Raw genomic sequence first — 230,686 nt, 5'->3', positions numbered from 1 at the left:
AATTGCCGTTCTTTGCAACCACATCCACCAGATATCGCACCAAATCTGGGCCACTGAATATTACAGATTCATCTTCATCTGCATTGTAGCCAAAAGACTTACCTAGTCCGCGCACAGCTTCCCATGGTCGGTCCATCACCCCTGAAACATCACGATATTCACGGGTTAGCACACCTTGAGCTGGCACTCCCCATCGGTCATTTATTACCCCGTTTGGAACAGTCTGAAAATATTGCGTAAACAACGCAGATAAACTGTATGGTTCGGGTCCCTTTCCACCATCTGGCCAATCAATATCATTCCAAATATAGTCCGGATGGTAAATATCAATAAGTTCACGAAGTTGGGTGGCCGCGTATTGTGCAAAGTCCGGATCGTTACGCCGGAATGCGAACAGCTCCTCATCAGAAGTAATCGGACCGAAATTACTAGCGTGCCAATCTAGTGCACCGGAAAAATACAGTCCCAGCCGGAGCCCAGCCTGGCGTACCGCCTGTCCGTATTGACCAATAATATCGACGCCGGGACCTCGTTTAACAGTAGAAAAATCCGTCGTCTGTGTGTTCCACAAACACAGCCCATCGTGATGTTTCGTAGTTGGAACAACATAACGCGCTCCGGCACGCACAGCTAGATTCACCATGTTTGCTACTGCACCGTCACGAATCTGCCAGATATCCACCAAATCTTCATAGGAACGTTGACCGTACCGCGCCCGATGAAGCAACGCTGTTGGTGATCCGGGAATACGTACTGTATTTCCGTACCATTCCGCATAGCGATGAAAAGCATATTCTTCAGCTGGGGAAAAATGTTCATCACTTGTAACCGCCCATGCCGGAATCGAATAGATTCCCCAATGGATCATCAGCCCAACTTTAGCGTCCCGATACCACTGTGGTACTGGCGTGGGCGGATACGATACGTCCTGTCGGCTGCCCACACGTTCGTCGAAGTTCAGCACAACTCGGCTCCCTTCCGCGCTGCACCAATAAGAACAGCGTCTCCTCCAAGAATAGATTTATGGATAACTAGCTGTGTCCCCGAAACCAATGGGTTTTGGTCTATAACATCGGCAAAACCAACGGAGAGATACTCCCAATCACGAGTCACCCCACCACCAACCACAACCGAATCTAGATCAAGAATAGTTGCGGTTTGGATAATCGCGAGCGCAACATATCGTCCGGCATTTACAAGGGTCTCGACGGCGATCTGGTCGCCTTGTTGTGCTGCCTGCGAGACTTCTCGAGCAGAAGTCACCTTGTTGCCAGTGGCTTGGGAGTATAACCGAGCGATTGAGCGACCCGACGACGTCGTCTCCACATGTCCACTACCACCGCAGGTACACGGAAGTGAACCAAAGCCAGGCATGTGTCCTATTTCAGCCGCGGCTCCCCGCGGACCGTGAAGGATCTTTCCATCGAGCATAATTGCTCCACCGACACCGGTACCTAACATGACTCCTAAACAGTCAGTTTCGCCAGCAACGGTCCCACATAACGTCTCACCTAACAAGAATGCATTGACATCATTTTCTACACCTACCGGGATTTCTAACGCACACTGTACTTGTGCACGTAATGCAAACCCTGCCCAGTTGCGGAAAGAATCGGAGGCAGTAAGAATATTACCTTCGGCATCAATCACGCCTGCCGCCCCGATTCCTACAGATGTCGCCTGCGGCCAACGGGATGAGACAATCTGCTTCAGCTCCCGTACAACAGCAAAACCAGATTCACGGGCTGGACTCGGAATTTCTATCCGATCAAGAATCTGTCCATCGTCAGTCACTTGGGCGACAGCCATGGTGGTTCCGCCAATATCCGCACCTATTTTTATAGTCATCGCACTCACCGCAACGGATAGTGGCAAGCAACTTGGTGGAAGCCGTCAGTCAAGAGCGGTTCTGTGTCACATAATTCAGTAGCGAACGGACACCGATTCTTAAACCGGCAACCTTCCGGCGGATTAACTGCCGATGCCGGTTCGCCCGTCAAATGGACTATTTCTTTTGCTTTATGCGCCGGATCGGCAACTGGAATTGCTTCGATCAAAGCCTGCGTATAAGGATGTTTTGGCGAGCTCACAATGTCGGCAGCCGGCCCTATCTCCACGATTTTACCCAAGTACATCACCGCGATTCGGTCAGAAATATATTTCACTACTGACAAATCGTGAGAGATGAAAATGTAGGTAAGTGAATGCTCTTCTTGCAGTCGCCGCATCACATTCAGTACTTGGGCTTGAACCGATACGTCAAGAGCTGACACCGGCTCATCACAAACAATCAGCCGTGGTTCCATCATCAGCGAACGCGCTAAGCCAATACGTTGTAGCTGACCACCCGAAAACTCATGCGGATATTTCCACATGGCATCTTGTTCAATTCCAATCTTTCCCACCAAAGTATCGGCGCGCTCTTGTTGCTCAGCTGCAGAGCCCATTCGCTGTATTTTTAACGGCTCAGTCAAAATTTCATCCACCCGCATGCGTGGATCCATAGCAGCAAACGAATCCTGGAACATCATCTGGACGTTGCGCCGGAGTTTCTTCAACTCACTGCGTGAAGCCTGCGCAATATCCCGACCATTAATCACAATGCGTCCCTCGCTGGCCGGCTCAAGAGCTGAAATAATCCGCCCTAAAGTTGACTTGCCACATCCTGATTCTCCCACGATTCCAAGAGTTTCCCCTTCGTGGACATCCAGAGAAACATGAGATACCGCATGGACAGATCCGATTCTTCGGCGGAATAATTTGCCACCCATTGCTGGGTAGAGCTTTGATACGTCTTTTACCGAACACATGATAGGTTGACTTGTGACATCACGCATTTTTCGTAATGACGTTGGACGCTCAAGTGGGGCACCCGCCGGATTCCAACACGAATGAGAATGTGTCATCCCGTTGACCGCTGTCATCACTAACTGCGGGGTTTCCGTATGGCATTTTTCAATCGTGCGAGGACACCGGGGTGCGAACGGGCACCCTACCAGCGTTTCCCTTAACGACGGCGGCATCCCAGGAATTGTGTATAGCTCTTGCCGAGTATCCTTTGTATTCTCCGGCAAAGCCGCCATCAATGACCGCGTGTATTGGTGTTGTGGATGGGCGAAAATTTCAGCCGTCGCACCAATCTCTACAACTTTACCGGCATACATCACTGCAACCCGGTCTGCACGTCCGGCGACCACTCCCAAATCGTGGGTTACCAAAATAACTGAGGTGTTGAATTCCTTCTTCAACGAATCCAACAAATCCAGTATCTGGCGTTGAATCATTACGTCCAACGCCGTCGTCGGTTCGTCTGCGATCAACAACGCTGGCTGGCAAATCAATGCCATCGCGATCATCACACGCTGCCGCATACCTCCAGATAGCTGATGCGGATAATCGTTGACTATTGCTTCCGGACGTGGCATACCAACTTTACGTAACACATCGATAGCAGCTTGTCGGCCTTCAGCCTTCGATACTCCGCGATGCACACGTAACGGTTCGGCAACTTGATCCCCGATCTTCATCGTCGGATTCAAGCTGGTCAGCGGGTCCTGGAAAATCATGCCGATTTCCAGGCCTCGTACCCGGCGCGCATCCTTTTGGTCCAGTGCCGTCAAGTTCCGGCCGTTGAAGGTAATCTTGCCACTCGATACCTGCCCCATCTGCGGCAATAAGCCCATGATGGACAGCGCGGTCATCGTTTTGCCACAGCCCGATTCACCAACTATGCCTAGTGTCTCCCCCGGCATAACATCGAGGCTCACGCCGCGCAATGGAGTGACCTGTCCCTTGCGAAGCTTGATTGTCACATTGAGATCATCAATAGATAGCAATGGTTCTGTAGTCATGATTACTCCTAACGGGTCCGAAGCCGAACTTCGAACGCATCACGCAAACCGTCACCAACAAAATTGAAAGCCACAACCAGCAAAATGATCATGATTCCGGGTGGATACAACAACCACCAATGCCCGTTATAAACCTCGTTCATACCGGTGGACAGCATGCCTCCCCAGTTGGCTGCCGGCGGTGGAACTCCAAGCCCTAAGAATGATAAGTAAGCGACATATAAAATTGCGTCAGCAACCTGGAAAGTCGCATTAACAATGACCGTTCCAATAGCATTACGCACAATGTGGGTCCGCACAGCACGCATCGGAGAACCACCCATGCCTCGCATTGCCGTAATATATTCGCGAGATCGTAAAGCCAAGGATTCGCCACGAATTAAACGAGCCGGATTCAACCAGGCGAACGCACCAATTGTTAATACCAATAATGGAACATTAGGGGTAATGACAGACGCAATCAAAATAAAGAGGAACAATGCTGGAACCGCCATCATTGCATCCACGATTCGCATCATTGCTGCATCGACCCAGCCGCCAACAAAGCCCGCAATTGCGCCCCAAATTGTGCCAATCGTCGTCGCCAAAATACCCGCAGCTAAACCGATAATAATCGACGTTTGGCCGCCTTCCATTAACCGGCCTACCTGATCGAAACCAACGCCATCAGTTCCTAACGGATGCTCGCCAGAAATCGGTAAGTAAGCATCCGATAAAGATGAGTATTGCTGCTCAGTTACCCAAATATAGGGACCAACGAAAGAAAACAGCGTAAATGCGATAAGAATTGACAATCCTACGACGGCCAACCGATTCGATACAAAGACCTCAGCTCCTTGTCGGAATAAGCTGTTGCGTTTCTTAACGCTCATCACGCATCACCTCCCCCATAGCGCACTCTCGGATCAGCCACTGCGTACATGATGTCTGCTAAGAGAGCACCAATCACAGTTGCTATCGAAATAATTGTGGTTACGGCCAACAAGATTGGATAGTCACGTCCCTGGGCCGCCTGCCAATACATCAATCCCATTCCCGGATAGTTAAAGAGTGACTCCACCACGAGCCCTCCAGAAAATAGTGCCGGAAGTGACATTCCAAGCAAAGTGATAACTGGGAATAAGGAGTTGCGCATCGCGTGTTTAATAACTACCCGGGATTCAGACAATCCTTTAGCTCGAGCAGTCCGGATATAGTTTTCTTCTAGATTGTCCACCATCGATGAACGAATATAACGTGTATAGGCCGCTAACGAAACAATCGCTAACGTGATCGACGGCAAAATCAGCCCTTGCCATTGGGACAGCATTTCAGAGACGGTAAATCCCTGAGGCGCTTCGGGTGGCAAAATTGGCCAGGTTTGCGAGAACAGCACGATCAAGAGCAGACCCATGAAAAACAGCGGAGTGGAGTACATCAGCAACGCGATAGCTGTGATGAGATAGTCCGGCCATTGATTACGTTTCCAGGCTTGTAGCATACCAAGCGGAATTGCAATCACCACCGCCAACGTTAAACCACAAAAGCTGAGAAGCATTGTTTTTGGTAGTCGCTGTGCGATAGCTTCGGACACATCCATATTCAAGGCAAACGAAGTACCCAATTCACCGTGGATCAGCTGGTTGAGGTACGTAAAGTACTGCTCGTAAAGCGGTCGGTCATATCCCATTTGATGCGCGTAAGCATCTAGCTGTTCCTGGGTGGCTTGCAGGCCCAAAGCTGAGCGAGCCGCTCCCCCGGGCAACATATGCAAAATCGTGAAGGTTATGATCGTCACGAGAACAACCACAACCAGCGATTGCATAAGTCTGCGCGTAATGTAGCGGACCATGTGTTCTCCTTTCACAAAAGAACCGGGTTGGCGGCGGCATACCGTCATAGAATCGGCGTGTCACACTCAAAATCGAGACAGTTATTAAGATATGTTCCGAGCGCCGCTAACCCGGTTCCATTTGCTACTTAGTATGTGCCCAATCTTGTGGGAACATACCAAGCATTGGATCTTGTGGACCTATTCCGTAAAGGTCTTTCTTCCACGCAGAAATTTGCGCTACTGGATTTGGCATCCACAAAACTGGTAGATCTTCTGCAAGGAAGTCGTTGTATTCCTTCAATGCTTTGCTGTCCTTAGCCCGCAAGGTGGCCTCAATCAGCTTGTCTGCCTCTGGGTTAGAGTATGAACCAAGATTGACTGGCGCATCCGTTTGAAACAGTCGATCTCCTGATGCGTAAACCGGGTAGTACCACGATGATTGTGATCCGAAGAAAGACAAGTCCCAATCACATGCTTCACCCGGTGCACACTTTTGCGATACTGCTACAGAATCCGGAACCTCCTGGATCTCGAGCTTGATGCCAACCTCCGAGAAGCGGGAGTTAATTTCCGTCATCATGCGAGTTGTGGCTGGGAATCCAGACTGCGAAATCATCTTGAACTGCAGCTGTGCACCCTTTTCTACACCTTCACCACATTGACCATCACCAGTACCTGGCTTTTCACATATGGAAACGTCGCCGGCATTGATCTTCCAACCGTGCGATTCCAAAAGCTTCTTTGCGCCTGCTGGGTCAAACTTGTATGCGCAGCCTTCAGTTGATCCAGCTGCCCCTGGCTTTTGTGGCACTGGTCCACAAGTCGGGGTTGCTGTTCCAGCCCAAACTGTTTTAGCGATTGCTTCTTGGTCGATTAGCATCTGCATCGCTTGGCGGACGTACTTTTGCTTGAAAATTGGGCCTGACTTCGGGTTGGCGAAGTTGAATGGCATGTAGGTGATTGACCATCCCGCCCAAGGTTCGACGACGTATCCTTGCGATTCAATAGTAGCCCGTTGATTGATCGATCCAGCTGGAATATAACCGTAGTCAATGCCACCAGAACGCAGAACATTAAACTGGGCATCATCAGATGTGAACGGACGCAAAGTTACCGAGTCAAGCTTTGGCTTGTCACTGCCAGTGTATTGTTTGTTAGCAACCAGTTTGACTTCACCGTTTGGCACGAAAGAATCTAGTTGGAATGGTCCGTTGACAACTTTCCACAGCGGGTTAGTTGCATATGATTGCAGATCCTTGGACGCTTCAGTCAGCATAGCGAAAATTGCTTTAGCTCCATCTAGGTCACGATCATAATCACCAATTTCGCCATCGACGGAGGTTTTACCCCATACGTGTTGCGGCAGTGGGCGAACTGAGCCTAGCTGATTATCAACAAACCAGCCTGGGTTGAATACTTCGGTCGTCGTGAACGATACGGTGTGATCGTCAATAATCTTGAATTCGGCAATGTTATCCGGGAAGTTTCCCTTGCGGTAACCGGACCATTCTTCTTTGTTCGCGTTGAGAATGTTCCACCAGAATTCCACATCACGAGTAGTAATTTCTTCCCCATCAGACCATTTCGATGGCTTCATTTTCAGCTCATAGGTTAGACCATCATCAGATACTTTTGGTTCTTCGGCAAGGGAACGCTCGTCAAGGTTAAATTCGTTGTCTGCGTCAAGCTTGTAATCGAAGAATCCCTTGTACAGCATGTTGATGAAAATGCCATTTTCTCCTTGTGTTTTTCCAGGTGCAGAAATTGGCAATATCCATGTAGGTGTGCGCAAAGCTACTGTGACGTTTCCGCCCTCTTGGATTTCTCCGGTGGGCTGTGCGCTACCGCCGTCTGACGGTTTGTTAGCAGTTGGTTGTCCAGAGCACGATGCCATCAGCAACATCGCGCTGGTAAAAGCAGCTATCTTAGCTACACGGCTGAATGAACGCATAGTCAGTCTCCTCGTTGAGATACACATGGCGGGATACTCCACCACCTGTGATCTACACAATACCATTCGCTCACACACTTCGTTCACTTTTTTTAAATTTTCTCCAAACTTCGTTCACTTAGGCTAGACTAGAGAAAAGTAAAAACTGGAGCCACGTTGCTCACTCAGCTCGATATAAAGGCAACACGCATGGAAACGATCTCTCTTAATACGCCGGTCTCTCCTCGCACGTCGTCCACAGCAGATATTCACAAAAACGACATTGCCGTTCTTGAATCCCTCACTATAGGGCCATTGTCTCGCACCGATATCATCAAGAAAACTAGGCTTCCACGCTCTACTGTTCACGCCAGTGTGCGACGCCTACTTCAGCGAAACGATATCGAGGAATTTACGCTTGCTTCTTCTACTGGCGGTCGACGCGCCGCCCTCCTGCGCATTTCGACACTTCACGATATTGCTGACGTAGTCGAACTAGGATCACACCATGCACGCATCGGAATCGCTAATCTGTCTGGAAAGATTCTTGCAGCAACTGATGTTCCGTTAGAGATCAGTGATGGCCCAGAACGGGTTATTCCAACGCTATATAACGCTTGGACCGAACTCCATCGCAACAATCCACAGATAGCGTCTGCAAAAATCGTTGGCGCGGCTGTACCAGGCCCTGTTAATTCTCAAGGACACATCGTTGCTGCTGCACGTATGCCTGGCTGGAACCACATTGGCCTCGTTGACTTGCTCCACGAAGCCACCGGATGCCCAACAATAATAGAAAATGATGCACGTGCTGCCGCCGTCGGCGAATGGTCGCGCCGTGGCGAAACAGCCGAATCTTCGATATACATCAAAGCCGGGTCAGGTATCGGTGCAAGTTGGATTGCTGACGGAATCGTTTTCCGCGGATATCAAGGTTTTGCGGGCGAATTAACCCACACCCGAGTACAAACGCCACAGCCAATGATCTGTTCTTGCGGAAATACTGGATGCCTTGAAACAGTTGCCTCCGGTGCCGCCATGCTCCAACACCTCGCCAGTATCGGCTCGCCCATCACAACGGTTGCTGAAATTATTGAAGCTACCCAAAACGGTGACTACACAGTTTCACCTCTAGTACGTAATGCTGGTGCCTATATCGGCGAGGCTCTTTCTGGCTTAGTCAATTTCCTTAATCCTCAACGAATTATTATCGGAGGTTCGCTTTCCCAAACACGCACGCTCATTGCTGGAATCCGTTCCGAGCTCTACCAACGTTGCCTTCCTATGGCAACCGCACACCTCACCATAGATACTTCGCTATCCGGACAAGATGCTCCCCTCATTGGGATGGCTATTCTTGCCCGCCAAACCCAAACTAACTCACACCGTCATAGTCATTAAGCAAAGGAGCTTAGAATGATGCGTATTGCTATCTGCGGGATTCATATTGAATCGTCAACATTCACCCCATACCTGTCTGTGGAATCAGATTTCACTGTACGCCGTGGGGAGGAGCTACTACAGCGCTATCCGTTTATCACAGGTGCCGATATTCCATTAATAGACCGCGTGCCAGAGCATCTGGCCGGCCAGGAATGGGGCGTGGGTGGGCGTCGTACTTGGGCGAACGACGTCGAATGGGTGCCAATCTTGCATGCCGCAGCGTTACCGGGTGGCCCGCTTGATGCTCCTACGTTTTTGGCGTGGCGGCGCGAAATCTGCGAGCGGTTAGCAGAGGCTGGCCCACTAGACGCAATTTTCTTCGATATTCATGGCGCAATGAGCGTCCCCGGGTTTGACGACGCCGAAGGGTATCTGATCGATGGGATCCGAATGGCGATAGGATCAGAGATTCTGGTGGGAGCCTGCATGGACCTGCATGGCAATGTTTCACGCAAGCTATTTAGCCAAACTGACATGCTCACCTGTTATCGGATGGCTCCGCATGAGGATGCTTGGGTGACCCGCGAACGCGCAGCACGCACCTTAGTTGAGCGGGTTCGTTCTGGGAAGGGTCGGCCAAAGAAAGCCCTCATCCATGTCCCGATTTTGTTGCCTGGAGAAAAGACCTCTACACGGATGCAGCCTGCGGCACGGTTGTACGACGCGGTGGCCGAGTTTGCGGACCATACTGATGGCGTTATCGACGCGAGTTTTTGGATTGGTTTTGCATGGGCAGATCAGCCACGTTGTTGCGCTGCTTTTGCGGCGTACGGCGACGATCAGGAGATTCTTAACGACGGCGTATCCCGGCTAGCGCGCTCGGCTTGGGACGCTCGGCACGAGTTCGAGTTTGTGGCACCTACGGACGAATTCGATGTGGCACTGGATAAGGCAATAAAGTCCGATGCGCGCCCGTTCTTTATTTCTGATTCGGGAGACAACCCAGGGGCTGGCGGAGCCGACGACGTCACCGTTGCACTTTCCGAGGTACTGTCTCGCGCTGAGGTCATCAACGGTGAGGTGTCAGTTATTCTTGCGTCCATCTTCGATCCAGCGGCAGTAACACACGCGGCCGCGGCCGGCGTCGGCGCGGAAATAACTGTGCACGTTGGTGGCAAGGTTGATACCCGGGAACCGGGGCCAGTTGAGCTGACGGCACTAGTAGAAAACTTGCTGGACGATCCAGAGGGGTTACTCACTGCGGTCTTAGCCGTTGGCGGCTTACGACTGATCGTCACTAGCCGCCGTAATCAATACACGATGCACGAACAATTCGCTCGGTTGGGGCTTGACCCCGAGAAAACCGATATCGTGATTGTAAAAATCGGCTACTTGGAACCATATTTGCACGATATACATGCAGATTGGATTTTAGCTCTCACCCCGGGCGGAGTTGATCAGAACTTGGTGCGCCTTGGCCATTCACATATTGACCGTCCAATGTTCCCATTTGATGACCCAGAGGACGTCTCACTGAAGGTTATTCGCGACTAATTTTCGAACTATAACAGTGTGACGCCCGGGAGCCGAGCTTCCGGGCGTCACACTGAATTAGGATTTGCGAGATTACTTATTCTTCGCGTTGGAATGACATAGTTGCCGAGTACGTTTGTTCTGATGGCCAACGGCTGGTAATTGCCTTTGCCTTGGTATAGAAATTCACGCCCTCTGGGCCATGAATATGATGATCGCCGAGGAGAGATTCTTTCCATCCACCGAAGGAATAGTATGCCACTGGAGTTGGAATTGGAACATTTACTCCAACCATTCCGGCTTCAACATCAAGCTGAAAGCGGCGCGCCATCCCACCATCATTAGTAAAAATAGCTGAACCATTCCCGAATGGCTGTGCATTGACAACATTAATTGCTTCTTCGTAGGTATCGACGTCGTTAATGGTCAGTACCGGACCGAAAATTTCTTGCTTATAAACGTCCATGTCATATGTAACGTCAGTAAGAATCGTCGGGCCAACAAAGTATCCGTTTTCATAGCCTGGAACTTTGATGTCGCGCCCATCAAGGACAACCTTCGCACCCTGCTTTTCTGCATCTGTGATGAGTTTGACGATCCGTTCCTTAGCATTCTTGCTAATGACTGGGCCCATCTGGACTCCCTCGTCAAGGCCCATACCGACCTTAATTTTTTCGGCATGTTCTTTAACTTTCAGTGCAAGCTTCTCACCGATACCTCCCACTGTAATAACTGCAGGTAGCGCCATGCATCGTTCGCCGGCAGCGCCGAATGCGGCAGCTGAAATATGCTGAGCAACAAAGTCTAGATCAGCATCAGGCAAGATTATTGCGTGATTGTTTGCACCACCAAGTGCTTGTACGCGTTTACCATGCTTGATTCCACCCTCTTGAATAATGTGAGCCACTGGCGTTGAACCTACGAATGAAATGGCATCAATTCCTGGATGCTCTAGGATCTGCGTAACCACTTCACGCGTTCCAGAAACCACATTAAACAGTCCATCAGGAAGACCCGCTTCTTGATAAAGGCGCGCGATAATCAGCGACACGGTAGGAGTTGAGGTTGCCGGTTTGAGGATAAAGGCATTACCCGTGGCTAGTGCTAGTGGGTGCATCCACATTGGAACCATGACTGGGAAATTGAATGGGCAAACACCAGCAACTACACCAAGTGGCTGACGGATTGTATGGATATCGACTCCGCGGGAAACGTCATACGAGTATTCCCCTTTGAGTGCGGTATTTATTGAGCACGCAAAGTCTAGTGTTTCCCGGCCACGTTGGATTTCACCGATGGCATCAGAATAATCTTTACCATGCTCTTCGACGATTGCACGCGCAATTTCATCTTGATGATCCAACACCAGTTGACGCATTTTAAACATAATCTCAACACGTCTGGCTAGCGACGTCGCCGCCCACTTTTTCTGGGCTTTTCGTGCCACATCAACGGCATAATTAAGATCATCTTGCGAAGCCAGCGCAACGCGACGAATTACCTCACCAGTTGCTGGATTATCTATATCTGCGTAGCTATTTGATCGACCCTCGTATAGTTTTCCATCGATCCAATGCTTGACTATTTCCATAACCACTCCTATGTAGTACATCAACCATTTGTTTACAAACATATCACATTTAAGTAAATTGTATGTACATTAAAAGCGTAATTAAGTCTTATTGTTTGAACGGAGGCCTGCAATGTGAATTTGCAGGCCTCCGTGCTCTTTGGAGAAGAGATTTAGCAGAAACTAACAATTAAAAATAATGCCTTTGATGCTTCACCCCTTCACAGTATTCCTGGTATGCACGCTGGGTTGATTCAAGTCGTGAAACTTGTGCGACCGGTACGTCCCAGTAGGATGACGACGGCGGATTTGGCCCATACAGATCAGTCTCGATATAGATCATCACTGCTGACGTCATTTCGGTTGCCTTACGATACGCCATCTTGAACTCATCAATGGACGAAACGCGCAAGACAGTTAATCCCCAAGACTCAGCATTCTTCGCGATATCAACCGGGATAAGCTCCCCTTCTTGATTATGTGGATTGCCGCCACCCATGCGATAACGCGTACCGAAACGCTGTGAACCACGAGATTCTGAAAGCGCACCAATAGAAGCAAATCCATGGTTCTCTAGCAGAACATAGATCACCTTCAGCCCTTCTTGAGCAACAGTTGCTAACTCCATTGGAAGCATCTGATACGTTCCATCACCGACGATCGATACGACCTCAGAGTCCGGACAAGCCATTTTGACACCAATTCCAGCCGGAATCTCATATCCCATCGTCGAGAATGCGTATTCAACATGGTACTGAGTTGGCGTCTTTGCCTGCCAGAGTGCTTGTAGGTCACCTGGCATGGATCCGGCAGCATTGATGAGAACATCAGTATCTTTCATCATCTCATTAAGAGCGCCAAATACTTCAATTTGGGCTGGTAATGGGCCATGACCAATATGGTAAAGACTGTCAACAACCTTAAGCCACGCCGTCCGTTCTTCCGCGATGCGCTTTTCGTATTCCGTAGAAACATGATAGTCAGCAAGCAAATCAGTCAGGCCACTCAAAGCTTCACGTGCATCTGCAATAACCATTTCGGCGCCGTTCTTTACTGCGTCAAAGGGCTTAACGTTAATGTTGACGAACTTGACATCAGGGTTCTTAAACTGCGTTCGCGATGCTGTGGTGAAATCTGAATAACGCGTACCAATTCCAATGACGAGATCAGCTTCATCAGCTAAATGGTTTGCTGAATCACCACCGGTTGATCCAACTCCACCAACAGCTTGGGGGTGGTCACAATTGATAGCACCCTTGCCAGCCTGAGTGTCAGCAACTGGAATTCCGGTAAGTCTTGCAAATTCGCGCAATTCTTCCGAAGCCTTCGAATAGATGACACCACCGCCAGCTATAATCAACGGAGCCTGCGAATGCCGAATTAATTCAGCCGCATGCTCTAGCTGTGACTTTTCCGCTGGAGGACGGCGAATATGCCACACCCGCTTAGCAAATGCGGCTTCCGGGAAATCAAATGCCTCAGCCTGCACATCCTGCGGCATGGCGATCGTGACTGCACCAGTATCTGCCGGATCTGTTAGTGCGCGCATTGCTTGCATCAACGACGGTAACAACTGTTCGGGTCGGTTAATTCGATCAAAGAACACCGATACGGGCCGGAATGCATCGTTGACAGACGTGTCTAGCGTTTGCGCATTCTCTATCTGTTGCAGAACCGGATCAGGTATACGCTTGGCGAACTGATCAGACGGGAACAAAAGCACTGGAAGCCGGTTTGTGGTTGCTAACGCAGCTCCAGTAACCATATTAAGTGCACCCGACCCAATGGAAGAAGTACACATGAAAGTCTGCGTACGGTTCTTTGCTTTAGCATAGGCGGCAGCAGCATTGACCATACCCTGTTCGTTGCGTGGCATGTAATACGGCATCGAACCACCATCGGGGTCTGGATCAATTTCATTTTGTAATAAAGCTTGTCCTAGACCAGCAACATTTCCGTGTCCAAAGATGCCGAAGGCACCGGCAATAAGTCGCTCCTCAACGCCGTCAGCTTCTACGTATTGATTAACTAGAAATCGGATCGTTGCTTGTCCAACTGTTAGACGTACGGTGTTGTTCATAGCTTCTCCTCTGTTACAGGCATGAATGGCAGTCGGGGATCAATATCCTCCCCTTCCCAGGATTGACGTTGCCACGTATGGACTGGATCATCGGTCATCATCCAGACAGAGTCCTCTGCAGGTCCTGCCATAACGTTGAGATAGTACATATCATGGCCGGGGGCAGCTACGGACGGACCGTGATACCCATGCGGGACGACGACGGTGTCACCCGAACGCACTTCGGTACAGACGTTAATGTCTTTTCCGGGCGAAGAATAAACTCGCTGAAGTCCGAAACCATCAGTTCTTTGTTCCGGACCGCCTGGGCGCAACTCAAAGTAGTAGATTTCCTCTAAAATCCGCTCATTGTCAGAATGCTCATCATGCTTATGTGGTGGATAAGATGACCAATTTCCTCCAGGAGTTAGGACTTCAGTAACAAGCAGATGTGATGTTTCAAGGTCATTGCCTAGTGCATAGTTATTAACTTGACGCGAACACACGCCCGCGCCTCTGATGCCAGAATGGACATCACTTGCAGGACAATAACGCACCGGCAAATCCTTCGTTGATTTTGCCCCCGGTACCGCGAACCGACCGGACTCAGTGGCAACTATCGTGAAGCTAGTATGCCGCGGAATGTAGATATAATCAGTTACTGCTGTAAATACAGATTCTCGTCCGGCAAGCGAATACTTTTCATTTGCCACCACCACATCTGCACTTCCGTTGAGCGGCAGGACTAAAACTTCGTCGTCGTCAGTATCAATAGTTACTAACTCGCCTTTTTGCAGACGAGCTATTCGTAGACTCGAAAAATCCCATCCAGCTTTTTCGGCTGTAATGTAGGTGTCAAATTTACCGGTTTCAGTACTTCCCGCTTCTAGTACATATTTATCATTGTCGTTCATAGCAACTCCACTGCGTTGTCGACTGCTGTTTGGACATCCCCGTGTGAGGGGAAAAGAAGGGATCGACCAATTACAAGACCACATACGTTTGGCAATTTAACTGCTTTACCCCAACTATTTAACGTATTTTCTGGATCGTTAGATACTTCTCCTCCTAAGATCAGCGATGGCAAAGTCGTACTTTCCATCACGCGCTCCATCTGTGGGACACACGGCAATTTGAGCCAGGTGTATGCACTCGTCGACCCTAGCGCAGATGCAATAGTTATCGACTTAATGACTGCTTCTGGGCTGAGATCGTTAACAAGTTGTCCATCTTTCCAACTGGAAACAAATGGCTCTATCATCGCGATTTTTTTATTTGCTGACAGCTGGTTAACCGCCTGTGCAGTAGCCGCTAAGGTGCGTGGAGTGCTTGGATCTGCAAAGCAGATGCGAGTCAAAGTTTTCCCTCCGTCTAGATTGTCCTCAGCAATCACTTCTGGCGTATAGCATCCAAAACGGTCATCTATTTCAAAGCTTGCCCCCTGAAGACCAGTCCGGTTCATTGACCCAAAAACAAGCTTGTTTTCAAGCGCTCCTAGAAGCGTAAGGTCTTCAACTAAATCAGCAGTTCCTAAGAAGCCATCAACGCCTGGCCGAGACAGAGCTATCATGCACCTTTCTAGAAGCTCAGTACGATTAGCCATCGACATCGGATCCTGTCCGGCGCCCAAAGCACCCCGAGCAGGGTGATCACATGCAATGATCATCATCTTCCGACCATTTTGAGGTAACTGTCCTGGAGCTCGTGAAGCCAAACGCTTCTTTATCTCTTCTGGATGATGGAGTCTAATATCCAGGATGTCTTGAATAGCAACCATCACGATTCCTTCACTACCGGCGCCGTCTCAGTACGCTGGATCATTAATTCACGAACTTCACCTTCCGTCGGCATGGCGGTAGAGCATTCCAAGCGGGAAGAAACAATTGCCCCTGCTGTCGACGCAAAATGGATCGCTGTCGGAATATCCCAGCCAGCAATTAGTGCATGGGTCAAGGCACCACCAAAAGCATCTCCGGCACCTAAACCATTGAGCGTGTCAACTTTGGTAACTGGCACTTCGATACGAAGATCGCGAGTTTTTGCGAGAGTGCCTTTTGGACCTTGCTTAACAATTGCCAGCTGCACGCCTCTCTCTAAGAGTGCGTCTGCAGCTCTATCTGGTTCTGTTTCACCAACAGCAATTCGGCATTCTTCTTTATTTCCGACAGCAACATTGACATAGTCGAGTAACGAGCCAATTTCCCGCTGTGCAACTTCTTCACTTTCCCAGAACATAGGCCGATAATCAAGATCAGCGATCGTCCATCCAGAAGTATTTTTACGTGCTCGCAAAGCTTCCCAATGCGCGGAGCGAGACGGTTCATCTGACAAACCCGTACCTGAAACTAGAAACACCTTTGCATGAGCGACTGCGTCGACCGGAACATCTTGTGGCCGAAGTTGGAGGTCTGGTGCTGATGGCTCACGATAGAAATATAACGGGAATGTATCCGGTGGGAATATCTCACAGAACGTCACCGGTGTTTTATAGTTTTCAGTCGTAATTACAAACTGGTCAGATACACCTAGACGATTCATCTCCATACGAACGAATCTTCCAAAAGGATCATCGCCTACACCGGAGATCACAGCTGCAGAATGCCCCATCCGCGCGGCTGCCACAGCAACATTAGTTGGCGATCCCCCAAGAAATTTGCCAAATGTTTCGACGTCTTCTAATCCCACTCCGGACTGAAGAGGATATATATCTACTCCGGACCGTCCCATGGTTATTACTTCCGGATATTGAGTTTCACGCACCATTGCGGATTCCTTTCTCACGTACTACACATTTTTAATCGCCAACCTCACATATGTCAAGTCCTTGTCCTAACATAAATATTACAAACGTTGCTTGTAGGCGCTAAAATCAGTGATATAACAGAAATAGGTTATGCTTTACATAAAAAGTGCAAACAATAAGGAGGTCTTCATGGTGGATAAAGAAAAGGACGCGTCTCTTGACAAGCCTTTCGCGCTCGATTTAGTACTTAACAGAAACTCGGCCGAACCTCTTTATCAGCAAATCCTTGCACCTATTTCGCAGTTAATTAAGAATGGTAGTCTGCAACCAAATCAGCTGCTTGAAGATGAGATATCTATGGCCAAACGTCTTAACATTTCACGGCCCACAGCGCGTCGCGCACTTCAAGAGCTCGTTGATTCTGGCCTTCTTATCCGACGGCGCGGCGTTGGTACAAGAGTCACCCCTTCTCACGTACATCGACAGCTTGCACTAACTTCCCTCAATGACGACCTTGTCAAAGCTGGACATGTCACGCGAACAGAAGTTCTTAAATATCAAATCCATTTAGCTACACAAGAAGAAGTTGATTTTCTCAACTGCGATCCAGACGAAGAACTTGTTACCATTCAACGACTACGTTGGATTGATGATCACCCGCTAGCAATCCTAAATAACATCATTCCGAGTAGGATAGCCCCTTCTTTAACCGAACTGTCCCACTATGGGCTCTACGAATCTTTCGGCCATCAAGGAATAGTCCCCATTTCGGCAGTACAAACATTAGGGGCGAAAAACGCAAGTAAAGCTGAGGCAGACATGCTTCAAATTGAGCCCCAAACAGCACTATTTACCATGCAGCGAACCGCATATGACTCTCAAGGGAAAGTTATTGAGCATGGTAATCACGTTTACGACTCACAACAATATAAGATGACGTTTCCGCTTGTAAACCCAGCAAACTAGCCATATATGGGCGTCATCCACCACATCTTGCCCAACATCTCATACATATACACATGACATGAGAGGACAAATCCTTGACATAGACCATCCATGTTAGTAACGTATATCTCACACGATACGTCACCAACGAGGGTGGCGATGAGTTGACTCATTTTGCGTGACCTACTTTAGCGTAGTTGAGGAGCAATCTATGTCAGATACTAAATACACACCAGGTCCACTATTAACAGCTTGCGAATCGTTCGACACCGTCTTATGGAACGATTCTTCAGATCTTGAGGAATTGCAAACCTCAATTTCATACGGTGGCGTAGGAGCTACATGCAATCCTGTCATCGCTTATACAACCATCGCAAAGCATCCTGAAATTTGGACTGACCGCATCCGGAAGATCGCTGAAGATCACCCAACCTGGAGCGAATCTCAGATCGGCTGGCAAGCGGTCATGGATATGTCCGTAGAGGCAGCTAAGCTGTTGGAGCCAACTTTCGATAAGACACATGGTCATGATGGACGCCTATCCGTTCAAACAGACCCTCGCTTACATCGTGACGCTCGCGCACTTGCTGACCAAGCCGAACTGTTCCATAACCTTACAAAGAACATCATCGTCAAGATTCCAGCAACAAAGACCGGAATCGAAGCAATCGAAATGGCAACTGAACGCGGTGTCTCAGTCAATGTAACCGTGTCTTTCTCGGTTCCTCAAGCAGTTCAAGCTGCCGCTGCCATTCAGCGAGGGCTTGAGAAGCGTGAAGCTGCTGGACATGACACCTCAGAGATGAGTCCAGTTGTCACAATCATGGTTGGTCGCCTTGACGATTGGCTTAAGCACGTCGTAAAGCGCGACAAGATTTTCTTGGATCCATCTGCATTGGAGTGGGCCGGAGTAGCCGCAGTCAAGCGCGCATACAAGATTTTTAACGAACGAGGATACCGTGCTCGTGTGCTTGTTGCAGCATTCCGCAATGTACTTCAATGGAGTGAATTCCAAGGCGGCGACCTTGTGGTTTCTCCACCGTTCTCTTGGCAGAAACTCATTAACGACTCAGATTATGAGCCAATCGAAAAGATGAGCATTGACGTTGATGAGCATTACCTCACCCAGCTACGGAGAATCCCCGATTTCAACCGAGCCTACGAACCGGACGGGATGACATTGGAGGAATTTGAAACGTTTGGCCCAACAGTTCGCACACTGCGCCAGTTCCTTAATGCCGACAATGACCTCGACATGCTCATTCGCGACATTCTTATCCCTGCACAATAAAGTTACAACTGACAACGACGTTAGGAAAGACAATGATTAGAATTGGATTAGTGGGAGCCGGGCGTATTGCTCATGTTCATGCTCGCACAGTAGAGGCACACCCAAATGCTCAATTAACATTTGTTGCAGATCCAGTAGAGGCTGCGGTTAAGCCTCTTGCTGAGAAGTATGGAGTTCGTTATTCTCTTAATGCGGATGATGTTTTTACAGCCCCCGATGTGGATGCAGTAATTATCTGTTCACCAACACCCCTACACGTTGAGCACATTTTGAAGGCCGCCAAAGCCGGTAAACCTGCTCTCTGTGAAAAACCAGTTGCAATGGAAACAGCAAAAGTTGAGGAACTGGTTGAGTCACTCAAAGATGTTGATCACACCACCATGATTGGATTCAACCGACGATTTGACCCTACCTTCGCTCAAATGCACAAGATGGTTGAAGACGGGGTAGTCGGTAAAGTCGAACAGGTAACGATTATTTCTCGAGATCCTGCCGCTCCGCCAAAGGAGTATATCGCCGTTTCTGGAGGCATTTTTAAAGACATGACCATCCACGACTTCGATACTGCACGTTTCTTCCTGGGAGATATCGTTTCGGTCTACGCCGTCGGACAGAATTTGGACCCCGAGTTGGCTGATACCGGTGACTTCGACGGCGCAGTAATTACACTCACCAATTCAGACGGTGCAGTAGCAACAATCACCAATTCACGTCATTGTTCCTCTGGTTATGATCAGCGTCTTGAAGTTTTCGGAGATAAAGCGACGATCAACGGCGACAATATGCGATCTACCCAGGTGCGCGTCTCTAATGGAGACCATACTGATGCGAAGAATGTTTATCTCGATTTCTTCCTTGAACGTTACGAAGAAGCTTATGCCAATGAGCTAAATGAATTCTTCGCAGCTATTTCTGAGAACCGTAAGCCTGCAACATCTATTGACGACGGCGCTAAGGCTCTTCGTATCGCTGAAGCCGCTGAAGAGTCCGCCAGAACAGGCAAAATCGTTTATCTGTAAAACAATGACAAAAATTCAAAGGAGAATTTGATATGAAAATTGCAGGAGCACCCATCAGCTGGGGAGTATGTGAAGTTCCAAATTGGGGATACCAGTTGTCGCCAGAACGTGTCCTTACCGAAATGAAAGAAATGGGACTAACTGCAACTGAGTTTGGCCCTCAAGGCTGGCTACCTCAGGAGCCAGAGGCACGCGCTAAGGCAGTGTCCGGATATGGTCTCGAACCAGTTGGTTCCTTTTTCTTAGCAGTCATGCACGATCCTAATGTTGATCCGATTCCTGCCGTGGAGCGAGAGCTCGATGCGTTCGAAGTCGCGGGTGGAACTAACTTAATTCTTGCCGCAGATTCAGGACAGGATGGATATGATACTCGCCCAGTTCTAGATGAAACTGGATGGAATACCCTATTCACGAATCTGTCTCGGATCACCGAGGTAGCTGCAGCTCGTGGCGTAACTGCTTCGCTACATCCTCATTGGGGAACGATGGTGCAAAACCTAGACGAAGTTGAACGCGTCTTGGATAACTCACAGGTCGGTCTTTGCCTCGATACAGGCCATCTCGCCTGTGGTGGCGCTGACGTTGTCGAGCTGGTGAAAAAGTATGCTGATCGTGTCAAGATCGTTCACGCGAAAGATATTCACAAGGATATGACTGACCAGCTACTACCTGGAACTTTAACGTGGGGTCAGGGCGTCAAGGCTGGCATGTTTGCTCCTATTGGTGAGGGCGATATCGATTTCGCTGCCATTGTTTCAGAACTCGATAAAGTCGGTTTCGATGGCTATTACGTTCTAGAGCAAGACATCATGATCGACGGCGAACCAGCGCCTGGCGAAGGTCCCCTACTTGACGCTCAAAAGTCATTTGAAGCTCTAAAAGCCTTGGCACGGTGAGCTTCTAAGATAGTCATTTCCCTCGGACACTAGGACTCTTCCTATCGGTAAATGATTATCTATGTAGTAGCCCAATGGAGGGAGAATCTGAGATTCTCCCTCCATTGTTTATTGCCGAAATCGATTAATCTGCTTCTCTTAGGCAATTACTAGTCTCTCGTAAACAAGAATTCCACCGCACTGAGCTATACCTTTGTCACTGACAATATCCTGTAGTGAGCTAACAAACACTATCAAATCTTGAACTTCTGTCCAATTTTAAATTAAACTGAAAGCGGCGCGGAAGTGAAACGTTACAGAAATATTTTTCACAACCCGTGATCGCACACCTACGTCAGAAGGAAGTTTGAGCATGCGTTATTTCAAATGTGGCTACCGCAGCTCTCGAACGTAGCGTGATAGCACCACGAAGCCCAAGTTTTTATTATGAAGCAGGAGACGGAAATGACAATTCTAACTAACACCCCTATCAATCCCGCAGATGTTGCAATCCATGTAATTTCACAGAACGATAAGTCTGCGAAGCAATCTACGCCAGCACTTAATATTCTTCCAATTACACTGGTCCTGGCAATGTTGTTCATTGCGACTATCCTTGGCGTTGCCACCAACACTCCGGTTGTCGCTTTTCTAGCTGGCACTGCGGCTGCAGTAACGGCTTCTACATTCGCATTTTTGGATCTCTACATTCGTTCTCACACGAATCGGTAGCGCATTAGCAGTATGACGCCCCTAAGTGGAATACTTAGGGGCGTCATACTATTTCGATTATTCAGTCAGAGTACTTTTGCTCCATGTACACTTCGATTTCTTCGAGCGACTTTCCTGATGTTTCTGGCATGATCTTCCACAAGATAACTCCAATAATCAGATTAAGAACCCCGTAGAAAGCGTAGGTCAGGCCACCACCGAAGCTATTCATCATGGATGGGAATGTCCATGTGATTATCGCATTAGCAATCCACATACAGAATACCGCGGTACCATTCATTACACCACGAACAGATGCTGGGAACATTTCACCAAGCATTGTCCACACAACGGTTCCATTTGAGGACTGAACTACAAGCATGAAGAAGGACATTACTCCGAGGATTGCATATGCAGCCCATACTGGTGGCACTTCACCAGCATTCATGTAGGGAGCAATAGCGAATTGGAATATGCCTGCAATCGTCAATAGTGTGATGCCCACGAGAGTAACATCCCAGATCAAGATCCGGCGTCGGGTAAATTTTGTAATCAGGATGAGGCCGAAAGCTGACCCGATAACTGACATGACACCATTGGCTACTTGAGCTGTAATCGCTGCGGAGGTACCCATTCCTGCGTAGCCAAGTACTTTTGGCGCATAGTACATTACAGTGTTAACACCTGTTGTCTGGTTTACAATCGCTAAGAAAATACCTACCAGTAAGAGTTTGCGCAACCAAGGCGTTTGCCAGACTTCTCGTAACCCTTTATTCTTTTTGTCCACCAAATCTTTCTGCCGATTTTCCACCATCTCATACAGTTCATCAGTAATCGAATCATCAGATTCGCCTTCACGAACAGTTTTCAACGACCCAATCGCTGCATATACATCGGTGCGCAGAACATACCAACGGGACGATTCTGGCATGAAATGCATTCCGATCCATAACAGCACTGCCGGAATGGAACATAAAACAATCATCCAACGCCAAGCAGCACCGTTACCGCTACCCTCTTGTATTGACAATTGCATGGCAAAATCGCGAATAACATTCATATCGGTTGAATGAGTTGCCTGCTCTATGGCTTTTTGGAGTGAGTCCCAGGTGTAAGCACCCGCTTCAATATTACCTGTCGGATCACCGGTTACCGTCAATTGTGGGCCACCATGTGCGGAGTTAATGCCTGCATTCATCGCAAATGCGAGCAACTGTCCAGTCACAATCATCAATTGATCCAGCGCAACAATTGTTCCCCGAATACGTTTAGGTGCTGTTTCCGCTAAATACACAGGGACTGTGGCTGATGCTCCACCTACTGCAAGACCAAGAACTAATCGGAAGGGATACATTACCCACACATTAGGTGCAAATGTGTTTCCCATTGCTCCGATAAAAAAGAGAATTGCCAACAGAATAATATTGTGGCGTCGCCCATATCGATCCGAAAGACGGCCACCAAATAATGCTCCGAAGGCCGCACCTACTGTAAGAACACCTCCGATTGCTCCTTCTTCGGCAGTTGTTAATCCTAAGCCACCCGCACCCGATGGCATATGCATGTATGGTAGAGCACCCGAAATAACACCAGTGTCATAGCCAAATAGCAGGGAACCGAGCGTCGCGATTCCCGCTATGGCTATGATTCCTCTGTGCTTGCCAGATGGCGGAGTTTTTCTAACCATAGTGTTGAGGTCGTCTTTGCCAAGCCCTTGAAACTGGACTTGATTAATATGTTTGTTGACCATCAGATCTCCTTTGGTGATGGTTGGACTCGGTCTATCAGTTAGCTCCAACATTGCAGCTACGATGATCCGTATGTGAATTATTGTTTGACGATTCGGGAATTCACCCGTTGAATGTTGTTTTACCCACTACCTGTGCAACCTCGTGCCAACAGCCGTCAGCTGCTGACCGTACAACTGCTTCATCAACTTCGGCCGCTGACCATCCATCAGCAACTGAAGGTCCAATTTGTTTTCCAGTTAGAACTCCAGACAAGAACTTAAAGCACTCAACTGCTTTCATGTCGTCGAAGCCCATCGACGTTCCGGCTCCTGGCTGGAAACGTGAAAAGTGCGGGAAATAAGGGTTTGCAAGAGATCGAACATATCCGTGAGCTTCTGGATTATCACTGTTGATACAAACCTCAAGTTCGTTTAGTTTTTCAAAGTTCCAACGCAGAGAACCATTTGTTCCATAGACTTCAAGAATATATTCAGCACGAGGTCCCACTGAAACTCTGCTCGATTCTATTGTTCCAACAGCACCATTCTCAGTGCGTAACAGTGCCGCAACATAATCCTCATTTTCCACGTCATGCAGTTCGTCGGAAACTTCCCAGCCTGAATGTCCTACGCCCGCTTTAGTTGGAATTGGGCGTTGATCAATGAACGTTCCTGTAAGTGCTGATACGTGACTGATTCTGTCCTTCAGTACATACTGAATGAGATCCGCACCGTGACTCATAAGGTCGCCCACGACTCCCGCTCCGGCTAGTGCGCGGTCGTATCGCCAGGTATACGGCCCTTCTGGTGCTGATGCGTAGTCTGCTATCAACCAACACCGAACGTTTGTTACCTGTCCTAGCTTTCCTTCAGCAATAATTTTTCTACTCTCTTCGATTGCTGGCGTGTGCCGGTAATTGAACCCAACCGATGTGATGAGATTTGCTTTTTGTGCGGCCTGTGCTATTTCTGCTGATTGCTTACTCGATACTCCCATTGGCTTCTCGATCCAAAATGGTTTTCCAGCAGCGCAGGCAGCTAAAGCAATTTCATGATGCAGATAGTTTGGAGAACAGATAGAAACTACATCAACATCTGGGTCATTGATAACATCCATGTAATGATCAACGGCTTTGGAGAATCCAAGTGCTTTTAGCGCGAATTCTTGGTTTTCAACTATTGGATCACATACTGAAACCAGGCGTATCTCAACCCCGAGTTCCGGATAACGCTCAGCCATTGCTTTGTAGCTACGGGTATGTAGGCGCCCCATCCATCCAAGAGATATTACACCCACTCCGAGAGTTTTATTCGACATTTTAACACTCTTCCTGTGCATGCCCTAAGATGAGCATTTTTCTTTCACGGCGTCATTGCCGCTAAAGTATTACCCTAATTGTATGTCCAACCATTTCAATTGTCTATAACAATATAAAGATAAGTTTTACAAATGTAACTTAATTTTGTGGTGCATGTTCACCACAAAGGCAAACATGCACCACAAAATCTCTAATTGAATTATCGCTATCCTTACAAGGACATATCTACAACAGCACGTCCTTGAATCTTGCCCTGCGCCAATAACTTGTATCCTTCACCGGCCTGATCCAATGAGAACTTTCGGGTCACAATGTGACGGTAATCGATATAACCTTCAGAAGCCATCTTCACAACCGTCGGCAAATCTTGACGTGTACGAGCGCCGTACGATCCTAAAATCGATTGCGAGCGACGGACAGTTCGATTAATTTCCACGGCCGCTGTTTGAACGCCAGCCCCCAGCCCAATCGGCACCATACGTCCACCGTCACGAAGTGAATCTAGCGCAGATGTCCAAGTTTCGGGACGTCCAAGTGCTTCGAATGCTACGTCCACACCGCGGCTGTTAGTAAGGGCTAGCACTTCGTCGCGTACGTTCCGTTTCATTGAGTTAACAACATCAGTTGCACCGAGCTTACGTGCAGCTTCGAGCTTCTCATCATCGACGTCGATAGCAATAATTTGCGCAGCACCAAAAGCTTTTGCAACTTGGATAATGTTTGATCCAATTCCTCCAGTTGCAACAACGGCAACAGTTTCTCCGTATTGTAAATTAGCGCCACGACGGACAGCTCCATATCCTGTCAACGCCGCACATCCGAGGATAGAACCAGCAACCATATCCATCCCGTCTTCGAGTGTAGTAACCGATGTTGATGGAATAACACAGTATTCGGATAAGGCTCCCATAGAATACATAGCAATTGGTTCGTCATCTAGACCAAAAAGGCGGGTATGACCGTCATATAGCTGTCCTTTGATACGGTTCATGTCAAAAAAAGGCGCACATAGGTCATCTCGACCTTGAGCGCAGTATTCACACTTTCCACATGGCATCAAAAACGCACCAGCAACATTCTGACCAACATGAAGTCCTGTTTGCTCATTGCCTGGCCCAACCTCAACAATTTGGCCCGTTACCTCATGCCCAAGGACACACGGCAATGGGAAAGCGATTTTTCCACCGATGACGTGTAGGTCTGAATGGCACATTCCACAAGCAGTTACTTTTATGAGTACTTCACCATCTCGCGGATGCGGTGTTTTAATTGTTTCAACTTGCAATCCGATCTTAGGATCACGCAAAACAGCTGCCCGCATCGTTGCGGGTATTTGTACAGACATTATGCCCTCCATTGGAATTTTTATCTGAACTATTGTTCTATTGTGACACTATCAGTGTAACTATACAGCAGCCATTAAATCCACTTTCCGGCGATTTTCTAATGAAATACTGCTCCACTACTAGATTTAACCAAACTTTAGAACAAGGATATATTTTGTCACATACAAATATTATAATAACGCTATGCACATCTCGATAACCGGCATGATTTTCCTCGCCATAGCTAGTTTTTTCGTTGGCGTATCTAAAACGGCATTACCTGGCTTAACAACGGTGTCTGTTGCAATTTTTGTAGCTGTTCTTCCAGCAAAGGAATCAACGGCAGCTTTATTAATTCTCCTGCTAGTAGGCGATATTTTCGCTCTCCATGCATGGCGGCAGTTTGCTGACTGGTCCGTTCTACGCAAGCTTCTTATCGGAGTATTCGCTGGCGTTGGGTGTGGTGCTCTATTCTTAGCCGTCGTTCCGGAAGTCGTATTGCGGCGAGGTATCGGTGCACTACTCATCTGTTTAGTGCTATTAACAATATGTCTTAAGTACTATCGACCCGATCAAACTTCTCACCATTGCACATCTCCGCGAGCACGATGGTTTTACGGCTCCCTCGCGGGTTTCACAACAATGACAGCAAATTCTGGTGGTCCGGTAATGTCGTTATATTTCATCGCATCTGGTTATCACATTGCAGAATTTTTAGGAACACAAGCATGGTTCTTTTTCTTAGTAAATATGATGAAATTACCCTTTACTCTGGGATTAGGTCTTCTCAGAGGTCCGACGCTTAGTATACTTCCTTATTTAGTTCCTTTTGTTATTATTGGATCTTTAGTAGGAACAAAAAGTATAAAATATTTTAGTCAGCAAACATTCGACCACAGCATTATTTTTTTAACTCTCGTTTCCTCAGCATACTTACTTTGGTAAACGTATCTATGATTGTGTAGTGTGCCCCTAGAGCCGAGCTCTAGGGGCACACTACACAAAGCCTGATTTTAGCTGGGTATCAAGGGTTACTTATCACCCATGACGATCTTCTTAACACAGTCATTAGAAGTTTTTAGAAACACGTCTTCCGTGCCTTTTGGAAGGTCGTTCTTGTCAATTTTTTCCTTGTCTAAAGCTTTATCAAATTCTTTAATCTGCTGGTCATTTAGCTGATCAAAAATTCCATCAGCTAGACAATGCCCAAGATCATTGATCTGTTCTTTGCTCAGCTCGCCAGACGGCACGTCTTCAACAAACTTGTTGTAAAACTTATCTTTAACGGCTGCTTTGTCTGGACTTTGAGAACACCCAGCTAAACCTGCAATTGAAAATGCTAGTACGCATACTCCCGCAACAATTTTCTTCATACTTATCCTTCACTGTAAACCTGACAGCATAATAAAATAAGCTCGCTTGCCTACATTACTAATAAAATCAGCGAAATATCTTAATTGATTTTATCAGAAATACGGCTTTACGACCGATTACCCTAGCTTAACTAAACCGTTTTTGTTAGGCTCTAACTAGCAGTCTAGAATTCCTGAGGGCGTTCTACCTACTGGCTTATTTAACTACTTGGTTGACAAGGAAGTCTCATGGTTATTGACGAAACAACACAGACCTGGCTTACCCAGGAATTTGATGCATTGGTTGATTTTGCTCGCCATTCCCGGTGCGAGCATGGTTTTTCCACTCTTGACGCAACTGGCGAAGCTGATCCGGATGCCGGCCTCCAGCTCTGGATTAACTGCCGCATGACGCACGTTTTTTGCCTTGCTACACTCAAAGGCGATGATTCAGCCCGTGCTTTCGCTCAACACGGAATTGATTGTCTGCGCACCCACTTCTATGATGCACAATTCGGCGGGTTTTTCACCACATTACGTTACGACACCAATGAACCATTAGGAGCCGACGGCGAACGCAAAGCCGCCTATGCTCACGCATTTGTTCTTCTCGCTGCTAGTTCGGGCATTCAGGCTGGTTTAACGGGCGCTCGTGAACTATATGAGTTAGCTCTAGACGCTCACGAAAAACATTTCTGGGAGCCAGAGTATGGGCTGGCTCGCGAGTCTTGGAACCGCGACTTTACCCAGACAGATAGTTATCGCGGGGCGAATGCAAACATGCATACCCTCGAAGCATCACTAGCAGCATGGGACGCTACGTCAGATCCACGATGGTTAGCTAAGTCGGCGTCGATCCTATCTTTCGTGTTGGGCGAAGCCGATAAAATTGGCTGGCGGATTCCTGAACATTTTGATTCCACTTGGCAGTTGCTTCCGGAGTTCAATCGAGATCGTCCGGCTGATCCGTTCCGCCCCTTTGGGCTCACTCCCGGCCACGGAATTGAATGGGCCCGGTTGGCACTTCATTTTTGGGCGGCAGTAAATCGCTTGTCCGGCGAGATTTCACCAGAGGTACAAGAATTTGTTGACCAGCTCCCGGCAGCTGCTTATTCATTATTCACGACGGCGTTGGCTGATGGCTGGGATGCGGACGGCGCACCCGGAATTGTCTACACAACTGATTTCGACGGCGAACCAGTCGTTCACGAACGAATGCACTGGACTATCTGTGAGGGAATAGGTGCAGCATCCGCATTTGCTACCTATGCAGAGCAGGCCGGAGACGCAGATAAGCTCACCGAGATGCATCTATGGTTCGAAACCTTCCTCGATTATGCCAAGACACATCTCATCGAAGCCCCGGGCCGTTGGATTCACGAGTTAGATCAGAACAACACACCGTCTGGAATAACTTGGCCAGGCAAGCCGGACGTCTATCACGCAGCTCAATGCGTCCTTATGCCAGAGCTTGGTCTTACCCCATGCTTTGCTGGTGCATTGGCGAATACGCCACGAAACTAACGTTATTATTTCTAACTCAAAAGTCGCCGCGAGAAGAATCCCGCGGCGACTTTTGAGTTAGAGTTCTTCGAGTCGCGGTGGATTGGCTCCCGCACGCGAAACGGTAATATCAGCAACCCGCGCCGCAAATACCGCAATATCTCGCATAGTATCGCGATCGATTTTTGCGATTTCTTCACGTTTACCAGTCAATCCACGGTTAGCTAACTGGTAGACGAGTGCACCCATGAAGGAATCTCCCGCACCTACCGTATCCACAACTTTCACCTGCGGATCTGCCGCCACATGGACATATTCACCTGCTGCGTTTACGGCAATAACACCATCTTTTCCGGCAGTCACAGCAACCAATAGCGGACCATGGCCAGATTCACGACCTCGCGCGATCCATGTGCGTGCCACGTCAATCGCGTCATCTTGGCTTAATGCATCACGCTCAAATAAATACGCGAGGTCTTCATCAGAACATTTCACCACATCAGCCTGCGCTACTAGGCTCAACACGTGCTCTCGAACCTTCGCCATATCATCTATAAGTGCCGGCCGAATATTAGGATCGTAGCTGATCGTGGCATGGTCGCGTGCCTGTGCAACAATTCGTGCTACGTCCTGAGCTCCCGGCTCAATAAAAGCAGCAATAGAACCAGTATGGACATGATCAACGTCCTGAAGATCAGGCTCAAATCCGTCTAAATCCCACGTCATATCGAAAGTATAGGTACTTGCACCTGTCTCATCGAGGGTAGCAAGAGCGGTTGCGGTACGTTCAGTTTCGACAGTAGTAGTGACAACGTCGTCGTCAGCTAACCATTGTTCAACGATCTTCCCGTGCGCATCGTCTCCAACCATCGTCAAAAGGTGGGCTGGAATACCGAGCCGACTGACACCGATAGCAACATTTGCCGGACTACCACCCGGGTGTTCTTCAATAGTTCCGTCAGTGCGTTTGATAATGTCGATGACGGCTTCACCAACGATCAAAATGCTCATTTTGAGACCCCTTCGTCTACCTGTGGGAGTTTGCGTGTTGATTCGCGAATGATAATGTCAGCCGGTTCTTGTTTCTCAAGACGTGGCTTTTTGCCGTTGAGGACGTCCAGTAGAAGCGCTGCGGCTTGGCGTCCAATGGCCGCTGGTTCACGGTTGATAACGGTTATTGCCGGGGTCACGATCCGGCACAGCGGGGAGTCTTCGCACGAACAGATGAGCACATCGCGACCGATGTCTTTGCCAGCGGCCCGAAGTGCATTAAATCCACCTAGTGCGAGGATTTCATTATCGAAAATAATAGCGTCGGGTTCAGTGCTGCCATCGAGAAGCTCCGCGATAGCGTTGCGTCCCGCTTCTTCGGTTGCATTTGTTCCACTGGCAACTAGTGCGGTAAGGCCACGTTCACGAGCATAGTTTTCGAGCGCTCGGATACGTTCTTGCGTGTGAATAAGGCTTGGAATACCAGTAACGTATCCGATGGTTCGGGCGCCTTGGTCATAGAGGTGATCAGCGAGCGTGGTGACGATTGCGGCTTCATCGCCAATAATGGAGGCGGTGTTGGGGACGTCATTTCCGACGACGACGGCTGGCAGTCCAATTTCGTTAAGAATCTCGATTCGCGGATCGCCGTCGATCGGATCAACGACGACGACGCCGTCGACTCGTCCTTGTGCCCACCACGTGCGATAGGTAGCTATTTCGGCTTCTAGATCTGGGCCGGTATGGAATACCAGATCGTAGTTATGTTGGGTGAGTGTTTCTTGCAGGCCGACAATGAAGTTAAAGAAGAATCGTTCGGATGTGTAGGAATCTGGTTGGCGGGCGATGAAGAGCCCTACCGCGTCGGCTTTAGCGAGGGAAAGTGATTGAGCGCGAGAGTTCGGCACCCAATCCATTTTGTTCGCGATGTCGAGGATACGTTCGCGGGTTTGTTCGGAGATACCGGGACGGTTATTGAGGGCGAAGGATACGGCAGTGATTGAGACCCCTGCTTCTTGCGCAATATCCTTGATTGTTTTTCTACTCATAACCTACCTTTTGGCTTTGTAACGCTCATTAGTAACTTTTTATATCATAGCCGTATCGGACACTAACCTCAGCGTTTTTGCCCAATCGATATGAAGACTTGCTCTAAATCGGTTTAGTCATTAATCTGAATATACATCGGGAACAATGATGCTCTCAACTGAAAGGTTGCTATGGACGCCGGACTACTTCTCACTCGTATCAAGCGCACGCTTAACGAGCGGATCGCGCGAGCACAATACACCCCAGTCTCTCAACTACACGTAGAAACGTGGCGCGTCCCTGATGAAACAGTAGATGGCCAAACAGTTATCGGCGAACCAGCAGTCCCGCCGTCGTCTGCCCAATTTACCCCACTGCACGTTGGTGAAACTTGGGGGAAGCCGTGGCAAACCGTCTGGTTCAAGGTCAACGGAACCACCCCAGAAAACGTCCCTGCAGGTGACACGATTGAGGCACGGATCAACCTTGGCTGGGCTGACCACTCCGCCGGATTCCAAAGCGAAGGCCTCGTACGTGACTCTCACGGCCGCACAGTCAAAGCCCTCAACCCGCGCAACCAGTGGATACCACTTCCGCAAACTCCTAACACCGGCTTCAACTTCACCATCGAAGCCGCAGCCAACCCACTCCTCCTTGAAGTTCTTCCCTTCCAAGTCACCTACGACGGCGACAAGCTCACCGCATCCCAGCAAGATACCTATCAGTTGTCCCAAGCAGATGTGGTCATCCGCCACAACGACGTCGTCAATCTCACCACTGACATAACTGTTCTCTACGAACTCCTAGAAGCCAAAGGCATAGACGCCTTCACCAATGATGACTACGAGACGCTGTACGCGCTGAACTCCGCCCTCGATCAGATCGATCTGGACAACATCCCGGCAACCGCCGCCGCTGCCCGCACAGTAATCGCACCGATTCTCGCCCGCCCGGCACTACCCGGCGCACATCGCCTCTCCGCCGTCGGCCACGCCCACATCGATTCTGCCTGGTTGTGGCCAATCCGCGAAACCAAACGCAAAGTCAATCGCACCATCGCCAACGTTGTCCGCCTCATCGAAGACGGAACCGGACTGATCTTTGCACTACCTGCCGCTCAACACGTTGCCTGGCTGGCCGACGAAGATCCCGAACTCTTCGAACGCGTCAAGAAATGCGTGAGCGACGGCTCCATCGTTCCGGTTGGATCCATGTGGGTAGAACCCGATGCTGTCCTGCCTGGCGGTGAAGCTATGGCCCGCCAACTCGTAGAAGGAATCAGTTTCTTCCGTGAAGCATTCGACTACGAATGCAAAGAAATCTGGCTCCCAGACTCCTTCGGCTACTCTGCAGCTCTGCCACAGCTAGCTCGCGAAGCGGGCATTGATCGGTTCTTAACTCAGAAAATATCGTGGAACCAAACCAACATTTTCCCGCATCACACCCTGCAATGGGAAGGAATTGACGGGTCGCGGATCTTCACTCACTTCCCGCCGGCAGACACCTATGGTTCAGAAATCACCGGCGCCCAGATTCGCCACGCCGTCGAAAATTTCAAAAACAAAGGCGATGCCAACAGTTCCCTGCTTCCGTACGGATATGGCGACGGCGGTGGCGGCCCCACCCGGGAAATGATGGAACGCCTCGACCGCCTCGAAGATCTTCGCGGTGCGCCACGTATTGTCCGCGAATCCCCGCACGACTTCTTCGATCGCGCCGAGGCTGAGTTCCCCGAACCACCAGTATGGGTTGGTGAACTCTACCTTGAACTACATCGTGGAACTTTCACCTCTCAAATCAAGGCGAAACAAGGGAACCGTCGTAGTGAAGCGCTCTTGCGTGAGACAGAACTGTGGTGCACTATCGCAGCTCTCGCCGGCGCACCCTACCCGTACGAAGAACTGCGTGCTACCTGGCGCCAGGTTCTGCTCTGCCAATTCCACGATATTCTCCCCGGCACATCCGTTGCCTGGGTTTACCGCGAAGTAGCTAAGATCTATGCTTGCGTCAAAGAAACCTGCGAACGGCTTATTTCGGACGCGTTCTCATACTTATCTGCGGGTCGCTCCCCCGTCCACGCCCTTGCTAACGCCACAGCTTTCTCCTCACGTGGCGTTGCACCATTGGGCGCGGCAGTGGCGGCCGAATATTCCGGTGGCGTCGTTGATGATATTCAGATCGGCGAATCGTTCCTCTCCAACGGTGTTCTCACCATCGATTTTGCTGACGACGGCGCATGCACCCGCATCACCGACGCCACCGGACACACGTTTATTCCATCCGGCGAAAAGGCTGGCCAATTCTTTGTGTTCCAAGACTTCCCCAACATGTGGGACGCGTGGGATATTGACCCGTTCTATCGCGGTTCTGAAACAGTGCTACCGCTAAAGTTCGACGGAACTAGAATCGACGACGACGGCGTGGCCTGCGCTCGTTCCCGCGCCACATTCAACAACTCACATATGAGTATTGAATGGCGGCTTGCTCCCGGGGCGGACTTCATCGACGTCCATGTTGAAGCTGATTGGCATGAGCATGAAAAGCTGCTCAAGCTCGGCTTCCCAGTTGATATCCACACCAACTCCGCACAGTACGAAACCCAGATGGGATATATTGAGCGGCCAACTCATACCAATACCTCATGGGATAGCGCTAAGTTTGAAGTTAGTACCCATCGCTGGGTGCGCCTCGAGAATGCTCACACATCCTGGTCAATCGCCAACGATGCTACATATGGATGGGATATCAGCCGCCACAGTGCTGGCCGACGCGGAACCTGGAGCCTTGTGCGTGCCACACTCATAAAATCCGCTGTTTATCCAGATCCAAACCAGGATCAAGGATGTTTCACGTGGAACTTCCGGATTCGCCCGCAGGCCTCAGTAGCACAAGCTATTGCTGACGGCCAACAACTAAATCTGCCATTACGCGAAGCCCCAGTGGCAATTGCTGCACCATTTAGTGTTGAGGGAGCAATCGTTGAATCTGTTTCGATGGCACCAGATAAGAGTGGCGACGTCGTCGTCCGGCTATACGAAGGCGAAGGTAGCCCTACGCACGTGCGCCTCACCTGGGACAACGTATCGGTACGCGCAACCGACCTATGCTACCGCGATAGTGACAACGCTCCACTCGTGACCTCACATAATGGCATCCATACGTTTGACTTAGCCGCTTTCCAGATCGCAACATTGCGCATCACACCAGGTCAAGAAAGGTAACTGAACATGAAATTCGGTGTTAACTACACCCCGCGAATTGGCTGGTTTCATTCCTGGTTAGATTTCACTCCAGATCATGTTCGCGCCGACCTTGACGCAATCGCCTCACTCGGCGTGGACCACATTCGGATTTTCCCACTTTGGCCAGTGTTGCAGCCAAACCGTACGTTGATCCGCCAGCAAGCACTCGATGACGTTGCTACTGTTGTCCAACTTGCATACGAACGCGGTATGGATACCTACGTGGACGTGTTACAGGGCCATCTATCGTCTTTCGATTATTTACCGTCATGGGTAAATTCATGGCATCGGCGAAACATTTTCACTGATCCGGACGTAGTATCTGGCGAAAAAGCTCTTGTTGAAGCCCTCGCCACCCGATTGCGTGATGTGCCCGGAGCACGTGGACTGAGCCTGGGCAACGAGTTCATTCAATTCGCAGCTAACCGCCACCCAGAACAGCACAAAATCACTACTGAGCAGGCACACGCCTGGTTAAATGAGCTACTCACTGTTGCTCGCACCCACTGGTCTGCTGGAACACATGTCCATACGCACGACGACGATCTATGGTTTGACACCGGACACCCATTCGATCCCGCAGCAGCCGTGACACTCGGTGACGCCACCACAGTTCATTCGTGGGTATTTGGAAAGGTAGGACCGCGGTTTGGTAAGGGCAGTCCTCAACTGGAATGGTTTGCGCGCTATTTATGCGAGCTTGCACATGCTTGGGGTGAATCGTTCGGTCAGAATCGTCCGGTGTGGCTTCAAGAAATTGGATCGCCCTCAAACTATGTAGACCCAGCCGATGCTGCTAGTTTCTTGACCGCTAATATTGAGCGACTGATGGGGTCTCATGGTGGTGGCACTGCACCAAACTTGGATGCAATTACATGGTGGTGTTCCCATGACGTATCTCGCTCATTAGCAGATTTCCCAGAGCTAGAACATACCCTTGGACTGTTTGATTCCGACGGCGCAATCAAGCCGATTGGGCGGGCGTACCGAGAAGCCATTACTACCTGGCACGAAGCAGAACCGACAACAGTTGAGCGTCCTACCCTGACCCTGGAGTTAGAGCCCCAAACCCGTGACTGGGCTGATGCCAACCATGATTTCTTCGATCAATGGATGAAACATGCCTTAGCTGGCCACGTCCCGGCGATATCAGTGCGCCATACACGTTAAAAGTTATAGTTTGGACTGCCAATGTGCGCCGGAGCTTAGCTCCGGCGCACATTTTGTCACTGCACTACACGATTAGTTCACGTGTCTACGATTTCGCCATATCAGACCTGCTGCTACTACAAGCAAAACAGTACCAGCGATATAGAAGTGGTCCCGGCCTAGCCCACCTGTTAGCGGTAATGCGGGCATTTTGATACGGTGATTTTCGATTTTACCTAAATCGGCCTCAAGTTTTTCTGCATTGATTTCCACAGACCGCTGCTCTTCATCAATCAGATAACCAAACGGCGCCTCTTGCTCTTGAATGTCCCATTTTCCCCAAGCAAGATTTAATACCTCGAATTTACCTGCCCGTGGATCCTTATCCAGCCCCAAACAGCTCTCTACTGATTCGGCTACACAGTCTTCAACGGTTTTAGGCTCTTGGTTTTCGGCCGCCAATGTCCAGACTGAACCTTCTAAATATTTGTCGGTATCATCTGCATCCACTTTGGACCAGAGAATAGAACCCGGTTTCGCGGTATTTGTGACAGTACACTTGACCGATCCGTGCGACTGTCCATCTGCTGGTTGACAATCGACTCTACGTGATACATTCGGGAGCTCAGTAAGCTCTTTAACTCGATATTGGTATCGTTTTCCATTGGTATCGAAACGATCTAACTTCCATGAGACAGAAAGTTCCTTATCCTGTTTTTTGATATCTTGGGATTCCCCGATCTCATTCCAAGTGACCCCATCAGTAGATCGTTCTGGTACGACCTTTACGTCTGCACGCTTATTGTCTGGTATGTTTTCCCATACCTTTGTTGCAGTTAGAATGATCGGTCTTTCTGTATTAGTCACAACAATGTTGACATCTGGGTCACTATTATCGGTAACAGTAAACGAAGTATGAGCAACTCCGTTTACCTGATAAGTTACGTCGTAATCTTCGGAAGTTACATCGCCTTTGAATTGTTCTTTAATACTATATTCACCGGTGTATCTAAGCTCTGTCTGCCGAGTCTTTTTTGCAGATTCTGAGTCTTTCGGGGCAACCCTATAGACAATGACTTCTGGACAGTGTTGACCCTCAACACACATTGTTTTTGGCTGACTTTCACGATCATTGGTCAGCTCAATATCAAAAATTTGCGCACTGTTTTTAGCGGTGCCATTAATATCTAGTACCCTCTTTTCCACAGAAATCAAAACTGGATTCACTTTTGGCTCTGGAAAATACTGAACTTGTGGATTCCCTCCGTTATCTAGATACTTCAACTCTGCTTTTTTATTAGTTGGATATAGATATTCTTCACTCGCTGTCTGTCCGTCAGCCCCCAGCACCTCCCGAAGGTTATCGGTTATCTCAACGCGATAAGTCATTTCTTCAAATTTGATACGTTGCCCGTTTCGCGTTTCAGCTTGGTTAAGACTCTCCATATTCCACGAGAGTGTGGCAGATTCTTCATCGTAAGTTGCAGTACCCTGCTCCGGCTGAGGGTTGCCAACTAACCGGAAACCTTCACCCATTGGGTCAACTATTTTTGCATTGTTAATAGGCGACACAATTGAACCGGCAATATTAGAAAATACGCTCTCTAATTCTTTTGGTTCCGCAGTTGTGTAAGTATCAGGACTCGTTGCGACTCTACTCAGAATATCTTGACCGATTTGTCCAACTTGAAGTGCAACTGACCAGATTTTATTCTTTTCCTTTGCAACATTAGCCTCAGCTATCACACTATTGCCATGATTAAGATAAATTGGATATCCGTCTTTATAGTAACCACTGTAATAAAGCAGGCTTCTTCCATCTCCAACTCGATATGGTGAAAAGTCGTCCCGACTCAGATTTTCTTTTGTATCTAGATAGTAGCTATATATTCCGCGTCGTGTAGCCAATTTTTCCCAATCAAGAGGTCCACTTATCCCATATCCAAAGGTAGGCTCTCCGTCAGACAGTAAAACAATGTGTTTTTGATCTGCAGTAGACTGCGTTAGCATTTCAGACGCTTTACGTATTGCGGCTTGAGTGAAGGTTCCGCCATCGGCTGGTAACGCATCGATCGCAGCATGTAATTCATTCTTGTTTCTGCCAATATTTTTTTCCAACGTAGCGTTAGTAGCAAAGGAGACTAGCCCGATTCGCGTTGCCTGCGAACTCGTATCAGAAAGCAACTTGTCAACAAACAATTTTGCTGACTTTTTAGCGGCCTCAATCCTTCCTTGAGACGCCATGCTTCCAGAACGGTCAATTACCAAAACAACATCGCTAGTTCGCTTCAGCTCTTGCGCCTCAACCCGTAACGTAACATCCCATGTGTTGACAAGCCCCGGCACTTCTGTCGCCGTCTTGCAGAGCTTGACACTCCCCGGGACGTCGGATCTTCCATGACAGTGAGGTCTCATTGGAGATAGCGCAGAACCTGCATTATCAGCTAATGCCTGCACACCTATGATGCCATTACCAATAATAAAAATAGCTAGCGCTGTAAAAAAAATTACACTACGGCTAACAAACCAGTTCAGCCCAAATAGCCGCGACAAAAAACCCAATCACTTCTCCTTTCGAAACAAACGATAGGTAAATTGTATCGATAGCGATTAACCACTTCTCTCTAGAGAAGTGGTCTTCATCTAACAGAGAGAGAAATCACCGTGGCTTTTCTACTAGTTTCCCCTTGCGATTACGAAATAACCGACTCCAAGAATCCGGTTCAGACCGGCGCTTGCGCGGACGACGACGACGCCACGGACGAACCGCCGGCACAGACCAACGTACATGTTTCGATAGTGCAATAACACCATCCACACCCAGCAAAAGCACTGCAAGCCAAATACCAAGATATGTCCACCATTGCGTTGGATCAATGCGCTCACCCAACAGCATCGCAACCATAATCACCAAAACTGGCTCTACATAGGACAACAGACCAAAAATACCGTACGGCAACCACTTCACTGCCAACACGTATGAGATAACACCAAATACCGATAGCGCTCCTAGCAGCAACAAAACTGCCACAAGAGAAATAGAAGAGAACGCAGTGTGGATCGAATGATTGCCAGCAGCGACCCATATCGACACCGGCAAGGCCAAAGTCATCTCCCACGCAAGCGCGCCAACGCCGTCGGTCTCGTAATGACGTCGAACCACAAAATATGCGGGATAACCAATCGCAATAAAGGAAGCAACAGGCCCGATGCCACCAGCACGCCATGCCTCATACACCACCGCAATCGCCGCGATGACGGTAGCAATGACCATCAGTCGAGACATGCGTTCCCCATAGAACACACGCCCAATGACAACCATGACTAGCGGCATCAAGAAATATCCCATGCCCACTTCGAGCGTTCGCCCAACCTGTGGCGCCCAACCAAAGAGCCACATTTGAGCCGCTAACATCGGAGCACAGAACGCATACGCGATAAGCTTGCGCGGGTCTTGGCGCACCCGTCGATATTCACCGGTGAACCACGAGAAACGTTTTGTCATTAGCAAGACGATTAATACACCAGGAACGGTCATAATCATGCGCCACGCCCACAATTCCACGCCAGTTAGTGGCGCAGTCAATGCAGCAAAGTACGAAAACATCGCAAACGCTACTGAAGATAAAAGAGAAATGACGACGCCGCGACTGGACATAAAGCCCCCGAAAACTATGCTGGAAACGTAGAAAAGTAGTGGACGGGACCGATACGGCCCCGCCCATCACATTAGCGTGTATTACTAGTTATTACGCCAGCAAGCCACTGTGAGTTTGCACTATTTACGCCCAGATTTTGTAGCTACTTTGTCAGCCGCTTTCGCAGCAGACTTGGCTGAGCCTTTAACTGTTGGATGCTTCATCCGAGCCATGCGTTTCTTCGCCAACCGGAGTTCTTCACGTTCACGGTGATGGCGGCGCTCCACAGCCAGTTGGCGGTTAAAACGCTCCTGCTCGCGCTGGTCAAGATAGATGACATCGTTACGCAGATCCTTGACAATTGCGAACATCAAAGCGAAGACCACAAATAGGAATGGGGTCGCTGCCACAATCGTTACACTCTGAATCGAATGTAACGCTTGATCGCCACCAGAGACTAACAGCGTCAATCCGATCATTGCGGTCACTAAGCCCCAAGCTCCAGTGAGCCATGGTGTTGCGGTAGCCCGACCCCCTTGAGATAGGGACCCCATAACTGTCGACGCTGAATCAGCAGACGTGATAAAGAATGTTGCGAGTAGCAAAACAGCTACAATACCCATCACGAACCCACCTGGTAGCGAATGCAACAGGTTGAAGAGCTGGGACTCGGGAACGCCGTCGGCATAAATGCTATTGCCACCTTGTTCCATCGAAATTGCGGTACCACCGAAAATAGCGAACCAAACCGTCGAAAGTCCTGCAGGCACAAGCAAAACACCAGTACAGAATTCACGAATCGTGCGGCCACGCGAAATACGAGCAATGAACATACCAACGAATGGTGACCATGAAACCCACCAAGCCCAGTAGAAGATGGTCCAAGACGAAATCCAGTCACCAGCAGTGCCATCAGCAGCTGATGCGGTACGACCGGCCATTTCGAAGAACTGGGAAGCGTAGGCACCCATCGAGCCTGGAAGTAAGTTGAGCTGGACGATCGTCGGACCGAATGCGAAAACAAAGATCGCGAGCGCAGCTGCAAACACCATGTTGATGTTTGACAAGATGCGAATACCTTTGCCAACACCAGACATAGCTGAAATCAGGAAGGCAAGAGTCAGAACACCAACGATGGTGACAATAATGCCAGTTCCAGGGTTGCTCACAAACCCAGAAGCAGATAAACCTGCACGGATCTGCAATGCACCCAAACCAAGGGAACACGCTGTTCCAAACACAGTAGCAAAAATCGAAAGTGAATCGATAGCTTTTCCAACAAAACCATTCGCATGCTTTTCGCCGATCAACGGAGTGAAGGCAGCCGAAATAAGTTGGCGGCGACCCACGCGATAGGTTGAATAGGCAATAGCAAGACCGACAATGGCATACATCGCCCATGGGTGCAACGTCCAATGGAACATTGCGGTTGCCATAGCAGTCCCGACCTCATGCGGGTTGTGTCCAGGCACGCTATCGCGGTAGAAAGCGAGCGGTTCAGATGCTCCATAGAACATCAAACCAATGCCCATACCGGCAGCGAACATCATTGCAATCCATGAGGAGTTCGAGAATTCTGGCTGTTCGTCCGCCGCGCCTAGTCTGATTGCACCAAATTTACTGGCAGCAATGACTACCACGAAGGCAACAAAAATTGTTGTAAATAAGACGAACGCCCAACCGAGATTTCCTAGGACCCAGGAAAACGCGGTGCTCGAAGCATGTGAGAAGTTTACTGGCGCAGCAAGTCCCCACACAACAGTACCCAGGACTAGGATCATCGCTGGAACAACAACAGACCACGCGATTGATGCGTCTTCGTTTTCTGACGCCAGCTCAATTGGTTTCTCGTGAATGTCTGCGGCGTTAATTTCATGCTCGACAGACAAGATTGCAGCGAGTTCCGACGTCGCACTCGACGTCGGGTCTAAAGGTTTAATTTCTTGATTTTCTTGTACTTTACTATCATTCTTATCTTCACTATCCATATTGTCATTCTTTCGGATTGTTGACTAAATGCCAAGATAATAAGCGTAAAAATGGATGTTTTCCGTCCTATGTCACAGACTTATTACATAAAAGAGGCGAATCGACACGCGTGATTCGCCTCTTTTACGTAATATTGCGCCTAGTTTTGCCGACGTCGTACCACCACAGCTCCACCAAGTAGAGACAGTATCGACAATCCACCGATTGTCCCCAGTGCAACCCCAGTATTAGCTAACGTTTTCGCAGGAGTTGATTGAGCTTTGCTTTCTTCTGCCATTCCTGGTTCACAGGTAACGCTAGTCTTTGGCGCTGGGACCGGCATTGGCTCTCGTGGCTGAGCCGGCGTCAGAGGAACCAGCGGAATTGACACCTGTGGCTTCTCTTTGTCTTCTTCAAGCTCTTTTTTAACTTTTTCCAGTTCCGCCTTGAGCTTGGCATTTTCTTCCTTCAACAGTGCGATTTCAGCCTGGTACGACTCCGATTCCTCACTGAGTTTCTTCTCGGTACTTTCTAAATCATTCGCCAGCTTTAGGTTACTGGTTTCTGCATCCGTTAATTTCTTTTCTGTTTCTTGCTTAGCTGCTTCAGCTTGCGCTAGTTTGGCTTCCGCAGCTTTCTTTTCAGCTTCAGCTTTTTCTAAGTTGCTTTCGGCGGTCTTTTTAGCAGCCTCAGCTTCCTTTAATTCAGCTTCCACAGCAGTATTTTCATCTTCTACATCAGCAAGTTTCTTCGTTAATTCCGCCACCTGTTTTTCCGCAACTTGTATTTTTTCTGTTGCGTCAGCTAGTTTCTCTTCTGCGTCAGCAAGTTGCTGTTTTGCTTGCTCGAGTTCCATTGCTTCAGCAACTCCCGGACATGAACCGACCCAATCCAATCCGAAGCTTCGGTAATAAATTCCGTAATCCTTGTATCCCTCTTTACTGCCATCTTCCGACAACATCCCGATACGTCCATCATGTTGGACCGTCAAGGTCACATATCCGGTAGACCCTTCATTAAACACCCGGTTTTGCTTCCATGACTTACCATCATCGCAAGAAAGCCACACTGTTCCCTTGGAACGGTCATTATTCTGACCTTTTGAGTTATGGTCAGTTATCTTCTGAGCGTTTCCATATACAAGCACTTTTGCTCGCGGGTCATTTCCAGTGAAATGTGGGAAAGCTCTGACGATCTGTCCGTTTGTCTTTCCCTCGTTAATATCCGGCATCTGAGTTGTACTGCCCCAACTCATACCCCCATCATGTGAGATAGCCTGCCAGCGATAGCCATGACCATCCGCCATGTTGTTACTCGGCCCCTTCTGGTTACGCGAAGTTAAGAGGAGATCACCATTCGATAGTTCTACTACTTTGTTTTCATCCATCTCAGTGCCTACAGGGCTACCAGGTTTCCAAGTTTCACCATGGTCTTCAGAAATTAGTGAGAAGGCTTCTTGATCAGACGACCCGTTTTTAACTTGGGTAAACTGCTGAACTAACCATCCTTTATGTTTCGGATGTGTCAATTGTATTCCTTGACCTGATGCCGCAAAGCGCCATTTCACTTGCTCGTCAGGAGTTACATCTTTTGTGATGATCTTTGATGTCCAGGTCTTTCCATCGTCAGTTGATTGTGATACTTCCACGTGGATCACGTTTCGATTGTTGTGATCATTTCCCGGTACTGATTCTTGTATTCCTGCTTCATAGCTACGGACATGGAAATTAAAAATTGCACCGGTCTCCCAATCCACCACATAGGACGGATCAGAACAACCTTCAATCTTTTTCCAGTCACTTACTGGATTACCCGAGCAAATATATCCGTCTTTCTGCCATGTTTTGCCGTTATCTTTCGATCTATATTGCTGAATACTATTAGGATTCGGCGAGTCTTCACCGTTCTTCCATTTGATTTTCATTTCAGAAAGCCAGTTTTGACCGTTAAACCCACCAGCTTTTATTCCTTTATCCCCAGCACTCAATGGCCGTTCGTCAAATGCAACAATCAAGTCCCCACCAGGTGTGGCAGTAATCGCCGGGATCCGAAACCATGCTTTACCTTCATCACGCTCTTTGATGGGGTGCACCTGAGTCATCTCACCGTCACCCATCTTGACTGACGGCTGAGCTACTAATTGTGCATTGGTTTCGCTAGGCTCTTGTTGATCTGCATAAGCTAGCGTTCCAGCAACTAGACCAGATAGAGTCAGGGCGGTTGCAGCAAATCCCGCTACAACACTATTTTGGACTCGACGTTGTCTCATCTTTGTTATTCTCCTCTTTAAATATCGGCTTCTTTGCCGACGGCACCATTGCCCGGGGATAGAGATATCCACCTCCCCTATCTTACAAAGAGATCTATCAGTTGTCTGATGAATAGCTGTTCAATTTTCACGCCACTAATAAAATCAACAACGGAGGGGGATGAGACTGTAAGTCTCATCCCCCTCCGCGATCGACACATGCAGACCTGAGCCTGCGTCGTCGTCAAAATCAATCAGTCACGATAATAACTCGCAAGTTACGTGGGCCGTGAACGCCATCAACACGGACAAGCTCGATGTCCGATGTTGCCGAAGGTCCAGCAATCCAAGTAATAGGACGAGTTGGGTTCTCATTCAGAACTGACACCGCCTGCGGAACAGTTGGATAAATATCCTTTGCCCGCAAAACAATAACGTGACTATCTGGCACCAACGTGATCGCGCGACGTCCCTGGTCCGGCTCGCCATCAAGAACAATCGTTCCCGATATTGAAATAGCAACCCGAGCAGCAGTCACAACAGCATCGATCTTATCTAGATCATAGTTACCTAGCGGCTTCTCACGAGAGTCTTCCTGAACAGTACGGTTGTTACGACCAGCCGCCTTCTTCCACTTCTCATCCAGCCCATCAGGCACGACGACGGAAGACGCATCTTCCAGATATGCATCGATTGCATCTGGAATACCAGCCTCATCAGTAGTAACAACAACCGCAGTGTAATCAACGAGCTTCTCGATTAAGTCCTCAATTACCTCTGGTGCTCCCGGAGGGAATTCACCTTCTTGAATGTAATCTCGCGGTGGCTCCGGAGCAGGTTCTCCTTGGGAGAGAGCAAGCGCATCTTTGATACGTTGCAAAATCTCTTCACGTGCACTCACTTCTCGTTCTCCTTCTTTCCTTCTTCTTTGAGCCATTCACGGAATGTCCGCGACGGTGGAGCTGGAACATCGCGAACCATTGTCCACCGGTTGGCTAATGGAATCGGCACATTATGAATCTTGCGATCCTTACCGGCAACAACACGTCCAGCCTTCATACCCTTAGTCGCAGCAGCCCAAACCTTACCATTGCCCATAACCTTCGAAGCTGCCTTCATAGACACGTCCCAAACATCTGGGATACCGCCACGATTAGCTTCGGTAATTCGATGGCGCAGATCAACGAGAACTTCTGGAATATTAATCTTGACCGGACACACTTCATAGCAGGCACCACACAGTGACGACGCATATGGCAAGGACGAGGCTGGATCATTATGATCCATCGCGCCAAGAAGTTGCGGAGTCAGAATTGCTCCAATTGGGCCCGGGTAAACCGAGTTGTAGGCGTGTCCACCAACATGCTCGTAAACTGGGCAGGCGTTCATACACGCTGCACAGCGGATGCAGTGCAATGCTTGGCGGCCAACTTCGTCAGCCAAGACCTTAGTACGGCCGTTATCCAACAAAACGAGGTGGAATTCTTGCGGTCCGTCACCTGGGGTAACACCCGTCCACATCGAGGTGTATGGGTTCATGCGCTCACCTGTTGATGAGCGTGGAAGAAGTTGGGCGAAGACTTCCGCATCCTTGAACGTTGGGACAAGCTTTTCAATACCAACCAAAGAGATCAGAGTTTCTGGAAGGGTCAAACACATACGACCGTTACCTTCAGACTCAAACACCGAAAGCGTTCCAGTCTCAGCAACCATCATGTTAGAACCTGAGATAGCCACCTTGGTCTTAAGGAACAACTCACGCAAGTGAGCACGTGCAGCCATCGCCAAAACACGCGGTTCCGTCGTCTCAATTGGTTCTTCCAAGTCGGTCATTTCCCGATTGAAGATTTCACGGATTTCAGCACGGTTGCGGTGGATTGCTGGCACCACGATGTGTGACGGCATATCTTTTCCGAGCTGAACAATCATTTCTGCCAAATCGGTTTCGTGTGCAACGATTCCTTCTTTAGCAAGTTCTTCATTCAGGTTAATTTCCTGAGTTGCCATCGACTTTACTTTGACAACTTCTTTAGCATTCTTTTCCCGAAGGATACCAAGAATAATTTCGTTGGCTTCCTTCTTATCACGTGCCCAGTGCACAATACCGCCACGCTTGGTGACATTCTCTTCCAACTGGACAAGTAGCTCTGGCAGATTACTCATCGTCTTATGCTTGATTGCCGAACCTGCATCACGTAATGCTTGCCAGTCAGGCATTTCAGCTACGCGCTCCGCACGCTTGTTGCGAATTGCTGTTGTTGCGTGGCGAAGGTTCTTACGCAACTGGTTGTTACGTAGTGTAACGGCAGCTCCCTTAGGGAAACTGGTTCCCCATTCAAGAGTCTGATCTGGTAGCGCGTCACCTTGGACCCACTGATCATGACCCTTACCGAACACTTTTGGCAAACCTAAAAACGTAGCCATTACACACCAGCTTTCGTGGTAGATTCCGGAGCCGCCCATGGCTCATTTTGGGTACCAGCAAGAACTTCAGCGAGATGCATTGCCCGGATACCGGCTCGATTACGAGAAAGACCACCAGCAATATTCATCAAACACGAGTAGTCACCAGCAACGATAACGTCCGCTTTAGTGGCAATAATGTTGTTCATCTTGTCAGTCAGCATTGATGCGGAGGTTTCGTGGTTCTTCAATGCAAATGTACCGCCGAAGCCACAGCACGATTCTGCGCTTGGCAATTCCACGAGGTCAATACCACCTACCTTGCGCAATAACTGCAATGGCTTGTCGCCAACTTTAGCAACTCGTATCGAGTGACACGTCGGGTGATAGGTGACGCGGTGAGCGAAGTAAGCTCCGACGTCGTCAGTCCCCATAACATCAACAAGGAATTCAGAAAGCTCATACGTCTTCTTTGCAATCGCAGCTGCTTTGGAAGCCAAAGCATGATCGCCAAGCTTGTCAGCCACCATTTCCTGCTGTTCGCGGATAGAACCAGTACAAGAACCAGACGGGACAACAATTGCGTCCCATTCTCCGTCCAGAACAGGCTCAAATGTTTTGACGTGGTTCTTGATTAGCGGCATAGCTTCTGGATAATATCCAGTGTTGATATGCATCTGTCCACAGCAAGCCTGATTCTCGGGGAAATCAACCTCGACACCAAGTCGTTTGAGTAGATGCATCGTGGCTTGCGGTGCCTGTGGAAACATGGCATCCGCAATACAGGTTGCGAATAATGCTACTTTCATTTCTTTTCTTTCTTATCTCTGCATCGTATGACGTTGCTAAAACTTACTGAACGATCGGTAGGATGCCTTGGGAAGCAAGGAATGTTAACACGCACAGGAGAAGCAAGAGCCCCACGGAGAACGGTGCTGCTTTCCGGAGAATTTCTGCTTCAGAACCTGGCTTGTTAATTGCGGTTGCTGCAATAGCAAGGTTTTGTGGTGATACGATCTTCCCAATTCCGCCACCAATAGAGTTGGCAGAAAGAAGAACATTCGGATCAAGGTTCGCGCCTGCAGCTGCTGTTGATTGCAATGAGGCGAAGAGTGCGTTTGCTGACGTTGCTGATCCGGTAACTGCAGTACCGATCCATCCCAAGATTGGTGACAGGAATGCGAATGCAGCACCAGTCGCAGCTAGTGCTGCGCCAATTGCAGCAGTTTGACCGGAGAAATTCATAACGTAAGCGAGTGCCATAACAAGTGCAATTGTAAGTAATGACCATCGCAGAGCATGAATAGTGTGCCCTAAGACGGAGATTCCTCGGGCGAAACTAAAGGTGAATCGAGATGTGGAATAAATACCATAAACGAGGGAAACGATAAGTGCAGTTATCACGATCATAGTTCCCGGGTTTGCTAAGGTTTGGATACTCAGAATGGCGCCCGATGATGGTTCACCGTTGTGGTCAAGCAAAGCTCCATACAAGCCTGGCCACTGCAGCTTAATAGTTGTTTTGGCAAATGCTTGTGGGATATCAATTCCGAGCGTCCACAGTTTTGCAATCGAGAAGATGACGACGACGAGCCAGTACGGCATGAGTGCAAGGGTGATTCGCCCAGCGCTTGGGGTCCCTTCGGAAGAAACCTCAGAACGCCAGTCTTCTGGAGTAGTTGGGTTAAGGACAACAAGGGCTCCAGCTACTACAGCGAAACCTAGAAGAGAAGCGAACACTGCTGTCAGTTCGTAGGAAACGTAGTGCGCGGCCACAAAGTGACCGAATGCGGTAACAATTCCTTGCAATAAACCAACGTGCCATAACTGACGTACGCCGCGTGCGCCGTCGAGAATAAACAATAGAAGGAACGGGATCAGAATAATGATCCACGGGGTCATAGATGAAGCCGTGTTGGCGACGTCAGCACCAGCGACACCACCGATCTTGCCTGCAGTGGTGACAGGAATTGCCATTGCCCCAAAGCCCACGTTGATTGCATTACCGACCATGGTGACAAGAGCAGCCTTGATTGGATTAATTCCGAGTGAAACTAGCATCGCAGCAACAATAGCGACGGGGGCACCGAAACCAGCGAGCCCTTCAAGTAAGCCGCAGAAGGAAAAACCGAGCAGAAGCGCCTGAATTCGCATGTCTCCTTTTCCAACGGCTGAGAAAACTGCGCGAACATCACTATCTCGACCCGAGTCGACAGTCAGGTTATACAGCCAAACCGCGGCAATGACAATGTACAAAATTGGCATAATGCCGAACGCTGTCCCGAATAAAGCGGAGTTTAGTGCCATTGTTGCTGGCATCTGGAAACCAAGAATCGCAATAATTAAGGCAATGACTAAAGACCCAAGCGCACACCAGTGTGTTTTCATTTTGAAAACGCCGAGCATAATAAAGAATGCGATAAGCGGCAAGATGCCGACTAGCGCAGAAAGAACAGTTGAGCCACCGATGGACTCAGTGGATGGCACGAATGTGACCGCATGCATCGCCGTTGAATACAAATGATCTCCTAGGACAAAAGTAATATATACATATCCATTTTGTTGCAGAGTATAGATATATTCAAACCGATAACACCAGCCATTTACACTTATCGGACACACCTATTAGCACATTCGCTATAATCCGCTAAATACCGCCATTTCTATAACGTGAGACTTTCCTTGGCTAATTCGAGAACACACCACTCACCACACAACCAGTTTCGCCCAAAAAGAAGATCAAAATGTGACATAGGTCTATACGAATTGAATTTCCTCTTATAACATTGAATTACCGCGGAGCAATTCGCGGGTAAGTCATTTTCCATATTGTCGTTTTGGAGTGTCAATGAAAAAAACCCTTATTGCCCTAGCACTTTCAACATCGCTACTTATCCCGCAACTCGCTACCCCAGTAGCACAGGCAAATACGCACTCGTCCTCAATCCCAAGCCACGTCGTAGTCCTAAAAGAGACCGGTGAAACACAACAAGAGATTAAAGCAGAAGCCAGAGAAAAAGCTGAAGCTGTTGAAGAGACCTTAAATCACGTCGCTGAAGTCGCCGAAGTTGCGAAGGTTGCGCGCCCAGACGTCCAGTGGAGCAAGGAGTTCAATGGGCTCTTTAAAACGCTCAGAGAACTACAAGGAGAATTGGTCGCTTTAGCATCCGGTAATATCCCGGCATTCGATGCTCAGACAATCCTGTCTCGCGCTGAGCTCGCAACGAATATCGGTTTGACAATTGATACAGCAGTATCAAAGCTGAACAACAAGGTTCAAGCCGCCCACGTTGAGATCGGTTTCGCCGTCACCCGCGCAGTCATTCGTTTGACAAACCTTACGTCAACAGAGGCGCAATTGAAGGACTCAATTGAGGACCTCAAGAAGGTTGTGGAGCGCGTTTCCGGATACCCAGATATCGAACCAACTGACATCGCCACAGTTTACGTTAAGAACGAATTAACGAAGAAAATCTGGAAGGTCCGTTGGGATCGTGACACAAACATTCTTGGAAAGAAGGCTTTTCCCACCTACCACGAGCTCAATAAGCACATCACCAAAGCTGTTGGTGTAGAACTCAATGCTAAGTCAACCGTACAGCAAGTACGCGACGCTGTTGCTGATCTTGACGCAGCATACACAACTGCATTAAAAGGCAAGTAAGAGTTCCAAGTTAAATAAGTAGGCTCCCTAGTACAAACTAGGGAGCCTACTTATTTACGTTACTGAACGTTATCCAGCAGTCGGTGCTAGAGCTTCATCTTGTGCCAGTGGCGTATTCTTCTTGATACGTACCTTAGCTGCGAAGAAGCTGACCGCTACCGCAACCACCGTCCACAGCAAGAGAACTAGAACCGTCTTGCCAACGATTCCATCCACACCGCCACCAGCAATCAGCGACCGGAAAGCGAGCTGAGTATCGCTCATTGGCAAAAGCCAGTGGATCCACTGGAAGAACTTCGGCGCAGTTTCGATCGGGAACGTTGCCCCCATCGAGGTGATCTGCAAGCTCAGCAAAACGATAGACAAGAACCGACCACGGAACGCGAAGGCCGCAACACACGCCTGGTTGACTGCCATGAAACAGATACTGGCGAGAACCGCCAACGCACTCAGCCCAGCCAAGTTCGCGACGTGCAGTTCACCCATCGCATTGACTACAACCATCATCACAACAGCCTGAACCACAGCCAAAATAGTTGCTGTCACTGCCGGCTTAGTAACTGCTTGGATCCACCGACCGCGAGCTCGTTCGTCGTGATCGAGAGCTGGCAAGACCAGGAACAGTGCGATTGTGCCAATCCACAATGCGAGCGACATAAACATCGGAGTAAATCCAGCGCCGTTATTTGCAACTGCGTGTAGCCGTTCTGTCTTAACTTCAGCAACCTTTCCAGCCGTTGCCGAAACGTTCTGCTGATCAGCATTCGATAGTTGTGGGATCTTTCCAGAACCTTCAGTTAAGCCATCGCGAAGTTTTGTTGCGCCGTCGTTCAGCTTGCGAGCGCCGTCAGCAAGTTCGCCAACCTTTTCTTGAGCAGTCTGCGCGCCATCGTTCAGCTTGCGAGCGCCGGAGTCTAGCGCACCCACACCTTGCTGAGCGGTCTGGGCACCGTCTGCTAGTTTTTGCGAACCGGAGCGTGCCGATTGAGTACCGTTCTTCAGCTTGCCAATTCCGGAGGCCAATTCTTGTGCCGAGCTAGCAGCCTTCTGCGAGCCCTCAGATAGTTTTGTCATGCCAGAGACAAGACCAGTGGAACCGTCAGCAAGTTTTTGAGCACCGGTATCGAGCTTGTTCACACCATCAGTTAGCTCCGGCAACTTTCCCGTCAACGTTCCGATTCCGCCAGCGAGCGCTTGGGCTCCATCACGTAATTGCGCGGACTGGGTTCCGTTTACGCCGCTGATTTTTGCTAATCCTGCGCTCAGATCGTTAATACCACCAAGGAGGGTACCATCGTTTGACGACGACGCTGTTCCGAGCTTCGTCTTGAGCTGTCCTACCCCAGCACTGGCCTTGGCCATGTTTTGGGTCAGCTGATCACTTCCCTGCGCGAGCTTCTCCGAACCTGCCGCAACCTGGTTGACACCGTCCTTGACAGCCTGTGCTCCTTGCGCGATCGTGTTGATGACCTCAGTGAACGGTGCGAACCCCTTAAGCTTCCCGGTGATCGAATCAGCACCCTTGACCAAGGACCAGCTTCCTTCACGGAGGTTCTGGGATGACGAAGAAAGCTTCTTAAGCTTCTGGCACATCTCCGAATCTTGCGGTTTACACTGCTCCGCAAGCTCGTCAATGCCAGTGGTGTAATCATGCAAAGACTTATCAAACGATCTAGTACCAGCTGCGAGCTTAGTAGCGTCGCTCGTATCAACATACTTCAGCGATTCGGCAACAATATCAGTCACTCCCGCTAGCTGAGTAGCACCATCTTGGAGAGATGGCTTGCCGTCTTTTCCTACAGTGACGCCATCGCGTAGTTGTTTGAGCCCAGCATTGAGAGCTTCTGTTCCAGCCATCAGACTCTTTTTAGCAGTCTCCGGCTTAGTCGGATCAAAATCTCCAGCTTGACCTAAGCCTGCACTCATTTTCTCGATGGCGCCAGGTAGTGCTTGAGCAGCCTGTTGTAACTTGGCGCTTCCAGCTTGCGCCTGATCGACGCCGTTAGTGTACGCCGCGATTCCAGGAGCTAATTTGCCAGATCCATCCGCCAACTGCTTCACACCAGCACCCAGTTTGTCGGTGTTGGCATTTAACTTATGTACACCTTGGGCAAGTTGTTCCGCACCATTGTGTAATTCGCTCGAACCCGATGCTGCTTTAATAACACCCGAGTTAAGTTCAGTTAAGCCCAGCGATAGTTTTTGCGAACCATCAGCCGCACGCCCGGTTCCGTCGTCGAGCGTAGCCAATCCATTACGTAACGTTACTGTTCCGTTCGCAAGGTCATTCATACCGACGACGAGGCGTCCAGTTCCCTGCGAAAGGTCACGTGTTCCCTGGGAAAGTTTTCCGATACCGTCATCGAATTTACTGACGCCGTCGTTAAGTTTGACGGTGCCGTCAGCTAGCTTGGTTGAACCGTCGGTAGCGTCATGTAGACCGCCGCGGATCTTCTCAATCGAAACGAGAAGCCGTTCGGTAATTCGAGTCGCACCACGTTCATTAATTCGGTTCGTCATCGCCTCAGACACGGTTTTAGCCATAGTTCCAGCCAGATAGTTCACGCCGTCGTCGGTAACTAAACGCAACTCTTGGGTCGCGGAAGATCCAATATCGGTACCGATCTTCGCTACGTTCTTCGAAAAATCGTGCGGAATATACAAGATTGCACGCACTCGTTCATCATTCATCTGAGCCAAAGCGTCCGATTCAGACATTTCTTTCCAGGAGAAGCCGACGTCTTCACCATCTTTCGGATGTACCAGTGCATCAGTCAATTCATGTCCCAACGAGAAAGTTTCCTGCTTGCCGGTCACCAATGTTCCGGTATATGCCTGGTCCTCATTAACAATTGCGGCCGTCATGTCGTCAAGACGATTTGTTGGATTTTGATAAGTCATCGTCAACAAGCCCGCATATAGCAGTGGAATTAGCGCAACTGCAAATATGACAATCGTAGTTCCCAACCGTGGGCCTTTCAACCGTGTCATCATGTCGGATTCTCCTTCTAGCTGTACCAGATATTCACGATACACGTCTGTATCTTGCAGTTTCAATACACATGTGTATCGAGTGATGGGGTAGACTAAAACGGAAGATAAAGGAGTATGTCTATGGCAATTCATGTCCACTCGATTAGGCGAGAGGCCATCGAAAAACTAACAGCGACACCGCTGTCAACACGCCGGCAACGTACCCGTGCAAAACTTCTCGAAGCCGGTTCGATACTGTTCGTTCAAAACGGCATCCTCGGAACCTCGGTAGGAGACATTTGCGAAGCAGCCGGATTTTCCCGCGGCGCATTCTATTCAAATTTTGCCGACATGGACCACTTCATTCAGATCCTAGCCGAGGACCAGTGGGGTCGAATTCTCACCACCACAATGGATGCATTCGCTTCAAAAGACATCCCTATTATTCACGGCTCATCTGATGATGAGACCCTCACCAGCACCAAACTACTAGCCTCAAGAATTCTCGCAGCACTCCCTATTTCTCGGGATTTCTACCTTCTTCTCACCGAGTTTTCGACGTATTTGGCCCGTTCTCACAACAAAGAAAACCCACTATATGAGGGTGCTGAAGCCTTCAAGAAGCAGCTTTCTGCAGTCATTGAATCAAAACTTTCCGACATCGGCAGACGCAGTATTCTCTCTGCCCCGGACTTGGTCAACATGATCCTCGCACTCGCTGAACGATCCATGATCCTTGCGCTGACCCACCACGATGAGGACTTAACTGCCTACCTAGTACGCACACTGCCCAGTGTGCTTGTCAAGCTCACTGTTCCAGTAAGTAACTAGCGCTCACCAGCGGGGTTCCGGCATCGGCTTGCCGTCACGGCGCCGAATCATTTCCATCCAGCCGTCGTGGGATCCGTCGTCGTTCCGCCGAATCACATCCCACCGAACGTTCAACTCATACCCGTACCGAGCATAGAGTTTCCCGAGCCCCAGCCCAGCCCGGAACTGCAAATGTAGAAATTCAATGTCCGCACCCAATGAGGCAAGTACCTCCACAGAATGCAGGTACTCCATCAACATGCGACCTAGACCGCGTCCATGGAAATCTGGGCTAACCTGCAACCGCTTAATCGTCGCAATATGTTGTGGCTGGCCCTCCGGGATACCAACAATCCACCACGCAAACCCTAAAAGCTGCTGCGTGCTCGAGTCACGCATAACATACAGCCAACCGCGACCATCAGCCATATCCTGTTCGTGCCCAGCAAGAAGCTCCGCATATCGACTACTCGGATCACCTGGGCGAACACCAATCGCCGCCCCAAGCTCGGTATTGCGTTGCCACATCTCAAGCATATCGGCACGCAACTGCGGCGAAGTTATCGAAGTAAGGGTTTCAAAATACACGTCAGACACGAGCATTATTTTAGCGGAATAACCCGCCATATTAGTGGCTCAAATAGCCTACTAACACGGGTTTAATTTTTGTTGAATATGACACCTCACCGCATAGACCCTCAATATTATGGTACTTTTCAACAGTTGTTGATTTTTATAGCATAATGACATTTTTCTGGGCCGAATGCCGGCTTACTGATAATATCCCCTACCATTTACGAGGAATATATGACGATTGAATTTTCGATGGTTCAAACAATTGGATTCGCTGTACTGTTATTGTTCTTTGGTCGGTTTTTACGACGGCGAGTATCGATATTCGAGCGTTTTGCTATCCCATCCCCGGTCATTGGCGGGTTCACGTTTGCCATCATCAATCTCATCCTCCACCTCACACATACGGTGAATTTTCACTTTGACTCCACACTCCAAAGTTTCTTTATGGTTTTGTTCTTTACCTCTATCGGCTTTGGCGCAAGTCCCATGATTTTACGCAAAGCCGGACCTAAGGTTGCGCTTTTTCTACTGGTAACCGTGGGGTTGCTCGTGGCACAGAACCTCGTAGTTATTGGACTGGCGCCATTGTTAGACTTGCCAGCACCGTTGGCGCTGATGGTTGGTTCGACGTCGATGATCGGCGGGCACGGAACCTCCGCCGGTATCGCTCCACTTATCGAAGACGCTGGATTTTTGGGCGCAGAATCGATTGCCTATACGGCCGCAACCTTTGGCCTTGTGGCTGGTTCTCTTATTGGCGGACCGGTCGCGTTACGGCTTATTCGCCGTCATGACCTCGTCAAACTCCATGACACCTCCACATTTGATGATTCGTTCCTTCACGAAAAAATCCATCCGCTTAACGCAGACCGGGTGCTAGCTGGATTCATGGCGCTACTCGTAGCCATGTTTATCGGCAGCTACATCACTGATGGGCTCAATATGCTTGTGAGCGGCTGGACGTCTATGGCTCAATTTCCTGCCTATTTAGGACCGATGATCTGCGGTATTTTAGCACGCTGGTTTTCCGACTATCGGTTCACCCGTGCCGGCGGTGAAGAAAAAGGAGCCAAGGAACTAGTTCCACATCAAGAAATCGAGATGCTAGGAACAGTGACCCTGAGTGTTTTCTTAGCGATGGCCCTCATGTCAGTGCGGTTGTGGGAGCTCGGTTCGCTGGCGTTCGCTCTCGTGGTTTTGTTGACTGCCCAGGTTGCTCTAACCGTGTTATACACCCGCTTCGTTACGTTCAAAGCAATGGGGTCAACATATGACGCTGCCGTGCTCGTAGCTGGCAATGTTGGTTTTGCAATGGGAGCAACCCCAAACGGGATGGCAAACATGGAATCAGTGACGGCTAAATTCGGACCATCTCCCACGGCTTTCTTCGTTTTGCCAGTGGTTGGCGGAATGTTCATCGATTTCTTCAACATTATGGCCATCATTGGGTTCTTGACGGTCGCATAGGGCAAGGTTGACGATCTAATAGGTATAGAACCTCGAAAAACGGCACTTTAGCAATTTATACGCTGCTACCGTGCCGTCTTCCGAGATTTTACTGGGAAAACACTAGATCCGACGACGCTGACCCCAGTAAATCGCTATCGCACCTGCTGACAGGATTACTAGGAGACCAGTAATACCTACATCAACTCCAGTTTTTGCCAAACCGCTAGAAGATTGAGCACTAACTGTTCCTCCGTTAGTGCCGTTTTTCTTTAGCACAGTTATTTTCACCACCGACGACGGTTGCTCACCGGCGATATTAGATGTTGCTACAGCATAATGCTCACCTGGAGAAACGGTCTCGGGTATATGAACGGTATAGGACTTAATCATTCCTTGGGAATCAGAAACCTCAGTGCCAAGTAATGTTGGTTCAGAATAGAAGAAGATGCGCGCTGGCATTTCGCTCTTCAATCCACTGAAATCAACATCTACTGACTTACCTTGTTCAACTGTGTACTGACCATCAAGCTTTACCTTTCCATTGGTTATATCAGCCGCGATTACTGATGAATCAGCATACGTTGGCCCAGTTAATACTGCATCTAGAATTTTGATCCATGGGATGGACATTCCATCTGGTTTCGATGGATCTGGCTCAGGTTGTGGATCCGGCTGCGGATCCGGCTCAGGTGCCGGCTGCGGATCCGGCTGTGGATCCGGCTCAGGTGCCGGCTCAGGTGCCGGCTGCGGATCTGGTTCTAGGTTCCCGGTATATTTGATTTCAAACATCTTAGTTGTTTGATGATCTTCTGACTCAACAAGTATTCGTGATACTCGCTCAAATTCAGGAACAATTGTCACCGCGGCATTATCCTCAGGATAAGCTTCCAACGTTTGTTGTTTAGTAGCAGGTGATGTGTAGGTCCACGCGTCAAGCGTATCTTTCGATAGTTCTTCGCTGTTAAGCACAACTTTCGCTAGCGACGCAGTCGAATGGACATCATAGGATTGCTTAACACCCTTGAGGAGTATCTCTGATATACCGGTTACTGGTTTAATATCCGGTCTCCCTGTTTTACCGTTTGGATTATTGTGGACTTCAACTTTTAGATACGTCGTCGTCACTGGATCTAACTCATATTTGTAAGGCTGAACGTTTCCTTGTTCATCGCCGATTGTTTCTCGTGTTTCTACAAGCTTCCAGTCTTCATCAGGAGTGTCACGCACGAAGAACTTTGTCGAATGAGGCTGAGGATAATTAGCTGACCAACCATCTCGATAGAACCACACGTCAAATTGACTAAACTGCTGCGGAGTATCGTAGGCAAACACAAGGTCCGCAGATTTTTCGTCAGTCTTTTGCGTATTTTCATAATTCGTCCAAACGTTTTTGTTCGGACCGTTACCATCATGGCTCGGAACTGCGGTTTTATTATCACGAATCGCTTCAAGCGTGTCAGATTGCAATTCTTTAGAAATCGATTGAGTAAGGGACTTTGCTGCCCCGGCTAAATTATCACCAACTGCAACTGTTGGCTCTTGCACACGAATAGTTGCGGTAGCCTGATAGTTCTGACCGAAAATAGTTGTTGTCCCATTAACCGTTATAGTTCCAGGTTTATCCCAAACACTAGCTTCAGGGTCCTGCCATGTAACTGGGAACGACGTCGATAAAATTGCTCCATCTGGCATTACTACAGGGCGTGTAGAAGGAAGTTGGGCAACTGTTCCTACTGGTGACGTTGCTGAATAATTGAGAACTGCGCCAACTCCATCAATCATAATGATGTTAATATCAACCTTATCTCCGACGCCCGTTTTTCCAGAAACAACAAAATGACCAGCCTTGCCATATTGGCTTGGAATAATGTCATCCCATTTCACCTCAGTAGTCGAGGCTCGATTATCAGCATCGTAGCTATCGATGACCTCAGGAAGATCAGGCTTATTACCTGTCTTGACATAAATATTACGTGGGTAGCGGTAGTGATCCACATCAGATTCCGCCGATGGCTCTGTGTTGCCATTCGTCGTAGTTACGGTTACTGTCTGGGGGCTCATTCCTTTGGCACTTGCCTTCACAGTAAACGATCCAGATTGCTTGGTGGATTTCACGATTGCTAATGCTTTACCTGAAAAAGCACGACGTTCAAGTGACTGATAAGACGTATGGTCTGCTTGCTCTCCATTATCAGTACCTACTATTTCGCCGTTACCTTCAACGGAGAATACTATAGGCGTGTTTGCATCAGGCACAGGTTCACCTTTGGCATCCGTTACGGTGACGTCAACATAAGCCAGATCGCTACCATCAGCAACAATCGAATTACGGTTAACGTTTACCTTTAGTGATTGCGCTGGTCCCGCCGTCGTCACTTTATTGCGTCCGTGCGTATTCGAAATTATCTGACCGCCTTGATCTTTCGCTACTGCTTCGAGTGTTCCATCAGCATAAGGAACTTCCCACGTGAAATATAGATTTTCATGATCCGTTCTCTTTTTATCTGTTCCTTCGTAGAGTTGATACCGGTATCCAGCTTCTGTTTTCTTTGCAGTGAACTTCTTTTCACCGAGTGATTTTTTCTGCCCATGCGTATCAATAAAGAACAATTCAACACGCGGCGCATCTGAATACACATCCACCTTGACCTTTCCTTTTGGATTGGCGACGACGTTGCTATTCCACGCAGGCAAGATATGAAGGGTATGGAGATTATCATTCCATTGGCTTTGATACAAATAATAAGAATCCTTCGGGAATCCGGCTGTATCGATAATGCCAAAATAGGAATTCTTCGGTGACGGCCATTCGTCTACTGCACCTGGCGAATCCTTAAACCAGAATGTCGGCTCTCCAATATAGTCAAACCCGGTCCATACAAATTCTCCAGCAACATAATCGCGAGTGATAACGTCATACCAGGCCTCGGAGGCATACGCTCCCCAGCTGACTTTAGAATTATCGTAGGAAGTTAGCCGCTTATCCCGGGTTTTCCCGTTGTCATGAATGCGATTATATATTCCACGACTATTTACTGATGACGCAGTTTCGGAGCCGTATAGTTTCCAGTCAGGATGTTGGGAATGAAGACTGTTGTATTTATTTCCCGCAACATAATTCAAGCCAGCTACACCACCGGCCTTCACTAACGAGCCCATAAGAGTCTGTGCACCTGGAGCACTGTCTTTGAGCTGATTGTCTCCGCGTGTGACTGGACGAGTTTGATCAACAGACTGGGCCCACTTAATGAGGTTAGCTTGCTGATCAGTATATTCCACCATATTGGTATATCTTCCGGTGCCCTCACCAATTTCATTGCCTAAGGACCACATGATCACGGATGGAGCATTTATATCTCGTCGCAATGTTGCTTCAAGGTCGAATTGTGCCCATGTACTTTCGGGTGCCACATTTTCTAAAGCAGTATTCACCGGCACTGGCTTCTCAAAGAAACGGGCATAGTCATTGTAATTTCCGTTCTTTGGATGATGAAAACCGTCAAAAATTTCTTCAACGATAAGCATTCCCTTTTCATCTGCAAGATCGATCAAATCGCGCGATGCTGGATTATGGGTGACGCGAATGGCATTGGCACCCATATCTTTCAAAATATCGATTTGTCGTTCTATGGCAGCACGATATGCTCGAGCACCTAACGCTCCTTGATCGTGATGCATGGATACACCCTTGAGCTTCATTGGCTGACCATTAAGGCTGAATCCATTTTGAGAATCAAACTTGGCATTCCGGAATCCGGTTTTAACTGTGACTTCATCAAGTGGAATATTATCCGCATTAGATATTTTTGTTATTACCCGATATCGTTGCGGGTCGTCCACACTCCACATCTTGATATTGTGACCAGTAAACGTCGCGTTACTCTCGGCATCGGATCGCGGACCAATTGTTATCTTTTGTACGGCACTTTCACCCAATGTTTGTTTGCCATCAAGTGATGTCAGCACGTGCGTAACCGTAACGTCAGCCGATTCATCTGATTCGTTTACTACTCGTGTGGTGGCATTAATATCAAGATCACCTTCAGAGTCTGTTGCGATATTAGGGGCAACAACAGTTACACCATCATGACCGACATGGACAGGGTTAGTAACCACTAGGTCAACATTGCGATAAATTCCTGAACCTGAATACCAGCGACTCGATGGAAGCTCATGGTTGACCTTGACAGCTACAACGTTATGTGCACCAATTTTCACATAATCAGTGATATCTACCGAAAATGGGGTGTATCCATATGGATGGTTCGCTACTTCGGTGCCATTGACATAGATAGTGGCATCCATATAAACGCCATCAAAATTCAAATTGATTCGTTTGCCAACGAATTTCTCATCCAAAGGTAGGTTTTTCCGATACCAACCGATGCCTCCTAAAAGATATCCACTTTCCGCTTCACCTTGCTGAGTAAAGACCTGTTCGATGGAATAATCATGCGGAAGATCTAGGATCCGCCATTTAGCATCGGAATATTCTGGCGATTCAGCGCCTTTTTCCTCACCTAGTTTAAACTTCCATCCAGTATTGAATTGTTGAATACGCACACTTGCATCTAGTGGAGTGGTGTAGACATCTTCTGCTTCAGATGCCATTTGTGTGCTTGTTGAAAGTCGAGAATAATCTTGTGATGCGGATGCTATCGGAAGCGATCCAAAAGTTGATAGCGCTAGCACAAGTGCGCTTGCTATCGCACCTTTGCGCCAGTTTTTGCCTTGCTTGGTACGCATATGTTCCTCATTTCGTCATTGAAATATGAGATATGCTGAGGGGAATAGTATTTCAATTCCCCTCAGCGTATGTTTTTATAATTGCATCATCACGATTCGTAACGACGACGAAGCAGAATCATCGCCATTCCGAAACCTAGCAAGGTAACCGAGATAACTCCAACAAAAATAAGCGAGCTACCAGTTTTTGCAAGAACTTGCGTGTGTTGCGATGTAACCTGGTTCTGGTTTGGGACCTGTCCATGTCCGTCTGTACGTGACTCAACTACGGTAATTCGCACAATAGATGATGGCTGATGCATGCCAGCAACATTTGATGTTGCAACCACATAGTGCGTTCCCAGCGGAGCATCAGTAGTCTTTACATCAAATTCAGCGCTACCACTATCTGAGGCAGTCACATCACCAATCTTTGATGGTTCAGAATACAAGTACACACGTGCTTGCGCATTCTTCTCCAATCCAGCGAAAGTGACTTTAACGTTTTCGCCTCGTTCCACTGTATATTTGCCATCAAGCTTAACGCTCTCATCAGCCAACGCTTTCTCAATCATCCCCGAATCAGAATAAACTGGATCAAGATTAATCCCAGGAACAAGCGGTAGCCAATCGACATGTGGACGGGCAGGTGGCTCAGGCTGCGGTGCCGGCTCAGGCTGCGGTGCCGGCTCAGGCTGCGGATCAACTGGCGGAACTGGTTTTTCATCGTGAGTATCTGGTACCTGTGGTTTGCGATCAACTATGAAATCAAGAGTTGCTACGCTTGGTTCAGCAGGCTTCAGTACATATTCAGCTGCGCTCGTTAGTTCTACGGAGGCCTTCTTGTCAGCATCTTTGGCTATTGTGGCATCCCAGGCGAAAGATATGGATTGGCTTGGCTCAAGGCTACCATTCCAAGTAAGTTTTCCAGCATTGTCAAGCTTTGCTGGAGCAACCTTCAGCGGACCGCCTGCACTGTAAGCTTCAATCTCGAATAGTGAAATTCCGTATTCAGGAAGAGAACGTTCGTTTCCTGTTATCGTGATTGCCGTTACACGTTTCTGGTCAATACTATGCTCTGCCCATACCGCATTTTTATTACTCTCGCGAGTAAACGCGAACTTATCTACTGTGGTGGAACCATCTGGATGAGCATAGGAAACCGTGTACTTTGTTGCATAGGCCCCTTCCCAGGCTAACCGAAGTTTGACAAGATCTGTTGCTTCTTTAAATGTGACAGTGATGGATTCGCCGTCTTTCTTGCCGACTGATGACCATCTCGAGTCAGCGTTCGAGGCATCTCCATCAATAGCTTTGCTGGCATCAAACTTCGCAACCTCTACAGAACTTGCCTTAGCTGTAGCGCCTTCTGATGCAAGAGCAACGTTTTTCCCTTCTGATTTAACAGGTTTACCGTCATTATCAAGAACTTTAACTGGTACGTCACCAGCTGCTGTTTCAAGGAACGTAGACGTTACTTTCGCATCAATAGGGAATGTTTGATTGGATGTATTTTTTATTTGTCCAGTCACAGTGACTGCCATTCCAGGTTTCACCGCTGTTCCAGATTGTGGAGAGATTAGGTCTGATTGGGTTCCGACGACGATCTGGTCAATGTTTGCCGGTATTTCTGGAGCATCTCCAACTGCAGCCATTGCATTCGTGAATTCTTTGATTGTGCGCTTATCGCCGGAATACCAAACGCGATCTGCAAACGCAGTGTATGGACCTTTCGACTTGTTAGCAACTTGTTCTTCAGTCAATGCGCGAGCCATGTCGGACCAAATAGCAAAGGATGCACCACGTAACCAGGTTGGATATGTTGTATCTTTACCTAGCACTGGTTTTTCTTGTGGAAATGCCTGAGGTCCACGACCTTGAGCTAAGCTTGGGAATCTCCCTGCGTGGAAACCGCCATCAACAGAATCATTGCGCTGGCCTAGATAGACACGCTCAACTGTTGGATACTTATATCCAGCTGCCTCACCAAGTACAAAGTACATGTATGCATCGTTGAAATTAACTAGATTAAACCCGTGATCCACAAAATTTTGAACTGAAGTCATAGACTTATCCCAATTCGTCCAATAATCAATTGTGAGATCTTTATTCAGTTCAACCTTTTGTTTTACATCCGAACGATAAAAAGCATCATTCCACACTCGGACATCAGTCTTGTGATACTTGTCTTTCACATAGGTAGCCATGTCGTTAATGAATGACACAAAACCGTCAACAAATTCTTTGTCTTGACCAAGCTTAGCTTTAATACGATCGACCGCTGCTGGATATTTCTGTCCTGCCTGAGTGAAGTTTACGTATTCATCTGCTCCTAGATGCCATTTATTTGTATCAGGGAAAAGGGGAGCAAACTCATCAATGAGTTCTTTGACAAATTTTTCTGCTTCGGGTTTGGAAAAATCAAGACCGCGAAGATGCTCTTCATTATTAGAGCCAATGTATCTCGGCTCTAAGCGAAGATCCGCATGCTGAGATAGTACTTGCTTCATATGTCCTGGCATATCCAGTGCAGGTATCACCTCAATATGATATTTCTTTGCTTCTGCTAGTATCTCAGCCAGCTCGCTTTGAGAAATATATCCGTCCGACGACATGATTTCTGGATGTTTCTTCGATTCCAGTCGGAAACCTTCATTTTCTGAAAAGTGGAGTTGCAACGTATTAATCTTGCGGTAGCTCAATTGATGAATCAGATTCAGAAGATAATTTTTAGAATAGAATTTCCGGGCCATATCTTGATGGAACGATCGCTCACTAACATCAGCCCAATCATTAACCGTTCCTGCTTGCACACCACCTGAGCTGGCAACCGACTGAACAACAGTCTGTTCACCCCAGAAGGCCCCGTCCACGGATTTTCCGGTTACCGTTAACCGGTCTTTAGTCGAAACAATCTGATATCCATCATCACGCGGAACATCTTTTAGTTCCGGATCGACGCGGAGTACAATATCGTCAGCGTCAGCTTCACCATCGATTTCTACTGTTGGCTTTATTTTGCTCTTAATAGCCAAATCCAGAGCAAGTTTATTCGCATCTTCTTTAAGGATCGAGGGAGCTACAATTTTTGTTCCCTTCGACAGTTTCCACGGTTGTCCGTCATCGGCACTAAAATGACGCACAGCAGGAATAACGGCTTTGATTCCTGCTTCTTCTGATGGTGTTGCAAGCGCACTCGAAACACAACTTAAAGAAGAAAACGCAAGAACTGTTGCTATTGCGCCTCCAATTAGTTTTTTATGGGTAGACATCATTGTCCCTTCCAAGCGAAATACGTCTAAGGACGATATATAGCTCATTGATTCTAAGGCTGTGTCGAATCTCCATACGGGCAATCATCATTGATTTTACGTATCTTCATTCTTCACGTTTTCAGTCTAGTTGCTAAAACGTTTTAGTAAAACCATTTTTTACAAACAAATATAGAAATCTTCACTATCCACGCCGCACAAAATCTCGCCCAGCGCAACGGTAGCGCCTATATCGCACTACCGTGCTGAATCTCGAGATTTTGTGTCTACAATGAGAGTATATGTTACGTAATATTCAGATAAAAACCCTGTCATGGACAGCCGGTTTGGCTATAGCGTATGTAATCCGGGTTTCGGCGGCATTGGTTGAGGTCGTAGCAATCGCTAACCTGCTAACGAACCTAAGCTCCAACGGTGGTGCTGCCCTTGTGTGGTTTAGCGTTCTGGGCGGATGCTACGCAGTGCGCTATAGCGTGCCGGTGGTCTTGCGTTACCTTCATAGAGTTGGTGGCGCGTCATTCGATGCTATTTTGGTCAACAAGCTAGTAGAAACCATGTGCGTACTACCGCCGTTCGACGTCATGAATCCACACGTTCGCTCAGAATTTGAACGGCTTGTTGATTCTCCTGGTAAAGCTTGGATAAACGTCTTGTTCTACATCGGGCGGATTCTTGAGATAGCGGTCCAGGGAATTGGCCTGAGTATCTTAATCTCGCACACGATTGGTCCACTGCGTGCCAGCCTGCCGTTACTCCTTATTCCGCCAGTGGTCATTCTTTCCTTAACTGTTGGTAGAAAACGAACTCTTTTAGAACGAAAACTAGCTGCGCCACGGATGCGACGTAACTATCTCGAGTCAATTTTTACTCATCGAACATATGCTCAAGAAGTACGCGTTTTCGATATTAATTCTCCGTTTGCCCAGGACTGGCAAGAAAAGAGTGAATCGGTTCGTCATATTCTCAACCGTCGCGAATTAGCCTACTACGGTTTTTTAAAATTCCCGGTTCTTGGTATCGGGGCTGCGTTAGGTTTACAGCTTTTGGTTATGACCAACGATCTTGTCTCGGGCGCTGTATCAATCGAAATATTCACTAGTTTTATCGTCGCTTATCTTTCTTTCGTGTCGTCTATTTCTTGGTCGCTGTCTGAGTCGATCGACGAACTGACCACAAATATTACTATTGTTCGCGATATTCGCCGTTTCATAACGCAATCGGCCTCGCCGTCGTCGCCTGAACCAAGCATCTTTGATGCTGAACGAGATTATCGACTAACAATCGAAGACTTATCGTTCACTTATCCTGGCGAAACAAACCCGGTTCTCGATATCTCACGCGCTACGTTTAAAGCAGGTATGCGGTACGGGATTTGCGGAGAAAATGGGGCTGGGAAAACAACGCTAGCAAACATTCTTATGGGAGTTTTTCCGGAAACCGATTATCAGGGAGCGTTGTGGATAAGGTCCGAGGATGTCCGTCGTCGTCTCAATAGCAACGACGACGTCGGTGTGGTCCAATATCCTTATTCTTTCCCAGTATCTGGCCGCGATTTCCTTCGCTTGGGAGATAGTAGCCCACTGCCTAGCGACGATATGGAAGAACTGTTTCGCGGAACTGGGCTTGCTGAGAATCCTGATCGGCTCATCACTTCTGGACTTGCCGACGGGACAGGACTATCTGGTGGGCAACTCAAACGGTTAGCGTTAGCACGCGCCCTGAGTAGCTCAGCACCTATTCTGATTCTCGATGAACCAAGCGCATGGCTAGATCACACATGGTTAGCTTGGTTAACCAATCGCCTTGAACACAACTGGAAACAACGCCTAGTCATTATTATTTCTCACGACGAGGAACTCTTAGCTGATTGTGATGTTGTTATGCGACTAGAGAAGGGAGCCTTGGCGTGAAGACTCTTCTATGGTGGTTTCGACTCGAATGGCACATCTCCAGACTCTTCCTTCTTTTATGTTTCTTCCTCGTAGCTGCGGACGCTATTTTTCTTGCCGGTGCTACATATGGGCTGCAATGGTTAGTCACTTCCCTCACCGAAGCCTCCGCGAGCGGTGATTCAGCGATTGCTACGCGGGCCATAGTGATTTATCTCGGGATCATTCTTGGCGGAATCGTGCTTAATTCCTTCCACAATATTGCCTACGCGGCACACGACCGGAAAATCTATAATCGCGTTTGTAAGCAGATTATTCGTGCTGCGCGAATAATGCCTTACGAGTCTTATGATTCAGCACGCGATGTTGATTTGTTGGCTCAAGCACGTACTGGCATTGTTGCCGGGACTGAATCTGTACGCACGGTAGTGACAGTTGTTCTCTACTATGTTCCATATTTACTTGCGATGGTCGTGTTCTTTATCGATTCTGTCCCATGGCTGGGGCTTGCATTGCCATTAGCTGCACTGCCGGCTATCTGGGTGCAGATGGTTGAATTGAAGAACGCGCCGGCTTTTGAAACGGAACAGGTATCAGTTAAGCGAGTTCAAGAAGAACTCATCACTGCGTCTTTAGATGCTCCTGCTAACTTTGAACTACGCGCAATTAACGGGACAACACACTTCCTCCAACACTTACAGCACGTGAGTAATCGCTTGTACCGGTTCCACCGCAAACGTGAATCGTGGTCACTGAAACGTCATCTGCTTTCCCAAGCAGGAGAATGGGCAACACTCATGGTCATGGTAGGCCTCCTAGTGATCGCTGGGTGGACAAAATCAGCCGATATAGCGCTCGTAGCTGCGGGTATTTCAGCGATGGCAACCATCTACGACATCCTCGATGAAATGATGAGTCTGCGTGCCGGTGACCTTGGCAGAGATCTTGAAAAAAGTAGGAAGGTCATCAACCTACTAACGCAACCACAGCCTAAGCCGGTTCGAGGATGCTTGTCATTAATCAATGTTTCCTACACGTACCCGAATGCTGATACTCCCGCACTCACCGATATTAACCTCACTCTCACACCAGGCCAGGTATGCGCCCTCGTAGGGAGTAATGGATCCGGAAAATCCACACTCATCCGTCTACTCCTAGGCCTCGTTGAACCGACAAGTGGAATCCGGCAGTGTTTTGTAGACCGGTGTAGTGTTATCTTCCAAAACTATGCCCGCTATAAAGCATCCTTAGCTCTCAACGTCCAAATTTCAGACTATGCAGCCCCGCTAGAAGAAGGCGCCTGGTCAACATCTATCACTGATAGCCAGGGAAATACGATAGCTTACGAGCAAGAAATCGGCAGCCACACTGACGGCCATGAACTCTCCGGCGGTCAATGGCAACGCATCGCTATCGCGCGAATGATCCACCGCCGAAACGCCCAGCTAGTCATTCTTGATGAGCCATCAGTATCACTCGACGCTACGCATCGCGAACAATTACGTGCTCTCCTCAACGACCTCACAGAAAATGGTACTGCCGTCTTACTAGTCACGCACGATCCTCAGCTACTAACTGCTGCCCAGCAGATTATCCACCTAGAATCCGGGAAAATCATGCAGGAAGCGTAGTTGGCTGGATTTCTACACCGTACAAAATCTCGCCCCGCGTAACGGTAGTAGCCTATATCGCACTACCATGCTGAATCTCGAGATTTTGTGCGGCACAGACCAAACAAAAGATCCCGGTAGGCTATTTCCTACCGGGATCTTGTCTGTGGAGCTAAGGGGACTCGAACCCCTGACCCTCTGCTTGCAAAGCAGATGCGCTACCAGCTGCGCCATAGCCCCGTTTCGAACTGTTCGTTCGAAGCTATTCTACAGGATCTGTGACTGATTGCCACATTGCCTGCGTTTGCATCGTTTCCGATGCTTTGAGGAATAATGCATATCCCCCAACTACTGCGAGAGTGACGAGAACGAATTTCTTCATCGCTCCTCCTTCTCACGTTAGCGTGGGCCTAGATGGACTCGAACCATCGACCTCTACATTATCAGTGTAGCGCTCTAACCGACTGAGCTATAGGCCCTTGTGCATTTCTTCGTGCCGAATTAGATTAACTCAATTTCGAGTTCAGAATCAAACCACAACAGCCCCAAGCAATGCACGTCACATTTTCATGTGACTATTTCAGACTATTCATCTGTAACGGTCACATGTAAGCCGCCTACCAGCATGGCAACGACGTTGTACACGAGTGCCATGAGCGCGCCGAAAGCGGTCATCAACACAATCTCAATCACTCCTACCACAACGGAGAATGACATGACACGCCCAAACTCCATGAACTGCCCCAATTGCAGCAACGCTTCTGAGTTGAGCGTCTTGAGCAGCCCATCAATTTGTGACCAAACATGCATCGAATCGAGCACGAACCACAAAACGGCGGTAGCAATTACTAGCATGATGCCGATTGCAACTGATACCAAGAATGACAGTTTCAGAGCCGACCATGGGTCAACCCGGGAAATCGTCATCTTGACTCGCCGAATGCCAACTTCTTGCTTTTCATGTGGCACGATTTCTTGCACCATGGTTGGCTGCGACGTTGTTTCGTCAGTTGTGGTTGTCATCTTCTTCTCCATTGACCTGGTAGTGAGTGATTCACAAGTAGGGTTATTCTACTTCGGTAGCGGTTTGTGCGTCATCTTTCGCGTCAGATTCTGGTTCGACGACGGCGGTACCGTCTACTTCCGTATCTTCGTCCTCTTCGGCTTCTTTTTCCATATTGAGCGCGATGGAAATAATCTTGTCACCCTTGTCTGGGGTAGCAAACTTGACGCCTTGAGTATTACGGCCAGTCAGTGACACTTCGTCTACTGCTGAACGCACCACCTTGCCCGATTCCATAATGACCATAACTTCGTCACCTGGATGAGTGATGAGCGCGCCCACAAGATCGCCACGGGACTCAACCACGTTAGCAACCTTGATACCCAGGCCAGCACGGCCCTGGACTCGGTACTGCTCGATATCAGTGCGCTTAGCGAAGCCACCTTCAGTCACAACAAAGACTTCCGCACCTTCGTCAACAATATCCATTGCAAGCAACCGATCGTCGCCGCGGAACTTCATACCAGTCACACCGGAGGTTGCTCGACCCATTGGACGCAAGGTTTCGTCGTCGGCCGTGAAACGCAAGGACTGTCCACCGCGTGAGACGAGGATGACGTCGTCGCCCTCATTCAGCAAACGGGCAGCCACGAGACGGTCAGTTGTGCCATCTTCACGTTCGCGCAGCTTGACGGCGATCAAACCGCCGGTACGGGCAGAATCGTAGTCGCTCAAGCGAGTCTTCTTCACGAGGCCGTCTTCGGTGGCAAGCACAAGATAGTCGGCTTGATCGTAGCTACGGATCGAGACCATTGAAGCAATTGATTCACCTGGCTGGAATGCCAACATGTTGGCAATATGCTGACCCTTGGCATCGCGTGCGCCTTCTGGTAGCTCGTAGCCCTTGATTCGGTAAACCCGTCCCTGATTGGTAAAGAATAGCTGCCAATCGTGAGTAGAGGTGATACCGAAATGCTCGACGATATCGTCGTCACGCAATGAGGTTCCCTTAATTCCCTTGCCGCCGCGATGCTGGGCGCGGTATTCGCTGACCTTGGTACGCTTGACGAATCCAGAACGGGTAATGGTGATAACGACGTCGTCTTCCGGAATCAAATCCTCATCGGACATTTCACCGTCAAATGGGAGGATCTTGGTACGGCGTTCGTCGCCGAACTTGGCAACAATCTCGCCGAGTTCGTCCGCCACGATGGTGCGCTGCCGGCCCGGAGAAGCCAAAATATCCCGGTAATCGTCACGCAATGCCATCTTTTCGTCACGCTCGTCCAGGATCTTTTGCCGTTCGAGAGCGGCTAGACGGCGAAGCTGCATAGCTAAAATATGATCGGCTTGAATTTCGTTGATGTCAAGAAGTTTCTTCAGGCCTTCGCGAGCTTCATCTACGGTTGGCGAGCGGCGAATCAAGGCGATCACTTCATCGAGCGCATCGAGGGCTTTAACGAGTCCCTCTAAAATCATCAAGCGCTCAAGGACCTTACGGAGCCGGAATTCGGTACGACGGCGAATCACTTCGATCTGGTGATCAACCCAGTGGCGGACAAAACCATCGAGTGAAAGCGTGCGTGGCACACCGTCAACCAGAGCCAGCATATTGGCTGGGAAGTTGTTTTGCATCTGAGTGTGCTTGTAGAGGTTGTTGAGCACAACCTTGGCAACCGCGTCCTTCTTAAGGACGACGACGATGCGCTGGCCGGCGCGCCCGGAGGTTTCGTCGCGAATATCGGCGATGCCTGGCAGACGGCCGTCTTTAATACCTTCCACCATCTTGTCAAGCAAGCGATCAGGATTGACTTGGTATGGCAGATCGGTGATAACGAGGCATTGACGCCCATTGATTTCATCAACTTCAACAACTGCGCGCTGCGTGATCGAACCATTTCCGGTCCGATACATCGACTCGATGCCTTTGGTTCCGAGAATTGTTGCCCCAGTTGGGAAATCTGGTCCTTTGACGCGGGCAATCAGTGCTTCGAGGAGCTCTTCACGGGTCGCTTCTGGGTGTTCGAGGAACCACTGAACACCTTCGGCAACTTCACGTAGGTTATGCGGTGGAATACGGGTAGCCATACCAACCGCAATACCTTCCGAACCGTTAACTAGTAGGTTCGGGAAACGAGCGGTGAGCACGGTTGGTTCCTGTACCGAACCGTCAAAGTTTGGTGTGAAATCAACTGTGTCTTCGTTAATGTCACGGACCATTTCAACGGCGAGCTGAGCCATGCGAGCCTCAGTGTAACGCGGTGCAGCGGCACCAAGGTCACCTGCAGTACCGAAGTTTCCTTGGCCGGCGACCAGTGGATAGCGCAGGTTCCATGGCTGGACCATGCGAACCATTGTGTCGTAGATTGCGGCATCACCGTGCGGGTGGAAGTTACCCATCACGTCACCAACAATTTTCACCGACTTAGAGAAGGAGGAATCTGGCCGGTAGCCGCCGTCCCACATCGCGTAAATGACTCGGCGGTGGACAGGTTTCATGCCGTCGCGAACGTCTGGAAGTGCGCGGCCGATGATGACGGACATCGCGTAGTCCAAATAGGACGTTTCCATTTCGCGCTGGAGATCGACGTCCTTGATGAGGCCGTGGTTGTATTCTGCTATTTCTTCAGTCATGAGTTGTTCTTAACCAGCCATTCTTAAATGTCGAGGAAGCGGACGTCGTGGGCATTGCGTTGGATGAAGGAACGACGTGATGCGACGTCTTCACCCATCAAGATCGAGAAGGATTCATCTGTTGCGGCCGCTTCGCCGATGCTGACGCGCTTCAAGGTACGGGTTTCTGGATTCATGGTGGTATCCCACAATTCTGAATCGTTCATTTCACCAAGACCCTTGTATCGCTGAATGCCTTGGCCTTCGGCTTTCGGTAAGCGCTTTCCAGCTGCGAGTCCTTCTTCGAGTTTGATGTCTCGTTCTTTATCAGAGAAGACATACTCGTGGTCTGCATTCGTCCACTTGATGCGGTAGAGCGGCGGCATCGCCAAGAAGATATAACCGTGTTCGATCAGTGGGCGCATGTAGCGGTAGACCAGGGTCAACAGCAAGGTTGCAATGTGCTGGCCGTCCACATCAGCATCCGCCATGAATACGATCTTGTGGTAACGCAACTTGTTGATGTCGAATTCTTCGCCAACACCAGTTCCGAACGCAGTGATCAGGCTCTGGATGGATTCGGATGATAGTGCACGATCAAGCCGTGCTTTTTCAACGTTCAAAATCTTTCCACGAATCGGCATGATCGCCTGATGGTTCGGATCACGGCCGTTAACAGCGGAACCGCCTGCCGAATCACCCTCAACAATGAAGATTTCACATTCGGCTGGATTATTCGAGGTGCAATCCTTGAGCTTTCCAGGCATTGCAGCCGATTCCAGAACGGACTTACGCCGGGTTGCTTCACGTGCTTTACGTGCCGCTAACCGAGCAGTTTGCGCTTGGGTTGCCTTGCGAATAATCTCTTTTCCTTCGCCCGGATGCATATCGAGCCAATCCGTGAGCTGGGCGTATGTGGTTTGCTGAACAAAGGTTCGTGCTTCCGTGTTGCCGAGCTTAGTCTTGGTCTGGCCTTCGAATTGTGGTTCGCCGAGCTTAATCGAGATGACGGCTGTTAGGCCTTCACGAATATCGTCACCGGTCAGGTTGGCGTCTTTTTCTTTCAGGAGACCCTTGTCTCGTGCGTACTTATTGATAATCGAGGTCAGCGCGGTACGGAAACCTTCTTCGTGAGTTCCACCTTCAGTAGTGTTAATCGTGTTTGCGAATGTGTGCAACGATTCGGAGTAGCCGTTGGTCCACTGCATTGCGACTTCAACCGAGATGACTCGTTCTTTGTCTTCAGCTTCGAAGTAAATCGGTTCGGCGTGAACCGGTTCTGCCTTCTTAGTTTTGATTAGGTAGGTGACGTAGTCATGCAGGCCGTTGTCATATTGGTAGGTGACTGAGGTGTGCTTCTTTTCGACGTCGTTCTCTTCCCCGGTGACTTCATCGCCGTCGGCAACCGCAGATTCCCGTTCGTCAATCAGTGTGATCTTGAGACTCTTGTTCAAGAACGCCATCTGGTGGAAGCGTTGGCGAAGGGTGTCAAAATCAAAATCGACGGTTTCAAAAATGTCGGCGTTTGGCCAGAACGTTTGGGTTGTTCCGGTCCGATCTGTTGGTTCGCCTTGTTCTAGTGGCGCAACTGGGACACCGTTTTCGTAGGAAATCCGCCAAACATAGCCGTCTCGGCGAACTTCGGTATCCATGCGGGTGGACAGTGCGTTCACAACCGAGATGCCGACGCCGTGTAGACCACCGGAAACAGCATAGGAGCCGTTACCGAATTTTCCACCGGCGTGCAGAACGGTCATAACTACCTGAACTGCTGCGACGCCTTCCGTTGGATGGATATCGACTGGGATTCCACGACCGTCGTCTTCAACTTTCACGCCACCGTTATCAAGCAAGGTGACAGTAATTTCCGAAGCATATCCGGCGAGCGCTTCGTCGACTGAGTTATCGACGACTTCGTAAACAAGGTGATGCAATCCGCGTTCACCAGTTGAACCGATGTACATGCCCGGACGCTTCCGAACAGCTTCAAGACCTTCAAGGACTGTAATGTCAGCTGCGTTGTATTCAGTACCTCGCGCTACTATACCCGCATGTTGTGTAGTCTCATTTGTGGTCTTATTTTCATCTGACACGCGTAGACTTCCCCTCATTCTTCGTGGTGGCACATCTATGGCAAACACATATGTGTTCTACCTCATATAACGTGCGTAAAACCGGCTCTGCTTGATTTCGCCCCTAAAAAGGTAGGGACCTACCTCAAGGCATCCTTAGTTATTATAGCGCGTTTTTACCGCCAGAACATAGGGTTCGAACTAAAATCCCGAAATATTGAAAAGGTTATCCGTAGGTATCGCGCGGTCCACGTCCAGGAACTGACAACCGCCCATGCTTCCACGACGGCACATACGGCCCATTGACCACAATTTCTTTCACTACACCTTCACCGAGCTCTTGCGCGAGTCGGGCATCGAGGTGGTGCAATAGCGAACGAATCTGTTTCTCCCACGCCACCGTTTTTGCCTGCAATGTCAAGGTTCCATCCGGCGTAAAATCAACAACCTCGCAGTGCGCCGCAAACGCTTCGCCAACGATCTCCGGCCATCGAGTCACCACCGATGCCACTTCAACCTGCGAGTTCCACCCACGTTCCTCAATCGCTTTTTTCATCAGTGTGAACACCGGTTGCGGGTCACGATAGGACGGGCGCGCCCCCGACCCAACTTCTTGTCCAGGGCTCGGAACGAGCGGTGCATCCCCGATCGGTTTCGGTTGCGTTGCAGCTAGCGTTGCTCGGGATGTGTTTCGACGACGAACAAAGCCCTGGTCTGCTGCCATGCGACGAACCCGATGCAGAATCTGTAGCGGCAAAATATCGCCGTGTTTGCGAGCAGCTGCCAGCCGTGCCTGCTCAATTTTGTTGTGTGTTGATGTGGCCACTATTCATCACCTGCATCGCGGGTAACGGTGCCATCGTGTACCAAAAACTTTTCACCAGATAGCTCGTCTGGCAAGTCATCTCCCACTGCGGCAGTCACGAATACTTGTTCTCCTTGGCTAACAATGTCAGCTAAGCGTTGCCGACGCCGGGCATCGAGTTCGGCAAAAACATCGTCGAGAATGAGGATGGGTTCGCCGTCGTCGGCCCAATTTCCCGAAACATCATCGCGTAAAACGCGCCACGACGCTAACCGCAACGCGAGCGCATACGACCATGACTCGCCGTGGGAAGCAAATCCTTTCGCTGGCAACGTTCCCAAGGAGATCGCCAAATCGTCGCGATGTGGACCAACTAGGTTGACACCGCGTTCAATTTCTTGAGAACGCCACTGTTTCATTGCGTCAAGAAGCCTCTCCATCATGGCTTTTTCTTCTTGCAGATCTGCTTCATGAGTTGCGATAGCTTCGCTTAAGGATTCATCGGCGTGCAGTTGTTGTGCGGTAGGTAAATCCCAGCCACTGCGATGATCGATGTTGGCTGCGTAGTCGATACGGGCAACGCCTTTTCCGCCGGAAACCTGGTGATAGTACTGGGTAACGTAGGGGCGCAGGGCACTGATAATGCGGGCGCGTTCGGCAATTATTCGTGCACCGAGTTGAGCGAGCTGCTGATCGAAAATGTCGAGCATAGTTTCGTCAGCAACACCGTCACGACGTCGATTTTTCCACAAGGTTTTCAGCAACGCCGCGCGCTGTTTGGCAACTTTTCCGTAGTCTGCCTTAATTTGCGCCATCCGAGGGCGTAGCTGAATAATGACGTCGTCGAGAAAACGACGCCGCACTCCAGGATCACCTTTAATAAGCTCAAGATCTTCCGGCGCGAACATAACGGTTCGCACAATTCCGAGGACGTCAGCAGGTTTGGCGTTACCGCGGTTGATTCGTGCGCGATTTGCCCGCCCAGCCAAAATTTCGATTTCGACCGTTGTTGGCGAATCGCCATGCATGACTTTGGCACGCACTACGCCAGCATTAGCTCCTTGCCGAACGAGACTGGTATCTGCATTCACTCGATGCGAAGAAAACGTTGCAAGATAGCCGATTGCTTCAACTAGATTGGTTTTCCCTTGCCCGTTTTCTCCAACAAATGTTGTCACTCCTGGACGGAAGGACACAACAACGTCGCGATATGAACGAAAATCGTTCAACGCGAGGTCGGTGATATACACGGTGTCAGTTGTTACCGAACGTACGAACAGGCATGAGCAAGAGACGGAAATCGTTCACCGATTCGCCGTCTTTTTCTGCTGTCATAACTGCTGGCTTAGTTGGGTGAGTAACGGCTAGGCGAACCTTTTCACCGCTCATAACCGCAAAACCTTCTTGAAGGAAGATCGGGTTGAACGCCATCTTCAGATCTTCGCCAACGACCTCAGCGGCGAGCGCTTCAGATGCTTGTGCTTGATCGCCTTGTCCAGCTTCGATTGTAACTTCGCCCTCGGTAAAGGAGAGCCGAACTGCAGCATTCTTTTCCACAACTAGGCGCGAACGCTTGATTGCATCAAGCATTTCCATCCGATCCATCACCATGTATCCAGCACTTTCAGCTGGGAACAGTGAGAGGACTTGCGGATATTCGCCATCGATAAGCTGAACTGTGTTTTGCTTACCGCCGGCTGCAAAGCCGATTAAGGAATCTGATAGTGAGATTTCGATTGGCCCGGCCGACCCAAGTGCTTTGGCAATGTCAAGAAGACGCGAGGCACGAACTAGGATGCGCTGGGAAATCGTAGTGTCAGCTGGGGTCCACTTGAGTTCCCGGACTGCAAGACGATAACGGTCTGTTGCCATGAGAGCAATGGAATCACCGTTAATTTCAATGCATACCGAAACCAAAAGTGGCAAGGTGTCATCATTTGAGGCTGCGATCGATACCTGGCTAATTGCTTCGAGCCACTGAGTTCCGTCTACGGTTCCAACAACTGGCGGCATCTCGGAGCCCTCAGTGTAATCTTCACTTGCCATCGTCTTCATCGAGAAGTGCGAAGCTCCGCATTCGATGTCAAGCTTGGTGCCATCGAGAGTCAGTTCGATTGGCTTACGCGGAAGTGCCCGGCAAATATCTGCGAGTAGACGTCCATTGATAAGAACATCGCCAGCGGTGAGAACATCTGCTTCGATATCAACGTGAGACGAGATATCTGAATCGCGTGAACCAAGAGAAACAATACCGTTTTGAGATGCCTGAATTTTCAAACCGGCCAGAACTGGTATCGCTGGACGATTTGGAATGGTTCGTGCAACCCATGTAACGGCTTCTGTGAAGACGTCATGTTCAACGATAATTTTCACCGCAACCTACTTTCCTCAAAATTACTACTTAATACTGTACGCGAAATACCCCACGCGTCGGAATCGAAACGACATTTTTGTGGATTGTTGAGATTTACTCGCAGTCGGTGGCGACCAGATCTTCCCTATAACTATTTAGGTAGTAGTAGTAATAGGGTCTGTGGAAACTGTGGAAAACCCATTCTTCCGTCGTAAAATCAACATTTTCTACAGTGGATTATTTGTGGTTTATAAGTGAATAACATGTGTCATTTTGTGGATGAGACAAAACGAAGTAGTTTTTATCCACAGATTCACAGGTTTTATCCACAGTTATCCACAAAATAAATCACATATTGTGTGTTATTTACTCTTGAGCGAGCTGAGCATGGTCTTTTGCCGCGTTTTTAATGATCGTGGTCAGCTCAGAAACTTGCGTGAAGATAGTTTGTTTCTCTGCCATCAGGGCTTCGACCTTGCGCACTGCATTCATTACTGTGGTGTGGTCCCGTCGATTAAATTCCTCGGCGATCTTCGGTAGCGACAGATCCGTTAATTCCCGGCATAGGTACATTGCCACGTGGCGTGGCTGGGTTAGCGTGCGGGTACGCGTTGGGGACTTCAAATCAGCTAGCGGAACGTTGAAATAGTTTGACACTTGCGCCACGATCATTCCGGCAGTGACCTGAATAGAATTGGGATCAGAAATCATGTCCTTGAGCTGAGATTCAGCTAAATCAAGGGAAATCTGCTGTTTGGTTAAGTCAGCGAACGCCCGGATACGGCGGAGTGCACCTTCCATTTCACGTACGTTACTGGTGATACGAGTAGCAATAAACTCAATGACATCGCGTGGCACTTCAAGACCTTCTGCCGTCGCTTTGCGATTGAGGATGGCGATACGTGTTTCAAGGTTCGGTAGATCGATTGCTGCGGTAATTCCGGACTTGAATCGAGAAATCATCCGGTCTTCGAAATCGACGAGAAGATTTGGTGCCACATCGGATGTGATAACGATCTGTTTATTGGCGTTAATAAGCGCGTTGAAGGTGTGGAAGAATTCTTCGAGCGTACGAGAGCGGTCACGCCCGGAAAGGAATTGAATATCGTCGATCAACAGAACATCGACGGTACGGAATTGGTCTTTGAAGTTATGCATTTGCCCGTTTGCCAAGGCATTAATAAATGCGTTGGTGAACTCTTCGGCAGATACGTAAAGCACCTTTTTGTTAGGAAACATCTCCTGCACTGAGTTGCCGATGGCGTGCAGAAGGTGGGTTTTACCCATTCCGGAGTCCGAGTACAAGAACAGTGGGTTGTAGGTAGAACCAGGAAGTTCTGAAACTGCCAATGCAGTTGCATGCGCGAAACGGTTAGATTCACCGGTGACGAACGTTTCGAAGGTGTAATGCTGGTTTAGGCGTGCTAAATCGCGGACTTCTTGTTGTCTATCCAGATGACGTGGCGGAGCAGGTGGCGCTGCAACGGGTTTTTCGTACTGCGGGGTAGGGAAAAGCTGTGTAGGTTCGGGGGACGACGACGGAGTTTCGTTGTAGGCCGGTTTGGTAAATTCTTGCACTGGCGCTGAAGAAACAGAATGCAGAGTCGGTTCTGGCACAGACGTTGGTGATGCAGACGTTGGTGGCACAGATACCTGTGTAGTCGGTGTAGATGATGTAGATGAAGCCGATACAGATGATTCCGAAAGGGCTGGATCAACGGAAATTTCTAGTGTCAGTTCGCGTCCGACGATAGCTGATAGTTGCTCAGTTAATACCTGTGCAACGTTGGTGTTAATGAGGTTTCGAGTGAAATCAGTAGCTACGCCGATAAGGAATCTTTCGTCGATCAGCGCAAGAGGAGTTGCTAGCCGAACAAACGCTGTTTGTGATTCAGACAAGCGACCTTCAGCTCGTGAGAGCTCGATCGCTGCTGTCCAAGCATCGTTCACAAATGATCCATCAGACATATTTTCCCCTTGTTGTGCACGCCAGCCTTTTCTGGCCTGTGACAATCATAGGAGAACCTGCGACTAAAATCTAAAGTTATCCACAGGTTTATTCACAACTGTGGATATTACATGCGTGTAATTACATGAATTGAACCGCGGAGTTGCAATGCAAAAATGTATCCACTGAAATATCCACAGCTGTGGAAAGTAATATGGAAAGAGTTATCACACGTAATTCATCATGTGACAATAGTTACGGCACCCGTGTCTTTTATTGACTATGAGCCGAAAACTCGCGTAAAGTCATCAAGTCATGTGTGTGCAGGACACACACACGAATCCGAAACCATCGGGTTCGTTTCAAGTATCGATAAGTGGGAGATCACCCATGTCTACCAAGCGTACGTTCCAGCCGAATAACCGCCGTCGTGCGAAGGTCCACGGCTTCCGTAAGCGTATGGCCACCCGTGCGGGTCGTGCAGTTCTTGCCTCCCGCCGTCGTAAGGGCCGTGCACGCCTCTCTGCGTAAATGCTGCCCACCGTCAACCGATTACGAACATCGGGCGATTTTGCTCGAACAGTTCGTCATGGGAGGCGGAGCGGAAACAGCCTTGTAGTTGTCTACTTTTTAGCGGACAACTCCATAAATGAAGCCGACCTTTGCACAAAGGTCGGCTTCGTCGTGGGCAAAAAAGTTGGCAATTCGGTTGTCCGGCATACAGTTGCTCGCAAACTCCGCCACGTCGTCAGGAACTTTCTTCCCGAACTAGAGCCGGGAACCATCGTCGTGCGCGCAAACCCCGCGGCGGCAACGGCGTCGTCGCAAGATTTCACCCGAGCACTCGACAGTGCGCTCACCAGAGCACAGGCTCGGAAGGCGCACACTCATGATTAAACGTCTGTTCATGTGGATGATTCGCTGGTACCAACGCACAATTTCAGCCGGATTACCGCGGCGGTGCAAATATCAGCCCACCTGCTCACAATATGCACTTGATTCCATTGAGGTTCACGGCGTAATTAAAGGTACACTTTTATCAGTGTGGCGATTGTTACGCTGCAACCCGTGGAGTAAAGGTGGCGTGGACTGGGTTCCTGAACCTGGTGCCTGGCCAACCAAACCCCTCGGATACACCGAACTCTTGGCGTACCGCGCCCAGCAAGAATCATCAGGCCACCACGGCCATGGCGATGATACACATCGTGGCAACTGCCCCTAAGCGAAAGAAGAACTGTGGATATTATCCTCTTCCCCATTAAATGGGTCATCTCGTGGATCATGTATGGCATCCACACGGTATTAACTACCGTCGGCATGAATAGCGGATCCGGCGCTGCTTGGGTCATGTCTATCGTTGGCCTGACTATTGTCATTCGTATCCTCATTATTCCGCTGTTCAACAAGCAGATTCGCGCAATGCGTATGGGGCAAGAAATTCAACCGGAAGTCCAGAAACTTCAAAAGAAGTACAAAGGACGTACTGATGCTGTTTCTAAGCAGCGGCAGCAAGAAGAGCTTATGGCACTCTACCGCGAACGCGGCACATCGCCATTCGCATCCTGTTTGCCACTCCTTATTCAGATGCCGATCTTCTTCGCGCTGTTCCGGTTACTCTATGCTGTGCGGCCTATTTCAACTGGCGAAATGGCATCAATTGGTGCTGTTAATAAGACGGTAGCTGAAGAAATTGCTAACTCCACTCTCTTCGGTGCACCGCTATCATCGTCGCTAGGTACTGCATCTGAATATTCCTTGCCAACTAATGTGCGTATTGTTGCTGTTATCTTGATCTTCCTCATGATGGCAACCTTGTTCTTCTCACAAAAGATGATCATGACGAAGAACCTGCCAGAATCGGCTCAGGATCCAAATAATCCGTCATATAAGATGCAGAAGATGATGCTCTACGGCATGCCACTAATCTACATTTTCAGTGGTTTCGCATTCCAGGTTGGCGTGCTTGTTTATTGGTTAACATCTAACCTGTGGAACATTGGTCAGCAGTACTGGCTCATCACCTATAACCCAACACCGGGGTCACCAGCCTACAAGACGCGTCAGCAGAAGCTACGTGCTAAGCGTATTGCGGCTGGCCTGCCACCTGAAGAAGAACCAGAGGAGCCTGTTCAGCCACGCGTGCAGCCGTTGGGGAAGGAACGTTCAAAGAAGGCTGCTAAGAAGAAGCATGTTGAGCCAACGCCGTCGACACCAGACAACAATTCCGAAGAGGTGCGCGGCCTTGACGGCTTGACTGATGCGGAGCGCGCTCAGAAGCGTTATGAGCGGCGTATGGCCCAGCGACAGCGTGCTAACGAAAAGAAGCAGGCTCGCCAAAAGAAGGCAAACCGCAACAAGAAGAATCGTAATTTTTAAAGCCCGTACTACGGGAACCTGAGAACAAAGGGAACCACATGACTGAAGAACTCACTGATTTGCGCGCAGCCTTAGATGAAGAAGGCGATATCGCTGCTGATTATCTCGAAGAGCTCCTCGATATTGCAGATGTTGACGGAGACATTGAAATTGCGATCGAAGCAGATCGTGCTGCTGTTGGTATCGTGTCCGACGACGGCGGTGATCGTCGCCTGAAGCGGCTGATCGGTAAGCATGGCGAAACTCTCGATGCTATTCAAGAGCTGACTCGGCTCGCTGTCCAACAACAGACTGGTGAGCGGTCGCGATTGATGCTCGATATTCTGGGCTACCGCGATCAGCATCGCAAGGAAATTGCTGCTATTGCTCGGGATGCCATTGAGCGTGTCGAAGAAAGTGGCGAAGCTGTTGCGTTGAAGCCGATGAATCCGTTTGAACGCAAGGTTGTTCACGACGTCGTAGCCGACGCCGGTTTACTCTCGGACTCATCAGGTATTGGCGCAGCTCGTCACGTAGTTATCTCGTTGCCAGACGACGATGAGGATATCGAAGACGGCGAATAATCAGCATTCTTTTTGACGTGTGTCCTGTACTTTACCGTGCAGGACACACGTCTATTTCGGGAAGTTTGAAGATCGTTAGACTGTAATAGCTGATGGTCAGGTAGACTATTAGTGTTGTATCGTTATTTTACGTATTACTTTTAGTTAGATATGTAGCCTTATATATAGTTTTGGGTGATTATTGTGGATTTTGAGCAGCAGACCGAACTCCCACCTATTGAAGGTGATAAGCATTTTGGCGTTGAAATATGGGAACAGCTTCTTGCTTTTTCACGCCTTATTGAAGCTGAAGGTGAACTCCGCGGGCTTGTTGGGCCACGTGAAATGTCAAAGCTATGGTCGCGGCATATTCTTAACTCAACAGCGATTATTGATTTCATTCCGAAGAATGCAGAATTAGTTGATGTTGGTTCCGGTGCAGGATTTCCAGGTTTGATAACAGCTATTGTTCGGCCAGATCTTCATGTTAATCTTGTAGATTCTTTAGGGCGACGTACTGATTGGCTTTCTTTCGTTGTTTTAGAACTTGGGCTATCTAATGTGTCGGTATTTAATCAACGCTCCGAAGATTTGTTCGGTACTATCTCAGCTGATGTTGTAACTGCTCGAGCGGTTGCTGCTCTTAAAAAATTGATTCCTTGGACAATGCCGTTGCTACGAAGTGGTGGTCAGCTTGTTGCGTTAAAAGGTGGTAGAGCAGAGCAAGAGATTGAGGATGCAGATAAGATTCTCCGCAAGTACGATGCACAGTGGGTTGATGTGCATGATGTTGATGTTTGGGGTTCAGACGAAGGTACTCGGGTTCTTGTTGTTCAGAAAAAATAGTTAGCTTGCAATGTTTCACGTGAAACATTAACCCACCTAGAGTATGTTTCACGTGAAACATAGAGTTCTTCTTAAGAAGAATTTTGGTGCGGTTCTTGTGTACCGAATTTGTATTTGTCACTTTTTGACAGTCATTGGTGTGGATAACTACTAACTTGTGGATCCTATGCCTATAGAAGTTATATTACCGAGTAGAATTAGATGAGTTGATCGATAGGAGCTGTTAGCATGGTGGATCCCCGAAAAAAAGCTGTTGGATATTCTGATTCTGACCATAACCAAGCTTCCCGTGCTTCATTATTTAATGATATGGACTCTCCAGTGGGTGCTGACCTGTTGCGTGATAAAGAATTGATGAAGAAGCTTGAACAGGTTGAGTTTAAGCATCCGGAGCATACCCGCATTATTACGGTTGCAAATCAAAAAGGTGGGGTTGGGAAAACTACTTCTGCAGTTAATATTGCTGCAGCGCTTGCGCAAGGTGGTTTGAAAGTTGTCGTGATTGACGCTGATCCACAAGGAAATGCTACTACTGCTCTTGGTGTCGAACATACTGCAGGAACGCCTTCTTTGTATCATGTTCTCGAGGGTGAATTGGACTTAGGACAAATTCTGCAGCCATGCCCAGATATTCCGTCACTCTCCGTCGCACCATCAACAATCGACCTTTCCAGCGTTGAAATTTCTCTGGTTGTTCAAGAAAATCGCGAATATAGATTACGTCAAGCAATCCATTCTTACTTAGAAGCGCATGAAGATGGGGATAAGGTTGATTACGTTATTATTGATTGTCCACCTAGCTTAGGGATTTTGACACTCAATGCTCTAGTGGGCGCGGATGAGGTAATGATTCCTATCCAAACTGAATATTATGCGCTAGAAGGTCTCACACAGTTAATGAAGTCGATTGAAATGGTTAGGTCATCTCTTAATCCGCAGTTGAAACTGTCGTCCATTTTATTAACGATGTTTGATCGGCGGACAAACCTAGCGCAAGATGTTGCACATGAAGTGCGTCAGTACTTCCCGAAGGAAACTCTTTCCATCGAAGTCCCTCGCAATATTCGTATTTCGGAGGCGCCAAGCTTCCAGCAGACCGTAGTCACGTATGATCCAAAGTCGTCTGGTGCGCTAGCTTACCGTGCGGCTGCATTCGAACTGTCGGAACAACTTTAAGGGGGAATTGATAATGGCAGAAAAACGTCGTGGTTTAGGTAGAGGTATTGGAGCCCTTTTCCCTACTGATCAAGAGGAAACAAAGAAGCGTCCAATTGATATCTTCTTTAGTAATCCTCAAAACAGTGTCGAAAAAGTTGACGATCACTCTGGTACAGGAGAGATAGTAGATGAAAAAATCTCTCGTTCACATCAGGAAAAGCAAACAAGAAAACAATTGGATGTTTCACGTGAAACATCTATAACAGTTCCACATGATTCTGATAGTCAGGCAGCTGATGTTGTTAAATTAACTGACAGTAAAAAATCAGCAAAACGCAAACGTGAAAACATACCGAGTAATGTAGAGAAAAACACGGTTAGCGCTGATATTAGCGCAGAGAACGAGGCTGTGGAGCAGCTACAAGCTATTCCAGGAGCAACTTTTGGTGAGTTAGATCTTGATGAAATTGTTCCGAATACGCAACAGCCCCGCCAGATTTTCGATGAAGAAGAATTAGCTGAGCTCGCTGATTCGATTCGAGAAGTCGGGGTGTTACAACCTATCGTTGTGCGTCCGCTGGTACAACCGATTTCAGATAATCCTATAGCTCGGTATGAGCTTATTATGGGCGAACGTCGTTGGCGTGCTTCACGCATGGCTGGAAATTCAACTGTTCCAGCAATTGTGCGTCGGACTGACACTGACGATATGCTACGCGATGCTCTACTTGAAAACCTTCATCGTGTGCAGTTAAATGCTTTAGAAGAAGCTGCTGCCTATCAACAGCTGATGGAGGACTTCCACTATACTCAGGAAGAACTATCACGTAAGATTGCGCGTTCGCGTCCGCAGATATCTAATACCCTTCGTCTTCTTAAACTACCGCCCCTCGTACAACGTAGAGTAGCTGCGGGTGTAATTTCAGCAGGACATGCTCGAGCTTTGTTAGGGCTGTCAGATCCAGCGGCAATGGAACGTTTAGCTCAGCGTATTGTTGCAGAAAATTTGTCAGTGCGTGCAGTTGAAGAACTAGTCTCAATGGGTGAAGACGGGGTTCCAGAAAAACAAACACGAGCACACCATACTAAGCGATATCAATCAGAGCTGAATAGTTTAGCTGTGCGGCTCATGGATCGGTTTGACACCAGAGTTAAAGTGGTAATGGGCCAGAAAAAAGGTCGTATTTCCATTGACTTTGGATCTATCGAAGACCTCAATCGTATTCTTGGCATGTTGAATGAGGAAAACGTCGATGTTTCACGTGAAACATCTGCGGAGTAACTCTGCAAACTAAATCTGTAGATTAATGCAGGAGAATGCAACTGTTGTAAGGCCTGTAGTTACGGAGTTATCAGCATAAGTAGAAAATAGGGGGGGCTGCTTAAGGCAGCCCCCCTTATTGCGCAGCTAGTTACAGCTGACCAACTTCTTCGTCAATAGTTTTGGCAAGACGCTTAACTCCTTCGCGAATCTGTTCCGGAGTTGGATAGCAGAAAGATAGACGAACATGATCAGAACCTTGACCGTCCGCATAGAACGCAGTTCCAGAAACGTACGCTACTCCGTTTTCAACAGCTCGAGGAAGCATATGGCGAGCATTAATTCCTTCAGGAAGCTTAACCCACATGTAGAATCCACCACCAGGAACAGTCCAGTTACAGTGGGGTAGATATTCCTCAAGAGCAGCATTCATTGCATTTCGGCGTTCGCAGTACATTGCTCGATAGTCTTTGATCTGGCCCAACCAGTCATATGTGCGTAAATACTCGGCGATGGAAAGCTGACCTACGCGAGTTGGGGATAAAACGGCATTTTCATTGGCAAGCACAAGGCGTGCTGTTAATTCTTTGCTAGCAAGAGCCCATCCAACGCGGTACCCAGGAGCAAAAATCTTAGAGAATGAACCCAAGTAAATGACACCATCGGGGTTCCAATTGTAGAGTGCACGATTGGTTTGATCGTCGAACCCAAGCATGCCATATGGATTATCTTCAAGGATGATGACCTTATGTCGCCGAGCAATTTCAACAATTTGTGGACGACGTTCAATAGCAAGGCACACGCCGCCGGGGTTGTGGAAGTTAGGGACTGTATAAATGAACTTTACCGGGCGTCCCTCATTTTCGAGCCGCGTAAGCGTGTTCTCTAATTCTTCTGGAATAAGGCCGTTTTCATCCATTGCAACATGGACGACGTTTGCTTCGTGTGCCGCGAAAACACCGAGAGCACCTACGTACGAAGGGGCTTCAGCAACAATCGTATCGCCAGGGTTAACGAGTACCTGAGTGACGATATCGAGAGCCGCCTGGGAACCAGTAGTGACAGTAATTTGGTCTGACGTTGCTTGAACGCCCTCTTGCTCTAACAAGTGAACAATTTGTTCACGAAGCTCAAGTTCTCCTTGACCGCCACCATATTGGAGAAGTTCTGTACCACGTTCCCGAACAAGGCGTGCGGTCATGTCTGCAAGAAAATCCAGCGGCAATCCCGCTATATTAGGCATTCCACCCGCAAGCGACACTACTTCTGGTCGATTCGCTACTGCAAAAAGAGAGCGAGTCTCGGACTGTTTTGTGTTAAGAGCACGGTTTGAATAAACGTGTGCCCACATTTCTTCGTCAAGATGAGGAGCAATAGTCTTAAATTTAATCGCTGAATTATCGCTTTCACCGCTGGCAGCGGCGGCAGCGGCGGTCGTCTGGAATGTAGTGCTGCCATCCATATCAACTGCCATGGTTACTCCTTTGTTGCACGAGATGATAGTTCGTGCATGTTAAGCGCAGAAAAGATTTCACTGCGCAAGGCCAGTTTTGGTCTTGCTCCGGTAAGAGTAAGAACATCGTGACCTTGTATTGATAATTGAATTGTAGGAACATAATCAATGCCGTGAGTCGCCATCAGATCAGGATCGTCGTCGATATTAACGATATCTTTCTCGAAGGATGTTCCTAATGACTCAGGCAAGTTTTTCTGAATATAACGAGCACAATCGACGGCAACTTCGCTGAAGATTCGATTCATTTGCACGCAAGGTGGAGACCAAGGTGCATGAAAATAGCGTAAGACAACCGTCGATTGATACTCGTCCATAGTACTTATGCTTTATTAGCCTCCAGCTGAATGAGATAAGCTTCGGCATCAAGTGCAGCTACGCAACCAGTACCAGCAGCAGTAACAGCCTGCTGATAGGTGGAGTCCACAACATCACCACAAGCAAAGACTCCAGGAACAGATGTCTTAGCGGATGGCGAATCAACAATGATGTATTCGTGGTCATCAAGCTTGACCTGTTGCTCGAGCACGGCAGTACGTGGCTTGTGTCCAATTGCAACGAAGAGACCGGATACCGGTAGCTCAGAGGTTTCTCCGGTGACGGTATCTTCTAATGTGAGGGACTCTAAACCAGCTGAGCCATTAATCTCGGATACTTTAGAGTTCCAGTGGACTGTAATGTTTGGAATATCTTCGATGCGCTGTGCCATAACCTTCGAGGCACGTAGTTCATCACGACGATGGATGAGGTGAACAGTCGATCCGAAGCGTGATAAGAAGATAGCTTCAGTTACTGCCGAGTCTCCGCCACCAACTACTGCGATTTCCTTACCTTTAAAGAAGAAACCATCACAAGTTGCACAGTAGGAAACGCCTTTTCCGGAGTAAGTGGATTCACCTTCAAGACCAAGCTTGCGGTACTCTGAACCAAGAGCAAGGATAACAGTTTTAGCTTGATAAACAGCGCTATCTGTAGTTACCGTTTTAATGTCAGAAGAGAAGTCAAATGAGATTGCATCTTCATAGTGAACCTCAGCTCCGAACTTTTCCGCTTGCTCTTGCATCCGCATCATGAGCTCGGGTCCCAGAATGGGCTCTGGCCAGCCAGGGAAGTTTTCTACCTCGGTAGTGGTCATAAGAGCACCACCAGCTTCAAGTGTGCCAGCAAGCACAATTGGCGATAACCCAGCGCGGCCGGTATATGTGGCAGCTGTCCAGCCTGCCGGTCCCGAACCGACGATAATAACGTCGTGAATAGTGCTCATAAAAACCTCTTTACTTGACACAAAAGTGTACTCTTCATTCGTATTATCCCACTGAAATCTCAGCGAGGGAAATACGGTTGGTGTTCTTGTGATCAACCGGCAATTCTGTAAACCAAATGAGTAAATCTTTGGTTACAGGTTGTTGCTCGAAGTTGATGGTTGTTGTTTCATCAACAGCTCCTTCATAAAGAAGCTCCCCTTCGGCAGGATTATTCCCAGTTTTTATCTGTATGTTTCCACCAGTGCCTGCAATCGCAAGAGTAAGTTGAGACACGCGCGTTTCTTGCTTTAACGAAACATGAATACCTAAGCCTGAAATATTCCCCATTTTCGGGTCATTAAAGTACCAAGATTCCCATGAGGTAGCTGGATCAGAATCGATGGCTTTCGAGACACGATCAGGAAAGTTAGGTGTTTCTTCTTGTGAAAAGTATTTAGAAGAGTCAGGATCAACTAACTCAGCAGATTCAATCTCAGGTTTCGGTTGTGCTTTCTCCCCAGCATCTGATTTCTGATCTTCAGCGTTCTCAGAATCTGTTTGAAGTGTCTTGCTTTGTGGGTCCTGCAGGTTAATGTCATGCAACGGCCGGAATAATCCAGCGAAACCAAAGATAGCAGCAATAGCAACAACTACTATGAGGAACACGATAACGAAATGAGAAGAATTGAGCGAGTTGCCTTTATCTGGTGATTCGTTCCTTGTTGCCTTCCTCTCAGCTACTTTACTAACAGATTCGCGAATCCGAGCTGCTGTGTTGCGAAGTGAATTAGACAGTGTCGAAATCTTCTCGGTAACAACACTTGTTTTCGATATAGCTTGCGAGTCTGATGCTGAGTCAACACCAGTAGTAACTCCATCCAGATTGTTTTCCGCAGTTACTACTGAGATTGGTTCCCTATCTGGCGTCGCTTCGTCTATTGATTCCAGCTCATTTCCTAGGAATGTATTGTTTTCTGATTCTGGTTCGTCTTGCGACTCGGAATCAGCTACAGCTTCCAACTGGCCGATTGTTGGCCATTCTTCGATGACGGGGACATCAGTCGATTCATTAACTCCGAGTAGTTCATCGACTTTCAGCATAGCTTCTTCTGGGGTTTGCGCTGGTTCGTTGCCGATGATAGCCAACTCATCTGCTACGGGTTCATCTACTACTGGTTCATTCGACTCAGCTTCAGTATCGATGTCCGTGTTAGGTGCATCATCCGCAGAAACAGAATCATCGTCAGTAGTGTCATTAGCAGCGTCGGCGTCGTCAGGTACATCGACGGCAACAGGTGCGCCGTCGTTAAAAACCTTAGGGAAGGAGACGTCGGAAAAAGCACCTTGAGGTTCGGGCGTGCCTAGATCAGAGAAGTCGGTGGAAGTAGGGTCGGGAAGTGAAGGGGCATAACTCGAGAGAAGCTGTACATCGATGTCTGTCCACGGAACAAGCTGGAGTAAGAGCCCACTTGGTGAATTTGGAGATTTGCCGTCAGTAACTCCATTAAGGAAGGTTTCAATCTCTGCTGGAAGGTTAGGTAGGGTAGCAGCTTCGCGCACAAGATCTTGGTCAATCTCACCTGTTGTTTCACGTGAAACATTTTTGCCAGTGAGCGTTCCAGCCAGCAAGTTGATTATGGAGTTGGAATCGCGGCGATCTAGCTCGGCAGTATCCAAATCCATCGGAACACCATGCAACGCCGCTTTAATTCCATAGCCATCAATAACAATGTTTCCAGCGTCGGTAATGAAAACGTCATCAGCGGTGAGGGCAAGGTGCCGGATACCGTGATGACGAGCAGAATTAACTGCAGAAGATACCTCGCCAATCACCGAGCGAACAAGGTCTGGATCAATGCTGTTTCCAGCTAAGAAAGAAGAGAGATTTCGCCCCGGTGGAATCTCGGTGAAAATAGCGTAATCACCGCCGCGACCCACAACAGCGATAGTAGATACCATTGTGGCAGAAGCGTCGTCTGTTGTATGAAGCACTGAGGTTCGGCGCGCTGCGTCCAAAACCGCCTCGGCCCCATCAAACTGTGGATCAATTATGATGGCGCGGAGTTGAACTGAGCGTGCCGTATCTCGAGCAATCCATACCGAGGCATTCGGTGTATCAGAGTGCGCTGAGGCCGGATACATCAACTCAAAACGATCCGCAATGCGCTGACCGGCGAAGGCGTAGGATGTACTCACGAACTTCTCCTCAATCTAGGTATCCATGAAATGGGTATACTACTTCGACAGTTTACTCTGAGTCTTCCGAAAGTTTCTGGTCAGAATCCGGCGATGATGTAGCTGTACGTGCTCGTTGGTGCAATGCTCGGGTAGCAACCTGAGCGTCCACAGGATTTGACCGCCGGCCATTACGAATTGATTTGAAAACGCCGATGAGGAATAGAATGCCAATCAATCCGGCGATGACGATTGTTCCCATGTTTTCCCAATTGGCTCGCACCCGCACTGGAACTGTAGCCGGATTGCCCACAGGAGCCCCATCCTCGCTGGTTAAGAGAACTTTCACATCAAGATCACCGGACCCCCATGCTTCTACCGGGAGTAGCACAGATTCAGTACCTTTAGCTGGAATGGTAGCAACAGTTGGTTTGAGTGCATGAAGACGAGTGTCTGGAACATCTAGTTTTACAGTAACTGTTACCGGATAATCGTAGGCATTGCTGACGTGGATCGGTAGCGCCGAGCTTTCCGAAATGAGATTAATAGTTGAGGATGTTTCAACCTTCAGCGCAGTCTTATCGATGTTTCCCAGGCTCGCAACAAAAGAATCCCGCTGATCTGGATGCGCCCGCCAGCGCGTGCTAAAAAACGCATCTGAGTGCCCCTTGAATAATTGATCGACCGCTGAAGACTCTTCAAACAAGCTCTTTACTTGACGCGCGTGTGCCGTTGCCTTATCAAAAACGGCGAGTTGCTGTGCACCAAATTCACCTGGGTTAGTTACCGTCTCAGGCAACGCCTCGGCTTCGTAGTGTTCTTCGGGCGTTCGTAAAATCTGATTGACGGAACTGGCGTGGTTCCATGGTGCCTGCGCAAGCGACATGAGAGTTTCCCGAATGGCTTCCGTGTCTGTTTGAGCTGCGGCAGTACGATCGGCAACGACGACGACGTCGCGCTGATTACTTGGTTGTTGGCGATATAAAACTGCAGACATTGCTAAGGAAACTTGGCGGCGGTCTAGCCGGTCAAGCGCAAGGTTGGTGTCGCCGTCGGCCAAGGTTCCGGCAACAGCATGTGACAGTGCACTATTTGCGGTTAACACTGTCATCGGTGTGCCGTCAATATCGATCGTGGTGTGTGCGTGTTCGGTATATGTTACCGGTCCAGTTTGTGGGATCTGTGAATCTGAAATGATTGCTGATGTCATCCCGGCTGCCCGAACCGCCCGTAGAGTTGCCATGTCGGTGTTACCTGCTGGAACGTAGACGTCATTATCGCTCGTGATGAACTGGTGTAACCGGTCCGTAGCATTTGCGTGAACGAGGGCGGCGAGGTCGGCGTCGTTGGTTGGAAGCACATGATACTCGACGTTTTTCAACGTAGCAGGGCGGGTGAGGGCTGGGTCAGCTAGCAACGTGACGCCCGGGATATCCCATCCTGAAAGTTTGTCAGCATCGGCCGGTTTGTTCGTAGTCTCCGGTGGATTCAACGCTGCTTGAACGAGCTCGTACGGGGTTTGCGGGGTGATGAGAGTGTCATCAACAACCGGGACAACGGTAGTGATATTGCTTTGTGGAATTTCGCTATCCGGGGTAACGACGAGATAAGAATAGTCTGTGAGCACCAGATCTTGACTGACTACTGCATCGACGGCGATACCTCGCGGTCCCCAAAACCGTGCCGTGTTCTTCCAGTTGATATCTTTTCGAGGGACAGTAATTTTTTGGACCGTACTTTGTCCTGCTGGAATATCTAAATCGGCGTTGACTCGCCGCAACTGGTACCCGAATAGATCGCCGTTCATCCACGCAGATATCTGTGACATATTGGATGCTGGCCATACTTGGGCACGAAGGGTGAGCGCGGAGATAGACAACGGCCGCGATGTGGGATTAGTAATGGTCACATCTAACGTCAGGTCTTTTTCGGGAGCTAGTGTTGGCTCGCCTACAGACGTGATCGCAATGCTCGGGGCGGCATCCGCGGTGACGGTTAGTGGAGCATGCGGGGTGCTGGCCCAGCTTGCTACTGGAGTAGTCGCTAATGACAGAGCTGCCAGAACGGCGGTAAGTATTCCCTTTTTCATTTAATTCTCCAGGAGTTCGCGGGCAACTCCAACGATTCGGCGTTCGTTGGGGTAGGCCAAGCGGCTGGTGACGCGGTCGATTCGGACCCATTCGACGAGTTCCGCTTCGTGGTCTGGATCGTTTTCTACGGTGAGAGTGCCGTGGAGCGCTTCAAGTAGGAAGTGGTGGACGACTTTATGTACTCGCCGGTCATGGCCGGAGAACCAGTAGTCGATTGAAGCGAGGTGGCGTAGTACCCGTCCGGTGATTCCGGTCTCTTCGCTAATTTCGCGTACGGCTGCTTGTTCGGCGGTTTCGATTCCTTCGAGGTGTCCTTTTGGTAGGCACCATTCGAGGCGGCCCGCGCGGTTGCGTCGAGCGATGACGGCAACGTACGCGCGCCCTTCTTGGACTGAGATAATGACTCCACCAGCGGAGGTTTCGTTCACTATGGGTAGGGGTGAACGCCGCGCTGAATAGCTTCGGCGCGGTCCGTTTGGTGGCGGAGCCGGATATTTTCGCGACATAACTTCTACTTCACAGTCGCTGAGAATATGCTTGAGAGCGCCTTTTATGACACCCTAAGAGGGTGACTTTAAGCGATTCTGTATTCAATTCTCATACGACGACGACGGACACTGACGTTAATCAGCGTGCCCGGCTACTTACTCAGGCCCATAAGAGGTTGAGTGAGTTGCCTGCGGCAATTCTTGAACTAGGTTCTATTTTCGCACGTAATGGCTATGAATTGGCAATGGTAGGTGGTCCTGTTCGCGATGCGCTTCTCGGTATGCCGATTCATGATTATGATTTCACGACGTCGGCACGCCCTGATGAGACAGAGCGTTTGCTAGCTTCGTGGGGTGGGGCGCATTGGGATATTGGTCGGGAATTCGGCACGATCGGTGCTTCTCGTGACGGTATTGTGGTAGAAGTCACAACGTATCGTACGGAAGAATATGACGCAGATTCTCGCAAGCCGGGAGTGCACTACGGTGATTCACTCGAAGGCGATGTGACCCGTCGTGATTTCACAGTCAATGCGATGGCAGTGCGATTGCCGTCCATGGAGTTGGTAGACGCAACCGGCGGTTTGGATGACATGGTTGCTGGCATACTGCGCACACCAGTAACAGCTCGGCAGAGTTTCGACGACGATCCGTTGCGTATCATGCGAGCCGCGCGATTTGTGGCCCAGCTCGGTTTTGACGTTGCTGATGATGTGCGCGCTGCGATGACGGACATGGCATCCCGCCTCGAGATAGTTTCGGTTGAGCGAATCCAGGCAGAACTCCACCGGCTCGTCATTTCCCCTTTCCCGCGTAAAGGTTTAGAGCTGCTAGTCGAAACTGGTGTAGCTGACATTGTGTTGCCAGAGTTAGCGAATTTGCGGGACACAGTTGATGAACATGGCCGTCATAAGGATGTCTATACCCACACGCTCACGGTTTTAGATCAGGCGATGGCACTAGAGACTGATGCCGAGGGTCCAGTTCCAGCACCGGATTTTATTTTGCGTTTCGCTGCGTTAATGCACGATATCGGCAAGCCGGTTACGCGGCGTTATGAAGAAGATGGAACGGTCACGTTCCATGCTCACGATATTGTGGGGGCGCGGATGACGACTAAACGTATGAAAGCACTGCGGTTCGATAAGGCAACGACGAAGGCGGTCTCGCGTCTCGTTGAGCTTCATTTACGTTTCCATGGCTATGGCGAACAACGTTGGTCTGATTCTGCCGTGCGTCGGTATGTCACCGATGCTGGAGACCAGCTTGAGCGCCTGAATCGGTTGACCCGGGCAGACGTGACAACCGGAAATAAGCGCAAGGCACGATGGCTCGCAGCTGGTATGGACGATTTAGAAGAGCGCATTGAGCTTCTCAAAGAACGCGAAGAAGTCGATGCGATCCGACCAGACCTCAATGGCCAGCAGATTATGGAACTTCTTGGGCTGCAACCTGGTCCAGAGGTTGGGCAGGCATACAAGTTCTTGCTCGAACTGCGTATGGAAGAAGGTCCGTTAGGCGAAGAGGAAGCTACCAAGCGGCTGCTTGCCTGGTGGAGCTAATGTATCCGATTTTCCGCCGGTTACTGACCGTTCGGTTAATCTCTCAAACAGCAGATGGCCTGTTTCAGGCAGGGTTAGCAACCCTTGTCTTGTTTAGTCCGTACTATGCGGCAACCCCAGCCGAAGTCGCGCTGGGGTTTGCCGTCATACTGCTTCCGTTTACCTTTGTGGTCCCGTTTGTTGGGCCGCTGCTGGATCGCTGGAATCGACGTCGGGTTCTTGTTATTGGGAATTTGGTGCGGGCCGGAATTATCTTGCTTCTGGCCGGGATAGTTGCTAGTTTTCCGCAGACTCGGCTAGTTTTCCTTGGTGCTCTTATTGTGCTGGGTATTAATAGGTTTATTTTGGCTGCGCTATCTGCGGGGTTACCGCATACGTTGCCACAACGGTTCCTCGTTATCGCAAACTCGATTGTCCCTACCGTCGGATCGATAGCTGCTGGACTGGGTGCACTCGCGGTTTTTGTTGTGTCAGTGGTGATTGGACCGTGGCAACACGTGACGTCTTTAATACTAGCGGCCTTATGTTGTGTGGGTGCTGGTTTCACTGCGATGACGATGCCACTCACCTCGCTGGGGCCTACGCAGGTTCGCACGTGGACGTTCCGTCATATTCTGAGCCAGTTAGTGGACGGTGTTCGCTATGTGGTCAGGCGGCGCACGCCAGCACTTGCGCTAGGAGCGATGGCTGTACATCGGTTCCTTTATGGGTTATCGATGATGATGGTGCTCTTTGCAAGCCGTGAAATTGGTGGCATGGCCCTCTTTGGTACGTTGTTGGCTGTGTCTTTTGCCGGGAATGCGCTCGCGATTGTGCTCACGCCGTTAGCTCACCGTTTCATCCCATCACTGACCTGGATAGTTATATGCACGGCTCTTGGTGGGGCTGCGCAAGTGATCTGGTCTATCAGTTTTTCGGTTCTCGCTGCCGGTATCGGTTGTTTTTTGTTGGGGTTAAGCGTCCAAGGCGCCAAAATCGCCGTCGACACAATTGTGCAACGCGATACTGCCGATAACTATTGCGGTAGAGCATTTTCGTTGTACGACATGTTGTTCAATATGGCGTTCGTCGTTTCCTGTGTGGTTGCTGCCTTGGTACTCCCCGAAACGGGTTGGTCTGCCGGGGTTTGTATCGGTTGTGCGCTAACTTACGGTGTTTTTGGAGTCATTTACGCTAGTGTAGTGCTGTGCTCATCGCGTCTCCACGGTGATTTGGCACAATAAGGTACATACATTGTTATATGTTCACCGTTTCTCAAGGAGGTCAGTGTGAGTCAACAGAATGACGACGACGTCGTGAACGTCAATTCTGCGCACGAGCAGGAAAAAGTCAGTGAACCTGCGGTCGATATCAACACCAGCGGTTTCATGATTCTTGCTGTCTTAGCACTGACAACTGTGGTTGGTATCGGGGTTCATTCGGTTGCCGATGTTTTCACTCCGTTGTTCCTAGCTTTCACATTGGTGTTGGCAGTACGTCCGTTTGGTCAGTTCCTTATGCGGCATCATCTGCCGTCATGGCTGGCATCGCTGACAACTCTAATTTTAACTCTTGCGATTATCGCTGGTTTACTCGGGATGACCGTGTGGTCATTGACTCCGGTTCCAGATTTGGTGCTCGAATATTCGGGCAAGATGGAATCGACGATGTATGGCGGATTGCAATGGCTGCAAAACCAAGGAATAAACACGCGCGACTTGTCTTATTACGCTGGTCAGGTGAATGTTAATTCGATCGTGTCATGGACGTGGAGCTTAGTTGGTGGGCTTTTTTCCTTTGGAGGGTTGCTGTCAATCGTTGCTATCGCAGCCTTCTTCTTAACCCTTGATACGACGGTGACACGATCCCGTGGCCAGATCGTCAATCAGGGCCACTGGAACATGGGAGAAGCCTTACGAGGGTTTGAACGCCGGGTGCGTCACTACTGGATTGTGACGACCGTCTTCGGTTTAGTTGTTGCATTCGTCGACGGATTAGTTTTGGAAACAATGAGTATTCCGTTAGCGTGGACATGGGCATACTGGGCGTTCATTACAAACTATGTTCCGAATATTGGCTTCGTCATTGGTGTTATTCCGCCAATGATCATTGGGCTCCTCGATTCTGGTTGGCAAACCATGCTGTGGGTTTTCGTTGCCTACACGGTGATCAACGTTGTTATTCAAACCTTGATCCAGCCGAAGATGACCGGTGATATCGTTGGCTTATCACCATCAGTTACGTTCTTTTCCTTGGTGGTGTGGACGTCAATCGTTGGTATGCTCGGCTCAATCTTGGCGGTCCCACTCACCTTATTCTTTAAAGCGCTCCTTGTTGATTCAGATCCTCGAACCAGATGGCTCGATGTGTATTTGATTTCGGAGAATGAAGCGGCTCGTCGTCGTGAAGATGGCTACTACGATAACTCGGAGACGTTCGACGATACTTTCCCAGAGCTTCTTCATCCGTTAACTGAATTCGAACGCAAAGCACGGCTGCGTTACCGTCCTAAACTGCAGGCGCTGTCTCGGCAGCTGAAGCGGTCTCCTAAGAAAGAAGGCTAAGCACAGTGACTTCTAAAACGACGTCGAAGAAAAAGTCAAAGCCACCACGCAAGCGTGGCTGGAATTATCCTCGTTCCGGGTTGGGACCGATCCGGCGATGGTTGCCGTCGTGGCGTTTCTTGTTCGGTAGCATCTTCACTTTGATTGCATTGGGGCTAGGTGCTTTTGCCGGTCTCTATATTGCGATTGACGTGCCTGAACCAGATGATTTCGCGCTCGCCCAAGCCACGAATGTGTATTACGGCGACGCTGAACAAAAGCTAGGGACATTTGCAGAAGCAGACCGGAAATCGGTAAATCTGGAAGAAATTTCCGCAGATGTTCAACACGCAGTGATCGCCTCGGAGGATCGGCGGTTTTACGAAAACAACGGTATTGATCCGAAAGGCATTTTGCGTGCTCTGTGGAACAACATTCAAGGCCGACCAACTCAGGGCGGATCTACGCTGACTCAACAGTATGCAGAGCGATACTACACTGGTCAAAATTCGTCACTAACTGGGAAAGTTCGCGAAGCTATTTTGGCGATCAAGATTGATCGCAAACAGTCCAAAGATCAGATTCTAAATAATTATCTGAACACGATCTATTTTGGACGTGGTGCATACGGTATCGAATCGGCATCCCAAAAGTATTTCGGAGTTACCGCGAAAGAGCTTAGCTTGGGACAGTCTGCCTTGTTAGCTGCAGTTATTCCGGCACCGTCAGCCTGGGATCCAGCTGTTGATCCGGAGACGTCGAAAGCTAAATTTGATCGCGTCTTGCGCAGAATGGCAGAAGACAAATGGATTTCCGACGAGCAGGCTAGTACTACTGAGTTTCCAGAAACCTTGGAACCAACAACGGGGCAGTCAGATCTGAGTGGGACCGACGGCTATTTGTTGCAAGAGGTTCGTAACGAATTAGTCGACGACGCCGGTTTCACTGAGGAACAAATTGATCGTGGCGGATACACGATTGTGACAACAATCGATCAGCGTAAGCAACAGGCCGCAGTTGATGCTGTCAATGCACTGCCACAGGATCGACCGGATAATAACCACATCGGGTTAATGTCAGTAGATCCAGTAACTGGTGAAACTCTTGCGATGTATGGTGGTCGTGACTTTTCGGTACGGCAGCAAAACAGCGCCACGCAGGACCGCGCCCAAGCTGGATCTGTTTTTAAGATTTTTGGTGTAACTGCTGCGCTAAAGTCTGGGATGTCTCCTAACCAGACTTTCGCTTCACCGGCGTCCTACACAGTTCCCGGTACGTCTTCTAAGTTCAGCAACTTTGGTAACGCAAGCTACGGGCCACTCAATCTGCGTGATATGGCTGCGTACTCGGTGAATACTGGGTTCATTCAGCTGAATGAAAAAATTGGTCCGTCAACTACTGCGAAAATGGCGGTTAACCTCGGTTTGCCAGAGAAACTTGTTGGGCTAGATAACAATGTAGGAAATATCCTCGGATCAGCTGCTCCAACAGCTAAAGAAATGTCGCGGGCCTTATCTACGCTTGCTAACGGTGGAAAACGACTCAATGCTGTTCATATTGTGCGGGAAGTAAAAGATGCCGATGGCAATGTTATCTACCGTGGTGATACGACGTCGAAACAAGCTATTTCTTCTGAAACTGCAACGCTAGCTTCGCACGTTCTCCAAGGTGGAATTGCGCCGTATGGAACAGCTGCAAAACTGGCTGGCTTGCAGCGTGAGATTGCCGCCAAGACCGGTACTTCAACGGGACCTCGCTCTGCGTGGGTTGCTACTTTTACGCCTAACCTGGTGACAGTTGTGGATATGTATCAGGTTGGTGAAAATGGAAGCGAAGAAGACCTCACTCCGTTTGGTGGAATACGTCTTATTACCGGATCTAGTTGGCCTACTGAGGTAGCTTACAACTATCTGAAGGTTGCATTTGAAGGAATGGAGAAGGTTAAATTCCCGAATGCGCAAAAGATCATCGATACCAAGTTCCCTCGCCCGGTACCTCCGAAGGAAGAAAAAGAAGAAGAACCGGAACCTGAAAAACCAACTGAAGAAGAGCAACCTGCTCCTGAGATAGAGCCTTCTCAGCCAGACAATCCAGAGGGCGGTTCTGGAAACGGATCGTCGGATAATCCGTCACTTCCTGATGTGCCTGGTAACGATTCTGGAATTCCGCTTCCAGAACCTCCGGGGCAAGAAGACCGGTAAGACGTGACGAGAATGATAGCGCTGTGTGGGGAAAACCGCACGGCGCTATCATCATTATTCAGGTAGTCTTATATACAGTGCGTCCAATGCGCACAGCATGACCCTCCTGTCATGGAAAGACCATGACCGTATTTAGTCCAGAGGAGGTGGGTACAACATGCGTCAGTACGAGATGATGATCATCATCGATCCTGAAACCGATGAGCGTACTCTCCAGGGAACCCTAGAGAAGTTGCTCGCCGTCGTCCCAGCAGAGGGTGGAACCCTCGATAAGGTGGACGTCCTTGGTAAGCGCCGTCTTGCTTACTCGATTAACAAGAAGTCCGAAGGTATCTACGTAGTTGTTTACATGACAGCTACCTCGGCTACCGCTCAGGAACTTGATCGCCAGCTCGGCCTTAATGAGTCGATCCTGCGCACCAAGCTTCTGCGCTACGAGCCAGCTACCGTTACCGAAGCCTGAAAGAAACTGGAGTAAACCATGGCTGGCGAACCGATTATCACCGTCGTCGGAAATCTCACCGCAGATCCGGAACTCAAGTACGTTGGCTCGGGTACGCCTGTTGCCTCGTTTACCGTGGCATCTACTCCGCGTAACCTGAACCGTCAAACTAACGAATGGGAAGATGGCGAAGCCATGTTCATTCGTTGTTCAGTGTGGCGTGAATATGCTGAGAACGTGACTGAATCGCTGTCTAAGGGCATGCGTGTTGTGGTCACCGGAAAGCTTCAGGTGCGCAACTATCAGCGTCAAGATGGATCGCAAGGTACATCGATTGAGATGCAGGTAGATGAAGTAGGGCCATCACTGCGTTACGCTACTGCTCAAGTGACTCGTTCACAGGGTGGCGGTAACCGTGGTGGGTTTAATAACCAAGGTGGGTATAGCCAGGGAGGCGGCCAGCAACAAGGTCGCGCTTCCTACGATGCTCCGGCTGGCGGATCCGCTTATGATCCGTGGGGCCAAGCACCAGCTGGTGGTTCGTCGTTTGACGACGCTCCACCGTTCTAAGACTTTTTGGAATGACTCAACCCGACGGTTAGTTATTCAATCATCGAAAGAGGAATCACAATGGCAAAGCCTGTATTGCGCAAGCCAAAGAAGAAGTCCAATCCGTTGAAGGCAGCCAAGGTTGCTAACATCGACTACAAGGACACCGCAACCCTACGCAAGTTCATCTCGGACCGCGGTAAGATCCGCTCCCGCCGAGTAACTGGTGTATCCGTTCAGGAGCAGCGTCAGATCGCCCGTGCAGTGAAGAACGCACGCGAAATGGCTCTTCTTCCTTACACGAGCTCCGCTCGCTGATCGAGAGAGGGAAGATAAAATATGAAGATTATCCTCACTCACGAAGTTGAGAAACTAGGCGAAGCCGGCGAAGTCGTTACCGTTAAGGACGGCTACGCACGTAACTTCCTTCTCCCACGTGGCTACGCCACCGTGTGGACCAAGGGCGCTCAGCGTCAGATCGATCAGATCGCCGCATCACGCCGTAAGCGTGCAACTGAGGACATCGAGCAGGCTCGTGAGATTCGCGAAGCTCTCGAAGCTAACGTTCTCACCATCACCAAGACCGCCGGTGCAAACGGTCGCCTATTCGGCGCTGTTTCCACTGCAGATGTTGCTGTAGTAGCATCCGAAGCTGCTGGTAAGCCAGTTGACCGTCGCTCGGTCAACCTGCACACCAACATCAAGTCTGTTGGTGAATACACCGGCCAGGTCAAGCTTCACGCAGACGTGGTTGCAAACATTAAGGTCAGCGTCATCGCTGAGTGATGTCTTAAATACGACAACAAGAGTGCAGGCCCTAGTTTTCTAGGGCCTGCACTCTTATTTCCGTGAATAAATTGCTTTGTTATGTTAATCATTACTTACAGAGTTTCTATTTTTGTCAACGTGTATGAGCGCCTAAGAGTATGAAACAAGAGAAATAATCCTGTATTTTCCGAGAATTAGGTAACTAGTGAAAAGCCGCAGCTAGCAAAGACTGGTCTTGGATCTGTCATTGTTGGTGCAGTGATGCTCCGACGTCGTCCACAAAACTGAAACCCTAGTGATGTGAACTGAAAACATACGAAGCAAGAAGAGGGGCGATTGCAGCAAGCAGTCTCCCCTCTTTTTCTACGTATAATGAAAAAATTTCATAGATTTTCGTATAAGAAAGAGTTGTATTTTCCTTGACTAAATCGTTTTAGTGTGGTGTGCTTAACGTGAGCTTGATATTCAATGACGAAAGGATCAAGTATGCACAAGAAAGAAAGCCGGCGACGTTCCACTAAAATAACCGCACGTGTCCTCGCGTCTTCACTTGCGGCCACACTAAGTTTTAGCGTAATAGCAACGTCAGCACAAGCTGCAGATACTGTATATAACAAAGATGAAAAGTCCCTTGGGAGCGCACAACCGAAGAATATGGGGCATCGACTGCAAGATGTTCGTGATTGGAGCCCGCAAACTGATCCATTTGCAGCATTTATGCGTTCAGATATTCCGCTCCAACAACGCACTCAACATGACCCATCCACTCAAGCCCATCAGAGTCTGGATGGGAAAGCAGAAATTATGTTAATGCAAGGAGACTACGGAAACTCCTTTTTTGACAATTTCCGAGCAAACAATGATGCCAACCAGCATACTCTGCAATTCTGGCAGTACGCTGATTATTGGAGCCCGTGGCATGGTAGTGCATCGATAGGTACCCCACGAGCACTCTATGATCCAAAGACTAGCGCATGGCAGCGGCGTGGATTTGAATTCGGAATCGTTGATATCCCAAATCCTGCTTGGACTAATGCGGCACATCGTAATGGCGTCAAGTCCATTGCTACTATTTACTTTGATCCCGCATTTCGGCCAGCTCTTACTCTTCATGAGGCATTTGAAAAAGATGAGAATGGCGAGTACAAGACTGCAAAGAAGCTCGTTGAGATGGCCAAATATTATGGCTATGACGGCTATTTCTTAAATGATGAAGAGACTAATCTTTCTGAAGATGAACTTCGCCCATTCATGAAATACTTGACCGATCATGGGTTATATACGCAGTGGTACACCAACAGTTCATCCTACTGGGATCAAACAAAAGCATCATGGCTGGGTACCGGGAAAAACGAGATCATGAATTCCGTATTCCTGAATTATCGATGGGCTGGAAGCGCAAATAACACAATTGCTGGAGCTGCGGCGGGCGGATACGATCCACACCACGATCTGTTCTTCGGCGTCGAAGCGAATCAGGGAAGGCTTGATAATCGTCATAACACAGCCTCCAGCGTCCCGGAGCTGTACGTCAGTGATGAAAACCATTCTCCAAAAGCATCGATAGCGCTGTTTACTCCGTCGGATTATTACCATCGAGGGCTCGACGACGATTTCCGCGATTTGAGCAAAGCTGACGATCCAGTGCATCAGCGTGATGGTTTTCAATGGATGGTAGATGCACGCCAGCGCCTCTATTTCTCTGGCGGTTCGAATAATCCACTAAAGAGTGGATTTAATAAGAATGAAGATATTTCTGATGTAACTAATACTCAGACAATGAAGTGGGGTGGAGTAGCTGATTTCACTCCGGCTCGTTCAGTTATTACAGGGGATTCCTTTGCCAGTAGTTTCAATATTGGCCGTGGTCTAAGCTGGTGGACTGACGGAGTTAAAACCGGTAATGAGCAATGGGCGAATATGGATTCCCAAGACATCCTTCCGTCATGGCAGTGGCTAGTAAAAACCGAGGACAGTAACGCTACGCTAACTGCAGACTGGGATATGGGAAACCAAGAAATCAGAGCGCAAAAAGACGGATCTAGTGCAGCTCGCATTCCATTCACTCCAATTGGCGCATATAACGGGGGAAACTCGTTAGCAATCCATGGGTCGAGTAATAAAGAAGCGACTTTCGGTCTGTACAAGACACAACTTGAAATAAACACAAAATCAAAGCTCAATCTTGTTACTCGTCAAGTTTCTGGAGATGCTGGCAAAGTATATGTTGAGCTAACATTCAAGGACGAACAAGACCCAGTTGATGTTGAACTTGCCGATATTAATAAGGAAACTTGGTCCGTTCAGAACATAGATCTTGCCAGCTATGCTGGCAAAACGCTAACCTCGATCAATCTAAAGTTCGAAAAAGCTCAAAACTATCAACTCAATCTCGGAGCCCTATCAGTAACTGCGGGTGATCCGGCACCGAAGGCCCCTACAAATATCCATATCGACCATGTCTATGAGGATGGTCAGCTTGTACTGGGTTGGGACGAAGCTGAATACGGTGATGTTGTCAACTATCGAGTAAGTGCTCTCGAAAACGGTGTTGAAAGCCATTTATATGAGGGATTTACAAACCTTGCCTACGTCAAGAATGCACCACATAACGACGTCGTTTACCGGGTACAAGCAATCGGCAAAGATGGACAGCTATCAGCACCAGCAGAGGTGAAATTTACGATGGCTGGTTTGCCGAGTGATGTAAAAATTGCGACAAAGGCCGTCGACGAAGTTCATGTCGGAGATAATGTTATTGCTGGACATGAACCGCTTCGAGTTTTTGCTGATGGGGACAAGAACCTAACTGTAACGTGGAAGAATACTGCAGTTACTGCCGAACGGTGTGTCATTTTTGCTCAACTTGCTGATCGCGCTCAAGGGATGTTGACAGATTTCCATAAGATCGTTTCGTGCGCTGATCAGCATGCAACGATTGATATTCCGGTTTCTGAGGGGTATCCAGTAGACGTGACACTAACACCGGTTGGAAGTCCGCTGGGATTAACCGTTCACGGCGAAACGGCTGATACTTTAGCTCGGCCGATGCCAATCAGTGACCTAAAGATTCAGGAGGATCAAGGAAAGAAAGTCTATCGGTTCTTCAATCCTTCAACGCCAGATTGGGCAGGTCTTGAAGTTAGCTGGAAAGATGGTTCAGGCAAGCTAACAAAGATTTCCACTCATGTTCGTGGAGACACTACCCAAGCAAAATTCGGGTATACGCCAAAGACAGACTCGATTGTGAAATGGCGTGATCTGCCAGATAACAACGGAACAATTGTCGCTCGTTTGACCGATACCGCAGGCAATGTGACGGAACAAGAATTTGTTATTAAAAATGGCGAGGTTACCTCGGTTTCATCCCAACCAGAGGAAAGCGAACCGAAATATGCGGATGTGTTAGATCTAGCTTATAGTGATGTCGAAGTTTCTCAAGGAGAAACTGTAGAGCTTAGACTAACCGACTCAGACATAATTCCAGCACCTACAGGAACAAAGTTCGCTTCAGCTGATCTTCCGGAATTTATAACCATTGATGAAACCGACGGCAAGCTTACTATTATGCCAACTGCTGATACTACGCCAGGGGATTTAACAGGACATGTAGATGTAACTTACCCGGATGGTTCTACTTCCAAACTAGTTCTCAAGGTGACAGTCAAAGAAGTAGCAAAGCCAGAACAAAAACTAACTCCGGAATTTCCGATGTTTGTCGATCCGAAAGCTGACGATCCAGCAGCCTGCTCAACCAAGCCATTTGCAACGGTAAAGGAGCAACAGGGTGTAGAGTACACAGTTTTTGTTGACGGAAAAGGCATTAAACCGAACGATGAAGGAAAGTTTGTCTATGACTATGGTCAAACCATCGTTGTTAAAGCTACCCCAGCTGACGGTGCCCATTTCGTGCCAGAAGCAACAGTACAGTGGTCATGGACAGCACCGACGCGCGAAGAGCTCAAGTGCTCTGTGCCGTGGACAAAGCTGATCCCAGCTGTTCCTGCACTACCCCAAGATAAACCTGAAACGAAAGATCCGAACCAAACAGAGCAGAAGCATGAAGATCCCGTTAAAGACAAAAATGTAGATACGGATGTAAAACCTCAGAAACCAACTGTTAAAGCATCTGGATCTGATTTAGCGAAGACGGGTATTCAGATTCATACTCTCGCAGTGTTGAGCCTAGGAAGTGTGCTAGCTGGTGCAGTTGCACTCCGTCGTCGCCAACACAGCTGAACTTCATAACGTCATATTGTTATAGAAGCTAAAAGAGAGGGCACGAACCGAACCACAGGTTCGTGCCCTCTCTGATACCAGCAATCGGCGAGCAGACGTCATCTATAGATGCATCCATGCAGTGCCGCGAGTACGAGCAAACTGCGTGCCCGCACGAACAGCCATAGTCACGCCACCATAGCCCAGCCACAGCGTCACCATTCCCCAGGTCTGTCCAAAGGATTCCGGCCACCACAAAACTGCACCGGCAATCGGAGCGAACGCAGCCAACGTAATGAGCATGTACCATGCCAACCGGCGCGTATCACCAGCACCAATCAAAACCCCATCGAGCATGAACGCTAATGATGCTAACGGCAGGGCCGCAGCAGCTACCCATAGGACAGTCCGGGAAAGGGTGCGAACGTCGTCGTCGCCACTCATAATCCACGGGACCACAAAAGAAAGTCCCACCATAATCACGCCGAGGCCCACACCAACCCACAGTCCCCACAGCACACATCGGTCTAAAATGTGGCGAACACGGGCCGGCTCACCTGACCCAAGCGCCTGTCCAACCAGGATTTGGGCGGCTGTTGCGAGTGAGTCTAAACCATAGGACATGAAGTTCCAGAGTGTCATCACGATCTGATTCGTTGCTAGCGCAATCGCTCCCAGCCCGGACGTGCCCGCAATCAGTAAGAGGATCGCCGAGCGCAACGAAGCAGTCCGGATAATAAGCGGGACTGCTTCAGATAAGGACCGTAGCACCCCACCGCCAGACGGGATAACGGCCGCTCCGGAGTGCCGTGCTCGGCTCACGATTATCCACGTCAGTGCACCTGCCATAAGTGTCTGTGCAGTTGCTGTGCCGAGTCCTGCGCCGACGATTCCTAAGCCTAGCCCGTAGATTAAGAACGCGTTGAGCGGAATGTTTGCCAGCGCACCAGCAGTTGCGACGACGAAGGGCGTTTTTGTGTCGCCGAAGCCGCGCAAGGTTCCGGTCGCTGCGAGCACGAGGAGCATTCCGGGTAGCCCCCAGGAACTTGCGTGCAGATAGGCTTGGGCTTGGTTTGATACCGACGACGACGGACTGAACCAGCCAATAATTATCTCGCCAGCAAAGAATAGAACGAGACCTAAAATGATGCCGAGTCCGACGGCGAGCCACATGCCGTCAAGGCCAAGGCGGTAAGCATGTTTCTTATCCCCGCTACCGACTGACCGTGCCGTTGCTGCCGTGGTGGCGTAGGTGAGGAAAATGCACAGACCTACGAGGGTAGTTAGGATCGTGGATGCTAACGATAAACCAGCGAGTGGAGAGACGCCCGGGAGACGGCCAATCATCGTGGTATCTACCGCAACTAAGAGGGGTTCAGCTAGGAGGGCTCCCAGAGAAGGCAATGCTAGTCGGAGAATAGATGAATCAACATGGGGTAGGTCGTTATTAGCCATGTCTGTTCTGGCCTTCCTGAAGCTGGTGAATTGTTTGCTATTAGAAGCCTATCGAAACGATGCCGAACACGCAGACACGCCGATAGTTAAAGTGGTTGACATCTAGTTGTGGTTAACTTTTGCAACGAGAAAGAAGATACTCGCAGGTTGTCCACATTAGTGGAAAAAATAATCGCGGATTTCCAGCGGATTTTCTTTATTTCTCCACCATGGTGGATAACATTGTGAAAATCTGTGGATAACCTATTGAGTTATCCTCAGAGTTATGCACAAATCCACCTTATTTATCCACAGTAATAGTTAAAGTAATCGCAGGGGTGTGGGTAAGTCAGGTGCATATGGTATTAATCGATGTGGATAACACCAGCATATGGGCGCAAAATGCGCCATAATTACCTGTGAACTACCAGCAAATAGAAGAACACCGTAAGGAATTCTCGTGAGTGATATGTCAAATTCCCAATTCGAACGTACCCCGCCACACGATATCGAGGCTGAACGTTCCGTCTTGGGTGGCATGATGCTCAGTAAAGACGCATTAGCTGACGTGTTAGAGATGCTTGATGCACAAGACTTTTACCGCCCTGCACACGGCACAATCTTCACTACGATTCTTGACCTCTTCGGTGCTGGGCAGCCTGCAGACGCCATCACGGTAGCCGCCGAACTTCAACGCCAAGGAAAACTCGAACAAATTGGTGGACGTGCAGTTCTCCACGATCTCGTTTCAGCCGTGCCAACTGCTGCCAATGCCTCATATTATGCACAAATCGTCCACGATCAAGCTGTGTTGCGACGGCTGGTTGAAACCGGAACACGAATCGCACAGCTGGGATACACAACTGACGGCGGGGATGTAGCCGAACTCCTCAACCTCGCTCAATCCGAGGTGTATGCCATGAGCGACACAAAAACTACCAACGATTATGCCTCCCTTTATGAGATCATCCCGGGCCTTGTTGAAGAACTCGAACTGAACTCTGCACGTGATGGACAACTAGCCGGATTAGCTACTGGTTTCCACGATTTAGATAAGGTTTTGCTAGGGTTACGCCCGAACCAGATGATTATTGTGGCCGCACGCCCAGGTATGGGTAAAACAACGCTTGCGATGGACTTCTGCCGTCATATCGCGATTAAAGATGGCAAACCAGTTGCATTCTTCTCCCTCGAAATGAACCGCAACGAACTAGCAATGCGTATGCTTGCTGCCGAATCAGAGGTTTGGCTCTCGAAACTCATCGCTGGTGAACTCGAACAGCGCGATTGGGAACGTATTTCGCGAACCTTGGAACGAGTAGCGTCTGCTCCGCTCTATGTTGATGATTCCCCGAATCTCACCATGATGGAGATTCGGTCCAAAGCCCGCCGAATGCGGCAGCAACAAAAAATCGAGCTGATCGTGATCGACTACCTGCAGCTACTCACCTCAGGCGGACGTAGTCCCGAATCACGCCAGCAAGAAGTCTCCGAATTTTCCCGTTCCATCAAGCTTCTTGCGAAAGAACTGGAGATACCTATTATTGCGATCGCCCAGCTCAACCGTGAAACCGAACGGCGAGATTCTAAGAAACCACAAGTATCGGACTTGCGTGAATCCGGTTCGCTCGAACAGGATGCCGACGTCGTTATCCTCATTAACCGGCCGAAAGACCGGGACGAAATGGGTGCGCTTCCGCCAGCACAAATCATTGTGGGTAAGAATCGATCCGGTCCAACCGCAGACGATATTGAGCTCGAATTCCAGGGCTCACTCACGCGCTTTGCGAACTATGCAGCCGCAGAAGATTATTAAGCTGTCACCTCGGCAGCTAGCCGGCCAAAGAATGCACGTTGCACATCTACTGCTTCGCGCCACAACTGCGTAGCAGTAGCAGTCGAGCATTCCTGTTCCCACAGCCGATCAAGCTTAGTTTGATAAGACGAGAGCCACGCTTGCTGCTGGGCTGTGGTTAATTCCAAGAACTTCACATATTTGAGAGTATCCGCTACTCGGTAAGCCCCGAACCTATCAATATTGTCGCAGTCTCCGATAGATTGCGCCAAAACGCTAGGTTCGTGATCGAATACGAGATATGGTCGCCCTGCGCTATCACAGCACGTACCTTGGTCATCCGGGCGTGGATTCCACAGATCATCCGTGTGCATCGCAATACCTTGGACGATCTCGAGACGCTGGCTATCAGCGAGTCCTAGTTCTCGCAAAAAATCATTTGCTGTTAGGGCGCCTGCCCGGCCGTGATCGACTGGACGTTGGGCATCGAACTTGCCCACATCATGAAGTAGACACCCCAATGCGAGAAGATGTTCGTCAAGCCCTTCGCCCTGTGCTACTAACCGCCCGATACGAGCCACCCGAAGGCTATGCTCAAAACGGTACCGGCGTGAGCCAGCACTAACAGTTTTCCCGTCTACTACTCGTTCGTCACTGAGCAGATGCCGGTGCACAAACTCTAACGCCGGCTCGAAAGCCTCGTGCGCACTGACCATCATCACATCTTCGCGAATACGTCAGGGTTTGGTCCCATTCGGCCGTCTTCGCCGCGATCAAGAGCGCGGATAGCAGCCAGATCGCCGTCGTCCAAAACCACACCCAACGAATTGAAATTCTCGCGCTGACGAGCCAAACTCGACGCTTTCGGAATCGCCACGAAACCTTCTAAACGATGCCAAGCCAACACAACCTGTGCCGGGGTGGCGTCATGCTTTTTCGCAATCTCGATAATAACCGGATCCAACAGATCCTTGCCCCGGCCCAACGGCGACCACGCCTCAACCACAATTCCAGCAGTCCGGCAGTACTCAACCACCTGACGGTTTTGGAAATACGGGTGAATCTCAATCTGGTTAATCACCGGAACCCCAGTGCCGGCTGCAATCAACTGCTCCAAGTGCGAAATCTGGAAATTCGAGACACCAACTGAACGCAGATGACCCTCAGCCACTAGGTCCTCCATCGCGGCAAAGGTCTGCATGAAATCGCCGTCGTAATGCATTGGCAGTGGCCAGTGCATCAAGAACAAATCAACGTAATCGGTGCGTAATTTTGCCAGCGACTGAGCGAAGGAAGTGTAGACCTGCTCGGGTTCATGGTTCGGGTTGTCGAGCTTCGTGGTAATAAAAAGGCTCTGGCGCGGAATACCGGATTCGACGATCGCCCGGCCCACCCCATCTTCGTTGCCGTACATTTGTGCCGTATCAATATGGCGGTATCCGATGGCAAAAGCCTGCTGGACGAGGTCGGCTGCGTCTTTTTGTGCAACCTGATAGGTTCCGAATCCTAGTTCGGGAATATTAAAACCAGATCGAAGATGAGTCATTGGCTTATTTCTCCTTCTTCAATTTCGGCACGCAACCGTGGAACTGAAGTTAGCTCCGGGTGGATGCCAACTTTGTCGGCATAAAACTCACGAATCTTTTCCATGTCTGCTGCGACATCTCCGGTGAGCATCATTGACCCACGCCAACCATACGTTTTGGTTGCCGAATCGACGAAGCCGAAAACCACTGGGATGCCAGCTTCTAGTGCGATGTAGTAGAACCCGGATTTCCAGGTGTCACGGTATCCACGAGTGCCTTTAGGTGCCACGCAGAGAGCAAAGTGTTCAACGGATTGCGCATGCTCAACAATGTTGTGAACCATGCCGTGCGACGAATTACGATCGACGCCCACGCCACCTACCGCGCGGATAAAAGAGCCAACTGGCTGACGCATGTACGAGCTCTTGATGAGGAACCGAAGGTTGCGGTCCGCGTGCCAAAATGCCATGAGCATGTAGAGCGCATCCCAGTTCGATGTGTGTGGTGCACCGATCACTACAGCCTTTGGCGGTAACGTGTCCACATCAATTGTCCAACGAGAAAACCGTTGAAATGTTCGCGCGATAAACCGTTTGAATGACATAGGAATCCTTATTTCACTTCTGATTTTCTGGGCGTTTAAGTTCTGCGTTAATGATCTGATTAAACTGATCGACAGGGTAGGCGCCGGCGAGGAACGAGTAGCCGACGATGAATGACGGCGTACTCGAAATACCAAGTGCCTGGCCGTGGGTACGTTCTTCGTTCACTGCGTTCACAGTTTCTTCGGATTGCAGATCGGCGGTGAACTTGTCAGTGTCCATTCCAACTTTTCCAGCTAGCTCAGTGAGGGCTTCGGCAGTTGGTTCTGGCGGGTTAGCAAAAAGTTCGTGGTGGTATTCCCAGAATTTGTTTTGTAGCGCGGCTGCGTGGGACGCTTGCGCAATAAGTACCGACTCATCGCCAAGAATTGGTAGCGAGTTGTATTCGATGCGAACCGTGCCGTCGTCGATAAAGCTTTGAAGCTCGGGCAGAGTGTTGAGCGACCAGTCCCGGCAGTGTCCGCAACGATAGTCAGAATACATTTCGATCACGACGGGTGCGTCAAGCGAACCGAGTGCACGCGGATCATCTGGGTTGAGGCGATGCTGTTGCTCGATGAGTTTCTTTACTTCTGGGGAAAGCTCGGCTGGTTTTTGTGGTTCGCTGGTTGACGACGACGAATCTGCCTTCGGCGCGGACGGAGTTTTAGACGAAAAAACTCCGGCAACAATCATGCTGACAACGAGTGCTGCCACAGTTAGAAGGGCAACAAGTGAAGCAATTACTTTACGTTGGTTCATCAATTCAACCTATCTGCGAACCGGTCTTTACCTGGGCTGCCGCCGCAATTCGACGGATCATGTCCAGCCTAGTAGATAACGACACCTCGGGACGAATGCTTACCTTAGCTCCGAGGAAGTTAACAGGATATTGCCGGGTGGCGTTGGCAACGTCAGTGACATTTTGGACAGTCATTAACGACGACGGTTCATCGTCATGCAATGGCATATGGTCATCATTCCATGCTGGACCGAAACTGTTGGCTTCGCTGTGTGCGCCCGAGAAAATAACACCGCCGAGGACGCCAGCCGCACCGGCTTGTTGGACGTGCGCTAGTGGGGTATCGGTGCTGCGCCCTTCGATAACTGACCGTCCCCAGTTAATCACGATAGGCATATTTCGTTCAGTTGCTGCCTTGATTTCATCGGCTAAGCTCAGGAAACCTTTCTGAGCCAACTGTCCCGGGATGAATTCGTCTTGATGCTCGATGACGAGTTGGGCGCCGTCCCAATCCCACTGTGAAATGATATCTAGCGAATGTAAGAAAGGATCGAGATGTGCGTTTCCTGTTGGGGCTGAGTGTAACTCTACGTGGGTGAAGATTTGCCGGCCGGCAGCATCGTTGACTTCCTTGATCGCCCACGAAGCGTTGAGAAGGAAATCGAGAGCAGCAGCCTGTCCGGCGTCGTCGGGCGAGGCCAATCCGAAAGCGGGATCGGCGCCGACGCGCTGCATTGTGCCCGGAATAGGGGTTAAAACGTTGACGTGGAAATGATCAGGGAGCTGGGCCGCGAACCAAGCCGGATCGTCAGTGATCGAGTTACGGAACGGAATCTCTAGCCCGTTCACCCATGACTGCGCGCCTAACGTTGCATAATATTCTTCCTGTTCGGGCAAAGCTGTAGGTAGCGAGGCATAAGCGCCAACAATAAACGGGACCGACATAATCATACCTTCCAGTGGCTAAGCACGGTAAACACTTCTCAGTTTACGGCGCGCACGGGAAAGGTGGTATTTTGACAAGCATGAGGGTTGGTTTTTCCCATTGGCGTACAATCGCTAGTTTGGTCATTGTTGTTATTATCGTTTCGGCCGCGTTCTGGGGCGTCTATCGTTTGGTGTCGAGCAACCAATTTCAGATGGATAGTGAGCCGAAATCGTCGTTGTCATATCGCACTCACAATATTTCTGGTTCGCGTATCTACGTATCCGACTATATTGGCGATCAAGCCAATACCTTTGCGCTCATGCGGACACTGCCGTTAAATGACAGAATCATCAACATCGGGATTGCCGACCAAGGCATCAATGTTAATCTTAAAAAAACTAACCTCACTGATGAAGATACCCAACGTGACGCGCTCTATTCGGCATCTGTTGTGATGGCAGTAATTAAAGACGCGAAATATGTATCCTTCCGCAGCGGAATGTCGTTGATTGAAGTGACCCGTTTCGACGTCGAATCCTTCATTCCCGAAGGTGCACTCACAACGATTAAACAACAGGTGTGGGATCGGGTTCGACGGGCAATACCGGAAGCTGTCCCACAACTGATCGAAGTTCGCAACACATCAGGGAACTTGAGAGAGCCTTCCGAATAAAGCTCCCGTAGAATTATGCTATGAATCATCTTGGAATCGACGCTATTCATCCAACCGCGCCCGAATATCTCACTGCGGCCGCTTTGTTTTCTGCTCCGATCGATGTGGGGGCAGCGATGCAACGAATCCGTGACGTGTGGGGTGAAGATGTGGACCCGCAATGGGTGAGCGTGGATGCGGCAGCTACTGGCGGACTCAGCGGGGAACTCCTGACGTTCCGGCTACAAGGTGTCCAAGTGATGATCACTCCGGTTACTGGCCAGCTCGAGTTAGATAAAGGTCAGCTACCAGAACACCATACTCATGTGGCGATGACTTTCTATGCTCCGTTGGCTGGGATGGTTGAAGGCACGCTTGCCGGGGAACAAGAGCTCCATGGCGATAATGCGCCTGAGCTGATGCGCCGGCATCGCATGGTATCAGCACATATTGCTTACACTCAGGTAGCCGATGCGTTGATGCGTGAGCCGGCTGCGATCGGGGTGTACCGGCATGAGCTCGGGGTGATCCATCCGCCACAGATGGTCCAAGCGCTCGCGGAATCCTTGACTTCTGGGCAAGCACCGCTTCCGTTGTGGATTAATATCCGGTTGGCTGACGGGCCTACAAGCCGGGCGCGCACGCTGGGGTTGCCGTTGTTTGGTCATTTAGATGTGGAAGTTAGTGGCGGGCCGGCTCTTGAGAAGACGGCTGCTTTTATCGAAAACACCGCTAACTACATTGTGATGGGTGATAGTTATCTGTTGCCGGGGCAGACGATCGGCGCTAGTGACGGCAGTAGTTATCCGGTCACGCAAGAGATTTCGGTAGCTGACGGCTCTACTGTTATTACAGTTGATGTGCAGGGCTAATAGTTAGCTTTGAGGAAGAAGAACATGTTTGATATTAAGACGCGGCTTGAGGATCACCTTGGCCGTACTGGTACGATTCACACGCCGCACGGTGATATTCAGACTCCGGCGTTCATTCCGGTTGCGACGAAGGCGACCGTGAAGGCGGTGCTTCCGGAAACGATGCGAGAGATTGGTGCGCAGGCGTTGTTGTCTAACGCCTATCATCTGTATCTGCAGCCTGGTTCGGACATCGTTGATGAAGCTGGTGGCGTCGCTGCGTTTGAGAACTGGCACGGACCGACGTTCACGGATTCAGGCGGTTTTCAGGTGTTGAGCCTGGGCTCTGGCTTCAAGAAAGTTCTTTCGGAAGAGTTTAACGGCAAGGCTCATGTTGATGGTCAGGTTGCGGGAAAGAAAGAACGTCTCGCTAATGTTGACGACGACGGCGTCTGGTTCCGTTCGCATTTGAACGGCTCGAAGCATCGTTTTACCCCGGAAGTCTCGATGCGTATTCAGCATGAGCTGGGCGCAGACATTATTTTTGCCTTCGATGAGCTCACAACCTTGTTGAACTCGCGTGGTTATCAAGAAGAGGCTTTGGAGCGTACCCGGTTGTGGGCACAGCGGTGTTTGCGGGCGCATAAACAGCTCACCGAAGAGCGCGAGGGCAAGCCGTATCAGCAGTTGTTCGGCGTGATTCAGGGCGCTCAATATGAGGATTTGCGCCGTAAAGCTGCGCGCGATCTGGGAAATATGGAGATCGACGGTCAGCGCTTTGACGGCTTCGGTGTTGGCGGTGCGTTAGAGAAGGAAAACCTGGGCACTATTGTGGGCTGGGTGAACGAGGAGCTTCCGGAAGATCGGGCACGTCATCTGCTAGGTATTTCGGAACCTGACGATTTGTTTGTTGGGGTGGAAAACGGGATAGATACGTTTGATTGCGTTAATCCGTCCCGGGTGGCGCGCAATGCGGCGATCTATTCGCCAGATGGCCGGTTTAATGTTAATCGTGCTCGGCATCGGCGTGATTTCACTCCACTGGTTGACGGGTGTGAATGCTACACCTGTACGCATTACACGAAGGCCTATCTCCATCACTTGTTTAAGGCGAAGGAAATGGTTGTGAATACGTTGACGACTATCCACAACGAGTACTTCACGATCAAACTTGTGGACGATATTCGCCACCACATGGAATCCGGAACTTACTGGGAGTTTAAGGAAGAAACTCTGGGCCGGTTTTACGGCAAGCGCGATATCTAAGAGCGTGGTCTAGAATTCGCGATCGGTTGCTCGGCGTAACTGTTCGATGGTGTCAGCATCGGGGAATCCGGCGATGTTCCAGCGCGGTGGCCACGCATCCGGGTCGCGTTCGAAACCATCTGACCATATTTCACGTGCCACGTGTGACCGGAGAGTGATCGATAATTCAGGCGCGTCTTCCCACGGGTGTGGGGAGGCTTGCCGAGTGAAGGTGATCATGTCTGTGTCTGGAACAGAGCCGTGACCATCGGTGGCATCCCAGGTGGCTAGGCCGACCGATTCGCCAGTTGGTATGTGGGTGATGCGGTAGCTTTTCAGACTGCCGAAGTCTCCCCAACGATTCATAAGATCGACTTGGGCATTGTAGATTGCTTGGCGGTATTGGGTTCGTAACTGGCTTAGTGCCTGAGAGAGCTCGTCTCCTGGGAAAGGGACCCATTCGCGCCAGCCGTCAGCGGCGAGGGTGTGCGGCAACGGGTAAACCATCGTTGATGTGTCGCTGGTTTCGAGTAGGGCATTGACGACGTCGATCAGATGCGGATCGTCTGCGAAAACGATATAGAACTGGGTGCGAGAAATCGGGATGAAGAGCGGAATATCGCCGGGCCGATCAGCGGTGATGTGTTCAGAGATCTTATGCATCATCTCTACATCGCACCACCAGGAAAGCTGGTAGCCTTCGGGTTTCATGAAAGACATGACTTGCCCGTTGCCGATGGTGGCAACACCCATCTCAATCATGTGCCGTTCCTCCCCAGTAAAAGAGCGGAGGTTCATGACTGCTTCACTCATGACTTCGCCAACGTCACGCATACTATCTGCTAAATGCGAATAGTAAACAGGACGTTCATAGTTCTTGGTGTCATTGACGAGTCCGACGGCGATGAAGTCCGTCAGTGGTAAGTAGACGATGGAGTCGCCGTCGTGATGTGAGTGTAGGAAGAACGGGGCAGCGTCAACGATAGGTAGGAGCCGAGGTTCGCCGTCGTCCACGTCATCGTCTGGTTCTGGCGCAAGCGGAAGCGTATCTGTTCCGTGGTCAGTGTTCATCAGGCTAGGATGCGGTGATGTCTCTGGCGTATTGGTAGGGGTAGCCGGAGGAACCGCTTGCTCAATGCCGATGGTGAGGAGCCGGTTGAGGATATCGGTACGCGTGGACTCGGGAGAATCTTGGCGGATTAACGCCCCGGGACGAAAACGAAAAGAACGCCCATCGGCTAATAGAATGTCTAGCCATTCGTCATTTGTTGTCACAATCGCGTCTTGAAGCTGCGGATGAGCTGAAGCTACGTTGTGCGCCCACGTCATAAAGTCCATGGAAGTATTGTCCCACGAACCTCCACCACACCCAAAGAAATAACGCGGGACTTTGGGGAGATGAACTTGGGCGAAAACAGGGTACCCTTGTATGTAGGTTTTAAATGTACAGATACGCCATTGGCGTCATAGTGGGAAGAAAGGACGTACGATGCCCCGGATTTCAGCGCCGACAGTTAAAGAACATCACGATATCGTGTTTGAAAAACTGGTGAATTCTGCTGAGGAAATTTTGCGTTCCCCCGATAACCTTCCCTTTACTGCAGGTGCTGTTGCGAAAAAAGCTGGGATCGCACGTAATTCTATTTACCGTTATGTTCCGTCCGTGGATCATCTACGGTTGCTGGTGCTCGAACGTTATCTGCCAGCGTGGAAAGAGCGGGCGACGGCGGCTATGGAAGCTGCGGACGTACCATCTGAGAAACTTATCGCGCTGGTCGATGTAAGTATGGAACTAGGCGCGGAAACCGGACACCAGTGGCTCATTAACGTATTAAAAACGACTAAACTCACGCCGGAAGCATTTGAATCGATGGAGAGTTTGCCGCCGTCGGTGGTGAATTTTCATCGCGAGTTGGCTATGCAGATCGTGAAGCTGTGGGATCAAATTGATCCGGTTGCAGCGCCGATGAATGCGCGTATCACTCGTAGCTTGATGGATTGTGGATTGCGGGCCTTGGATGATGGGTTGGAACTGCATGAGGTACGCTCATCCGTTCTGGGTGCGGTCCAATCACTTATTAAAGCGTGAATTTTTCAGATATTTGTGCCAATCCGCCAGCACTGCCGGTAGCTGGGGCACTAGCTGATATTGCGGCAACGGATGGAAACCTTGTTATCGCAGCTCCGCCCGGTAGCGGTAAAACTACGCTCGTCCCAATAGTTATTGCAGAACAACTGGCAAAATCTGATTCTCCCAAAGTCTTGGTTGTGCAACCGCGGCGGGTGGCAGCCCGGGCAGCCGCCCGGCGGATCGCCTCGCTCCTTGGCGAATCGGTCGGCAAACAGATAGGCTACCGGGTGCGCGGCGAAACCCAGCCCGGCAGTGCTATCGAAATGATTACGCCAGGCGTACTGCTACGCATGCTACACAGCGATCCGGAACTGCCCGGCGTCGGCTGCGTAATCATCGACGAAATTCACGAACGCGACGTTGACACCGATATAGCCTGCGCATTCGCCCTCGATGTACAAACCGCGTTGCGTCCCGATCTGCGCATTATCGCCATGTCTGCCACTATCGCGCTAGAACAAACAGCTCAGCTCCTCGGCGGCTCGATAATCAACGTTCCCGGTGCAATCCATCCGGTAGACGTCCGAGACACTCCCGGCCCACAGGCCCTCACTGCCACCCGCGCGGGCGCAATCGTCGTCGCCGACGAATTCCTCAACCATATAGCCAACGTTGTGTTCCAAGCCCGGCGCGAGTGCGCCGGATCGATCCTCGTATTCGTACCCGGAGTGCGCGAAATACATGCCGTCATAGACCGGCTCTCCGGGATAGACCTACCAGTTATGGCATTACACGGGCAGTTGAGCGCCACTGAACAAGACCGCGTCCTCGACGCCCGCGAAGACCGAATCATTGTTGCCACCGCCTTAGCCGAATCATCACTCACAGTTCCCGGGGTGCGAGTTGTGGTAGACAGCGGGCTCGCCCGCCAAGCACGAGTCGACGCCGGAGTTGGCGGACTAGTGACCGTGCATGCCTCGCAAGCCTCAATGACCCAACGCTCCGGCCGCGCCGGACGCGAAGGACCCGGCGTCGCCTATCGCTGTATTCCCGCCGCCCGCGCACCACAATACTCACCTCCCGAAATCCGCACCGCTGACCTGACCGACGTCCTGCTCCAATGCGCAGCGTGGGGTGCGCCGAACATGGCCGGGTTGCGTCTGCTTGACGAACCGAACCCTGAAAATCTTGCGCACGCCCGCACCCAGCTACACGCGCTAGGACTGATCGACGACGACGGCGCCATCACCTCCCGCGGACGCCTCGTCTCGCAGTTGCCCCTCGGAGCTCATTTGGCCCGTGCCCTCATTGACGGCAGTACCCTGGTTGGGACGAGCGTGGCTACCGACGTCGTCGGATTCCTCTCCGTCAATATGCGAATCTCAAACGCTGATCTTGCCAGTGGGTTACGCGCCAACCGGCACCAGCACGACGTCACCAGAGAAGTACGGAGGTTGCGCGCCTTGACCACCCAACTCATCCCGGATGCACCGCGCGAGACCGGAGACTGGACATGGGACGATGCCGTGGGCGCCGTCGTCGGACTAGCTCACCCGCAATGGGTGGCACGCGCTCGCGGGCAAGGATACGTGTTAGCGAACGGGCGCGGCGCGCTCCTGCCGCCCGGATCACCACTGACCGGCGAAGAATGGCTCGCAATCGCAGACCTCGGACAAGCCCAAGGACGTGCCGACGCCATGATCTATGCGGCTGTGCCGATCGATGCGGATATTGCTCAGAATGTAGCACGCCACCTCGTTACCAACGAAACCGTGATTGACAACGAAACCATGCGCGGATATCGGGTCACCCGGCTCGGCGCGATCGAACTTACCCGCACGCCAGTCACGCTCACCGATGAGGAAAAAGTGCAGACGCGAATCGGGCGGATTCGATCAACCGGAATCGAGAGTCTGCCATGGACCGATGCGTTACGCGCAACCCGCGCCCGGCTTGGATTCTTGCGCCAAGTACTAGGCGAGCCATGGCCCGATGTGTCTGATGCTGTTCTTGAACAAACCTTGGACACCTGGCTGATGCCGTTCGTCACCGCGCGCGGAATAGACCTAGCCGGCGCGCTCGACGCCCTCAAACCTTGGGAGTATGCTCATCGGTTTGACGAACTCGCCCCCGAACGCATCCCAACCCCGCTCGGCACTGTACGAGTTGACTATTCCGATTCTGGCCCGCGGGCTCGGATGCGGATCCAAGAAGCATTCGGGTGGGAGGGCACCCCGCAAATCTGCGGCGTTCCGGTCACGTTAGAACTCCTGTCACCGGCACAGCGGCCACTAGCGATCACCAGCGATCTAGCCTCATTCTGGGCCGGGCCATATGCGGGCGTGCGAGCCGACATGCGCGGACGCTACCCACGCCACCCCTGGCCCGAGGACCCCGCTCACGCCGAACCCACACGCCGGGCGAAAAAGCGGAAATAGATATAGATATGAGTGTGGGTGCGTTAAAACCAACGCACCCACATGAAGTTTACCGGGGAAACCCCTTCGAGTAGCTACAGACCATACCAGTCAGGACTACTGAGGTAGCTACAGACCGTAACAGTCAGGACCACCATTAAGATCAGCATATCGTAACAGCGGAGATATTATCTAGTCTGTGCGGTTTTTATGCTCACAAGGTACTGCTTAGCGTCATCAAAGCTATCTAATCCATATACTGCTTGGATATGGCGAACAAGTTTCCCTTTTGGCGAGGAACCATGAATATCGCCTTGGGTAAGGCCTGCTAATGACTTACGTTCATAATTGACTGCGCCAGCGAAGAGATCGGCTAACTGTAATTCTGTGCTAGCTCTCGAATCAATATCCATCGCACCAACGATAGCTAAGCAATCAAGCTGAGAATTTATTTGATTCTTGACAGATTCTGCTAGTGAAATTCCTTTCGGAGTGGTAATCACATCAGCAACAACAGTGCCAAGCTCGCCGTGTTTGAGGGTTCCACGAATAAGTTGGGCAGTTAATTGTGCTTGCACCGCCCAAGTCGGCCGTTCTCCAAATTGGTCCGAGTCCCGAGAATCTAGAACAAACGCTCCGAGTAAAGTTCTTGTCGCAAAAGCGACATCGATGAGCTGTTTATATATGGGTAACGTATCGTTTTTTACTTTAGTGAATTTAAATTCGTCCTTAAATGAATGTCGCTCTCGAATATGGCGCATCTCCCAAGAGAGTTTACCTGGAAGATATGTTTTCGCTGATCCAATAACAAAAAATTTTCCTGCTGAAGATTTAGAACCAGATTCGTCAATGAAGAAAGTTGCGGTTTTTACGCTTTTTAATGGAAGTTGAGAAGATTTCTGCATATGACTATTTTAGCGAATGGCAATATATCTTTACGCCATAAACGTGACACAATAAGACCATGCGTAGAATTTTATTTGACCTATTCGGTCTATTTATGAAAATCCAAAACGACGCCGGAGTGGCTGGCATTCACCGTGCCGCACAGCTCGACGAGCTCGGCGTGGATGCGGACCGCTTCGATATTCTCTATCGGCAACTTCGTGACCCGCTCGATGCCGGCACCCAAAACTATGCACAATATCTGGACACAATCGGCCAGGAACTAGATGTTGATTTCCTAGCAATACCGGGACTTGTTGACGCAACCGAGCAGGCCGACGTCGAATCATGGGCTGATCATCATGACGACATGGTTTCCTGGCTCGAACAACTCCACGCCCAAGGCAAGAAACCCGCAGTCCTATCCAACGTTCCCCACACGCATTTAGCATGGCTCAAAGAAAACAAGCCGTGGCTCGCACTTTTTGAGCCGGCGCTCTTCTCCTGCGATCTTGGCCTAGCCAAACCAGACCCTGCGATTTATCAGGCAGCTATCGATGCGCTCGGTGGGAGCGGTGATGAGATTTTGTTCTTTGACGACACGTACGCGAACGTCGTCGGTGCCCGCGAAGCCGGCCTGCGTGCCGTCCACTTCATCGGACTAGTGCAAGCACAGCGCGACGCCGCAGCATTCCTCGCTGGCGCAGACATCGGCCAATAAATATGCAATACTTTGTTAATAAAAACGGTTAAGTGGTAAACTATTGCGTGTGAGGAGGGGTGATGGGTCGCAAAAAAATTGCAACAACTACCTATGTTGATGACGCGCTGGTGATCTTGGGAAACAATATCCGCATTGCTCGCGCGAATAACCGGTGGACGCAAACAGAACTCGCAACGCGGGCGCACTGCTCGCTGCGTACTATAGCGTCGATCGAAAACGGCTCGCCCACCACATCTATAGCCACGATTTTCGCCGTGCTCCAGGTGCTTCGAATCCCGATCTTCGGGGAAGAATTGCCACAAAAAATTGCTGAGATGCGCGCCCGCTCCGGGCAACAAGCAGCGCTCTTGCCTGCTCGGATACGTCAGATGGAACCAATCGATGTTGACTTCTGAGATAGCGGATATTTATGTGTGGGCATGGCTGGCAAATAGTGGAACGCCAGTAGTTGCCGGTGTCCTACATCGGGTGGGTGATAGGTATGATTTTGCCTATGCTAATTCCTACCTAGCTCGGCAAGAAGCGATAGCGCTCGCCGAAGATTTGCCCTTGGTGCGAACAATTTTTTCGCCACCTGCCGGGCTATCTATTCACGGAGTTTTTACCGATGGTCTTCCCGACGGCTGGGGAAAAATGGTGATCGATTATCGCCACGGAACCGTTGAACAAGAGGTAGGAGCTTACCTGTTGGAATCAGGGTCTAACCGGTTTGGTGCCTTAGATTTTCAACGTTCGGCGATCACTTACGAGCCGCGAGAAAATAATGATACTTCACTCGAACAATTAGAATCGTCGATTCAAGATCTTTTAGCGAACAAGGCTCTCGACCCGCAGATCAGTATTGCCTTGAACCACGGCACATCGATTGGCGGATCGCGCCCCAAAATCATCGTTGATTCGAAGATCGTCAAGCTATCGACGTCGAACGATCCGCGGCCGCTGATACGAACCGAAGCTTGTGCACTCTATCTGGCACAACAGATGGGACTAACACTAACTCCGTTTAATGTGATGACAATAAACGGGCGCGATGCGCTAGTTATTGAGAGATTTGATCGAGCGGCTCAGTTGCGTAGCCATACGCGCTCCCTCGTGACGCTGTTTCATGAGGAAAACACGTTGATTCCGCGAGTATCTTACCTAGATTTAGCTGAAAAATCAGGCAATCCGCGCGAGGTTTTTCAGCGTGTTATTGCCAATGTTCTTATTGGAAATACCGACGACCATGCGCGAAATCATGCATTGATTTGGGATGGCCATAACTACCGGCTTGCTCCGGCGTTTGACCTAGAAACAACTCGGCATTCCGGGTGGGAAGCCAACAGTGCCATGCCATATGGAAAGAACGGCGAACGCGCTCATAACCTTATGTGTGTGGTGCGCCAAGCTCCACACTATGGAATAAGTGAACAAGACGCCATGGCGATGATTGCTGAGATGGTTGCGGTATGCTCTGATAAATTAGCACAAGCGTGTGCCTTTGCCGGCGTCGGACGTGAATATGTGCCGGGAATCTTGCACGAATCAATATTTGAGGATTGGAAGAAAACCCTATAATGCTACTTGCAACGAAAACCGCCCACCGCTCACTACCCGTCCAACCTGTGACCTCCCAGATTCTGGACTGTCACTATTTTCAGGCGGGCGAATGCCGGTCATGTACCGAGCTTTTAACGCCGTACCCGCAGCAGATCGACGCTAAGAACAAGCGCGTCCATGAACTGATTGAGGCTGGGCAGTGGGATGAACCGTTCGCCTCGCGCCCGCAAGCCTTCCGCAACAAGGTTAAGCTTGTTGTTACCGGAACAGTACGCCAGCCACAACTGGGGATTTTAGGCGACGATGGACGTGGAGTCGACCTGCGTGACTGTCCACTGCCAACCCCCGGTATCCGTGGCGCAATCCCTGCAATCGCGCGGTTTATCACCGCCTGCCGGCTGGAACCGTATTCGCCGGCGACCAACATTGGGGTACTCAAGTACGTTATTATCACCGAGTCTGACGACGGCGAACTCATGGTTCGATTCGTGGCTCGCCGCCGCGGCGTCCAAGGCGTCTTATTTAAACGTCAGGCCGAACTGCGGACGATGCTGCCCAATATCCGCGTTATCTCGCTCAATGTTCAGCCGGAACATAAGGCAGTTATCGAAGGTTCTGAAGAAATTCTGATCACCGAATCGGATGTCTTGCCGATGTACTTGGATATCCCGGCGCTTCCGGAGCCGTTGACGCTCAACCTGCGGCCACAATCGTTCTTCCAGACCAACACTGATGCTGCCGCCACGCTCTACCATAATGCTGTCACGTGGTTAAAGAACGCGGATAATGTGTGGGATTTGTATTGTGGTGTTGGCGGGTTTGCGCTCGCGTTAGCTGCGGCGCGCACTCACGGACGCATGGTTGGCGTGGAAACTTCCGAACAAGCAATTCAGGCGGCATCTCAGACTGCTAAACAGATGGAATGCGCAGACCGAGTGCAATTTATTGCCGACGACGCCACCGCCTGGGCGGCTCGCGCCGAAGGCGAGATGCCGGACGCCGTCGTCGTCAATCCGCCACGACGTGGGCTAAGCGCAGAACTGTGCCAGTGGCTCAACGATTCCGGTGTATCACAAGTGGTGTACTCATCATGCAACCCGGAAACGCTAGCGCGAGATATAGCGCGGATGCCGGATTATAAGGTGACGCGCGGGCAGGTCGTGGATATGTTCCCGCATACGAAACACTGCGAAGTAATCGTGCTGTTGACGCGGTTCTAAGCGCTTGCGTTATGAGATGTTAGTCGCACAGCTGGCGGTAATTCGCCAAAGTGGAGATGACTAGCAATCATCATTCTTGACATTTTCAGTATTTTTAGTAGAATTAGTTTTAACAAAAATTAAAAATGTGTAAAAACTGAAATGAGTGTCAATGATCAATTCGAAAAAAGTTATGGCTGGAGTGGTCGCTGGAAGTGTTCTACTCGGATGGCAAGCGCTAAGCGCCGGTGCCGCATTTGCTGATTTCGCAAATGAGCCAGCTGTTGTGGACCGCGCACAGGTTGTTGAAGGAATGAAGCCGGTAAAGCCAGCAAACTGGAAAACTTCTGGAACAGTAGCTCCAGGTGGGACTATTCTTTTCAAGAATTTAGGTAGGCCAGCTGTGTCCACTGTAATCGTGGGAACGGTAAGTGGGCCAGTTGATGGTCAAGTTTCTATGAATCGCCAAGACGAAATCAAAGTCAAAGCTAAAGATGATGCTAAGCCAGGACAAGTAATCAGTATTAATATTGTTGACCACGAGCAGAACTTTCTACTGCAGACAATCACAGTGACGATTGTTGCACCAAAGTCAGAAGGTCCGCAGATTGCACCGGCACCGCAAGCTCCCAAGCCGGAGACTCCTAAGCCTATGCCGAAGCCTAAGCCAGAAGATCCGCAGGTTGCACCGGCACCGCAAGCTCCCAAGCCGGAGGCTCCTAAGCCTATGCCGAAGCCGGAAAGCCCAAAACAGGATGATGTGAAGCCGGAGGTTCAGCCGGATAAGCCAGAGGCTATGCCTATGCCTAAGCTAGAAGATCCGCAGGAACCTAATGTTCCGGAAGCGCAGCCGAAGCCAGAGGCTCAACCTGAGAAGCCGCAGGCTCCGAAGCATGATGATGTGAAGCCTATGCCAAAGCAGGAAGATCCAAAGCAGGATCAGCGTAAGCATAATGACTCGTCAAAGTCGGAGAAACCAGGCATTGATAAGAAGGCTCAAGATCAGGATGGTAAGACCAACTCTGGTAAACAGCAGTCCGGTCAAGGTCGGGCTGAGCAACAGCCACAGGCTATGCCACAGCCTCAAGCTCCGCAGCAGTCGCAGAGTGCTCAGTTAGCAAAGACTGGTGTTGATGGTTTGGTTTTGGCTATGGTTGCTGGACTACTTGGCTTGCTAGGCGCAGCAAGTGTTGTGCTTGGCCGTAAAACTGATAAGCAAAACTAGCAAAGCTAGATAATTAGCAGGGACGTGATGACCGCCATCGCGTCCCTGCTTTCTTATAATCCGGCATAATTCACCGCACAAAATCACGTCCAGCGAAACGATAGCAGTCTATAGCGGGCTACCGTGCTGGAACTCGAGATTTGCGCAGGGATCCCTGGTGGTCCGGCCCACCGGGACAAGTTAACGGGAACAGACCGCACCAGCAGAGCTACTTACCTGCGATAAACTGCTCGCGTTCGGCGCGCAAGGCAGCCACCCCCGGCACATCCAGTGGTGGAAGCGAATCCCCGGTAGCCGTGGCAATGAGCATATCTGCCAGCTGCGGGTTACGTGCCAAGACCGGCCCGTGCATGTAGGTAGCAAAAACCGATCCTTGCACTGCGCCGTCAATCCGCCGACCATCAACCTCAGTCACATAACCATCAGGCGTGCCAGCCAAAACCAGTTCTGGATCGGGCGTGCGCGAATCGTTAGTGCGCGCCGGTGCAACACCCGGAACGCCATTGCCGGTGCCGAATGTGACCAGACCGAAAGGTGAAGCATCCGGCCCGAGCGCCGTACCGCCACCATGATTCTCAAAACCGTACAGCGTGTCGGTTACCCCGCGGGCAGCCAGCCCCGGCCCGGGTTCGCTCCGCAATTCGCCAATCGCCCGCAATCCTTGGGGAAGAGTGACGACATCGAGCAGGTCGGCACCGGCAGTTTTCTTGCCTTCCGCGTCAGTATAGTAAGTGCCGAGCACCTGCAAGGCGGCACAGATCGCCAGCACCGGCCGGCCAGCAGCCACCGCGCGTGCCAGCCCAGAATCGGCTGCGAGTTTGCGAGATGCGATGGTTTGGGCAATGTCTTCGCCCCCGCCGAGGGTGTAAATATCGAGCGAGTCCGGGATGGCGTCGTCGATACCTACGTGAACGATCTGCGCATCGATTCCGCGAGCCTGCGCCCGGAACGCCAAAATCTCAGCGTTTCCCGAATCGCCGTATGTGCCTAACACTTCTGGCAGAAGCACTCCAATACGTAAACTCATACCTCATAGCCTCGTTTTCTTAATGCTGCGCGGGTGTCGCGGAATGACGTGTAATTCAGGAGGACGTCAACATCGCCGGGCGGGGTGGCGTGGATGGCGTCCACCGGGTCGGCCACGAAATCGGCTGCTACGCCGGCATAGTGGAGGCGCACGTTGAGGTCGGCGCCGCGTTCGCCGCACGCCCAGACCTGCCGAGTAGCGAGTTGAGAGAATTTGACATCCCACAGCCAGGACAGGTCGACGCCGTCGGCCACTTGCCCGTTGATTCCTACCACGAGGGCTGCGCCGGGGCGAAGCATGGTTAATGATTCTTGCCAGCCGGCCGGGTTTTTCGCCAGCAATAACCGCACGTTTCGCCCGTCGATGTTCACGTTCGCGTACCGTCCAGCCACCGACGAAACGCCGGCAATACCGCGGGCGGCGACTTCCGGGTTTACACCGAGCGCGTGGGCTGCGGCGAGGGCTTGGCTGGCATTGGAACGATTTGCGCGGCCCGGAAGATTGACGACGACGTTCGTGGTTCCATCTGGTCCGTGCACCTGCATGGGAACACCAGGCTGATAGTTGGCCTCTGCCACGCTCCACGACCAGTCCGGGTAGGGGCGCGCAAAGGGTGAAGTCTCGGATATGCCGAGGTCTGCATCAAGGCCAACGGCCCGCCACCAGACCTGTGAATCTTGACCCGAAGCTGGCGGGACCGGTGAATCGGAGGTGTGGGCTCTTTCGTCGTCGCCATAAACAATGATTCCGCCGGTGCGCGGCGAGGTAAGCGAATCGCCGGACCAGCCTTGGCCGGCAGCCACCCATACTGGATTGTGGGAATCCCAGGCGGCGGAGGTCATGAGTGGATCGTCGATGTTGGCGATCACGGTGGCGTTCGGGTGAGCGTCGATCGCGCTGCGTAACCGGCGTTCGATCGAGGCGATTTCGCCAACGCGATCCAGCTGGTCTCGGCTCAGATTCAGGAAAACGAAAACGTCTGGGTTAACTTCTTGAGCTACGCGCGCGACCCACATTTCATCCACTTCAAGGACGGCGACGTCAGCTTTCGGATCCTGCAGGACGGCAGCTAAAACGCCGGGGAGCATATTGTCCCCGCCACGATTGGTTGCCACACTCAGGCCCCCGGCGGTGACTGCCTCCGCGATCATTCGCGTGGTGGTAGATTTACCGTTCGTGCCAGTAATAACGACCACTTTCATGCGCTGGGTTAAATCGCGCAGGAGGTTCGGGGCGATCCGAGAAGCCACCCGGCCGCCGATCATGCCGCCCGAGCCACGGCCTAACGTGCGCGAGGCGGTAGCAGCAAGATGCCCGGCAATCATGCCAGCAGTATTGCGTAAACCAAGAAAAGTCATGAGGTAATTCTACTGTACGCGCACAAAATCTCGCCCAGCGGCACGGTAGGGGGGCTATAGTGTGCTACCGTGTGGGATTTCGAGATTTTGTGCGCCCGCCTCAACGTTCAAATTGTTCACCGAACAAGCCAGACGTTGAATCCACACGATAGCTCTGGCATCAGTTCGCCAGCTACAAGATTTTCTCCGTCTAGCAGGCTCGTTGCGTCAACACTCGAAACAAGAGGAGTATGAGCTGCCCGAGAAACCTCAATGAGCAAGGTTTCTTCGCTATTCGCACGTTCAAAAATTACGTAATCATCACCCGTGGCGAACCAGCGCAAACCACCAGAACACAGCGCAGAATGAGTCCGACGCAGTCGAACGAAAGTCTTGTAAAGATCGAATAGGTTAGAGTCCCACCGGTCCTGATTCCACAGGAACGGCTTGCGGGAAGCTTCCATGCCCACGCCCTCGATTCCGATTTCGTCACCAGAAAAAATAGTCGGCATACCCGGAAGAGTGAACAAGAGTGCAATACCTAACGGCTGGAAATCACCAGCTACAGAGCGGAAACGAGAAGAATCATGAGAATCAAGGAGATTCATGTTTGATAGATAGTTTTTCCACGGAATCAAAGAAGAGTATTCGATGATCGTATCGGCTAGTTGCGTTCCGGTAAGGCGAGGAGCCGGAAGCGGGGCTCCCCACTGGTCGCGGTCAATGTTTTTCCCAAGCCATCCCCAGATTGGTTTTGTGAATCCGGCATAAGCCATAGTCCCATGCCATCCGTCACCTTGGAGATCAGCGGAAACATCGAATTGATGCTCGGCTAAAAGTAGTCGGTTTTTCCCGAACTCGGCCATGGTGTGACGAGTTTTCTGTGCTATCTCGTGGTTTAGGTCAGTTTCGTGATGACGGCCAGCTGCTTGTGCCACATCGATTCGCCAGCCGTCGAGGTCAAAGTCAGCGATATATCGTGAAACTACTGAGCGTGGTCCGTCGTAGAGTTTTTTCTGAAGAGTATGGGATCGATGGTCGAACTTTGGTAGAGAAGGCACATCTGCGAATGACACATAGGACCGGTGATCGGGAGAGGTGAAGAGATAGAAGTCGCTTTCCTCGCAGTCTGGCTGGGTTTGAGCTGCGATGAACCAGGGGTGTTCATTTCCAGAATGATTAAGGGTGAGATCACCTATGACTCGGATGCCTTTTTCGTGTGCTGTTTCAATCAGCGACGATAATGCCTCGTTTCCGCCAAGGAAAGGATCAACGGTATCGAAGGAACGAGCATCATATCTGTGGTTGGAGTTTGCTGGGAAGACAGGCGTGAGATAGATGGCGTTTATGCCTAGGTCAGCAAGATAATCGAGATGTTCCTTGATACCCCATAGCGATCCGCCGTACCATTGCTTAACTCCGTCAGGGGTTTCGGCCGCCACCGGAGTTTCCCATGTTACGGGAATGCTCCATTGTGGCGACGACGTTACCGGGTGCTCCGTCGAACGTGCGAAACGATCAGGGAAAATCTGATAAAAAATTGCTTCGTTAGCCCAGTCTGGAACGTCGTATGTTGTTATTGTGAAATCGTGAGTATCGGAGACATCTCGCTGATGAAGGCCCACTCCGTTGAACCAGTAGGTGCGATCGGTTGCCTGGAGTACGAAACGATAATTCATGCGGTGGTTGGTTTGCGTAATGGTTGCAGACCACCAGGTTTCGTTCTCGGAGACAGACTGCTCTTGTGCACGAATATAATGGGGATCGCCGTCGATAACTACGCGAACGTACACCTCGCTGACGTCAAGCGTGTGGCTGGTACGGATAGATAGTGTGACTTCTTCGCCGATTACGGGAGTCATCGTACTAACGTAGAGTTCCGACCCGTCGTGGTGAACGCAGGGAGGTAAAAGTTTATCGGCGTTAATCATGATGCTCCTTCGTATTGGTGTTAAACACAATCGTAGGAATGAATTTTTATTAAGCACGGCGATTTCACAAGAGAGCGTTAACGTTTCAATGTTTTGCATCGGTGTTTCAGATATTGCACAATTCTTTTATGGTGTCGAGGATGGATCAGATCGCTCAGCAAGCGTCGGTAAGTAAAGCAACAGTGTCGCGAGTGCTGAATAATCGTTCTGGTGTGAGCCCGCAAATGCGGCGCCTGGTGATTGACGCTATCGATAATTTAGGGTTTGAACGGCCACAAAGTTTACGGCCACGCAGTTTTGGACTTATTGGTCTTGTTGTCCCGGAATCAGAAGAACCGTGCGATCGGTTATTCGTTAAAGTTGCACAATCCACGTTGGCGAAGAGTGGCTATACTCCAGTTCTATGTACGCACAGCAAGGACGGGATTAGAGAAGAAGACTATATCGGGATGTTGAGCGATAAAGAAGCTGCGGGAGTAATTTTCGTTGGTGGCGCTCACGCAAAGATTGGCGGTGACGCAACACGGTATGCCGATCTGGTTGACCGCGATATACCGGTTGTCTTTTCCAACGGTTTCAATCCATCCATACGTGCACCATTTTTCTCCCACGACGATCGGGCAGCTAGTGATATGGCTGTTCGGCATTTGCGGAACTTGGGGCATACTCGAATTGGGCTGTTAATTTCCTCGGTATCTACGGTTCCTACTAGGCGCTTTGTTGATGGATATAAGGCTGCCATGGAACGCGAATGTGGATCGTATAAGTCGGAATGGATAGTGACGAGCCACGATCGGGAGGAGATAGGGTATGTTGCTGCACTGCGCTTACTAAGATGTGGCGTGACCGCTGTGGTTTGCGGATCGGATCTTCTGGCTTTAGGAGCGCTGCATTCAGTGACACAACATGGTAAGCGGGTACCGGAAGATATTTCGATTATCGGGTATGGCGATTCGAATTTGTTAGCGTATACCGCGCCACCGTTAACTACAGTCCGGAAAGCAATGTTGGCTATGGGAACCGCGGTTGCGCACACGCTGATCGACAGTGTGGAGGGTGAAGAAACGATTATGGGCGAATCGCTTTTCTCTCCAGAATTAGTTATCCGTGAAACGACGGCGCCTCCGCGTAGTAAAACAGACACCGGAAAATGAAACGTTGTTTCAGTATTTTGAAACAACTGAGCGAACATAAGAAACTCTGATCTTACGGAAAGTGTCACCTGTTAGCCTGTGGCTGAACGTGAATCCACAAAGTGGTGGAATCGCACGAAATATGGAGGTAACACGATGGCGGGTGTGTCGCTGCGGAAAATATCATTCTTGTGTTTAGCAACAGTTCTTACTCTTGGCGGGGTTGGGGCTTGCTCTTCAGAAAAAGATACTGACAAGGCCGATAGCAAGAATACTGGTGAACTTACAGTGTGGGTAGATGCTGGCCACATTGATGCGATTAAGGCAGCAGCAACAAATTTCACGGCGAAAACTGGTGTTGAGGTTGAACTTGTTCAGAAAGATTTCGGTTCTTTGCAACAGGATTTAATTACTCAAGTTCCAGCAGGAAAAGGTCCAGATATTTCGATTGGTCCAGATGATTGGACTGGATTATTGGCAGCAGATGGTGTTATCCAGACGATCGAATTGGGTGCATCTGAAGAGAAATTCGAAAAGGTCGCTGTGGACGCGTTTAAACATGAGGGGAAAGTTTACGGAGTACCGTACTCGATTGAAAACGTTGCCCTCATTCGCAACAAGAAACTAGCGCCAGAGATGCCTAAGGATTGGGCGGATATGAAGGCGATGGGTAAGGCTGCTGGAACGGAATACCCTTATCTTGTACAAGTTGGCGATAAAGGTGACCCCTACACGTTGTATCCGGTACAAACGTCGTTTGGCTCATTCGTTTTTGGACAGAATGAGGATGGAAGTTATGATCCATCTCAGCTGACAATCGGCGACCAGCACGGAGTAGATTTTGCAAATTGGATGGCGCAGGAAACTTCGGAGGGCTTGTTGAGTACATCTATGTCAGCAGACATTGCCATCTCGAAGTTTACCGAAGGCGCCTCGCCATTTATTATCAGTGGTCCGTGGAACATTCCGGCAATTCAAAAGACTGATATAGATTTTGCAGTCGAGCCAATCCCAAGTGCAGGCGGTATGCCTGCCCGTCCATTTGTTGGTGTGCAGGGTTTCTTCCTCACTGCGAAATCTCAAAATAAGCTCGCAGCAACAAATTTCTTGGTTAACTACATTGGAACCAAGGATGTTCAGGTGGATCTGTTCAAAGCCGGCGGAAACCCACCGGCGTTGAAGGACGCATTAGCTGAGGTGGCTGCGGACCCAATCGTTCAGGGGTTTGCGGAAGCGGGGAAGAACGGTGTTCCGCTCCCAAACATCACAGAGATGTCGGCAGTGTGGGACTCCTGGAATTCTGCCGAAGTATCAATTGTGAATAACCAGGGTAAGGCTCAGGAGATTTGGGCGAAGATGGCTGAAGACATCGCGAAGACTCTGAACAAATAGTTGAAGTGTAGGTTCACCTGAATTGACCGGTAGAGGCTGAAAGAAAGAACAATGAGACACGATGTGCGATCCTCGGCGCAGCATAAGCGAGCACTACGCCTATGCTCCCATGCAGATATTCGAATGACTCCCTTGATTATCAAAATCGTTATCTTGGGTTTCCTTGATGCTTTTAGCCTCTACGCGGCCTTTCTGCTTTTATCCAGTCAACGTTGGCTACTCTTTTTGGCGTTATTAGGAATAACTGCTCTCATAAACTGGGTGTATTGGAGTAAAAATAAGCTACCTGCCAAGTACCTCATTCCTGGTTTGGTGTTTCTGTTTGTTTTCCAAATGTTTGCCATTGGCTATTCCACATACGTGGCGTTCACAAATTACGGAACGGGTCATAACGTCGATAAAGAGCATGCGATTTCTTCTATTGTTCAAGCCTCGCTTGAAAAGGATCCAGATTCGGATCCGGTACCGATCACGGTAGTTAAGTGCGGTAACGACTTCGGTTTCATATACTCTGATCCAGCAGGAAACTATCTCCTAGGAAAGCCGGATTCACCCGCGCAGAAGATCGCTCATGTGGAGATAGATCCGCAGGGGATTCCTTCGGTGCCGGATTGTCATTCGCTGGATTTTGCAGGGTTGCTTCAGTATCAGAATGAGATATCTGAGTTGAGTGTGCCAGTGAGCGCTGATCTGCGTGATGGCATACTTCGAACTGCGGATGGCACAACTGCTTTTATTTTCCACTCTACTGTGGAATACGATCCACAGAAGGACACATTCACGGACGTGGAGAGCGGAGTTGTGTACCGAGATGCCGGCGTGGGGGCCTTTGTTTCTGACGACGGTAAAGAGTTGAGCCCTGGTTGGAAAATCAATGTTGGTTTAGCGAATTTCGTGAAGGCTTTTAGTGAGAAAGGAATCCGTGGCTCATTCTTCAGTGTTTTCGTGTGGACTATTGAGTATTCACTTGTTTCTGTAGCGTCTACGTTTGCCCTGGGTTTGTTTTTGGCGGTGGCGTTCAATAATCCTCGGATGAAGGGGCGAAGGTTTTACCGGTCTTTGCTCATTTTGCCTTACGCGTTCCCAGGTTTTCTTTCAGCGCTGGTATGGGCTGGTTTGTTGAACGAAAAGTTTGGGTTCATCAACCAAGTTTTGCTTGGTGGTGCGGATATTCCGTGGCTTCAGTCGCCGGTTCTGGCTAAGATTTCTATTCTTGTTGTGAATTTATGGTTGGGTTTCCCATATATGTTCTTGGTCTGTATGGGAGCGTTGCAATCTATTCCTGAGGACATATCTGAGGCTGCGAAGCTGGATGGTGCTTCAGCATGGCAGATTTTCCGGCTGATTAAGTTCCCCTTGTTGCTTGTGTCGGTTGCGCCGTTGCTCATCTCGTCTTTTGCGATGACGTTCAATAATTTCAACCTTATTTATATGCTCACATCAGGTGGTCCGGTGGATTCTGAATCACAGCTAAACATTGGTAGTACAGACATTTTGATTTCGATGGTCTACAAGCTCGCGTTTGTGGGTGCTAATAGGGATTACGGTTTGGCAAGTGCGTTTGCGATCATCATTTTCTTTATTGTTGCGTTGATTTCCGCGATTGGTTTCCGGATGTCGAAGTCGCTTGAGGAGGTTAACTGACATGGATTTCGTTCGGCAGGGAAAGCGCTGGTTTATTGATACGGGTTGGCGCCATATTGTGGGAGTTGTTGCTTCTGTTTTTGCGGCATTTCCGATCTGCTATATTCTGTCTGCCTCGCTTAATCAGAGCGGTACGTTATTATCGTCCAATAAGCTTTTTGCAGAGCCGACGTTTGATAACTATGTTGGATTGTTTTCAATTCCGCATCAGCCGTACGGGAATTGGTATGTTAACACGGTTGTTATTGGGTTGACGACGGCGGTCTTGTCAGTTTTCTTGGGTGCGTTAGCTGCGTATGCGTTTTCTCGCATGAGGTTTTATGGTCGGCGTGCAGGATTGCTGTCGCTGATTTTGGTGCAGTTGTTTCCGCAACTTTTATCGATTGTCGCTATTTATTTGTTGCTGGATACGTTTGGTGATTTTTTCCCTGCCCTTGGCATCAACAGTAGATTGGCGTTAATCATGGTGTATTTGGGTGGCGCACTGGGAACTAACACTTATTTGATGTATGGATTTTTTAATACGGTTCCGAAAGAAATTGATGAGGCGGCGAAGATTGACGGAGCCGGTCATGCTCGAACATTTTTCACAATTATTCTTCCACTGGTCACGCCTATTTTGGCGGTGGTTGCGCTGTTGTCATTTATTGGAACTGTAAGTGAGTATGCGGTGGCGAGTACGGTTCTCGTTTCTCCAGAAAAGCAGACTCTCGCAGTGGGATTGTTTAGTTTTGTTTCGCAGAAGTTCTCGCAAAACTGGGGACTATTTGCGGCCGGTGCAGTATTGGCAGCGATTCCAGTAATGGTGGTGTTCTTTGCGCTACAGAAATACATCGTATCTGGGCTGACTGCAGGATCGGTGAAGTAGAGAATTACCGAAGCTTCTCGGATTGTTTCCGAGTTGAGTTGTCTAAGTAGTCACGCACAAAATCTCGCCCAGCGGCACGGTAGGGGTATATAGCGTGCTACCGTGTGAGATTCCGAGATTTTGTGCGGGACCGGCGGGCCAGCTGGTTGCCGGTGGGCCACGCGGTCGCTGCCGCGACCAGCCACTGTGGTCAGCCGCCAGCGCCGCCGGCATAAAAAATCGACCCAGCAGGATAATTCACCACTGGGCCGAAACGCGCGCTCGAAGGGACTCGAACCCCCAACCTTCTGATCCGTAGTCAGACGCTCTATCCATTGAGCTACGAGCGCAGTGTTCGTCGGAACGTCCTCTAGCTTACAACGATTTTCGCCAAGATGCTAACTAAAAAACGTGGCGTAGGAAACATTTAGTGAGATTTGGCGGGGACGACGGCAAAGAGTCGCCCTAAAAACCGCGATTAATAGCCAAAAACCAGTGGTCCAACCCATACGGTGAATACGGTGATGAGGGCGATGCTGATGATGTTTAGTCGCATACCGGCCTTCATCATCTGGCGGATCTTGATGAATCCAGAACTGTATGCGATTGCGTTTGGTGGGGTGGCTACCGGCAGCATGAATGCGCATGTTGCCGCCAGTGCCACTGGAATGACGAGTGCTTCAACAGGAACGCCCATGCCAACTGCTACCGCGCCGATGATTGGTAAGAAGGCGGCCGCAGTGGCGGTGTTGGAAGTCATTTCAGTTAGACCGATGATGAGCGCGGTAACAATGACCACGATAACTACCAGCGGCAGTCCGGCGAGGATTTGAGCGTGGTCGCCGATCCACAGCGATAGGCCGGAAGATCCGAATGCGGCGGAGAGGGATAGGCCGCCGCCGAACAGGATCAGGATGTCCCACGGAATATCTTTCGCGGTGTTCCAATCCAGCAGTGCGATGCCTTGTTTTGGCTTAGCTGGCGTCACGAACAGCAGTAGTGAAACGATCATGGCGATGCCGGAATCGTTGATCGGGGTTTCGGGCCAGATGACTGGCAGGAAAATCCATGCCAATCCGGCGCCAATGAAAATCACGCCCACCATGATTTCTTGCGCTGTCATCTTCCCCATCGCGGCGAGTTCGCGTTGAATAATTGCTTTCCCGCCGGGGATATCGTCGATTTCTGGCTTATAGATGCGGACTAGTACTGCCCATGCCAGAAGAAGGAACGTCCATGCCATTGGTGCAGCGAAGAGCATCCATTGTCCAAAACTTAACGTGATTCCGTGGGTTTCTTGGAGGTAGGCGCGCAGCAGAACGTTCGGTGGGGTTCCGATCAGGGTGGATAGAGACGCGATTGACGCCGAGTAGGCGATCCCGAGCATGAGAGCAGTTGCGAATTTCGGATAGCGCAAGGTGGGGTTGGCGCCGTCGTTGGAAACGTTCCCAACTGTGTTCAAGATTGACAGGCCGATCGGAAGCATCATCACGGCGGTAGCGGTGTTTGAGACCCACATGGAGAGGAATCCGGTGGCGATCATGAAGCCGAGGATGAGGCGCTTTGGCCGGGTGCCCACTAGGAGTACCGTGATGAGGGCGATACGGCGTTGCAGGTTCCAGCGTTGCATGGTGAGTGCGAGGAAGAATCCGCCCATGAAGAGGAAGATTGTGTCTGAAGCGTAGGGTGCGGCCGCGGCTTTGATGGGGACGACGCCGAACGCCGGGAACGCAATAAGTGGGAGGAGCGCGGTTGCGGGTAAGGGTATTGCCTCAGTCATCCACCATAGACCCATGACGACGGCGATCGCGGCGGTGATGGCGAGGTCGTGCCGGGTGACGTCCATGTTCTTTGCGGCGAATGTTTCGCGTAGCGAATCGGAGATGGTGTCCGGGAAGATGAAGTAGATGAGTGCTCCTAGGAGGAGCCCGCCAGCCACGGGGAGGAAGTGGCGGATGAGCGCATTTCCGATTTCGGGTTGGGCTTGGGAGCCTTGGGAGATGGCGGTGCTTTCGTGGGTGATTGGGGTGCGCATGGGGTCCTCCAGTTTTGTCTCAAGGAGTGCTAGTGGGTCGTCATAGAAAAACTGTAACCCACACCATAGGACTTTGGTACCTGTTTTGAGAAAGTCATTAAAAGTCATACATCTGATTAGTTGCACAATGCTATAACGGCACTATTGCTGAGAACGAGAAAATTAGGGATGCCTATGGAACGATGGAAGAGTATCTGGCGATCATTCAACGACGTATGGCAAGGGGGATGGAATGCGCATCGGCCCTGCATGCTCGTTCGGCAAACCCATAACTGTGCAGCAGTTTTTACGTCGGCTCCCACGGACCATCGCCAGTGATGCCATCGAACTCGCACATATTTTTCGTGACGTAACCGGCCATGAGCCGATTATGTGGGGTCCGGCCATCGTTGGTTACGGGGAAACTCAGCCGGGGGTCAAACCTGACTGTTTATGTGATGGCCTAGAGGTGGGGTTCGCGGTGCGCCCGAATCGAATATTCCTGTATTTACGCCGGTATACGAGCTATTACGAGGAATTTGCTACCCGGCTTGGTAACGTCCATTGTGGTCGGACGTGCATATCATTTGCTTCGCTTGCCGACGTCGATCGTGCGGTTTTGCGGGAACTTCTTGCGTTTGCTTGGCATGAGTGATGAATGCGCGAGTATTCTGAGGAGAGTCAGGCGTGTTCGTATTTTTTAAGGATTCATCGTGCGGTTATCTGTGACTGAAACAGGCAAAAAGCTGGACGGCATTATCCTCGCTTTTCATTGGGTTACTGATAATGGAGCATCACTTGCTGATTTAGCTACTCGCTTCGGGGCTCGCTGGCAGGTTCTGTTAGTTGATTCCTTGGGGCACGGTTTTTCGGAGCGATTTTCCGACGACGATCTGTGCGATCCGTTCCTTGCCGCATGTGAAGCTGCAAGCGCCGTCGTCAAACGATACGCACCTCAGGCTGCCAACGGTAAAGTGTTCCTCATTGGACATTCGATGGGTGGTGCGATTGCCGCGTGGGTGGCGGTGAACTACCCAGATTTAGTGGCGGGAGCAGTCTTAGAAGATCCAGCGATTTTGACTGTCTGCCAAGCAAAAAGCTATCGGGAAGCTGCGCCGGCCCTCGCTGCCGGAGTGCGTGGGGTGTGTGCTGATCCAGGGCAAGCGCTGATGGATATCCGTGCTGCACACCCAGCTTGGTCGGCATCTGAATGTGCTGGTTGGGTGCAAGGTAAAACCAACGTGGATATGCGTCTGGTAGAAAGTGGCGTGGTTGGAACTACGGACGAGTCTCTGTTCGCAAAGCTAGCTGTGCCGACGTTGCTTATCGCCGGAGATCGAGACAATGTTTTGTTTGATGACGGACGGCTTGTGACCATCACCAACCCAGTAATAACTATTGAGCGCATCGCCGGAGCAAGCCACTGTGTGCGCCGCGATCAGCCGGAAAAGTTCTATGACGCAGTGGATCGATGGATGGCTTCACTTCCTAGCCCCCGCGAGTAAATGTGCTACGATTTTTGCAGTTGTGGAGTGTCATCGTGGACTCTCCAAGTCAGTCGCTGATCGTTCCACTGGCACAGCTGAGGGATGCTTATACCTCGTCGTGAGTACCTGTTATTAGGGGAGTAAATATGAGCGTTGGTCGCTTTACTATACCTACCGAAGAAAACTTTATTCAGCAGTCCACTGAGTTAGCCGAAAAATGGGGTGCGGATGCTATCCGTAATTCAGACGGCACCCACTTGGATGCTGACGTGATTAACATGGGAAAGCGGATTTACGGTGCCTACTTCCCAACTCGTGGGCACAACTATTTTATGAAAGACCACATGGACGCGGTGCCGATGGTTTACCTGATGTCGGAACGTACCCGTGCTACTGCCGATACTGTTGATGTGCCGTTGATGGTCACCTATTTTGCCGAGCAGCTCACCATTAACCGGGACGCTGATCCGGGACGTTTCTGGGAAGTTATTGATCGTACCTCGGGTGAGGTTCTTCCAGCTGATCGGTGGGAGCTCGATCCGCACGCCGACGTCGTTCATATTCACAACGCTCAGCCGATGCACGAATACACCGTGACATTCCTGGCTTACGTCATCTGGGATCCGGTGCAGATGTACAACCACATCACCAACGATTGGGGCGATAAGGAACACGAAATCGCGTTCGATCCGCGCCACCCGGAAATCCAAGAATTTATGCTGAACACCTTGGATAAGTGGCTGGTGGATAACCCGCATGTCGACGTCGTTCGCTTCACTACGTTCTTCTACCAGTTCACGTTGATTTTCAACAACGAACGCAAAGAAAAAATCGTGGACTGGACGGGTTTTGCGGTGACGGTTTCGCCGCGTGCGCTCGATGAGTTCGAACGTGAGTATGGCTATCGGATGCGTCCGGAGCACTTCGTCGACGGCGGATCCTACGGTTCGTCCTTCGTCTACCCAAGCAAGGAACAGCGTGACTGGCTCGACTTCACGGCGAACTTTGTTCACTCGCTGATGAAGCAGATGGTTGAGCGAGTTCAGGCGGCCGGCAAGGAAGCCATGATGTTCCTCGGCGATCAGTGGATCGGCACGGAACCATACAGTTCAACCTTCCCGAATGTGGGTATGGATGCGATCGTCGGTTCGGTCGGTGACGGTACAACCACCCGCATGATTGCTGACATCAAGGGCGTCAAGTATCGCGAGGGTCGCTTCTTGCCGTACTTCTTCCCGGATTCGTTCTACGAGGGCGCTGATCCGTCGATCGAAGCGTGGGATAATTGGCGCAAGGCTCGCCGCGCTATTTTGCGTTCGCCACTTGAGCGCATGGGCTACGGTGGCTATCTTTCTTTGGCAGCGAAGTTCCCGAAGTTCGTAGACGACGTGGCAACGATTGCGAACGAGTTCCGCGATATTTATGACAAGTCTGGCGGTACTGGTGCTCAAGCCCAGCTCACAGTGGCATTGCTGGATGCGTGGGGTGCTCGCCGATCCTGGCAGGAGTTCACGGTTGCCCACGCATTGCCGAACAAGTACAACCGCTCGTTCTACGGCATCCTCGAAGCGCTTTCGGGTATGCGCGTCAACCTGCGTTTCTTGAGTTTCGACGACGTCCTCGCCAACGGCATCGACCCGGAGATCGACGTCATTATTAACGCCGGTCCACAAGGCACATCGTATTCCGGCGCACAAGCCTGGAAGAATCCGGAGCTCGTTTCGTTGATTCGTTCTTGGGTCAGTTCTGGTAAGGGCTTCGTGGGTGTTGGTCAGCCGAGCGCCGTCGAACACGGTGGTCGTCATTTCCAGTTAGCAGATATTCTGGGCGTGGATCAAGAAATCTACCACAGCTTGAACGTGGACAAGTATTGGCCGGAGCTCACAGAGGACCACTTCGTCATCCACGATATTCCGCGCGAGAGCCTCGATTTTGGCGAAGCTATTATGAACACCTTCCCGATTTCACAGCAAACAACCGTGATTTCCGGGCTCGACGGCCAGGTTCAGCTCGCAGTCAATAAGTACGACGACGGCCGTGGCGTCTACCTCTCTGGTCTGCCATATTCGGCATTGAACGCACGATTGCTCGAACGCGCCTTGTTCTATGCGGCACGCAAGGAAGACCAGTACGCCGTTTGGGGGTCATCGAACCCAGAATGCGAAGTGGCATACTTTGCCGATAAGGGTATCTACGCGGTAGTGAACAATTCGGAGAAGCCGCAGCACACTGTTGTGAGCCTGCCCGGTGGTAAGACGGCAACGTTTGATCTGGCGCCGTCAGCGATTGAATGGACGTCAATATCATGAATGAAGCATGGAGCATTGCACGAAAATTCTGTATTCGCGGGGAACACGTCTCGAGTACCCGCTGGGGTGACGGGCATATTAATCGAACCTATCGAGTGACAACCAGTAGCGACGACTATATCGTGCAACAGATCAACACAACCGTGTTTGCGGATGTGGATAGCTTGATGAACAACATTAAGCTCGTCACCGAGCATTTGGTGAAGAAAGGCAAAGAGACGCTGGAGATTATTCCGACGCTCGATAACAAGCTGTATCTTCGCCACGGGGAAGAATATTTCCGAATGTATCGTTATATCGGCAATTCGCGCTCATACAGTTTGGCAACTTCGCCAGACATGGTGCGCTCAGTTGCTGCAGCGTTCGGTCAGTTCCAGTGTGACTTGGCAGATTTCGATGCTACGTTGTTGGCAGAAACGATTCCGTTCTTTCACCACACTCCAACGCGATACCAGAATCTGTTGGCTTCGATCGAGAAGAATACTGCGGGACGGGCGGCCGAAGTGCAAGACGAGATCGCGTTCTTTATGGAGCGGGCCGCTGAATATTCGCGCGTGACAGATCTGATGGCTAGCGGGGAGATTCCCTCTCGCGTCACCCATAATGACACCAAGATCAATAACATCTTGCTCGATGCAGATACCGGAGAAGTCCGGGCCGTGATCGATCTTGATACGGTGATGCCCGGATCGCTCCTCTACGATTTTGGCGATGCGCTACGTACGGGTGCTGCGCTCGCGGACGAGGACGAAAAAGACCTCACCAAAGTTGGGTTCAGCTTGGATCTGTACACTGCCTACTGCGAAGGATTCATCCCGGCTTTGCGGGAGACGCTCACTCCCGCCGAACTCGACTTGCTTGCTTTTTCGGCAAAGTTGATGACGGTGGAATGCGGCATGCGTTTCTTAGCTGACTACCTCGACGGCGATATATACTTCGGCACCGCGTACCCAGATCATAACTTGGTCCGGGCGCGTAACCAGATCGCGATCGTTGCCGATATTGAACGCAAATATGACCAGATGCGGGCAATCTCGGAGCGGGTCTACAACGAGGCAGAGGAGAAGTAACATGAGCGACAGCGAGTTGACAGCGTTCTATCGTGCAGTCGATGCGCTGGTTGATTATGCGGATGCCTATCTGGGTCTTGACCCGGCGGATGCGGATTGGACCCGCAACCGGATTTTCGGGCTGTTCGGACTCAACTCGTATCGGCCAACCGGTGCTACCGGGCGCGAACACGAGCGTCCGGATGCGTTGATTGCACAGTTGCGTGAGACGGGTATCGCGGCAGGTTTGTTTGACGAGGACGATGCGTCGTCGTTATGCGACCAGATGTTCGGAATCGTCAGCCTAACGCCGTCGGGAATCAAAAACCGATTTTTCGACGACGTCGCTGCGCATGGCGGATCGTATGCGATGGACAAACTCTACGATTACTCGGTCAAAAACAACTATGTGCGGTTGAGTGTGCTGGAGGAAAACCCGCGGTTTGAAACGAACGGGCTCATCGTTACGATCAACAAAGCCAAGCCGGAGTTTAAGAGCAGTGCTACCGCGAAGGCCGGGAACGCGGTTGCCGGTGGATATCCGCAATGCTCGATCTGTCACGAGAACGAGGGCTTTGCCGGGCGTGCAAAATTCACCCTCCGTACGGTTCCGGTAACTCTTGGGGACCGTCCCTGGTTCTGGCAGTTCTCGCCATACGGCTATTTCCATGAGCACGGCATTGTGGTTAATCAGGAGCATAAGCCGATGCACGTGAGCCGGGGAACGTTCCGGCGGCTGCTCGATTTCGTCGATCAGTTCCCGGAGCTCTTTATCGGTTCTAACGCGGCGCTTGCTGGTACTGGTGGTTCGGTTCTGGGACATGACCATTATCAGGGCGGTAGGGAAACCTTGCCGATGCACACGGCTGGCACCTGGAAATCGTTGCGTTGCCCGGATTTCCCGAACGTTACTGTGGAAATTTTGGACTGGCACAATACGGCAGTTCGGGTCGTATCCACTGATCGGGACGCGATCGAGGAAGTATCGGAGCGGATTCGAGACGGTTGGGTCAACTACCGTAACGACGAACTAGGCATTATTCCGCGCGATGGCGATCAGGTGTTCTCGTCTGTTTCACCAACTGTGTTGATGACCGATCGTGGCTATGAAATGTCCATTATTTTCCGGTCAAATATCACCAGCGAGGAATACCCTGAAGGCGTGTTCCATGCACATCCGGAATACTTCGCAATCAAGCAAGAATCGATTGGGCTCATTGAGGCTCAAGGCTTGTTTATTTTGCCGGGGCGTCTGGATAGGCAGCTTGCGCAGATCGGAGAGTTGTTGGCTGAAGGTCAGGAGCTTCCAGAAGAACTGAACGAGTTTGCTGGAGTTTTTGCTGAGCTTCGCGAGCGGGTAGGCGATAGCCGAGATCGGGATGTTATTACCCAAGCGATCCGTGACGAACTGGGTAGCGTTTGCCAGCGAATTTTGCGTAATACAGCAGTGTTCAAAGAGCATTCGACGACGCTCAGCTTCCTGGAGGACCTCGGGTTTATTGCTGAGTGATAGTGACTGTGCGGTGGAAGATTAATGGTGTTTTCCGCCGCACAGGACATGGTTCTGCTCATATGTCTGAAAGTAGTAACCCACTTGGGTAACAGCGGGAAAACAAAAAGCTCATACCGTCAGCCGAGCTATAATTGCTCGGAACGTATATGAGCCTTAGCCGATATTTTATACTAAGTTTACTGATGATTGCGCTGAAAATAGAAGTGGTTTGCTAAGGGTAGTACGTAGGTATTTTACGGGGTGCTGCCTAGCTATCAAGGCCAGAGTCATTGTTGGTTCTCCGAAAAAGATCCTGTAGTCAAATAAGGATCCCGTTCAAAAAATATCATGCGTGTACAGGGGAGCGGACTAGAATGCGGAGCATTGATGGAAGCCTAGAAGATATTGAATTAGTAGCTCGTAAACTAGCGGAAGAAAAGTGTGCAGACAGTGAAAATGTCTGGATTCCGTGGAGTTTACGACGCAAACTGGCCGACGCAATCTCCGGAGTCGAAACGAGTAAAGCTGTACCTTTTAGCGTGAGCACAAGCCGAGGTAGTGAGCGACGTTATCTGCCCGTTCATTCAAGAACTATTGGACTCGCCGGAAAACACCTTCACGCAACCATCCGATAACAGTGACAGCTTGGAGAACAGCCGTGACTGATTGTTGGGATGAAACTTCTGCGGCTCCGTGGTGGTTGGGAGGATATCCGACCATGTCGAGTGCGCGTGCGAACTGTAAAACAGGGGACTCGGAAAAGTCTTTTCCTGGCTTGCCTGGCAGGTCGGCTTCGAATTTAGATTCGCCGTCGCGTATCGCTTTAGCCATTTTGGTTATGGTCGCATTGTTATCGGCTTGTGAAACGATGGGTTTAAGCAAGACTTCGATGGCTTTACGGGCATCGTTCCAAGCGCCGGATGGGTCTTGGTTGCGTGAGAATTGTTTTGCCCAAGCTGAGGCGAGTAGGTCTGATGCTTCATCTTCTGGTGAGATTGCCCGTTCGTATGCGGCGCACACGGTCGGATCGACACGTTTAACTAACCGTCGCCCGTCAGAATCGAGTTTGTACTCGTGATCAGCCATGAACAAGTAATCAGCAAGAAGTTCGGTAAGTGTTCGCCCGGAACGATAACTGTTAGTGATATCTGAAAGATTACCGAGGCAGTAGTCGATAACGTCGAAGATGATCTCATCGGGTATCTTCTTAATGTTCTCAATTACGGCATTGAAGTCGAATCCTGGCGTTCGAATTGCTGCAGCAATCTTTGCTTGTTCGCTTTCAAAATTATCGGTATTGCAGTAAAGAGCTTGCCCAACTTTAGTGAGCCAATCTGTTACAGCTTGGCGAAAATGAACTGGGATTCCGATAGTCATCTGGAAGGGCTCTTTTTTTCCTTCTCTCACGCTTAGTGGAACGAATTTCTCTTTATCTGCATCCCAGTCAGTCATCAAAACTCCATTTAACACACATATAAATGACTGTCCGAGCTGGAACCTCGAACGGTCGATGGGGAAACTATTAAGAAAGGTGGCTTAGTTCCATTTAATTACCACACTAGCACCCTCTGCTTAAGTGTGAAAGAAGAGTGGTTTGGTGCTTACTCGCCGAAGTGCGGTGTGTACTAATCCAAGCAATCTGGCAAGCTCGTTAAGCAAAGCAATAGAGCTGTTTAATGATACTAGTCAGGCTGTAGATTCCAGTAGTTTCCATTCTGCATCGAACTGTTGAGAACGAACAACCTCAATCTCAGCCGGTAACAATGGTGACTTATGGTCCATTCCATCCGGCTAGTGGGCGGCGAAACCAAACAGCTATTACCGTAGTCAATCAACGCGATGAGCAATTATCTTTCATCAGCGACCATTTGGTTATTCGACGACAATTGGCTGCCTGAGCTAGGCAACATAGCACTGTGGGGAGTAGACCAGTTACGGTCTACTCCCCACTAAATTATGCTGCTAGTACTACTTAGCTTGTCGTGTGTAAATGAAGGTGATCTTCTGGTCGTTGCCAGTAACCTTCATTTCTTGAACAGGCTTATCTACGGTGTAGCCCTTATTAAGGTAGTAGCTTTCTGCATGTTCGGTAACAGTAGTTCCCTGGAACTCGATTTTCTTCATCGGAGCGGAGAATGGTTTCCCGGTTTCTTTATCGATGTGTTCAACAATGTATGAAACGGTCGTTTTTTCGACCGGCTTGCTGCTCGCCCTATCAACAAGATCGTTGATAGCGCTACTTGAGGACAGTTCACGAATCTCTTGGATGTACTTGATCCGGGCTGTCATTGAGAGCGAATCAATTTTGTCTACGGTCATAATCGCCTTGTGACGATCAGCCTCGGTTATCGTGTCTTTGTCATCAATAATGTTAACGGTGATGACCTTAACCTTCGGCTCTTCTTGAGCGTATTGGCCAGTTACTTTGATTCGATATGAACCTGCTTTGCGAACCAGGTCAACCATCTTGATTCCGTTGAATAACCGGTTGCCATCGGCGTCGATAAACATATCTTCGTCTTCATTGTATGGCCATTCTTTACCTGTGGAATCAATAAGGGCGATAGTATCGTTGACTTGCTTAGTTAGACCAAGCGATGTCTTGCGCTTCGCAATTAAATTCACGCCTTCGTTCTTCCCAAGGAAGCTGTGGAAGGACGACGGGTCCATGTAGTAGTGGGTATTGGCCGGGATGTTGAATTCAGCTGCATTATTGTTGTTGGTAAAAATAGTGACGCTACTTGCTTTGAGCTTCTTGTCGACGACGACGGTGTAGTCAGCTTTCGTTCGTAAATTATCTTTGCCTTTAGCAATGATGAGGACTGAATAGCTTCCTGGCTTATCAACTTTGACGTTTTCTAGACCGCGAACGGAGACGTCAATGGTCGATGTGTCTGAGGTGCCGTCTGCATAGGAGACTTTAACGTTAGTAAGGATAGCTTGCTCTGCTTCTTTACGGCGGTTGTCAAATGCTTCTTTATCGGCATGTGCATCGTAGTCATCGCCACTGGGATGAATCTGATCGATATGGATGTGACCAGATCCAGTGTCGATGCGTGCTAAAGCGTGGGATTCTTTTCCAGGTTCTACTACTGAAATGGGGATAGTAAGTTTGGCGCCATTTTCTGCTACAAAATCGAGGCTGAGATGTGTGCCAATGCGGTCCTTTGCTTTTTCCCAATCATCTGGTTTTGCTAATGATACTGGCGAATCTTCGAACGTACCTAGCTTGTATGATTCGGTCGGTATTGCGCTGGTAATACCTTGCAGCTTCAACGTTTTTGGTAGATCTTCGGCTGATATACCTGCCGGCACTTCCGCGACTTCTTTTTCTCCGTAAGGAGAAACGATCTGAGATACCGAGCTTGTTTCTGCGGAGTATTGTTTGAGCGGAAGGACGCCTACTTCATCATCGCTAAAGTTTCCCAGTGGATGACGAGAGCCACTAAGATTCGACTGGAGCGGACGGGAACTACTATAGGAAGAAAACAGCTTTCCAAAATTCATTGGCTTGGTTGCGGGTTCTGCTTCACTCTGATTCCATGTCACGTTCGCAAAAGCACTGTAGTTCTTTTTGTGGTGTTCGCCAATCCACCACGTTGTTGGCTCGCCAAACTCCTCATCGGTGCGCAAGAACCCGGCATACGTGTATTTGTACATCGATCGTGACGAGACGGCGTCTACTGTCAGATCGAGGTGATACCAGTGTCCGTCAATTTTTACCTGGTTCCATGAGTGATTAGCTTCGGGCCAGCGTCCGCCCTTGGCAGCAATGCGTTCATCTGCTTTAACCTGCTGTAAAAGGCGTTCTTTTTCGCTATCGTTTGTGAAATAGCCAAATGATTTCTTACCGCGGACGTAGCGTGTTTGCAGTCCCATGCGCGAAGCGATCCGGTCAAACATAATGGTATATGTTTGGCAGACACCCTGATTTGCAAACAAACCAGCTTCAAGGGAATGGATTTCATACTGTTTGCCATCCCCCGCAGCGGATTTAACATAGTAGTGGCCAGTGGCTGTTTGCTCATCCGCTATCGGCTTTACATTTTTAATAATATAATCGTGGATGAGTCGAGCCTTACGGTACTCGTTGCTGTTGCGTGTGCCGGGTACGTCTTTCAGTCTATTGAGCTTCTTAGTCAAGAAGCGAACAATTTCATCGATACGTCGATCTGCGCGAATAGCGTCCTCTTTCGATACGAGGTATGCAAACCGCACAGTATGCTTGTATAAACCTTTTTCGAAAGAAACCTCTTCTTTGTCAACCTTCCAGTCACCAGCAATGTGCCGGATCAGTGAGCCGTTAGGGTGTTTGTAAATAAGAGGAGCGATCGCTTTATCGGAAAGATCGTAGTCGCCGTAAAAGACAACGGTGCTCTGCATCTCAGAAATTGCTTTAACAAGGTATTCTTGGGCAGTATTTACATCAATCTTGCCTTTTGGTGCGAGTGTAGGATGCGTCCAATCGATTGGGCGAGATAGGTAATCTTTTAAATCTTGCGAGGCGTCCCAGTGTTGGCCGGCGTCCTGAATAACAGCAGCGTGTGCAGATGGCCCTGTTCCAAATACGTCAATTATTCCGAGCTGTAGTGATGACGTGACGAAGCATAACCCTAAAGCAGTGCTGAGTAGGCGCTTTCTGTTTTTCATAAAACCCTCTGTACGGTGAAAAAGATGTGGAACTATGGGTTGCGTATGGCATTAAAGCACAACAACTATTTCTGCTAACGCAAGACCTTAATAGATGATAGTGAATTATCGGAAAGAATGTTCATTCAAACCTATGTGGGTAATTACACCAAATATAGACATCCGTGTAGAACGCGCTAAAACTGCGGATTTATTAGAAAGGGCGTATCGTACTTCACAATTGAAGTCGATACGCCCTAAACGCTACAAAATACGGACTAGCTCTTTGGATACTTCCGAGTTGGATGCTGTGAAACTACCGAAACTCGGTTAAAAGCGTTGATAGAAATAATTCCCCACTCCAACGCAACCAGCTGTTCCTTCGTAAACAGTGTCAGCGCTTCCCCGATCAGCGCATAATAATCAGCGCTTTCTGGCAATTGAGTAATAGTCTCCGCTAACCGGATCGCCATAATCTCTTGCTCAGAGAAAACGCGCTGCGAATGACGCCATGCCGGCAACATGTCTATCTGGCGCTGGGAAACTCCCGCCTGCAATGCGCGTGGCACATGAACAGACAAGCAGGTTGCACAACCGTTAAGTTGCGAAGCACGCAAATAAGCAAGCTCAACAAGAGTGCGGGGGAGTTCGACGTCGTCATACGCCTTCCCTAACGCAACTGCAACGCCCTCCATTGCGTTATAAACATCCGGAAGTACCTGATCAATATAAGGTGGCTTAACAGGCGTAATCGGGTTTGAATTCTGCTCAGTCATATGTGGTCTCCTTAGACATTGTTCATTAATTCCACACAGACTGTACCAACCTGTCCAAGAACTCAACTACTTTGTTCACTGAACGCGGTGCGTGGGAATAAAAATGTCCCGGTAGGAAAACCTACCGGGACAAGTGGCGGAGACAGAGGGATTTGAACCCTCGAGCCGCTTTTAGGCGACTACTCCCTTAGCAGGGGAGCGCTTTCGACCACTCAGCCATGTCTCCAGGTCTCCAACCATAGCCGACTCGAGAAGGTTTTCACCAACTCAAATCCACCACAGTGGTAACCAGCGGAGAGTAAGGGATTCGAACCCTTGATGCAGGGTTGCTGCATACTGGTTTTCAAGACCAGCTCATTCGGCCGCTCTGACAACTCTCCTTAGCCTCAAAACTACACTATGAATCTTGATGCTTTCATTATTGTAAGGGAATTGAGACCTAAGTAAAAACTGGTAGGGAAGATTTTTGTTTTAGTATGGAAGAGGGAACTGTTTGAAGGGGTGGACGTGCGGGTACGTTTAACAGCCATATTGGTAGCAATACTTGGCATTTTTCAGGTCGTTGGCGGAAGCATTTTTGCGTCCGCTTCTTCGGCAACGGCACCGACTTCTTCCAATGATTCCCTACTGTTTGTGGGGATGGCAGGGGTGAGACCTCTCGACGTCGATATCGCCAACCCGCAACTATCACGGCTCCTAGCAAACTACTCGGTTGCTGCTCTCAGTCCCCGTTCTGTTTCCCCGTTGACCTGCCCTTCAGAAGGCTGGATGCAGTTACGAACATCACGTGACGTATCCGATCGCCTCCCGGAATCTTTCGTGGTGAGCCTCGGAGACGAATGTCATCCAGCTACCATCTTGGAAGATCCAGCCTCTCTTTACAAGGAATACCCACAGACTGTTCATATCCGTAACTTTTCCCTACGTTTGGGCGAAACCGAATGGCCAGATGAACCGCTCTTTTCCCACAACGTCACGGCAGTAGGGCGCAACGCCGGCATTCCTATTGCGACGAAAGACGGCACAGTTGACCAGTGGCTGGCGTTACCGGATGCCGGATTCCCGGAAGCCGCCGAAAAAGCTCAAGGTGACCTGACTCGCATTCTCAATACAGTGGATGACGACGTCGTCGTCGATCTGGGCAGCATCCGCGGATCGCCCCGTTATCTCAACGTCGCTGACCAGCGTGCCTTGATTCAACAAAAACTGATCAACATTCTCACAGCGAACGAAAACAGCGAACATCCACGCAAAGTTATTATTGCCTCGCTCGGTGACCAATGGCGTCGAGCGCACCTGCATTTCTTTGCCACAAATATTGCGCTCGATGGCACAACCTCCGGTGCCGGTACTATCCGCTCCGACCTCACCCGTGCCGACGGATTCATCACCATCACCGATGTTCGCAACCTCATCACCGGCAAATATTCCGGATTGCATGTCCAGCCACAGCCATCGTTGACTGCGGCAATGAAACCCGTCCTCGACACTGCCCAACACGCCTATATTGCGGCTTCGTCATCTGCAAAGTGGTACCAAATCTTCAACACCATGGTTCTCCTAGGCGTCCTGGGTGTCCTCGGCTTATTCCTCATTACACCAGGTCCAGAAGGGCACCGTTGGGGTGCTCCTCGGCGATTGTGGGCCGGACTAGAACAATTCAACCTGTGGGCATTCGCTTGGGTTCCCAGTGCCATGATTCTCAACCTGCTCCCGTGGTGGGATCTGCCAGGATCGCCTGGTGTTATGCAAGCGTGGGCAATCGCGATGACGGCACTGATTGCTGTTGCGATTGTTGCACTGTCACACCTGAGCGCACACCGTGCTGGCTTTATTAGCTTGGTTTCGTTCGCCCTCTTGTGTATTGACATCGTGGCCGGATCGGTCCATCAGCGCAACGGATTTATGGGCTCACTGATGCTCACGTCCCGTCGGTACTACGGAATCTCTAACCGCACATATTTAATTCTCGTTGTGTGCGGTTTGATCGCATCATTGCTGGTTATCGCATGGCTACGCAAACGTGCCAAGAACGACGCCGGTGCTCGCCTGCCATTGTTCGTGCTGCTTGGAATCGGAATAATCGCGGTTGCAGTGGATGCACTGCCACTATGGGGTGCCGATTTTGGTGGCCCGCCTGGACTTATAGCCTGCTTCGGCATCACCGCTATCCTGCTTACCGGGAAAAAGCTACGCTGGTGGCATGGACTGTTGTGGCTAGTGAGCACCGTTGCTGTGATGGGTGGAGTTGGTTTGATCGATGCTCGCCGTGGCGGTGAATCCCATATTGGCCGGTTCTGGGCCAAGTTCGGCACGGCCGAAAGCTGGGCGATTATTGGCGGAAAAATCCGTGATGTCACTCGATCCTTCATCGGCCGGCCAGATCTGCTTGCACTCATCGCCATCGCAATTGTGATTGGAATCTTGGCCGTCTTCGCAACCAGGTACTTGAATTCAGTCAGCGGAATCCATTTAGGATCCCTTCGTGCCCTCACCTCTGACTACGGTTTCATCCCAGTCACAATCGGCATAGCCGTAGGTATTTTGGTTGCTGTACCGATCAACGATTCTGGTGCAATTATGATCAAAGAAGGAATGTATATTGCTCTACCGGGATTGGCGGCTATGATTGCTGGGCAAGCAACGCGCCGCAATCCCTTAGAGCAAGGCCTCCAGAACGGCAGCGCATCCGTCGTCGTCAACATGATCCGTGACAGCGTCGGCATGGTTACGAACGTAATCCGGCGCGTTACCCATCGCAACTCCTAAACCAGCCCAGGACAGCATATCGACGTCGTTACCAGAATCTCCCACACATACCGTGTGGCTGGAACCGACCCCAAAGAACGCTCGAACTTCCTCTAATGCAGAGGCTTTCGAAACGCCTTCGGGCGTAATATCCATCCAAGCCGACCATCCCACCGCATACTCCACGCCACGCAACCCCAGTTTAGCTACAGCTTCCATCAACTCGTGAGCAGTCATCTGCGAAGCCCGGACCGTCAACCGGGTAGCCTTAGCAGACGCCAATTCTGAGATCGGGACAAGCCGGCTCGGGCCAGACAGCTCATCTTCGGGGAACGGGAACGTTACCCGAGTCGGCTCATCGAGCGTCTCCAAGGCGAACCAGACATTATCTGGCAGCCCTGCCGATAACAGCTCAATCTCACGACTCGGATCAAACGTGTGGGCAGTAACCAGGCGGTAAGCCGGGCCGCTATTATCTAGAAAGTCAGGCAACGGGGTAGTCAATGAATCCGGGACAGCGCCACCAACAGACGTTATCGCAGCACCATTACATACCACGGCAATACCATGATCGAAACCGACATCTTGTAACGCCACTTGCGTTCCAGTAATACCACGCCCGGTTGCGAAAACTAGGCGAGTACCAGCATTCAGATGAGCATGAACCGCTTCGCGTACCCGTGGCGAAAGTGACGTGTCATGGTGAATCGTCGTGCCATCAATATCTAACGCCACCATCAAATCTGGCCCAGCAGGCGGAAGAGACCGCTGCGCAAGCAGATCAGTAAAATATGGTAGCGGTCCGGGAGTCAGACCCCCGGACCGTTGAGAATCTCTGATCGTCACGTTACTGAACACTAATGAGTTCGCGGCCACCCAAATATGGACGCATTGCTTGCGGAATGTACAACGATCCATCTGGCTGCTGATGGTTTTCAAACATGGAAACCAGCCAGCGAGTAGTAGCCAAAGTGCCGTTCAACGTAGCAACAGCGCGAGTAGAACCCTCAAAACGTTCCCGAATACCAAGCCGGCGTGCCTGGAACGTGGTGCAGTTCGACGTCGATGTGACCTCCATGTAACGGTTCTGGGTAGGCAACCAAGCTTCACAATCAAACTTCTGAGCTGCCGACGAACCCAAATCACCAGCTGCCGTGTTGATGACGCGATAAGGAAGCTCCATCTTCTGGATCATTTCCTCTTCCCACGCCAAGAAACGCTGGTGCTCATCAATAGCTTGCTCTTCTGGACAGAACGAGAACATCTCAACCTTGTTGAACTGATGAACGCGAATAATTCCACGAGTATCGCGACCATACGAGCCAGCCTCGCGCCGGTAACAAGTAGACCAGCCAGCATAACGCTTCGGGCCATAGGAAAGATCCAAAATCTCATTCGAATGGTAACCAGCCAAGGCAACCTCAGACGTACCGGTTAGGTACAGATCATCGGCCGGCAAGTAGTAAATCTCATCCGAGTGAGCACCCAAGAAACCAGTACCACCCATAACTTCTGGGCGAACCAAGGTTGGGGTGTTCATCAGCGTGAAACCGTTAGCTTCTGCCTGATCGGCAGCCATAGTGAGCAACGCCAACTCCAACCGGGCGCCGATACCTTTCAAATAGTAGAAACGTGAGCCAGAAACCTTTGTGCCACGCTCCATATCAACTGCGCCCAAACCTTCAGCCACATCCAAATGATCCTTCGGCTCAAAGCCACGCGCGGCGAAATCAGGAAGTGAGCCAACTTCGCGCAGAACCTCGTAGTCATCCTCGCCACCAGCTGGGACACCCGGTAAAACAGGGTTAGCGATTTTGTACATCGCAGTCTGGAACTGCTCTGCAGCGGCATTAGCTTCAGCTTCGAGAGCCTTGACCTGCTCAGACATTTCCTTAGCTTGTGCCAGAATCGCAGGGCGTTCGTCAGCAGACGCCTTACCAATCGTGCGGGAAAGATTCTTTTGTTGCGCACGCAAATCTTCAAACGCCTGCTGGGAAGCACGACGCTTTTCATCTGCGGCTAGGACAGCATCAACAAGCGCGGGATCATCGCCGCGGGCTTGTTGTGAGGCACGCACGGCCTCTGGGTTTTCGCGAAGAGTACGGATATCGATCATGATTACAAGAATAGTTCTTTTCCGGCCCACCATGCTAACCGTGACTAATCATTGAGACAATGCCTGCTCATGGAGTGGCACACATCTAGTAAACTAAGTCCTATGGATTGGGAATTAATTCTTGTCGTGGCTACATTCGTGATAGCACTGGTAGCACTCTTCGGCATGCTCCGAAATCGGCGAGTCATAAAAAATATGCGTATTGACCGCCGTCGATCAGGCGCAGCTCGGGACACACAAGTGACAACTAGCGACCCAGACCTAAACCAAGGCCCACCCTATATTATTTTCAATCCAACGAAAAAAGCTGATTGGAAGCTTATCCGCGAAGCTTTGGCACGAAGTGCTCACGATGCGTCACTTGGCGAACCCGTATGGTTAGCTACCACTGCTGACGATCCCGGAGTTAGTCAAACCCAAGCAGCTATCAAGGCCCGGGCAGCCGTTGTTATTGCCGCTGGCGGTGACGGGACTGTGCGCGTAGTTGCCGAAGGCCTTGCCAATACTGGAATCCCGATGGGACTCATGCCAGTAGGAACAGGGAACCTCCTGGCTCGTAACCTGAACTTTCCGCTCGATGATATTCACGAACTTGCCACCATCGCCGTCACCGGAGCACCACGCAAGATCGACGTCGGCATACTTACCGTTAAAGAATCATCGGAACCGGTACCTGAATCAAAGAAAAATCATGATGTCCATCCGGCAATGCCTGGCGAATACGCCTTCGTAGTGAACGCCGGCATGGGACTCGATGCCACCATCATGCTTGAGGCAGACGCAAACAAAAAGCTCAAGGAAGTCATTGGCTGGGCCGCCTACTTCAAAGCCGCCATGCCACACATTCTCGCCCCCAAAATGAGCGCCACGATCACAGTAGGAAACAGCACCAAGCCAGTAACAACTGACGCTCGAACCGTCATGTTCCTCAACTGCGGCGAACTCGTTGGCGGTCTCGTTTTTGACACCGCAGCAAAAGCTGACGACGGCTGGATGGAACTCGTCGTCGTCGATACCCGTGCCGGACTCATCGGCTGGGTAGACCTCCTCCGACGAACCGGAATGCGAAGCAAAGGAATCAAAAAAGTTGATATTCCAGGCGTGCCCGCCCAAGGAGACCTCGACATCCACCGAATCGTTGAAGCTTCGCTAGATATCGACAAACCCCAACCCGTCCAAGTCGATGGTGACGTCCTTGGCTACACTGATCACGTCCATGCACGAATAATTCCCGGTGCGCTAACTGTACGGGTAAAAAACTAATGAAACAGAACGCTGCACGTACATGGCGATGGTGGGGGACCGCCGTCGTTATCGTCCTGCTACTGATCGGGACACTACTTGCTCCAGCATGGCGTGGCAAAACCATTAGCCAAGCCGGAACCATAACAGATATGCCCGGAAACAAAACAGTTTTCATCGGAGTTAGCGGTGTAACCTGGGCAGATATCTCTGCCGAAAAAACGCCAACCCTCTACGACTTCGTCGGGCGCGGCTCCTCAGCAAACCTAGTCGTTAAAACAATCGGCGTCACCACCTGCCCAAACGCCGGATGGTTGACGATTAGCCAAGGAGTGCGCGCAGCTGACCCCATCGAAAAAGGATGCGCGAAACCCATCACCGCAGCAGCAGACGGTGTTCTGCCAGCACGAGTAGAAAAAGCGCGGATAGCCGGCGAAGCAACATCGCCGTTCACCCCACCCGAAACCACATTCGGTGACGAACTAGCTAGTCGCGGAATGTCCGTTGGCACAATCGGCTCTGGAGCTGCGCTCGCGTTACGAACCTCCACAAATCTGCCCGCTGGTCAACGCCATCATGCCAATATTACTTACACCAACGGAATCGCAACCCATCCGGCAGACGTATATTCAACTGTTTCGCAAGCCGACCTCGTCGTCGTCGATCTAGGACGAGTAACGAACACCAGTCACGCCATTGCCCGGGCTAAAGGCAAAGGAATGCTTGAAGACATGCGGGCCGCTTTTGCGCCTCCGGTTGCGAGGTCAGTCCATGCCACTGCACAAATCTCGGCACTTGACCGAGAACTTGGCGAACTATTAGACGTGATTGATCCGAACACCACAATCGTGATCGGATCCGTAGCAGATTCCGATTCGCGCACCGCACAACTGCAATTTATGAGTGCCGTCGGACCAGGTATTACGCCCGGAACCGTGTCCTACACCAACTCCACTAGGCATCGGGGCCTCGTCCAACTCACCGATATCCCACAAGCCCTATTGACACTTCTAGGGCAACAGCCAATTGCAGATTTCGTAGGATCGCCAATCGCATTCCATAACGACGACGCACAGGCAACCCCGGACATAGTCGCCGAGCTTCGGGACAACAATGCACGTGCTATTGCAGTACGGCCCGCCGTCGGACCGTTCTACCTTCTCATGAGTATTTCCGCTGGTATCTTCCTTATCGGCTCTCTCGTGCGCTGGTGGCGTCATTCTCGTGCTGGGAAAACCACTAGCATCAGCAATACTCAGCGAGCTATCGCACTAACCATAGCACTCCTCCCGGCCGCATCTTTCCTAGCAAATCTTGTCCCGTGGTGGGATACCCCAGCTCCGACTGCAACCTTCCTCGGATGCGTTCTAGGTATAAGCATCGCAGGAGCAGCCTTGAGCCGCCGAACACCATGCGCAGCTGGTTGCGTTGCTCTCATCAGCGCAACCACAATCGGGCTCGATGTTGTATTCGGTTCTGTCCTGCACGCATCATCAGTGCTTGGCGACCAACCTCAACAAGGTGGCCGCTTCTATGGCCTATCAAATGCGCCGTTTACCGTATTCGCTTTATCAATGATCTATCTAGCTTTCGTAGCTGCACGCATCCTGCGTACTAGCTACGAGCAGGTAGCTGTTCCAGCTGCGGTTATGGCCCTGGGAATTATTGCCGTCGTCATCGATGGCGCTGGCTCTCTCGGAGCAGATTTCGGTGGTGTTCCGGCACTCGTTGCAGCTTTCCTCGTACTTCTAGTTGTGATGGGCGGGAGGGCCTTAACGCCGCGAACATTCATCATTATCTTTGGGACTGCAACCCTCGTAGGAATCGGCGCAGCCTTCGTAGACTGGCTCCGCCCCCAAGAATCCTGGACCCATCTAGGACGATTCTTCCAAAGTATTATCGACGGCGAAGCCATCAACGTTGTCTACCGTAAACTCATGTTCATGCTCGGCTCGGCCCCGTGGTTTGTGTGGCTCCTGCTTGCAATCATTGCCCTCGCAATGTGGATATGGCGAGACCAGATACGCGTTCTTAACCTCAGTACTCATGACAGTGATATTCGCTGGGCAATTCGGGCGATGGCAACACTCGTCGTCGTCGGGGTAGCACTCAACGATTCAGGTTTAGTCATTTTGTTACTCGGGGCAGCATATGGCGCCCCGCTCATGATAGCGACAGATACCCGCTACCATCGGTGACATGTTGTAAGCATAGCAATTTGGCGAGTTCCCAATTTCGTTGGAAACTCGCCAAATTGTTTTTGTAGATTAGCTATTCTTACGGATGCGGATACCCACTAGTCCTGTGATCACCAACAAGAGCGAAACGACAACAATGCTCTGGGTGTCGGTTCCAGTATGAGCAAGCTCTGATGCTCTAGACACATGCTTTTGTTGGACGTCAATATGTGGCTGGGACTTCGGAGGCTCTGGCTTGTCTTTACCGGAATCACCTTGTGGACCTTGTGGACCCGGCTTACCTTCGGGACCTTGTGGACCCGGCTTACCTGGATCGCCCTTTTCGCCGCGGTCGCCATCTTTACCTGGCTTGCCTTCGGGGCCTTGTGGACCTTGTGGACCCGGCTTACCTTCTGGGCCAATAATTTTCCCGAGGTTGATTATTGTGTTGTTTGTTAGCTCAATTATGAGATTTCCATCTTTGTCGATTCGAATAGATTTAATCCCATTTCCATCTTTTCCTGGTTTGCCGTCAGTACCTGGTTTACCCTCAGGTCCTTGTGGACCTGGTGTTCCTGGCTCGCCTTTCTCTCCCTTGTCACCATCTTTGCCAGGTGCGCCGTCTTTACCTGGATCCCCTTTTGGTCCAGGATTACCATCTTTGCAGTGGCAGTCAGGGTCTTTCGGATCTGTTTTCGGTGGCTCTGGGAGGATTGGTTTTCCAGGCTGATCTTTCTCGTTAAAAACTGCGCGCAAAAGGTCTTGTTTCTCTGTACTTTTCGATTTATACGAGAGAAGTTCAGCGTTATTTGTGTCAGGTTCAACTAAGGAAATATGACTTAGTTTGCTCGAACTAAGGTTGGATGAGGTTTCTTGGTTTGTCAGGAATAGGAAAGCTTGGAATGCAGTTTTCGCTTCATTTTTCAAGTCCTTAGCGCTTTCTTCACTCCATTGGCGTTGATCTGTAAAATACCACACTGCTTGTTGAGTAGCTTGATGGAATGCGTCGTTAGATAGCCCTAGTTTAGATTGGATTCCAGCAGCATCTGACGGGAAGCCATTCCAAATTACTTTCAAAATTTGGCGTTGTGTATTGTCCTTAAATTTTGTAGGTAACTGCTCGTATTGATTTGCTTTTTTATCGTCGCTCTCCGGCGTAGTTAGTCCTATCAAATCTGGTTCGAATGTTAACCAAGATCTTCTTGCGTTGTTCGGAAAATGTTTATGTGCGTTAAAGCAATACACTAACTCGGTGAATTGGTTTTCGGATCAGCATTATCTGATTTGATTCTCGCAGCATGCTTACTCAGATCTACAGTTTGTTTCTCTTCTTCGATTACTGTTGGACGTCCTAAATGAGGAATAGTCCTATATTTTCGGCCGTTCTTCCACGGGTCGTAGGTGTGAGAGTTCTCGTTGTTGGCGTCGACAGTAAATATGTAGCCAGATACTGAGCCTTCGTTTGTGTTAACGTATTTATCGCTAAAGAGCGTGTACGCCATACGCGGCAGCTCGGCATTGGTGGAGCTGTCAGCGGCATGAGCGAGACTGCTACCGAAAGAAGCAGTGAGTAAAGTGGTTGCCAAACTTAACCCGATGAAGGTTTGGCGTAATTGTGAAATACCCATAGATATCCCTCCGTAATGATCTACTTAAGTTTGAAATTAGGCAAGTACCCAGTCTAATTAAGTGTTCTGATGCTATCAAGGCCAAAGGCTAGTTCTAAGGAGTGCAAGAAAGTCTATAATGGACAAAAAGAACCTAAGGCATTAATAAGGTTCACTATTGGTTTAACGCTAAAGTGAAAAAAGCGCAATAGTGACATCTTGTCACTACTCATCCTCGAAGTTTTCGGTGAAATATCACCAACAAGTATAAGGGTTGATACTTTCCGTCAATGTGTCAATTATTTAAAAGGGAACTAGTGTCAAGCGGGCGACATTGACAGAACATGCCATATCTGTCAATTTAATTTGGTAATGAATGTAAAATTTTTCCTTGCGCAGAAACTGAATGTACAAGAAACTGTCGGTCCAAGTTGCCGGTTTATAAAGGATGAAAAGTGGTGCCTCGCTCATGCTAACGGCTAAAGATAATCGTCGTGAATAGAGTGAGGCACCGTGCTGTTTTGAGTTTTATTTGGTGATCGATCGTTGTCTCAAAATAATTACCCCAGCGATTCCAATCAAAGTAAGACCGCTTGCGATGAATGGCAATGCTCCAACACCGCCAGTCAGCGGCAATTGAGGAGCTGTAATCTTCTTATTGGGAATTGGGGAGAGGGTAACATCCAACTGCTGAGGCATATCCCCGATCTCGAAAGAATAGGTTTCGGTACTCAAGAAATATCCAGCCGGAGCGGTTTTCTCAACAAGTGTGTATTCGCCCACCGGCAGTCCGCTAATCCTAAAATTTCCAGGCTCCGGATCTGTGTCCGTGAATGGAGAATCGGCTGTTCCCACAGGGCACGGGGCTTCCATACAATCTGCAATCAGCGTAATCTTCGTCGTTCGCCCGTTGGTGATATGGTTCAACATCCATTCTGATTTGCCCAACAGCTTAGTCAGATCGTCACTATCAACTTTGGACCAGGTAACTGAGCCCGTGGGTAGTTCCGACTTCTTCTCATTAGTGACAACACAATCAACAGTGTCGCCTGCCCGGATTCCCTCGACAACAGCTGAGTCGTCACTGAGACTTGTAACGGTAACAATAGCAGGATCCGCATTTGGCGTCACTGAGCATGAAATGTCTTTCAGTGAATAGTCGGGCCTTTGCGAGGTATCTTCAGTAATAGTGACGGTCGCAGTGCTACCTGTAGGGACCATAAAACGAATTTTTTCGCTATCAGATACTGACCTCCCCTCTTTCAACGTAGAGTTCTTAGTCGACACAGATTGAGTGGAGCCGTTGCTCTCAAGTGTAAATGTCCAGCCGTCAGCTTCCGCAGCTTCTACCGTGTCTTGTGAAACAACTTCCTTTCGGATCTGAACAGTTGCCACGGTCGGTGGCGGTGGAGCGTAGTAAGAATTGATAGCTATGACCTGAAGTGCTGGATTTTCGCTACCATTATGCGACGTCGGAATCGTAAAATTCGACGTCGCGACGTCGTTACCACCAATTTGCCAGTGAACAACCGGGCGAGATTCCTGATCAACGAACTCATCGAACTTTTCTCTTACTGTGCACTTATAGCCTTTGCCAATGTTTTTTTCGTGATGGTACTGCCCGGCATGGAGGATGATCTCGCCTGTTTTAGTATCGCTGTTCGTTGGGTGAGTGCACTTATATGCGAATTTGAATTGCTTTGAATTCACGTCCCCGGGAAGGGAGCCTTCGACTGTTTTTCCTAATACAAAGCCACCAAGTAGGCCGCTACCTTCGCCAGAAGCGCCTGGAATTAAAACGTTGCCTTCGTAAATCTTGTCATTGATTCGGGCTTGGTTAGTGACGATAGAAGACGGAACTGGTTCGCTTGCGGAGGCAGATGGAATAGTTTTTGTCTGGATAATGATGTCGTATTTTGAAGATATTCCATAGGGGAAGGTTGCAGTTATTTCATTTTCTTGGCAGGAAAGAGTGTACGCGGGTTTCTGATCATTAAAACTAGCTGCACCGTAAAAAGCGTGGAAGTTAAAGTCAGCATGGTAAAAAGACTGTACATTCTGCGGTTTTTTCAGCAGTATTTGTTTCATCGCTTCATGAGCTTTTTGCGGTGACAGAGCCCCAGCCTCACCCCACATGTTCAAAGGATTGTAGACGTTGGAAGGCGGAATATTTTTAGGTAGGAAAACTACATGATCCATCCAAACAGCCGGTTGATTTGAGGAAGGATGATTTTCTGGAAGATTAACCAGAGTCTTAACATATGTGGGAAGCGTGTTGCTTTGAGGCGTAGGCTCACACACGAATTTCCAGCCGGCCGGAGCAGTGTCTGTTATAGTGAATGGTTCTTCCCGTAAATCATTACCATTGGCTCCGATAGACCAAATGATCGATGAATCTTCAGACCGATATTCACCTTGTTTGTCGTTAGCATGGTGTGAACCAGGAGGGCCATCAGGTGCGATATCTCCAGCGAGCGTCCCCGTTCCGCATCCTTTAAAGTTCAACTTAAGCACGCCACCGGTTTTGACTTTATCGTTACTAAGATTCCACTTCACTGACAGCCGCGCGGTGCCGATAATATTTGAATGCTTGTCAGCGTATTCGGTAGCAGTAATTACGAACTTGTTGCCATGCCATACACCAGTAGCGACCTTGTCCCCCAGCGGAGAATGTAACTGAACTTCGTGCAGACTGGCAGGCTGTAGCTCATAAGGAAGATCAATATAAATCTTGTTGTTTGGATGAACTGTGTCTGAAAAATGCCACGCAAATTCAATATCTGCATAGCGGCTCTTTTCAGAATAAATACCATTCTGAGCACCGCTACCCGGAAAATCCTTCCATGCGATATTGTTCCACTCGCCGTCACACGTCAGTTTGTCTTCTTGAGCTATAGCCGAGGAGTATGGGTTCATGTTTATGCATATCGCGCATATTAAGCTCAACGTGATAGCCAGCGAAATGAAGAAGTTTTTCAATGACACATAATCTCCTTATGAAAAAATGTTGGCGCAGATCGACTCATCCAAAAATGGTCTACAGAGTGAACGGCGCCTCGAGATATTTGAATTGAGTGAGGTAAACACGCGGAAAAGTGCTACTGAAGGACGTTTCTTAAGTCTAATATTCAACGTCGTAAACAAGAGCTACTGCGTGCGGGGTGAATGCGCCATGTCGATAAGATGTCACCATAAGTTGCGGCGACACATGTTGAAGCTACATCAGATCTGAGCTGTCTATCAGGGAATTTTGTTGAACCTTGAGTCCAAGTTGGAAACGAGTGTTGATATTTAATGACGACATCAGTGCGCCGATACGTCGAGCTACCGTGCGTGAACTAATGTTTAATCGGCGCGCTATCGCCTCATCGGTCAGTCCCAGAGTCATTAACGTGATTATGTCCTTAACGTTCTCTGGTATTTCAACATCTGAAAGGTTCTCTTTCAGACCAAAAGGAATACTCCGATCCCAAACATGATCGAATCCCTTATGCATCACAGCAATAAGACTCGGATCGTTTGATAACAGCGCAATAGGAATCCCGGAGTCGTTCTTCCACATGATCAAAACCTCTCGGTCATCCGAAATGACCATACGGAAAGGTAATTTAGCGGCGATGCTGACGCGCTCGCCCATCCGCACACAAGACAGAACCGAATCAGTGAATTCCGGGTTCTCGAATGATTCAGACTCATAAATCGCCTCGACAAAAATATTGCGATCAAAAAGTGATGGATAACCCGGGGAAATAAGTTCGCTTCCAAGGTGGGGCTCACTATCCCAATAACGGATCCGCTCACAAGCTTGCGTGAAAATTCGTTCATACCAGACACCCATTTCATACACGCTCACGCTCGTATGATAATAATTGTCTTGGGTGCGAGTCTCCATTGCTTCAAATGCCACCAATGAATCTTTAAGCGCTTTAACCTCGTCGTATTTGGCATGAAGAGCATTCTCAATCACTTTAGATGCCGAAATCGGTTTGGGCCCATCAGTATCAGGCGAGATTAATCCGAAGTCTTCAAGCTCATGTTCAACTGAATTCTCAAGTTCATGATCATCTTGCAATAAGAGTTTTAAATATGCTTCTTCTGCCGCTGGTGATACTCCGAGCGGTTTAAGAAGGCGGTTTCCATCCGAACCAAAATTTCTCATAGCACCCTCCAAGAACAACGACATGTGAGCAAATGTAACACTATGTAAATATTTTAGTGTAAACCCGCTAGCTTGGAAATGGGTGGCAGATAGTCATTGTGACATGACAGGAAAATGACAGGCGGTATTATGCTCTATTTCTTATATGCGTTAAATGGTTCGCCAGCCACAGATGAAGTAACACCAGTTGTGACTTTATGACGACGCATTGTGCGGGCTGCCAATGCCTTGATAACACCCCGCAACTGAGCTGCGCGATGAAGCTGTCCAGCCAAATCATTCGTTGATACGCGATGGTGTAGATCGCATGGAACTTCTTGGACGGTAAAACCTGCAACAAGAAGATCGACTGTCATTCCAACTTCCACACCCCAGCCAGAAGCCAATGGAGTGACCGCGTCGAAAGCAGCCCGAGTTAAACAGCGTTGCCCAGATAGTGGTTGCTGTGGACTCCATCCAGTAAGACGCTCGATGCCTTTGCGGCCCGTCGTCGTCACAATACCGTGCCCACCTGCACCAGACTGTGGCGGAAGATATGCGATAGCACAATCAATCCCGCCAGCAAAAATAGTTGACACCAGCGGAGCGCACTCAACAGCAGACTCGGCCAGATCTGCATCCAAAAACAACAATGCACGTGGAGGTTGACCCTGAACATCACGCATCGCAACAACAGCGGCGCCAGTTTCCATCGCAGCGGCCTTACCACGATTAACTGTATGGCGAGCCACTGAAGCTCCAGCATCCCGGGCAACACTTTGTGTGTTATCAGTTGACCCATCGTCAACAACAACAATGAGATCAACATGAGGAATCGACCGAGCCGCCTGAATAGTGGCTCCAATCCGATCTTCCTCATTCATGGCCGGAATAATAACTGCTACACGTTGTTCTGCATTCACAATACGTAACATTACTCTAAAAAGTCAGTCAGTTTATTGCGAATATCAAGATTTGGCGTCGGGATTACCCTCGAAAAGATCACATAAAAAGGTGGCCCGGTCACCCCGAGCCACCTTGAAGTCTTAAAAGACTAGCGCAACGTTACCTGGCGAGAAATAATACCCGCACGTGCGCGTCGCTCCTCCGGCGTCAACGGCTCCGAAACAGCCAATGCCTTCTCGAACCGCTCCACGAACGCGGACATCGGCGTCGTCAACTCATCAGCTTCCGAACCGGCGTCGAGCTCAAAAACAGGAATCAACAAGCCCAGCGCGCGGAAAGCACCAACAAAACGGCCGCCCGCAAAACCAAGCTCACGAGCCTGGTGCAACCGAGCAAGAGCATCGAGCACTGGCCCCTCTGCTTCCGGCCGAACCCAGCGCACAAACTCGCGCTGCATCCGGCACCAGAAAGCACCCGCAACTTCAGGAACCTCAGCAGTAGGAAGAATCTGCTCACGAGTCTGCTCAAGAGCCGACTTGATCTCCGGATTCTCCAACTCGGCAGGATCGATCCAGAACGCATAATCCTCATGTAAAACCATCTCAGAATCAACGCTCAGATCAAGAATATCCTGCAAGCGCGGACCCGGAACCGGCTGCTCAACCTGACGCAACGTTTCGCCCGGCTTGAGCTCCAAACCCTTAAGAATACGATCCGCAATATCTAGCGAAACATCACCAGAATTCATGACTGTTTGCGCGGCAACCAACAACATGCCGTCCTTGCGACGCATCGCAGCAGCCATATCCGGTAGCAATGTCACCAACAACAAATCCTCGCCACCATGCTCAGCTACCGTGCGCACCGGCAACGTTGCTGCCGGCAAAATCTCACGCATCGCAACGAGCTGTGGTTCAAACGGCAAACCCTCAAACGGGCGATCCACAAACTGAATCCGAACCTTCTTAGGCTTCTTGTCTTTATTACGGCGGCTTGCCTTGCCCATCGGCCTATCTCCTTTGAGTAACAGGTTACGCCGCCTCGCGCGGCACACAATACGTATATAAGAGTAAACGCTTACGCATCACGGTGCGAATCAACGCTGAAGTTGGCTGACCGCCCACCGAATCGAATCACGAGTATAACGACTACGCGCCGGAAGCTCCGACAGTGACAAATCGTGACGACCCCCGATAACCTCCAGCGTGTCCACATTCTTGCCCAGTGTTGGCGCCAGACGCTTCATATCCTGAACGTTCAACACCACGTCAGTATGAGCCAGCTCCCACTCAGACGGATGGAATTGATCGCCGGAAGCATCCGAATGAGCCACCAACACTGGCTCTTGGATATTTAGCCCCTCTGCAACCATCGCATGACCGCGACGCGCGGCCGTAAAGAACGCAGCAAAAACCGGGACAGACGTCAGCGGCTTATGTGCCGGCTTAAAGTAGAAATCCCCGCCGTAATCAACATGCAAACTGCGAGCGTACGCCGGCTCAAGCCGAGCAATCGGCGTTAACGGCGCAACCTTCGCCAACTTTGCTACCGCAGACGTCAACACAGTTCGCTGCCAAGCAGGACCATTATGCTCAAGCCACGGCGAATTCAAAACCACCGCCGAAACCTCTCCCGGATGGCGATCAGCAAACAATGCTGCCTGCAAACCACCCGTAGAATGCCCAATCAGCACAATCTGCCGAGCACCATGTGCCCGCAGATGAGCCAGCGCCGCAAAAATCTCTTCCTCGCGAATCAACATGTCGCGCAGATCATCGCGCCGATTTGGCACCCGCAACGCTCGGCCCGAGCGTCGAAAATCTAGACCATACAAGGCGATTCCGGCCTCACGCCACGCTTGTGCTTGCTCAACGTGATAGAACGAATCCACGAAACCCGGCAGCCACAAAGCCGCCACGCCAGAATCCGCCACATGAGCATCGGCATCGGCCTCGCTCACCAGCACCGCAACATCCGGGCGTCCCGGCGGAGTACCGGCGTCGACGTCGTTCAAAAACGCTGTGCGCGCAACCCAATTCGGACCCAAATAATCCGGAACCCGCGGACCAAACGTTGGAATAAGGCCGGAAAACATGTCAGTCTACGATTCCGTACAAACGGTCGCCCGCATCGCCCAAACCAGGAACAATGAAGCCCTTCTCGTTGAGCTTTTCGTCAACCGCGGCCACCAAAATACGTACGTTTCCGCGATCGCCAATATGCTCTTCAAGAGCCTTCAAACCCTCCGGGGCAGCCAAAATACAAATAGCAGTCACATCGCGTGCCCCGCGCTCAAGCAGGTAATCAATCGACGCAATAAGAGTGTGTCCGGTAGCCAGCATCGGATCCAGCACGAAACACTGACGATCGTGCAGATCATCTGGAAGACGGTTCGCATACGTGATCGCCTCGAGGGTCTTCTCGTCGCGCTTCATGCCCAAGAAGCCAACCTCGGCAGCCGGAATCACGCGAACCATGCCCTCAAGCATGCCCAAACCAGCGCGCAGAATCGGCACGACAACCGGGCGCGGGTGCGCCATTGTGGTACCCACCATGTGAGCAACAGGGGTGTCGATTTCCTTCGGCTCAGTCAAGACTTCACGGGTTGCCTCATAAGAGAGCAACATGATGATTTCCTCAACCAGCTGGCGGAAAACGGGGGACGGAGTGCGCTTGTCACGCAACGTGGTGAGCTTATGTGCCACAAGTGGGTGGCTGATAACTTGAAGTTCCATACCTCTAATCTACCGGTTTTCTCGTGCCGAACGTGCATAGAATAGGAGACATGTTTGAATCTGAGACGGGTGCCATGCGTCACGCTATGGAATTAGCGCGCCGTGCCGGGGATGCTGGGGATGTGCCAGTTGGGGCAATGGTTTTTTCCGACGACGGCGAAGGGCACGAGCTGGGCACGCTTATCGGGTGCGGCTGGAACACCCGGGAAGTTGACGGGGACCCGTGTGGTCATGCTGAAATTAATGCATTGCGGGCGGCCGCGCAGCAGGTGGGAAACTGGAATTTAAGCGGTTGTACTCTGGTGGTGACGCTGGAGCCGTGCACGATGTGTGCGGGGGCAATCGTCAATTCCCGCATATCGCGGGTAGTGTTCGGTGCCTGGGATGAAAAAGCCGGGGCAGCCGGTTCAGTGCGGGATGTCTTACGCGATGCTCGGCTCAACCACACTGTTGAGGTTATTGGTGGGATCTGCGAAGAAGAAAACGTTGAGCTATTGCAGCAGTGGTTCCAGCAATGGCGCTGAATCGGGGGCGGTTGTTCGTTTGGTGCTGGGTCTGTGTATGGTGCGAATCTGGGCTGTGTGTGACATAACTGTGAGTCATTTTGCGCGGTAGCTACTTGTCAAGCTAGTATTAACAGTCGAGGTAGCGTGTCCGAGCGGCCGAAGGTGCAGCACTCGAAATGCTGTGTACGGTAACCCCGTACCGAGGGTTCAAATCCCTCCGCTACCGCCATAGAAATCCCCGGGATATCAACGAAAAGTTGGTTCCCGGGGTTTTGTTTTAGGGGTTCGTGGTCCCTACGTGGACCAGTGAAATGAAGACGCTCCCCACAGCTATGAACCTATGGGGTCGTGAAACGCTACCCCGCCATGGGTTTGACGCTCAAGCATATCAATAGTGTTTACACCCTTTAAGGGGTGGCAGATCGTGCCAATGGCTACGGCCTTCACAGTATGGAGAACACGCGCTGCAATAAACACGCCTTCAGGCTTGCCGCCGGCTTGGCGGGGTACGTTTGCCGTACACCACCCCACCAGATGCCCTTAACCATGTTTCACATGACCACTACGCGTATAGGCGCTAACAGTCTGTACGGGTTTTGGGGTTTTCAGCGACTACTTACAACGAGGATGATTCGTTGCGTGACATTTAGGAGTGAGATTGAAGAGTTTATTGTGCGTGGGATCAGCTGTCTAGAGAGTAAAAATTACTTATTTGAATAATAATTAATCTAAACAGTAGCGGGCATATATTTTCGCTCTTTATAGACCGTTTTCGATAGTAATAATTAAATTATCTTGTGCAAAATGCGACAGTTGCTATTTTTTAGCTTGCGTTTATAGTATTTGTTAGTAGGATACACATATCACGTAGATATGATTCAGTGCGCTGAATCGCATCGGAAAGGGTCGGGCAACCGGCCCTTTCTTATTTTGGAGTAGTTTATGGGGGATAAGACTAACCGTTGATGAACAAATCGAGTCATTGCGGAAACATGGAATTACTTTTAATGTTTTTAGCGAAAAAGACGCAAGGACATTTCTTTCGCGTAGTTCTTACTATTTCAAAATAAAGTCATATCGTCACAACTATCCAAAAATTCCTGATGAATCGGGTGGGTATTTATATCAGAATCTTGATTTTGCATATCTGGTTGAGCTATCGAATATAGACTTCGCTTTGAGTAGGCTGGCCTTATCCTTATGTGGGGCGATAGAGCATGCAGTAAAGGTTCGTACAAATTCTTTATTTATGGGTGATGACAACGTAGACATACCTGATACTTGTTTTCGTCGGGTGCAACGTGATGTCCTGGGAGAGCACAGTAATCCCTATACTGATAGTTTGGTTGCTCATCGTGCTTCTGAATTTCATTTCTATCATTTATGGGAGCTAGCGCCATTTAGTTCGCACATTGAGTTGTATAGACAATATTATTCGCTTACCGGATCTTCACCTGCGCCTAAAGAACATATGCTATTTATTGTTCGAAAACTTCGAAATGCAGTATCACATGGAAACTGTTTGTTAGTAGATATCAATAGAAAAGCCCCCTCTTGGAATAAAGAAACACCTCAAGATGACAGAGAAGTTACTAATGGTGCTCTAGTGATGTGCGGACGTAATCCCCGCAAAAGTGGTAAGCGAGCAAGCTCTCTTTCCTCAGCTTTACAGAAGTTAGTGGTGAATAACTATGCGGCTATGCTTTTATGCCATCTTGAATTCGTAGATTCTCCAAAAGTTCTTGAATATACTGTGGCCGATGTTGAAAAATTTATTTCTAGAATCAATCGAAATAAAGATGTTTATTTTGGCTATAACGGTACGCGCACTCAACAAAATTACGATGTTTTCATGACTCTAAATGCGCTTATAGAGCTATCTAATGGCTACATAAGAAAAGCCAAAGAAAAAATTAGTCAGCTCCAGGGTGAACAGCTAATTTCTATATGAGTTATGTCTCAGGCGGATTTCTGAGTGTGCCTTAGTACACATAGTCTTGAAGAGCTGTCAAATAATAATACAGTGTTAGCGCGTTTTACTCGCACGCTTGTGGCCTGCTGAGGGTGTTCGTGTTTGGTGTGTGAACTGAAATGGTCCGGGTTTGCTTTCCTAGGCATTTACCCCGTTTCTTATTGTTGCTGACGGCTGGTGTGGCTACCAATATTCGGTTTCGACTTCCTTTGGTGTGCGGTAGCCCAGTGCCTAGTACAAGCGGGTCGTGTTCCACCAGGTGACCCCCTCGAATGTAGCGATCTCGACTTCGAGAGCATCAGGTCACCGACGCTCGTGGATGATCTTGTTCTTCTAAGAGCCGTTGACATTCTCGGTCAACGCGTTATCGTAACTATCGGCTCACACTGCCGGTTGATTCCACTATCCCAGCATTAACCAAATGTTGATTGTAGGCCACAGATACGTATTGAGACCCGTGATCAGAATGATGAATCTTTCCGGGCGTCGACCTTGCGTTCCAGATTGCATGCTTGAGCGCCTGCAGCAAAAGAGCGTCGGTTGGCATGGAATCTGATAGCGCCCAGCCCTCTATCTTACGGGAGAACACGTCGGTAACAAATAATCGCATACACAAAACTTCTCACGGTTCGCACATAGGTATGTCAGCACCCCATAAGCGATCCGGAGCCTGAGACCTGAAGTCATGCTGGACAAGATCCGGGCGAGTATCAACATTCCTACTCTTGTGCGTCGTGAGTGAGATCTTGCCTTTACGTCTACCCTTCACGCCAGCCAAACCCATGATCCTTCTAGTATGCTCCACGCCCAATATCGCCCCGTGGTGGCTAAGCGCTTGCCACATCCTACGCACCCCATACACCCAGTTCTCGGCGTGAACCCAGCGAACGATCTCGACCAGCTCACTGTCCCTGATCTGGCGAGAACTTAGCCCGTGTCTTTTCCCATCCCGGTAGCCACGCAAGGACAGGAAGCCTCCCTCACGCTCATTATTCAACGTTGCACAGATGAAACACGACATGCGAAACGGTCGTGATACTCATCAATAAAGGCGATCACTTCCGACGTTTCGGGTCTAGGTAGGGCACGAAAAATCCGAAGCAGTTTATCTGAGCTCATTCGTGTCACGAAGCTCTCGCCGCAGTCTTGCGTTCTCAGCAATCATGTCTTCTTCCGCGTGCACAATCCGGCCGGTCCTACGGGCTTGTTGGAACATTGGCGGTCGGTGTGCCAAGAAACATCAAGTCTAGGTGCCACACTTCGACAAGCCTGCTCAATCGACAGGCTCTCAGCGAGAATCCGGTTCCCAACCAACCGGACAACCCGATCCTTAGCTTCCTGATCAAATTTCTTCTACCTACCCAAATATCCCATCTACCCAAACGGAAGAGATCCTGGACCGTTTTAGTCCGAGAGTAATGCCGCATTCTATGAGTGAACTCACTGAATCCCACTCAGCATATTCAACGTTACATTTCTTAATGAATGAGCTGTCGAAAGGGGTGAAGTGTTGGCTATTAGTATGCTGGATGGCATAGGTTTTGCTGAGTGAAGCAAGTCCAGCTTCGCTTAACTCTATTTTCAACAGGCGGATAAACTATGACGTTGCGCTTTGAGATGTGCCAGTACTAGTAAGTTGAGCATGTTTGCCCGTTTACTTCCTGCTGATCACAATCCTCATTCATTGTAGAATGTGTAACCTTTGCATGTCCTATATTTATTATAGTTGTGAATATGTATATTGAGTGTAATATTCAAGAGTTGTATATCTCGAGTGCTTTAATGCTAATTGAAGTTGGTGTCGAATAACGGTATTAGTGCGAATAAATAACATCGTCTCACGATTCGTGTTTAATGTGAAGTACTTGAAATTTACACTGAAGCGTTATGGGTAAAAATACAACTTCTGAGAGGGGAGTTTGTTATGTTTACAAAGAATTTACATGGTACGAGTTTAAAGACCGATTTGAGTCTTACGAGACATATCTCTCTTGCTTTGGAAATTCGGTAAAACCTCAGTATGATACGCTTTAGAACATTTGCTCACCAGAGGAGTGTATATAGGATATGAAGATATATAAAAGTGATCGTTTAATAGCAACTATGCTAGTAAGCGCCATAGCTGTATCGGGAGCAGTTGGGCAAGTTGCCTGGGGTGACCAGAACAAAGCGACAGGTGTGAGTTCACAACATGCTCATATGGACAAGTCGCAAGTGACATGGAAAATTGTTACTGGTTCTGGAGACACCGTTGCTGGTGCGAAGTTTAAGTTAAGTGGCGGCGTTTTAAAAGCTCCGATTGAGATAGTGGATAACGGCGAATTTGATCATGATGATGCTGTGGGAGCCGTTTCGCTAGACACGTCAATGTTGACTCAGGATTCAGGACGTGAGCTTGAAACAGGGTTAGTTGCCAATAAGTATGAACTTACGCTTAATGAGGAACAGTTACCAGAGGAGATTGCTGTAACTGAAGAAACTTTAAAGCCTCGTAGTTTTGAAATTAATGATGATGCTGCTTCGGTTCAGTTGGATGATTTTATTGTTGAGGATAAAGAAAAGAAGATTGCGGAAGATTCTAATACTGAATCAGCAGAACCTTATGCTACTGAGGTGAAAGAACCAGTCAGCAAATCTCGCCGTAAGCGAGCGGCTGTGAGAGATAGCAATCCTAGCGGAGTTCATTTAAGTTGGGAAGTTAAGGATCAGAAAGGTGACCCGGTTCCTGGCGTTACAGTAATAGTGCAGGGTCCCTACAATGATCGCTATGGGTATGGAACTTGGAATGAAAAATCTGGTGATTTTTCAGTAACAGATCAAGATAATAATGATAAAAACAGGAAAAATGGTAGTGTCGCGATAACGGATGTGCATGGCAATGCAATTCAGCCTGATGGTCGATATCGAGTCAGAATTGATGCGCTAAACCTTCCCCATGGCTATTCGCTGGGCAACAATAACCAGGGGTGGAGGGAAATACCGGTCAATATTGCCGCGATACCTAACGTTGGGAAGTGGAACGGCAAAAATAGCTATGATTTTGGTGCTTTTGAACTTCACAAAGATTTCCTCGTTGCGAGTCCAAACAGTGCATGTAAACCAGAAACGGTTCTGGGAATAAATAATCAAGGAGACGTTTTCCGTGTAGAGCTGAAAGATCGTGGTAGAGAACTGAATCTGGGTACCTTTGGTAGGGGCGAACTGGAAAAATTTAAGAAAAAACACTCGGGCTCGACATGGAATTCCATTGCGGTGGATAAGAAGAGTGGGTATGTCTATGCCACACTCCGGATGGGGGATTTTGAGGCAACAACAAAGCCTTATAGGGTAGCGCGCATGAAAATAGGGGAAGACGGTACCTTAGGTGAACCGCAATGGGCCGGAGGTGTCGATGAAGGTCGTATTTGGGCAGAAAACTATATTGATAAACGCTCTCCAAGAATTAAACGTTGGGGTTATGTTGTTGCCGGAGAAGCTGACTCGACAACAGGTGATTATTACATTGGTGCTTCCTATTGGCATAAGGAAGGAAATAATGCCAAATTATATTTCGCGATTGATCGTTACAATGTGGCCTACAAGCGACTAGAACATATCGGGGTTGTTAAAACTGAACACAAGTTTACTGACAAAGGATTTGGTGCCACATGGAATGGAGACTTTGCTTTTAATTCGAGGGGTGACTTAATTGTTTTTGGCGGTATTAGAAATCATGTTTCTGTCTTTGGTATAAAGCATGAGAACCTCAAAGTGCGGGGTAGTATCGACTCGATTCCTTATTTCGAAAGCAATGCGGTCGACGTTCCGGATAAGGGAAGAATGAAGGACGCGGATGGAATTAACGGTGTAACATTCAGTTCCGATGGAAGGGTTGCGTTTTCAAACTCATCCCTATTGTTTACTGCCGATCCAGCTCGCTTATCAACCACGACCGATTTGTTGCGACGGATTACTTATAATTCAGTAGATCTTTCGAGCTGTGCGACTCCATTTACGGTCTTGTTAAAGAAAAATATTGTAGGTAGGCCAAGTAGTCGCGAGGCTGACGAGTTTAAGTTATCTATTGTAGACACTGCAACTTCGTCTTCCCTGGGTGAGGTTGAAACACAAGGGGGGGGCCACGGGTGTACAAAATAAACTGGTAGGCCCTGTGGCGCTTGTTGCACCTAGCACGTTAACTTTTAGGGAAAAAATTGCTGATGGGAGTGACATATCTTCGTACTACTCTTCTGAATACGTGTGTACTGATCAAACAGGTCGTGAGCTCACTAAAGGAAAAGGACCTGAATTCAACTTGCAAGTAAATGGTAGGGGTGGAGCTGTTGAGTGTACGTTTACGAACCACCCTATTAAAACCGAGCTCCGACTCAAAAAAATCGTGATTGCAGAATCTGGAAATCCCATCACAAAACCTAAAGATTATCAGCTAATGGCAGTTGGTCACAACGATCGAAAGTCTATTGAGTATTTCTCCGACGAAAATAAATCGGTCGCCCCCGGTTTGTACCACTTTTCGGAGCACCAAAGGCAGCAGGCGATGCCTATTGATTATGAGCTTAAAGACTTGTTCTGTATTGATCGTGTAACGGGCATAAAGACAGATATTTCAAACCGAAATCAGGAGTATCAAATTAAGCCGGGCGACAAGGTGGACTGTATTTTCGTTAATCAGGAAAAAGCGCTTAACGGTTTGGTGAAATGGCGCAAGCATGATTCTAGGGGGCATGTTTTAGCAGGATCAGAGTGGTCCATAACAGGACCTGATAGTAGGTCTCGCACTATTACCGATTGTGCTAAACAGCCTTGTAAATCTGGTGGAGATGTTAATCCGAAGCCGGGTGAACTTGAGGTGAGAAACCTGACGTTGGGGAAGTATGAACTTAAAGAGACAAAACCTCCTGTAGGCTATATGGTAAATGATACTGATGAATCGCGAGGGTTTGAGATTACCATAGATAAACGGGAAATTGATTTGACCAGTAAGCCATTTGTTAATAAGCGTGTTCCGGTTCCGCCGATACCATTGACTGGTGGCACGAGTACAGATCTTTTCCTAGTTGTTGGCTCAGGACTTTTGTTCCTTAGTCTTTTGGCTTTGGGAATTCAGAGAAGATTTAAAAGGATGTGACTTATATTCCAGTTTTATAAGGAAATAAGTTGTGGAACTAAAAATAGGAGAAAGGTATGATTGTGTCTCATAAACATAATCGATTCGTTGGGGCTATTGCCACAGCGTGTTTAGGGCTGTCAATGTTAGCCGTCGCGGCTGTCCCAGCTTCGGCAGAGGGTAAGAGCCCTGAATTTGGTAACATCGACCAAGGTGCTAGAGGTTCGATTACCATTATCAAGCAAGAGGCAGGTTCGCGGAACGGGAAAAACGGCGTTGCTGATCACGAAGATAATGGTTCCGGAAAAGGGGTTTCTGGCGTTAAGTTTAAGGCTTTTAAGCTTAAAGAGTTTAAGGTTAGTGATAGTTCCTCTTGGGCTGGTATAAGTGCATTGGCAAAGACGAATTACTCGCATGCGTGTGACGATATAAACAACCCGACGTTGAAAAATTACACTTTTGAACAACCTAAAGAAACCGGTGCTACTGGTGATGATGGCAAGGCAAAGCTATCTGATCTAGAATTGGGTGCATATTTACTGTGTGAGAGTGAAAGCCCGGTAGAGGTACTCAGAAAAGCTGCGCCGTCAATCGTAACTGTGCCTTTCCCTGATAATGGGAACACGAATAAGTGGGTGTATGATGTTTTCATTTACCCTAAAAACATTTTATCCCAAGCGCCTAAGAAACATATTTCAGTCAATGATAACGGTATTGGACTTATGGACTCTGATGCTCGGGTAACCTATTCTGTGTCGAAGAAAATTCCAAGTATTCCAGAAGATTCAAGTTTTAAGTATTTTATCGTCAAAGATAAGTTTGATGATGCGCATGGAAAGGTAAGCGTGCTTTCTGCTAAGGCTGGCTCTGAATCTTTACACCAAAAGGTTGACTACATCATTACGCCAAATGAAACCTTTGTTGCTTTGACTCAGGCCGGGCTACAGAAACTCAAAGTGCATGCTAATGAGGAGTTTGTAGTACAATTTGAAACAAAAATATCCAAGGTAAATCCTAATGGAAAAATTGTTAATCAGGCAGAGTTCTTCTTTGATATAGAAGATAAGCCAATGCCTCCGACAACGCCTCCGACAACGCCTCCGACAACGCCTCCGACAACGCCTCCAGAGCCTACGAACAAGGTTCTGTCTGCTTGGGGTCAACTTAAGGCTTTGAAGTATGATAAGGATAATAAAGATTCAGGCCTTAAGGGGGCTCAATTCCAGCTTTTTGCAGCTAAAGATAAATTTGCCCAGGATTGTTCTGCCGCAGAGCTCACAGGTGATCCTATCTCGGTTGAAGGAAAAACTAGCTTTTCGTCCGGTGCTGATGGAGTTGTCAATATTAAGGGATTATTTATCGATTCTGCTGAGTCTCCAGACGGTTCAGAACCGGTTCTCGAGCATAATCATCGGTGTTACGTTTTAAAGGAAACGGTATCGCCAGCTGGATTTGTTCTTCCAGCGGGGGATGGTGCAAACATTCCTGTGAAGGTTGAAGTGGGACAGATTGCTGTTGGTCACTATAGCGTGGAGATCCCTAACGCCAAGTCGACTGTTCCAAACCTCCCATTGACTGGTACGGCTGGACGTGTTCTGCTCGCCTTTGCTGGTATTGCTCTTCTAGCAATCGCTACTGGTGTTGCATTTGTTCAGCGTCGTCGTTCAGTCCTTCGCTGATTACTGAATGCTTAGCTGAGACACAGTAACATAGAAGAAGGCTACAGGAGTCCCTGTAGCCTTCTTTCCCGTTAAAGTAAGGATAACTATGAGTGATATAAAAAAATCACCCAAGCACCTTAAAAAATCAACGTGGAAATTTCCGAAATTTGCACTGGTCCCCGTTGTAATCGGGCTCGCGGGCATTATCGTGTTCACATACCCTGATATGGCTAACTGGTTTTCATCAGTCAACCAAGCAGGTATCGTTAACAACTACAGCAAAGAAGTACAAAATGTACACCCAGCGGCAGCCGAACAACTGAAGTTAGCGCACGAGTACAATGATGCATTAACCTCTGGCGCTATCCTTGAAAAAGACACACGCATACCAAGCGGAGATGGAACTGAAGACGGCAGTATTAACCCATTGGACTATCAAAAACTTCTTAACGCAAATGATAGCGGACTTATGGCACGAGTTATTGTCCCTAAAGCAGATATTGATCTCCCCGTATTCCACGGAACCTCTGAGGACGTGTTACTTGTTGCAGTTGGGCATCTTCAAGGTACCTCACTTCCTGTTGGTGGAAATGGGACACGAACAGTCTTAACTGGACACCGCGGACTAGCCAGTGCAAAAATCTTCACTGACCTTGACAAGGTCACCACTGGAGATGAAATTATCGTCGAAGTATTCGGTGAAACTCTTGATTATCGCGTCACCGAAACCAAGGTCGTAGAACCATCAGAGACCGAAGAAATTCGTGCGGTTCCCGGCAGAGATCTCATCACACTTGTCACCTGCACCCCGCTAGGAATCAACTCCCATCGTATCTTAGTTACCGGTGAACGCGTATTTCCAACGCCTAAAGCTGCTGTAAAAACTGCAGAAAAAGAATCAACCCTTCCGCACTTTCCGTGGTGGATCTTCAACATCATCGGTGGACTCGTTATTAGCGGAATCTATATTTGGCGAAGCGGATACCCCCGCCGATCTAAGAAGAAGGCAGCTGGAAAACACAAGCTTATCTCCGAAGCGACACCAGGTGGAGTAACGGCTTAAGTAAGGTGTGAGACTGCTTTGAAATAAGATGCCATAGTTTTCCCAGCAGGTGCAACAACCGAAGAGTCATCATTGACAAGGTGAAAGTCGGTACCGGTGATCTTCTGTCAAGGTATGAGTTAGCTTCCCGCCCATTCCGCCTCTAATTCATCAACGGGACGAGCGCAATGCATGCATCAAAAACCTATTGAGATTCAAATCATTCGTACACGTAATGTATCACATGGTTGGATCGGCGTTGTTGTTGCTAGAATTAGCCGGTAGTCAGAAAGGAAAACATGTCTAAAAAAATAAGTAGCGCTTTAGGTGTTATTATAGCCTGCGTCACTATGTTCGCAGTGTTTACTAGTCCTGTAGCTAGCGCTGTTGAGCGCAATGGAGCAGCTGTTCCATATGTAGGATTCAAGCTCTCAAGTGAGCTTGTTAAAAGCGATAAAGCGCAACGCCATTATCCGTATCTTTTTGTGATGTCAGGCGAGGCTGGTAAAAAAATTGATGCTACGGAATTCCCGTTAAGCATAAAAAATGAACAATATATTAATCCAGATCAGGCGAATATCAAGGTCTTTGAAAATTTAGGATATTGTTTCAACGCATCTAGAGAATACCCGATTTATCCGCGCGTTGATGCTGAAAAAAATCTCACAGTAAATTTGAAATACGACAAACCCACTGTGAGTATTCTCGGAGTTGCCACTAATGTTCGTAGTGTCGAAAAACCTGATCTTGCAATTGAGAAAGTAATCTGGAATGGATTCCCCTATGACGCTGCGGGAATTCAGAAGAAGCTGAATCTAACAGCAGATGAGTTTCATGCAGTAACGCAAAGTGCGATCTGGTACTTTTCTGATAGCTATAAGAATAGTACTTCATTAAATTTTTTGAGAGAAATTAAGGAATATAAAAAATCAATCCCCAACATGGAGGTTGCTCTTCGGTTCTTAACTCAAGAAGGCTCGTTAGAAAAGACTCCGCTTGCCGGTGTCTCCTTGGAAAAACCGTTGGAAGGTGCGAGCTTATCGGTATATCCAGCGAACAACAAAAAGTACCAGAGCGTTTTGCGTGCAGTTTTTGTAGACGAAAAGGGAAAGATTGTTCCTCCGGGAAATGACGATACAACGCCCAAGCCGTCAATTTCGACTGTTGCTACGATTAATGCGGAGAAGGCTGTTGAGCTTGATGGTGTGAAGCCTGTTGAGGTTGTTGACTCGGTTGAGTGGAAGAATCTTCCTGCTGGTCGTTATGTTGCTGAGGCGACGTATGTTCGTGAAGGTGGCGACAAGGAGTCTGCTGTTGCAGGCAAACAGTTGTTCAATGTGACGAAAAGTGAAGCAGATTTCGGTAAAGCTACTGTTCCTGTGATTGTGACAATTCCTGAGTCTGCGTTGAGTGCTGATGGTCAGGCAGTGAAGTTCACTGTTCTTGAGCGTGTGTTTAAGGCTACTGAAGCTGGTGAGAAGACTGGTGATGTTGTTGCTGAGCACGTGGATAAGGATTCTGTTGAGCAGACAGTTTCTGTGACTGTGAAGAAGCCTGTTGCTCCTACTCCGTCGATTTCGACTGTTGCTACGATTAATGCGGAGAAGGCTGTTGAGCTTGATGGTGTGAAGCCTGTTGAGGTTGTTGACTCGGTTGAGTGGAAGAATCTTCCTGCTGGTCGTTATGTTGCTGAGGCGACGTATGTTCGTGAAGGTGGCGACAAGGAGTCTGCTGTTGCAGGCAAACAGTTGTTCAATGTGACGAAAAGTGAAGCAGATTTCGGTAAAGCTACTGTTCCTGTGATTGTGACAATTCCTGAGTCTGCGTTGAGTGCTGATGGTAAGCCGGTGAAGTTCACTGTTCTTGAGCGTGTGTTTAAGGCTACTGAAGCTGGTGAGAAGACTGGTGATGTTGTTGCTGAGCACGTGGATAAGAATTCTGAAAAGCAGACGGTTACTGTTACTGTGAAGAAGCCTGTTGCTCCTACTCCAAAAACTGCGCCAGTTATTTTCTCCAAAGTTATTGCTGGACAAGGTGATGAACTTAAAGGTGCTTCGCTGAAGATTGTCAAGGGCAATAAAGCTGAAGGCACTGAAATTATCAAAGAGTGGATTTCGTCTGGAACACCCGAGACTTTCGCTCTAACTGATGGTATTTATACTTTGGTTGAGGATCAGGCTCCGCTTGGCTTCTTGAAAGCTGAGGAAATTACTTTCCGAGTTTCGGTGAACTCGGATGGCAAGAAGATCGAAATTCTTCAGGACGGCAAGTGGGTAGAGGCTAAGAACTCCGCTGTTGTTATGCAGGACGAACGGATGCCACTTCCGGAAACACCGACGCCGGATCAACCAAAAGTTGTTCCGAACACTAACAAATCTCTGGCAGAAACTGGTGTCAGCATAGCTGGCATGGGAATTGCAGCTTTGTTGCTCCTAGCTGGTGGTGTTGTTCTGTTAAGGCGCAAGAACGCGTGATTATTATTGCGTGTAAATAAGACGGGCGGGGAAAGTATAAAACTTTCCCCGCCCGTCTTATTTACTTCGGGTACAGCCGAGATTTAGCCTGATATATACCTGACACATGATTCCAGAGCCGCGGCGAGCCACAAGGAACAATCATCTTCTAGAACGAGCGAGAGCTGTTGAAAGAGGAAGTATGAGGGTTTGCATTACAATCGTCAGGCCAACAGTCACCACCAGCGATACCACCACAAAAACATAGCGGTATTCCGCCCACCCAGCATATGTCAGTACCATCATCGGTAGGCGCTGCAGCACGTAAATCCAAAACAGATTCTGGCCGCACCACGCCAAAATCGGGCTATCCAGATGAACCACCATCGTCACCAGTACCGCCACGGCGCAGTACCACAGTGCCGCCATCTGAAAAACCAAATAATGCATTCCGGCATAATTTTTGACGACGACGAAGACCGCCGTCGTCGTCGCTAACAAAAACAACCAACGCCGCCAAGCATGAGCGCCGCGCAACCACTCCTCGACCGGAGCACGATAAGCGGACCAAGCCATTCCCAACGGATAGCACAGCACCGTATTGTATGAATACGTGGCCGAAAAATCCTTCGCCCACCACATGAGAAGACTAAAAGCGAGCGTCACCGCAAACATTACAACGAGCGCAAGATGCGGGCGCGAACCCACCAGCGAATAAACCACGAACGTCAGCGCATACAACACCAAAATCGCAAAAATATACCACGCCGAATTGCCAACACTAGTCCAACCGGTAAATGCCAACACCACCTGTGTCAGGGTAAAATCCCGACCCAATAGCAAACCAACGAGAGCATAAATTGCTACCACACTCGCAAAATTAACCCAAGTTACTCCAACCCGCTTCGCCGGAATCGACTGAACATATCCTGGCTTGCGGCGGATAGACTCATGCACCCCGAACCCGGAATAAAACAAAAACAAAGCTACCATGAGCTGACCCAAACCCGTTGCTAAACCGAGCATCCAGCTATCTGCGTGCGGATCGACGGGAATATAGGTGCGCACATGCGCATAAAAAACAATCAAAATAAAGAGGCCATTAATGCGCGTTGTGTGAGCATGCGAAATATAGGACTCCACATCCGGTTGGTGCATAATCCGCGCCCGAAAAACCGTTACCGCTAGTAAAGCAACAAGAAAAATATTCACGCACCTAGCCTAAACGACAATTGGCAGGGAACGTCACTCGGGAGAGTCGGTATTGTCGCGTCGTTTCTTAGCTCGGCGGTTGCGGATAATCGCAATGATTCCGGCACTCACTCCGGCTAGCACAGGAAGCCATAGTTTTGGATGAGTAATGAGCCATGATAGCCAGTCCGGGAGATCGGGGAGATCGGGGAGATCGGGAAGGAAGGAGCTGAGCCAACGGAAAAACTTTCCGATTGGAGCCCAGAGCATGGCTAATACGTACGATATTGGTTTCCAGATCCAGCTCAGTAACCAGCCGATTGGCGATAGGAGTGTGCCAACTAGCCACCAAAATGATTGCCATAGCCAAATGACAGGAAAGAAGAACCACTGTAAGAAGGATTTTGTGGCATCCCAGTAGGGATGAAAGAACGCTTCGATAATCGGAAGTACAAGGAGCACAATCCATGCCCACCCAACTTTGCTTAGCCCGATAAGGATAGGAAGGAAAAAGCGTTTGAGAGGAGCAGTTTCTAGCATTTTCTGGCGTTGCTGAGCGTAGCTGTTAGGCGGAGCCGCGAACTCGTACGTGCCATTTTCTGCGAGAAAGTAGACGGAAACGACGTCGCCAAATGGGGAAGCCGTGAGGGCGAGTTTGGGTTTGCGTGCCGGAATCATGGATGTGAATTCGCCTGGCTTCGGATAGATGGTCGAGTCATCTGGCTGGAGAAAAGTCCGCATACTGATCGCTCCGGAGCGGGGCCGATAATATCGAGCTAGAGTACGTCCGTTCAGCCGAATAGCTACTTGATTTCCAGCATTGGAACGGATTCGTTCTGCGTACTCAAGAAATCGACGCTTGACCGGGGAGAGTGGGCTGGGTAGTCGGTTTGCCCAACGCTCAAAGCGGTTGGCAAGTTTGGCTAGGGCGTGCTGTTGTTCCGCGGTTTCGTTATGTGGTGCCGGCTCTGGTTGCTGGGCAGGCTCAGAGTGTGGTTCTGACTCGGGTAGAGTGCTCTTTTCGGGCCGCGGATCCCACTCCGGGTCGATCTCACGCATCTGCGACGCGGGTGCTTCAATAATCTCAAATGTCCCGGCTGCGGGATGGCAGAGTGTCCACGTTCGCATGGGTTCAGTTTAGGAGCTACGGTGAGCGTCGAGCAAACCCGGCAATAGCGCAAATCAAGGCCGTATTCGCCGAGGTTTGCGCTATTGCCGGGTTTAGCTACCGGAAGCCATGTCTATTAAGCGGCATCCTCAATGGACGTGGTGGTTTGAGGTGGTTTTGGGTGTACAAAACAGCTTGAATATAGGCCTGTGTTGCATCCCAATCTAGCCAAACCTGTTGATAGCTCAGTCGCACAACGGTGTAGCCGAGCTGAATTTGTTCGGCATCCCGGCGCCGATCTTCATTGACATTAAGTGGTTCGCTGTGGAACGTAGTACTGTCACATTCGATAACGAGCGAACGACCAACCAGCAGAGCTACTCGCCCCACTCCTGGAATATCTACTTGAGCGTGGACCATGACGCCCAGTGACTGTAGAAAATTTCGGACTCGTGTTTCGCTACCGGATTGGGCAGTGCTGATTCGCCGCCGGAGAATAGGTTGTTTACGTTTTTGGGCACTACTAATAATCTGATCCGCCGTGACCAAATCGATTTTGCGTTGGTTTAATGCAGACTCGAGAACTATCAACCCGGTTTCTGCATCGTGGTAGTGAACGATCTGTTCCAATGCTTCGATCAACGAACATACGATGTGCGGGGCTTTACATGGCGGATAGTGTACCCCTAGACGCCCATATCCATCGAGTGCACGGTGAATGATCGCGCCGGCAATAGCCTGCTGGCACGATTTTCGATCGCCGATAAGATGTGGAGTTTTCTCGAACGGAACCCATAATCCCCACTCGCGTGCAGCGGTGCAACAACCGATAAGCATTCCGGAGTTGGCAGCGGTAACTGCTAGTCTGTCTGTCTGTGCAACGGCATACCAGCGGTGTCCAAGCCGAACAAGAACGCCTTGCTCGACGGCACGGCGAAGTTTGCGCTCGCTGGTATTCAACGGAGCGGGCAACTGCCAACGGCGAAATACCTGTTTTTCCATGTTCTCTAGGGTGCCAGATATAGGCAACCAGTCGTCGCGAGCAGTCCACAGCTGTGGATAATCTGGTTGGCGTCGAGCAAACTCGGCAATAGTGCAAATCAAGGCCATATTTGCCGAGGTTTGCGCTAATGCCGGGTTTAGCCCACACCCGCGTCCACAATCCCGTAGGCTATAGGTATGCTTTATCCAATTCACGTCTACGGTTCGCCGGTTCTCCATAAAACCAGTGCAGAAGTTAAGATTTTTGACAGCAAACTTGCCACCTTGGCCGAAGATATGTTCGAAACATGCGAAGTTGCTCCAGGTGTAGGTTTGGCTGCTCCGCAGATCGGCCTTGATTTGGCAATGTTTGTGTGGATGTATGACGGCCCGGAACATACTGGTCCAAAGCGCGGCGTGGCAGTCAATCCGTCGCTTTTGATCGAACCAGTTGATGTTCTAGAACCAACGGTTTCAGATGAGGAAGGATGCCTATCCTTCCCTGGCTATCAGTACGGCCTACGTCGCTCACCACGCGCAGTCCTGCATGCTCAAGATGAAAAAGGCGAGTGGTATGACCTCGAAGCAACCGGCTGGTTTGCCCGCATTTTGCAGCACGAGTATGACCATCTCAAGGGCCGTATTTATGTTGATCGCCTCACTGGGAAACCGGCTCACCAAGTAGAAAAGGTGATGAAGCGCGAGAAGTGGAACGTCCCCGGTATCGTGTGGATGCCTGGTGAAGACGAACTATATGAGGCAAGCGCGGAAGAATTAGCGCACTTGGATGAGATGTCGAAGTATTTTGCGGATATTAAAGATGAGCCGCAGCAGCCTGACAAAGGGGCGAGCTTCGGTTTATCAAAATGAGTAAGCATTTGACGAGGAAAGGCATCGGCGCGTAAGCTCCGTTGTTGGGCTCCCTAGAAGTCGTTCGAGTTAATTCTCGTGGATTTCTGCAGGGAGCTTTTCCTTATTCTGGCGGCTTGCTGATATAACGCAGTTATCCAGTCAGACCGCTGAAATAGGCAGGGGCTTCAGGCCCACGAACGTGAAGGAGTTAGAGCATGGGCTTCCAAATTGGGTTTGACCGTGAAAAGTACATTGAGATGCAGTCCAAGCATATTGTGGAGCGTCGCGCAAAGATTGGCGGCAAACTATATTTGGAGATGGGCGGAAAGCTTTTCGATGATAACCATGCATCGCGAGTTTTGCCTGGGTTTACTCCGGACAACAAGATTGTCATGTTAGAGCAGATTGCCGATGAGGTGGAGATTATTGTCTGCCTGAATGCGAAGGATTTGCAACGGCAGAAAATGCGTTCGGACGTGGGAATTACGTACGACGAAGACGTGTTGCGGTTGATTGATATTTTCCGTGAGCGTGGGTTCTTGGTGGAAAATGTGGTGATGACTCAGTTTGAGGAGTCGAATGCGCTTGCGGTGACGTTCATGCAGCGTTTGGAGCGGATGGGCGTGCGGGTGGCTCGTCACCGGATTATTCCGGGTTATCCGTCGAATGTTGATGTGATTGCTTCGGATGAGGGACTAGGCAAGAACGATTATGTTCAGACGTCGCGTGATTTGGTTGTTGTGACGGCCCCGGGGCCGGGTTCTGGTAAGTTGGCTACCTGCTTGTCGCAGATTTACCACGAGGCGAAGCGTGGTGTGAAGGCTGGTTATGCCAAGTTTGAGACGTTCCCGATTTGGAATATTCCGCTCGATCATCCGGTGAATTTGGCTTATGAGGCCGCTACCGTGGATTTGGATGATGCGAATTTGATTGATCCGTTCCATCTGGAAGCCTATGGCGAGTCGGTGTCTTCGTACAACCGCGACATTGACGTGTTCCCGTTATTGCACACGCTGTTGCAACGGATTGCGGGTGAGTCGCCGTATAAGAGCCCTACCGACATGGGCGTAAATATGGCTGGTTACTGCATTTCGGATGACGAAGCTGTCCGGGAGGCGTCGCGTCAGGAGATTATTCGTCGTTATTACCAGGCTCGAGTTGAGGAACGTAAGGAAGCGTTGGATTCGACGTTGTCGGATCGCGTCCGTCATATTATGCGTAAGGCTGGGGTGACGACGGCGGATCGGAAGGTGGTTGCGCCAGCACTGAAGCGGGCGCAGGAAACTGGTGGTCCGGCGTCGGCAATCGAATTGCCTGATGGCACGATCATTACTGGTAAGACCACGCCACTATTGGGATGCTCGGCCGGAATGTTGCTGAATGCGCTGAAGCATCTGGCAGGGATCGATCAGGATGCGTTGCTGCTGTCGCCGCAGTCGATTGAGCCGATTCAGGCGCTGAAGACGGAACATCTGGGTTCGCGTAATCCGCGGCTGCACACCGATGAGGTGTTGATTGCGTTGAGCGTGTCTGCAGGTACGAGCCAGGATGCGCGTAATGCGATGGCGCAGTTGAAGAATCTGAAGCATTGCAATGTTCATGTGACAACGATTTTGGGTTCGGTTGATGAAACTATTTTCCGAAACTTGGGTGTGTATGTGACGACGGAGCCGGTTTTCCAGCGCAAGTCGTTGTACCAGAAGAAGTGATCGGTTGAGGGGAGAGGGAATCATGTCGGTTGGTTTGTCGAGCGAGCAGGTTGCTGAGCGTTGTGCGGATGGTCGGGTGAATACGTTGCCGCCGCGCACGGGTAAGACTGTGGCTGATATTGTTCGGTCGAATGTTTTTACGCGGATTAACGCTATTTTGACGGTGTTGTTCGTGATGGTGATGACGACTGGCTCGATTATCAATGCGGCTTTTGGGTTGCTGATCGTGGTGAATTCTGGGATTGGTATTGTGCAAGAGTTGCGTGCTAAGCGGACGTTGGATTCCCTCTCCTTGATCGGTGAAGAGCGGCCTCAGGTATGGCGTGACGGGAAGATTGTTGAGGTGGCTCAAGAGGAGCTGGTTCTTAATGATGCGGTTGCGTTGCGTGCTGGATGCCAGATTGTGGTGGACGGCGAGGTTGTTGATTCTGATGGGCTGAGCGTTGATGAGTCGATGCTGACAGGCGAGTCGGATGCGGTGCGTAAGGCGCCGGGCGATGAGATTTTGTCGGGCTCGTTCGTGGTGTCGGGGACGGGCGCTTATCGGGTGAGTAAGGTTGGCGCAGATTCGTATGCGGCGCGCTTAACGGCGGAGGCTTCACGGTTTACGTTGGCGAAATCGGAATTGCAGGCGGGGATTAATTCGATTCTGAAGTACATTACCTGGGTGCTGATTCCGGTTGGGATTCTCATTATTTATTCGCAGGTTTCGCAGGGGACGAGCGCGTGGGATCAAGTGATTTTGAAGATTACCGGCGCACTAGTTCCGATGGTGCCGGAGGGTTTGGTTCTGATTACCTCGACGGCGTTTGCGCTGGGCGTTATCCGGTTGGGTAAGCGTCAGTGCTTGGTCCAGGAGTTGCCGGCGATCGAGGGGCTGGCTCGCGTTGACGTGGTGTGTGCGGATAAGACGGGTACGTTGACGGAGAACCGGATGGTTTTTGAGTCGTTGCGAGTGTTCGACGACGGCGATGCGTCGGCTGCTCGGGAGGCGTTAGCTCAGTTGGCGGCAGCGGATCGGGATCCTAATTCCACAATGAAAGCAATCGCGCAGGCGTGCGGGGATGTTGAACAGCCCTGGATGGTGGCGAGCCGCCATGCGTTTACGTCGGCAACGAAGTGGTCGGGTGTGTCTTTTGACGATCACGGCAGTTGGTTGCTGGGTGCTGCTGATGTGTTGGCGGGCGGTACGCCGGCTGCGCATACGGCAGAGGAGTTGGGTGCTTCGGGCTTGCGGGTTGTGATGTTGGCCCATACTGATCAGCCGGTGGATGACGAGACGAAGCTGTCCGGCGTCGAACCGGTGGGTTTGGTTGTTTTGGAGCAGAAGGTTCGTCCGGATGCTGCCGATACTCTGGCATATTTTGCGGAGCAGGATGTTACGGTCAAGGTTATTTCGGGTGATAATGCGGCGTCGGTTGGGGCGGTGACTCGCAAGCTTGGTATGGATGCCGGGCAGACGGTTGATGCACGCACGTTGACGGCTGATGATTTTGACCAGCAGGTGGCAGACCATCTTGTCTTTGGCCGGGTGACACCGGATCAGAAGCGGAAAATGGTTGGTTCGTTGCAACAGGCAGGGCATACGGTTGCGATGACTGGTGACGGCGTCAATGATGTGTTGGCATTGAAGGATGCTGACATCGGGGTGGCGATGGGTTCGGGATCGCCTGCTACTCGGTCGGTTGCCAAAATTGTGTTGCTTGACGATAAGTTTGCAACTTTGCCGTATGTGGTTGCTGAGGGGCGCCGGGTGATTGGCAATATTGAGCGGGTTGCTAACCTATTTTTGACCAAGACTATTTATTCGGCAGTATTGGCGATGCTAGTGATTATTTCTGCCGTGCCGTTTCCGTTCCAGCCGATCCATGTGACTATTACGGGATGGTTTACGATTGGTATTCCGGCGTTTTTGCTCTCGTTGCCGCCGAATAATCAGCGGGCGCGCAGTGGCTTTGTGCAGCGCGTGCTGTGGTTTGCAATGCCAGCTGGTTTAGTCGTTGGTGCTAGTGCGTTTGTGACGTACATACTTGTGGCGCAGGGGAATTTTGATGATTCGTTTATGCAGAGTTCGACGGCGGCGTTAGTGGCGTTGATTATTCCGTCTACATGGGTTCTGGCGTGCGTAGCTCGGCCGTGGTCGTGGTGGAAGATCGGGCTGATTGTTTTGCCGCTGATAGGTTATGGTCTTATTTTTAGTTGGAGCTTCACCCAAGATATTTTCATGCTGGATTCATCAAATAGTACGGCGATGTGGTGGGCAATTGTTATTGGCTTGGTAGCTGCTGGGATTATCGAATTGTTGTGGTGGACTGTGAAATATTGGTTGGGGGAACCTGTGGTGTTGTGGCGAAATGACCCACTTATTGATCAGCACTAAAAACTTTCAGATAATTCCCAGCCACTGCGCATAAGTTTTAGAGAGATAGCTGGTTAGATATAAATATCTGAAGGAACTTCTTAGTGTGTAACTCCTGAAGAACGCGGAAAGTGAATATCTGATAGTTGATTGGTTCGAGGTTTTGTGCACCTTGATCCTAGATAATTAACTGTCATTGTGAAGGTGGGCGACTGTCGTGTAGATAGTCGCTCACCTTCCATATATACCTTATATGTAGTTCCACGAATAGCTGATAAAGCTGAGTTACTTATTGTGTTTCGATAGGGTGAAAGTAGTGCTCGTCGTTCATTATCAACAAAACTCATGGCGAGCTGAGTGCCGTGAAAGGTTGTGTTTTATGTTTAACATCATTGGAACGATTATTTTTGGTGCGGTGATTGGCTTTCTCGCTAAGTTCTTTAAGGGTGCCAACTTATCTGTGATAGCAACTGTTGCTCTTGGTGTTGTAGGGGTGATCTTAGGTAATCTAGTACTCTCTGCTTTTGGGTACCCAATTGATACGCCTGGAATCGACTGGATTCGCTGGGTAGTCTGCACCATTACCGCCATGGTCGCCATCGGGTTCTATGCGGGTAGCCAGATGAAGAAGTGATTCTTTTAGGCTAAGCCCCAGAAGTGTTTTGACACTTCTGGGGCTTTTCTATACTCGAAACATTGAAATCTTGCGAAATTCCTTTCTTTCTGTATTTGTGAGATGTCTGCTAACTAAATGCCATAGGATACAGATAAGACAATGGTGTCTATTAGAGGAGAAGATGCAATGAGGAGTTTTGTCTCCAAAATGGTTGCAACAGTTGCAGTCGCTGGGTTGATGTTAGTGCCGGCATGTCCAGCTTACGCCGATCAAAATACTGAGCCAGATCCGGCTATCACTGCCGCAACAGAACCCAGCAGAGAAATGAATTCTACCGGGTTAGCCATTATGAACTTGTCTACCCCACATGCAGGGGACAAGTTTAGTGTTGGTGAAACAATCACGACAGAACTACGTTTCGAATCCCAACTCGATACTGCAGTTAATATCGTAGGGACATCGAATACATTTACTAGTACAGATAGTTGTAATTGGAAGAATTTCCCCTCAAAAGCTAATGGTGGAAAATTTAGTTGCAAAGCGGGAGCGCAACAGTTTAAGGAGTACCCTTCCTACATCGTAACTAAGACAGATGAAGAACATGGTTGGGTAACTCTTGATTTCACTTTCACTGCAGAATCCCTGTCAAACTCATCCGACAAGCAGTCTGTGACTGTAAAGAAAACAGTACCAGTGTACAAGGCTGGTGAATTTGAACAGATCCCGAAGGATTCTTATCCAATAGTGAAATTGGCTCAGGCGGGCGTAGCGAATTATACCTGCCATCGAATTCCGGCTTTAGCAAAAGTACAAGGGCGCCTTATCGCAGCTTGGGATGGGAGGCCTAACAACTGTGGTGATGCCCCGAATCCGAACAGTATTATTATGAAATACTCTGATGATGACGGTGATAGTTGGAGTGAGTTTTCGACTATTGTGCAGGGATCCCAAGGAACTAATAAAGTAGGGTATTCTGATCCGTCTTTTGTTGTGGACGAAGAAACAGGGACGATTTTCGCTTTCTTTGTGAAGAGCTTCAACGCGGGTATTGCACATTCTCAAAAAGGATTTGATCCGGGCAATCGCGATATTATTCATACCGTATATGTGAAATCTGATGATCGAGGCAAGACGTGGTCGGACCCCGTTCCCGTGACCGAACAGATTTCCAAGGGACAAGATCAGTATGCACGTTTCGCTGCCTCCGGACGCGGAATCCAGCTGAAATATGGTGATCATAAAGGACGACTCATTCAGCAATACACAGTTGTTAATAACGGTCCGTGGGCATCCGGCATCCATCAAGCTGCTTCGCTTTACTCAGACGATCATGGAAAAACGTGGCAGGTAGGCAATCCTATAGGAGGAAACTACGGTGAGCAGATGGATGAAAATAAGGTCGTCGAATTGTCCAACGGACAAGTTTTACTTAGCTCCCGCCGTTATGAAACGGCGTCGATTGGACGGCATTATGCTCTTTCTGATGATGGAGGACAGACCTACACGATCGATAAAACTAACGACAAAAGATTAAAAGATCCCCGCAATAATGCCTCCATTATTCGTGCGTTTCCAGATGCGCCACAAAACAGTGAGCGAGCAAAAATACTCTTGTCTTCGCATGCAAACAGCGAAACACATCGAATTAATGGCATTGTCAGCGTTAGCTTTGACGATGGCAAGAACTGGGAAGATGCTCAGACGTTTAAGACCGGAACGATGCAATATTCGACGATGGAGCCATTAGGTAATGGGAAGTTCGGAATTCTATATGAAGGTGACCAATCTGAGATTCTCTACCGGACAGTAGACTTTAGTTGGTTGAATATTACTGACAAGTTATCGTTGCTCCCGGATGTCAACAAAGCAGAGAAGGATGCTGCCGATCTGAGAAACGAAGTTGCAAAGAAGGATACTGAGCTGAAAGCTAAGACTGCAGAGCTCACAAAGGTCTCACAGGAGAAGAACCAGCTGGAAGTAGATAAAACACAGTTAGTAGCAGCCAAGGCGAAGATTGAAGCTGATAATGCAAAGCTCGTTGCCGAAAAAGCAACTTTGGAAGCTGACAAAGCACAAGCTCAGTCAGATTTAGCAACAGCTGAAGCAAAGGTTGCGAAGATTGAAGCCGATTTAGCTACTGCACAAGGTGATGCGAAGAAACTAACAGCTGATCTAGTCCGTGCCGAAGCTGCGAAGGCTGAGCTTGTCAAGAAGTTTGCAGAAAAGAGCGCGAAGCTCGATAAGAAGATCACGGATCTCGAAGCTGAAAACAAGCAGCTCCAAACTGCTCAAGATAAAGTGGAAACGGAGCTGAAGGAAGCTCAGGATAAGATATCTAAGCTGGAGGAGCAAAATAAAGCTTTGGCAACGGAAATCAAAGAGCTTAAGAATAAGCCAGGGGTTTCGATCGATGCGCCAACGCTAACGCCAGCAATCCCGAACAAGGATACTTCTGATCAGCCGCAAATGAAGCCAGTTGTGGCAGTAAGCCCAGATACGATCGAGCTTGGTGGTGACATTATGTTTACTGCAACCGGTTTCCAGCCGGGTGAAGAGATTACGTTTAGTGTGCATTCCGATCCGGTAACAGTTGGTGTAGTGAAAGCGAATCCGCAGGGAATCGCCACCATAACATGGCACGTTCCAACAGATTTCGAGCCCGGTACACACCATGTTGAAGTGCGCGGTGGTGGCCTCGTGGCTACTGCTGAGCTGACGGTTGTCTCTGGCAGCAAGAAAGCTCCGCAAGAGCCACAGAAGGTAGCTGCTATTAAGACTGAAAACGTATTGGCCAAAACCGGTGCCCAGGTGGGCATCTCAGCAGGAATTGTGGTTCTCCTGTTGAGCCTTGGTTCTGCTTCGTTAGCTGTTCTACGGCGGTCAAATTCCTAACCGTCTATAACCGGTAGGTACTGTGTCCTCGATGGCCCTCTAGCCATCGAGGACACAGCTACATTGATGGTGTAATGTATGGTGGAAAACATCGATCTATTGTTCCGTCCGCTGTTGTGTTCTATTATCCAGTTATGGACCCTCTGAACAGTCGCGATATTCAATCTCTTGATGCGGCCAAATTGTATTACTCGGGGTTGAATCAGGAACAAGTTGCCCAGCGTCTTCACGTATCTCGGCCTACAGTGTCAAAACTTTTAGCTCATGCACACGCCCAAGGTTTTATTGAGGTGCGGGTACTTGATCCGCGTGAACAAGATGAATTACTGGTTGCTGAATTGCAACGTCGCTATCATTTGCTAGACGCTGTTTTAGTGAGTCCGGCACGTTCCGGAGCAGACGCGATGCGAGATGCGCTAGGACGGGCTGGCGCACACCTGGTAGGTTCGCTAGTACGTGATGGTGACACTATTGGGTTGGTCCCTTCACGGACGATGAGTACAGTTGCGGATTATCTTGAACCGCGTCCACGTCGGAATGTTGATGTCATTCAGCTCAGTTGCGGATTATCTGATCCGGCACCACGCCCTGGACGTCCTAGCACTCTGGAACGATTTGCTGCCGCATTCAGCGCACGATGTTACGACCTGTCAGCGCCGACTTTTTTGGCGTCTGTACCATTGCGAACACGGGTTACCCAGACTCCGCACGTACGCCGAGTGCTGGACGCAGGTGTCCATGCTCGTATCGCAGTCTATACGGTTGGTGATGTAAGAACGAACCGGGAATTAATCAATGCGAGCCCGCTGTCTCTTCATGAAAAAGAGATTATTTTTTCGCGTTCTGTTGGCGATATTTGTGCCCGATTTGTAGATCGTGAAGGTCGAATTTGCTTACCGGATCTTAATAATCGTACTGTCGGGATTACATTGCCAGAGTTGCGTCATAAAGAACAAAAGATTCTTGTGGCTGGGGGTACGGAGAAAGCCGACGTCGTTAAAGCGGCTCTCGAACGTGGATACGTTAATAGATTAGTGACAGATGTACACACTGCTCGGTATATCGTCGGCACAAATGTTCCATTCAAGCACGAACGCTCCAAAAAATAGCTTAAATACATTCCAAAATACTTATTATTCGTTGCTGTAGCAACGTTTTTGTGGCGGAACAATCGTTACTTGTCGTGGTTCCCTGCTCGTTATCGAAAAGCTAGATTAAAGGTAATCCACATCATAAGTTCAATGACGAACTCCATGAAAGGTTTACCAATGGCTACCAATTCTTCCTTTGGACTAATAAAAGATCCTACGGTGCAACAACCAGACGGGTACTTAAATAAGACCCCAATCCTGCAATACATTTTGCTATCCATCTGCTTCCCCATGTGGGGTGCAGCAGCATCTCTTAACGACGTCCTAATTACCCAATTCAAATCAATCTTTGAATTATCAGACTTCGCATCCGCCTTTGTTCAGTCAGCGTTTTACGGCGGCTATTTCCTACTCGCCATCCCAGCCTCGCGTGTGATTGGTAAATGGACCTACAAGTCAGGACTGCTCGTAGGACTCAGTTTCTACATCATCGGTTGCATGCTGTTCTTCCCGGCCTCACACATGGCAACATATACTGTTTTCCTAGCAGCATTATTCGCGATCGCTGTAGGTCTATCCTTCCTCGAGACGTCAGCAAACACCTATTCGTCAATGATCGGTCCGCGCAAATATGCAACATTACGCCTCAACATTTCACAAACGTTCTACCCGCTAGGATCAATTTTCGGCATCTTGCTTGGCAAGTACCTCATCTTTACCGAGGGGGAATCGCTCGGAAAACAACTCGACTCCCTCACTGGAGTTGAACGGCAACAATTTGCTGAAGACATGCTTCAGCGCACCCTTGGCCCGTACCGCTGGATCATTGTAGTCTTGGCAGTCCTGATGCTTGTTATCGCTGTTACCCAATTCCCGCATTGCAAGCCACTATCGAACAATAAAGAGGTCAAAGCCTCGATTGGTGAGACGCTGCGCTACTTAGCTGGAAACCGTACTTTTGCTACCGGTATTTTTACCCAATTCATGTATGTTGGCATGCAAACTGCAGTGTGGTCGTTCACTATTCGTCTCGCGTTAAACCTCGACGAATCCATCAACGAACGTACCGCATCAAACTACATGATCTGGGCATTCGTGGCTTTCTTTATTGGAAAGTTTGTAGCAAACATTCTGATGACCAAGTTCAACGAAAACCTTGTTTTGATCGGCTATTCAATATGTGGTGTTGCCGCTCTTATTTGGGTCATCACAGTTCCTAATATGACCGCAGTGTATGCCGCCATTCTGACGTCTGGTTTGTTTGGTCCCTGCTGGGCAACCATCTATGCTCGTACCCTTGACTCGATCAAAGACAAGCGACACACCGAAACCGGTGGTGCGGTTATCGTTATGTCCATCATCGGCGGTGCTGTTATCCCAGTTATTCAGGGCCTTGTCTCAGATACCACAGGTTCGATGCAGCTTGCGTTCTCGGTGTCGCTGGTGTGCTTCGTCGTCGTTCTTCTTTACTTCGTCAAACAACACCGTGCCGAAAAAGCTACCCAAACAATTGAAAGGTGAGAAAAATGATTACTGTTCCATTGCATCGTCACCAGTTTAGTGAGCGCACAACTACTATTATCGAAAGTCATGACACTGTTGTTCGAGCCTTCCGTTACCCGTCTGGAGTCGAATCGCTCCGACTAGAAAACAGCCGCGGGTATGTTGAAGTTCTTCCGTTTATGGGCCAGATCATTTGGGACGCGGAATTTGACGGAACGTCTTTACGGATGACGAATATGTTTAGTCAGCCTAAACCATGCCAGGAAATCGTTGATACCTACGGGTGCTTTGCGTTCCATTCCGGTCTGCTCGCCGCCGGCTGTCCATCGCCAGAAGACGATCACGTTCTTCACGGTGAATTCCCGTGTTCAACAATGGATGATGCCTGGTTAGAAGTCGACGACGATGGCGCAGTTCGCATCGTGTCAAGCTACGAATACGTGCAAGGCTTTGGACATCACTATCGGGCAGTACCTCACGTTGAACTACGGCCAGGATCGTCGATGTTCGACATCGGAATGGAAATTACGAATTTGTCGAAGTATGCTCCGATGCCACTGCAATACATGTGTCACATGAATTACGCATTTGTGGAGAACGGAGTGATGACAGAAACTCTTCCTGCCGGTGCGTTCAAGCTACGAACAACAGTTCCAGCGCATGTTCATCCAACTCCGCGCTGGACCGAACTCAATGAACAGATTCTTGATGGTCGCATCGATGGATCTTCACTAGCTTACGCCAAAGAATTTGACCCAGAAATTGTTTTCTTTGCTGATGATTTACCCCAATACGGTGAACATTTAGGGTTCGAACTCGCGGGTGAAAACGGCGTCGTCTTCCGCACTGAATTCGACTCGTCACAGTTCCCAGTAGCAACGCGCTGGGTGCTTTACAACGCAGATCAGCAAGTCGCCGCATTTGTTCTCCCCGGAACGTCTCGACCAGAAGGCTTCTTGGCAGCAAAGGAAGCTGGTACGCTCATTGAGTTAGCAGCCGGAGAAACGCGTAAATTTATCGTCACCACAGGAATTAAGGAGTAAATATGGATATCGCAGTCATCGGATCCAATATGGTTGATTTGATTACCTATATCGACCGTATGCCAGCTGAAGGTGAGACGCTTGAAGCTCCAGATTTCAAGATGGGGTGTGGCGGCAAAGGAGCAAACCAAGCAGTGGCAGCTGCCCGGCTTGGTTCTGAAGTGCTGATGGTGACTCGTGTTGGCACCGATATTTTTGCGGATAATACGGTTTCGAATTTTGAAAAGAATGGAATCGATACCCGGTATGTCATGCGAACCGAAGGCAGTTCTGGTGTGGCGCCGATTTTTGTAGATGCCGAATCGCATAATTCGATCCTGATTATCAAAGGAGCAAACGCCCAGCTTTCATCAGCAGATATCGATAGTGCAGCAGCTGATATAGCGCAGTGCAAACTGATTGTACTGCAGCTCGAAGTTCCACTAGAAACAGTCTATGCTGCGATCCGATTTGGCAAGAAACATGATATTCCAGTTCTGCTCAATCCGGCGCCGGCGCAGCCAAACCTAGTGCTCTCTGATGTTAAAGATTGTGAGTACTTTATGCCGAACGAATCTGAGCTCTCACTATTGACTGGCATGCCAGTTGATACGCTTGACGACGTGCGCAATGCGGCTTCAGCTCTCTTAGAAGCGGGTATGAAGAATGTTATTGTCACGCTCGGATCGCGGGGTGTTTTGTGGATGGCAGACGGGGTAGATGAGCTCCTCCCTGCGTTCGATGTCCAACCCCGTGATACCACAGGTGCAGGTGATGCTTTTATTGGATGCTTCAGTCATTATGTTGTTGAAACTGGTGATGTCCGTTTGGCTCTTGAAAAAGCTAATCGGTATGCGGCTGATTCAGTAACCAAACTTGGTACCCAAACTTCCTACGCTACAGCAGAAGAATTTATCAAACTGTAGACATAGGTAAGGGGGCCGGACGATTACCATCGTCCGGCCCCACCCATAGAATATGAAAGTTCACCACATAGCTCGTGCGTTATAAAGCTTGACTTTAGGTTCGCCTTTTTCGATGCTGATGTAACCTTCGAAAACAAATTCGATTTCTTTGGCTTCGGGATCCTCATTAAACGGAGTTGGATTCGGCTTAATTCGGATTGTCCCTTGGCCTGAAGTGAAGTCATAATCTCCCATGTGCTCGATCGTGGTAATCGGAGTCACGGGTTCAAGCACCTCTAAGTTCTTGTTTCTAACGGCATAGGGACACACCTGATCTAAGTTTCCTTCAATGGAAGAACAGCGGTCATACTGCTTTTTCACCGTATCAAGAACAAGATTTTCTGCAGCGTCAGTGAGCTGAGCATCCATGTCGATATATTCGTTCTTCGAATTAACTGAAAGAGTTTCTTTAGCTGCCAGATACTTTGAATCGCTCGATTCAGTTATTGTATAGATTCCAGGATAGACATATATCTTGGTACGGTAAGAATCTTGTTCAACTTCTGCGTCCGTATTCCCAATGCTGATTCCCGGAAGCTTGGTATTTACTGTTACCGACCGGATGAGCGGGGTCTTGATATTCCACGTGTGAAGAATGAGCTTCTCGTTTTTACCTGGTGTAGCGATGAAGTAACTACTGTGATGTACGCCGTCAAGACTATATGTGGCCTCTACTACCGCAGCAGAATTATCACCGAGGTAACGAGAGGCAGCAACATCAGTAGGCAGATTAGCCGACAGTGAATCTATGATTCCGTAGCGGCGCTGATCGATTTCATCTGACGAAAGCTCATGAATATCGAGGACTTCGATTCTCTGATCGGCGTTCTTTAACACGTCATCATTAAGGAATGCTCTGTCACCATTTGCGATACCTGGATCAACAATGGAATTCGCTTGATCTGCCTTCCCTGCGGAGATAGCACTTAAATATGAGCGAACTTGAGCTTCGGGAGTGCGATTGTGGTTGACGATAGTAGCGAAGATGAAGCCAGCTGCTAGGAGCACAACCACGCTAAGCACTCCGATAATAATCAAGAGACGGCGCTTCTTTTGCTGTGGAGTAAGTGGAATGCGTGGTACTGGTACTGGTGCCGGTGTCGGTGGAATGAACTGCCCCTGTTGCGGTGGCATTTGCTGAGTACTCGCTGGGGGCGGAGTTACCGCAGTCGGAGTCGTAACTTCGTCGTTAAAGCTAGGAAAATCATTCATGAGGCATTACTTCGTGTTCCGTAGACATGGTATAAGTACATTTCCAATAATATTGGAAGTAAAATCTAGAATAGAATTTTTAGCCAAAACAGGAAATAAACAAAATGTCCTCTGGTGTACAATCGCGTATACCAGAGGACATTTTGTTTTGGTCGGGGTGGCGGGATTTGAACCCACGGCCTCTTCGTCCCGAACGAAGCGCGCTACCAAACTGCGCCACACCCCGATGTATGGTTTTACCAACCACATAATGATAACGCTGATAGACGATTTTAGGAAATCCGTGCTTTCAGCCTGCGGAAGAGATCACACTGAAACAATGTCAAGAACGATTGCCTCCGGAGCGCAAAACGTTCTAATAGGAGTAAAAGGTGAAGTGCCGATGCCTGCTGAAACATTAACCAGCATGTTATCTTGTGCGACGACTGTTCCGTTGCGCTTCACTACATGTGGTTCTTCTAAGTGATTTTTCGGCGGCGGCCATTCAAACAAACCATTAGCGTACCTGCGAGGGAGATCGCAGTTAGTGACAAGGGCATGAGAGCCGGGAAGATTGACCTGGCCGCCATGTGTATGCCCAGCAAAAGCGAGAATAGCGTCGTCGTCGTCCAGCATATCCAGCACCCACGTATAAGGAGCATGCGCGAGCGCAAGGCGTAGATAGGAGCCAGCAGAACCCCGTGTTGTTTCACGCGGCTGAGGCATCTGATGCAGTCCAATATGGGGATCATCAATGCCTACTAGGTCAAGCGTCCAATCGTTGACATTCAGCTGGTGTCTTGCATTATTAAGATCAATCCAACCGCCGCTTGTTAAACCAGATCTCAGTTCCTCGGTCGCTAAGCGATGGCCCGCTGACGCTTTCTTTTCTACATCTGTCCCAGTATGTCCTCGCAAATAACGTAGTGGATTCTTTAGCTCCGGGCCAAAGTAATCATTTGAACCAAAGACAAAAGCACCAGGGACGGACAACAATGGTTCTAGATCGGCTAATATCGCAGGGATCGCAGAATCAGCCGCGATAAGATCGCCGGTAAGAACAATGAAATCTGGACTTAACTCAGCCAGAGATTCTAAGAAAGCCCGCCGGCGACGTTGATGAGCCAGCAAATGAGTATCTGAAATATGTACGATGCGTAGCGTTGACGCAGTGGTAGCGTTCTTTTGGCTCTTGGTACGCGGGAGAATAACGGTCCGACGTCGAACCTGATATGACTGAGCGTGAATTAGCGCTCCGCATAGCGATAACGCTCCAGCGACTGTGAGTGCGCCAAGAATACGGGTCGCAATATTTTTCATGGACGAGGACCGATCGATAGCCACAGATTGATTTGACTACCCGGTTCGGCATGGCCACTAGGTTCTTGGCGAGCTACCTGTCCAACTGGCTGATCAGAATAATCAGATCCGACTGCCACCACATATCCGGCGGATTGTAACGTCGAAACAGCATCTGACTCAGTCATACCAATAACTGACGGAATAGTAGTTCCCTCTTCGTTTTTATTCTCTGAATCTGCTTTTGCTACCGCCTTAATTGGCTTTGATGGACGAGTGAACTGGACAATTGGCTGATTAGCTAGTGCCGCGTTCATATACGACTTGAAGGCCGGTCCAGCCAAACTACCACCGTAAACGATCTTGTGGAATCGCCCGTTAACAGTAACGTCAAGCATTGGAATATTGCCGTTCATATGACCAGTCCATACTGCCGATGCTAATTGTGGAGTGTAGCCAATATGCCACGCATGGAAGGAATCATCACCGGTACCGGTCTTGCCGGCAGACGGACGACCGCCCGCGAGTTGAGCAGTAGCACCGGTACCACCGGGTTGCACAACACGCTGGAGCACGGTTGTGGTGGTACGGGCTACATCTTTATCGATGACCTGTTGACATTCTGGTTGTTGCTCGGCAATAACTTTCCCATTGCTATCGGTAATTTGGGTAAATGAATGCGGGGTACAGGCGTTACCTTCTGCGGCAAGCGTAGCAACTGCTGAAGCCATCGACAGTGGGATAACTGGGTTGACACCGAGTACTTGCGAAGGGCGCGGAAGAATCGGGGCAATATCGCCTTCCTTCACGCCTTGCATGCCGGCATCTTTTACTTCTTTAGCAAGTTCAGGATCAACATAGGATCCACGCCGTACTCCCATAGATGCGGCGGTTTTCGTAATGTCACACAGATCGAGTTTGGATGACATTTGAGCAAACGAAGTATTCAACGAGTCACGAGTTGCATTTGCTACTGTTACCCGGCCATATCCGATTCCAAGGTTATTAGTAGGGCTAAATGTAGCCGCAAACCCCGGGGCGCATGAAATCTTCCAGTCTTGTGCCGGAATTGTAATAGTGCGATCACCGGTGACGACGTCGTTTGGGCTGTGTCCCTTAGCGATCCAGTCAACTAAAGTGAAGACCTTGAAAGTAGAACCAGCCTGGAATCCAGCACCACCGCCCATGTCTTCGCCAACGTTGTTATTGACCTTAGTAGCAGTGGGCTGTTCTTCCGAAGGGTTGCCAAATGGACGATTTTGAACCATGGCACGGATCTTTCCGGTACCTGGCTCAACCGATGAAAGAGCAATATCAATTCCGGACGGATCGCCAACTGGAACCTGAGCAACAATCGAATCGTAAGCAGCCTGCTGATCCGATGGGTTGATTGTGGTATGGATGGTTAGACCACCGCGATAAAGTTTTTGAATTCGCTCGTCACGAGTCTTGCCGAGCAAGTCAGAATTGAGTACATCGCGTACCACGTATTCACAGAAGTATGCGGAGATTCCGGCTTCGGCACAACCGTTATACGACGGCGAAACCTGCAACATGTCCTCAATTGATACAGCTGAAGCGGCATCGTATTGTTCTTGATCAATGTACTTTTGTTCAAGCATCGTGCCTAACACGATGTTTCGACGCTTGAGTGCCCCTTCTGGGTTAGTCACCGGATCCCACCGGCCTGGTGCCTGGGTGATACCTGCAAGCATTGCTGCTTGTTCCAACGTCACATCTTTAGCTGATTTCGAGAAATAGTAACGCGATGCTGCTTCAACGCCATACTGGGAGGGGCCGAACTGAGCAATATTCAAATAAGCGGTGAGAATCTCGTCCTTGGACATCTGATTTTCTACAGCTACTGCATACCGGGCTTCGTTGAGCTTTCGTGCAATAGTTTGCTCAGTGGCGGCGGCGATCTGTTCGTCATCGTCGGCAATACGACCCTTTTCGATCAACGCATTTTTCACGTACTGCTGGGTGATCGTAGAGCCACCAGCTAGTTGCGAGCCAGTCAAATTAGAAAACGCGGCGCCTAAAATTCCTTGTGCATCAATTCCGTTGTGCTGATAAAAACGTTGATCTTCCACCGAAACGGCAGCGTCTTTTATGAACTGCGAAATATTTTCGGAAGCGACAACAATGCGGTTCTCGGAATAAAAACTAGCAAGCTTCGTACCATCTGCAGCGACGATCGTTGACACCTCGGATGGCGTGGTGAAGTCAATCTCCGTAGGTAAATCGTCAAATATCTTTGTCACTGCGTTTACTGCGGTTCCAGAGGTGGCAGCAACTGGAATTGCCATTGCCGCCAACAGGCTACCGCCCAGTCCACAAAGCATGAAGAAAGACAGCAGAGCTGCTAATGCTTGCTGCGTCGTTAAGTTCCGTGAATGATTAGGCATATGTTTAGAATACTGCCAAAATGACTTCTGTGCGCGTGACGTAGACTATCTTGGTAAAAATATCGATGTGAATTTTCCCTGGTAAACCGCTACCATGGTAGTGGTATAGGTCACGAGATTATAAGGCAACGGAGCCTTAATCGGAAGGTTTTCGATATGAGTTTGGCATATGAAGAGCAAACATGGGCTGTTCATGCGGCATGTGCCACGATGGATCCTGATTCACTTTTCGTTCGTGGAGCTGCCCAACGGCAAGCGCGCAACGTATGTTTTTCCTGCCCAGTACGGTTGGAATGTTTAGCCGATGCGCTAAACTCGCATGCTACTTTCGGGGTATGGGGTGGTTTAACAGAACGTGAACGGCGTGCAATACATCGCCGCTACCCTGATGAAGATAATTGGTTTGAACGCTTGAATAATTCCACTGAACAATTCGCAGTCGAATTACGCGCTGGAAGAGTTCCCCGGCTCGGATAAAATTGCATATTCCGTGATCAGCATTTTGCCAGTAGGCTAGAGTTATGAAGAAATTTGAATATGCTACGTTGCCGTTATTAGTACACAATACGAAAGCAATCCTTGACCAATGGGGCGAGGACGGATGGGAACTCGTTACCGTAGTTCCTGGACCCAACGGCAGTCAGAACCCCGTTGCCTATATGAAGCGTGAAAAGCAATAACTTTCGACAACAGGGCGTAATTCGCCGTCGTCGTACAATTGACAACACAATTCGGGGGATGGGCCGTTAAGTCCATCCCCCGAATAGTGAAAGTACGATATCAGTGAGCGCGACGCTGCAGGCGCTGAACCTGAATCAACAAAACTGCGCGACCCTCAAGACGAATCCAACCACGTGACGTGAAGTCAGCCAGTGACTTATTCACGGTCTCACGCGAAGCACCAACCAAGTGAGCCAGCTCTTCCTGAGTTAGATCGTGCGCAACGTAAATACCTTCTTGGGTACGTTCACCGAAGCGCTCAGCCAAATCCAACAATGCCTTGGCAACACGGCCAGGAACGTCGGAGAACACCAAATCTGCCATCTGCTGATTCGTGGTACGTAACCGACGAGCCAACTCCCGCAACATCGACTTCGCCATTGCTGGGTGGGAATCAATGTAGGTCATCATGTCCTTGTGAGACAAGGACAGCAGGCTGGTAGCTGCAATAGCGGTGACAGTTGAGGAGCGTGCACCCAAATCAAAAAGGGTGAGTTCACCAATGATTTCGCCAGGGCCGAGAACTGCAATAAGGTTCTCGCGACCATCGTCAGCGGTATGGGAGAGTTTGACTTTACCGTCAGTGACTACGTAGAGACGGTCTCCCGAATCACCTTCGTGGAAAAGCGATTCGCCACGCTTCAAAGTGGTCTCGGACATGAGGGAGAGAAGATCGGCGCGATCGGCGTCGTCCAATTCCCGGAAAAGCTCTACATGAGCCAAAACGGTGGAATCCATCCGAATTCCTTTCAATAGTAACGGCTTCTAGGACAAGACCTGCGCGTGTGTGCGAGGTCATACGTAACTAAGTTTGCCACGTTTTAGCGCATTAGGCACGCTTAACGGAAGATTTGGGTCAATAAAATCGTTAAATAGGTGTTTGCTAGGTGTGGCATTTAGGCTTATAAGCGAAGGAGAAATGCATGGCACAATCGAAAAAGGGTCGCCCGCGGCGTTTTCCGCCCCGGCCGCGTTCGTTAGCTGGTCGGCGCGAACAAGCGGCAGTTATCTTAGATCGCCTAGCTGAAAACTATCCAGATTCGGCGTGTGCGTTGGTGCATCGTAATGCTTTCGAACTGCTAGTGGCCACTGTGCTGTCTGCGCAAACAACTGATGCGCGAGTCAACTCGGTGACCCCAACGTTGTTTGCTAATTTTCCGGATCCGACGACGATGGCCGGCGCACCATTAGAGGTGCTGGAAGAAATTTTGCATCCGCTTGGATTTTATCGCGCCAAAGCGCGCTCGCTTAATGGGCTTGCCAACGGTTTGATAGAACGGTTCGATGGCGTAGTGCCAGCCACGCTCGAAGAATTAATTACGTTGCCGGGAGTGGGACGTAAAACCGCAAATGTGGTGCTTGGGAACGCGTTTGGGATCCCCGGGATCACGGTTGATACCCATGTTGGCCGGTTATCGCGGCGCTGGGGATGGACCCGAGAAACGGATCCGGTTAAAGCTGAAATGGAACTGGCGAAGATTTTGCCACAGCCGCAGTGGACTACGATTTGTCACCGGGTGATAGATCATGGCCGGCAAGTGTGCCATTCGCGTAAACCTGCATGCCTAGAATGCCCACTGGCAGATATTTGTCCCAGTTTCGATAGCGAATAATTTACCCGGCAATACGGTGTAGGAAGTCCACAATCAGCGAGGTTGCTTGATTTGGAGCTTCTTCGGGAACAAAATGGCCAGCGTTCGCAATAACGACGTGTTGATAATCCCCGATAGCAAATTCGGTGTCTTTACTCCATGCTCGGGCAGGAAGTAGCGGATCATATTCGCCGCGAACTGTGAAGACTGGAATTTTAATAGCGTGCGCCGATTCGCGTAAATATGCACGACCGGACGGGCGCTGCTGGGCAAGATACGTCCACCGCAGTTGATCGACGGCGATATCTGCTGCCATTGGCAGGGCTAACGCCTGCGCATAGTTATGGGCTTCGCTTACGGCACCCATGTTTCCGGGGGCTGACCATTCGCGGAGCATCCGCTGAATACGGTTTTCGTCAAGTAAGGCGCGTTTTGACAGTGAACGAGATGCGGTAACGAGCGCATATTTCCAGGTGCGCAGAGTTACATGCGTTCCGATGCGCTGTAGTGTGCGCGGATGTGGCGAGGAGAAGGTCATGAGCCCGGCAAAGAGCTCTGGTTCCATTGACGCTGCTGACCATGCTAGTGCGCCGCCGCGACCTTGCCCAACGAGTATGGCTTTGCGGGCACCGAGCGTATGCACAATTTTGATGAGGTCATTAGCTAACGTAAAACCGTCTTCTGACCGTGGTGTTTTGTCAGATCCGCCGATGCCGCGTTGATCAATAGCTACGACTTGGTAGCCGGCTTCAGCGATTGCGGCAATCTGGTGCCGCCATGCCCACCAATATTGTGGAAATCCGTGGATGAGCATCACGAGAGGTTTGGACTCGGAGTATTCTCCGGCACTCACAATATGGAATTGTGCTCCGTTAGCTTGGATTAACCGGTGCTCCCATGGGCCGGGGAGAGTAACACAGGTGATATCGGCGGGCATAGCGAGCTGATCTTTCAGATAACTTAGTTGTTCTCGGTTGACTCGGTGGATTCAGCAGGGAGCATGAGCTCACGTCGTGTTATTGCGGTTGCGTAAACTTGGCCACGACGGCGAGCTGCGTGTGCCACGATGCCGGTCATGAAGAGCATGAATCCAAGAATCGCAACCCGGCCGGTGCCGAAATCGAGTTCGATGTGGTGAATGACGTTGCCGGTGAACGCGTTGTAGCTACCGATCTGGTTATCGAGCCATGTAATTGCGCGTTGTGCTGACGCCGGCGTGATCAGGGCAGCTAGTCCACATAGTGTGATGATTGCGCCCCAGAATTGTGCGCCAAGAGATGTTGCCCGAGCAGTCAGCCAGATCAGGGTGATGACTGCTAATCCGCCGATTAGTTCAACGAACGGGAATAGTGCGAAGGACTTGGTTTCCCACGGGTTGTTGTCAACCAGGTAAAGGCGAGCTCCGGCGTCGGAAATAAAATACCAGGCCACTGGAAGTAGCAAAATGGTGAGGAAGAATCCGCCTACGTGTAGCCAGCCACGACCTTTCGGCTCATCTGGGATGGAGTCGAGGTCGCCGGGGTCCGTTCCCCAATCGTCGTGGGTATCGGCAAATGTTGGTTCACCGTCGGGACCTTCCATGACCGACGTGCGCGTTGGTGATACTGGCTCGGGAGCACTTGTTTCGACAGGCACAGAGGCTACTGGAGTGGCCACTGGCTCCCCGAGGAAGTTACCTAGCGTTGGATTCGGGTTGGCTTGTGTGTTCGACGACGCCGCCGGTAGATCTGGATCTGGCATGGTGCTGTACGGTTCGTCGAGTGCAAATTCATTAGCGCTGTAGTGTGGTTCGGCTGTTGTTTGTGGCTGAGGAATAGGTGCCAGTTCGCCGAAGTCTGGAGCGTCATCAGTCACTACCATGTCCGCACCGACTTGTTCGGGCGTAGCCTTTGGCAGCGGGCGTTCGGGATTCTCAGCGATTGGAGCGAGAATGTCGTCGTCATCAAATGGCCGTGGGGTGGCCGAGTTATACGGATCGTTTGGTGTAGTCACGATTCCTCCTATTACTTGTTAGTTCCACGCTATCGTTATCACGGCAATATTTCTGCGAAGTTGCCGGTGTTTCGGCGGAAAAGTTAGGCAGACCATGCAGAAAAACTGTGGATAATTTACGTTTTCCACGGATTTTGATTCTGGCGCACGACAGATGCGTCAGGTAGCGCACAGTGGATTACATGAAAACGACGACGCACAAAGTGCCCGAACTAGAACTAGTCTCAGTGCTATATCGTGGCAATGACGAAAACATAGAAACCGAACTACGCCGATTAGCACAGATAGTCGGGCTAGATTTTCAATCTGTCCCGGAATCGGATCGGACTGTAGACGGGGTTTTAACGTTCCAATCGCACGGTACTACCCCGCTGATGGTGACAGCACAGTTCCACGATATGTTCGCCTCGTATTTTGCTCGTGGCATAGCCAAATTCCATATTCGTGATGATGCGGCCGATGTTATGGCGCTGATGAGCTCTGTTGGCGCTACCGTTCGAGGAACAGTTGTTGGTCTAGCTGGAGCACATGGGGGCGCGGGGGTATCTAGCCTGGCAGCTTGGCTCTCCCGATTGGCCAGTAGTGAGGGAAACCCGGTAGCGCTTGCTGATCTCAATCGGGCATCGGATTCGTGGCAAATGCTCTTGGGTTCGGCGTGCGAAGGTCGCTCTCGGCTCGATGTTGGACATGTGCGAGGCACACTATTGCCTGGAAAATTGGCAGATTCCCTCGCTAATTGGCACGGTGTGCATGTTCTTGCAAGTAATGAAGGCGATCACGCGGAGTTCCCTCGTAGCTGTTCGGGTATTATTTCGGCACTGGCTCAAGTCCATGCCTGGACATTCCTCGATATGGGGGTCATGGGAACTGATTGGGATAGCCAACGCGATTGGTTGCGTTGGTGCGACGTTCTTATATTAGTGACCGGTCCATCGGTGGCAAATGTGGACGCCTGCCGAATTAAAAATCAGGAAATCGGCGCGCAGGTACGTCCAATTATTGTTGCCAACACAGTGAAATCACATCTTGAAGCAGACCACGTGGCGACCTCCTTAGAATATGGCGACGTGTATGGGGTTAGACGAATGCGATCCATGCGAGCTGATTGCGATCACGGTTTAGTTCCTGGAGACCGGGCAACATCTAAAACGGGGAAAGATATTAATCGATTGTGGACTGTCATTAAAGAATCAGTGGCGTCATAATGCGTTTATCAGTTCAACAGATCGCTATGATCCGGCGTCGCTTGGCTGCTGGGGACAGCCAAGCTCAAGCAATTCGAGCGCAACACGATCTGCTTACTAGTGATGATGTCGCAGCTGCAGATGCTCAGGTCCGCCACGAAGTTATCGGTGCTGGAGCAACGATTGGGCCGCTGTTGGAAGATCCGCGCGTAACCGATGTAGTAGTCAATGGACCAAGAAATGTTTGGGTTGACCGGGGAGCGGGTATGACTGCGGTCAAGATCCATCGTGACGATGCCATGCTAATGACTAGCGCTGGCGTGCGTGCGCTCGCGGTCCGCTTGGCTGCTTTATGTGGGCAGCGCTTAGATGATTCCAGTCCAATTGTTGATGGCACATTTGCCTCAGGTGTCCGACTGCATGCGGTAATACCGCCGCTATCTGCCTCTGGTACGTTGATTTCGTTACGTACTCATCGGGCCCAGGTGATGCCACTTGAAGAATTGGCTCAGGCAGGTTCGGTTCCGCACCAGCTTGTCCCCGTAATTGAAGCGATGGTACAACACAAGGCCAATGTGATTATTTCGGGTGCTACGGGTGCTGGAAAAACCACTTTTCTCAACGCGATGCTAAGCCGGATATCGCATCGAGAACGCATATTGATTATCGAAGAATCAGCGGAGTTAGCACCAGAGCATCCGCATGTGGTTCATATGCAGGTGCGCCGCGCAAATGTTCAAGGAGCTGGCGAAGTGACAATGAGCGATTTGGTGCGTGCTGCAATGCGTATGCGTCCAGATCGGATTGTGCTCGGCGAGTGCCGTGGAGCAGAGGTACGCGATGTGCTTGGTGCACTCAATACGGGGCATGAGGGAGGATGGGCAACGATCCATGCAAATTCGGCACGTGATGTGCCAGCTCGATTGGTGGCGTTGGGTGCGTTGGCGCATATGAATGAAGGAACTGTTGCGGCACAAGCGGCAAGTGCTTTAGACGCGGTGATCCATGTGGAACGTCGTGGACCGTGGCGTGGGATAGCAGAGATTGCCACTTTAAGCCGCGTTGGTGGAGAACTCGTAAGCGAACCTGCCCTGACAGTGACTGATGGGAAAGTTACGGCTGGACCGGGAGTCCAACGTCTATCGAAGCGGTTAGGAGCAGGATGTTTATCGTTGTTGTGATTGCGGTTGTGGCATTCGTGAGTGTGCCTAGTATTTCGGAAAGAGCTGTGCGTGTAGGGCTACGTCGTCGTCGGAAACCGGCAAGGAAAAAGTCGCGAAATATGGACATGGGAATGGTGATGTCAGAGGTAGCAACGCGGTTGCGTTCTGGTTCTTCGGTAGAGCAGGCCTGGCAGCGTACGTTACGTCAGTGCGGTATCGATGAAGGCTATGCCGGGGAGACCGGTGGCCGATTTTTGTCCGACGACGGCGTCCCAGTGCCATTACAGCAGATATGGAATTTATCGTGGTGGCAGCGAAAACGACGTCGAATTCCGCCAGCTACGACGTCGGCACTGCCGGCTGCTTTCTTGGTTTGTCGGATGTCTCAGGGTACTGGAGCTCCGGTGGCTGATGTGTTGGATTCGTGTGCCAATGGGATAACTGAAGCTGGTGAAGCAGTGGCGGCTCGTGACATTGCGCTAGCGGGACCGCAAACGTCTGCCTTTATGTTGGCGTTTTTACCAATCGTGGGAATTGGTTTCGGAACTTTACTAGGCGCGCACCCCATTGAGTTTTTTCTTTCGTCTCTCGTAGGGTTTGGCGTCTTACTACTTGGACTAGGTGCCGAATGTGCCGGTTTGTGGTGGGTGCGGAGATTAGTTGTTAGAGCCCGGAAGGAAAGTGAGGAACTATAAATGCTGGTTGTGCTTGCAATCATGATGGGATTCGTGATGGTTGCTCCAATTCGAAAACCCCTGACAGTGAATAAGCCTCGGATCGGGCGAGTTGATATGGCGGTCGTGCTAGATGTTGCGGCCGCTACTTTATTATCTGGAAACTCTGTTCCAGACGTTTTACGTAGTCTAGGTAGTGCCTTGACTGGGATCGAGGTTGGTCTGAGGTCTAGTCCAGGAGAGAAACTACATGAAGTGGCGAACATGCTGGTCATGGGAGCTTCGTGGAAGGAAGCGTGGGAAGGCGTTGAGGGCTTCGATATTCTCGCCCAAACGCTCCAGCCTGCTTGGGTTGACGGTGTTGCACCGCTACCGCTGTTGGAGCGTGGTGCGCGAACACTACGGCTTACACAAGCGCGTCGTGCAAAAGAGGCAGCTGCTCGGCTCGGGGCAACGTTAGTGTTGCCGTTGGGGCTGTGCTTCCTTCCTGCATTTGTGATTCTTGGTGTTGTGCCAGTGGTTGCTGGTGCGGCAGCAACCTTGTGGTAGGGAAGTAGTGGATATGAGTTTTCCACAAACTCTGAAAGTAAAAAAGAAATCCACGGGTTTGGGATCTAGGCCTAAAAGTCGGTGAGTGTTTGACATACTAAAAATGTCACCAAACGTGACTAAACATTATCAAACAATAAAGGAGAATGGAATGAAAGCTCTAGTGAAACGCCTACGGAAACAGCCGTGGTCGCGAGTAGAGGATGGCATGGTATCGGCTGAATATGCAGTGGGGACAGTTGCTACAACGAGTATTGCTGGTGTCCTAATCTGGATTGCCCAGCAAGATTGGTTCAGAGAATTATTTGCCGCACTCTTTAAATTTCTGTTTCGATCTTTTATTGGGTAGTCCTCGTCCGATGATGTACCTGATTACCTAATAATCGCAACGATTTTCTGTGGTGGCTACCAAGCGTGGTCACCACAGAAAGGTATGTAACTCTAGGGGAATTAGAATGAATAAAGATCGTGAACCGGGGATGGTGAGCGTTGAAACCGCCCTGAGTATTGGTCCGCTACTTGCAGTTATCGTCATGATTTCTATGCCGTTGATCGGCTGGATGTATGTGACGGAAGCAGAGCATCAGGCCCGCGAAATTTCGCGTGAATATGCACTGCATGGTGAAGGTGCAGTAAATGGGCTTGTATCGCAGGTAGAAGCGCGAGGCGATGAAGTACGAATTAATCGTTTTGGTCCGTACGCCAATATTACTGTGGTTAAAAAAGTTCCAACTTTTATGACTTGGCTAGGAGTAGAACTATCTGGTTCTCGTCAGGTGGTGATGGAACCAGATGAGTAATAGTAAAGAGCACATAACAGAAGTTGGGTCAACTACAGTTTTAATGATCGGGGTGATGACAGTACTGCTTGCTCTGGGTGGAGTATTAACTGGGCTTGGGTGGGCTGGTGAACGCCAGCAAGACATTCAAGATGTAACGGATTTGGCGGCGCTATCTGCAGCTCAAGTGTATCGGGAAACTTCTGACTCTCAGCGTGCTTGCCAAGTTGCGAGCCAGCTTGCCGCAGGGATGGATCTTTCTTGTTCAGTTGCTGGAGCTAAAGTCAGTATTCTAGCTACAAGTCACCCGCAGTTAGGATGGATTCGTCTTGATTTTCATGCCAAGGCCACTGCTGGGCCGCGTTATGAAATTGATCCAGCCCTGCTGCCGTGAGTAACAAAGCGTCGTCTTTCGATAATGGATTGTTGTTGTTGCCGCACTTGGGCGATTGGACACATGATGGGCATCCGTCCACGCATGGACACGTAGTCAATGTTTCCAACGTTGTTTTTAACCAGTGCGGTCCGGCGTAAAATCCTCGCAAGGCGGCGCCGGAACCGCCCGGAATAGCATCGTGAATGATGATAGTTGGTTGTGTTGTCTGTGGATGGACAGCGGTGGATAATCCGCCTATATCCCAACGGTCACAGGTGGCAAGTAACGGAAGCAGCGCGATCATTGTATGTTCCGCGGCATGTAACGCTCCCGGTAAGTTTGCTGTTGAGATCCCAGTTTTTCTGGTAAGAGACTCGTTAAGCGTCAGCCAGGTTCCTGCCGTGACAAATTCGCGAACAGGAAGTTCCAATGGAACAGTGCCAAGAAAAACGCCGTCACTTACTCGGCGCACGTCATAGCCAACTACTTGTGAGCGAACATTGACCATTCCGTAGCACCACTGTCCATCAGGGAGGGTAAAGCGGTGCGTAGTAGAGACGATGTCAACGCTTGTTTCAGTACGAGCATAGGTGCGGATATCTGTGTCTGGAGCTGGATGGGCCAGAACAGTGTCCTCCGTTGCGCCTTCGATCTCAAAAGGTGCCCCTTGGTGAAGATAGATCGCGCCAGGAAATACGGTGGTGTCTGCCTGTGCAGCGTCGACTGTCCCAAGCACACTTCCGTCTGCGGAATTGACGATGGAAATAGTATGACCTGCTTCGCGTAGGTCTAAGAGGCCGTGAGGATCTATTCGGGTAGCGGTATTCCAGAACCAACCACGTGGTCGTTGACGTAGCAGATCTGCAGCGGTCATATCATCAAGTGATTTGGTGTCAGTGAGTGAGAAGATTGGTAAATCTTGCGATGTTAAGGGAAGCTCATGTGCGGCAGCAGCCAGATGTGCTGGCAAAATCCAAGGATTGGTTGGATCGAAGGTAGGTGACTCTGTGCCGTGAGATCGGAGCATCTCCGGGTGACTAGCGATGAACTGGTCGAGTGGATTGTCGCGAGCGATAAAAACTGCTAAGCCAGTTGTGCCGGAGCGTCCAGCTCGGCCAATTTGTTGTTGGAAAGATGCATGAGTCCCCGGCCAGCCGGTCACGACTACGCAATCTAATCCAGCAATATCAATACCGAGTTCTAAAGCTGAAGTTGTAGCAAGCGCACGAATCTTCCCGCTGCGTAACTGGGATTCTAACTCACGTCGCTCTTCTGGTAAATATCCGCCACGATACGCTGCTACGTGGGAACTCAACTCTGGCGAAATATTGCCGAGTTTTTCGCGGATTAATTCCGCAACTCGTTCGGTGCCTGATCGGGAACGAACAAACGTCAACAGTTGATTTCCACTTGCCACGAGTTCGGCAGCAAGGTCACTAGCTTGTTCATAGGAATTGTCGCTACCAGTCATTGTGTAAATATCGCGCGGGCCGGCCGGTGACCCGTCCTCAGTTATTGCAACTACTGGACCGAAGGCATCACCCAAGAACCGCTGAGCTGCATGCGCAGGATTATGAACTGTTGCAGAAAGGAAAATGATGCGCGGATGGGCGCCATAGTGAGCAGCGATGCGCAACGTGCGCCGTAAAATAAGCGCGACATTTGCGCCAAAGTTTCCTCGGTAGTGATGGAACTCGTCTACCACAATGTAGGTCAGTCCACGCCATAACCGTGCCCACTGAGTATGTCTGCTGAGCATCGAATAATGGAGAAAGTCAGGGTTAGTTAGCACAATATCGCCGTAGTCTCGAGCAAAACGGCGAGCCGCAGTATCGCAGTCACCATCCGCTGAGGCAACAGTAATATGGGGATCGAGGGCGGTGGCTAACTGTTCGAGGTTTGTGCGTTGATCTGCGCCGAGGGCTTTTGTAGGAGAAAGATATAAAGTTGTTGGCCGGTGAGTGTGGTTAGATAACGATGTTGACGTCGAAAAATTAGTGAGCATACTAAGGGCAGGAACCCATGCAACAAGGGATTTTCCAGAACCGGTTCCAGTGGCAACCACGACGTTAGAACCGTGGGCAAGAGTCTCGATTGCTCGAGCCTGATGTAGCCACGGGCGCATAACTCCGTATTGCTTGAGTGTGCTCTGAACTGCTTCCGGTACAACTTTTCCCCATCGTCCATAGCGTGGTTCGCGTGGTGGGATCTGGATATGGCCCGTGATGAATTCAGAAAACGATTCAGGCAAGGAAGTCATGAACGTAGTGTCTCATTTTTTAACCAAATCGGCTCGCTAGATGATACAGTCCAACGTCCCAAAAAGTGACGTGAGTCATAATGAAATAGTGAACTTTTGAGTGAGGAGGTGTGTCCTCCGCGAGTTTTAGCCATAGTTTAACGCTGAGATTTTTTAGCGACACTATCACTATATGTGGGGTGGGTGTGTTTAGCTATGTCTACATATAGTGATTAAGGTACGCTGATGGGACAAGAAACGGTGAAGTAGAGAGGCATGATGATGAAACATCATATTGACCCAGTCGAATCGATCCAGGAATACATCACACGTTCAGATTGGCGCGTGAATGCCAATGCCAACCAAGATTATTCCCTCGGTGGTTTGATACTTAACAACGCCGGAAAAATGGTTGCCAACTATTGGCTTGATGAGGTTTTCTCCGATGAAGCTGGCCAGGCTCACCGTGACGGAGATTTTCACATCCATGATCTCGATATGCTCTCTGGTTATTGTGCTGGCTGGTCCCTTCGCCGTCTTCTAGAAGAAGGCTTCAACGGTGTTTCTGGAGCTATCGCGTCCAACCCGCCTAAGCATTTCTCTTCTGCCTGTGGTCAGATCGTCAACTTCCTCGGCACTCTGCAAAATGAATGGGCAGGAGCTCAGGCATTCTCCTCTTTCGACACCTACATGGCACCCTTCGTGCGGCTCGATCAGCTTTCGTTTGACGATGTTAAACAAAATATCCAAGAATTGATCTACAACCTCAACGTGCCATCACGGTGGGGCAGCCAATGTCCGTTCACAAACCTCACCTTCGACTGGAACTGCCCAGCAGACCTCGCAGAACAAAACCCAATCATCGGAGATGAGCTCTGCGACTTCACCTATGGCGAACTTGCCGAAGAAATGGCTATGATCAACCGTGCCTATATGGAAGTCATGATCGAAGGCGATGCCAACGGCCGCGTATTTACCTTCCCGATTCCTACCTACAACATCACTAAAGATTTTGAATGGGACTCCGAAAACGCCACGCTTTTGTTTGCAATGACTGCAAAATACGGCCTGCCCTACTTCCAAAACTTCATCAACTCCGAGCTCGATCCGGGCATGATTCGTTCCATGTGTTGTCGCCTGCAACTGGATATGCGTGAGCTGCTCAAGCGCGGAAACGGACTGTTTGGCTCAGCTGAATTAACCGGTTCCATCGGCGTAGTCACCATGAACATGGCTCGCTTGGGCTATCTATATGCTGGTGATTTGCCGCGTCTGTACGAACGATTGGACACACTGCTGGAGGTGGCTTGCGATACGCTTGAGCGTCGTCGTCAAGCAGTTCAAGGGTTTATGGACGGTGGGCTATACCCGTACTCCCAGCGCTACCTCGGCACACTTAACAATCACTTCTCAACCATCGGTGTTAACGGTATGAATGAGATGGTTCGCAACTTCACCCTTGATGAATTCGACATCACTGATGAACGCGGACACGCCATGGTGGCTGACATGCTTGATCATATTAATGCGCGCCTCGTCGATTTCCAGGAGCGCACCGGAAATCTGTACAACCTCGAAGCAACCCCGGCTGAGGGCACCACCTACCGGCTGGCAAAAGAAGATGCCAAGCGCTATCCGAATATTATTCAGGCCGGTACCCCTGACCAGCCGTATTACACCAATTCTTCGCAGTTGCCGGTGGGCTTCACGGACGATGCATTCGAAGCTCTTGAACTACAAGATGAGTTACAGTGCAAGTACACTGGCGGCACCGTCCTTCACTTGTATATGAACGAAGCGATCTCATCCCCGGATGCATGCAAGGAAATCATTCGGCGCGCTTTGACTCGGTTCTCCTTGCCATACATCACGATCACACCAACATTCTCGATTTGCCCTGTCCACGGATACCTCAAGGGTGAGCACGAAACCTGCCCGACCTGCGCACAGACCCGTCCCGAGGCTGAACCGCAAAAGTGTGAAGTGTGGACGCGCGTGATGGGCTACTTCCGGCCAGTTCAATCCTTCAACATTGGCAAGAAAGGCGAATATGCGGAGCGGAAGATGTTCGTGGAGAAAGCTCTGTCATAAATGCCTACCACAGTAACCAGTGCGTCTGACCTTGCGATTGCCGGCTATGTTCCGTTGTCAACGATCGATTGGCCAGGCGCACTGTGCGCATCTGTTTTCTTGCAGGGCTGCCCGTGGTCATGCGTGTATTGTCAAAACACGGAGCTGATGGATCCACGTGCAAATGGCCAAGTTGCATGGGAGGACGTGCGAGCTTTTTTGGAACGCCGCCGGGGCCTGCTCGACGGCGTGGTGTTTAGCGGTGGGGAAGCGACCCGTCAGCCGGCGTTGGTTCCAGCAATCCAAGAGGTACGCGAGCTCGGATTTCGGATCGGACTACATACTGCCGGAGCCTATCCGGCGCGGTTTGCCGACGTGGTGTCCGACGTCGATTGGGTGGGTTTAGACATCAAAGCTAGCGCCACTGGCTACCGTCCTATTATCGGGGTCGATGCGGGAGCTAAAGCTTGGCAGTGCCTTGATATTTTGTTAGCTGACGTGGATCGTCGTCGTACAACGAATCAGCCGCTCACCTACGAGGTGCGAACAACCGTCTACCCAGGTTCCACTGTTGCCCGCGAGTTACCGGATATCATCAGCGCGTTACGGGAGCGCGGGGTTGAGAATTTTGCACTCCAAGAGGCCCGCGAGCGCGGCACATCAGCGCAGTTCCAAGAACAAGCACGCGAGTGGGATCTGCCGGCATGGCGGCATACATGGGAGGGCCTCGTAGCTCAGGTAGAACAAGCTGGGTTTACGACTGCAGTGATTCGCCCGGCATAATAGTGCTATGAAAGATTTCCAGTTTTTTGATGCCTTGCGGGCCGATCTGCGTAACTACACCCTCGATCACATTGCGGAAACCTTGGGCGAAGAGGCGCTCGCGGCTCTGGGACGTGACGAAGCCGTGCCGGCACAGCTTGCTGTCGAACGAGTTGGTGGTCAGTTGGGGCTACTTGTCCGATTGTGGTGGACAGGCGATACCCTATCGGACGACGACGTTGCGCTCGCGATTCCGTGCACCTACCGTGACGCTGATGGTTGCGATGGTTTGGCAGAGCTATTGGAACGTACCGATGATGGGGTGCGGGCACGGTGTCAGCTTGTGCCGGTGGCTGCTGGTGAGGAACTGGTCTGGATTGCCTCTGATCGGGGTTCACTCCAAGGAGCACGGCATAACACCGATCATGTGATGGGTGTGGGCGGAGCGACTCGCACCCTTGCCGGTCTTGCTCATTATGAGCCGGGCCAACAGGTGTTGGATTTGGGAACTGGGTGCGGGATTCATGCAATTCTTGCGGCAAAAGCGGGTGCGCATGCGGTGGCTACCGATATTTCTGCCCGCGCGCTCGACTATGCACAGTTCAATGCGGCACTGAATGAGGTTGAGATTGAAACCCGGTTGGGTTCGCTGTTTGAACCGGTTGCTGGTTCGCAGTTCGACGTCGTCGTCTCTAATCCGCCGTTTGTGATCACGCCCGGTGAGGTACGGGATAACTTAGGTACTCTCGAATATCGTGATGGCGGTGTCCCGGGTGATACGTTGGCGGCGGACGTGGTTGCTGGTTTGGGAACATGTTTAGCGCCTGATGGTTCGGCGTATATGTTGGCGAACTGGGAGATCGGTGGTGACGTTCCAGACTGGTCGGAACATCCGCGCGCATGGCTTGCATCGCAGCACTTGGATGCGGTCGTTATTCAACGCGAGGTAATTCCGGCTGATAGCTATGTGGAAATGTGGTTGCACGACGGCGGTTTGCGTGTCGGGCATGCCGACTATGCCAAAGCTTATCGGGCGTGGCTGACCGATTTTCAGGCACGCGCAGTTTCTCATGTTGGATTTGGTTATGTGCTGGTGCAGCGCGACGGCGAGGGGCGGCTGCCGTGGCAAGTTTTCCACGATCTGCGCGGTGGTATGCCTGCCGATGTGCAGGGTGCTTTGGAACTCTTGTGGTCAGCTCGGGAGACTACTGAGGAAACGTTGTCTTCGTTACGTTTAACAAATACGAATGTGGAAGAACATCGTCGTTATCATCCGGGAGAAACGGATCCGTGGCTGATCAGTTTTGCACCGAAGAATGGTTTCGCGGATCAGATCCAGGCGGACACAGCATTGGCTGGTTTTGTCTCAGTTTGCGACGGAGAATTAACGGTTGGTCAAATTTGTGACGCGCTAGCTCAGCTCTTGGAAATACCAGCCCCGGAGGTGCGTTCATCCTTGTTGCCAAAAGTTATGCACATGGTCCGGTTGGGGATGCTCCAGCCGGTGGATAAACGATGAGTCTGTGGATTGCTGTGGGTTTTCGAACCGAACATGAGGTATGTTTACAACCAGAACCGATTCCTTTCCTATATATAAGGATGTAACGTGACTAAGCTCGTGATTGTAGAGTCTCCTGCCAAGGCGCGCACTATCGCCAACTATTTGGGCGATGAGTACGATGTGACTGCCAGTATTGGACACATTCGTGATTTGCCGAAGCCGTCAGATCTGCCGGCGGACATGAAAAAGGGTCCATTCGGTAAGTTTGCAGTGAATGTGGAGAACAATTTCGAGCCGTATTATGTGGTGAACCCGGATAAGAAGAAGAAAGTCAGTGAACTCAAGGCGGCGTTGAAGAAGGCCGACGAACTCTGGCTCGCAACTGATGAGGACCGCGAGGGGGAAGCCATTGCTTGGCATCTGCTCGAAGTTCTTAAGCCGAAGATTCCGGTTAAGCGCATGGTGTTCCACGAAATTACTAAAGAGGCGATTCAGCGTGCGTTGGAGGCCACTCGTGATGTTGATACGAAGTTGGTTGACGCGCAAGAAACACGGCGAATTTTGGATCGCTTGGTGGGGTATGAAGTTTCGCCGTTGCTCTGGCGTAAAGTTGCGCCGAGTTTGTCTGCTGGGCGAGTCCAGTCAGTAACGACGCGGCTTATCGTTGAGCGCGAACGTGAGCGGATGGCTTTTGTTCCAGCCGGATACTGGGACGTTTCGGTTGATCTGCAAAAAGACAGTGAAGCTTTTTCTGCGAAACTTCTCGACGTCGACGGCGCTCGCGTTGCGGTCGGAAAAGATTTTAACGACGACGGCTCTCTCAAACCAAAGTCGGTAGCCGATGGCGTTCGCGTTCTCAATCAAGACGATGCCAAGACTATCGCGGATGCGTTAAGCCACGGTACGTCTCAGGTGGTACGGGTTGAGACGAAACCGTATCGTCGTCGTCCAGCAGCGCCGTTTACAACGTCAACGTTGCAGCAGGAAGCATCGCGTAAGCTACACATGAACTCACGCGATACGATGCGAGTGGCGCAGTCCTTGTATGAAAATGGTTTTATCACCTACATGCGTACCGATTCGGTGAATTTGTCGTCGCAAGCGGTGCAGGCCGCACGTTCCCAGATCAAAGAAATGTATGGGGCAGCCTCGTTACCGGACAAGCCACGGGCATATGCAACAAAGTCGAAGGGCGCGCAAGAAGCCCACGAAGCTATTCGCCCAGCTGGCGATTCGTTCCGTACCCCAGCGCAAGTTGCTAACCAGTTGCGTGGCCGCGAGTATGAACTCTACGAATTGATCTGGAAACGAACAGTTGCCTCGCAGATGGCAGACGCTACCGGTTCAACGGCGTCCGTTCGGATGGTTGCAGATCTAGGCGGTAATGGTGGCAACCAAGCACAGTTAGGTGCTTCGGGAACAATTATTACCTTCCCTGGTTTCATGGCTGCCTATGAAGAAGGCAAAGATAAGAAACGTTATGAAGAACAAGCCGAATCGCGATTGCCAGAGCTGAGCGAAGGCGAAAAGATCCATAATATTAGCTCGCAAGCTGGGGGTCACGAAACTGCGCCACCGCCACGCTACACTGAAGCTTCGTTGGTGAAAACCTTGGAAGAAAAAGGGATTGGTCGCCCATCAACTTATGCGGCAACAATTTCTACTATTACGGATCGTGGCTATGTGGATCGTAAAGGTCAAGCACTAGTGCCAACTTGGTTGGCGTTCGCAGTTATCCGTTTGCTCGAAGAGAACCTTCCTGATTTGGTGAACTATGACTTCACCGCGGATATGGAAGAGGATCTGGATAAGATCGCTGCCGGTAATGAAAACCCAGTGGAGTATTTGGGTAATTTCTATCGCGGTGATAACGGCAAGCAGGGCTTGCAAGCACAGGTTGATGGCTTGGGTGACATTGACGCTCGTGCAGTGAACACGATTGAAATCGGCGATTCCATCGCAGTGCGGGTGGGTCGCTATGGTCCATATTTGGAGCAGACGAATCCAGATGGAACACCCGGGAAACGCGCCTCAGTGCCAACTGATGTTTCGCCAGACGAGCTCACGGTTGAGCGTGCTCACGAGATTCTTGATACTGCTATGGCTGAAGATCGAGTTTTGGGTCAGAACGAGAAAGGCTGGGACGTCGTCGTCAAAGATGGCCGGTTTGGTCCGTATGTTTCAGAAGTTGTTCCCGACGACGCCGTGCAGCTCACTCCTACCGGGAAAATCTCGAAGGTTAAGCCGAAGCCAGCAACAGCATCGCTATTTAAGTCGATGGATCCGGAAACGGTGACGATTGATCAGGCGTTGCAGTTGTTGTCTTTGCCGCGTGAACTTGGTGAGTTAGACGATGAACCTGTGACGATTCACAATGGCCGGTTTGGTCCGTATATGAAGAAGGGGTCTGATTCGCGGTCGCTAGAATCTGAGGAACAAATCTTTACGATTACTCTCGATCAGGCCAAGGAGATTTTTGCTCAACCGAAGCAACGTGGAAAGCGTCAGGCGCAACCACCGTTAGCTGAGTTAGGTAAAGATCCGGTTTCGGGTGGAACAATTTTGCTGAAAGATGGCCGCTTCGGTCTTTACGTCACCGATGGTGAGACGAATGCGTCGTTGCCACGTTCTGAAGATCCGAACCAGATTACGGCGGAGCGGGCGCAGGATTTGCTTGTTCAGCGACGATTGAAGATTGCCGAGCAGGGCGGTCCGAAGAAGCGCAATGCCACTAAGCGGACTGTTAGTGGTGCCGGGAAGAAGAAGGCTACCGCGAAAAAGAAGACGGCTACTAAGGCGACGACGAAGAAATCGACGACGAAGAAGGCATAATATGGCTGGGTTGTTCATATCGTTCGAAGGTGGCGATGGTGCTGGTAAATCAACCCAAGTTCAGTTGCTGACTCGATGGTTAACTGAACAGGGGCATACCGTCGTCGTGACTCGGGAGCCGGGTGGAACTGAGCTAGGTGCACAGATTCGTCAACTGCTTTTATATGGTGGGGAAGTCAGTGCCCGTGCCGAAGCTCTGTTGTATGCTGCGGACCGGGCGCAAAACATGGATACAAAAATCGCGCCGGCACTTAGCCGGGGTGAGATCGTCATTACGGACCGATACCTGGATTCGTCAGTGGCCTATCAAGGTGCTGCGCGGGCACTAGGTAAAGATGAGGTGCGTGACTTATCGCTCTGGGCTGTCCAAGGGCGGATGCCGGACATAACCTTCTTGCTTGACGTGCCAGTAGAAACCGGCAAAGCCCGGGTTGGTGCGGAAAAAGATCGGCTCGAATCGGCTGGTGTGGCATTCCATCAACGAGTGCGCGAAGAGTTTTTGCAATTGGCACAGGCAGAGCCGCAACGGTGGATAGTAATTGATGGTACAGCGGAAATCGCAGAGATTGCTCAGCATATCCAAGGTGCAGTGGGGCGGATTTTAGCGATGAATAAATCTGAGAGCGAACGCCATGAAACTATGTCGGACCACTCCAGTAATATCTAAACATGACTATTTTCGATGGCTTAGTGGGGCAGGAAGTTGCAGTACATGAACTGCAACGGGCAGCCGATGCTGCTCGTAGTTCCCAGGCTCGGATAGCGGATACGAATGCGGAGCACGTTGCCGGCCAAGCAATGAGCCAAGCATGGCTGTTCACTGGGCCGCCCGGTTCTGGGAGATCGTTGGCCGCATTAAGTTTGGCTGGAGCATTATTGTGTACTGGCCCAGTGGCTGGTTGTGGGCAGTGTCCACAATGCCGGTCTGTGTTGGAACGTAATCATCCTGATGTCACCCTAGTCTCTACTGATCAGGTGACAATTAGTGCTGAGAACGTGCGGGAATACGTTGCTCGTTCCTATGTGGCTCCTACCAGTGGTGCTTGGCGCATTATTATCATCGAAGATGCCGATCGGATGCTTACTCGAACCACTAATGTGTTGTTGAAAGCAATTGAGGAACCGGGAGCTCGCACGGTATGGATGCTGTGCACTGCCGCGGCCGCCGATGTGTTGCCAACGATTCGCTCGCGGTGCCGCAATGTTAACCTCGTGACGCCGCACGCTTCTTTAGTTGCAGATCTACTTGTTCAGCGTGATGGAGTAGAGCCTAAACTTGCCCATGTTGCAGCGCGAGCAGCACAATCGCATATTGGTGTTGCACGCGCCTTAGCTACTGATCCGCAAGCAGCCGCGATCCGAACGAATACATTGAACGTATTAGCAAAAATAAAAGGCGTGGGAGATGCCGCTTTAGGAGCACATCTGCTTGCTGATACGGTTGCTATGCGCGGCGGGGAACTCACGAAAAAAGATCTCCAAGAAGAAGATAGTAAAGCATTAGAAGAACAACGCATGGCTGCGTTGGGGTTGGATGCAGGGTCTAAGATTCCGGCATCGGTACGTAGTCAAATAAAGGAGAGCGCGGAGGCAGCACGCCGTCGTCAAACCCGGCAAGAGCGCGATATTCTGGATCGGGAAATGGTGTATATGCTCGCGTTCTATCGTGACGTCTTGGTACAACAAATGGGTGCCAAAGTAGAACTGATCAACATTGATTATGAACAAGCAATCAATCGTATTGCTAGCAGTACTACAACTCAGATAACTCTGAGGAGGCTGGATCTTATTAGTCAAGGTCGAGCGCGACTTAAAGCAAATGTTCCATCGCAACTGGTGATGGAAAGTATTCTTGTTGGGCTTCGTTAAGCGGAATAAAATAGGTAGGGAACCACATGAAGAAACGTCTAACTGTCATCTTGAGTGCGGCCGTACTCCTACTGTCCAGTTGTTCTGGTGGTCTTTGGGGTCTTACTGGTGATGAGTCAGGGAAGTCGAAAAAAGCTGAACTCGCGGCAATCGATGCCCACGCCATTGAAGCTGAGATGCCGGAGATTCCAGCTGGACTTGAGCCATTTTATACGCAGGATGTTACCTGGAAAAAATGCGGTATCGGTTTAGATTGTGCCACGATTACGGTGCCGCTTAACTATGCTGATCCTACTGGGAAAACCATCGAGTTAGCACTCAAACGGCGTCATGCTGATGGAGATAAAATTGGCTCGTTGCTGGCAAATCCTGGTGGCCCAGGTGGTGGGGGCCAAGAAATGGCAGAAAGCGCATTCCAGTTCTTTTCTAAGCGGATCTTAGACAAGTTTGATGTGGTTGGGTTTGATCCGCGAGGAGTTGGTGATTCTACCCCGGTTGACTGTGTCTCTGATGCAGAGTTGGATAAGAGTCTTGCTACCGTGTACCCAGAAACTCCAGCTGGTAAAGCACAATCGCATGCCGATGAGAAGGATTTCGGCGAAAAATGTGCACAGAACTCCGGTGATTTGGTTGCCTATGTTGGTACCGAAGAAGCTGCCCGCGATATGGATGTTATTCGGCATATCGTTGGCGATCCGAAGCTCTACTATGTTGGCTTTTCCTATGGAACTAAGCTCGGTGGCATGTATGCGGAATTGTTCCCAACTCATGTAGGCCGATTGATTCTTGACGGTGCGGTCGATTCGGATGTGTCCGAGTTTGAGCAGCTGAAAGCACAACTTAAAGGATTTGAGCTGGCAACGAATAACTACATCGATGATTGCCTGAAACAAAAGTCGTGCCCATTTGACGGTACGCGTGATGAAGCTCGGGCAGAAATTCGTGCCATGTTTGATCATGCGCGAGAAACCCCGTTGCCCACTGCAGATGAAAACCGTCCTTTAACGCAGTCGGGTTTGCTTTATGGTTTTATTACGCCGCTTTATGATGATGCCTCGTGGCCAATCCTGACCCAAGCTATTGAAGAATATAAGAATGAAGGCACCGGAAATACATTCCAAGTCATGTTCGATGCTTATGTAGGACGCACTCCCAGCGGAACCTACTCCAACAACTCGATGGAAGCACACGCGGTCATTAATTGTGCCGATACTGTTGTCACAGATACTCCTGAAGATTGGGACCGACTAAGCGAAGAATTAGCGAAAGAGTCCCCACTATTTGGCGACATGATGGGCTACTCGCAAGGAACTTGTATGGCAATGCCTAAACCAGATCATCCAATTACGCAACGGTTTACTGCCTCGGGTTCGGATCCAATTGTTGTCGTAGGGACTGTGGGCGATCCAGCAACTCCGTATGATTGGGCGGTAGCTTTCGAAAAAGCATTTGAGAATGCGGTACTCGTGACGTGGGAGGGCGAAGGCCATACCGCATACGGTCGAGCATCTGGTACTTGTGTCAAGGACGCACTGGATGCATACCTACTCAATGGCACTGTGCCTAAAGACGGACTACGCTGTCCAGCGAAATAGTGGCTCGTGTTAGTGTACGTGGGTGGGAAGAACCAAGTTCCTCCCACCCACTAATTATTCATGTGATTTATGACGGAATGTTGGCGAACTAGCGATAATCAGTTGTGCTGGACGGTGATATTCAGTTACATTGTTAGAGCTGTAAAAGCAGACGGTTCGAAAGTTAAATCATTTCGATCCGCCGCCTTAGCTCAGTCGGTAGAGCGTCTCACTCGTAATGAGAAGGTCGTGGGTTCGATTCCCACAGGCGGCTCAAGTAGTTCCCCCTGATATATCAACGAAAAGTTGAAATCAGCGGGTTTCTTTTTAGGGCTTCGTGGGACGTATGTGGGACAAGGAAAGCTTAACAGTCATCATATTTAGCCTTGGTGGCAACCGCTCAATATAAAGGTTGAAAGTTTTAATCCCATTTTCGATAGGGCGTATATCGGTAAATAGGCAGAAATAGAGGGAGTCTTTTTGTTTTAACTGCTTATTACTCGATATTAGTGCGTGATTGTCGATACAATTTAATAGCAGGTATGGAAAAGCAAGTATAGTTAGGAACAGATTTTACATATTCTTTATGCTGGTGGAGGTGTTGTTGGTATGCAGAAGTCAGTTTTTATGGTTGCTTCAGATCTGTTTAGGCTCTCAGACGTAGACGAGATCCATCCAGTAAAGCTCCAGAAGCTTGTGTATTATGCTTTTGGCTGGTATGCAAAGTTAACGAGTAGAGCATTGTTCGGGCAGAAATTCTATGCTATGAAGCACGGGCCTGTTGTTGGTGAACTGTTGACAGCACATATGAAGAAAACAAGCGTGAGCCGTGAATTAATGGAGTCCGCTAGTGATGCGTTTGGAGACAGTCCACAGGATGCGGATCCATTTTACGATGCAGTATTAAACGCGGTTCTTGATTTTTATGGAAAATTTGATACGTGGAGTTTACGAGATAAGTCCCATGAAGAACAAGTTTGGATTGAGGCTTGGGGTAAACGAACGGGTGAGCGTAGTGAGATATTGGCAGAAGATATTATAGATTATTTTCTTTTGCGTACTGATACTCCTGAAGAGTTACTAAAGAAATTGCCAGAATCACAGGTTACGTACCTTAGTTCGGATCATTTTGATTTTCTAGAAAGGATGGATTGGGAGTTTCCTGAAAGTTTTGTTCGTTCGATTCGAAAGGCTTTGAAGTGATAACCCTTGGGGGGTATGAAATTCGACCTATAGATGCGGATCATTTCCTTAACGATTTTACATGTGGATATGACGACAATAGATTAGGGGATTGGTTAAGCAACCGGGCTTTCGAAGAAGATCAAAAAAACTTATCACGTGTTTGGATAATGTCTGAGGTTGCTACTCCAGGTGTTCCTGTTGGCTATTTTTCACTTAGTGAACATTTAGTGTTGGGAAGTTCGCTCACGAAGAAGTTGAGGGATGGTATTTCTGAATCACGTCAACATCCGGCTCGTCTTTTAGGTAAATTTGCTCTTCATGTTGAGAATCAGAAGCGGGGCTTGGGTAGATTTTTGATGTTAGGTGCATTTCAAGCACATCTCTTAGCGAACAAATATAGTGCTGCTCGATTTTTAGTACTCCATGTTAGGAATGAGCCGTTAATTGAATACTATAAGAGGTATGGGTTTAAGTTGGTTAATGATAGCAGTTCTCAGGAAAACTTCATGTGTATTCCAACTGCTGTGATTAAAGAAATTGTAGATAATATTTTAGCGGATTAATTGTTTTTAATCGAAATTTAGACTTTTTATTGGGAGCGATGCTAACGAATTCTGTTTATGGAGTTTAGTGATTCATAGGGCATATCATTATGCTGTCCATATTAGGGCGAATACGGTAGGGGAGAATATGTCCCCGCCAGTAATTCGCGAGCGTGCCACAATCTTTTCAACACGTTCCTTAACCAAACATTCATGTTTGCTTTAAGTGTTTGTGCGCGTTCGTTACAGCGTCATTGTGTGCTTCTCGGGTACTAACGTATGGCAGTGTCGCACGGTAGCAGGTCTACTTTTCGTTTATGCAAGGCTTATGTGCTTGCGTTTGGTCTCTAAGACGTCCACAGTATAGACACCGTTTAAGAGGTGGCAGATCGTGCCAATGGTTATGGCCTCTACAGTAAGGAAAACATACGCCACAACAGACACGCGTTCAGGCTTGCCGTCGGCTGTGAGGTAGGTTTGCCGCTAAACCCCACCCGATACCCCTAACTATGCTCCACATGACCGCTACGCGTATAGGCGCTGTCAGTCTGTACGGGTTTTAGACTTTTCGTTGTGTTTTCAGCGGGGGGGGGATATATCGCTACGCTGTGCCTGTAAGGCGAACCGGGAGGGGAGGGGTCAGGTATCCCAGGGTATATGGTTTGTGTATGTATTTGTTGTATTTTCTAGACGGATTACTTTCTCCGTGTTTAAGATGGTTTTCTTAGTCGTCCTTCTTAACATGTGTAGCGGTAGATAGCGGAAATCAGCTGAGAAATGTGCTGATCGGTAGTGCGAAACTTTTGATAAATGCAGAACAACATGAATGTGTGGAAACTTCCATATCGGTGCTGACGTGAGTTAGCTACGGATAGCTGGATCGCCAAAGCTTATTAACGAAGACTACACTTTAATAATGCTTAACAAGGAAACTAGGAAGGAAAACGCATGAAAGATATTCAACGGCGAGGACCCGCAGTAATGGCGATTATATGCATAATTACTGCAATAGTTGGTCCTTTCACGGACAATAACAGGAATAGTGCAGCAACTTTTTTTACTTCCGTATTTCTTATAGTAGGAGCAATATATTTATGGAACATAGCTAAAAAACCTCCCAAAGAAACTACTTCAAAAACCGCAATCACTACCACAAACACGGACTACGAAAAAGAGAAAATAGAGATATCCCCTTCGACTCCTTCTCTTTCAAATTTTTTAAAAGAAAAACCCCTAGAACTATGGGGGAAGCTCCCGATCGGTATCGAGGCCGTCGGAGAGTATTACTATCAAAGCGCATACAAACAAATATTTAAAAACAACCCAAGTTTCAGTTCATATGAAGGCTTGACAGTTCACGTATCTGTATTACTCGTTCCTGAACCAGACAACAAGTATGATCCGAATGCTGTCGCAGTAGTATATGAGGAACGACGCATTGCTTACATGCCAGCAGAGGAAGCAAAAAAATACCATCGACCTATTGCGAAACTAGGAGCGCCACTTGCCGTTCCTGGACGGATTTGGACACAGAAAGATGGGAAAGATGTGCATTCGCGTGTAACGTTCCGTGTTCCATCCCCGCAAAACATTAGCGGCACACTACTTTCTTTCGCCGATGATGAAATAGAATTACCTTTAGGTGCGCGCATGCATGTTATTGGCGAAGAGCATTTTATGGATGTATTGCGTAAATATGCGCCTGAAAATGGTGAGCGTTGCGTCTTAGCTCGTCTTGAAAAATCCATTGATTTCCGTCCAAAGTCTGCGCGCGAGCGTGTAGATGTATTTATAGGTAAAGAGCGTATTGGGTGGCTTTCTGATACCCAGTCGACTAATATGCTTCCACTTGTCGATTTCCTTGAAAAGCACGGTCGAGTTGGCGTGGCTCGAGCTACTATCGGTGGTTCAGTGTTAAAAGTTGAGGCATTTTTGTATGTGGCACGTGCGAGTGAGGTTTCTTCTGAATGGGTGGCTGATATTGAGCGGTTACCTTCAGTGAAGAAATCCCCTACAGAACAAGAACTTCGAGAGCAAGACTGGGAATGGTAATACTATCTTCAGATGTTTTCCTTAAGTTCTGTAAGAAAAATTAGGTTTTGGAATAGAGAATTAAACACGGACACATTTCTGCGATAGCCGACGAGTTGGGTGTAACCTGCTGGATCGTCAAAGCGTACCAGGCACAATTAGCCAAATAAAAAGACGGGCACAAGGGAAACCCCTCATGCCCGCCAAAGCAACAGTTAATTAACGAGTGTAGATAATATCTTCATGTCCGAAGTCATGCGAACGGATTTGGATAATAACATCATCAGGATCCGTGAAAGAGAACGCTTGCTCCCAAGTCACACTCTTGCCAGGTAGGACTACAGTATTAGGCATGTTTAACAACCCGTTTTCAGAATCGAAAATTTGTGAGGCCTCTCTGCCTCCTGATGAAGCCGTTATCTGTAAGTAAGTGGGGTCAAAATTCTTTTCGGTACCGTTTTCGACAACAAATTGTAGCCGGTGTGGGGTGCCATTATCGACACCCGCCGAGTCTTTACCTGGTGCGTATTCTCCTTGATCTGTGACAGTTATCTTAAGACCATCAGGGTAAGTTACAGTATCACCGATCTTAGGGTTAGTGTCCACTTTGTCATGTGAGCTTTCTTCGTTAGAGCTCTTCTCGTGAGTTGTTTCCCCTTGTTGTGAAGATGTAGCCGCATTAGTTGGCTCTGTTTTTTCTGCCTTCTGCGTACCACACGCGGTTAGTGCGAATGGCATTGAGAAAGCGATCATTGTTGCGATGATTTTCTTTTTCATGTGAATGATTGTATAACGAAAATTATAGGCCTGTGGCGGTTTTATGCTCACATGGGCGCATATAAAAATAGCCCCAGCAAGCAATCGTGCCTGCTGGGGGCTTTATTTTTTCTAATCATAGACACAACAGTTGAAATTTAGAGCGGTGAAGATGTTGAGTCAATTATCAGGTCCGCGAGCACTGTTGCCGGATCGTTCTGGGTTTGTTCGCACCATCTAAGGAACTCAATCAGGTTCATGTTCAGTAAAGTTTCAGTGTTCATAGTTCTAACCTTTAACACTGCTGAACCGTTGCGTGTCTGCCAGGTATGCACGGCTATGAGCTAACCGCTAGTTAGGGGGCACTATCCCCTCCTCTCCCCATGCCATTCCTCCAAGCGGCATAGGGAAATCTCTCCCCACTATTTTTTCCACAAACACGCGCGCAGTGGTGAAACGCCACCCCATCACAAACACATGCACGCTGCGCCGTGAGCTACACACTCACACACCCCGCGAGGCCATGACCGGGCGACGTGTGTGGGGACTGTTTGGATATGTAAACATCAGTGGGAACATCAAGCGAGAATGAACATTTAACCTTGATAAAACAACGTTTCTTATCGTCGGAAACAGATCGACGTTTACACGCTAGTAACACTGCGGCATGAAACTAAACCACATCAACACGTCGATAATAAAGCGCTCGCGAGCGCGTGGAAACAGTTTGTTAGACGTTCATATAAGGCGGTCTGGTTGGGTGTTTAACGCATGTAATTAAGTGCGTTTAGATAGCTGTTTTCGTGCCATAAACGCGTGTTTAGGGTGGGGGTAGGCTCCCTTACTTGTTTTGTGTTTAACCGCCGGATACTAGCTTCAAGCGAGCGAGCGGCAAAAGTTCTGTTTTTTATCAAGCATGGTGGGTTTATGTCGTAGCGTCAACGATTATGCCTAGGTTTAGGGTTGAGCGGTTTTGTAGGGAGGGTGTGAGGCTCTGACACTTTCTGTCACTTTGGCTTTTGAATGTGACAGGTTACTTTTCGTTGCTAGCATAGCGTTTCTGACACTTTGACGGTTCTGTCACTTACTCTAAGGTTCTAGGGTGTGGGTCTGTTTCGAGGTTTATTGATCTGTTGCCTAGCTAGTGTGTGAGTAGTGGTCGTACCTTTGAGGGGGTTCTCCTATGTGTCAGATGTGTCAAAGTGTCAGAAACGTTGATATGCCAGTGAAATCTCTACTGTCACTATTGTGGAGCAATGTGTCAGTAAGTGTCAGACGCGGTTATCTTCGTGCATTGGTGGTGTGAGGTAGCGCGCGAACACGTCCTCAAGATCGATACGCTTATAGCCGCGTTGGTTGCCATCTTTGCTCCTTGTAGGGTTCACTCCATAAGGTTTGAGAAGCGTGGCTAGTTTTCGTGTGGAGAGTCCTACCTCTCTCCATAGACCGTCCTCCTTGGAAATGAGTAGCTGCTGCAGTTTGGTGCTAGAGATAAAGTCGGACTGTTGCCATTCTGTGAGGTTTCGTACGTCCTCCAGTAGTTTGATTCCGTCTGACTCGTTATCGCTACTTATTTCTTGTGCTCGTTTAGTGATGTGCACCGCGGCTTGCCGTGCTTTGTCTGCCCATTTTTGACCGAACAGGTCAGCTACAGCAATAAGGGGTGTCCACACGTCTGCGGCTCTGTCTGTAAGTGGCGTATCGGGTTGTGCTCCTACTAGCTCGCCTGCGTATTGTTCCATCTGTTCTCCTAAGCGTACGCCCAATTGTTCGAGCTCTTTAGCTTCGACTGAGAGCCGGAATTGTTCTACTGTCTCATCGTAACGTCGTCGTCGTAGTCTGATCGGTATTGAGCGGTCGGCTATCGTGTCAGGTAGGTTGCCGATAGCGGCGATAACCACGGGTGCAAACACACTGAATTCTTCCAGCCCGTCTGTTGCACTGAGATTGACGCGGGTTACTGTGCCATTCTTTTGAAATCCTGCGTTTAGTAATCCGCGTAATTCTTCGCTACGTTCGTTCGCCATTTTCGCGTTAAAAACGGTGTCTACCTCATCGAACAGAATTGTTACTCCTGGTCGTGACTGTATAACCCGATAGAGTGCTGAGGGCGATATGTTCGCTGTCATCTGCGGTGAATGCACTAGTGTTTGGATCACCTCAAGAGTTCGTGTCTTGCCAGAACGTTTTTCGGCTGAGGTCAGCATGAGACGCGGTGCGAAATCAAACTCGCCACTGACATACGTGTATGCGCAATATAATGCGATAGCCGTGTAGTCGTGAGCATGAGGCAACACGATAAACCTATGAAGCTGTTGGACAATATCATCTAAGATAGTGGTCTCAAACTGGTTCACGTTATTGATCGGTAACTGGTCGAACATGCCACGGTATTGAGGTGTAGATGTGTTCACCATGCTTGATCCTCCTCACGCTTGCGTGAGTCCTGCGCGTTTCTTCGAGCGTCCGCGGCTATAGCGTCGATTCGATAAGCAGACACACCTTTTTCTGAGAGCCGTCCACATAGTTCCCATTCCAAATACTCAAGAATGGGGAATGACTCAGGGTAACGATAAAGCAGATAAAACACTTTCAGCGCTTTGTCCTCAGCGTCTTGAGGATCGTATGCACGTAATAATGCGTCTTTAGCTTTGAGGTAATCAGCAGCCAACTGTCCGCGCCGGCCAAGAATAGCAATAGTCATGCGTGCACCTCCAGCCCATACCATGTGGCTACCGCGTTTAAGAGTGCGTGGCCTAAACTGCGCCCGGTGGCCGGGTCAATATCGACGACGACACCATTAACACGCACCCTTATTGGCTCGTACTGGTTTGAGGTAATAGCAACCATGCCATGAGGCGCGCTTGTGGGGTCTACATGTGCGTTATTCGCGAGCGCATGAGGTAGAATATGGGTAGACCATTTAGTCCCCTCTAGGTGGTCTTTTTTCATGCCACATCACCACCCATTACCAGATAGTCAGGCAGTAGATCGCCCAACATGTTATAGACGGCTTGGGCTTGCTCCCACGTTAAGACCATCTGCTGGTTATCGACCTCTAGGGTTGCATCGTGTGCGCCCGCGGTTACTGAGGCGATTTCACGCGTGTCTTTGTTGGGTACTAGTGTGAGGCTCATTAGTTCACCTCCTTGCCGTTGAGCGCGGCGGGGGTGAGCGCGTCTAGTGGTATGCGGATAACGCGGCCTACTTTGACGTGGGGTAGTTTGTTGGCGTAGATCATGCGCCGGATAGTGTCGGGGTGAACGTCGAGGCAGTGCGCGGCACCATTAATAGTTGTATATGAGACGTTCGGGTGTTCAATAACCGTAGTCATTGTCAAGTCGTCCTATCTACCGTGATGGCACGGCGATTAAAGGCCACCGGAATGGCCTGATAGAAAACTTGAACGCTACCGGTTGATAGTCAAGGCCTCACGATCTTCGCATAGATACCTTACGAAGATAAGGACTGAATGAGCTTATGCCCATCTATTTTTAATTTAGCATAAATGGGCGTATCGGCAACTCTTTTAAGCCTACTTTTCTTGCTTGTTCAGCTTTACCTATGACTTCTTGTGGGGAGAATCTAAAACGATTGCCGCAGGCACTGCAGCTTACAGCTCCATGATAGTTTTTGAGTTCTAACTCAAAGGCGTATTTTCCACCAGTCGGATCAGTACCCGTCACGGTAATGGGAAGGTTAAACCCATAGAAACTCTTTGTAAATAACGATTCCCCCAATACTCTGGGAGACTCTAGTATGCGAAGCATGTGGACGCTTGTTTCTTTGGGTTCGATAAAACCGTCGTTCCAGTATTTGTGGAGTTCTTCCGATGTTCCAAAACTTGCGCCGTCTGGCGCGTACATGCGGCCATAATGCTCGACAACGAACTTTTTCGTTTCCGGCCAGTTTTTCATGGAGAATACTTGTGTTAGTCCGTTCAAAAGGCGCTGGTGAGTATCGTTCAGGGGTTTGATTAGAGTCTCAGTTCCCTCGATCCAAAAAGACACAACGTTACTTTTACTGTAATTGATAGAACGATATACGGCAGTAATGAACTGTCGAGTTTGTAGGGAGAACTGATCTTTTCTCAGACCATTTAGGCTTTGGCTACCTGGCTTGAAATAAGGCACGATAATAGGAGGGAGTGGCTCGGGGAAAAGCGTTGTGTTTCTTTCTATGTAACGATCGGCTTGATAATCGTACTCCATGTAAGGCACTGAGCCACCGTGAACATCGAACAGTACATTTGCTATGTAAAACCGGGGTTTATTTATTTGGCTGGACGCATGATCGCAATATAAGCTAACGCAATTTTCTGTAACGCTCATGCGAGCCCTCCTGCTGTGATGACTGTTGTGGTTTTGAGGAACATAGCGGCCTGTGAAACATCCTCAGCATGTTTTATTAAATAGTCGCCGTCTAAACTCTCCCCATTGTCTATTGTGATATCCACAGGGCATAGCTCCCCACCGTTACTGCTTGCGTGTGCCACATACCCTAAGACAATGAGGCCAAAATATTTAAGCCAGCAAACATTGTGCGCGTGACCGTCAGGACAACGGGTGTCAGCATTGTAGTTATATTCGTCAAGGTTATCTGGCAGTAGTGCGCGTAGTTCTTCGCGTGGCTGTGTTGGTTCTGTCGTCGTCATAATAGAGTTCCTTTCTTATTTAGCCTGCTGACTTGTAGTGTTGTTCTGGTTTTCGTGTTCTCTGCGTTTAACGTCAAGTGAGGCCACTTTGTCCCGCTCCTCATAGGCTCTACTTATCACGAGCGCCGCGGCGTTGAGTCCGTCAAGGTTGGCTAGCCTGTAGCGTTCCTGCATAGCTTCATCAGTGTGGCCGGAAATGGTTTGGGAAATATGTGGCGGTATTTGTTGCTCGCTCATGGCTGTAATAGCTGTGCGGCGTAGATCGTGCGGGTGGACTTTCCCTAGTCCTAAACTTTCTGCCGCACGCTCCACACAATGCCTATATGTAGTGTCAGGTATGACCGTGGAGGGTTTGCCTACAGAATGGAATAACAGGCCGTTAGGTCTTGTTTCTTGCACTAGCTTCCATAGTTCAGGGATCAGCACGGGAGGGACAATAAAACTACGTATGCCCGCGGCGGTTTTCGGTTCTCCAAAACGTAGCGCGCTACCCTCTCCAGTAACATTGCGTCGCACATGAATAGCCATGCTGGTTGGTTCGCCTTTAGGGTTGGTAGTCAATACCTCTACGTCGCTTGCTCGTAATGCGCGGGCTTCTCCAGATCGCAACCCTACTAGTCCAGACAATCGCACTAGCACGGATAGGTAAGGGGCAACCGTGTTGGCTAAATCGTCTAACTGTTTTAGGGTTAATGCTTGCCGTGGCCGTGTTTGAACTTTCATGCCTTTAGGTGGTTTCGGTGGTCGTACCTCTTGAAACATTCCAGCAACATAAGGCGACACATCGACTACCTCAAATAGCACGGCACTACGGAAGATAGTGCCCAACAGGTCTGCGGCGCTTTTACGTGTGCGTGGCCTACCCGGCGCCACTACCTCTAACCATGCCCGCACGTCGGCGCGAGTAATAGAACGTATCGGCATGTGCTTAAACGTTGGCAGTATATGCAGATCAAGCAATGAATCATATTTATGTTTCGTCGTCGGGCGTAACTCTCTACTATCTATCCAGCGTTGTGCGAACTCTCCAAACGTGTACGCGTCTTTCTTTGCTTGCTGTTCTGCTTCTCTGCGCTCGCGGTCTAGTTGTTCGGGCGATTTCCACACGCCACGTTCAATGTCTGCCTTTACTTGTGTGAGCCATGAACGTGCCGCGGTCTTGGTCGTGAATGTGGTGGGAGCGTTTACCCAATTCCGTGTGCCGTCGTTTTTGTGTGGCTGGTTTGGGTTGATAAATCTAGCTCGATAACGGCCACTTTTTAATTGCTCGATGTTTCCAAAATCGCGCCGTAATGCCATTTACTGCCTCTTTTTTGTGGGACGTATGTGGGACTAGTGAACTATAGTTAAGCATACTACAGCATAATTAGGCGTAGATAGTGGAAAGTAGAAAACACTGCTACCTCAACGAAAACACGGGAAAATGGCACTAGCTCAACAGGCCGTTAAAATCGTCCCTGTGAGTTCGATTCACACAGGCGGATCCACGAGTTCCCCCCCGGAATTTCAATAGAAATTTGGTTCCAGGGTTTTGATTATAGTGCAATGAAAATATAGGTGTATTACGAGAATAAAAGCTCTACTTAGTGTGGGTAATCGTGCGAACCTGTGATTTTTCCGTGACTTTGGTATCGGTAAATTGTGTGTTTTGTTTAGGCATCATTTCAGTGACAGACAGTTGTGGATAAAACAGTAAGTGTTGAAGAGAATCCTAAGAACATGTGGTTTTATAAGCTTCCCAAAATCTGTGATGGGGGTTACGTTGGTTTGGTTTGACGTGGGGGTGGTTGGTGGGTAAAGTATTTATCTGTTGCGAGGCGCTGGTCTGG

181 protein-coding genes and 8 tRNA genes (1 of these 189 cut by a window edge) are annotated in these 230,686 nt (G+C 49.7%); 94 read left to right on the top strand and 95 right to left on the bottom strand.

Translation table 11 applies throughout. From position 1 onward, the window contains the following. From KSO86_RS05350 to KSO86_RS05325, 6 genes are all read right to left on the bottom strand, one after another. Window positions 1–868 carry the 5' portion of an alpha-L-fucosidase gene (locus KSO86_RS05350; RefSeq protein ID WP_253280522.1) on the bottom strand. Its footprint begins 308 nt before the window's first position, so 868 of the gene's 1,176 nt are visible here — the first part of the coding sequence; it begins with the start codon at window positions 866–868; the stop codon falls past the left edge of the window. An 89-nt stretch (window positions 869–957) separates the two neighbouring features. Beyond that, window positions 958–1,848: an ROK family protein gene (locus KSO86_RS05345; protein WP_216378571.1), complete on the bottom strand. Its 891-nt coding sequence runs from the start codon at window positions 1,846–1,848 to the stop codon at window positions 958–960. Between the two features lie 5 nt (window positions 1,849–1,853). Next, window positions 1,854–3,851 (bottom strand): ABC transporter ATP-binding protein, encoded by a 1,998-nt coding sequence (locus KSO86_RS05340; protein WP_216431895.1) that lies wholly within the window; start codon window positions 3,849–3,851, stop codon window positions 1,854–1,856. Between the two features lie 8 nt (window positions 3,852–3,859). Further along, on the bottom strand, window positions 3,860–4,723 hold the full coding sequence (locus KSO86_RS05335; protein WP_216378568.1) for an ABC transporter permease: 864 nt from the start codon (window positions 4,721–4,723) through the stop codon (window positions 3,860–3,862). Further along, window positions 4,723–5,682, bottom strand: a complete 960-nt coding sequence (locus tag KSO86_RS05330) for an ABC transporter permease (protein ID WP_216378566.1) — start codon at window positions 5,680–5,682, stop codon at window positions 4,723–4,725. Before KSO86_RS05330 ends, KSO86_RS05335 begins: the two co-directional genes overlap by 1 nt. A 124-nt stretch (window positions 5,683–5,806) precedes the next feature. Continuing rightward, window positions 5,807–7,615 (bottom strand): peptide ABC transporter substrate-binding protein, encoded by a 1,809-nt coding sequence (locus tag KSO86_RS05325; RefSeq protein ID WP_216378564.1) that lies wholly within the window; start codon window positions 7,613–7,615, stop codon window positions 5,807–5,809. Window positions 7,616–7,804: 189 nt separating this feature from the next. On the opposite strand from KSO86_RS05325, the gene KSO86_RS05320 reads away from it, so the two are divergent. Both KSO86_RS05320 and KSO86_RS05315 read left to right on the top strand, forming a co-directional pair. Then, window positions 7,805–8,995, top strand: coding sequence for an ROK family transcriptional regulator (locus tag KSO86_RS05320; protein WP_216378562.1), 1,191 nt, complete (start codon window positions 7,805–7,807; stop codon window positions 8,993–8,995). 18 nt (window positions 8,996–9,013) lie between these two features. After that, the gene (locus KSO86_RS05315) at window positions 9,014–10,531 is read left to right on the top strand and encodes a M81 family metallopeptidase (RefSeq protein ID WP_216378804.1); all 1,518 of its coding nucleotides are present in this window, start codon (window positions 9,014–9,016) and stop codon (window positions 10,529–10,531) included. Window positions 10,532–10,607: 76 nt separating this feature from the next. Here the strand turns inward: KSO86_RS05315 and KSO86_RS05310 are convergent, their stop codons facing one another. The 5 genes from KSO86_RS05310 to iolC form a co-directional block, all read right to left on the bottom strand. Next, window positions 10,608–12,101, bottom strand: a complete 1,494-nt coding sequence (locus KSO86_RS05310; RefSeq protein WP_216378560.1) for a CoA-acylating methylmalonate-semialdehyde dehydrogenase — start codon at window positions 12,099–12,101, stop codon at window positions 10,608–10,610. Between the two features lie 169 nt (window positions 12,102–12,270). Next, window positions 12,271–14,160, bottom strand: a complete 1,890-nt coding sequence (iolD, locus tag KSO86_RS05305) for a 3D-(3,5/4)-trihydroxycyclohexane-1,2-dione acylhydrolase (decyclizing) (RefSeq protein ID WP_216431893.1) — start codon at window positions 14,158–14,160, stop codon at window positions 12,271–12,273. After that, window positions 14,157–15,053 carry a 5-deoxy-glucuronate isomerase gene (iolB, locus tag KSO86_RS05300; RefSeq protein ID WP_216378557.1) on the bottom strand — a complete coding sequence of 299 codons (897 nt, stop codon included), beginning with the start codon at window positions 15,051–15,053 and terminating at the stop codon, window positions 14,157–14,159. Before iolB ends, iolD begins: the two co-directional genes overlap by 4 nt. Beyond that, window positions 15,050–15,916: a Cgl0159 family (beta/alpha)8-fold protein gene (locus KSO86_RS05295; protein WP_216378802.1), complete on the bottom strand. Its 867-nt coding sequence runs from the start codon at window positions 15,914–15,916 to the stop codon at window positions 15,050–15,052. Before KSO86_RS05295 ends, iolB begins: the two co-directional genes overlap by 4 nt. After that, a complete protein-coding gene (gene iolC / locus KSO86_RS05290; protein ID WP_216378555.1) occupies window positions 15,916–16,902 on the bottom strand; it encodes a 5-dehydro-2-deoxygluconokinase in 987 nt (328 codons plus the stop codon). The genes KSO86_RS05295 and iolC overlap by 1 nt, the downstream gene beginning before the upstream one ends. A 169-nt stretch (window positions 16,903–17,071) precedes the next feature. Here iolC and KSO86_RS05285 point away from each other — a divergent pair, with 169 nt between their 5' ends. The 5 genes from KSO86_RS05285 (at window position 17,072) to KSO86_RS05265 (ending at window position 21,744) form a co-directional block, all read left to right on the top strand. Continuing rightward, window positions 17,072–17,848 (top strand): GntR family transcriptional regulator, encoded by a 777-nt coding sequence (locus KSO86_RS05285; RefSeq protein ID WP_216378553.1) that lies wholly within the window; start codon window positions 17,072–17,074, stop codon window positions 17,846–17,848. A 190-nt stretch (window positions 17,849–18,038) separates the two neighbouring features. Then, window positions 18,039–19,118 (top strand): transaldolase family protein, encoded by a 1,080-nt coding sequence (locus tag KSO86_RS05280; protein WP_216378551.1) that lies wholly within the window; start codon window positions 18,039–18,041, stop codon window positions 19,116–19,118. 32 nt (window positions 19,119–19,150) lie between these two features. Further along, window positions 19,151–20,137, top strand: a complete 987-nt coding sequence (gene iolG, locus KSO86_RS05275; RefSeq protein WP_216378549.1) for an inositol 2-dehydrogenase — start codon at window positions 19,151–19,153, stop codon at window positions 20,135–20,137. A 32-nt stretch (window positions 20,138–20,169) separates the two neighbouring features. Beyond that, window positions 20,170–21,033, top strand: coding sequence for a sugar phosphate isomerase/epimerase family protein (locus KSO86_RS05270; RefSeq protein WP_091279283.1), 864 nt, complete (start codon window positions 20,170–20,172; stop codon window positions 21,031–21,033). A gap of 444 nt (window positions 21,034–21,477) precedes the next feature. Beyond that, the gene (locus tag KSO86_RS05265; RefSeq protein ID WP_216431891.1) at window positions 21,478–21,744 is read left to right on the top strand and encodes a hypothetical protein; all 267 of its coding nucleotides are present in this window, start codon (window positions 21,478–21,480) and stop codon (window positions 21,742–21,744) included. 61 nt (window positions 21,745–21,805) lie between these two features. Here KSO86_RS05265 and KSO86_RS05260 read toward each other — a convergent pair whose 3' ends face one another. The 3 genes from KSO86_RS05260 to KSO86_RS05250 form a co-directional block, all read right to left on the bottom strand. Then, entirely contained in the window at window positions 21,806–23,410 is a 1,605-nt protein-coding gene (locus tag KSO86_RS05260; RefSeq protein WP_436231418.1) for an MFS transporter, read from the bottom strand. 163 nt (window positions 23,411–23,573) lie between these two features. Beyond that, window positions 23,574–24,770, bottom strand: a complete 1,197-nt coding sequence (locus KSO86_RS05255; RefSeq protein ID WP_216378543.1) for a Gfo/Idh/MocA family protein — start codon at window positions 24,768–24,770, stop codon at window positions 23,574–23,576. Between the two features lie 212 nt (window positions 24,771–24,982). Further along, window positions 24,983–26,116: a zinc-binding dehydrogenase gene (locus tag KSO86_RS05250; RefSeq protein WP_253280521.1), complete on the bottom strand. Its 1,134-nt coding sequence runs from the start codon at window positions 26,114–26,116 to the stop codon at window positions 24,983–24,985. 184 nt (window positions 26,117–26,300) lie between these two features. Between KSO86_RS05250 and KSO86_RS05245 the strand changes: the two genes are divergently transcribed. Next, window positions 26,301–27,041, top strand: a complete 741-nt coding sequence (locus KSO86_RS05245; RefSeq protein ID WP_216378542.1) for a sulfite exporter TauE/SafE family protein — start codon at window positions 26,301–26,303, stop codon at window positions 27,039–27,041. An 86-nt stretch (window positions 27,042–27,127) separates the two neighbouring features. Here the strand turns inward: KSO86_RS05245 and KSO86_RS05240 are convergent, their stop codons facing one another. After that, a complete protein-coding gene (locus KSO86_RS05240) occupies window positions 27,128–27,469 on the bottom strand; it encodes a hypothetical protein (RefSeq protein ID WP_216378541.1) in 342 nt (113 codons plus the stop codon). A 228-nt stretch (window positions 27,470–27,697) separates the two neighbouring features. Between KSO86_RS05240 and KSO86_RS05235 the strand changes: the two genes are divergently transcribed. Continuing rightward, the gene (locus KSO86_RS05235) at window positions 27,698–28,972 is read left to right on the top strand and encodes an AGE family epimerase/isomerase (protein WP_216378540.1); all 1,275 of its coding nucleotides are present in this window, start codon (window positions 27,698–27,700) and stop codon (window positions 28,970–28,972) included. Window positions 28,973–29,029: 57 nt separating this feature from the next. On the opposite strand, the gene KSO86_RS05230 is transcribed toward KSO86_RS05235, so the two are convergent. After that, window positions 29,030–29,962, bottom strand: a complete 933-nt coding sequence (locus KSO86_RS05230) for a carbohydrate kinase family protein (RefSeq protein WP_216378539.1) — start codon at window positions 29,960–29,962, stop codon at window positions 29,030–29,032. Next, the gene (locus KSO86_RS05225; RefSeq protein ID WP_216378538.1) at window positions 29,959–30,990 is read right to left on the bottom strand and encodes a LacI family DNA-binding transcriptional regulator; all 1,032 of its coding nucleotides are present in this window, start codon (window positions 30,988–30,990) and stop codon (window positions 29,959–29,961) included. The genes KSO86_RS05230 and KSO86_RS05225 overlap by 4 nt, the downstream gene beginning before the upstream one ends. A 171-nt stretch (window positions 30,991–31,161) precedes the next feature. Between KSO86_RS05225 and KSO86_RS05220 the strand changes: the two genes are divergently transcribed. After that, window positions 31,162–34,191: an alpha-mannosidase gene (locus KSO86_RS05220; protein WP_216378537.1), complete on the top strand. Its 3,030-nt coding sequence runs from the start codon at window positions 31,162–31,164 to the stop codon at window positions 34,189–34,191. A gap of 6 nt (window positions 34,192–34,197) precedes the next feature. Next, window positions 34,198–35,382: a glycoside hydrolase 5 family protein gene (locus KSO86_RS05215; protein ID WP_216378536.1), complete on the top strand. Its 1,185-nt coding sequence runs from the start codon at window positions 34,198–34,200 to the stop codon at window positions 35,380–35,382. 72 nt (window positions 35,383–35,454) lie between these two features. On the opposite strand, the gene KSO86_RS05210 is transcribed toward KSO86_RS05215, so the two are convergent. The 8 genes from KSO86_RS05210 to KSO86_RS05175 form a co-directional block, all read right to left on the bottom strand. Then, the gene (locus KSO86_RS05210; protein WP_216431889.1) at window positions 35,455–37,923 is read right to left on the bottom strand and encodes a VWA domain-containing protein; all 2,469 of its coding nucleotides are present in this window, start codon (window positions 37,921–37,923) and stop codon (window positions 35,455–35,457) included. A 97-nt stretch (window positions 37,924–38,020) separates the two neighbouring features. After that, complete coding sequence (gene rarD / locus KSO86_RS05205; RefSeq protein WP_216378533.1) at window positions 38,021–39,019, bottom strand: EamA family transporter RarD; 999 nt, start codon at window positions 39,017–39,019, stop codon at window positions 38,021–38,023. Between the two features lie 120 nt (window positions 39,020–39,139). After that, on the bottom strand, window positions 39,140–40,987 hold the full coding sequence (locus KSO86_RS05200; RefSeq protein WP_216378532.1) for a BCCT family transporter: 1,848 nt from the start codon (window positions 40,985–40,987) through the stop codon (window positions 39,140–39,142). A gap of 140 nt (window positions 40,988–41,127) precedes the next feature. Further along, window positions 41,128–43,236: a sialidase family protein gene (locus KSO86_RS05195; RefSeq protein WP_216378531.1), complete on the bottom strand. Its 2,109-nt coding sequence runs from the start codon at window positions 43,234–43,236 to the stop codon at window positions 41,128–41,130. A gap of 229 nt (window positions 43,237–43,465) precedes the next feature. Beyond that, window positions 43,466–44,116: a LutC/YkgG family protein gene (locus KSO86_RS05190; protein WP_366493349.1), complete on the bottom strand. Its 651-nt coding sequence runs from the start codon at window positions 44,114–44,116 to the stop codon at window positions 43,466–43,468. Then, window positions 44,113–45,639, bottom strand: a complete 1,527-nt coding sequence (locus tag KSO86_RS05185; protein ID WP_216378529.1) for a LutB/LldF family L-lactate oxidation iron-sulfur protein — start codon at window positions 45,637–45,639, stop codon at window positions 44,113–44,115. Before KSO86_RS05185 ends, KSO86_RS05190 begins: the two co-directional genes overlap by 4 nt. After that, entirely contained in the window at window positions 45,639–46,427 is a 789-nt protein-coding gene (locus KSO86_RS05180; RefSeq protein ID WP_216378528.1) for a (Fe-S)-binding protein, read from the bottom strand. The genes KSO86_RS05185 and KSO86_RS05180 overlap by 1 nt, the downstream gene beginning before the upstream one ends. A gap of 43 nt (window positions 46,428–46,470) precedes the next feature. After that, window positions 46,471–48,123, bottom strand: coding sequence for an L-lactate permease (locus KSO86_RS05175; protein ID WP_216378798.1), 1,653 nt, complete (start codon window positions 48,121–48,123; stop codon window positions 46,471–46,473). Between the two features lie 343 nt (window positions 48,124–48,466). Here KSO86_RS05175 and KSO86_RS05170 point away from each other — a divergent pair, with 343 nt between their 5' ends. Then, window positions 48,467–49,282, top strand: a complete 816-nt coding sequence (locus KSO86_RS05170; protein ID WP_216431887.1) for a CAMP factor family pore-forming toxin — start codon at window positions 48,467–48,469, stop codon at window positions 49,280–49,282. A gap of 69 nt (window positions 49,283–49,351) precedes the next feature. Here the strand turns inward: KSO86_RS05170 and KSO86_RS05165 are convergent, their stop codons facing one another. After that, window positions 49,352–52,276, bottom strand: coding sequence for a YhgE/Pip domain-containing protein (locus KSO86_RS05165; RefSeq protein WP_216431885.1), 2,925 nt, complete (start codon window positions 52,274–52,276; stop codon window positions 49,352–49,354). 120 nt (window positions 52,277–52,396) lie between these two features. On the opposite strand from KSO86_RS05165, the gene KSO86_RS05160 reads away from it, so the two are divergent. After that, window positions 52,397–53,086, top strand: a complete 690-nt coding sequence (locus KSO86_RS05160) for a TetR/AcrR family transcriptional regulator (RefSeq protein ID WP_216378525.1) — start codon at window positions 52,397–52,399, stop codon at window positions 53,084–53,086. Window positions 53,087–53,089: 3 nt separating this feature from the next. On the opposite strand, the gene KSO86_RS05155 is transcribed toward KSO86_RS05160, so the two are convergent. Beyond that, window positions 53,090–53,662, bottom strand: coding sequence for a GNAT family N-acetyltransferase (locus KSO86_RS05155; RefSeq protein ID WP_216378524.1), 573 nt, complete (start codon window positions 53,660–53,662; stop codon window positions 53,090–53,092). 210 nt (window positions 53,663–53,872) lie between these two features. On the opposite strand from KSO86_RS05155, the gene KSO86_RS05150 reads away from it, so the two are divergent. Then, entirely contained in the window at window positions 53,873–55,108 is a 1,236-nt protein-coding gene (locus KSO86_RS05150; protein ID WP_216378523.1) for a sodium/glutamate symporter, read from the top strand. A gap of 102 nt (window positions 55,109–55,210) precedes the next feature. Here the strand turns inward: KSO86_RS05150 and KSO86_RS05145 are convergent, their stop codons facing one another. Together KSO86_RS05145 and KSO86_RS05140 are read right to left on the bottom strand one after the other, a co-directional pair. Further along, window positions 55,211–59,836 carry a glycoside hydrolase family 2 TIM barrel-domain containing protein gene (locus KSO86_RS05145; RefSeq protein ID WP_216378522.1) on the bottom strand — a complete coding sequence of 1,542 codons (4,626 nt, stop codon included), beginning with the start codon at window positions 59,834–59,836 and terminating at the stop codon, window positions 55,211–55,213. 89 nt (window positions 59,837–59,925) lie between these two features. After that, window positions 59,926–63,087, bottom strand: a complete 3,162-nt coding sequence (locus tag KSO86_RS05140) for a glycoside hydrolase family 20 protein (RefSeq protein ID WP_216378521.1) — start codon at window positions 63,085–63,087, stop codon at window positions 59,926–59,928. Window positions 63,088–63,368: 281 nt separating this feature from the next. On the opposite strand from KSO86_RS05140, the gene KSO86_RS05135 reads away from it, so the two are divergent. Further along, entirely contained in the window at window positions 63,369–64,997 is a 1,629-nt protein-coding gene (locus KSO86_RS05135; RefSeq protein WP_216378520.1) for an ABC transporter ATP-binding protein, read from the top strand. After that, complete coding sequence (locus tag KSO86_RS08680; protein ID WP_216378519.1) at window positions 64,994–66,607, top strand: ATP-binding cassette domain-containing protein; 1,614 nt, start codon at window positions 64,994–64,996, stop codon at window positions 66,605–66,607. Before KSO86_RS05135 ends, KSO86_RS08680 begins: the two co-directional genes overlap by 4 nt. Window positions 66,608–66,753: 146 nt before the next feature. On the opposite strand, the gene KSO86_RS05125 is transcribed toward KSO86_RS08680, so the two are convergent. The 10 genes from KSO86_RS05125 to dnaA form a co-directional block, all read right to left on the bottom strand. Beyond that, window positions 66,754–66,826 (bottom strand) — tRNA-Ala (locus tag KSO86_RS05125). A gap of 22 nt (window positions 66,827–66,848) precedes the next feature. Then, entirely contained in the window at window positions 66,849–66,968 is a 120-nt protein-coding gene (locus KSO86_RS05120) for a DLW-39 family protein (protein ID WP_216378518.1), read from the bottom strand. Window positions 66,969–66,991: 23 nt separating this feature from the next. After that, window positions 66,992–67,065: transfer RNA gene (locus KSO86_RS05115), tRNA-Ile, on the bottom strand. Window positions 67,066–67,171: 106 nt separating this feature from the next. Next, entirely contained in the window at window positions 67,172–67,609 is a 438-nt protein-coding gene (locus KSO86_RS05110; RefSeq protein WP_216378517.1) for a DUF3566 domain-containing protein, read from the bottom strand. A 43-nt stretch (window positions 67,610–67,652) separates the two neighbouring features. After that, window positions 67,653–70,223, bottom strand: a complete 2,571-nt coding sequence (gyrA, locus tag KSO86_RS05105) for a DNA gyrase subunit A (protein WP_216378516.1) — start codon at window positions 70,221–70,223, stop codon at window positions 67,653–67,655. Window positions 70,224–70,246: 23 nt separating this feature from the next. Continuing rightward, window positions 70,247–72,295, bottom strand: coding sequence for a DNA topoisomerase (ATP-hydrolyzing) subunit B (gene gyrB / locus KSO86_RS05100; RefSeq protein WP_436231417.1), 2,049 nt, complete (start codon window positions 72,293–72,295; stop codon window positions 70,247–70,249). A 205-nt stretch (window positions 72,296–72,500) separates the two neighbouring features. Beyond that, window positions 72,501–73,100 (bottom strand): DciA family protein, encoded by a 600-nt coding sequence (locus tag KSO86_RS05095; RefSeq protein ID WP_091279399.1) that lies wholly within the window; start codon window positions 73,098–73,100, stop codon window positions 72,501–72,503. Further along, entirely contained in the window at window positions 73,100–74,329 is a 1,230-nt protein-coding gene (gene recF, locus KSO86_RS05090) for a DNA replication/repair protein RecF (protein ID WP_216378515.1), read from the bottom strand. The genes KSO86_RS05095 and recF overlap by 1 nt, the downstream gene beginning before the upstream one ends. A gap of 4 nt (window positions 74,330–74,333) precedes the next feature. Beyond that, on the bottom strand, window positions 74,334–75,452 hold the full coding sequence (gene dnaN, locus KSO86_RS05085; RefSeq protein WP_216378514.1) for a DNA polymerase III subunit beta: 1,119 nt from the start codon (window positions 75,450–75,452) through the stop codon (window positions 74,334–74,336). 346 nt (window positions 75,453–75,798) lie between these two features. Further along, complete coding sequence (dnaA, locus tag KSO86_RS05080) at window positions 75,799–77,400, bottom strand: chromosomal replication initiator protein DnaA (protein ID WP_216378513.1); 1,602 nt, start codon at window positions 77,398–77,400, stop codon at window positions 75,799–75,801. A gap of 370 nt (window positions 77,401–77,770) precedes the next feature. Between dnaA and rpmH the strand changes: the two genes are divergently transcribed. The 8 genes from rpmH (at window position 77,771) to KSO86_RS05040 (ending at window position 83,584) form a co-directional block, all read left to right on the top strand. Next, on the top strand, window positions 77,771–77,911 hold the full coding sequence (gene rpmH / locus KSO86_RS05075) for a 50S ribosomal protein L34 (protein WP_091279413.1): 141 nt from the start codon (window positions 77,771–77,773) through the stop codon (window positions 77,909–77,911). Beyond that, window positions 77,912–78,277 (top strand): ribonuclease P protein component, encoded by a 366-nt coding sequence (gene rnpA / locus KSO86_RS05070; RefSeq protein ID WP_091279415.1) that lies wholly within the window; start codon window positions 77,912–77,914, stop codon window positions 78,275–78,277. Continuing rightward, complete coding sequence (yidD, locus tag KSO86_RS05065) at window positions 78,270–78,602, top strand: membrane protein insertion efficiency factor YidD (RefSeq protein ID WP_216378512.1); 333 nt, start codon at window positions 78,270–78,272, stop codon at window positions 78,600–78,602. The genes rnpA and yidD overlap by 8 nt, the downstream gene beginning before the upstream one ends. Before the next feature lie 14 nt (window positions 78,603–78,616). Further along, entirely contained in the window at window positions 78,617–79,756 is a 1,140-nt protein-coding gene (yidC, locus tag KSO86_RS05060) for a membrane protein insertase YidC (protein ID WP_216378511.1), read from the top strand. Between the two features lie 38 nt (window positions 79,757–79,794). Continuing rightward, a complete protein-coding gene (locus tag KSO86_RS05055; RefSeq protein WP_216378510.1) occupies window positions 79,795–80,319 on the top strand; it encodes a Jag family protein in 525 nt (174 codons plus the stop codon). Between the two features lie 183 nt (window positions 80,320–80,502). After that, window positions 80,503–81,144, top strand: a complete 642-nt coding sequence (rsmG, locus tag KSO86_RS05050) for a 16S rRNA (guanine(527)-N(7))-methyltransferase RsmG (protein WP_366493340.1) — start codon at window positions 80,503–80,505, stop codon at window positions 81,142–81,144. 228 nt (window positions 81,145–81,372) lie between these two features. Next, window positions 81,373–82,320 (top strand): ParA family protein, encoded by a 948-nt coding sequence (locus KSO86_RS05045; RefSeq protein ID WP_216378508.1) that lies wholly within the window; start codon window positions 81,373–81,375, stop codon window positions 82,318–82,320. A 13-nt stretch (window positions 82,321–82,333) separates the two neighbouring features. Then, window positions 82,334–83,584, top strand: a complete 1,251-nt coding sequence (locus tag KSO86_RS05040; RefSeq protein WP_216431883.1) for a ParB/RepB/Spo0J family partition protein — start codon at window positions 82,334–82,336, stop codon at window positions 83,582–83,584. A 130-nt stretch (window positions 83,585–83,714) separates the two neighbouring features. On the opposite strand, the gene KSO86_RS05035 is transcribed toward KSO86_RS05040, so the two are convergent. Genes KSO86_RS05035 through KSO86_RS05010 form a run of 6 tightly spaced genes read right to left on the bottom strand, consistent with a single transcriptional unit; the run spans window position 83,715 to window position 91,091 of the window. After that, window positions 83,715–85,037 carry an aminotransferase-like domain-containing protein gene (locus KSO86_RS05035; protein WP_216431881.1) on the bottom strand — a complete coding sequence of 441 codons (1,323 nt, stop codon included), beginning with the start codon at window positions 85,035–85,037 and terminating at the stop codon, window positions 83,715–83,717. A gap of 2 nt (window positions 85,038–85,039) precedes the next feature. Beyond that, window positions 85,040–85,393 (bottom strand): thioredoxin family protein, encoded by a 354-nt coding sequence (locus KSO86_RS05030; protein WP_216378505.1) that lies wholly within the window; start codon window positions 85,391–85,393, stop codon window positions 85,040–85,042. 5 nt (window positions 85,394–85,398) lie between these two features. Further along, window positions 85,399–86,340, bottom strand: coding sequence for a thioredoxin-disulfide reductase (gene trxB / locus KSO86_RS05025; RefSeq protein WP_216378504.1), 942 nt, complete (start codon window positions 86,338–86,340; stop codon window positions 85,399–85,401). 43 nt (window positions 86,341–86,383) lie between these two features. Continuing rightward, entirely contained in the window at window positions 86,384–88,516 is a 2,133-nt protein-coding gene (locus KSO86_RS05020; RefSeq protein WP_216431880.1) for a protein kinase family protein, read from the bottom strand. A 52-nt stretch (window positions 88,517–88,568) separates the two neighbouring features. Next, window positions 88,569–90,584 (bottom strand): DUF6049 family protein, encoded by a 2,016-nt coding sequence (locus KSO86_RS05015; RefSeq protein WP_216378502.1) that lies wholly within the window; start codon window positions 90,582–90,584, stop codon window positions 88,569–88,571. Then, window positions 90,585–91,091, bottom strand: a complete 507-nt coding sequence (locus KSO86_RS05010) for an NUDIX hydrolase (RefSeq protein ID WP_091279448.1) — start codon at window positions 91,089–91,091, stop codon at window positions 90,585–90,587. Window positions 91,092–91,153: 62 nt separating this feature from the next. Between KSO86_RS05010 and KSO86_RS05005 the strand changes: the two genes are divergently transcribed. The 9 genes from KSO86_RS05005 (at window position 91,154) to KSO86_RS04965 (ending at window position 103,356) form a co-directional block, all read left to right on the top strand. Further along, entirely contained in the window at window positions 91,154–92,635 is a 1,482-nt protein-coding gene (locus tag KSO86_RS05005) for a CCA tRNA nucleotidyltransferase (RefSeq protein WP_216378501.1), read from the top strand. Then, window positions 92,635–93,858 (top strand): MFS transporter, encoded by a 1,224-nt coding sequence (locus KSO86_RS05000; protein WP_216378500.1) that lies wholly within the window; start codon window positions 92,635–92,637, stop codon window positions 93,856–93,858. Before KSO86_RS05005 ends, KSO86_RS05000 begins: the two co-directional genes overlap by 1 nt. Before the next feature lie 45 nt (window positions 93,859–93,903). Then, on the top strand, window positions 93,904–95,178 hold the full coding sequence (locus tag KSO86_RS04995) for an AI-2E family transporter (RefSeq protein WP_216378499.1): 1,275 nt from the start codon (window positions 93,904–93,906) through the stop codon (window positions 95,176–95,178). 5 nt (window positions 95,179–95,183) lie between these two features. Continuing rightward, window positions 95,184–97,358 (top strand): transglycosylase domain-containing protein, encoded by a 2,175-nt coding sequence (locus KSO86_RS04990; RefSeq protein WP_216378498.1) that lies wholly within the window; start codon window positions 95,184–95,186, stop codon window positions 97,356–97,358. Window positions 97,359–97,515: 157 nt separating this feature from the next. Next, on the top strand, window positions 97,516–97,821 hold the full coding sequence (gene rpsF, locus KSO86_RS04985) for a 30S ribosomal protein S6 (protein WP_216378497.1): 306 nt from the start codon (window positions 97,516–97,518) through the stop codon (window positions 97,819–97,821). Between the two features lie 18 nt (window positions 97,822–97,839). Further along, a complete protein-coding gene (locus KSO86_RS04980) occupies window positions 97,840–98,370 on the top strand; it encodes a single-stranded DNA-binding protein (protein ID WP_091279462.1) in 531 nt (176 codons plus the stop codon). 60 nt (window positions 98,371–98,430) lie between these two features. After that, entirely contained in the window at window positions 98,431–98,667 is a 237-nt protein-coding gene (gene rpsR / locus KSO86_RS04975; RefSeq protein WP_091279464.1) for a 30S ribosomal protein S18, read from the top strand. A gap of 21 nt (window positions 98,668–98,688) precedes the next feature. Beyond that, window positions 98,689–99,135: a 50S ribosomal protein L9 gene (gene rplI / locus KSO86_RS04970; protein WP_216378496.1), complete on the top strand. Its 447-nt coding sequence runs from the start codon at window positions 98,689–98,691 to the stop codon at window positions 99,133–99,135. A 468-nt stretch (window positions 99,136–99,603) separates the two neighbouring features. Next, complete coding sequence (locus KSO86_RS04965) at window positions 99,604–103,356, top strand: endo-beta-N-acetylglucosaminidase (protein ID WP_216378495.1); 3,753 nt, start codon at window positions 99,604–99,606, stop codon at window positions 103,354–103,356. 102 nt (window positions 103,357–103,458) lie between these two features. Here KSO86_RS04965 and KSO86_RS04960 read toward each other — a convergent pair whose 3' ends face one another. Beyond that, window positions 103,459–104,790, bottom strand: a complete 1,332-nt coding sequence (locus tag KSO86_RS04960; protein WP_216378494.1) for an MATE family efflux transporter — start codon at window positions 104,788–104,790, stop codon at window positions 103,459–103,461. A gap of 448 nt (window positions 104,791–105,238) precedes the next feature. Between KSO86_RS04960 and dnaB the strand changes: the two genes are divergently transcribed. Next, a complete protein-coding gene (gene dnaB, locus KSO86_RS04955; RefSeq protein WP_216378794.1) occupies window positions 105,239–106,585 on the top strand; it encodes a replicative DNA helicase in 1,347 nt (448 codons plus the stop codon). Here the strand turns inward: dnaB and KSO86_RS04950 are convergent. Genes KSO86_RS04950 through KSO86_RS04930 form a run of 5 tightly spaced genes read right to left on the bottom strand, consistent with a single transcriptional unit; the run spans window position 106,582 to window position 110,358 of the window. Beyond that, on the bottom strand, window positions 106,582–107,283 hold the full coding sequence (locus tag KSO86_RS04950) for an HD domain-containing protein (protein WP_216431877.1): 702 nt from the start codon (window positions 107,281–107,283) through the stop codon (window positions 106,582–106,584). The genes dnaB and KSO86_RS04950 overlap by 4 nt on opposite strands. Beyond that, window positions 107,283–108,110 (bottom strand): aldo/keto reductase, encoded by an 828-nt coding sequence (locus KSO86_RS04945; RefSeq protein WP_216378492.1) that lies wholly within the window; start codon window positions 108,108–108,110, stop codon window positions 107,283–107,285. The genes KSO86_RS04950 and KSO86_RS04945 overlap by 1 nt, the downstream gene beginning before the upstream one ends. After that, entirely contained in the window at window positions 108,107–108,694 is a 588-nt protein-coding gene (locus KSO86_RS04940) for a 1-acyl-sn-glycerol-3-phosphate acyltransferase (protein WP_216378491.1), read from the bottom strand. Before KSO86_RS04940 ends, KSO86_RS04945 begins: the two co-directional genes overlap by 4 nt. Window positions 108,695–108,707: 13 nt before the next feature. Further along, window positions 108,708–109,433 (bottom strand): DsbA family protein, encoded by a 726-nt coding sequence (locus KSO86_RS04935; RefSeq protein WP_216378490.1) that lies wholly within the window; start codon window positions 109,431–109,433, stop codon window positions 108,708–108,710. A gap of 4 nt (window positions 109,434–109,437) precedes the next feature. Continuing rightward, on the bottom strand, window positions 109,438–110,358 hold the full coding sequence (locus KSO86_RS04930; RefSeq protein WP_216378489.1) for a DUF4862 family protein: 921 nt from the start codon (window positions 110,356–110,358) through the stop codon (window positions 109,438–109,440). A gap of 80 nt (window positions 110,359–110,438) precedes the next feature. Here KSO86_RS04930 and KSO86_RS04925 point away from each other — a divergent pair, with 80 nt between their 5' ends. Genes KSO86_RS04925 through tgt form a run of 3 tightly spaced genes read left to right on the top strand, consistent with a single transcriptional unit; the run spans window position 110,439 to window position 113,110 of the window. After that, window positions 110,439–111,014: a DUF4825 domain-containing protein gene (locus KSO86_RS04925; RefSeq protein ID WP_253280534.1), complete on the top strand. Its 576-nt coding sequence runs from the start codon at window positions 110,439–110,441 to the stop codon at window positions 111,012–111,014. Window positions 111,015–111,034: 20 nt separating this feature from the next. Further along, on the top strand, window positions 111,035–111,865 hold the full coding sequence (locus KSO86_RS04920; RefSeq protein ID WP_216378487.1) for a DUF4261 domain-containing protein: 831 nt from the start codon (window positions 111,035–111,037) through the stop codon (window positions 111,863–111,865). A gap of 24 nt (window positions 111,866–111,889) precedes the next feature. Further along, the gene (tgt, locus tag KSO86_RS04915; protein WP_216378486.1) at window positions 111,890–113,110 is read left to right on the top strand and encodes a tRNA guanosine(34) transglycosylase Tgt; all 1,221 of its coding nucleotides are present in this window, start codon (window positions 111,890–111,892) and stop codon (window positions 113,108–113,110) included. Window positions 113,111–113,119: 9 nt separating this feature from the next. Here the strand turns inward: tgt and KSO86_RS04910 are convergent, their stop codons facing one another. Next, entirely contained in the window at window positions 113,120–114,427 is a 1,308-nt protein-coding gene (locus KSO86_RS04910; RefSeq protein ID WP_216378485.1) for a hypothetical protein, read from the bottom strand. A 151-nt stretch (window positions 114,428–114,578) separates the two neighbouring features. Between KSO86_RS04910 and KSO86_RS04905 the strand changes: the two genes are divergently transcribed. Together KSO86_RS04905 and hrpB are read left to right on the top strand one after the other, a co-directional pair. Continuing rightward, complete coding sequence (locus KSO86_RS04905) at window positions 114,579–115,178, top strand: TetR/AcrR family transcriptional regulator (RefSeq protein ID WP_216378484.1); 600 nt, start codon at window positions 114,579–114,581, stop codon at window positions 115,176–115,178. Beyond that, complete coding sequence (hrpB, locus tag KSO86_RS04900) at window positions 115,175–117,598, top strand: ATP-dependent helicase HrpB (protein ID WP_216378483.1); 2,424 nt, start codon at window positions 115,175–115,177, stop codon at window positions 117,596–117,598. Before KSO86_RS04905 ends, hrpB begins: the two co-directional genes overlap by 4 nt. Before the next feature lie 167 nt (window positions 117,599–117,765). Here the strand turns inward: hrpB and KSO86_RS04895 are convergent, their stop codons facing one another. Next, window positions 117,766–118,482, bottom strand: coding sequence for a DUF3800 domain-containing protein (locus tag KSO86_RS04895; protein ID WP_216378482.1), 717 nt, complete (start codon window positions 118,480–118,482; stop codon window positions 117,766–117,768). Between the two features lie 59 nt (window positions 118,483–118,541). On the opposite strand from KSO86_RS04895, the gene KSO86_RS04890 reads away from it, so the two are divergent. The 5 genes from KSO86_RS04890 to KSO86_RS04870 all read left to right on the top strand — a co-directional run bounded on the left by KSO86_RS04890 (window position 118,542) and on the right by KSO86_RS04870 (window position 123,149). Continuing rightward, complete coding sequence (locus KSO86_RS04890) at window positions 118,542–119,183, top strand: HAD-IA family hydrolase (RefSeq protein WP_216378481.1); 642 nt, start codon at window positions 118,542–118,544, stop codon at window positions 119,181–119,183. A gap of 62 nt (window positions 119,184–119,245) precedes the next feature. Beyond that, on the top strand, window positions 119,246–119,581 hold the full coding sequence (locus KSO86_RS04885; RefSeq protein ID WP_216378480.1) for a helix-turn-helix transcriptional regulator: 336 nt from the start codon (window positions 119,246–119,248) through the stop codon (window positions 119,579–119,581). Further along, the gene (locus tag KSO86_RS04880) at window positions 119,568–120,743 is read left to right on the top strand and encodes a type II toxin-antitoxin system HipA family toxin (protein WP_216378479.1); all 1,176 of its coding nucleotides are present in this window, start codon (window positions 119,568–119,570) and stop codon (window positions 120,741–120,743) included. The genes KSO86_RS04885 and KSO86_RS04880 overlap by 14 nt, the downstream gene beginning before the upstream one ends. Beyond that, window positions 120,743–121,945, top strand: a complete 1,203-nt coding sequence (locus KSO86_RS04875) for a methyltransferase domain-containing protein (RefSeq protein ID WP_216378478.1) — start codon at window positions 120,743–120,745, stop codon at window positions 121,943–121,945. The genes KSO86_RS04880 and KSO86_RS04875 overlap by 1 nt, the downstream gene beginning before the upstream one ends. A 151-nt stretch (window positions 121,946–122,096) precedes the next feature. Then, the gene (locus KSO86_RS04870) at window positions 122,097–123,149 is read left to right on the top strand and encodes an LPXTG cell wall anchor domain-containing protein (RefSeq protein ID WP_216378477.1); all 1,053 of its coding nucleotides are present in this window, start codon (window positions 122,097–122,099) and stop codon (window positions 123,147–123,149) included. Between the two features lie 208 nt (window positions 123,150–123,357). Here KSO86_RS04870 and KSO86_RS04865 read toward each other — a convergent pair whose 3' ends face one another. The 3 genes from KSO86_RS04865 to KSO86_RS04855 all read right to left on the bottom strand — a co-directional run bounded on the left by KSO86_RS04865 (window position 123,358) and on the right by KSO86_RS04855 (window position 127,375). Continuing rightward, window positions 123,358–124,176 carry a type 1 glutamine amidotransferase gene (locus KSO86_RS04865; RefSeq protein ID WP_216378476.1) on the bottom strand — a complete coding sequence of 273 codons (819 nt, stop codon included), beginning with the start codon at window positions 124,174–124,176 and terminating at the stop codon, window positions 123,358–123,360. Further along, on the bottom strand, window positions 124,173–125,534 hold the full coding sequence (locus tag KSO86_RS04860; RefSeq protein ID WP_216378475.1) for a Mur ligase family protein: 1,362 nt from the start codon (window positions 125,532–125,534) through the stop codon (window positions 124,173–124,175). Before KSO86_RS04860 ends, KSO86_RS04865 begins: the two co-directional genes overlap by 4 nt. Before the next feature lie 116 nt (window positions 125,535–125,650). Further along, entirely contained in the window at window positions 125,651–127,375 is a 1,725-nt protein-coding gene (locus KSO86_RS04855) for a glycoside hydrolase family 13 protein (protein WP_216378474.1), read from the bottom strand. A 209-nt stretch (window positions 127,376–127,584) separates the two neighbouring features. On the opposite strand from KSO86_RS04855, the gene KSO86_RS04850 reads away from it, so the two are divergent. The 4 genes from KSO86_RS04850 to KSO86_RS04835 all read left to right on the top strand — a co-directional run bounded on the left by KSO86_RS04850 (window position 127,585) and on the right by KSO86_RS04835 (window position 132,481). After that, window positions 127,585–128,598, top strand: a complete 1,014-nt coding sequence (locus KSO86_RS04850) for a LacI family DNA-binding transcriptional regulator (RefSeq protein WP_216378473.1) — start codon at window positions 127,585–127,587, stop codon at window positions 128,596–128,598. 135 nt (window positions 128,599–128,733) lie between these two features. Further along, a complete protein-coding gene (locus KSO86_RS04845; RefSeq protein WP_216378472.1) occupies window positions 128,734–129,969 on the top strand; it encodes a sugar ABC transporter substrate-binding protein in 1,236 nt (411 codons plus the stop codon). Window positions 129,970–130,020: 51 nt separating this feature from the next. After that, window positions 130,021–131,613 (top strand): ABC transporter permease subunit, encoded by a 1,593-nt coding sequence (locus tag KSO86_RS04840; protein WP_216378471.1) that lies wholly within the window; start codon window positions 130,021–130,023, stop codon window positions 131,611–131,613. 1 nt (window position 131,614) lies between these two features. Continuing rightward, the gene (locus KSO86_RS04835; protein ID WP_216378470.1) at window positions 131,615–132,481 is read left to right on the top strand and encodes a sugar ABC transporter permease; all 867 of its coding nucleotides are present in this window, start codon (window positions 131,615–131,617) and stop codon (window positions 132,479–132,481) included. 256 nt (window positions 132,482–132,737) lie between these two features. Here KSO86_RS04835 and KSO86_RS04830 read toward each other — a convergent pair. Continuing rightward, window positions 132,738–132,810 (bottom strand) — tRNA-Arg (locus KSO86_RS04830). Window positions 132,811–132,938: 128 nt separating this feature from the next. Then, window positions 132,939–134,495 (bottom strand): SLC13 family permease, encoded by a 1,557-nt coding sequence (locus KSO86_RS04825; RefSeq protein WP_216431876.1) that lies wholly within the window; start codon window positions 134,493–134,495, stop codon window positions 132,939–132,941. 232 nt (window positions 134,496–134,727) lie between these two features. Between KSO86_RS04825 and KSO86_RS04820 the strand changes: the two genes are divergently transcribed. The 5 genes from KSO86_RS04820 (at window position 134,728) to KSO86_RS04800 (ending at window position 140,829) form a co-directional block, all read left to right on the top strand. Continuing rightward, window positions 134,728–135,129, top strand: coding sequence for a hypothetical protein (locus tag KSO86_RS04820; protein ID WP_216378468.1), 402 nt, complete (start codon window positions 134,728–134,730; stop codon window positions 135,127–135,129). 58 nt (window positions 135,130–135,187) lie between these two features. After that, complete coding sequence (locus KSO86_RS04815) at window positions 135,188–135,979, top strand: alpha/beta fold hydrolase (protein ID WP_216378467.1); 792 nt, start codon at window positions 135,188–135,190, stop codon at window positions 135,977–135,979. A 128-nt stretch (window positions 135,980–136,107) separates the two neighbouring features. Next, window positions 136,108–138,270: a 1,3-beta-galactosyl-N-acetylhexosamine phosphorylase gene (gnpA, locus tag KSO86_RS04810; protein WP_216378466.1), complete on the top strand. Its 2,163-nt coding sequence runs from the start codon at window positions 136,108–136,110 to the stop codon at window positions 138,268–138,270. Then, window positions 138,267–139,340, top strand: a complete 1,074-nt coding sequence (locus KSO86_RS04805; protein WP_216378465.1) for a phosphotransferase enzyme family protein — start codon at window positions 138,267–138,269, stop codon at window positions 139,338–139,340. The genes gnpA and KSO86_RS04805 overlap by 4 nt, the downstream gene beginning before the upstream one ends. A gap of 1 nt (window position 139,341) precedes the next feature. Continuing rightward, window positions 139,342–140,829 carry a galactose-1-phosphate uridylyltransferase gene (locus KSO86_RS04800; RefSeq protein ID WP_216378464.1) on the top strand — a complete coding sequence of 496 codons (1,488 nt, stop codon included), beginning with the start codon at window positions 139,342–139,344 and terminating at the stop codon, window positions 140,827–140,829. Window positions 140,830–141,402: 573 nt separating this feature from the next. Here the strand turns inward: KSO86_RS04800 and KSO86_RS04795 are convergent. The 5 genes from KSO86_RS04795 to KSO86_RS04775 form a co-directional block, all read right to left on the bottom strand. Beyond that, a complete protein-coding gene (locus KSO86_RS04795; RefSeq protein WP_216378463.1) occupies window positions 141,403–142,263 on the bottom strand; it encodes a hypothetical protein in 861 nt (286 codons plus the stop codon). A 516-nt stretch (window positions 142,264–142,779) separates the two neighbouring features. Further along, window positions 142,780–145,461, bottom strand: a complete 2,682-nt coding sequence (locus KSO86_RS04790) for a transglutaminase-like domain-containing protein (RefSeq protein WP_216431874.1) — start codon at window positions 145,459–145,461, stop codon at window positions 142,780–142,782. Between the two features lie 257 nt (window positions 145,462–145,718). Further along, window positions 145,719–146,216, bottom strand: coding sequence for a carboxymuconolactone decarboxylase family protein (locus KSO86_RS04785; protein ID WP_216378460.1), 498 nt, complete (start codon window positions 146,214–146,216; stop codon window positions 145,719–145,721). Between the two features lie 134 nt (window positions 146,217–146,350). Continuing rightward, a tRNA-Ser gene (locus KSO86_RS04780) sits at window positions 146,351–146,442 on the bottom strand. Window positions 146,443–146,508: 66 nt separating this feature from the next. Further along, window positions 146,509–146,596, bottom strand: a tRNA-Ser gene (locus KSO86_RS04775). 127 nt (window positions 146,597–146,723) lie between these two features. Between KSO86_RS04775 and KSO86_RS04770 the strand changes: the two genes are divergently transcribed. Next, entirely contained in the window at window positions 146,724–148,985 is a 2,262-nt protein-coding gene (locus KSO86_RS04770; protein WP_216378459.1) for a DUF2339 domain-containing protein, read from the top strand. Here the strand turns inward: KSO86_RS04770 and KSO86_RS04765 are convergent. Both KSO86_RS04765 and serS read right to left on the bottom strand, forming a co-directional pair. Continuing rightward, window positions 148,875–149,810: an HAD family hydrolase gene (locus KSO86_RS04765; protein ID WP_366493323.1), complete on the bottom strand. Its 936-nt coding sequence runs from the start codon at window positions 149,808–149,810 to the stop codon at window positions 148,875–148,877. The two genes, KSO86_RS04770 and KSO86_RS04765, sit on opposite strands and share 111 nt — an antisense overlap. A gap of 1 nt (window position 149,811) precedes the next feature. Next, window positions 149,812–151,080 carry a serine--tRNA ligase gene (gene serS / locus KSO86_RS04760; RefSeq protein ID WP_216431872.1) on the bottom strand — a complete coding sequence of 423 codons (1,269 nt, stop codon included), beginning with the start codon at window positions 151,078–151,080 and terminating at the stop codon, window positions 149,812–149,814. A 102-nt stretch (window positions 151,081–151,182) separates the two neighbouring features. Here serS and KSO86_RS04755 point away from each other — a divergent pair, with 102 nt between their 5' ends. Next, window positions 151,183–152,343: a diacylglycerol/lipid kinase family protein gene (locus KSO86_RS04755; protein WP_216378456.1), complete on the top strand. Its 1,161-nt coding sequence runs from the start codon at window positions 151,183–151,185 to the stop codon at window positions 152,341–152,343. Continuing rightward, window positions 152,343–154,520, top strand: a complete 2,178-nt coding sequence (locus tag KSO86_RS04750; RefSeq protein WP_216378455.1) for a hypothetical protein — start codon at window positions 152,343–152,345, stop codon at window positions 154,518–154,520. Before KSO86_RS04755 ends, KSO86_RS04750 begins: the two co-directional genes overlap by 1 nt. 69 nt (window positions 154,521–154,589) lie before the next feature. Here the strand turns inward: KSO86_RS04750 and KSO86_RS04745 are convergent, their stop codons facing one another. The 8 genes from KSO86_RS04745 to upp form a co-directional block, all read right to left on the bottom strand. Further along, window positions 154,590–155,744 carry a thioester-forming surface-anchored protein gene (locus KSO86_RS04745; RefSeq protein ID WP_216431870.1) on the bottom strand — a complete coding sequence of 385 codons (1,155 nt, stop codon included), beginning with the start codon at window positions 155,742–155,744 and terminating at the stop codon, window positions 154,590–154,592. Beyond that, on the bottom strand, window positions 155,744–156,127 hold the full coding sequence (locus tag KSO86_RS04740) for a hypothetical protein (RefSeq protein WP_216431868.1): 384 nt from the start codon (window positions 156,125–156,127) through the stop codon (window positions 155,744–155,746). Before KSO86_RS04740 ends, KSO86_RS04745 begins: the two co-directional genes overlap by 1 nt. A 507-nt stretch (window positions 156,128–156,634) precedes the next feature. Next, a complete protein-coding gene (locus KSO86_RS04735; protein WP_216431866.1) occupies window positions 156,635–159,091 on the bottom strand; it encodes a DUF5979 domain-containing protein in 2,457 nt (818 codons plus the stop codon). Between the two features lie 232 nt (window positions 159,092–159,323). Beyond that, window positions 159,324–160,265, bottom strand: a complete 942-nt coding sequence (locus tag KSO86_RS04730) for a LuxR C-terminal-related transcriptional regulator (RefSeq protein ID WP_216378452.1) — start codon at window positions 160,263–160,265, stop codon at window positions 159,324–159,326. 134 nt (window positions 160,266–160,399) lie between these two features. Continuing rightward, window positions 160,400–161,167, bottom strand: coding sequence for a glycosyltransferase family 2 protein (locus KSO86_RS04725; RefSeq protein WP_436231416.1), 768 nt, complete (start codon window positions 161,165–161,167; stop codon window positions 160,400–160,402). 131 nt (window positions 161,168–161,298) lie between these two features. Next, on the bottom strand, window positions 161,299–162,156 hold the full coding sequence (locus KSO86_RS04720) for a DUF5926 family protein (protein ID WP_216378450.1): 858 nt from the start codon (window positions 162,154–162,156) through the stop codon (window positions 161,299–161,301). 90 nt (window positions 162,157–162,246) lie between these two features. Further along, window positions 162,247–163,245, bottom strand: coding sequence for an alpha/beta hydrolase (locus tag KSO86_RS04715; RefSeq protein WP_216378449.1), 999 nt, complete (start codon window positions 163,243–163,245; stop codon window positions 162,247–162,249). 1 nt (window position 163,246) lies between these two features. Beyond that, window positions 163,247–163,885, bottom strand: a complete 639-nt coding sequence (gene upp, locus KSO86_RS04710; protein ID WP_091279665.1) for a uracil phosphoribosyltransferase — start codon at window positions 163,883–163,885, stop codon at window positions 163,247–163,249. A 50-nt stretch (window positions 163,886–163,935) separates the two neighbouring features. Here upp and tadA point away from each other — a divergent pair, with 50 nt between their 5' ends. The 3 genes from tadA to KSO86_RS04695 all read left to right on the top strand — a co-directional run bounded on the left by tadA (window position 163,936) and on the right by KSO86_RS04695 (window position 166,342). Beyond that, window positions 163,936–164,409 (top strand): tRNA adenosine(34) deaminase TadA, encoded by a 474-nt coding sequence (tadA, locus tag KSO86_RS04705; RefSeq protein ID WP_253280518.1) that lies wholly within the window; start codon window positions 163,936–163,938, stop codon window positions 164,407–164,409. Window positions 164,410–164,529: 120 nt separating this feature from the next. Continuing rightward, window positions 164,530–164,620: transfer RNA gene (locus KSO86_RS04700), tRNA-Ser, on the top strand. A gap of 753 nt (window positions 164,621–165,373) precedes the next feature. Then, a complete protein-coding gene (locus KSO86_RS04695) occupies window positions 165,374–166,342 on the top strand; it encodes an Abi family protein (RefSeq protein ID WP_216378448.1) in 969 nt (322 codons plus the stop codon). Between the two features lie 394 nt (window positions 166,343–166,736). Here the strand turns inward: KSO86_RS04695 and KSO86_RS04690 are convergent, their stop codons facing one another. Both KSO86_RS04690 and KSO86_RS08675 read right to left on the bottom strand, forming a co-directional pair. Further along, the gene (locus KSO86_RS04690; protein WP_216378447.1) at window positions 166,737–166,973 is read right to left on the bottom strand and encodes a DDE-type integrase/transposase/recombinase; all 237 of its coding nucleotides are present in this window, start codon (window positions 166,971–166,973) and stop codon (window positions 166,737–166,739) included. Window positions 166,974–166,985: 12 nt separating this feature from the next. Continuing rightward, window positions 166,986–167,384: an IS3 family transposase gene (locus tag KSO86_RS08675; RefSeq protein WP_216378446.1), complete on the bottom strand. Its 399-nt coding sequence runs from the start codon at window positions 167,382–167,384 to the stop codon at window positions 166,986–166,988. A gap of 1,046 nt (window positions 167,385–168,430) precedes the next feature. Between KSO86_RS08675 and KSO86_RS04680 the strand changes: the two genes are divergently transcribed. The 5 genes from KSO86_RS04680 (at window position 168,431) to KSO86_RS04660 (ending at window position 176,647) form a co-directional block, all read left to right on the top strand. Next, window positions 168,431–170,500, top strand: coding sequence for a hypothetical protein (locus KSO86_RS04680; protein ID WP_216431865.1), 2,070 nt, complete (start codon window positions 168,431–168,433; stop codon window positions 170,498–170,500). Window positions 170,501–170,513: 13 nt separating this feature from the next. Then, window positions 170,514–171,491, top strand: a complete 978-nt coding sequence (locus KSO86_RS04675) for a SpaA isopeptide-forming pilin-related protein (protein ID WP_216431863.1) — start codon at window positions 170,514–170,516, stop codon at window positions 171,489–171,491. 62 nt (window positions 171,492–171,553) lie between these two features. Further along, the gene (locus tag KSO86_RS04670; protein ID WP_216431861.1) at window positions 171,554–173,149 is read left to right on the top strand and encodes a SpaH/EbpB family LPXTG-anchored major pilin; all 1,596 of its coding nucleotides are present in this window, start codon (window positions 171,554–171,556) and stop codon (window positions 173,147–173,149) included. An 88-nt stretch (window positions 173,150–173,237) separates the two neighbouring features. Beyond that, the gene (locus tag KSO86_RS04665; protein WP_216378443.1) at window positions 173,238–174,194 is read left to right on the top strand and encodes a class C sortase; all 957 of its coding nucleotides are present in this window, start codon (window positions 173,238–173,240) and stop codon (window positions 174,192–174,194) included. A 278-nt stretch (window positions 174,195–174,472) separates the two neighbouring features. Beyond that, entirely contained in the window at window positions 174,473–176,647 is a 2,175-nt protein-coding gene (locus tag KSO86_RS04660) for a VaFE repeat-containing surface-anchored protein (protein ID WP_216378442.1), read from the top strand. A 141-nt stretch (window positions 176,648–176,788) separates the two neighbouring features. On the opposite strand, the gene KSO86_RS04655 is transcribed toward KSO86_RS04660, so the two are convergent. The 3 genes from KSO86_RS04655 to KSO86_RS04645 all read right to left on the bottom strand — a co-directional run bounded on the left by KSO86_RS04655 (window position 176,789) and on the right by KSO86_RS04645 (window position 180,122). After that, window positions 176,789–177,838, bottom strand: coding sequence for an acyltransferase family protein (locus tag KSO86_RS04655; protein ID WP_216378441.1), 1,050 nt, complete (start codon window positions 177,836–177,838; stop codon window positions 176,789–176,791). A gap of 33 nt (window positions 177,839–177,871) precedes the next feature. Next, a complete protein-coding gene (locus tag KSO86_RS04650) occupies window positions 177,872–178,945 on the bottom strand; it encodes a hypothetical protein (RefSeq protein WP_216378440.1) in 1,074 nt (357 codons plus the stop codon). Between the two features lie 97 nt (window positions 178,946–179,042). After that, entirely contained in the window at window positions 179,043–180,122 is a 1,080-nt protein-coding gene (locus tag KSO86_RS04645; protein ID WP_216378439.1) for an endonuclease domain-containing protein, read from the bottom strand. On the opposite strand from KSO86_RS04645, the gene def reads away from it, so the two are divergent. From def to rbsK, 9 genes are all read left to right on the top strand, one after another. Further along, complete coding sequence (gene def, locus KSO86_RS04640) at window positions 180,105–180,776, top strand: peptide deformylase (protein ID WP_216378438.1); 672 nt, start codon at window positions 180,105–180,107, stop codon at window positions 180,774–180,776. The genes KSO86_RS04645 and def overlap by 18 nt on opposite strands. Before the next feature lie 197 nt (window positions 180,777–180,973). Continuing rightward, the gene (locus KSO86_RS04635) at window positions 180,974–182,467 is read left to right on the top strand and encodes a DUF1846 domain-containing protein (protein WP_216378437.1); all 1,494 of its coding nucleotides are present in this window, start codon (window positions 180,974–180,976) and stop codon (window positions 182,465–182,467) included. Between the two features lie 22 nt (window positions 182,468–182,489). Continuing rightward, window positions 182,490–184,847, top strand: coding sequence for an HAD-IC family P-type ATPase (locus tag KSO86_RS04630; RefSeq protein WP_216378436.1), 2,358 nt, complete (start codon window positions 182,490–182,492; stop codon window positions 184,845–184,847). A gap of 358 nt (window positions 184,848–185,205) precedes the next feature. After that, window positions 185,206–185,460 carry a GlsB/YeaQ/YmgE family stress response membrane protein gene (locus KSO86_RS04625; protein WP_216378435.1) on the top strand — a complete coding sequence of 85 codons (255 nt, stop codon included), beginning with the start codon at window positions 185,206–185,208 and terminating at the stop codon, window positions 185,458–185,460. Between the two features lie 168 nt (window positions 185,461–185,628). Beyond that, window positions 185,629–188,334, top strand: a complete 2,706-nt coding sequence (locus KSO86_RS04620) for a sialidase family protein (protein ID WP_216378434.1) — start codon at window positions 185,629–185,631, stop codon at window positions 188,332–188,334. Between the two features lie 134 nt (window positions 188,335–188,468). After that, on the top strand, window positions 188,469–189,443 hold the full coding sequence (locus tag KSO86_RS04615; protein ID WP_216378433.1) for a sugar-binding transcriptional regulator: 975 nt from the start codon (window positions 188,469–188,471) through the stop codon (window positions 189,441–189,443). 159 nt (window positions 189,444–189,602) lie between these two features. After that, entirely contained in the window at window positions 189,603–190,946 is a 1,344-nt protein-coding gene (fucP, locus tag KSO86_RS04610; protein WP_253280517.1) for an L-fucose:H+ symporter permease, read from the top strand. 5 nt (window positions 190,947–190,951) lie between these two features. Continuing rightward, window positions 190,952–191,971: an aldose 1-epimerase family protein gene (locus KSO86_RS04605; RefSeq protein ID WP_216378432.1), complete on the top strand. Its 1,020-nt coding sequence runs from the start codon at window positions 190,952–190,954 to the stop codon at window positions 191,969–191,971. Between the two features lie 2 nt (window positions 191,972–191,973). Continuing rightward, complete coding sequence (gene rbsK, locus KSO86_RS04600) at window positions 191,974–192,876, top strand: ribokinase (RefSeq protein ID WP_216378431.1); 903 nt, start codon at window positions 191,974–191,976, stop codon at window positions 192,874–192,876. Between the two features lie 60 nt (window positions 192,877–192,936). Here rbsK and KSO86_RS04595 read toward each other — a convergent pair whose 3' ends face one another. From KSO86_RS04595 to KSO86_RS04580, 4 genes are all read right to left on the bottom strand, one after another. Then, window positions 192,937–194,127 carry a hypothetical protein gene (locus KSO86_RS04595; protein WP_216378430.1) on the bottom strand — a complete coding sequence of 397 codons (1,191 nt, stop codon included), beginning with the start codon at window positions 194,125–194,127 and terminating at the stop codon, window positions 192,937–192,939. Between the two features lie 149 nt (window positions 194,128–194,276). Beyond that, window positions 194,277–194,353 (bottom strand) — tRNA-Pro (locus KSO86_RS04590). Window positions 194,354–194,433: 80 nt separating this feature from the next. Next, a complete protein-coding gene (locus KSO86_RS04585) occupies window positions 194,434–195,450 on the bottom strand; it encodes a metallophosphoesterase (protein ID WP_216378429.1) in 1,017 nt (338 codons plus the stop codon). Then, on the bottom strand, window positions 195,423–197,813 hold the full coding sequence (locus KSO86_RS04580) for a penicillin-binding protein (RefSeq protein ID WP_216378428.1): 2,391 nt from the start codon (window positions 197,811–197,813) through the stop codon (window positions 195,423–195,425). The genes KSO86_RS04585 and KSO86_RS04580 overlap by 28 nt, the downstream gene beginning before the upstream one ends. Before the next feature lie 156 nt (window positions 197,814–197,969). On the opposite strand from KSO86_RS04580, the gene KSO86_RS04575 reads away from it, so the two are divergent. Together KSO86_RS04575 and sp36 are read left to right on the top strand one after the other, a co-directional pair. Continuing rightward, window positions 197,970–198,290 (top strand): WhiB family transcriptional regulator, encoded by a 321-nt coding sequence (locus KSO86_RS04575; RefSeq protein ID WP_216378427.1) that lies wholly within the window; start codon window positions 197,970–197,972, stop codon window positions 198,288–198,290. A gap of 44 nt (window positions 198,291–198,334) precedes the next feature. Further along, the gene (gene sp36, locus KSO86_RS04570) at window positions 198,335–198,493 is read left to right on the top strand and encodes a Sp36 family protein (protein ID WP_216378426.1); all 159 of its coding nucleotides are present in this window, start codon (window positions 198,335–198,337) and stop codon (window positions 198,491–198,493) included. A gap of 100 nt (window positions 198,494–198,593) precedes the next feature. On the opposite strand, the gene KSO86_RS04565 is transcribed toward sp36, so the two are convergent. Continuing rightward, window positions 198,594–199,271: a Crp/Fnr family transcriptional regulator gene (locus KSO86_RS04565; RefSeq protein WP_091279747.1), complete on the bottom strand. Its 678-nt coding sequence runs from the start codon at window positions 199,269–199,271 to the stop codon at window positions 198,594–198,596. 185 nt (window positions 199,272–199,456) lie between these two features. Here KSO86_RS04565 and nth point away from each other — a divergent pair, with 185 nt between their 5' ends. Next, window positions 199,457–200,146 (top strand): endonuclease III, encoded by a 690-nt coding sequence (gene nth, locus KSO86_RS04560; RefSeq protein ID WP_216378425.1) that lies wholly within the window; start codon window positions 199,457–199,459, stop codon window positions 200,144–200,146. Window position 200,147: 1 nt separating this feature from the next. Here the strand turns inward: nth and KSO86_RS04555 are convergent, their stop codons facing one another. Continuing rightward, window positions 200,148–201,062, bottom strand: coding sequence for an alpha/beta fold hydrolase (locus KSO86_RS04555; RefSeq protein WP_216378424.1), 915 nt, complete (start codon window positions 201,060–201,062; stop codon window positions 200,148–200,150). Window positions 201,063–201,085: 23 nt separating this feature from the next. Next, window positions 201,086–202,117 (bottom strand): hypothetical protein, encoded by a 1,032-nt coding sequence (locus tag KSO86_RS04550; RefSeq protein WP_216378423.1) that lies wholly within the window; start codon window positions 202,115–202,117, stop codon window positions 201,086–201,088. A 182-nt stretch (window positions 202,118–202,299) separates the two neighbouring features. Here KSO86_RS04550 and KSO86_RS04545 point away from each other — a divergent pair, with 182 nt between their 5' ends. The 7 genes from KSO86_RS04545 (at window position 202,300) to KSO86_RS04515 (ending at window position 206,860) form a co-directional block, all read left to right on the top strand. Beyond that, window positions 202,300–203,322 carry a CpaE/TadZ family protein gene (locus KSO86_RS04545; protein WP_216378422.1) on the top strand — a complete coding sequence of 341 codons (1,023 nt, stop codon included), beginning with the start codon at window positions 202,300–202,302 and terminating at the stop codon, window positions 203,320–203,322. Next, window positions 203,322–204,482, top strand: coding sequence for a TadA family conjugal transfer-associated ATPase (locus KSO86_RS04540; protein ID WP_216378421.1), 1,161 nt, complete (start codon window positions 203,322–203,324; stop codon window positions 204,480–204,482). Before KSO86_RS04545 ends, KSO86_RS04540 begins: the two co-directional genes overlap by 1 nt. Further along, window positions 204,464–205,159, top strand: coding sequence for a type II secretion system F family protein (locus tag KSO86_RS04535; protein ID WP_216378420.1), 696 nt, complete (start codon window positions 204,464–204,466; stop codon window positions 205,157–205,159). Before KSO86_RS04540 ends, KSO86_RS04535 begins: the two co-directional genes overlap by 19 nt. Then, a complete protein-coding gene (locus KSO86_RS04530) occupies window positions 205,160–205,687 on the top strand; it encodes a type II secretion system F family protein (RefSeq protein ID WP_216378419.1) in 528 nt (175 codons plus the stop codon). Between the two features lie 151 nt (window positions 205,688–205,838). Continuing rightward, the gene (locus tag KSO86_RS04525) at window positions 205,839–206,036 is read left to right on the top strand and encodes a DUF4244 domain-containing protein (RefSeq protein WP_216378418.1); all 198 of its coding nucleotides are present in this window, start codon (window positions 205,839–205,841) and stop codon (window positions 206,034–206,036) included. A gap of 106 nt (window positions 206,037–206,142) precedes the next feature. Further along, complete coding sequence (locus KSO86_RS04520; protein ID WP_216378417.1) at window positions 206,143–206,487, top strand: hypothetical protein; 345 nt, start codon at window positions 206,143–206,145, stop codon at window positions 206,485–206,487. Next, window positions 206,480–206,860 carry an Rv3654c family TadE-like protein gene (locus tag KSO86_RS04515; RefSeq protein WP_216378416.1) on the top strand — a complete coding sequence of 127 codons (381 nt, stop codon included), beginning with the start codon at window positions 206,480–206,482 and terminating at the stop codon, window positions 206,858–206,860. The genes KSO86_RS04520 and KSO86_RS04515 overlap by 8 nt, the downstream gene beginning before the upstream one ends. Here KSO86_RS04515 and KSO86_RS04510 read toward each other — a convergent pair. Next, on the bottom strand, window positions 206,763–209,102 hold the full coding sequence (locus KSO86_RS04510) for a DEAD/DEAH box helicase (RefSeq protein ID WP_216378415.1): 2,340 nt from the start codon (window positions 209,100–209,102) through the stop codon (window positions 206,763–206,765). The genes KSO86_RS04515 and KSO86_RS04510 overlap by 98 nt on opposite strands. 261 nt (window positions 209,103–209,363) lie before the next feature. On the opposite strand from KSO86_RS04510, the gene KSO86_RS04505 reads away from it, so the two are divergent. From KSO86_RS04505 to KSO86_RS04455, 11 genes are all read left to right on the top strand, one after another. After that, the gene (locus KSO86_RS04505; protein ID WP_216378791.1) at window positions 209,364–211,172 is read left to right on the top strand and encodes a ribonucleoside triphosphate reductase; all 1,809 of its coding nucleotides are present in this window, start codon (window positions 209,364–209,366) and stop codon (window positions 211,170–211,172) included. Further along, a complete protein-coding gene (locus KSO86_RS04500; protein ID WP_216378414.1) occupies window positions 211,173–211,934 on the top strand; it encodes an anaerobic ribonucleoside-triphosphate reductase activating protein in 762 nt (253 codons plus the stop codon). 7 nt (window positions 211,935–211,941) lie between these two features. Then, entirely contained in the window at window positions 211,942–213,432 is a 1,491-nt protein-coding gene (locus tag KSO86_RS04495) for a DUF7059 domain-containing protein (RefSeq protein ID WP_216378413.1), read from the top strand. A gap of 87 nt (window positions 213,433–213,519) precedes the next feature. Beyond that, the gene (topA, locus tag KSO86_RS04490; protein WP_216378412.1) at window positions 213,520–216,246 is read left to right on the top strand and encodes a type I DNA topoisomerase; all 2,727 of its coding nucleotides are present in this window, start codon (window positions 213,520–213,522) and stop codon (window positions 216,244–216,246) included. A gap of 1 nt (window position 216,247) precedes the next feature. Beyond that, the gene (tmk, locus tag KSO86_RS04485; protein WP_216378411.1) at window positions 216,248–216,913 is read left to right on the top strand and encodes a dTMP kinase; all 666 of its coding nucleotides are present in this window, start codon (window positions 216,248–216,250) and stop codon (window positions 216,911–216,913) included. 2 nt (window positions 216,914–216,915) lie between these two features. Continuing rightward, complete coding sequence (locus KSO86_RS04480; protein ID WP_216378410.1) at window positions 216,916–218,115, top strand: DNA polymerase III subunit delta'; 1,200 nt, start codon at window positions 216,916–216,918, stop codon at window positions 218,113–218,115. Window positions 218,116–218,141: 26 nt separating this feature from the next. Beyond that, the gene (locus tag KSO86_RS04475; protein ID WP_216378409.1) at window positions 218,142–219,710 is read left to right on the top strand and encodes an alpha/beta hydrolase; all 1,569 of its coding nucleotides are present in this window, start codon (window positions 218,142–218,144) and stop codon (window positions 219,708–219,710) included. Between the two features lie 180 nt (window positions 219,711–219,890). Beyond that, window positions 219,891–219,963: transfer RNA gene (locus KSO86_RS04470), tRNA-Thr, on the top strand. A 335-nt stretch (window positions 219,964–220,298) separates the two neighbouring features. Continuing rightward, a complete protein-coding gene (locus KSO86_RS04465) occupies window positions 220,299–220,892 on the top strand; it encodes a Panacea domain-containing protein (protein WP_216378408.1) in 594 nt (197 codons plus the stop codon). Next, a complete protein-coding gene (locus KSO86_RS04460) occupies window positions 220,889–221,437 on the top strand; it encodes an N-acetyltransferase (protein ID WP_216378407.1) in 549 nt (182 codons plus the stop codon). Before KSO86_RS04465 ends, KSO86_RS04460 begins: the two co-directional genes overlap by 4 nt. A gap of 927 nt (window positions 221,438–222,364) precedes the next feature. Continuing rightward, a complete protein-coding gene (locus tag KSO86_RS04455) occupies window positions 222,365–223,468 on the top strand; it encodes an HIRAN domain-containing protein (protein ID WP_216378406.1) in 1,104 nt (367 codons plus the stop codon). Between the two features lie 198 nt (window positions 223,469–223,666). Here the strand turns inward: KSO86_RS04455 and KSO86_RS04450 are convergent, their stop codons facing one another. From KSO86_RS04450 to KSO86_RS04410, 9 genes are all read right to left on the bottom strand, one after another. Further along, the gene (locus KSO86_RS04450; protein ID WP_216378405.1) at window positions 223,667–224,224 is read right to left on the bottom strand and encodes a hypothetical protein; all 558 of its coding nucleotides are present in this window, start codon (window positions 224,222–224,224) and stop codon (window positions 223,667–223,669) included. 1,250 nt (window positions 224,225–225,474) lie between these two features. Continuing rightward, window positions 225,475–226,620 carry a DUF3631 domain-containing protein gene (locus KSO86_RS04445; protein ID WP_216378404.1) on the bottom strand — a complete coding sequence of 382 codons (1,146 nt, stop codon included), beginning with the start codon at window positions 226,618–226,620 and terminating at the stop codon, window positions 225,475–225,477. Then, complete coding sequence (locus tag KSO86_RS04440) at window positions 226,614–226,907, bottom strand: hypothetical protein (RefSeq protein ID WP_216378403.1); 294 nt, start codon at window positions 226,905–226,907, stop codon at window positions 226,614–226,616. Before KSO86_RS04440 ends, KSO86_RS04445 begins: the two co-directional genes overlap by 7 nt. Further along, entirely contained in the window at window positions 226,904–227,155 is a 252-nt protein-coding gene (locus KSO86_RS04435) for a hypothetical protein (protein WP_216378402.1), read from the bottom strand. The genes KSO86_RS04440 and KSO86_RS04435 overlap by 4 nt, the downstream gene beginning before the upstream one ends. Beyond that, a complete protein-coding gene (locus KSO86_RS04430; protein WP_216378401.1) occupies window positions 227,152–227,340 on the bottom strand; it encodes a hypothetical protein in 189 nt (62 codons plus the stop codon). Before KSO86_RS04430 ends, KSO86_RS04435 begins: the two co-directional genes overlap by 4 nt. Beyond that, on the bottom strand, window positions 227,340–227,537 hold the full coding sequence (locus KSO86_RS08670; RefSeq protein WP_216378400.1) for a helix-turn-helix domain-containing protein: 198 nt from the start codon (window positions 227,535–227,537) through the stop codon (window positions 227,340–227,342). Before KSO86_RS08670 ends, KSO86_RS04430 begins: the two co-directional genes overlap by 1 nt. 160 nt (window positions 227,538–227,697) lie before the next feature. Then, the gene (locus KSO86_RS04420) at window positions 227,698–228,534 is read right to left on the bottom strand and encodes a hypothetical protein (protein WP_216378399.1); all 837 of its coding nucleotides are present in this window, start codon (window positions 228,532–228,534) and stop codon (window positions 227,698–227,700) included. Continuing rightward, entirely contained in the window at window positions 228,531–228,857 is a 327-nt protein-coding gene (locus tag KSO86_RS04415; RefSeq protein WP_216378398.1) for a hypothetical protein, read from the bottom strand. Before KSO86_RS04415 ends, KSO86_RS04420 begins: the two co-directional genes overlap by 4 nt. A gap of 15 nt (window positions 228,858–228,872) precedes the next feature. Further along, a complete protein-coding gene (locus KSO86_RS04410; protein WP_216378397.1) occupies window positions 228,873–230,156 on the bottom strand; it encodes a tyrosine-type recombinase/integrase in 1,284 nt (427 codons plus the stop codon). Window positions 230,157–230,686 lie beyond the last annotated feature (530 nt).

This window comes from Arcanobacterium phocae, from assembly GCF_018913465.1.
GTDB classification, from domain to species: domain Bacteria; phylum Actinomycetota; class Actinomycetes; order Actinomycetales; family Actinomycetaceae; genus Arcanobacterium; species Arcanobacterium phocae_A.
This window is presented reverse-complemented; position numbering and strand designations above follow the sequence as displayed.

Excerpts from the sequence above, each read along its gene's own strand:
- KSO86_RS05345 (WP_216378571.1), bottom strand. The coding sequence starts at position 1,848 with ATGACTATAAAAATAGGTGCGGATATTGGCGGAACCACCATGGCTGTC.
- KSO86_RS05340 (WP_216431895.1), bottom strand. The coding sequence starts at position 3,851 with ATGACTACAGAACCATTGCTATCTATTGATGATCTCAATGTGACAATC.
- KSO86_RS05335 (WP_216378568.1), bottom strand. The coding sequence starts at position 4,723 with ATGAGCGTTAAGAAACGCAACAGCTTATTCCGACAAGGAGCTGAGGTC.
- KSO86_RS05330 (WP_216378566.1), bottom strand. The coding sequence starts at position 5,682 with ATGGTCCGCTACATTACGCGCAGACTTATGCAATCGCTGGTTGTGGTT.
- KSO86_RS05325 (WP_216378564.1), bottom strand. The coding sequence starts at position 7,615 with ATGCGTTCATTCAGCCGTGTAGCTAAGATAGCTGCTTTTACCAGCGCG.
- KSO86_RS05320 (WP_216378562.1), top strand. The coding sequence starts at position 7,805 with ATGGAAACGATCTCTCTTAATACGCCGGTCTCTCCTCGCACGTCGTCC.
- KSO86_RS05315 (WP_216378804.1), top strand. The coding sequence starts at position 9,014 with ATGCGTATTGCTATCTGCGGGATTCATATTGAATCGTCAACATTCACC.
- KSO86_RS05310 (WP_216378560.1), bottom strand. The coding sequence starts at position 12,101 with ATGGAAATAGTCAAGCATTGGATCGATGGAAAACTATACGAGGGTCGA.
- iolD (WP_216431893.1), bottom strand. The coding sequence starts at position 14,160 with ATGAACAACACCGTACGTCTAACAGTTGGACAAGCAACGATCCGATTT.
- iolB (WP_216378557.1), bottom strand. The coding sequence starts at position 15,053 with ATGAACGACAATGATAAATATGTACTAGAAGCGGGAAGTACTGAAACC.
- KSO86_RS05295 (WP_216378802.1), bottom strand. The coding sequence starts at position 15,916 with ATGGTTGCTATTCAAGACATCCTGGATATTAGACTCCATCATCCAGAA.
- iolC (WP_216378555.1), bottom strand. The coding sequence starts at position 16,902 with ATGGTGCGTGAAACTCAATATCCGGAAGTAATAACCATGGGACGGTCC.
- KSO86_RS05285 (WP_216378553.1), top strand. The coding sequence starts at position 17,072 with ATGGTGGATAAAGAAAAGGACGCGTCTCTTGACAAGCCTTTCGCGCTC.
- KSO86_RS05280 (WP_216378551.1), top strand. The coding sequence starts at position 18,039 with ATGTCAGATACTAAATACACACCAGGTCCACTATTAACAGCTTGCGAA.
- iolG (WP_216378549.1), top strand. The coding sequence starts at position 19,151 with ATGATTAGAATTGGATTAGTGGGAGCCGGGCGTATTGCTCATGTTCAT.
- KSO86_RS05270 (WP_091279283.1), top strand. The coding sequence starts at position 20,170 with ATGAAAATTGCAGGAGCACCCATCAGCTGGGGAGTATGTGAAGTTCCA.
- KSO86_RS05265 (WP_216431891.1), top strand. The coding sequence starts at position 21,478 with ATGACAATTCTAACTAACACCCCTATCAATCCCGCAGATGTTGCAATC.
- KSO86_RS05260 (WP_436231418.1), bottom strand. The coding sequence starts at position 23,410 with ATGGTTAGAAAAACTCCGCCATCTGGCAAGCACAGAGGAATCATAGCC.
- KSO86_RS05255 (WP_216378543.1), bottom strand. The coding sequence starts at position 24,770 with ATGTCGAATAAAACTCTCGGAGTGGGTGTAATATCTCTTGGATGGATG.
- KSO86_RS05250 (WP_253280521.1), bottom strand. The coding sequence starts at position 26,116 with ATGTCTGTACAAATACCCGCAACGATGCGGGCAGCTGTTTTGCGTGAT.
- KSO86_RS05245 (WP_216378542.1), top strand. The coding sequence starts at position 26,301 with ATGCACATCTCGATAACCGGCATGATTTTCCTCGCCATAGCTAGTTTT.
- KSO86_RS05240 (WP_216378541.1), bottom strand. The coding sequence starts at position 27,469 with ATGAAGAAAATTGTTGCGGGAGTATGCGTACTAGCATTTTCAATTGCA.
- KSO86_RS05235 (WP_216378540.1), top strand. The coding sequence starts at position 27,698 with ATGGTTATTGACGAAACAACACAGACCTGGCTTACCCAGGAATTTGAT.
- KSO86_RS05230 (WP_216378539.1), bottom strand. The coding sequence starts at position 29,962 with ATGAGCATTTTGATCGTTGGTGAAGCCGTCATCGACATTATCAAACGC.
- KSO86_RS05225 (WP_216378538.1), bottom strand. The coding sequence starts at position 30,990 with ATGAGTAGAAAAACAATCAAGGATATTGCGCAAGAAGCAGGGGTCTCA.
- KSO86_RS05220 (WP_216378537.1), top strand. The coding sequence starts at position 31,162 with ATGGACGCCGGACTACTTCTCACTCGTATCAAGCGCACGCTTAACGAG.
- KSO86_RS05215 (WP_216378536.1), top strand. The coding sequence starts at position 34,198 with ATGAAATTCGGTGTTAACTACACCCCGCGAATTGGCTGGTTTCATTCC.
- rarD (WP_216378533.1), bottom strand. The coding sequence starts at position 39,019 with ATGTCCAGTCGCGGCGTCGTCATTTCTCTTTTATCTTCAGTAGCGTTT.
- KSO86_RS05200 (WP_216378532.1), bottom strand. The coding sequence starts at position 40,987 with ATGGATAGTGAAGATAAGAATGATAGTAAAGTACAAGAAAATCAAGAA.
- KSO86_RS05195 (WP_216378531.1), bottom strand. The coding sequence starts at position 43,236 with ATGAGACAACGTCGAGTCCAAAATAGTGTTGTAGCGGGATTTGCTGCA.
- KSO86_RS05185 (WP_216378529.1), bottom strand. The coding sequence starts at position 45,639 with ATGGCTACGTTTTTAGGTTTGCCAAAAGTGTTCGGTAAGGGTCATGAT.
- KSO86_RS05180 (WP_216378528.1), bottom strand. The coding sequence starts at position 46,427 with ATGAAAGTAGCATTATTCGCAACCTGTATTGCGGATGCCATGTTTCCA.
- KSO86_RS05175 (WP_216378798.1), bottom strand. The coding sequence starts at position 48,123 with ATGCATGCGGTCACATTCGTGCCATCCACTGAGTCCATCGGTGGCTCA.
- KSO86_RS05170 (WP_216431887.1), top strand. The coding sequence starts at position 48,467 with ATGAAAAAAACCCTTATTGCCCTAGCACTTTCAACATCGCTACTTATC.
- KSO86_RS05165 (WP_216431885.1), bottom strand. The coding sequence starts at position 52,276 with ATGATGACACGGTTGAAAGGCCCACGGTTGGGAACTACGATTGTCATA.
- KSO86_RS05160 (WP_216378525.1), top strand. The coding sequence starts at position 52,397 with ATGGCAATTCATGTCCACTCGATTAGGCGAGAGGCCATCGAAAAACTA.
- KSO86_RS05150 (WP_216378523.1), top strand. The coding sequence starts at position 53,873 with ATGACGATTGAATTTTCGATGGTTCAAACAATTGGATTCGCTGTACTG.
- KSO86_RS05145 (WP_216378522.1), bottom strand. The coding sequence starts at position 59,836 with ATGCGTACCAAGCAAGGCAAAAACTGGCGCAAAGGTGCGATAGCAAGC.
- KSO86_RS05140 (WP_216378521.1), bottom strand. The coding sequence starts at position 63,087 with ATGTCTACCCATAAAAAACTAATTGGAGGCGCAATAGCAACAGTTCTT.
- KSO86_RS05135 (WP_216378520.1), top strand. The coding sequence starts at position 63,369 with ATGTTACGTAATATTCAGATAAAAACCCTGTCATGGACAGCCGGTTTG.
- KSO86_RS05120 (WP_216378518.1), bottom strand. The coding sequence starts at position 66,968 with ATGAAGAAATTCGTTCTCGTCACTCTCGCAGTAGTTGGGGGATATGCA.
- KSO86_RS05110 (WP_216378517.1), bottom strand. The coding sequence starts at position 67,609 with ATGACAACCACAACTGACGAAACAACGTCGCAGCCAACCATGGTGCAA.
- gyrA (WP_216378516.1), bottom strand. The coding sequence starts at position 70,223 with ATGACTGAAGAAATAGCAGAATACAACCACGGCCTCATCAAGGACGTC.
- dnaA (WP_216378513.1), bottom strand. The coding sequence starts at position 77,400 with ATGTCTGATGGATCATTTGTGAACGATGCTTGGACAGCAGCGATCGAG.
- rpmH (WP_091279413.1), top strand. The coding sequence starts at position 77,771 with ATGTCTACCAAGCGTACGTTCCAGCCGAATAACCGCCGTCGTGCGAAG.
- rnpA (WP_091279415.1), top strand. The coding sequence starts at position 77,912 with ATGCTGCCCACCGTCAACCGATTACGAACATCGGGCGATTTTGCTCGA.
- yidD (WP_216378512.1), top strand. The coding sequence starts at position 78,270 with ATGATTAAACGTCTGTTCATGTGGATGATTCGCTGGTACCAACGCACA.
- KSO86_RS05055 (WP_216378510.1), top strand. The coding sequence starts at position 79,795 with ATGACTGAAGAACTCACTGATTTGCGCGCAGCCTTAGATGAAGAAGGC.
- KSO86_RS05045 (WP_216378508.1), top strand. The coding sequence starts at position 81,373 with ATGGTGGATCCCCGAAAAAAAGCTGTTGGATATTCTGATTCTGACCAT.
- KSO86_RS05040 (WP_216431883.1), top strand. The coding sequence starts at position 82,334 with ATGGCAGAAAAACGTCGTGGTTTAGGTAGAGGTATTGGAGCCCTTTTC.
- KSO86_RS05035 (WP_216431881.1), bottom strand. The coding sequence starts at position 85,037 with ATGGCAGTTGATATGGATGGCAGCACTACATTCCAGACGACCGCCGCT.
- KSO86_RS05030 (WP_216378505.1), bottom strand. The coding sequence starts at position 85,393 with ATGGACGAGTATCAATCGACGGTTGTCTTACGCTATTTTCATGCACCT.
- trxB (WP_216378504.1), bottom strand. The coding sequence starts at position 86,340 with ATGAGCACTATTCACGACGTTATTATCGTCGGTTCGGGACCGGCAGGC.
- KSO86_RS05015 (WP_216378502.1), bottom strand. The coding sequence starts at position 90,584 with ATGAAAAAGGGAATACTTACCGCCGTTCTGGCAGCTCTGTCATTAGCG.
- KSO86_RS05010 (WP_091279448.1), bottom strand. The coding sequence starts at position 91,091 with ATGTCGCGAAAATATCCGGCTCCGCCACCAAACGGACCGCGCCGAAGC.
- KSO86_RS05000 (WP_216378500.1), top strand. The coding sequence starts at position 92,635 with ATGTATCCGATTTTCCGCCGGTTACTGACCGTTCGGTTAATCTCTCAA.
- rpsF (WP_216378497.1), top strand. The coding sequence starts at position 97,516 with ATGCGTCAGTACGAGATGATGATCATCATCGATCCTGAAACCGATGAG.
- KSO86_RS04980 (WP_091279462.1), top strand. The coding sequence starts at position 97,840 with ATGGCTGGCGAACCGATTATCACCGTCGTCGGAAATCTCACCGCAGAT.
- rpsR (WP_091279464.1), top strand. The coding sequence starts at position 98,431 with ATGGCAAAGCCTGTATTGCGCAAGCCAAAGAAGAAGTCCAATCCGTTG.
- rplI (WP_216378496.1), top strand. The coding sequence starts at position 98,689 with ATGAAGATTATCCTCACTCACGAAGTTGAGAAACTAGGCGAAGCCGGC.
- KSO86_RS04965 (WP_216378495.1), top strand. The coding sequence starts at position 99,604 with ATGCACAAGAAAGAAAGCCGGCGACGTTCCACTAAAATAACCGCACGT.
- KSO86_RS04960 (WP_216378494.1), bottom strand. The coding sequence starts at position 104,790 with ATGGCTAATAACGACCTACCCCATGTTGATTCATCTATTCTCCGACTA.
- dnaB (WP_216378794.1), top strand. The coding sequence starts at position 105,239 with ATGTCAAATTCCCAATTCGAACGTACCCCGCCACACGATATCGAGGCT.
- KSO86_RS04950 (WP_216431877.1), bottom strand. The coding sequence starts at position 107,283 with ATGATGGTCAGTGCGCACGAGGCTTTCGAGCCGGCGTTAGAGTTTGTG.
- KSO86_RS04945 (WP_216378492.1), bottom strand. The coding sequence starts at position 108,110 with ATGACTCATCTTCGATCTGGTTTTAATATTCCCGAACTAGGATTCGGA.
- KSO86_RS04940 (WP_216378491.1), bottom strand. The coding sequence starts at position 108,694 with ATGTCATTCAAACGGTTTATCGCGCGAACATTTCAACGGTTTTCTCGT.
- KSO86_RS04935 (WP_216378490.1), bottom strand. The coding sequence starts at position 109,433 with ATGAACCAACGTAAAGTAATTGCTTCACTTGTTGCCCTTCTAACTGTG.
- KSO86_RS04930 (WP_216378489.1), bottom strand. The coding sequence starts at position 110,358 with ATGTCGGTCCCGTTTATTGTTGGCGCTTATGCCTCGCTACCTACAGCT.
- KSO86_RS04925 (WP_253280534.1), top strand. The coding sequence starts at position 110,439 with ATGAGGGTTGGTTTTTCCCATTGGCGTACAATCGCTAGTTTGGTCATT.
- KSO86_RS04920 (WP_216378487.1), top strand. The coding sequence starts at position 111,035 with ATGAATCATCTTGGAATCGACGCTATTCATCCAACCGCGCCCGAATAT.
- tgt (WP_216378486.1), top strand. The coding sequence starts at position 111,890 with ATGTTTGATATTAAGACGCGGCTTGAGGATCACCTTGGCCGTACTGGT.
- KSO86_RS04910 (WP_216378485.1), bottom strand. The coding sequence starts at position 114,427 with ATGGACTTTATGACGTGGGCGCACAACGTAGCTTCAGCTCATCCGCAG.
- KSO86_RS04905 (WP_216378484.1), top strand. The coding sequence starts at position 114,579 with ATGCCCCGGATTTCAGCGCCGACAGTTAAAGAACATCACGATATCGTG.
- KSO86_RS04895 (WP_216378482.1), bottom strand. The coding sequence starts at position 118,482 with ATGCAGAAATCTTCTCAACTTCCATTAAAAAGCGTAAAAACCGCAACT.
- KSO86_RS04890 (WP_216378481.1), top strand. The coding sequence starts at position 118,542 with ATGCGTAGAATTTTATTTGACCTATTCGGTCTATTTATGAAAATCCAA.
- KSO86_RS04885 (WP_216378480.1), top strand. The coding sequence starts at position 119,246 with ATGGGTCGCAAAAAAATTGCAACAACTACCTATGTTGATGACGCGCTG.
- KSO86_RS04880 (WP_216378479.1), top strand. The coding sequence starts at position 119,568 with ATGTTGACTTCTGAGATAGCGGATATTTATGTGTGGGCATGGCTGGCA.
- KSO86_RS04875 (WP_216378478.1), top strand. The coding sequence starts at position 120,743 with ATGCTACTTGCAACGAAAACCGCCCACCGCTCACTACCCGTCCAACCT.
- KSO86_RS04870 (WP_216378477.1), top strand. The coding sequence starts at position 122,097 with ATGATCAATTCGAAAAAAGTTATGGCTGGAGTGGTCGCTGGAAGTGTT.
- KSO86_RS04865 (WP_216378476.1), bottom strand. The coding sequence starts at position 124,176 with ATGAGTTTACGTATTGGAGTGCTTCTGCCAGAAGTGTTAGGCACATAC.
- KSO86_RS04860 (WP_216378475.1), bottom strand. The coding sequence starts at position 125,534 with ATGACTTTTCTTGGTTTACGCAATACTGCTGGCATGATTGCCGGGCAT.
- KSO86_RS04855 (WP_216378474.1), bottom strand. The coding sequence starts at position 127,375 with ATGACTCCCGTAATCGGCGAAGAAGTCACACTATCTATCCGTACCAGC.
- KSO86_RS04850 (WP_216378473.1), top strand. The coding sequence starts at position 127,585 with ATGGATCAGATCGCTCAGCAAGCGTCGGTAAGTAAAGCAACAGTGTCG.
- KSO86_RS04845 (WP_216378472.1), top strand. The coding sequence starts at position 128,734 with ATGGCGGGTGTGTCGCTGCGGAAAATATCATTCTTGTGTTTAGCAACA.
- KSO86_RS04840 (WP_216378471.1), top strand. The coding sequence starts at position 130,021 with ATGAGACACGATGTGCGATCCTCGGCGCAGCATAAGCGAGCACTACGC.
- KSO86_RS04835 (WP_216378470.1), top strand. The coding sequence starts at position 131,615 with ATGGATTTCGTTCGGCAGGGAAAGCGCTGGTTTATTGATACGGGTTGG.
- KSO86_RS04825 (WP_216431876.1), bottom strand. The coding sequence starts at position 134,495 with ATGCGCACCCCAATCACCCACGAAAGCACCGCCATCTCCCAAGGCTCC.
- KSO86_RS04820 (WP_216378468.1), top strand. The coding sequence starts at position 134,728 with ATGCGCATCGGCCCTGCATGCTCGTTCGGCAAACCCATAACTGTGCAG.
- gnpA (WP_216378466.1), top strand. The coding sequence starts at position 136,108 with ATGAGCGTTGGTCGCTTTACTATACCTACCGAAGAAAACTTTATTCAG.
- KSO86_RS04805 (WP_216378465.1), top strand. The coding sequence starts at position 138,267 with ATGAATGAAGCATGGAGCATTGCACGAAAATTCTGTATTCGCGGGGAA.
- KSO86_RS04800 (WP_216378464.1), top strand. The coding sequence starts at position 139,342 with ATGAGCGACAGCGAGTTGACAGCGTTCTATCGTGCAGTCGATGCGCTG.
- KSO86_RS04795 (WP_216378463.1), bottom strand. The coding sequence starts at position 142,263 with ATGACTGACTGGGATGCAGATAAAGAGAAATTCGTTCCACTAAGCGTG.
- KSO86_RS04790 (WP_216431874.1), bottom strand. The coding sequence starts at position 145,461 with ATGAAAAACAGAAAGCGCCTACTCAGCACTGCTTTAGGGTTATGCTTC.
- KSO86_RS04785 (WP_216378460.1), bottom strand. The coding sequence starts at position 146,216 with ATGACTGAGCAGAATTCAAACCCGATTACGCCTGTTAAGCCACCTTAT.
- serS (WP_216431872.1), bottom strand. The coding sequence starts at position 151,080 with ATGATCGATATCCGTACTCTTCGCGAAAACCCAGAGGCCGTGCGTGCC.
- KSO86_RS04755 (WP_216378456.1), top strand. The coding sequence starts at position 151,183 with ATGGATTGGGAATTAATTCTTGTCGTGGCTACATTCGTGATAGCACTG.
- KSO86_RS04750 (WP_216378455.1), top strand. The coding sequence starts at position 152,343 with ATGAAACAGAACGCTGCACGTACATGGCGATGGTGGGGGACCGCCGTC.
- KSO86_RS04740 (WP_216431868.1), bottom strand. The coding sequence starts at position 156,127 with ATGGGTATTTCACAATTACGCCAAACCTTCATCGGGTTAAGTTTGGCA.
- KSO86_RS04730 (WP_216378452.1), bottom strand. The coding sequence starts at position 160,265 with ATGAGAAATTTTGGTTCGGATGGAAACCGCCTTCTTAAACCGCTCGGA.
- KSO86_RS04720 (WP_216378450.1), bottom strand. The coding sequence starts at position 162,156 with ATGGGCAAGGCAAGCCGCCGTAATAAAGACAAGAAGCCTAAGAAGGTT.
- KSO86_RS04715 (WP_216378449.1), bottom strand. The coding sequence starts at position 163,245 with ATGTTTTCCGGCCTTATTCCAACGTTTGGTCCGCGGGTTCCGGATTAT.
- upp (WP_091279665.1), bottom strand. The coding sequence starts at position 163,885 with ATGGAACTTCAAGTTATCAGCCACCCACTTGTGGCACATAAGCTCACC.
- tadA (WP_253280518.1), top strand. The coding sequence starts at position 163,936 with ATGTTTGAATCTGAGACGGGTGCCATGCGTCACGCTATGGAATTAGCG.
- KSO86_RS04690 (WP_216378447.1), bottom strand. The coding sequence starts at position 166,973 with ATGCGATTATTTGTTACCGACGTGTTCTCCCGTAAGATAGAGGGCTGG.
- KSO86_RS08675 (WP_216378446.1), bottom strand. The coding sequence starts at position 167,384 with ATGTCGTGTTTCATCTGTGCAACGTTGAATAATGAGCGTGAGGGAGGC.
- KSO86_RS04680 (WP_216431865.1), top strand. The coding sequence starts at position 168,431 with ATGAAGATATATAAAAGTGATCGTTTAATAGCAACTATGCTAGTAAGC.
- KSO86_RS04665 (WP_216378443.1), top strand. The coding sequence starts at position 173,238 with ATGAGTGATATAAAAAAATCACCCAAGCACCTTAAAAAATCAACGTGG.
- KSO86_RS04660 (WP_216378442.1), top strand. The coding sequence starts at position 174,473 with ATGTCTAAAAAAATAAGTAGCGCTTTAGGTGTTATTATAGCCTGCGTC.
- KSO86_RS04650 (WP_216378440.1), bottom strand. The coding sequence starts at position 178,945 with ATGCGAACGTGGACACTCTGCCATCCCGCAGCCGGGACATTTGAGATT.
- def (WP_216378438.1), top strand. The coding sequence starts at position 180,105 with ATGCTTTATCCAATTCACGTCTACGGTTCGCCGGTTCTCCATAAAACC.
- KSO86_RS04635 (WP_216378437.1), top strand. The coding sequence starts at position 180,974 with ATGGGCTTCCAAATTGGGTTTGACCGTGAAAAGTACATTGAGATGCAG.
- KSO86_RS04630 (WP_216378436.1), top strand. The coding sequence starts at position 182,490 with ATGTCGGTTGGTTTGTCGAGCGAGCAGGTTGCTGAGCGTTGTGCGGAT.
- KSO86_RS04625 (WP_216378435.1), top strand. The coding sequence starts at position 185,206 with ATGTTTAACATCATTGGAACGATTATTTTTGGTGCGGTGATTGGCTTT.
- KSO86_RS04620 (WP_216378434.1), top strand. The coding sequence starts at position 185,629 with ATGAGGAGTTTTGTCTCCAAAATGGTTGCAACAGTTGCAGTCGCTGGG.
- KSO86_RS04615 (WP_216378433.1), top strand. The coding sequence starts at position 188,469 with ATGGACCCTCTGAACAGTCGCGATATTCAATCTCTTGATGCGGCCAAA.
- fucP (WP_253280517.1), top strand. The coding sequence starts at position 189,603 with ATGGCTACCAATTCTTCCTTTGGACTAATAAAAGATCCTACGGTGCAA.
- KSO86_RS04605 (WP_216378432.1), top strand. The coding sequence starts at position 190,952 with ATGATTACTGTTCCATTGCATCGTCACCAGTTTAGTGAGCGCACAACT.
- rbsK (WP_216378431.1), top strand. The coding sequence starts at position 191,974 with ATGGATATCGCAGTCATCGGATCCAATATGGTTGATTTGATTACCTAT.
- KSO86_RS04595 (WP_216378430.1), bottom strand. The coding sequence starts at position 194,127 with ATGAATGATTTTCCTAGCTTTAACGACGAAGTTACGACTCCGACTGCG.
- KSO86_RS04580 (WP_216378428.1), bottom strand. The coding sequence starts at position 197,813 with ATGCCTAATCATTCACGGAACTTAACGACGCAGCAAGCATTAGCAGCT.
- KSO86_RS04575 (WP_216378427.1), top strand. The coding sequence starts at position 197,970 with ATGAGTTTGGCATATGAAGAGCAAACATGGGCTGTTCATGCGGCATGT.
- sp36 (WP_216378426.1), top strand. The coding sequence starts at position 198,335 with ATGAAGAAATTTGAATATGCTACGTTGCCGTTATTAGTACACAATACG.
- KSO86_RS04565 (WP_091279747.1), bottom strand. The coding sequence starts at position 199,271 with ATGGATTCCACCGTTTTGGCTCATGTAGAGCTTTTCCGGGAATTGGAC.
- nth (WP_216378425.1), top strand. The coding sequence starts at position 199,457 with ATGGCACAATCGAAAAAGGGTCGCCCGCGGCGTTTTCCGCCCCGGCCG.
- KSO86_RS04555 (WP_216378424.1), bottom strand. The coding sequence starts at position 201,062 with ATGCCCGCCGATATCACCTGTGTTACTCTCCCCGGCCCATGGGAGCAC.
- KSO86_RS04545 (WP_216378422.1), top strand. The coding sequence starts at position 202,300 with ATGAAAACGACGACGCACAAAGTGCCCGAACTAGAACTAGTCTCAGTG.
- KSO86_RS04540 (WP_216378421.1), top strand. The coding sequence starts at position 203,322 with ATGCGTTTATCAGTTCAACAGATCGCTATGATCCGGCGTCGCTTGGCT.
- KSO86_RS04535 (WP_216378420.1), top strand. The coding sequence starts at position 204,464 with ATGTTTATCGTTGTTGTGATTGCGGTTGTGGCATTCGTGAGTGTGCCT.
- KSO86_RS04530 (WP_216378419.1), top strand. The coding sequence starts at position 205,160 with ATGCTGGTTGTGCTTGCAATCATGATGGGATTCGTGATGGTTGCTCCA.
- KSO86_RS04525 (WP_216378418.1), top strand. The coding sequence starts at position 205,839 with ATGAAAGCTCTAGTGAAACGCCTACGGAAACAGCCGTGGTCGCGAGTA.
- KSO86_RS04520 (WP_216378417.1), top strand. The coding sequence starts at position 206,143 with ATGAATAAAGATCGTGAACCGGGGATGGTGAGCGTTGAAACCGCCCTG.
- KSO86_RS04515 (WP_216378416.1), top strand. The coding sequence starts at position 206,480 with ATGAGTAATAGTAAAGAGCACATAACAGAAGTTGGGTCAACTACAGTT.
- KSO86_RS04510 (WP_216378415.1), bottom strand. The coding sequence starts at position 209,102 with ATGACTTCCTTGCCTGAATCGTTTTCTGAATTCATCACGGGCCATATC.
- KSO86_RS04505 (WP_216378791.1), top strand. The coding sequence starts at position 209,364 with ATGAAACATCATATTGACCCAGTCGAATCGATCCAGGAATACATCACA.
- KSO86_RS04500 (WP_216378414.1), top strand. The coding sequence starts at position 211,173 with ATGCCTACCACAGTAACCAGTGCGTCTGACCTTGCGATTGCCGGCTAT.
- KSO86_RS04495 (WP_216378413.1), top strand. The coding sequence starts at position 211,942 with ATGAAAGATTTCCAGTTTTTTGATGCCTTGCGGGCCGATCTGCGTAAC.
- tmk (WP_216378411.1), top strand. The coding sequence starts at position 216,248 with ATGGCTGGGTTGTTCATATCGTTCGAAGGTGGCGATGGTGCTGGTAAA.
- KSO86_RS04480 (WP_216378410.1), top strand. The coding sequence starts at position 216,916 with ATGACTATTTTCGATGGCTTAGTGGGGCAGGAAGTTGCAGTACATGAA.
- KSO86_RS04475 (WP_216378409.1), top strand. The coding sequence starts at position 218,142 with ATGAAGAAACGTCTAACTGTCATCTTGAGTGCGGCCGTACTCCTACTG.
- KSO86_RS04465 (WP_216378408.1), top strand. The coding sequence starts at position 220,299 with ATGCAGAAGTCAGTTTTTATGGTTGCTTCAGATCTGTTTAGGCTCTCA.
- KSO86_RS04455 (WP_216378406.1), top strand. The coding sequence starts at position 222,365 with ATGAAAGATATTCAACGGCGAGGACCCGCAGTAATGGCGATTATATGC.
- KSO86_RS04450 (WP_216378405.1), bottom strand. The coding sequence starts at position 224,224 with ATGAAAAAGAAAATCATCGCAACAATGATCGCTTTCTCAATGCCATTC.
- KSO86_RS04445 (WP_216378404.1), bottom strand. The coding sequence starts at position 226,620 with ATGGTGAACACATCTACACCTCAATACCGTGGCATGTTCGACCAGTTA.
- KSO86_RS04440 (WP_216378403.1), bottom strand. The coding sequence starts at position 226,907 with ATGACTATTGCTATTCTTGGCCGGCGCGGACAGTTGGCTGCTGATTAC.
- KSO86_RS04435 (WP_216378402.1), bottom strand. The coding sequence starts at position 227,155 with ATGAAAAAAGACCACCTAGAGGGGACTAAATGGTCTACCCATATTCTA.
- KSO86_RS04430 (WP_216378401.1), bottom strand. The coding sequence starts at position 227,340 with ATGAGCCTCACACTAGTACCCAACAAAGACACGCGTGAAATCGCCTCA.
- KSO86_RS08670 (WP_216378400.1), bottom strand. The coding sequence starts at position 227,537 with ATGACTACGGTTATTGAACACCCGAACGTCTCATATACAACTATTAAT.
- KSO86_RS04420 (WP_216378399.1), bottom strand. The coding sequence starts at position 228,534 with ATGAGCGTTACAGAAAATTGCGTTAGCTTATATTGCGATCATGCGTCC.
- KSO86_RS04415 (WP_216378398.1), bottom strand. The coding sequence starts at position 228,857 with ATGACGACGACAGAACCAACACAGCCACGCGAAGAACTACGCGCACTA.
- KSO86_RS04410 (WP_216378397.1), bottom strand. The coding sequence starts at position 230,156 with ATGGCATTACGGCGCGATTTTGGAAACATCGAGCAATTAAAAAGTGGC.